Raw genomic sequence first — 225,375 nt, 5'->3', positions numbered from 1 at the left:
CGGACGCCGCCGGTGAACACCTGGCCGGAGGCATTGCCCCGGGTTTCGGCCGCATAGTTCGCGAAGGCCGAGAGACCGTTCGGGAGCGACAGGTTCAGGCCGGCGCCGCCAAGGAAGCCAGTGCGGCCGGTGGCTGCGCTGGCCGCCTTCATCGCGGCGCCCGGAGCGCCGACGAAGGAGGAGGTGGTGCTCACGCCGTCATCGCCGAGTTCCTGCCAAGCAAGGATCCGGACGCTCGGCGTGAGAACCACACCGCCGCCGAGCGACAGCGCCGTATCCGCCCGAAGTCCGGCCGTGGCGCGCACGCTCGTCATGTCCGAGCCCCTCACCGAGAGGGAGAGGACGCTGCCTCCGTTCTCGGTCAGGCTGTCGTGACGAACGCTGTCGTAGCGGATGCCGACCGACGGCGTGACGCGAACCGGTCCCACGTCGAGCCGCGTGCCGACCTCGAACCCGGCGGCCGCGCCGGTGCCCGACGCCTTGCCCTTGGCAGTGAGGCCGAAGACGCCGAGGTCACGGCGCGCCTGGGTCTCCGCGTGGTTCAGGCCGACCTGGCCATCGACGAAGACGCGGCCGACATCGTAACCGCCGTAGACCGCGATATTCGCCATGTCGATCGTGGCCGAGCTGCCCGTGGCAGAGGAGGTCACGCGGGCGGAGCTACCGCCGACCGCCACACCGAGGTGGCCCGCGGCGCCGATGCGGACGTCACCACCCGCCGCAAAGCCGCCATCGGACGTGTGGAAGCCCGTGTTACCGTCCTGACCCACCCGGAGCCTGCGGTCGAAACCGCCGGCCCAGAGATTGACGCGACCGTCCATCGCCGTCGCGGAGTTCACGCCGGTGCCCGGCGCGCCGCGGCGCACCGCCATCTGGTCGTTCACCACCGCTCCGAAGGCCTGGGTGGCCGCGAGGCTGCCCTGAAGGGCATCGCCGTAAATGGTGCCGCCGAGGCGGTCCGTCACGGCCGGCAGGCTCGCCGCGTCCCGGGTGAAGAGGATCCCGAGGGCGGAGGTGGTCGCCGCATCCGTACGCACGCCGGGCGCCGGACGGAGCGCGTCGAGGCCAAGGCCGACCTGCCGCTGATTCTGCGTCTGGGCGACGCCGAGAGTGGAGAGGTCAGCATAGCTCGCGGGCGTGACGTACAGATCCAGCGCATTGGCCGTGTAGAGGGCGTCGAAGCGGCTTCCCGTCAGGCGACCCTCGGGCTGAACCAGCCCCTGGGCGCTGCCGCGAACACCGGCCTCGGCCTCGACCACGCGGAAGCGGGTTCCGATCGTCGGGACGTAGCTGTTGCTCGCGTCACCGGTGATCCCCCGCAGGAGCGGACGGATCATGCCGCCGGCGGTGAAGCTGCCATCCGGTCCGCTCGCGATCACGCGCGAGTAGTTGCCTCTTCCGGTGCCGGTTCCGGTCCCGTCGATGTCGAGAGACAGGGTCGAGCCCTGCGCCATCTGCACCGGCGCGGTGAAGGTGATCGTGCCCGGCGAGTTGCCCGGCGCGAGGGTGCCGAGGACGTTCGTCGGAACGGTGATCGTGCCCACGCCGCGGAGGGTGCCGGTCGGATTGATCGAGAGGCCGGACCCGTCGATGGACATCGGACCGATCACGCGGGTGGTGCCGGAGAAGACCTGCACGAAGGAGTTCCCGCCGTTGCGCTCCGCCAGGATCGGACCGTTGAGGCTGACGTCGAAGCCCGTGGTCTCGAGGGTGCCGCCAGGCGTAATCGCGACCGGACGGTCCGTGCTGAAGGAGCCGGTCGCACGGAAGGTGCCGCTCTCGACCACGACGGCGCCGTTCGGCGCTCCCAGCGCTGCGTCGGAACCGACGGCCAGGGTCGTGCTCTCGATCACGCGAGTGCCACCCGAGTAGGTGTTCGCTCCCGTGAGGGCGAGGCTGCCGCCACCCGCGGCCACGAGCCCACCGGAGCCGCTGATCGTGCCCCCAAGCGTCACTGCCTGGTTGGAGGTGCCGATCGTGTTGGCGCCGGAGAGCGAGATCGGCCGCGTCGAGTTCAGGCCGCCAGGCGTCACCAAGGTGCCGTTCTGCAGCGTGACGGCGCCCGAAGAGGTGCCGAGGGCCGCGTCGCTGGCCACCGAGAGAGTCGCGTTGCTGACGCTCGTGCCGCCCGCATAGCTGTTGACCCCGGTCAGGGACTGCGAGCCACCGCTGACCGTAAGGCCGCCGGCACCCGCGATGGTGCCGGAGTAGGTCCCCGCGGCATCGGTGATCGTCAGCGAGCGGTCGCCGAGGCGAACCGCGCCCGTTCCGGTCAGCGTGCGGATCGAGGCCCCGGCATTCGTGCCGGCGATGTCGAACACGCCGTCATTCGCGAGCCCCGAGGAGGCCGCGATGGCGCCGCCGCCCGTGAGGGCGAGGGTTGCCCCCGCGAGCGTCCGCGTCGCACCGGCGTACGGGTTGTTGCCGGAGAGCGCCTGGGTGCCGCCGGAGACGGTGACGCCGCCTGTGCCGCCGATAGTGCCGCCGAAGTTGCCCGTTGCCGCCGTCAGGTCGATCGAGCGGTTGCCGAGCACGACGCTGCCGTTCCCCGACAGGCCGGCGAGGCGGGAGTTGCCCGACGCGCCGGAGACATCGAGGAGGCCGTTCGCCTGCACGTCGGAAGAGGCGCTGATGCTCCCGTTGCCGAGGAGGTAGAGCGCTGCCCCCTCATTCACGCGGGTCGCTCCCGTCTGGGTGTTCACGCCCGAGAGCGCCTGCTGGCCGCCGGCGATGGTGACACCGCCCGCCCCGGACATGCTGCCGGAGAAGACGTCGCTCGCCGCGGTGATCGTCAGCCGCTGGTCGCCGAGGGTGACGCCACCCGAACCCGAGAGGGTGCGGATGCTGGCACCGTTGGACGTGCTGGCGATATCCAGCGCGCCGAGCGCGGTGACGCCCTCGGAGCTGGCGATCGAGCCCGTGCCGGTGAGCGCCAGGGTGGCACCGGAGGCAATGCCGGTGCGCCCGAGATAGGTGTTCTCGCCGGAGAGCGCCTGGCGCCCGCCGAGCACCGTCAGCCCGTTCGTGCCGCCGATGCTGCCCGCGAACTCCGTGGAGCCGGCCGTGACCGTCAGGCGCTGGTTCCCGAGCTCCACGGCGCCGCCGCCGGACAGGGTGCGCACGGCGGCCCCTTCCGTCGTGTCCGCGATGCGCAGGGTGCCGGCGACCGCAACCTCGGAGGAGGGCGCGATGGAGCCGGTGCCGGCGAGGGCAAGCGTCGCGCCGTTCGAGATGCTCGTCGCACCCTGGTAGGCGTTCATCCCGGTCAGCGTCTGGGTGCCGCCCGTGACAGAGAGGCCGCCCGTGCCGCCGATGCTGCCCGCGAAGGTGGTCGAGCCCGCGGTGACGTCGAGGCGCTGCGCGCCGAGATCCACGCTGCCGTTGCCGGACAGCGTCTGGATCGAGGCCCCCGCCATGGTTCCGGCGATGGAGAAGAGGCCGTCATTCGCCACCTCGGCGGAGGTCGCGATGGAGCCGCTGCCGACCAGCGAGAGGGCGGCGTTCCCGGCGACCGAGGTCGTCCCGGTGTAGGTGTTGGTGCCGCTGAGGGCTTGGCCCCCCGCCACGACCGTCAGCCCGCCGGTCCCGCCGATCGTCCCCGCGTACTCCGTGGAGCCCGCGGTAACGGTCAGGCGCCTGTCGCCCAGGACCACCTCGCCGTTGCCGGCGAGCGTCCGGATGGAGGTCCCGGCCGCCGTGTCGGCGATGGCGAAGACACCGTCGTTGCGCACGGCCGCGGCCTCGGAGACAGACCCGACCCCGGCGAGGCGCAGCGTGGCGCCGGCGCCGACCGCGGCCTCGCCGGTGAAGGTGTTCACGCCGGTGAGGCTCTGCTGCCCCGCCGCAACCGTAACGCCCCCGGTGCCGACGATGGTGCCATCGAAACCGGTTGAGCCCGCGGTCACCGAGAGGCGCTGATCGCCTAGTTCAACGAGGCCTGCGCCGGTGAGCGTACGAACGGAAGCGCCCGCCGTCGTGCCGGCGATGGTGAGGATGCCATCGACCGAAGCCTCAGCCGAGGTCGCAACGGAGCCCTGCCCGGTGAGGCCGAGCACGGCACCAGAGTCGACGCGCGTTGTGCCCGTGTAGACGTTCGTGCCGGACAGGCCCTGGGCACCGCCCGCAACCGTCAGCCCACCCTCGCCGGAAATGCTGCCGCCGAAGGAGGTCGAGCCCTGGGTGATCGTCAGGCGCTCACCGCCGAGCTGGGTGGTGCCGGCGCCAGACAGCGTCTGGATCCGCGTACCGCCCGGACGAGCAGCGATGTTGAAGTTGCCGTCGGCCTGGACTTCGGCCGAGTTCTCGAGGGAACCCGGGCCCGACAGGACGAGCGTTCCGTTCGGCCCGACGACGGTCGTGCCGGTGTAGCTGTTCGCGCCGGAAAGGGCCTGCGTACCGCCGGAGACCGTCAGGCCGCCAGCACCCTGGACCCTGCCGGAGAACTCGGTCGAGCCATCGGTGACGGTCAGGCGCTGGTCACCCAGCTCTGTCCGGCCCGTGCCGGAGAGGGTGCGGACCGAGGCGCCCGCCGTCGTCCCCGAGATGTCGAACACGCCGTCTGCCTGAACGCCCGCCGAACCGGCGACCGAGCCCTGCCCGAGCAGGGAAAGGCGAGTACCACCGTCCACGCGCGTTGCGCCCGTGTAGGTGTTCTGCCCGGAGAGGGCCTGGACGCCACCCGTCAGCGCGACGCCGCCCGTGCCGGTGATGACGCCGGCGAAGGTCTCGCCGGGCCCCGCGGTGATACGGAGATCGCGCTCGCCGAGCTGAACCTGCCCGTTCCCCGTCAGGCTCCGCACCGAGGCGCCAGCGGTCGTGGCGGCGATGTCGAGCGTGCCGTCAGCAACGGTGTGCACCGAGCGGGCGATAGAGCCGTTCCCGGAGAGCGCGAGCGTGGCGCCGTTATTGATGCGGGTTTCGCCCGTGTAGGTGTTCACGCCCGAGAGCGTCTCTGTTCCCGCGACGACGGTCACACCGCCGGCGCCACCGATGGAACCCGCGAAGGTGTCGGCCGCCTGCGTCAGGCTCAGCGTACGGTTGCCGAGATTGACGGCGCCGGTGCCGGCCAGGGTCTGGATCGATGCACCCGCGTTGGTGGCGGCGATGTCGAGAGTGCCGTCCGTCGTGACGCGGGCGCTGGCCGCAATGCTGCCGGGACCCGCGAGGCGAAGCGTGGCAGGGGCGTCGATATGGGTCTCGCCGGTGTAGCTGTTCACACCGGTGAGGGTTTCGGTGCCCGCGGCCACACGGACGCCCCCGGTCCCGGAGACCACGCCCGCAAAGGTGTCGCCGGCGGCGGTCAGGGTAAGGGTCCGGTCGCCGAGGCTCGTGGTGCCCGTCCCTGCCAGGCTGCGGAGACGGGAGTCGTTGGTGGCGGAAAGGTCGAGCTTCCCGTCCACGACGACCCGCCCGGCGCTCGCCAGGCTGCCGGCGCCTTCGAGCGCGACGGTCGCCCCGGACGCGATGCCAGCCTGGCCGGAGAAGGTGTTCGCGCCCCGCAGCGTCAGGCGGGTATCGCCCACGACCTGCAGCCCACCATTCGAGAGTACGCCGTCAATATAGGCGCGGGTGGTCCCGTCCGCGTTCGCGACGACCTGGATCGTGCGGATCGCCCCGGCGAGATCGATGGCGTTGACGAATACGACATCTCCGATTGCCGTCGGCGCGCCGATGATGAGGGCGCTGCCGGCCGGCACGAACCCGTCCGCGCCCCAGGTCAGGCGCATGCCCGCGTTGAGCACGACCCGCAGGCCCGCGGCATCGGAGGAGGCGAAGCCGCCGGAACCTGCCCACTGCACCTCGTCGGGATCGCTGCCGGTGAAGCGGTTGAAGAGGCCGCTCGTCTGGAGCACGCCGCCGGCGAAGGTGATGTTGCTGTCCGCGTTGATGCCAACCCCATCCTGCGCCTGGAGGATGCCACCGGTCTCGATGCGCGTGACACCCGTATAGGTGTTCTGGCCGTTAAGGACGGTCAAGCCACGCCCGATGGTGATGCCGGCGCCTTCGCCGCTCTGGATGGACGAACTGCCGAGGCTGGCCGCGCTGTTATCGGCGATCGAGCCATCGATGGTGATCGTCTTGCCCGTGCCCGCCTCAAGGCGGACATCGGCGCCCCGCATGATGAAGATGTCCGAACCGGCCGCCTCGCCTGCGACGCCGCGGTTCAGGCTGCCGCCTCCCACAACGCGGTTCCGCCCGATGGTGGTGTCGCCCTCGATGATGAGCGTGCCGCCATCACGAACGAAGATCGCGCCGCCCAGGCCAGAGCCGCCGCCGCCACCGATGGAGGCAGAGGCGCCCAGGCCGGTGCCGTTGCTGCCGACGCCACCACCGAAGCCGCCCGCGCCGCCCGCGCCGGCTGCGCCAGTCAGCGCACCGCTGCCGCCGTTACCGCCGCGGCCACCGCCGGCACCGAAGCCGCCCTCGCCGCCGCCGCCGCCTTCACCACCCAGGCCCGCGCGGGCACCGCCGCCCCCGGCCCCGCCGGTGCCGCCGGTGCCGCCGGCCCCGCCGCCGAAGCCAGTCGAGCCAGTGCCACCATAGCCGCCCGCTCCGCCGTCACCGCCCAGGCCGAACTGACCGCGATTGTTCGCATCGTTCCAGCGGGTGAGTGCCGAGATCGCGTTGTCCAACGCGATTCCCGCGCTCGCCGCGTCGATCCCGGCCTGCACGAGCTGTGCGGCAAGGCCTACCACGATGGAGGCAGTAAAGGGATTCGCGCCGGCGCCGATGGCCTCGGCCCCGAGCGCCACGACCTGCGCTGCAAGGGAGGCGACTGCCAAAGCCGCTTCATCCTTGTCAGACTCCAGGGGCGGGTTGCTCGACCAGCCGGACTGCCCCCTGCCGCCGGTACCGCCGGTGCCGCCGATGCCGTTCGCGTTGTTCTGCCCGTCACCGGCATAGGTGCCCGGCAGCCCGTTCCCGCTGCCGTCGCCAACCAGCGAGTTGTTATCCGGCCAGGTGATGCCGTTGACGCCCGTGGCGCCAATGCTCGGCGCTACCAGGCCGTTCATCGAGCCGCCGGTCGAGCCGATGCCCCCACGTCCGCCGGTCGCGCTGTTGCCGGAGACCGTCATGTTGTTCAGGCGGGCGACGCCGCCCTGGTCCACGAAGATTGCGCCGCCCATGCCTGCGCCACCGCCCGAGCCGTCGTTACCGCGGGTCCGGAAGCCATAGAGCGTGCCATCGGAAAAGCTGAGGCTCGCACCGCCGCGCACGAGATAGCCGCCGTTGCCAGCACCGTTCACGTTGCCGGAGACGGTCTGGTTCCCACCCACAACGGTCTGCGCGTTGGCCCCGCCCGAAGCGAGGATGGCTAGTGCGGGCACCGTGGAGGCGAGGAGCACTCGCAAAGTGATCTTCGAGCGAGACGCTACGATTTTGCTCTTCAACACTTGAGAATCCTTGCTCCAGCTGGTGCCCATGCGCATCGGTCACGGGTGCGTATCCGCGGCTCTTCAACTTGCGCGTGCGGAATAACTCACAAAGTCGTGATCAAGGTCAATCGGGAGTGCGCACTTTTCCAAATGTTGTTTTGTTTTCATTACGAAAGCGCTCAGTGGCCATTGGAGGTTGGTTCGGCGCGGTGCGGGCGAGGAGCTTCCACGCCGAGGTACGATCCACGGAGATGCGCTGCCAAGTGACCAACGTTACCCGCAGTGCGAAGCGCTACCCGCCTGACTTGGCGCACGAGGAATAGACGAGGTCGAGCCATAGAGGCCCAGGTCCTCGAAGCAGGGCTGCAAGCTCACGTTAGACTCGCACGAGGTGCTGAACGCGATCCGCTACCTGGGACGCTCAGGCAGCAGCTGACGCATGCTGCCCATTCGCTTCGGTCCAAGGCAGACGGGCGATTAGTGGTTCTGGCGCTTCGTCCAACGGCTTTTGCTTAGAGCCCTCCAGGATCTTGCCCCAATGCTGGAAAGGCGCCGCAGTAGGTCAGCCGGCCAGGCGGTATACTCGACAGCCAAACGGTGACGGCACCGTTCACCAAGACGCACGGCTACGTCGGAGGCAAGTGCATTATTGACTGCAGGCGCGACGCGATCCTGGACACGGACAGGTGGATACTAACAGGCTGCTGAAGAAGTCGGGCGTATGGCTTTGAGGTGGCGGCGCACCGCCTGCTATCGCAAATACGACGTCCCAATCTCTGGCACTGCCATGCCTGGGAACTGGGTGCACCGGTAACCTTCTGCCATGGTTGGGGCCGCCCCCCCGTCGTAAACCGCACGTTGTGGGTAAGGGCAGAGCGGGCGGCTGAAGCGGACGGCCCCGTCCGGCCGGTTGCCCTCGCGATTGTGGGCCAAGATCTGATCGGGCGGCGTGCCCTCGTCCACCCAGCGCTCTAAAGCGGCCTGGAGTTCAGGTTGGTTAGGTCCGGGGCCACCCCGGCAATGCTCCATCCCGGGCACCAGGAACAGGCGATAGAAGGACCCAACCTGCTGTCTCGCCGCGGCTTCATCGCCGCCCTGAGCCGCCACGACGCGCTCATGGTAGGCGATGGACTCCGCGAAGGGCACCACCGGGTCGGCCATGCCATGGTAGGCAATCAGCTTGCCGCCGCGCTGCCGGAAGCCCGAGAGGTCGGGGTTCGTCGCGTTGATCACCGGCGCGAGGCGCTCGTCGACCGTGGCCATAGCGCGGTCAAAGTCGAAGCTCCACCAGTTCCAGCCCGCGCCGAAGCCTGCCCAGTGGCGCCAGTAGTTCACCCGGGCGGGTGCCGCGGGATTGCCCGGGTCCGCCCAGTAGAGGCTCCAGCCCGGCAGGTTCGGCGGGCCGCCGCTGTTCTCGCTTCCGCGCGGAAAGGGGAAGTGGATCAGCTCGCCGGTGCGCGGGTTGCGCGGGCCGTCATGCATGGCCCGCAGGGCGTCCACCTGGGGAGCCGTCAGGCAGTTCGCGCCATCCTCCCCCGTGCAGCGCAGGCTGGCCGGGTCGAAACCGCAGGAGAGGGGGTCGTTAAGCCAGGCATCGGCCGGATGTCCTCCGCCCCGGGCACCGTTGTCGGCTCTGCAGGTAGCGAGCACGGCGTCCCCGACCAGCCGCAGCTTTGCCGCAGGAATGATCTGTGCGGCATCCTCGCCCGTGCGGTGATTCCGCAGGTACTGCCAGAGGAAACCCGCGTTCAGGTGGGTGCGGTTGCCGCCCGAGGCTCCGGCAATGATGCCGTCAAAGTCCTCCGGGTAGCGCTGGGCCGAGCTCATGGCTTGGTGCCCGCCAGTCGAGCAGCCGGCGAAGAAGGTGTGGCGTGCGGGTCTGCCATAGAAGCTCGCCACGACCTGCTTTGCGCGGACGACAGACTCGTGCACCGCCCGGTGCCCCCAGTCCACGATCGCCTCCGGGCGGCCCTCGGCGAAGGAGGGATCGTCACCCTGGTGCCCCGTGTCCGTGCCCAGCGTTGCGTAGCCGCGCCGCACGAGTCCGGCCATCTCGCCATAGGAGATGGCAGAGCTGTATCCCCCATTCCCGAACATCTGGAGACGGCCGTTCCAGCCATCCTTCGGCATCCAGAGCTCGAAGCCGATGCGTGAGCCTGGCACGGGCGTGACAACACCCTGCACACGGCAGAAGGTGGGGAGACCCTCCTGGGCCGGGCCGCTGGGCGGCCTGTACGCTCCCGCCGTCACCTCCTCCGCTGCTTCCACCCGTGCTTGAGGCAGCGCCAGGGAGGCGAGCGCCGCGCAGTCGGCCGCGTAGGCCTGCCCCGCCACGCCCGTCAGGAGGGCGAGCGCGGGCAGTATCATCAGCACGGGATCCATCCGCCACCGCTTCATCCGGCTATCCTCCCTTCGGGGCTCGTCGGCCCTGCTGATTTCCATGGTGCGGCAGCGATCCGCCTGGGACCGTTGATCCGGTCAATCCGGGATCGTGACGCGGCCCGCGCTGACGGCGATCCGGTTTCCGGCCACGGGTTCTTCCTGCGGCGGCGGTACGGCTCCCGCTTGGAGGGGCGGCGCCGTTCCCGCACTGCCGCCCCGGGGGACGGTGCGCACCACCTGGCTGGGTGGCAGGGGCGCCTGCACGGTGAGGTGAGCCCAAAGCGCGTCCAGACCGCGCAGGAGATAAAGGTTCAGCGGCACGAAGCGCGTGTCGAAGCCGGGGCCGGAGAGGCCGAAATGCTCGGCATTCTCCACCTCCCAGTAGCGCAGGTTGCCACGGTCGCCCTCCGCGAGGCTGTTCAGCGCAAGATAAGGGCGCGAGGAGAAGGCCACCGGCACGCGATCATCCATTCGCCCATGGACGATGATGGCAGGGCGACCACGCAGATTGCCGTTGGCCAGGAACTCGGCGATGCCAGCCTGGACACGCCGCGCCTCCGGGCTGCTGCCGACTGCCATCTCCCTGAGGCAGAGCGCGCCGTCGAGATTGTAGTCCTGGCGACCCGTGGAGGGTGAGGCCGACAGCCCGTTGCGCCGCGGGCCCGTCGGGTCGCGGTCGTTCACGATGTCCACCGGCCCGAAGGGTGCGCCGCCGGGGGCAGTGGCGAAGCTCTGGGCCAGCACCTCGGGCGGAACCGGCATGGGCCGCCCCTCAGCGTTCACAGCGGCGAAGCTGAACCCGCACACCCGGTCCTCTACCCCGTAGCGACCATGGGCCGAGACGTATTTGGCGGCAGTGGCATCCGGCACGACGGAGTAGTTGTGCGCATGGAGGATCTCGAGCGCCCGGTCGTAGCCGTAGGCATAGACGCGCTCCAGCGCCTCGCGTGCCTGCGCCGCTGTGTCACTCGCCTCCAGCAGTCCCTTCTCGCGCAGGGAGGTGCATCGGTCAGCCGCACGGGTGACCCCGGAACGGGCGGGAGCGTCCTCCGGCAGGGCCAGCACGGCGCAGGGCAGGTACAGGTTGCCGAAGGTGAAATAGTCCAGCAGCATCCTGCCGGGATTCCGCCTCTCCCGCCCGCGATAGGTCACCACCGTGCGGTCGTCGGGCCGGACCTGCACCTGGGGCTCACCCGCGAGCACCGCGTCCACCAGCCTCTCGTCATCGGCCTCCACGGCGTAGAGGGCCGCGCCGCCACCGTTAGAGTTCCCGGCCACGATGACCAGCGTATTGGAGCGGGCGAACCGCTCCGACCCGGCGCGCTCGTTCAGCTGCCAGAAGGCGAACCGGATTGAGCGGAGCACGTCCTGCCCCCAGCCCGCTTCGGCGTTGCGCCGGGAATGGGCGTGCTTGAAGGCGATCCGGTGCGGCGCCTCCGCCAGCAGCCGCTGCTGTGCTTCCGGCGTCAGATCCGCCGCGAAATGTGCGTGCTCCCCCGCCTCGGCGGCTGGGGCGCGGGTGCCGTCGATGCGATGCACCGTGTCGCTCTCGAGGTCGTGGACGCCATTGCCCGCGCCCTTGTCGGTGTAGACCACGGCGCAGCCGCGGCGCAGGCCCCAGAAGCCGAAGTCGACGATGTCGCGGAACAGCGCCGAGGAGCCGTTCACCGGCACGGCGAGGATGCAGTTCCGCTCCCGCGAGAGCTCCTGCGGCACCTGCAGCAGCATCGCCACGTTGTGCGACCCGCCACCGCCGGGGTCGTTCGCGAAGGCCAGATATTCCTCACCGGCGATACGCCCGTCGCCCTCCAGCACCTGACCGGTGGAGGTGTCCACGTTCGGCCCGAAAAGGCGTCCGAAGCCGAACCCCGCATCGCCCCGGCGGAACATGGCTGCGCGCCGCAGTTCGTCCGCCATCGGCGCGCGCGGGTCGGCGTAGCCGGGCGCCGGGCCGGAGAGAAGGCGGGCGACGCCCAGCCCGGCTGTCACGAGGTCGTCCGATCGACCATCAACCGTGCGGTGCCTCTCGACACGGAGCCACTCGGGCCGAGGCGCTACCTCGGCCGAAGCCGGAAGCACTGGCGCCAGGACCATGCCGGTCAGGACGAGGAAGTTCAGGGTCTTGGCAATACTCATGATCGCTTCCTCACCGGTTCAGCACCCTTGTGGGCGTCTTGCCGCAGCAGCAGTCGCTTGAGGACGTAAGTCCCGCACGGAAACGGACATCAGACAATTAAAAGTTCCTGATCCCTTCCATAGGCTCGTTCTATGGGCGAGCTCTGATAGCCGTCACAGCGGCTAGGCACGGCGGCGTTACGAGGGCGCCTTCGCCAAGCAAGTCCTTCGTGTCCCGCCAGGCGCAAGCGGGCTCGGGGGACCGGTCGGCCTTAGTGTTCGCACAACCGCGCCCCTGGCGAGCCCTGCCGGGACTCTACGCCCTGCCTACTCCATGCGGGCGCCAGACAGTTCCACCATCTCCTTCCACATCGGACGCTCACGATCCATGCGCTCCCGCGCACCGGTCGGCGTGCTTGCCAGCGCCTGCCCACCTGCCATCAGGAAGCGCTGCCGGATCGCCGGATCGGCGGCCACGCTCTGAACGGCGGTGGAGAGCCGATCCTGTACCGGCACCGGTAGCCCTGCCGGGCCGATCAGCGCAGACCAGGCAGTGACCACAAAATCGGGTATACCGGCTTCGGCCATGGTGGGGACTTGGGGCATGGTCGGCCAGCGCTCGGCCGTGGTCATGCCCAGCGCACTCATCTGTCCCTGCTGGATCACTCCGGCATAAGAGGCCAGATTGTCGATGGCGAAGTCCACGTCGCCCGACAGCATCGCCGGGATCACCTGCGCCGCGCTGCGGAAGGGCACATGGGTGCATTCCACTCCCGCGCGCTTGAACAACAGCTCCGAGCAGAGATGCGCCGAGGTGCCGACGCCTGACGTGCCATAGACCACCCCGCCCGCCTTTGCCTTCGCCCAGGCCAGGAAGTCCCTCATGTTGCGCGCAGGGACAAACTTCTCCGACACCACCGCAACGTTCGGTACCTCGAAAGCCAGCGAGACCGCCGTAAGGTCGCGCACGGGATCATAGGGCATTGAGCGATAGAGGAAGGGGTTGATGATGAAGTTGCCGACGGGCGCGGTGCCCAGCACGTAGCCGTCCGGTGCGGATTTAGCGACGACGTCCACGCCGATATTGCCACCCGCGCCGGAACGGTTCTCCACCACCACCGGCTGGCCCAGCCGCTCGCGCAGCCCTTCCGCCAGGATCCGGGTCAGCACGTCCGTGGCGCCGCCCGCAGGATAAGGGCAGACCAGCCGTATCGGGCGGTCAGGGTAACTCGGCTGAGCCTCGACCGGGGTGGCGAGAGCGGCAGTGGCGGAGCCGAGAAGCGCGCGGCGTGAGAGCATTGAATTCCTGCAAAGCTGAAGACGTATGGGTTGGGGCAGCACACCCTACCACCAGCCAGTTTCGTGCCAGAGCCGTAAGCTACCAGCCGCGCTCAAATGCCACCGGAAAGCGGGCCACCTCCGTCCGCTCAACGGGATAGCCAGCTTTGCGCGGCTCCAGGCTTGGTCGGCCGTGGCTTACCGCTGTGCCTGAGGGGGCCAGCTTTGGCGCGGCACTGGGGGGAGCCGTTGCAGGTGGGCCATCCCTGCTGGCCGGCCAACCCCGTTAACGGTGGCCGAAAGCTAGCCTGTATGTGGCAGGATTGCCGCACGCCTCCACCTCGCGGACATTGGTGGGTGGACAGATGGTGACACCCTCTGGGGACATCCCCTAAGTGCGCGCCATGCCAGCCCAACACAGCCTCCATGTCGCCCTGACGGCGGAACTGTGCCGGTTCGTCGAGCGCCTCGTCGCCTCCGGCCGCTATCAGACATCCAGCGAAGTCGTCCGCGCCGGGCTGCGCCTGCTGGAGCGCGCAGAAGCCCTGCCGCCCGAACCGCCCGCCCATCGAGCCGCCGCCCTGAAGCCGAGCAATACCGATGAACAGCCGCAAGGTTGACATCGCCCGGCACAGGCTGCCGAGCTCCAGCCGCCTTGCCGAACTCGTCCTGGAGAGCTCGGCCGACTTCGCCGTCTTCACGATCTGCCTCGACGGCGTCATCACCAGCTGGAACAGCGCCGCCGAGCGGGTGATGGGTTGGTCCGAGGAGGAGGCAGTCGGCCGCGACGCCTGCATGATCTTCACGCCCGAGGACCAGGCGATAGACGCCTGCGCGTCCGAAATGACCACTGCCCGGCACTGCGGTCGGGCGGCGGACGAGCGCTGGCACCTGCGCAAGGACGGCACGCGCTTCTGGGGCTCGGGCTCCATGACCCGGCTCGAGGACGACCGAAACGGCGAGCACATCGGCTACGTGAAGATCGTCCGCGACCGCACGGAGCAGCACCTCGCCGGGGAGCGGCTCCGGACGAGCGAGGCCGTGTTGCGCGGCGTGTTCGCGAACAGCGCCGATAGCCTCAAGCTCCTCACGCCCGACGGTCGCCTGACCTCGATGAACGGCCCCGGCCTCCGCATGCTGGAGATCGACGGCGCCGAGCACGTCCGGGGCAGGGAATGGGTGGAGCTCTGGCCGGAGGAGGAGCGCGGGAAGGTGAAGGCCGCTTTGGCCGAGGCACTCGCCGGGCGGGTCGGCCGCTTCCACGGCTTCCGCCCCGCCGCCACGGGCACGCTCCGGTGGTGGGATGTTCAGGTCACGGCCGTGCCCGGCCCGGACGGGCGGCCGGAACTGCTGCTGGCCTCATCGCGCGACGTGACCGAGCGCGAGCGCTCCCGCGAGGCCCTGCGCCTCAGCGAGGAGCGGTTGCGGACCGCCCTCTCCATCCGGACGGTCGGGGTCATGTTCTGGGGCGAGGGCTTCGGCCTCACGGAGGTGAACGACGCCTTCCTGCAGATGACCGGCTTCAGCCGCGAGGAGGCGATCGGCAAAACCTGGCAGGATCTGACCCCGCCGGAGTTCTACCCGCCCTCGCTCAAGGCGGTTGAGGAGGTGACCACCCGCGGCGAAACCACCCCCTACGAGAAGCAGTACTACCGCAGGGACGGCTCGCGCTGGTGGGGCCTGTTCGCGGCCAGACGGCTCGGTGACGAGGTGGTCGAGTTCGTTCTCGACGTGACCGACCGCAAGGAGGCCGAGGCGGCGCTGCGGACCAGCGAGGAGCGCTTCCGCGCCCTGGTAGCCGCCTCCACCGCGACGGTCTGGACCACTGACGCCCAGGGTGTGGTTCGCGAGGATTCGCCAAGCTGGCGCGCCTTCACCGGCCAGGCGCTGGAGCAATGGCTGGGCGTCGGCTGGGCCGATGCGGTCCATCCGGATGACCGCGCCCACGCGGTTGGGGAATGGGCTGTGGCGGTCGCCGCGGGCAGGGTGTTCGACACCGAATACCGGCTGCGCAGCGCGGGCGGAGAGTGGCGTCTGGTCACCGCACGCGGCGTCCCCGTGCGCAATAGCGACGGGAGCATCCGCGAGTGGGTTGGAACGAACACCGACATCACTGCCCAGCGCCGGGCGGAGGAGGCGCGGCGCGCCATTGAGGAGCACTACCAGCTCGCCGTCCGGGCGACCAACGACGCGATCTGGGACTGGGACCTGCGGTGTGACAGTGTCGAGTGGAACGAGGCCCTCCAGGAAACCTACGGCCACCCGCCGGAGCGGGTGTGCCCCTCCGGCGACTGGTGGCTCGAGCAGGTCCATCCCGACGACCGGGAACGGGTTTCCAGGTCCATCCACGCGGTGATTGACGGTGGCGGCGACCGCTGGAGCGACGAGTACCGCTTCCGGCGCGCCGACGGCGGCTACGCCGACGTGCTGGACCGCGGCTTCATGGTGCGCGGGCCGGGTGGCGAGCCGCTCCGGATGATCGGCGCCATGCTGGACATCACCGCGCGCAGGCAGTCCGAGAGAGAGCTGCGGCGGCTTAACGAACATCTCGAGGTCGAGGTCTCCCGCCGCACCGAGCAGCTCCGCCTGCAGGAGGAGGCGCTGCGGCAAAGCCAGAAGCTTGAGGCCGTGGGCCAGCTCACCGGCGGGGTGGCGCACGACTTCAACAACCTGCTGACGGTCATCCGCTCGTCCGCGGGCCTGCTGCGGCGGTCGAACCTGCCGGAGGAGCGGCGCCGCCGCTACGTCGAGGCCATCTCCGAGACCGCCGAGCGCGCGGCCAAGCTGACGGGCCAGTTGCTGGCATTCGCGCGGCGCCAGCCGCTCAGGCCCGAGGTGTTCGTGGTGGGCGATCGGGTCCGGTCGGTCGTCGAACTCGTGCGCCCGCTGGTGGGCGCGCCCGTGACGATTGAAACCTTTATCGAATGCGAGGGCCGCGCGATCGAGGCCGACCCAAACCAGTTCGAGACGGCGCTGGTCAACCTGGCGGTGAACGCGCGCGACGCGATGGAGGGCGAGGGGCGCCTGAGGCTGAGGACCTGGCTCGCTTCAGGGGTGCCGCCGACCCGCGGGCATGCGGGCACTCGGGGCTCCTTTGTCGCGGTCTCCGTGTCCGATACGGGCGTTGGGATCCAGCCTGAGATGCTGGGGCGGATCTTCGAGCCGTTCTTCACGACCAAGGAGGCGGGAAAGGGTACCGGGCTCGGTCTTTCCCAGGTCTATGGCTTCGCCAAGCAGTCTGGTGGTGAACTCCATGTCGAGAGCGAGGTCGGCCAGGGCTCGACCTTCACGCTCTACCTCCCACAGGCGGAGGCGAAACCGGTGGTGGCGCCCACGCAGCCCACCGAGGAGGTCGACGCGCCAGCAGAGGGGCGCCGGAACGTGTTGCTGATCGAGGACAACACCCAGGTGGGAGAGTTCGCCCGGCAGATGCTCGAGGACCTCGGTTACGTGCCCACCTGGGCGTCCAACGCCAAGGCGGCACTCGAGCTGCTGGAGAGCGACGCGAGCCGCTTTGACATGGTGTTCTCCGATGTGGTCATGCCTGGCATGAACGGCCTGGAGCTCGGAAAGGAGATCCGGCGCCGGTGGCCGAGCCTTCCGGTCGTTCTGACCAGTGGCTACAGCCACGTGCTGGCGAACGACGGCGCGCAGGGGTTCGAGCTGCTGAACAAGCCCTACTCGGCCGAGGGACTTTCACGGGTGCTGCGGTCGAGCCGGTGAGGCTCGGATTCAGGCGCTTGGGTTTGGTGGTCCAGATCCAGCGTCGGCATCCGACAGCTACGGAGCCCTCCAGCTGCCCTGAACGGTTTGCTAAAGAATGGTATTTCTGCGGCGCCCGATGGCCCAGGACTAGATGAGGACGGCTCTCATTGTCGTCGCGCAGGGCCTCGGGAGAATTTCTCCTGCTTTCCAACTCGCCCTTTCGGATCTTCCTCGCATTCGCCTGCACACGTCGGCAGACGGGTGCCATGGCGGCCTTTGCGATGGCATCGGGCGTTATCCCGCGGAGGGCAGCGGTGCTCGCCTCAAGCGCCTTCGGCAAAGATCTCATAAGCGAAACTCCAGGGGGAGAGGAGGACGCGCGCCAAGGTCGGCGCGCGGCAGCCAGGAGCGTCGGCCTCAGCCCCGTCGCACATTCCAGAAGGCGGGTGCCGACGCGGTGACGATGCCGGTGAGGCTGGTGCGGTGCGCCATGTTAGGCAGCATTTGCCCGAGCGGTACCACCGGCACCGTCTCGAACGCGCTCCGCTGCACGGCGTCCAGCAACTTCTGCCGCTCGGCCGCGTCGGTACTCTGTAGCCAATCCGCGGACAGCTTCTCCAGCTCAGGGCTGTCATGCCAGCCGAACCAGCCGGTGGCGCCTTGCCCGCGGATGTAGAGGTTCTCCGCGGGATTGGCGACGGAGGACCCCGGCCAGGTCGTGTGAAAGATGCTCCAGCCGCCCTTCTCGACCGGCTCCCTGGAGGTCCGCCGCTGCACTACGGTGCCCCAATCCATTGTTTGCTGCTCGACGTTCATGTTGAGCTTGCGAAGCAGGTCCGCCGTGATGTCGCCGAGCGGGCCGACGATGGGGTGGTCGGAGGCGTGCAGGAGAACCACCTTCTCTCCCTTGTAGCCTGCCGCTGTCACGGCCGCTCGCGCCCTACCGAGGTCCGGTGGCTGCAGCATCGCTTCCGCGCCCAGCTCGTTCACACCGGGCAAGCCGCAAGGGAACATCGCGCGGCATAGGCGGAAGCTCTCTGCGTCGCCGCCCGTCACGGCCTGGAGGTAGTCGTCCTGATTGACGGCGGAGAGGATCGCGCGGCGGAGCGCCACGTTGTTGAAGGGCGCCGTCGCGTGGTTGAAGCGCATGCCGAGGATCAGGCCCAATGGATTCAACGGTCGGACGTTGATCTGGCGGCTCCGCTTCATCACGGGCACGAGGTCGCCCTGAACCGTCTCCAACCAATCCACCTCTCCCGCCTGCAATGCAGCACTGGCGGTTGCGGCGTCGGGCATGATGTGCCACTCGACGCGCTCAAAATGCGCCCGCTTGCCACCGGCGCTCCAGGAAGCGGCCTCGTCGCGCGGCTTGTAGGCGTCGAAGCGCGTGTAGACCACCCGGCTGCCTGCGACGTACTCATCCCGCTGAAAGCGGAAGGGGCCGGAGCCGATCATCTCAGTCACCGGAATCATCGCGTCCGTCTGCGCAATCCGCTCCGGCATGATGAAGGCGGGCGAGGAATGCGGCTTGCCGATGGCGCGGAGCAGTTGCGGAAACGGCCGCTTCAGCCGGATGCGCAGCGTGCGGTCGTCCGATGCCTCCCAGGTTTCGACCGCCGCGGCGAGTGCCTGGCCGAAGCTGTCCCGCTTGCTCCAGCGCTGCAGGCTGGCGGCGCAGTCGCGCGCCCGGACCGGCTCGCCGTCGTGGAAGCGCAGGCCCTCCCGTAGCCGGATTTCCCAACTCAGGCCGTCGTCGCCGCTGCGAGCGCCCTCGGCCATCTGGGGCTGTGGCTGGAGCTGCTCATCCACGCCGTAGAGCGTGTCGAACACCGCGTAGCCGTGCATGGTGGTGACGGCCGCGGTGGTGACGATGGGATCCAGGACGATCAACCCCGTCTCTGGCACGAAGCGGAGCACGCGCGCGGACGCGGGCTGGGCCAAGGCGGGGCGGGCGAGTATCGCCGCTCCCGCAGAGGCAAGAAGGCCACGACGATCAATCATCAGGTCACCTGCTTCGCTGGAGGGAGTGAGGTGGCGTAGTCGACCGGCTCGCCGAGCCATCCTTCGGCTCGGCGCGACCAGTAGGCTTCGTGCAGGCGCCGCGTGTAGGCGCCCGGCCCGTTCCGGATGGCGACGTCGTCCACTCGGGTCACCGGCAGCACGCCGCCCGCCGTGGTGGTCAGGAACACCTCCTGGGCGCCTCGCAGCGCGTCGAGCGAGACCTCGGTCTGCTCGACCGCGATGCCGAGATCGGCGCAGAGCTCCAGCACCGTGCGGCGCGTCATGCCGTCCAGCATGCCCTGCCGCGGGGTCAGCAGCCGGTCGCCCTGGCGAATGAAGATGTTGAAGCCAGGCCCCTCGGTGATGTTGCCGTCGGTGTCGCAGAGCACCACCGTCTCGGCACCGGCATCATAGGCTTCCATCAGGCCCATCTCGAAGTCGAGCCAGTGGTAATGCTTCACCATCGGATCGACGGAGGCGGGCGGCACGCGCAGACGGCGGCTGACATGCAGGTGCATTCCGCGCTCCTGCACCTCCGGCGGCGCAATCCAGACATAGGGGATGCAAAAAGCTTGGAAGCGGTTGATGCAGAGCCGGAGGTCGCGGCTGCCGATTGGGGGTCTGCCGCGCGTCATGATGATCTGCACGTAGGCGTCACGGAACCCAGCGGCCGCGATCAGCGCGTGGACAGCCTGACGGATCTCCTCACGCGCCAATGGCGAGGTCATGCGCAGGCGCCCCAGCGACCGTTCGAAGCGGGTCAGGTGGTCGTCCAGCCGAAAGAGGACACCGTCGCGGGCGGAAATCGTCTCCTGGCACGCGTCCGAGCGCAGGAACCCCCAATCGAGCAAGGGCAGGGTGGCCTCGGCGACGGGAACGACGGCGCCGTCGACCCAGGCCGTACCGCCGGCAAAGCGTGGATCAGCCGGGGCGTGCGACGCCATCTTCCGGGGCGCGGGCCAGGATAGGATCGGCTTGTTCACTGGCGGTGTTCTCCGAGGTACTTGGGCTCCGGAAGGTCGTCGCAGGGCCAGAAGGGTCGCTGCTTCACCCGCCAGTCGATGCTCTCAAGGCTCGGCGTGGTGGGACCGGCACCCGAAATCATCAGCCAGTCCGTCTCCTCATCGAGCAGCGTCCGGAAGTTCATCGGATTCTTCAGCACGACGATGCGGCATGAGGCGATGTCGATGCCGGCGGCGCGGTACTGCTCGTCGGCGTACTCGTAAGTGGCGAAGGTCGGCACGACGATCCGCAGCTCACCCACCCGCAGCACGGCGGTGTCGCCCATATTGCCAGGGGTGCCCGCGCTGATGCCGCCGCTGTACACGAAGCGACCGTCGTGCAGGCTCTCCACCAACGCCTCCACTTCGACGGGTGGATGGAAGCGGGGGTCCAGCTTGGAACCCAGCTTGATGCGGAGCGTCGCCCCAATCCCGGACGCCTTCGCGGCAGCAGCCGCAGGCGGGTCGACAACCAGCACGGCGGCCGGGACGTGCGCCGCATTTCGCAGCAGGGCAGCGAGCATGGCCGGGGCATCACCGGGCGCCCCGCCACCGACGCAGTCCGGCGCATCCGAGATCAACACGCGCCTCGCCGGGTGGCCCAGGGCGCGCTGCACCGCCGCGTCGGGCGTGAGCAGGGGGATTTCGAACTCCCGCCGCCGGTCCCACATATCGCGCACGATGGCATCGGCCACCTGCTCGGCGGCCGCGGCGTCTTTGTCGGCGATGGCCAGCCCCGCGATGCCCAGGTCCAGGATGTCGAGCCAGGGCTGGACAGGGAAGTAGCTGACCGAGAGAACCCGGCCTTCCTGCTCCGCCTTGCGGGCCGCGACCCGCAATCGGGCCATCGGCATATCGCCGTTGGTGGCGCCCGCGGCGACCGGGAGGAGGGCGTCGAGCCGCTTCAGCCGCATCACCGGCCGTACCTTCCCTAGGAGGGTGTTCACGAGGAGCTGCGCGGCGCGGACGCCGGTGCCGTGGGCATCGACGTGCGGGTAGGTTTCGTAGCCGACCAGGATGGTGGCGGCCTCCACCATGCGCGGCGTGACATGCGCGTGCAGGTCGAGGCTGGCAGCAATGGGCACATCAGGGCCGAGCGCCTCGCGCAGGCGCCAGAGGATCTCGCCTTCCGGATCGTCCTCGTCCTCGGAGATCATGGCGCCGTGCAGGGCCAGGAACACGCCGTCGAGTGGCGCCAGGGCGGCGATGCCCGTGACGATGCGGTCCCGGGTGTCCCGGTAGAAGGCGCCTTCCACCCTGCCACCGGAGCCACCATGCGCCACGAGAACGGGATGGAGCGTGAAGCCCGCCGCCTGGAGGGTCTCGATGCCACCGGTGACTGCCAGGTCACGGCCCTCAACAGCGGGCATCACCGCGGTGCCTTCAGCCAGCACCTTGCGGGCGAAGTCCTCACGCCGGTGGAGTTGGTCGGAGAGCGTGTTCCCCTCGAACTCGAAGCTGGCGATCGCAACCTTCATGGTGCCGTTCCCCCGTGACGGTGGTATGTTTCTCCTATTTTCGACGATCCGCAAGAATTTTCGAAATCGAAAACCGGGGGCATGTACGATGGCTAAGTCTGAGGAGCGCAAGCAAACCGCTCTGGCGCACCTTGCTCCGGAGGAGGTCCGGCGTCCTGGTGCGGCGGTTGTGTTGGGCCAGCCGGAAGTAGGGCGGAAACTGGGTGACGGCCGCAGGGCCAAGCAGTGGACCCTCGCGCACCTCTCCCGGGAAAGTGGGGTGGCGGTCGGCACCCTGTCGAAAGTCGAGAACGGGAAGAGTGGCGCCTCGTTCGACACTGTGTCCCGGGTGGCCCGCGCCCTAGGGCTGCGGATAGACGACCTGCTCAGCCCGGCCAGCCCGCGCTTCGCCATGGGGCGGCGTGTGATCTCGAAGCGCGGCGAAGGCGTACGCTTCGGCTTTAACAGCTACGACTACCTGGTGCCCTGCAACGAGCTGACCCGGAAGGCCATGGTTCCGCTGCTCATGACCATTCGCACGCGTGAGGTCCTGCCGCCGGAGAGCTGGGCCAGCCACGAGGGCGAGGAGTACATCTACGTCATCTCGGGCAGCATCGAGCTCCACACCGAGTACTACGAGCCAACGCGTCTCGATGAGGGCGACAGCGTCTACATCGACAGCACCATGCGCCACGCTTTCACGAGTGTCGGCGAAGAGGACGCGCGCATCCTCTCAGTGTGCCTGGCTGACTCGCTGCCTCGCTTGTTCGCGGATACGCCTATGGGCCTCTAAGCACCTAGGGTTGCCTAAGCGGTGTCTCCCCAGTTGTACCTCGATTATCCGGGTCGTAGCGTCCTCCGCGGGGCAGGGCAAAAGCCCCAAGGAGGAAACAGAATGAGAGAATTGCTTGCTCCGCGCCCAGGCGGAAGAAAAGCGGGATGGTTGACCAGCAGTCTTGGAGAGCGAATGGTTCTAGCCGCTCTCGGTCTTGCCGTGACTTTGGCCAGTTCCTTGGGAAGCGCACCGGCTGCCGCTCAGGCGTCTCCTGTCCAGACCTGCGATCTGGGTGAACTGAAGCTCGAGAGCGGCGCGTCCATTCCCAACCTACGCATGACCTACATCACGCACGGCACCCTCAACGCCGAGCGCAGCAACGCCATCCTTTCCATTCATGGACTGCGGGGCAATCGGGACGCGCAGAGCTTCCTTGCCGGGCCAGGACGAGCGTTCGACACCGATCGCTACTTCGTCATCCAGCCTGATACGCTGGGCGTGGCGTCGACGGATCCGAATGCCACAACGTCGCCAACGCGATCCGGCATGAACATGAATTTTCCACGCTTTGGCATTCGCGACATGGTGCAAGCCGAGCACCGGCTACTGACCGAGTGCCTGAACATCCGCCATCTGGTTGCGGTCACGGGCATTTCGATGGGCGGGATAGGCAGCCTGCAATGGGCGGTCAGCTACCCAGATTTCATGGATGCAGTCATTCCCATCGTTCCACAGGCAAATGCGACCCGGCAGACGAACTTCATCTGGGAGGCCGCGCGCCAAGCCATCATGCTCGACCCCAAGTGGCAGAACGGGAACTATCCGGCTAACGATCCGCCGCGCCGCGGCACGGGCATTGGGATCAACATCCAGAACGCCTTCGGCTTCTCGCCAGAGTCCTTTGCGGAGATGTTCCAAGACCGCGCTTCTGTCGAGCGCTTCTACGCCACGACGACCGATCAGCTCGGCAACGCCACCGATGCTCGTGACTGGGTTTACCGCACCTGGGCGATCGTGGACCACGATATCGCCAGGACGCCTCCTTTCAACGGCGACCTGCGCGCAGCCGCGCGCTCCATCAAGGCGCGGCTGCTACTTATGCCAAATTGCTTCGACCAGCTTCTCACTCCGGGAGAGAGCGGTGTGATGGAGGTGGCAGCGTATGCGCCGAACGCCAAGATTGTTGATCTGGACGACATAGCCGGTCACAGCGGCAACTCGACCCCGCGCAGCGTGACCATCATCGCAGCTGAGGTCCGCGATCTACTCCAGCGCGTTGCGGATGGCCGTCCTGGCTTCACTGGGCCACGCATCCCCCGGCATTGGAGCCGTGAAGACCGCTGCCCGAACTAGGCTCAGGACCCGTTGATAGGGCTAGCACCTGATCTCGATGGCGGCCGGAGGTGCTGCCATGGCTGACCTGTACTGGCTCACGAGGGCGCAGATCCGGCGGGTTGCGCCCTCCTCCCGCTCTCGCACAGGCTGCCTCGGATCGACGATCAGCGGGTGGTCAGCGGCATCATCCACGTGATCCGCAATGGGCCGCGCTGGCGCGACGCGTCTGCCGAGTACGGGCCACACGAGGCCCTGTACAACCGCCTCGTGCGATGGTGCCACTTGGTCGTGTTCAGCCGCGTCTTCGCTCGGCTCGTGCGCCAATTGGGCGAGCCGGAGTGCCTAATGTGTAGGTGGCGTTCTTGACCTCCGGCAAGATGAGGTGGGGCAGCTGCGGCAGGGCGCCCGCCGCGTCATCCGGCAGGCGGAGGACTACGGCGGTCCAGGAAATGTCAGGGCGTCCCTGGAGGTCGGGAGACGGCACAGCGCGAACCACCTGCATGCCGTGGCTACGAGCCAAGGTCTCGACCTCAGCGAAGCTGACAGGGTGTCCGCCGCGCCCATCGTCAGGTCCGTGGCGCAGGGTCATGACGAGCAGCCCGCCCGGCCTTAAAAGACCTACTAGCTTCCGGAAGGCACGTGGCCGGTCTGAGGGCGCGACGTGCTGCCAGACCGCGCTCAGGGATACCACGTCGGCCGCAACACCCGAGCGGGACGCCGTCGTCAGGGCGGGCAGGCTGTCCGCGAGCCAGCGAATCCTTGGTGAGGGGTGCCGTGCCTCGGCTTCCGCCCGCATCGCGGTCGAGGGCTCGATGGCGACGACCTCGTATCCAGCCCCGGCGTAGGCGCCCGCGTCACGGCCGGTGCCCGCACCGACATCGATAATGACCGCAGGAGGTGCGGGCAGCAGATCGGCCAGCCAGTCGCGGGTAACCGTCGGTGGGACCGCCTCATAGGCAGCCGCCAGCCGGGCAGCATTCGCGTCGTACCAGGAACTTTCAGGAGCCTGCACTCGAGCACCGTAGCAAGCAGATGGCGTGGTCAATCCAGAGGGGGCATGGTTCAACTGGCAAGGGAGCAACCGTCCTTCAACCAGGCGCAACACTTCAACTCGGCGATACGAAGTGCCAAGGACCTATTCTTGGAAGCACCCAGACCGCCTCCTCCAGGCCAAGCTTCCCGTCAAGTCTGGTCAGCTCCAGTTCGAGTTCCCCGGAGTTGTTGAGGTAGGTCTGCCAGAGATCATTGGCGAACAGGTAGAGCATGCCTGCGGGACGCTCGCTCCGGATAAGAACGCTGCTGCCTTCCATCGTCAGGCTCTGCCCGATCGGAGCCAGTTGGTTCAGCAAGAGCCTGGGATCGCGCTTGAGCAGGTAGGCGAAGGCCAAGCCGAGCGGCAACTCGCGCAGAGGCCATCGCCGCGGCCCGGCGATCGTGACGCAAAGGGTCATCCAGGGCGCCCCCCGGACACGCCTGCGCCAGCGCGCTCGCCACCGCGGGTCACCCGGCCGCTCCCCCGCCACGTTGCCCGCAGGTCCGCATGGGGGGCAACTGGCGTCACGCCAAAGGCCGCCTACCCACCGCAGCCGGTAGTAGATTGGCCGATCGGGATCGCCCTGAAGGATAAGCCCGGTTCGGTCCCACTGCCGGTGCGCCTCCGCGCGGAAGGCCACTGTCTCGCCGGGGCGAAGGTCATGGAGATCGTAGCGGCCCGTCTTCGCGTAAACCCTTTGCGCCCGCTCAAAGACACTGCTGTGGACCGAGATGCCCGCACCGGTGGTTGGTGGCCCACCAAAGACCTGCGCCCATCGCGGCCAGGTACCTAGCCAGCTCCAGGATGGGCGGCGCGACGTCTCGTCGTGGAGGCGCGCCATCGGGTCGGGCTTCAACGCCGCGAGAGTGCCGGGCCTGACAGCGAGGTCATGCCTCATGGCCCGCTCGAGCATCCATCCGAGGGTGATATCGGACAGGCCAGTCTCCGGGTATCCGCCCCCGATATCGGCGTGCACGCCCCGGAACCAGACCTGCTCCAGGGTCTCCGTCCACCCGGAGCGGGTGCCCCCAGCCTTCCAGAACAGGGTTGGGAAGAAGGTGGCCCGACGCTCGTCCATGGAGAGCGCGTGGTAGACATGGCGGCAGTTTGGCATCGGGCTGGTGTTGAGTGCCCGGCTCTCAAATCCCTGGGGCTTGAACCACCAACCCCAGAGCGGCGCGCCCAGCGAGGCGACCGTGTCGAACACGCCCAGCATCTCGATGGGAACCTCGCGCCAGACGAACTCGTCCTGGACCGGTACGCCGGTGCTGCGGCTTTCTCCTACCCGGCCGCGCTGGGCCGAGTAGAGCGACACCAAGGCGGGCGCGTAGCGAAGGTTGGACGCCTTCAGAAGCCCACAGGTGCGGATCACCCCGGCGATCGCGCGCGCCGTGTAGGCGCCGCGGGAGAAGCCGAAGATGTAGATGCGGTCGCCGGGACGGTACTGGCGGACAATCTCGGCGTAGCCATCCAAGATGTTTTCGGTGATGCCCGTACCGGTCAGGCCTTCCCACCCCTGCCGCAGTCGCCCGGCAATGCCGAGCGCCGTCGCCAGCGGAGAAAGCCATAGCCACCCCGCCCACCGCTCCAAGGCGGCACCTGCCCGGGCCGCGCGCGACGTGCCGGTGCCGACGCCTGGATCGTACCAGATCGTCTGGGTCTCATCCTCGACCAGCGCCTGCCCCAGCTTCCACACGTTTGTTGCGGCAGGGTCATCGGCGTCTGGTGGGCGGTTACCGGTCCCGTCGCACAGGATGACGATGCGGCGGCCGCCCGCTGGAGGAGCGGCGGCCGGTAGGGGGTCAAGGGCCACCTCCGTCACGCCATCGGCAATCAGGGTCTCGCCCAATTCCCGAACCTGCTGGAACAGCTTGGCCACCCTGAGTGTGGCCCACAACGACGCGGCTGCGGCTATAGCTGCTCCAAACCAGAAAGGCACGCCGAGGATCGTGCCGAGCCAACTGGCGAGCGCTGCGGCGAGAAGGGCCATTGCTACGGCGAACGCGTACGCCTCAAGGACGCGCCGGCTTCGCCGTGAAGCGGGGATATGCCAAATCGAGCCCCGGCGGCGCAGGACGACCTCGAGGGCTTGCGTCGCCAACCAGGCGGAGGCCAGGACCAACCCGGCGCCGATCGCAGCCCGGCTTGCGAGGTCCAGGGCAGCAAACATGACGTAACTCCGTCAAACCGAGGCTGACCGTAGTAATGCTGACAGCTACCCGCAAACGCTGTTTCGGGCGCCGCCGGGACTGGGTGACAGGTCTGTGCCGCCACTCGCCGTGGCTTACATTCAGCTCGACAATCCCTCGGCAGCCCTGGCCCGGCATAACGGGAGCGGCCGAACAGTCTGCATCATCTCCGCCGTATGGGGCTGACGCCCTCGTCTCACGGCATTGCCACAACACCCCGTCCATCGCGCTATCCGGGCAGCCGCAGCACCGGAGAACGCGCTGCACCTACGGGGCGGATACCACCTCCATCCCGGGCGCGAGCGACTTGGAACGGTATGATTGGGAAGAATCCACCGCGGAGGTCGCGGCTTGGAGTGCTGCCTGCAAGACCGGGCAGGCGAATGGCTGGCGATGAACTCACGGGGTGAGAGGCTACACAAGCCACCATAGGAATGGGCGGCGTTGCAGCCTTCGAGCACAGGCCTGTTCCATGGCCTTGCGTTCCGGCCCGGTGGGCAACGCCTCGACCGCCCTTCCTCTGATCTGGGCGACTTTGGCTTCTCCCCTGGGCCGTGAGCTCAGCCCACGAGTTGCGAGGGGGGGCTGCCGGACGGACCGAAAAAACAGCGGCTTGCGGGGCAGAAAACGGAGCCGCATCAACAGCTCGCCTCCGAAGCTCGGAGGTGGGCGGAGGCTCACGGACGCAGGCGGTATAAGCAAAATGGCGGAGAGGGTGGGATTCGAACCCACGGTAGGGTTGCCCCTACTCCGGTTTTCGAGACCGGCCCAATCGGCCACTCTGGCACCTCTCCGGCGTGGCGCCCCTATAATGCCCCCCGCCGCCCCTTGCAACGCACCATGAGCGAGACCGATGTTGACGGGCCGGGTTCCGGACCGCTATATGCCCGCCTCTCCGGTGAGCTCCCCCTTCCAGGGTGCGGGCCCCGCCGGTACAAGCACGACCTGGCCAGGATCAGCCCGGCCTCCATCAAACCGGCCGAGACGAGAGCGGACCCTCACCCCCATGACCTACGCAGTGATCCGCACCGGCGGCAAGCAGTACCGCGTGACCCCGAACGCCGTCCTCACCGTGGAGAAGCTCGAGGGTGAGGCCGGCGCCTCCATCACCTTCCACGACGTGCTGGCGGTGGGCGGCGAGTCCGGCCTGACCATCGGCGCGCCGACGGTGCCCGGCGCGACCGTCACCGCCACGGTGCTTGAGCAGAAGCGCGGCGAGAAGGTGATCATCTTCAAGAAGCGCCGCCGCCAGAACAGCCGCCGCAAGAATGGCCACCGCCAGAACCTGACGGTTCTGCGCATCGGCGACATCGCGGCCTAATCCCAGAAGCCCCCAGATAAGCCAAGGAGACAGACCATGGCGCACAAGAAGGCCGGCGGCTCCTCCCGCAACGGGCGCGACTCCGCCGGCAAGCGGCTCGGCGTGAAGCTCTATGGCGGCCAGGCCGTCCGCGCCGGCAACATCATCGTGACCCAGCGCGGCACGAAGATGATGGCTGGCCGCAACGTTCTCGTCGGCCGCACCCACTCCCTCCACGCGCTGGTCGACGGCGTCGTGAAGTTCGAGCGCAAGGCGGACCACCGCGTGGCCGTCTCGGTCGAGCCCCTGGCGGCTGCCGCCGAATAGGGCCAAGGCCCCCGACAGCGATGGATCACGGGGGCCCCTCGCGGCCCCCGTTTCTGTTTTTGGATCCCCGATTCCCATGAAGTTCCTCGACGAGGCCAAGGTCTATCTGAAGGCCGGTGACGGCGGAAACGGCGTCGTCGCCTTCCGTCGTGAGAAGTACATCGAGTTCGGTGGGCCGGACGGCGGCAATGGCGGCCGCGGCGGCAACGTCCTCGCCCAGGCGGTGGAGGGACTGAACACCCTCATCGACTACCGCTATTCCCAGCACTTCAAGGCCCGCAAAGGCGGCAACGGCGCCGGTTCGGACCGGACTGGCGCGGCTTCCGACGACGTGATCCTGAAGGTGCCGGTCGGCACCGTGATCCTGGCCGACGACAAGGAAACGGTCCTCGCCGACCTCATCGAGCCCGGCCAGACCGCCATCCTCTGCCGCGGCGGCGATGGCGGCCACGGCAACGCCCATTACAAGACGAGCACCAACCGCGCGCCCCGTCGCGCCGATCCCGGCTATCCCGGGGAGGAGCGCTGGGTCTGGCTGCGGCTGAAGCTGATCGCGGATGCGGGCCTCGTTGGCTTGCCCAATGCCGGCAAGTCCACCTTCCTGGCCGCCAGCTCCGCCGCCCGCCCGAAGATCGCAGACTATCCCTTCACCACGCTGCACCCGCAACTCGGTGTCGTGCGCCTGAACGCGACCGAGGAGTTCGTGCTGGCCGACATCCCCGGTCTGATCGAGGGCGCGCATGAGGGCGCAGGCCTCGGCGACCGCTTCCTCGGCCATATCGAGCGCTGCGCGGTGCTGCTGCACCTCATCGACGGCACCCAGGCCGACCCGGTCGAGACCTACCGCACCGTGCGGGCGGAACTTGAAGGCTACGGCGGCGGGCTTGTGGACAAGCCCGAGATCGTGGCGCTGAACAAGATGGACGCCATGACGCCGCAGGCGAAGACCTCGCGCATCAAGGCCCTGGCACGCGCCATTGGGAAGGAGCCGCTGCTCATCAGCGGCGCGACCGGGGAGGGCGTGCCTGAAGCGTTACGCGCTCTGGCCGATACCATCAAGGCCGCGCGCCAGAAGTAGGAAGGGCCGGGGAACGCCCCCGGCCCGGCCCGGTTACACCTCGCCCCAGACCTCGCGGGCGACATCGACGCAGAGCCGCAGCTTGGCCCATTGCTGCTCGACGGTCAGCAGGTTGCCCTCCTCGGTCGAGGCGAAGCCGCATTGCGGGGAAAGCGCGAGCTGCTCGATCGGGCAGTGCTTCGCCGCCTCCTCGATCCGGCGCTTCAGCTCGTCCTTCGTCTCCAGCTCGCCGCGCTTGCTGGTGACGAGGCCCAGCACCACCGTTTTGCCCTTCGGCAGGAAGCGCAGCGGCGCGAAGCTGCCCGAGCGCTCGTCGTCGTATTCCATGAAGTAGGCATCGACGTTGATGCCGTTGAACAGCACCTCCGCCACCGGGTCGTAGCCGCCGGCGGCGATGTGCATCGACTGGAAGTTGCCGCGGCAGAGGTGCATCGAGACAAACATGTCCGAGGGCCGGCCCTCGATCGTGCCGTTGATGATGTCCGCGTAGCGGTTCAGCAGGTTGTCGGTGTCGTCACCGCGGGCCTTGAGCATCGCGACCTGATTCGGATCGCAGAGATAGGCGATGTTCACCTCGTCAAGCTGCAGGTAGCGGCAGCCGGCGGCGGCGAAGGCCTTCATCGCGCCGTTGTAGGCGCCGGCCAGGTCCGCGAAGAAGGCGTCCATCTCCGGATAGACGGCCGCGTCCACCGCCCGCCGCCCGCCGCGGAAATGCAGCACGGAGGGGGAGGGAATGGTCTGCTTCGCCACCGCGCCATCAGCATGGGCGGCGACATAGGCAAAGTCCTGCACGAAGGGATGGGCCTCGTAGCGGAGCTTCGAGGTGACCTTGAGGCCGTAGGATTTCGTCTGCCCGCCCTGGAACTGAATGCCCTGATCGGCCTCGTACATCTCGACGCCGCCGAGCTTCGCCAGGAAGTCGAAATGCCAGAAGGCGCGGCGGTACTCGCCGTCCGTCACGGCCTTGAGGCCGACGTTCTTCTGCTCGCGGATGGCGTCGGCGATGCAGCGGTCCTCGACCTCGCGCACGGCATCGTCGTCCTTCTGCCCGGCCGCGCGGGCGGCACGGGCCTCCCGCAGCACGGGGGGGCGCAGCAGGCTGCCCACATGGTCGGCGCGGAAGGGTGGCTTGCCATTCGGCATGGCGTTCTCCTTGGTGACTTCTAATGCGCGTTCAGGCCGAGATGCCGGTCGAGAATTTCCGGCGCGGCCAGCATCTCCGCCGCGGACCCCTCCGCCGCCACCCGCCCGCGATCAAGGATCACGGCACGGTCGGCGATGGGGAGGATCTGGTGGGCGTGCTGCTCCACGATGATCGCCGTCATCCCCTCGTCCCGCACGAGGCGGCGGATGGCGGCGAGCAAGGCCTGGACGATCACGGGGGCCAGGCCCTCCAGCGGCTCGTCTAGCAGCAGCAGGCGCGGGTTCAGCATCAGCGCGCGGCCGAGGGCAAGCATCTGCTGCTCCCCGCCCGACAGCTCATTGCCGAGATTGGCGCGGCGCTCCTCCAACCGCGGCATCAGGCCGTAGACAGCCCGGAGGTCCCAACGCCCGGGGCGGGCCACGGCGGTCAGGTTCTCCTCCACCGTGAGGGAGCGGAAGATGTTGCGCTCCTGCGGCACCCAGCCGAGGCCGAGGACGGCGCGCCTCTCCGTCGCCAGCCGCTCCAGCGGAACCCCGCCGAGGCGGATCGCCCCAGCGCGGCGCCGGGCCACGCCCATCAGTGAGCAGATGAGCGTTGTCTTGCCGGCACCGTTGCGGCCGAGCAGCGCCATCGCCTCGCCCTCCCGCAGCGAGAGGGAGAGGTTCTCCAGCACCACGCCCTCGCCCCACCCGCCGGTGAGGCCGTCCACGACGAGGAGCGGCTCAGCCATGGCCGACCTCCCCAACCCCTACTTCCATGGTGCCGAGATAGGCCTCCTTCACGCGGGGATCGCGCGCGATGGCGTTCGGCTCCCCATCCGCCAGCACGGCGCCCTGGGCGAGCACGGTGATGCGCTCGGCGAAGCGAAACACAAGGTCCATGTCGTGCTCGATGAGCAGCACCGCCACGTCGCGCGGCAGGGCGGAGACGGCCTCCAGCACCTCGCGGCTTTCGGCAGGCGGCACGCCGGCGGCGGGCTCGTCCAGCAGCAGCACGCGGGGTTTCATGGCGAGCGCTAGCGCGATCTCCAGCAGCCGCTGCCGCCCATAGGCGAGCGCGCCCGTGCGCCCGTCCCGCCCGGCGATGGGGAAGCGCACGAGGTCGAGCAGCGCATCCGCCTCCCCTCGCAGTGCCGGCATGGAGGAAACCGGACGCCACCAGGTGCCGCCCGCCCCCGCGCGCTCCGATACCGCCAGCACCACCGCCTCGCGCGGGGAAAGCTCGGCGAAGAGCTGGTTCACCTGAAAGGTGCGCGCCAGGCCGCGCCGCACCCGCGCGTGCTGCGGCGCCGCCGTTACGTCCTCCCCCAGTAGTGCCACGCTGCCGGCGCTGGCGGGGATAGCGCCGGAGAGCAGGTTCACGAAGGTCGTCTTGCCCGCGCCGTTCGGCCCGATCAGCGCGTGCCGCGCCCCCTCGGCTACCGAGAGCGAGACCTTGTCGACCGCCGTGAAGGTCCCGAAACGGCGTGTCAGCCCCTGAGTCTGAAGGGCGCCGCCGCTCAAGAGCCAGCCCCCCGCGGCAGGAGCTTCCGTAACAGCCCCATCAGCCCGCCGCGCCCGAACAGCGCCAGCGCGATGAGCGCGATGCCGAGCCAGAACTGCCAGAAAATCGGGCTCGCCTCGCTCAGCGCGTGGTGCGCGAGGGTAAAGGCCGCCGCCCCGATCAGCGCGCCGTAGAGGCTGCCCAAGCCCCCCAGAACCAGCATCAGCAGCCCGTCAGCCGAGCGCTGGAAGGAGAGGGCATCGAGCGAGACGAAGGCGGTGGTCTGGGCAAGCAGGGCGCCGGCCACCCCGGCATAGGCGGCCGCCAGCGCATAGGCCGCCGTCAGCCGCGCCTTCACCGGCACGCCCAGCGCCGGCGCGCGGCGGGGATTGCCGTTGATCCCCCGCAGTGAGAGGCCGTAGGGCGAGGCCACGATCAGCTTTGCCAACCAGAAGAGAATAAAGAGGACCGCGAGGCTGTAGAGATAGGCCGTCTGCCCGTAGAGATCGAAGCGGAAGACGCCGAGCACCGGCCAGACCTCCACTCCCTGCAACCCGTCCGCCCCGCCGGTAATAGGCGCGGCCTTGTTCGCCGCTTCGTAGAGCATCAGCCCGAGGCCGAGCGTCACCATCAACCCCGCCAGCGCCCCCGAGCGCAGCACGAGCGGCGCGGTAATCAGCCCGAGAACCGTAGCCACCGCCGCCGCCGCCAGCAGCCCGGAAAGAGGCTCGCCCCAGCCGTTCTGCGCCAGCAGCCCCGCCGTATAGGCCCCGGCCCCGAAGAAGGCGGCCTGCCCGAGCGTCACCACCCCCGCATAGCCGACGATCAGGTCTAGCGAGACGGTGAACAGCGCCGCGATGGCGATGGAGGAGAGCAGGGGCAATTGCTCCGGCATCAGGAAGTAGGCCGCGATCGCCGCCAGCCAGGGCAGGGCGTGCAACAGCACCCGCATCAGGATCGCGCCTTCGCCAGCAGCCCATCAGGGCGGGCGAGCAGCAGCACAACCATGGCCGTGTAGATCACGAAGGCCCCCACCTGCGGCACCCAGTACTTCCCGGCAACGTCGAGCACGCCGAGCAGGATGGCCGCGACGAAGGGGCCAATGACAGAGTTCGCGCCCCCCACCGCCACCACCACGAGGAAGTAGACGAGGTATTTCAGCGGGAAGTTCGGATCGAGGCCCAGCACCTCCACCCCTAGCGCCCCGCCCAGCCCCGCGAGCCCCGAGCCGAGCGCGAAGGTGAGGGAGAATATCCGCCCGACCGGCAGCCCCATGCCGCGCGCCACCACGCCGTCATCCACCGCCGCCCGCAGCCGCGCTCCGAAGCGCGTCCGCACAAGCCCGAAATGCAGGCCCGCCGCCACCACCCCGCAGAGCAGGATAAGGAAGATGCGATAGCGTCCGAGACCGATGCCTCCGATCTCCACCCGCCCGGAGAGCCATTCCGGCAGTTGGATAAGCTGCTGCCGCGCCCCCATCAGCCAGTCCGCGACCGCGCCCATCACGAAGACCAGTCCGATGGAGAAGAGCACCTGGTCCAGATGGTCCCGCCCGTAGAGGCGAACATAGAGCAGCCGCTCCAGCACCCAGCCCAGCGCCGCCGCGGCCAGCGTCGCGGCCGCGAGGCTGGGCACGAAGGGCACGCCCGCCCGGCTCAGCAGCACCACGCAGACATAACCGCCCACCATGCCGAAGGCCCCGTGGGCGAGATTCACCACGTTCATCAGCCCGAGCGTGACGGACAGCCCGACCGACAGCACGAAGAGCAGCATCCCGCTCGCGACGCCGTCGAGCAGGACAGTGATGGCCGCGGCCATGCCTGGGCGTTCCCCTGCCGCCTCAGGCCGCGTCCTTCACGCCCTGGATCTTGTCGAACTCGATGTTCCAGAGCTGCCCGTCGCGCCGCTCCGTGCGTCGGATGTAGATGTCCTGCACCATCTCGCGCGTCGCCGGGTCGATCGAGACAGGGCCGCGCGGAGAGGTCCAGGACTGACCCTTCATTGCCTCCACCAGCTTCGTGCCGTCCACATCACCGTTCGTGCGGCGCAGCGCCTCGGCCAGCAGGTGCATGCCGTCCCAGCCACCCACCGCCATGAAGTTCGGGCGCATATCCGGTGCGACCGCCTTGAAGGCCTCGCGGAAGGCGGCGTTCTCCGGGCTCTCATGCGCGGTGGAGTAGTGGTGGGAAGTGACGGCGCCGAGCACCGCATCGCCCATGTCGTTCAGGATGTCGTCGTCCAGCACGTCGCCCGTGCCGATCAGGCGGATGCCCGCCTCCTTCAGCCCGCGCTCGCTGAACTGCTTGATCAGCGCCGACCCCTCGCCGGAGGGGACGAAGATGAACAGCGCGTCCGGCTTCACGTCCCGCACGCGCTGCAGGAAGGGCGCGTAGTCGGGGTTGCGCAGCGGCGTGCGGATCTCGGCCACCACGTTGCCGCCGGCGGCCGCGAAGGCCTCCTTGAAGGCCTTCTCGGAGTCGAGGCCGGGCGCGAAGTCCGTCACCATCGTGACGACGGACTTGATGCCGTTCTTCGCCGCCCACTCCGCCATCGGCCGCACCGCCTGCGGCAGGGTGAAGCTCGTCCGCACGATATAGGGGGAGCGCTGCGGGATGATGCTCGTCGCGGCCGCCATCACGATCATCGGCACCTTCGCCTCGGTCGCGATCGGCGCGGCGGAAAGGGCGAGCGGCGTCAGCCCGAAGCCGGCCAGGGCCCGTACGCGCTCGCGCACCACCAGCTCCTGCGCCAGCCGGCGGGTGACGTCGGGGGCCACGCCGGTGTCGTCGCGCAGCAGGATCTCGAAGCGTTTGCCGGCCACGGGGGCGGGGTTGGCGCGCAGCCAGGCCTTGATCGCCGCATCGATCTGCCGCCCCGTGCTGGCGAAGGGGCCGGTCATCGGCAGGACCAGCCCGATCTTGAACGGATCGCCCGACTGGGCCAGGGCAGGGTGGGCCAGCGCCGCCGGCAGGGCGGCGGCGGACAGAATGGCGGCGCGGCGGGTCAGCTTCGTCATCGGCGTCTCTCTCCGGGGCCGGCACGGCCGTTCCCGTGCCCGTGGCGCCATTTCTCGCGCGGCTCGCGCCGCCGCGCTAGATGGGTCCCCAACGGATCGGGCGGGCAGGGACAGGAACCGGCCGATCCTGTAGGGGAGGGGCCGATCGCCCGCCCCGCCGGCCCTCTCCGGAGCATCCGATGTCGCAGACCAACACGCCCCTCGATTCCCGGCAGGCCGCCGCCGCCCTGGTGCGGGAGGGCGCGGCACGCCAAGCGGTGGGCGACGACCAGGGCGCCATCGCCCTCTACCGCCGCGCCTTCGAGCTGGAGCCGAACGAGCCGAACGCGATGAACCTGCTCGGCATCATCGCCCGCCAGCACGGCGACCTCGAGGGGGCGCTCGTCCTCTCCTCCCGCGCCGTTGCCGCCATGCCGGACAGCCCGGTGTTCCTGGCTGCCCGCGGCGCAACGCTGGCCGCGGCCGGACAACTGGAGGAGGCCGTCACCGTCCTCACCCGCGTCGTCGCCATGCGCCCGGGCGACGCCGTTTCCCGCCGCAACCTCGGCCAGGCCCTCTGCGCGCTCGGCCGGGTGGCGGAGGCCCTGCCGCACCTGCGGGAGGCGGCGGCGCTGGCCCCTGCCGATCCGGAGGCGCAGCTCGCCCTCGCCCACGGCCTGCGCGAGGCCAGCCTGCCCGGTGCGGCCGAGGCCGCCCGCCGCGCCCTCTCGGCCGGCGGAACGGTGGGTGCCCAGGCGCGCTTCTTCCTCGCCTCCCTCGGCGAGGGCAAGGCGCCGGCTCGCCCGCCCGAGTCCTATGTCCGCAACCTCTTCGACACCTACGCGCCCCGCTTCGAATCCGAGCTTACGGACACCCTGGGCTACCGCACGCCCGAAGCCCTGGCCGAACTCCTCCGCGGCGCCACCGCGCCGGCCGGCGAGCTGGATGTGCTCGACCTCGGCTGCGGCACCGGCCTTTCCGGCCAAGCCCTCAGACCCTGGGCACGGCGGATGACGGGCGTGGACCTCTCCCCGCGCATGCTGGACATCGCGCGCCAGCGCGGCATCTACGAGGCGCTGGAGGAGGCGGAGCTGGTCACCTTCCTCGCCGCCCATCGGAGGGAGTACGACCTGATCGCCGCCTCCGACGTGCTGAACTACCTCGGCGACCTCGCGCCCGCCCTTAACGCCACCGCCGCCGCGCTGCGCCCCGGCGGCCACGCCGCCTTCAGCATCGAGACCGGCGAGGGCGCGCCCTACGCCCTGGGGGAGGGGATGCGCTACCGCCACGACCCCGCCCATGTGCTGAAGCTTGCCGAGGCCACCCGCCTGCACCCCGTCGCGCAGGGCGAGGTGACGCTGCGCGAGGAACGCGGCGCCCCCGTGCCCGGCACCCTGCTGGTGCTGCGGCGCGCCTGACGCGTCCTCAGGCCGCGGCCCGCACCCCGAGCAGCCCGCCCGCCAGCGCCTCCAGGTCCCGCGCGGCGTTGCAGGTTGGGTGGCGGGTCAGCAGCGGCGCCTGGTGCCGGATGGCGTCGCGTACCTTCGCATCCCGCCGAACCACACCGGCTAGCGCGACCCCCCGGCCGAGAAAGCCGCGGCAGGCCCGGTCCAGCGCGCCGTGGGTGCGCGCCCCCTGGGCCGCATCGGCCGCGAGGTTCACGACCACCCGCGCATCCGCCCCCGGCGCGTCGCGCGCCAGCAGCTTCAGCACCGCATAGGCGTCGGTGAGGCTCGTCGGCTCGTCGGTCGCCACCACCACCAGGGTGTCGCATCCCGCGGAGAGCCGGCGCGGCACCGGATCCAGCCCCGCGCCGATATCAAGCACCACATGGTCGTAGGGGGCGCCGCGCAGCAGCGCCAGAAAGCGGTCGATCCAGCCGGGATCGAGCGCGGCCAACCCGCCGGAGCCCGAGCGGCCGGGCAGCACGTCGAATCCCTCTTCCCGCGCGACCACGGCTTCGCGCAGCGGCACCTGTTCCGCCAGAACCGCCATGAGATCCTGCCGGACGGACAGTCCGAGCTGCACGTCCACGTTCGCGAGGCCAAGATCCCCGTCCGCCAACAGCACACGCCGCCCCGCACGGGCGAGGGCCTGGGCGAGGCCGATGGCCAGCACCGTCTTGCCCACGCCGCCCTTGCCGGAGGCGATCCCGATCAGCCGGGCCCCGTTCGTCGGGACGATGTTCATGCGGCCTCCTGCGGGCGGCGTGCGGGGCCGGCGAGGCGCGCCGACAGCCAAGCGGGGGTGAGGGGAGTCAGGCCATCGGCCGCGCCGGCGCCCGTGCCGGCCTCGGTCAGCGCCAGCGGCCCAGCGAGGGCGGCCGCCAGCACGGCCCCGAGGCGCCGGGCGCCGTCGAGGCGAGTCGGCAGCATGTGGCGGGCACCGAGCGCCGCAAAGGCGCGCGCCGTCTCCGCCGCTTCCTCGGCATCCAGACCCGCGGGCATCACCAGCAGCGGTGCGGCATCGGTCACGCGCAGCAGGGCGAGGAGTTGTTCCGCCTGGGCGGGATCGAAGGGGTCGCAGCCGGCGGTATCCAGCAACATCGGCTGGCCCCGCGTTCGCCTGGCCAGAGCCTGGGCGAGCTGTGCGCCTGTGCCCGCCACCGCCAGCGGCGCGCCGAGCACGCGGGTGAAGGCGGCGATCTGCTCCGTCGCGCCCGCCCGCTGCGAATCGGCCGTCACGACCAGCGGGATATTCCCCTGCAGCACGAGGCGCGTCGCCAGCTTGGCGCAGGTAAGGGTCTTGCCCGCGCCCGGCGGGCCGACCAGCGCCAGCGGCCGCGCCGAAGGATCAGGCACTTCCGCGAAGCGGAGCGCCGCGGCCAACGCGGCCGGGCTGCCCGCGCCGATCCTCGCGCGCAGGGCAGCGGGCATGTTGTGGCGGGCCAGCGCGTCAGGCGGGCCCGCTACCGGTGCGGCGACAGCGGGCGGTGGCGGGGGAGGGGCCTCCTCCGCCGGCTCCAGCGCGGCCGTCACCTCGACGCCCGAGGCGGTGCGCCGGGTGGAGAGGATGAGCGCGTCCGGGCCCAGTGCCTGGCGACACTCCGCCATGGCATCTGCCATCCTGGCAGCGCGGAAGACTCGAAGCCGCATGGGAAGAGCCTGGGGCCCCCGTGGTTACCCGATGATGAAGGCTAGACAGCGCCCACCGTGCGAATGCGCGCGCGGGGATGGATCTCCGTCTGCGCCAGCACGGCGGTGGAGGGGCGGAAGCGCTCCACGATCGCGCGCACATGGGCGCGCACCGCGGGGCTGCAGACGAGCACGGGCTGGTCACCCATGGCCGTCGCCTTGTCGAAGGCGTCCCGCGCGCGCTGCATGAACTCGTGCAGGCGGGAGGGCGCCATTGCAAGCTGCCGCTCGTCGCCCGGGCCGATCAGCGCCTCGGCGAAGGCCTGCTCCCACTCTGCGGAGAGCGAGATCAGGGGCACGTAGCCCTCCGGCCCGCGCGCCGCGTCCGAGAGCTGGCGCGCCAGCCGCGTCCGCACCACCGCGACGATGGCGGGGACGCCCCGCGCGCCCGTCGCCAGCGCCTCCTGGATGCCCTCCAGGATCGTCGGCAGGTCACGGATGGAGACGCGCTCGGCCAGCAGCGCCTGCAGCACGCGCTGCACGCCGCCCGTCGTGATCTGCGCGGGAATGAGGTCGGCCAGCAGCTTCGCGTTCTCGGCCGGCAGGTCGTCCAGCAGCTTCTGCGCCTCGGCATGGCTCAGCAGCTCCGGCATGTTCTCGCGCACCACCTCGGTCAGGTGGGTCGCCAGCACGCCGGCGCCGTCCACGACGGTGCAGCCGCGGGCCAGCGCCTCCTCGCGCCGGTGCTCCTCGATCCAGAGCGCAGGCAGGCCGAAGGTGGGTTCCTCGCAGGGCTCGCCCGGCATGTCCGGGCGGTTGCCCGAGGGGTCGATCGCCAGCTGCATCGGAATCCGCAATTCGCCCCGCCCGGCCTCGATCTCCTTCACGCGCACCACGTACTCGTGCGGACGCAGATGCAGGTTGTCCTGCAGGCGCACGCTCGGCAGCACGAAGCCCATCTCCTGCGCGACGGTCTTGCGGAGGTTGCGGATCTGGTCCGTCAGCCGCGGCCCCTCGCCGGCCGCGAGCGACAGCAGCCCGTAGCCGAGCTCGATGCGGAGAAGATCGATCCGCAGGGTATCAGCGATCGGCGGCTCGGGCGCGACCGCCGGCGGCGCCGCGGCCACGGCTTCCGCCGCATCGTCGGACTTGTTGCGGTTCCAGGCGCCCGCGCCGAAGCCTGCGGCAAGCATCACGAAGGGGATCAGCGGCATGCCCGGCAGCAGCCCCATCATCACGGCGGCGCCGGAGGCGATCCAGAGCGGCTTGGCCAGGCCCAGCTGCTGGACCATCGCCTTGTCCGCCGTGCCCTCCGTGTTGCCCTTGGTGACCACAACGCCGGCAGCGACCGAGGTCAGCAGCGCCGGGATCTGCGAGACAAGCCCATCGCCGACCGTGAGCGAGGCGAAGGTGGAGATGGCATTGAGAAAGGGCAGCCCGTGCCGCCCAGCGCCGATCGCAATGCCGCCGAGCAGGTTGATGAAGGTGACGATCAGCCCCGCGATCGCGTCGCCGCGTACGAATTTCGCGGCACCATCCATGGCGCCGTAGAAGCCGCTCTCCGCCTCCAGCTCCGCCCGGCGGATGCGCGCCACCTTCTCGTCGATGAGGCCGGAGGAGAGGTCGGCGTCGATCGCCATCTGCTTGCCGGGCATGGCGTCCAGGCTGAAGCGCGCCGCGACCTCGGCGATGCGGCCGGAGCCCTTCGTCACCACCATGAAGTTCACGACGAGGAGGATGGCGAAAACGATCAGCCCCACCACCACGTCGCCGCCCATCAGGAAGCCGCCGAAGGCCGAAACCACGTGGCCCGCCGCCGAAGGGCCCTCATGCCCGTGGGTGAGGATGGTGCGCGTGGTCGCGACGTTCAGCGCGAGGCGCAGCAGCGTGGTCAGCAGCAGGATCGTCGGGAAGGAGGTGAAGTCGAGCGGCCGCTGGAGGAACAGCGCGGTCATCAGCACGAGCACCGACAGCGTAACCGAAAGTGCCAGCCCCGCGTCCAGCATCGGCACAGGAAGCGGGACCACCAGCACGACGATGAGCATGCCGACGCCGAGCGCCAGCGCCACGTCCGTGGAGGCGCCGATCGTCCGGACCCAGGCGGGCAGCGCGACCATGGCTCAGCCCATCGCGTAGGGGAGAGGGGCCACGGGCATCTGCCCGGGGGCGACCGGGACCGGCGCCCCTGCCGCGCGGTACTCGTGCAGCTTGTTCCGCAGCGTACGGATGGAGATGCCGAGGATCTCTGCCGCGCGCGTCCGGTTGCCCAGGCAATGCGTCAGCGTCTCGATGATGAGGTCGCGCTCCACCTCCTCCATTTTTCGCCCGACGAGGGCCGCGACGCCAATGGCCCGTACGGGCGCCGCAGGCTCGTTCGCGGCACCGGCACCGGCACCGGCACCGGCACCGGCACCGGCACCGGCACCGGCAGCGGCAGCCGCGCGCGGCAGCGGGGTGTGCAGCTCCACAGCCTCCGGGCCGATCTCGTCACCTTCGGCCAGCAGCACGGCGCGATGCACGGTGTTCTCCAGTTCACGCACATTGCCGGACCAGGGGTGCGTGAGCAGCGCGGCGCGCGCGGCAGGGGCGAAGCGACGGTGCGGCAGCCCGTTCGCCTCGGCGTAGCGCTGCGCGAAGTGCTCGGCGATCGGCAGGATGTCGTCGGGTCGGTCGCGCAGCGCGGGGATCCGCAAGGCCACCACGTTCAGCCGGAAGAACAGGTCCTCCCGGAAGCGCCCCGCCGCCACCTCGGCCGCGAGGTCCCGGTTGGTGGCCGCGAGAATGCGGACATCCACCTTCACCGGGCCCGCGCCGCCGAGCCGGTCGATCTCCCGCTCCTGCAAGGCGCGCAGGATCTTCGCCTGCAGCCGCGGATCCATCTCGCCGATCTCGTCCAGCAGCAGCGTGCCGCCGTCCGCCTGCTCGAACTTGCCGCGCCGCGCCGCCACAGCACCGGAGAATGCGCCCTTCTCGTGGCCGAACAGCTCGCTCTCCAGCAGCGCCTCCGGCAGAGCCGCGCAGTTGAGCGCGACGAAGGCGCCCTGTGCGCGGCGGGAGTGCTGGTGGATGTAGCGAGCCAGCACCTCCTTGCCCGTGCCGCTCTCACCGGTGATCAGCACGCTCGCCTCGGCGCGCGCGACGCCCTTGGCACGGCGCAGCACGGCCGCCATGGCGGGGTCGCGGTGCACGGGTGCGTCGGGCTCGCCGGTCGCGGCCTGCAGCATCGCCGCGATCAGGTCGGCGTCCGGTGGCAGGGGCAGGAACTCCTTCGCCCCCGCCTGGATCGCCCGCACGGCCGAGGCTGCGTCCGCGTTGCGCCCGCAGGCGACCACCGGGCAGGAGATCCGCTCCGCCTCGAGGGATGAGACCATCCAGCCGACGTCGTGCAGCACGTCGCAGAGGATAAGGTCGAAACCCTCTGTCCGCGCCATGGCCAGGCCGGAGGTGACGCCGTCCGCCTGCCGCAGACGCGCCCCGCGCGACATCGCGATCCGCGCCGCATGCCCGAGCTCCGCCTCGAGGCTGCCGATGATAAGGAGGCGCGTCATCCTGCCCGGTCCGCCTTCACGATTTCCGTCATCGTCACACCCAGGCGGTTGTCCTCGACCATGACCACCTCACCGCGGGCGACGAGGCGATTGTTGACGTAAATGTCCACCGCCTCGCCCAGCTTGCGGTCCAGCTCCACCACCGCGCCGCGTCCCAGCTTCAGAAGTTGGCTCACCTGAAGCGTCGCGCGTCCCAGCACCGCGCTGACCTGCACGGGGATGTCATAGACGGCGTCTAACCCCTGGCTCGCCCCGGGCGGGCGGGGCTCGGCGGCCTCATTCGCGGAAACTGGCTCGAATCCATTCGTCACAGGCTGTCTCCTGTTCTATCCGGGGGCGTCAGCCGCAGCGCCTCCAGGCATTCCTTGATGGCCGCGCGGCGGCGGGAAAGGTCGAGCTCGAGGCCGCCATGCTTCCAGGCGATGCGTGCATCCCCCTCCGGCAGCGCCGGATCGGGCTCGATTGGCAGGCCGAGCGCAACGAAGCGGGTGCGCGCGTGGTCGAGCAGCGCAGGGGGCACCCGCAGCGTCGCGCCGGCTGGCGCGTCCTCCACCGGGCCGAGCGCCTTCACCAGCGGCTCCAGCAGCGCCGCCGCCTCGCGCGCGGCGGCGCCGGGCAGGGCGGCGTCCACCATGCCGACCAGCAGCGAGGCCAGGGCATGCGCGCCCGCATCGCTCGCCTCCCGCGCGGCGGCGCGGGCGCCCTCGAGCTCCAGCAGCGCGACGCGGATGGCCTCGTCCCGCAGGGCGTCTCGGGACACCTGCTCGGCCGCCCGCCCGCGGGCCTCGCCCTCCCGCAGACCGGCGGCGTGCCCCTCGCGGCGGGCCTCCTCCACCCGCTCCTCGATTGCGGTCGGCGGCGGCTCGGCGGGAATCGTGACGGCCGGTGCGTCGAGGTCGGGCAGCGCTAGGCCGCGCAGTCCGGTCATCAGAGGGGAGGAACTCAGCATGGCGGCATTCCCGCGAAGCGCGTCACGCGATCATGGCCTCCTGCCCATCCTCAAGCTGGATCTGGCCGGAGGCGGCCAAGTCCTTCGCGGTGGCGACCATCGCGGCCTGCGCCTCGTCCACGTCGCGCAGCCTGACGGCGCCGAGCGCCGCCACGTCGTCCTTCAGCATCTTCGCCGCGCGCTCTGACAGATTGCGGTAGAACAGGTCCTTCAACGGCTCGCTCGCGCCCTTCAGCGCCAGCGCCAGCTTGTCCTTCTCCACGCTGCGCAGCAGGAGCTGCACGCCCTGTCCGTCGAGGCGGGCGAGGTCGTCGAAGGTGAACATCAGCGCCCGGATGCGCTCCGCGCTCTCGCGGTTGCGCTCCTCCAACGCGGCCATGATCCGTCCCTCGGCGGCGCGATCGAGGTTGTTGAAGATCTCGGCCATGACCTCGTGGCTGTCCTGGCGGCTGGCGCGCGCCAGGTTGCTCATGAACTCCATCTTCAGCGTGCGCTCGACGCCCTCCAGTGCTTCCTTCTGCACCGTCTCCATTCGCAGCATCCGCATCACCACCTCCATGGCGAAGCCCTCGGGCAGCAGCGCCAGCACGCGCGCCGCGTGATCGGGCTTCACCTTGGAGAGCACGACGGCGACCGTCTGCGGGTATTCGTTCTTGAGGTAGTTCGCGAGAACGGCCTCGGACACGTTGCCGAGCTTGTCCCACATGGTCCGCCCGGCGGGGCCGCGGATCTCCTCCATGATTTGCTGGACGCGGTCCCTCGGGAGCGTCTTGAGCAGCATCCGCTCGGTCGTTTCGTAGGAGCCGACGAGCTTGCCGGTCGCGCCCAGCGCGTCGGAGAACTCCTTGCAGAGATCCTCCACCACCGTCGCGTCCACGACGCCAAGGGTCGCCATGGCCGCCGAGACGTCCTTGATCTCGTCCTCGTGCAGTCTAGCGAAAAGCTTTTCGGAGTGCTCCTCGGCAAGGGTCAGGAGAATGACTGCGGCCTTCTGCGGTCCGTTCAGGGGCGATGCCATCGTCAGGTTCCTTCAGGGGCCAGCCAGCCACGGATCACCGTCAGCCCCTCGTCAGGGTTGCTTTCGATCAGGGCGTTCACCCTCGCGATCGAAGAGGCGCGGAGCTGGCCCTGCACGCGGTTCATGGTGACCATCGATTCATCCTCGGGCCCGCCATCATCCGGACCAGCCAGGACACCGCCCGGTCCGGCCAGGGCACCGATCGCGGCCGGCCCTGCCAGGGCCGCGCCCGCGGCACCCGCCACGCCCGGCAGCGCGGCTCCCTCTGGTGCCGCGGCCAGTGCCGGCGGGATGAGCGTCGCGGTCAGCCGCCGTGTCATGGGGCGCACGACGAGGAGAATGGCCAACAGGGCGACGACCGCGTAGAGCGCCGATTCCACCAGCCGGGCGACCGTCGCCGGCCCGATCCCCAAGCCCAGCACGCCCGCATCCATCGGACTATCGCCGCCCTCGGGCGCCGCGAAGCGCATGGAGACGACCTCCACCCGGTCGCCGCGCCGCTCATCGAAGCCGACGGCGCTGCGCACGAGCGTGCCGATGCGCGCCAGCTCCTCGGCACCTCGCTCGCGGAAGGCGGGCGGCGTCCCCTCCCACACGCCGTCCACCAGCACGGCGACTGAAAGGCGACGCACCACCGGGTGCTCGCGGACCGTGTTGCGGACGGTCTTGCCGATTTCGAAGTTCGTCGTCTCCTCGGACTTGCTCTCCGAGGAACCACCGCCCCCACCGGCGCCATCCGCACCCGGGAGCTGGTTGGCGACGGAGACATTGCCGCCCTCCGCGCCGCGCGACTGCTCCTGGCTGTTCTGGACGCTGCGGGGCACCTGGTTCTCGGGGTCGAAGCGCTCCTCGGTCGTCTGGACGCGGTCGAAATCCATCTCCACCGTCGCCTCGGCCCTGACGCGGCCGGCGCCAAGGCTGCGCTCCAGCATCTCCTCCAACGAGCGGGCGATGCGCATGCCCTCGGCACGGCGCATCTCCTCCTGCGTGGCGGCGGCGGCGGGGCCGCTCACGGCCTGCCCGCCGCGGGCCAGCAGTTCCCCGCGGCTGTCCACGATGGAGACGTTGCGAGCCTGCAGCCCGGGCACGGCGGTCGCCACCAGGTGCAGCACCGCCTGCACGCCCTCCCGGTCCAGCCGCTGCACGCCCTGCATGGTCAGCACCACGCTGGCTTGCGCCTCGGACTGCTGGCGGGAGAAGGCCTCGCGCCGCGGGAGCACGAGGTGCACCCGCGCGGCCCGCACGCCGGCCAGGCCGCGGATCGTCCGGGCCAGCTCGCCCTCCATGGCGCGCAGCCGGTTAACGTCCTGCTGGAAGGGGGTGGTGGTCAGGCTCTCACCGCGGTCGAAGATCTCCCAGCCGACATTGCCGCCAGCGGGCAGCCCCTCACGCGCGAGGGCGAGGCGAAGGCGCGGCACCATTTCCTCGGGCACAAGGATGGTCGTGCCGCCCGCGCCGAGCCGGTAGGGCACCTTCTGGCGGTCGAGCGTCGCGACCACCGCCCCCGCGTCACGTGCATCCAGGTCGGAGTAGAGGAGGGTCATGCCCGGCTGCCCGGCTCGCATCCCGAACCAGGCGAGGAGCCCGAGGACGGCGAGCGCCGTTCCTCCCATCGCCGCGAGGCGCACCGGCCCGAGGGCACGCAGTTGCTCGAGGAAGCCCGGCATTCAGCGGCTCCCCGCGTCGAACGGTCCGGAAGAACGAACCCCTACCTCTCGCATCCCGCGGCCCTCTCGAGCCGGCATTCTGCCGGCCCGGCAATCTTTGCCGGGCCGGGGTTAAGAGGAGGTTACCGAGCGCTCCTTTGCGTCAGGCCCCGGCCCCGATCGAGCGCACCTTGTCGAAGGTATAGGTCGCGCCGCCGATGCGGAGCCTCAGCACCCCATCGGCGCGCTCCGCCGCCGTCGCTGTGCCGATAACGGTGAAGCTCGTCGCGGCAGCGCCGCCCGAGGCATCCGCGCCCGTCACAGCCACCCTGTAGGCACCGTCCGCGAGCTTGTTCCCGGTCGCGTCGCGCCCGTCCCACTGCCAGTCCTGCGCGGACTGGCCAAGCTTCACCTGAGTCTTGCGAAGCGTCCGCCCGGCGCTGTCCGTCACGGTCACTTCGGCCATACGCGCATTACCCCCGGCCGGCAGGCGGATGGTGGCGGTGCCGTTCTGCAGGGGAAGCGAGTCGCCCTCCACCTCCACCCGCTGTCCCATCAACGGCGCCGCTGCCGTGAGTTGTGCCGCCTGCTGAAGCGAGACCATCTGCTCGAGGTTCTTGTTCATCGAGATCTGCTGCTCGACCGAGGCGAACTGCACGAGCTGGTTCGTCATCTGGTTCGTGTCGAGCGGGTCGGTCGGGGATTGGTTCTTCAGCTGCGTTGTCAGCAGAGCGAGAAAGTTGTTGAAGTTACCGGCAAGCTGCGTACCAGATTTCGAGGCCATAGAACCGGCTGTCGTGCTGCTTGCCGCGGTTGTCGCGGCGGCCGCGGTGGTGGCCATGTTTACCCTCCTAGATCGCGATATCGAGCAGGCCGAGCAGGACTCGGTGCTGCGTGTTCAAGACCTCGGGCGGCTCGCCCGCGGCGCCGCGCCAGGAGCCGCCCTGCCTCCCGCCGCCCTGGCCGCCGCCTTGGCCGCCGCGTCCGCTCTCCGACCAGCCGGTGCGGCCCTGGCCATTCCCGAAGGCATTTCCCTGTCCGCCCGCATCGCCGCCGAGAAGCGAGAAGCTGATGCTCCGCCCGCCGTCGCCGCCGATCCCGGCACCGCCGAGCGCCCTTTCCAGCGAGGCGCCGTCCCGCGCCAAGAGGGCGAGAGTCTCCGGCCGTTCCGCCGCAACCTGGACACGCGCGCCTTCCCCCACCCGCTCCACCGTTACCTCCACCCGGCCGAGTTCCACCGGATCGAGGCTGAGGCTGATCCGCCCATTCGTGCCGCCGCCCAGGGCGAGGGCGATCGCGACAGGCGCCACCTGCTCGGCTGGGGCAACGCGCGGCATCAGGCGCGGGGCCGGGCCTGCCTCCGGCGGCGGCGCCAAGACCGGCATTGCCGCGGGCGGCGGGCTATGCGCCGGCATGATCCCAACGGGCAGGGCAGACGAGGCTGTGGCGGGCACAACCGATGCCGCCGTGGCCTCACCCCCGGCGCGCGCCTGACCGGCTTCCGACGCCTTCCCGCCCTCGCCGAGCAGGGCTTCGAAGCTCGAGGGTGCCGATCCCGGAAGCCGCTCCGCGACCGGTGACCCCGGCAGGCTGGGTCCATCGGCCCGTTGCCCCGGATGCTCCGCCCACACCTGTTTCTCCGAGGGGGCGGAGGCCTTCCTGGCTCCCTCTGCCCCCTTGGCTACGGTCCCGCCCGTTTCTACCTCGCCGGCCGCGGCCGATCCGGCCGCGCCGGGCGTAGGCGAAGAGGCACCGCTGGCCGCCCTGTTGGCAGCCCCGTTGATCGCCCGGCCCGTTCCGATTGCCCTGGCCGTTCCCGTGGGGACGGCCGCCGGATTCACCGTGGACGATGCGGGCGGCGGGACCTGCCCGGCGATCGGAGCCCCGGCAGGAAAGGGATTTGCCACCGCAAGGGGCTCCTGCGGCGAGACGCCCGCCTCTCCAGCCATGTTCGGCGGCATGAGGCCGAGGGCACCCGTCTCCACCCCGGCATCGGCGGGCATGGCCGGCCAGGGGAGCGCGGGCGCATTCTCCGCCTGCGCGAGCTCGCCCATTTCGGCGCTCGTGGTCGCCTCGGCGTCCTCCTTTGCGTCGACCGACGCGGGAACGCCCTGACCAGGGGGCGCCCCCTTGCCGTGCTGGGCGGCCCCGCCGATCGGCGGGGCCCCGGCAGAAGGGGACGACGGCATCTTGCCGGCCGCCGACTTCGCCGAGTTGCCCGCCACGACTTGCCCTGCATTTTGCGGGACGGTGGAAACTGGGGACGCGGAGGGGATCGCCGCTTCTCCGGACCGGCCTTCCTGGCCTGCGGCTTCCATGGGCGGGGTCTGTCCGCGCTCGTTCCCACATGGAGGTAGCGCCTGAATCGGAAAAGCCTGGCCTGCGCTGCCCTGAGCCACGACGGCCTGCACCCCCGCGGCTTGTCCCTGGGCGACCTGCCCCGGAACCCCCTGGGCGGGAACCGCCGGCGCCGCGCCGCCCGCAGCGGGTGTCATCCGGGCCGCGGCGTACCTGGGCCCGGCACCGAGCGGCGTCACGGCGGCGGATCCACCCTCCTCCCGCACATCCCGGAGGGTTCGGTGGAAGCCCTTCCCAGCAGGGATGGCCCCGGCGGGCGCGGCGGGCGCCCCCGTGGCGGAGCCGGTTGTCGGTAGGCTGTCCAGCGCTTCCATCCTCGGCTCTGCTCCCCGGGGGCGTCAGCGCGGCCCCGCAACCCCCTTCCGCAAGCCGCTTGCCAGCCCGTGGCCACGCCGCGGCGGCACGCTTGTCCCCAAGGGCGGCAGGCTCTGCCGGGTGAGCGGCAAGGGGCGCCGCGGAACCCTGCCGGATGGCTGGCACATGGGTTGCGCCAGCGCCCCCACCCGGGCGGCCGGGCAGGGTGGTGCAGGTGGGGTTTCGAACCCCCGCCGGCGCCAGGCGCACCGCCCGCCCCGCCACAGCCCCACAGGACAGGGAGCCAACATGTCGCTCTACGCCTCGATGACCACGGCTATCAGCGGGCTCACCGCACAGTCGCGCGCGCTGGGCAACGTGGCCGACAACGTCGCCAACAGCCAGACAACCGGCTTCAAGCGCACCGATTCCAACTTCGTGTCCTACGTCACCCGTTCCAACCAGCAGGTGAACCAGCCGGGCTCGGTCATCGCGCGGCCCGACTACACCGTAACGGTGCAGGGCACGGTGCAGCCCTCAGACAACCCGCTCGCGATGGCGGTCGCGGGGCAGGGGATGTTCGCCGTCGCCCTGCCGCGGAGTACGGAGAACGGCAAGCCGGTCTTCGACGCGCGCGACTTCTACACGCGCGCGGGCGACTTCAACATGGACCGCGACGGCTACCTCGTGAACGGCCAGGGCTACTACCTGCAGGGCTGGAGCACTGATTCGCAGGGCAACCCCGACCGCTCCACCGTCAATCCGATGCGCGTGGACCAGTCGGTCTACAACCCCGTGCCGACGGAGAACGTGAACCTCTCCGCCAACCTGCCCGCGGACTCCACGACGAAGCCGGTGAGCGCGCAGATCAAGATCTATGACAGCCTCGGCCGTCTCCACGACGTGGACATGACCTGGACGAACACGGGCACGAACCAGTGGAGCCTGGGCATGTCCATCCCGGACGACACGATGGGCGGAACCCGCAGCGTGGACGTGAGCTTCGGCACGACGGCGACGCCCGCGGTTAATGCCGGAACGATCGGCTCCTTCTCCGGCGCGTCCGGCCTGACTGTCGTGAACGACCCGCCGGTCGTGGGTGACCCTGCGACGATCCAGTTCACCGCGGATTTCGGGCAGGGGCCGCAGACGGTAAACCTGAAGCTCGGTGATTATGGCCAGGCCTCGGGCCTCACCCAGTATTCCGGGCAGGAATACACGCTGCGCGACATCTCCCAGGACGGCGTGCCGCTTGGCAGCTTCTCCACCGTCTCCCTCTCCGACACCGGCGACCTGACGGTGAACTACGACAACGGCCAGTCGCGCACGATCGGCCGCGTGCCCATCGTCACCTTCGCCGACCCCGACAAGCTGCAGAAGGTGGACGGCCAGGCCTATCTCCGCACGAACGACAGTGGCGAGGCGCGGGTGAACGACGCCTCCTCGAACGGCAGCGGCAAGATCGTCACCTCCTCGCTGGAGGGCTCGAACGTGGACCTCGCCTCCGAATTCTCGAAGCTCATCCTCGCCCAGCGCGCCTATTCGGCGAACACGAAAATCGTGACCGTCTCGGATGAACTGCTGCAGGACACGCTCAACATGCGGCGCTGATGCCGGGCCTCGCCAGAACGGCGATCCCTGGTCGCGGCACCCAACCCGCAGGAGCCAAGCAGCGCCGATGAGCCTCGACCTCGCCCTCTCGATCGCGCGCAGCGGCCTGTCCCACATCAACCGGCAGCTCGCGCAATCCGCCGCCAACGTCGCGAACGCGGCCACCCCAGGCTACACCCGCAAGGAGGTTCAGGCCGAGGCCAACGTCGCCGGCGGCCTGTCCTCCGGCGTGCGCAGCCAGGAGGCGACGCGCGCGGTGGACACCGCACTGGTGACGCAGATGAACGCCGCCCGCGCCGCCACGGGCGCGGCCGAGGTGCGCACGCGCCTGCTCGAGGGAGTGGAGGTCGCCCACGGCGCCGCCGGGCAATCCATCGGCGACCTGACGGCCGCGCTCGGCGACGCCTTCGTCGCGCTCCGTGCCAGCCCCTCGGACGCGCTCCTCCAGACCCGCGCCGTCGATGCCGCGGACGGGCTGGCCGCGCGCTACAACACCGTCTCGGCCGCCATCCAGTCCGCCCGCCAGGACGCGCAGGACGGCATGGCGGCCGATGTGGACCGGCTGAACGGCGCCCTCCGCCAGGTGTCCGCGCTAACCGACCAGATCCTGCCCATGCGCGCGCAGGGCCGGAGCACCACCGAACTTGAGGATCAGCGGGACGCGGCCATCGCGACGATCTCCTCCATCATGGAGGTGCGCGCGGTCGCGCAGCCGGACGGCGGCGTGACGCTCATCTCGGCCGGCGGGCTGAACCTGCCGCTGCGCTCCGCCACCGGCCCCTTTTTCATCGACCATGCGACAACGGGGCCGGAGGCCTTCCACGGCCCCGGCGGCAGCCTGCCGGGCGTGATGCTCGGCAGCACGAACGTCACTGCGCAGCTCGGCCGCGGAACGCTCGCGGCCTATGCGGACCTGCGCGACCGGGAGCTGCCCCTCGCTCAGGCCGAGCTGGACATCTCCGCCGCCAACCTCGCCTCCCGCTTCGACGCGCAGGGGCTCACCCTCTTCTCCAGCGCCGCCGGCACCGTGCCCGATCCCTCCACGCCCTACGCGACGGGCGGCTGGATCGGCTTCGCCGGCTCCATCGGTGTGAACGCCTTGGTGAGGGCGGAGCCGGGTCAGCTACGGGACGGTTCCCACGCCGTGGCGGACGGCGCCGGCGGTGCGAGCGGCTTCACGCCGAACCCGCCCGACGGCCCGGCCAACTTCACCACCCTCCTCGACCGCGTGCTGAACCGCACCTTCGGCCCGGAGGTCGCGCCCGGCACCGCCCAGCCCGGCTTCGCGATCAGCGGACTCGGGCCTGACGGAACCCTCTCCTCCCGCCTGCGGGCGGCAAGGACCCTGGGCGACCAGGCCGCGCAGGTCGTCTCCACACAGACCTCCCTCCGCGCCGCCGCCGAGGCGGAGGGCAAGTCGAGCGGGGACCTGCTGAACTCCCTCGAGACCCGCTTCGCCGCCCGCTCGGGCGTGGACATGGACAAGGAGCTGGCGGCGATGGTCACGCTGCAGACGGCCTACTCGGCCAATGCCCGGATCCTCTCGGTGGTGCAGTCGATGTACGACAACCTTCTCCAGGCGGTGCGGTGATGGCGATAGCAGGAGTGGGGAACGGCAGCCTTGCCTGGCTGATCGCGCAGTCCTCGACACTGAAGACGCAGCTCGGAACCCTTTCCGCCCAGTCGGTGGACGGGCGGCGCGGCACCTATTACGGCGACATCGCCGGGCAGGCGGGACGCGCCATCAACCTGCGCGGCGGGGTGGCCCGGGGCGAGGCCCACGCGCAGGCGATCGACCGCGCCCTGAGCCGCACCACCATCGCCCAGAGCACGATGACGCAGCTCTCCTCAATCGCCGAGAACTTCCTCACCCAGGCGGGCAAGATCAGCCGCGCCGACACCAGCCGCATCAGCGCCCTGGCCGACAGCGCGCGCCAGGCGATCGGGCAGGTGGCCTCCCTGCTGAACGCGAAATCCGGCAGCGACTACCTCTTCAGCGGGGCGGACACGGCGAACCCGCCCATTCCCGACCCTGACGGCATCATGGCGACGCCCATGGCCCAGGGCATCGCGGCCGCGGTCGCCTCGCTCGCGCCTGGCAATGGGGACGCCGTGAACGCCGCGACGCTGGTGGCAGCCAGCAGCACCGCGCCGGGAGGCACCCCGTTCTCCGACTACCTCCTCGATTCCGCGCGGGGCCGGCAGGACGCCCGCCCGAGCGTCCTCGCCGAGGACGGCCAGGCGGTTGCCGTCGGCCTTTTTGCCAACCGCAACGCCACCGAGCCGGCCGACCCTGGCAGCCCCGGCGAGGGGGGCTGGTCGCGTGATCTCCTGCGCGGGCTCATGGCGCTCGCCAGCCTCACGCCCGACAAGACCGCCTCGGGGGAGGATTTCGATAAGGTGCTCGGCGGCATCACCGGGGCGCTGAAATCCGCCATGACCGGGCTGGGCGTGGAGTCTGGCGCCCTCGGCCTGTCCGAGGAGAAGCTTGAGGCTGCCAAGACCCGCCACGAGGAACTCGGCGTCACCCTCAAGACTCAGCTCGCGGACGTGGAGGAGGTGGACCTCGCCTCGACCCTGGCGGCCATGCAGGACACGCAGAACCGGCTGCAGGCGTCCTGGAAAGCTCTTTCAATGCTCTCGGGCTTGTCACTGACACAGTTCCTGCGCTGATGCCCCGATTCAACCCCCGTTAACCGCGCTCGGCCCAGGATGGGCTCTCACCGCAAAAGGCGGAACGCAACGGGTGAGGCCTGAAGAGGCCTCCTTCGGACAGGAAAGGGGCAAGACGTGGCCCTGAACTCAGTCAACACGAATGTCGGCGCGCAGGTGGCGCTGCAGTCGCTCAATCGCACGAACGACGCGCTGGCGGTGACACAGAAGCGTATCTCCACGGGTTATCGCGTGGCGGACGCGAAGGACGACGGCGCGGCTTTCGCCGTGGCGCAGGCCGTGCGCGCGGACATTGCGGGCCTGACCTCCGCGAACGAGCAGATGGGCGGCGTGAAGGGGGTGCTCGACACCACCCTCGCGGGGCTCACCAAGGTCTCGGACACGATGAGCAACATCCGCGGCGTGCTGGTGAAACTCGCCGACGGCACGCTCTCCGACGACCAGCGTTCGCAGTACGAGTCGCAGTATGACGGGCTGAAGCAGCAGGTCGAGAACTTCCTCTCGGATGCTACCTATAACGGCCGCACACTGCTGAGCACGAGCGCTGACGCAGGCGGCGGCGACATCGCGACGGTGCGTAATGAGACGGGCACGACCTATACGCTCTCGGCCGTCGACAGCACGACGCTGACAATCGCGGAGAAGCCCACCACCGCGGAGGCGGCCGCCTCCGCGCTCGCCTCGGGCGGTGACTTCACGACGAAGATGGGCGCCATCAACACGGCGCTGAACACCTTCGGCGGCAACAACAACTACCTGGATGCCCAGGTGTCCTTCAACAAGGAGAAGATGGTGTCGTTGGACACGGGCCTTGGCGCCCTGGTCGATGCCGACCTCGCTAAGGAGAGCGCGAAGCTCCAGTCGCTCCAGATCAAGCAGCAGCTCGGCACTCAGGCCCTCAGCATCGCCAACCAGGCGCCGCAGAGCCTGCTGAGCCTCTTCCGCTGAGCGGTGCGGCGCCGCGAAAGAGCCGCGGTGCCGCGCTCCGTTTCCCCTCCATCGCGCCGGGCGGCGAGATGCCCCCGGCTGCGGCGCGGCGATGGCCCCTCCCGCTTGTCGTCCACCGCTTACCACGAAGGAACGCGAAGATCGTGTCCACGTTGGTTCTAGAGCTGCGCCAGGGCGACCTCATGGTCGTGAATGGCGCACCCATACGCTTCCGCAACCGCACGCGCATCGAGCTGACGGCGAAGGCCCGCTTCCTCTTCGGCAAGCAGATCCTTCCGCCAGAGGCTGCGGATACCCCAGCACGCCGGATCTACTTCGCCCTGCAGACCGCCTATATCGGCACGGAGGACGAGCGCGAGCAGGGGCTGGAAGCCGCCCGCGTCCTGATCGCGGAGTTCCAGGCCGCGACCACTTCGGCCCTGGCCTCGGCCATGCTCGACCGCGCACTGACCGCTGCCGAGGAGGATGACTGCTACACCGCCCTCAAGCTCGCCCGCCGCGTCATGCGGCACGAGGAAGCGGTGCTCGGCATTGCCCCACCACCCAGCTCCCGTCCCGTGCCGGAGGAGATGACCGCATGATGCAGCACAGCAACCCGCTTTCCGCCTATCGGGCGGCGAGGTCGGCCATGCCGGTGAGAGCGCAGGAGGCCGACGTGTTCCGCCGTGTGACCGGCTCGCTCCGCGCTGCGCTGGATGGCGGGGCAGAGAGCACGCTGCGCCGCGCGCGTGCCCTTTCCGACAACCGCCGCCTCTGGCTCGCGGTGGAAGGCGTGCTGGTCGATCCCACCAACGGCTTGCCGCCGCCGCTCCGCGCCTCCATCATCTCCGTCGGCCGCACCGTGCTGAAGGAGATGGAGTCCGAGAAGCCTGATCTCGCCTTCCTTATCGAGGTGAACGAGAACATCGCGGCTGGCCTGGCCGGAACGGGCTGACGGGCGGGGTGGGGGCATGTCCGGCTCGATCGCCCTTGCCCTGCTCGGTGGTGGCGGCACCTCCGCCACCGCGGATGCCGCCAGCGCCGTGGCCGCGCTCCGCCGAGCCTCTGCCGCCGGCGCAGAGACGAAGGGCGTCGCTGCCACCGCCAAAGAGGCCGCGGTCAAGCTCGCGATCACCCGCTTCAAGGAGGGGATTTCGCGCGCGAAGGATGTCGAGACAGCGCTGCGCGACCCGCGGGTTTCGGCTGTGTTGCTGCCGGCCCTCGGGCTTCCGGACGCGACGGGCGTGCCGGGCCTCGCGGTGCGCGCCCTGACCTCGGACCCCAAGGATCCAAAATCCGTCGCGGCCAAACTGCCCGACGCGCGCTGGAAGTCGGCTGCCACCACGCTCAACCTGGCCAAGCGCGGCATGGACGCGCTGCGCGATCCCGCCGTGCAGCAGAAGCTGATCGATGGCTACACCTCCTACGAGTGGCGCCTTTCGAAGGATGGTGAAGCCTCGGGCATCTCGGACGCGCTCTATTTCGAGAAGCGCATGGCCACCGGCAAAGCACCCTCGGTCTACGAGGTGCTCGGCGATGCCGTGCTGCGGCGCGTAGTCACCGGCGCGCTCGGACTGCCGGCTTCCCTCGCCATCCAGGAGGTAACCACCCAGGCGCGGGCCGTCACCTCCCGCATCGACCTGTCGAAGCTGACCGATCCGAAACAGGCGGCGAAGCTGGCCGAGCGCTACGTGATGTCGGCCAACAGCGCCGGCAGCGCGAGCTCCCCACTGCTCAATCTCTTCGGTTGACTCGTGGGGACCGTCGCGCCCCACGCGCTTCGCCCATCCCCGCACGCTCCTCGTGTTGGCAATCGGGCTTGCTGACGGCGGCCGTGCCGCTCTGCAACCTGCCGGTCGGCCCTATCCGGCGGCTCATCAGGCGCTGTCAGCCCGCGCGCCAGCCGAGCCGGCGGTCGAGCCAGTTGCGGTAGTCGAGCACGGCGTCCGGCGGCGGGGTCAGCAGTGCGAAGGCCTCGGCGGCGGAGGTTCCGACCAGCGGCTGATCGTCTCTGGAGGTCGCCCGCTCCTCCTCCTGCCAGCGTGGAGCGGCCATCCGCCACGCGGCCAAGCTGTCCGCCGCGCTCAGCACGGGCGCGAAGAGCGCCGCCTGGATTTGCATGGCCGCCACAGCGGCTACGACCGCGCGCGCCAGGGGTGCCGAGAGGGGAAAGGGGGCGATCTCCACCCGCTCGGTCTCGGACGGACCTGGGAAGCCGTACCAGGGCGTGGCGCCCATCGCCTGCGCGCGCGTCAGCGGGTCGGGCCCAAGGACGATCAGCGCGTCCGTCTCGCCCGCCGCAAAGGCAGCCTCTGGCATGCCCACCAGCGGCAGCGCGGTCAGGCCGAGCAGATCCAGCGCGGCGAGGGCCGCCGCCTCCGGCGCTTCGGCGGAAGGCATGGCGACCCTCAGTGGCGCGCTGCCGCGGCCGGGCAGGGGCCCCCGCCCCGCCAGCACCGCCCCGCGCCAGGAGAGCAGCAGGGGCACCCAGGCGCGCGGCTCGAAGCGCGCGCGGGGCGATCCGGTCAGGCGGGCGTGGCAGGTCCAGCCGGGCAGGGCGAGAAGACTGGGGCCCCCGGTGCCATCGAGGGTGGCGAAACGGTTCGCAGCCGTCACCCCGTCGGGCCCGCCGAGCAGGGCGAGGCGAATGGTGCCGGGCCGCTGCATCCCGCGCGCCAGGGCCTGGCCCGCCCGCGCGGCCCAGCGCGCGCAGCCACCGTCCTCCGGCCCTGGGGCGAGGATCGTCGCGCCCTCGCTCGCCCGGACGGGGATGGAGCCCAGCGTGCCGATGGCTATTGCTCCCAGACCCAGCGCCCGGCGGGTCAGGGGAGCGTCGCCTCGCGGGGCCGGCGGCGGAAGCGCGGTCATGCTGGCAGACGCTGCCGCCACGATGGGGCAGGAATGTGGCGACCGCCGCTAGTCATCATAGGCGACGAGGGACTCGAAGGCGGTACCGCCGAGCCGCTCGCGCCCCTTGAGAAAGGTCAGTTCGATCAGCGCGGCCGTGGCGGGCACCTCCGCGCCGGCCTGGCGGAGGAGCGCGATGCAGGCCGCCAGGGTGCCGCCCGTGGCCAACAGGTCGTCCAGCACCACCACGCGATCTCCGGGGCGCACGGCATCGGCCTGCATCTCGATCCGGTCCGTGCCGTATTCGAGAGCATAGTTCAGCCCGATAATCGCGCCGGGCAGCTTGCCGCGCTTGCGGAGCATGACGAAGCCGAGGCCCAACTCAAGTGCCAGCGGCGCCGCGACGAGGAAGCCGCGGCTCTCGATCCCCGCCAGCAGCGTCGGCCGGTGCGGGCGCACGATGTCGGCCAGGCGGCGCATCGCCTCCTTCCAGGCCGGCCCGTGCCGCAGCAGGGTCGAGATGTCGTAGAAGAGGATGCCCGGCTTCGGGAAATCCGGGATCCCGCGGATGTGCTGCTTCAAGTCGAGAACCTGGCTCTCGGGCGGGCTGGCGGCGGGGCTGTCGTTCATCGCGGGGCTCCGTTCGGGCGTCCGCCTCATAAGGGCCGGCCCCAGCCTGCGCAAATCACTGCCCGCGCGAAGCACCGCCTTTCGGACCAGGAGCCTCGCCAAACGAGAGGGGCACGCCGAAAGGGCTGGCCACTGCGCCCGGAATCCGGCAGGAGCGCGGGCATGTCGCGCGTTCCCGTGGCGGTCATCGCCGGAATCCTGGGCTTCCTGCTCTACATCGCAGCGGTCGTGGCGCTGGCCGATGCCGTTTTGCCGGGCCACTGGACGCTGCACGTCCTGTATTTCACCGTCGCCGGCATTGCGTGGGTCTGGCCGGCCAGCCGGCTGATGTACTGGGCAGCGCGGAAGGAGCCTCCGCGCCGCCGTTCTGTTTCCCGCCGTTAGAAGGTGCGGCTGAGATAGACCATGCCGCGCGCGGCGCAGATCTTCTGCCCGGCGAAGCACTCGCCCCGGTTGAGGTCCGTGTCGAAGTAGCCGGCGGTGAGCACGAAGTCGTATAGCTTCGTGGAGACGGTCACGTTCCAGTTCGTAAAGTCCGGCGAGCCCCAGCGGGTGTTGTTCTGGATCCACTGGTGGCCGACGCGGCCGCCAAGGGTCAGGTTGAAGGGGAGGGCCACTTCCACGCCGCCCTCGACATAGACGCCCGTGCCGGACTCGAGCTGGTAGTTAGGCGAGTAGTTGATTGCTGCCAGCACCTTCACCGGCTCGAACTCGTAGGAAGCCTTGGCCGAGACCTCGAAGTACTGCAGGTCGTAAAGGCCCGAGCCAGTCGGGTTGCGGTAGCCGGGGTAGGTATAGGCGATGCCGCCGAGATCCAGGCTCACCCCCGCGACGGTTGTCCGCCAGCCGGCCAGCGCGTCCACTTCCTGTCGGGCGTTCGTGCCCAGGAAGCTGACGTTCGAGATGAAGGCGCCGACGTAGAAGCCGGTGGTGTGCTGAATATCGATTGTGCCCTGCGCCGCCGGGCGGTTCTGCGTCTGGCTGACGCCGCGGAAGAGGTAATCGGACGAAATGGTGGGCGTGAGGCCGATGGTCAGCCCGGCGTCCTCGAGCTCGAAGGCCCCGGCCGAACCCGCGGCGAGCGAGAGGCCGAGGGCGAGTGTGACGGCAGCGACAGCATTTGTTTTCATGGTTTGATCCCCATTCACGCTCCGGCGTGGCAGGGCGCCAGCTTGCGACCGGCATGCCAACGGAACGGCTCGCACGGGGTGCTGCGTGCGGACGGTGCCGCACTGTTGCAGATCAGCCACGCGGACTGCCGCCGCGTCAGCCGCCAACGAAAAACCCCGCCAAGGTGGCTTGGCGGGGTTTACGCGGTGCTGTCGATGGTCGGAGCGAGAGGATTCGAACCTCCGGCCCCTGCGTCCCGAACACAGTGCTCTACCAGGCTGAGCTACGCTCCGTCACGACAGCGTCCGGGCGGCGGCGTATAGCGCCGTGCCGGGATGTCGGCAAGGGCAGGCGTGACGATGGCGCGCGACGGCCGTCGCAACGGGGTGAAAAGCCGGGATCGGCGACCGAATCGGGGTGCGTGCGGCGCCGGGGCGGTTACGCTCCCTTCATCTAACCCGGAAGGTTCTCATGCCGCATCGTATGCCCCGTCTCGCCGCTCTGCTTGCCGTTCTGTCGCTTCTCGGCGCCGGCGCGGCCCTCGCGCAGTCAGACTCCGTCGCCACCCGCAAAGAGGGACTGAAGCGCATGCAGGGGCATCTGGAGGCGATCACGCCCGTGGCCTCCGCCGGCGGCAACGTGCGCGAGACGGTGCCGCGCACCGAAGACCTGATCGCCTTCTTCACGGGCTTCCCCGCGCTCTTCCCGCCGGGCTCCGACAACAACGGCTCGAAGGCACTGCCGAGCGTCTGGGCGGACCGCGCAGGTTTCGAGGCGGCGGCGGCGAATGCCGTGAACGCCGCGGGCGCGTTGCGCAACGCCGCCGCCAGCGGCGACGCGGCGGCGACCGCCCAGGCCGTCCGCGCCATGGGTGGTGCCTGCGGCGCCTGCCACCGCAACTTCCGCGGTCGCTGAATCGGGCGGGGGAGGGGCTCCCGCCTCCCCTAACCCTGGCGCGCGATCATCGTCACGACGCCTGCGGCGACAGCCAGCAGCGCCAGGGCAAGCCAGGGATTGCCCAGGCGCGGCGCCCGCGCGGCCAGAGCCGCTGGCACGCGCTTGAAGCCCGTGACCATCGGCCGCACGAGGTCGTGCCGCTTCAGCCCCGCATAGGCGAGCACCACCAGCACGTGCAGCGCGACAAGCACGAGAATGAGGTCGAAGTTGATCAGGTGGATGCTCCGCGCCGTGTCCGCCGTGGCGCCGGAGACACTGCGCGCGAGCGGCCCCTTCGTCAGGATGCCGTCATCGGTGAAGAGGCCGGACACCGCCTGGGTCAGCAGCACGAGCAGCATGACCAGCACCATCCACCCCCCGGCGGCGTTGTGCCCGATCTCCGTGTCCGGCTCGCGCCGTGTGAGATGGCGTAGGTGGCGAAACCCCTCCATCGGGGAGCGGAGGAAGCGCGTGAAGCGCGCCGTATCGGAGCCGGCGATACCCCAGCCGAGGCGGAACAGCAGCAGCGTCAGGATCACCTCGCCCGAGAGCATGTGCCACTCGTAGCGCTCGGTCTCGGCGGCCCACCAGGAGAAGCCGATCAGCAGAACCAGGGCCCAGTGCACCGCCCGGATCCAGCCATCCCAGACCTTCACCTTCACCAGCGGACCCTGCGCCCGCTCCGTCGGCTCCGCCATCGGCCTCTCCGTTCGCCACCATCGAGGGAAGGATAGGGAGGGTAAGGGGCCTTCGCCCAGGCCCCCTGGCCGCGACGGGCGGGGGCGGCCTCGGATGCGCCCTTGTGGGGGCCGGGGCGCGCGGCTTAGTTGCGTGCCCATGACAAGAGCAGCGCGCCTGCGAGTCGCCGGCGCGGCGGTTCTCGCCGCCCTGGCGGCAGGGGCCTATCACGCATCGGGTGAACAGCCGGGGGCTGCGCCCTGGCGCTGGCCGGGCGCAGACTCGCGCATGTCCGCGGGCGCGCCTCCCGCACCGGCCACCCGGCCCTTGCCCGCCGATGCCATGGCCGAGCCGGTGCCCCGTCCTGCCGCCGAGCTGCCCCGCTTCGACGTGGTTCGCCTAGGCACCCGCGGGATGGCCGTGACGGCGGGCCGCTCCTCCCCGGGGGCGGAGGTGGTGCTCCTCGATGGCGGTGAGGAGATCGGCCGCGCCCGCGCGGACGGGCGCGGGGAATGGGTCATCCTTCCGCCGGAGCCCCTCGCCGGCGGCCCGCGCGAGTTGTCGCTCCGCTCGCGCCTCCCCGGCGGTGAGGAGCTGCGAGGCCCGGACACCGTGCTCGTGGTGGGCCCGGCCCGGCTGGAACCGCCATTAGCCAGCTTGCCGGCCACCGCGCCGTCCGACCCTGGATCGGCGGCGCCGCCCTCCCTCGTGCTCCTCCTCCCCCCGATCGGCGCCGCGGCCCCGCGCCGCCTTTCCCCCTCGGCCGGGCCCGTGGCGCTCGGGCTCGACGTGCTGGACTATGACGAGGCAGGCGGCATGGTTTTAGCCGGCACCGCCCCGCCCGGCGCGCGGCTTCGCGTCTATGCTGATGACCGACACCTCGGGGACACCGCGGCCAACGAGACCGGCCGCTGGTCCCTGGGCCTCGAGGAGCCGCCGGTGGCGGGCCAGCACATCCTCCGGGTGGAGGAATTGGCGCGCACTGGCCGCGCGGCCCCGGCGGGGCGGATCCAGGTGGCCTTCGAGCGCGAGTTCCTTCCCCCCGGCGTCCTCCGCGAGGGCCGCCTGGTGGTCCAGCCAGGGCACAACCTCTGGCGTATCGCCCGCGACAGCTACGGCCGCGGGGCGCGCTATACCGTGATCCTCAGCGCCAACCGGGAGGGGATCCGCCATCCCGACCGGATCTTCCCCGGCCAAGTCCTCACCCTGCCGCTCACGGACTGAGGCGGGGCGGCCGCGCTTCAGGGTTGTCCGGGCGGGCGGGAGAAACCATAACGCGCACTCGTCCGCTCCCTGTCCCCCATCTCCTGGATCATCATGTCACTCGGGCACAGCCTGCGCCTCGTCATCGCGCCGCCGCATCCGGCGGGGCGCCCCTTCCTCATCGGCGGTGCCGGCGTTGCCGTGATCGGGGGCGCCATCCTTGGAAGCTGGCTCTTCTGGCTCGGTGCGGCCTTCACCGGCTTCTGCCTCTATTTTTTCCGGGACCCCGAGCGCGTGACGCCGACCCGCCCAGGCCTCTTCATCGCACCCGCCGACGGGCACGTGGTTTCGGTCGAGCCCGCGGTGCCGCCGGAGGAATTGGGCCTCGGCCCGGCCGCCCGCTGGCGGGTGGCGATCTTCCTCTCGGTGCTCGACGTGCACGTGAACCGGGTTCCGATCGACGGCACCGTCACCCGCATCGCCTATCGCCACGGCGCCTTCGTCAATGCCTCCCTGGACAAGGCGAGCGTGGACAACGAGCGCAACGCCTTGGCCATCCGCATGACGGATGGGCGCGACATCGCGGTGGTGCAGATCGCGGGCCTCATCGCCCGCCGCATCCTCTGCGACGTGCGCGAGGGCAGCCGCGTCCGCACGGGCGAGCGCTTCGGCATCATCCGCTTCGGCAGCCGCACGGACCTCTACCTGCCCGAGGGCGTGCGCCCGCTGGTGGAGGTGGGCCAGACGATGATCGGTGGCGAGACGATCATCGCCGACCTCGCCGCCCCCGTCGCCACCCCCATCCGGGCCTGACGGCGCATGGGCACGCCGCCGCGCCGGTTCCGCTTCGCCCCTCAGCGGTTCCGGCCAAAGGGCTCCGGCCGGCTGCCCGGCCTGTCCTTCAACCGGCTACTGCCGAACATCCTCACGATGGTCGGCCTCTGCGCGGGCATGACGGCGATCCGCTTCGCCCTCGATAGCCGATGGGAGCTGGCGGTCACCCTGATCGTGGTCGCGGCCATCATCGACGGGATCGACGGTCGGCTGGCGCGGCTGCTGAAGGCCACCTCCCGCTTCGGGGCGGAGTTCGACAGCCTCTCGGACTTCCTCTGCTTCGGCGTGGCGCCCGCCTTCATCCTCTTCCTCTGGACGCTGCACGACGCCAGGGGCTTCGGCTTCATCCCCTGCCTTCTCTTCGCCGCCTGCATGGCGCTGCGCCTCGCGCGCTTCAACGCGGCGATCGACGCACCGCTCCAACCCGGGGCTACGCCGCGCCCGCCGGGCTTCTTCACGGGCGTGCCAGCTCCGGCCGGGGCTGGCCTGGCGCTTTTCCCGGTTTTTGCCGCCCTGACCTTCGAGGGCTGGGGCTGGACCGGCCTCGCGGGCGCCATCCGTCACCCCGTCTTCTCGGCCCTCGTGCTGGTGGTCGTCGCGGGGCTGCTGGTCAGCACCCTGCCAACCTGGTCGTTCAAGAACTACAAGGTACCCCGCAAGGCGGTACTGCCTCTGCTGCTCGGGGCCGCCGGCTACGTCGCGCTGCTGGTCGCGGAGCCCTGGGCGGCCATCGCCGCGGCCGGTCTGGCCTATGCGGCGATGATCCCGCTCTCCTTCCGCTCCTACCAGCGGGCGAGGGCGCGGATGGAGCAGCCGGGCGAGGAGCTCAGCCCGGCCGTGCCCCTGACCGGGCCCTAACCCCGCGGCGTCGCGACGAGGATGCCCTTCTCGCGCAGCTCGGCGACCTCCTCCGCCGTGTAGCCGGCGGCCAGCAGCACCTCCTCGCCGTGCTCGTTGAAGGCGGGCGGCACGGCGCGGGCGCCGCCGGGCGTGCGCGAGAGCTTGATAGGCGTGTTCAGCGCGCGGAACTCGCCGATCTCGGCCACCATGTTCCGCGCGGCCGTGTGGGGCGCGGCCACGGCTTCGTCCACGAACAGCACTGGCCCGGCGGGCAGCCCGGCCTTGAGCATCCGGTCACAGAGCGCGTGCCCATCCTCCGTATGGAGTCGGGCGGCCAGGACAGTGTCGAGGTCTGCGCGGTTCACCACGCGGTCCCCGTTGGTGGCGAAGCGCGGATCGTCCACCAGATGCTCCAGCCCCAGAAAGCCGCAGAACTTCCGCCAGGCGGGCTCGTTCCCGCAGGCGACGAAGATCTCGCAGGTCGCCGTGCGGAACTTCGAGTAGGGGGAGATGTTCGGGTGCGGGTTGCCCGTGGCCGCCGGGCGCTTGCCGTTGAGGAAGTGATTCGCCGCCTGCGGATGCAGCAGCGCCATGCCGCAATCGTGCAGCGTCATGTCGACATACTGCCCGCGCCCGGAGCGCTCCCGCTCCTGCAGCGCCATGAGGATGCCGATGGTGGAGTAGAGGCCGGTCGCGAGGTCCACCACGGGCGTTCCCATCCGCAGCGGCCCGCTGCCGGGCTCCCCGTTGATGGACATCAGCCCGACCATCGCCTGCACGATGGCGTCATACCCGGGCAGCCCGCCGAGCGGCCCCGTGGCGCCGAAGCCGGAGACGCGGCAGTGCACCAAGCGGGGGAAGCGCTCGCTCAGCTTGTCGTAGCCGATGCCCCACTTCTCCATGCTGCCGGGCTTGTAGTTCTCCACCAGCACGTCCGCGCCCTCCAGCAGGCGCAGCAGGACTTCCCGCCCCTCGGGCTTGGAGAGATCGAGCGCGATGCTCCGCTTGTTGCGGTTCACGCCGAGGAAGTAGCTGGCGGTGCCATCCAGGAAGGGCGGACCCCAGGCGCGGACCTCGTCGCCCTGGGGCGGCTCGATCTTGATCACCTCCGCCCCGTGATCCGAGAGGATCATGGTGCAGTAGGGTCCGCCGAGAACCCGCGTGAGGTCGATCACCCTTATCCCGGCCAGGGCGCCAGGGCTCACGGCGCGGGAATCCGCTCCGGTTTCGGCGGTCGGCAGCGCGTCGGTCATGGTTCTTCCTCCGTGCCCTGTTTCTGCCCCCGCCCGGCGCGGCGCTCAAGGCCGCCCCGGAGAATCGCACATCCTTTACAGTTCCCGTGCAGGAGCCTTCTCTTCCCCACAGGGAGAGGGAGCGAGACGATGTCTTTCTGGCGTAGAACCGAGAGGACAACCCTGCGGGCGGAGGCGGTCGAGCCCGGGCGGCGGCGCTTCCTGGCGCTGGGCTGCGCGTGCTGCGCCGCGCTGGCGCTTCCCGCCCTGCCGGCCGGCGCCGCCGTCCCGCCGGCGGTGCAGCGCCACCTGGACCTCGCCAAGGAGGCGGCCGGCAATGATCTCGGCGCCTATCTCCGGCTGGGCAACACCGCGCTCACGCCTCCGGCCGCCCCGCAGGTCAATCTCGGCCCGCTCATCAACCAGCCCGTGCCGCCGCCGGGCCAGGCCTTCGATAACCTGTTCTACGTGGGGGCCCGCTGGGTCAGCGCCTGGATCATCCGCACCTCCGACGGGCTGATCCTGATCGACGCCCTGAACAACGACGACGAGGCGGAGCGCGTCATCGGCGGGGGCATGCGCCGCCTCGGCCTGGACCCCGCGCAGATCCGGTATCTGGTCATCACCCACGGCCACGGTGATCACTACGGCGGCGCCGGCTGGGTGAAGCGCGTCGCCTCGCCGAAGATCGTCGCGTCCGAGACCGACTGGACGATGATGGCGACGAAGCTGGAATTTGACGCGCCGGAATGGGGCCGCCCGCCCCAGCGGGACGTCGCGGTGAATGACGGAGACCGGATCACCCTGGGCGACACCGCCGTCGAGGTGCTGGTGACGCCGGGCCATACCAGGGGCACGATCTCCCTTCTCTTCACCGTCCGGCAGGGCGGGCAGGAGCACCGGGCGCTGCTCTGGGGCGGCACCGCCTTCAACTTCGGGGCGCAGCCCGACCGGATGGAGCGCCTGCAGGGCTACATCGACGCCACCGCCCGCCTCCGAGACATCGCCCGCCAACGGAACGTGGACGTCTTCATCTCCAACCACGCCGGCTATGACGAGGCGATCACGAAGCTGGCGGCCATGCCGTCCGCGGGGCGCAACCCTTTCGTGATCGGCGCGGACACCACGGCACGGGCCCTTACCGTCATGCACGAATGCGCCCGGGCGACGATGGAGGCCTGGAAGACCTGACGCCTCGCCGCCGGGCGCATCCCTCTCAGGCCGCGAGGTCCCGCATCACCTTGATCAGGTCCGACTTGCCCTCGAAGCCGATGCCGGGCAGGTCGGGCATGGTGATGTAGCCGCCCTCCACCCGCACGCCGTCGGGGAAGCCGCCATAGGGCTGGAAAAGGTCCGGGTAGCTCTCGTTGCCGCCCAGCCCCAGCCCGGCCGCGATGTTCAGCGACATCTGGTGCCCGCCATGCGGGATGCAGCGGGAGGGCGACCAGCCTGCGATCGAAAGCTCCTTCAGCGTGCGCTGGTACTCGCAGAGGCCGTAGGAGAGGGCGCAGTCGAATTGCAGCCAGTCCCTGTCCGGGCGCATCCCGCCGTAGCGCAGCAGGTTGCGGGCGTCCTGGTGGCTGAACAGGTTCTCGCCGGTCGCCATCGGCCCGGGGTAGAACTCCGCCAGCGCGGCCTGGAGCGCGTAGTCCAGCGGGTCGCCCGCCTCCTCGTACCAGAAGAGCGGGTAGTCGCGGAGCATCTTGGCGTAGGCGATGGCGTCCTCGAGCCCGAGGCGGCCGTTCGCGTCCACCGCCAACTGCGCCTTGCCGTCCAGCTCCTTCAGCACGCCCTCGATCCGCGGGCGGTCCTCGGCGATGCCGTTGCCGATCTTCATCTTCACGACGGAGTAGCCGCGGTCGAGATAGCTGCGCATCTCCGCCCGCAGCTGCTCGATCCCCTTGCCCGGATAGTAGTAGCCGCCGGCCGCGTAGACGAAGACGCGCGGATCGGCCTCCCGCCCGTGCCGTTCCGCCAGCAGCCGGAAGAGCGGCTTGCCGGCGATCTTCGCCACGGCATCCCACACCGCCATGTCGATCGTGCCGACCGCCACGGACCGCTCCCCGTGCCCGCCCGGCTTCTCGTTCTTCATCAGGGTGGCCCAGATCCGTTCCGGATCCAGGTTGTCGCCGGCGTCGTTCAGGAGGGATTCCGGCGGCGCCTCCAGCAGGCGGGGCGCGAAGCGTTCCCGGATCAGCCCGCCCTGGCCGTAGCGGCCATTGGAGTTGAAGCCGTAGCCCACCACCCGCCGGCCGTCCCTCACCACGTCCGTCACCACCGCGACGAGCGAGAGGGTCATCTTGCTGAAGTCGATATAGGCGTTGGCGATGGAGGAGGCGATCGGCGCCGTCACCTCCTTCAGGTCCACGATGCGCATGGGCGGTCCTCCGGTAAGCGGTGCGCACCATGGGCCGGGCGCCGCGCCGCGCCAAGGTCAGGCCGCGGCAGCGCGGCCCCAGACGCGGGCGCAGAAATCGGGATAGGTCTCCGCCATCTCGTCGCAGACCGGGCCGCGCAGCAGGGCCAACTCCGCCTCGGTGGGATCGGGCGTCACCGGCACCTCGGCCGGCGCATCGAAGTCGAAGCCCGTCTCAGTGCGGATCGAGGCGAGGCTCTCCCCGGGATGGACGCTCTCCAGCACGAAGCGCGCCCGCTGGGCGTCGAAGCGGAACACGCAGCGCCCCGTCACCAGCGCCTGCGCCGTGCCGCGCCGGAACACCTCGGGCGGAGAGGTGCCGGGGGCCGAGACATGGTCCACATGCGGCACCAGCACGCGCGGCGAGTGCTCCTCGCGGAAGAGGATCGTGCGCGGTGTCATGAGGTACATGAAGGCGGAGCCGAAGCTGCCGGGAAACCGCACCGCGTCGCCCGGCCATTCCCCGGTGCCGATGAGGTTGAGGCTCGCCCCCCCGTCGATCTGCCCGCCGCCGAGAAAGAAGAGGTCGATCCGCCCCTGCCCGGTGAGGTCGAACAGCTCCCGCGACCCTTCGGTGAAGGGATTGCCCGAGCGCTTGTGCAGAAGGGAAAGCCGCACGGGGTGACCGGACTTCGCGACCAGCCAGCAGGCCGCCGCCGGGATGGGGGAGGCCGCACCGACCGCGATGTGGCGTGCGGGTGGCGCCGAGGGGTCGAGAATGAGCCGCGCCAGCGCCGCCGCCAGCCGCTCCTCGGGCTGCACCGCACTCATTCGGCGGCGATCCGGGCGGCCTGGGCGAATACATGCTCGTCCACCCACGCCCGGAAGCCTTCCTCCGTCCGCGCGGCGCGGGCATAGGCGGCGACATAGGCGGCATCGAAGCCGTACTCGTCGAGCAGCGCGACCGGATGTGCCCCGCGCTCCGCCACGGCAAAGGCCTCGACATAGGTGGCCGAGATGGTGCCGGCGGCCAGGCGCTCGTCCTCCAGCAGGTTACCGGGCACCACGCGCTCGACCGTCGCCAGCAGCCTGCGGGAGGCATGGGCAAGAGTCGCAAGCTCCCGCCGCCGCCCCACCCAGAGATTGCCCGCCTCGTCCGCCATCACGGCGTGGATGGCGGCCACTTCCGGCTGCAGGGCCGGCACCAGCAGGATCAGGTCCGGCGCCTCGGACATCGGGTTCTGCACGACCCGCCAGTCCGGCCGGTGCGCCAGGATATCGCTGCCGATCACCCCGCGCAGCGGCATGAACGGCACGCCCTTCTCGGCGGCCTGGAGCATGGTGTGGATGGCCGGGCAGGTCGCGTCCCGCACGACGATGCTTCCCGCCCGCACGGCGGCCGAGAAGCGCGGAGCGAAGCCAGCCTCGCCGAGGGAGACGGCGCTCGTCTCCACCTCCGCCACGCAGCCCGCGCCGATCAGCAGGTCCGTCGCGAAGCCGGAGACGGGCACGCCCAGCAACCGCAGCCCGCGCGCGCCCCGCCGGACCAGCGCCCTGGCCAGCGCGACGGAGGGAAGGGAGTTGTCGGGCGGCAGAGCCAGCAGCGCGCCGTCCGGCACGGATGCGGCGAGGGCTTCGGGGCTCGACGGCGTCATGGCGGTTCCTCCGGAACGGCAAGCTAGGCGCCCGCGCGGCTAGCCGAAAGGGCTCGCATTCAGCGCGGCCAGCGCGGCCCAGGCATTGGCGGCCAGGTGCCCGCGCGCGGGGTAGAGGAAGTCCGCCGCCCCGGGCTGAAGCCCCGTGCCGAGGCCGGTGGTCAGCCAGGGGAGGCTGGCGGCGGCGATCCAGCCATCCCTGCGCCGGTGCCGCGCGATGGTCGCCGCGAAGCGGGCGGCCAGCGCGTCCCGGCGTAGGCGGCGCAGCAGCAAGGCCGCCTGCGCCGTGCCCTCCAGCCAGATGCCGTCGCGGTCGTCGTTGAAGTCGAGGCCGTCCAGCTCCGCCGCCGGAGCCCCTGCGGGCAGGCCGTGCCGGGCCAGCACCCAATCGAGTGCCTCCGCATATCCCCTTTCGGGAAAGGCGAGCGGCGGCCAAAGATTGGCATCGAGCGCGCTGCCCGCGTTCACCGCGCCTTCCGGCGTCAGGCCCATCGCGAAGCGCCGCTCAGCCGGCAGCCACATGGACCGGAGGAAGCCCGCCGCGTGTCCGGCCGCAGCCTCACGGCCCAGGCGCGCGAAGGCGATCGCTAGGTCAAGGTTCTGCTCGGTGCTGATCCAGGCCAGGGAATCCGGCGAGGGCTCGTGCCCGATCGTGCCCCCGCGATAGCCCTGCGGGGCCCGCAGCCCCTCCAGCCAGTCCGCCGCGCGTCCGGCTGCCCGCGTGAAAGGGGCGTCGCCCAGCGCGGTCCAGAGAAGGATGGCGAAGGCGATGGGCCCGGCGGCGCTGCCGGCCTGGTATCCGTCCTCCAGCCATCGCCCCGCCGCCGCATCCCACCAGCCCGGCGGGCGGACACTGCGGGGTGCATCCGGGAAGATCCGACCGGCGGCATAGGCGTTTCGCAGGCGGCCATCGGTCCAGAACCGGTCCTCCTCCTGCGCAAGCCGCAGCGCTTCCGCAATCCGCTCGGCCTCGGCACGGCCTCCCGCAGCCAGCAGGGCGAGCCCGGCGAGGGCGTTGTCGTAGGTGAAGGCGACCTCCGCATGGACCCGGTCGAAGGCTTCGCGCCCGTCCGTCGTAAAGGACTTCAGCAGCACCGGCCCCTCCGACGCGGCGAGCGCCGCGCGGATCGGCGCCAGGGCCTCGCGTGCGAGAGCTGGCCAGTCGGGCGCCGTCGCCGCCCGCGCCGGTCCGGGCGGCAGCATCGCGGTTGCCAGAGGAGCGGAGACGAGGGTCCGGCGCGCCACTCGCGGCGGCCCCTCTCGTGGCGGGGTCATGCTCCGCATCTGGGGCCTCCTTCCGCCGCGCGGCTAGGGGGGCCCTATGAAAGAGCCGCGCCGCGCGCGATACCGGGGGCGACCGTGCCGAAGAGGAAGCTGCGATGGAGCCGAGCCGCCAGGAGTTCCGCGACGCCATGGCCCGGCTCGGCGCGGCCGTGACCATCGTGACCACGGACGGCCCGGCGGGGCGCGTCGGCATCACCGCCAGCGCCGTCTGCAGCGTGACCGACACGCCACCGACCATCATCGTCTGCATGAACCGCACGAGCAGCCTCAATCCCGTGGCCAAGGCGAACGGCGTGCTCTGCGTGAACGTCCTTCCGGCCGATGCGCAGGAGATGGCGAACATCTTCGCCGGCTTCACCGGCGCCGACCAGGTCACCCGTTTCGACGAGGGGCACTGGACAGAGCTTGCGACCGGTGCGCCCGCGCTGGAATCAGCCGTCGTCGCCATCGATTGCGCGGTGGAGGAGGTGGTGGAGAAGGGCACGCACAGCGTGATCTTCGCCCAGGTCCGCGCCATCCGCCTCGGCCCCGCGCGCCCCGCGCTGATTTGGTTCTCCCGCAACTACCACCCGGTGGGCGTGCCAGAATAAGAAAAGGGGCCCGGCGAACCGGACCCCCTCTCCAAGATCTCGCCTGGCTCAGACCACGTTGCGACGGGAGGCGAGATAGACCATGTCGCGCGTGCCCGTGCGCGCCCCGATGACGGCGGCGATCGCCCCCAGCGCCAGCGCGGCGAAGAGCGAGAAGGCCGTGATCGAGGCCGCCTTGGCGGAGGCGTCGGCCGCCTCGCGGGCACGGCGCTCGGCTTCCTGCGCGGTGCGCTGCGCCTCGGCCTCGTAGGCCTGCACGCGGGTCGCGGCGTCCTGCTCGGAGATGCCGGCCTCGGCGGCCACGAGGCGGTTCAGCCGCGTGCGGTCGTCGCCCGAGAGGTCACCGCCCGCGATCCGCTTGCCGATGAGCTGCGTGATCTCGGCGCCGCGCTGCTCCGTTGTCATCCGCGCGGGGTCGGCAGGGCCGGAGAGCGCGGCACGGGCCCGCTCGGCGAGCTGGCCCGGATCGACCTGCGGCGCGGCGGAGCGCACGACCTGGCCGGCGCCGGAGGTGACGGTACCCATCACGCCCGAAAGCGCCGAGCCCGCCGTATTGGCCGCACCGGAGACGAGGCTGCCGATCAGCACCGCCGAGACGAGATAAGCGGTCGCCCAGACCGCCGCGCCGTGCAACGTCGCATCGCTGCGGTCCGAGGTGCCGGAGAGCCGCGCCGCCACATAGCCGCCGATCGCCAGGCCGAGGAGGTTCGCGAAAAGCAGCCAGACGGCACTCGCGATGCCCATGGTGCTGGCGGCCGGCGAATCATGCGCCTGGGCGTCCACCGTGGTCAGCCCGATGCCGGCGCCGAGAATATTCAGCGCCGTACCGATGACGATGGCCACCAGCGCACCCGCGAGGATGGCGCCCCAGGAGATGCGGTGCCGCAGCACCGGCGCGCCCTCTGGCACCACCGGTTGGGAGGTTTGGTACTGTGATTGGTTGGTTGCCGACATGCGCCTGAATCCCTTTGCTGTGGCCTTGTGGCCCGGCCGTGCAACGGGACCCTCTGCAAGGGGTTGCCCATGGCGGGGAACAGCACATGACGATGTGGTAAGGCAGCCACGTCATGGGTTAGGGCCGCCACCCCGGAAACGCAGAAGGCCCCGGCGGTGACCGCCGAGGCCTTCACATCGCGTGGCCGGTTCGCGGCCGCGCTGTCCTGGTGACCCGTACAGTTCGCTAGGTCACGCGGTGCGATTCAGATTCCTAAGAGAACCCGAACCGATCGCGTTCAGCCCTGCACGGTGATCCGGACTGCGGTCACGGAACCCTGGTTAATGCGATGAGACACCGGATCACCTCCTTTCAGTTGTTGACGAAGAGGAAGATGGGAGATGCCCGGTGCCGCTTCAAGTACTGATCAGGCGCCCACCTCGGCGTAGCTGCCGTTCTTCCAGACGTAGAAGACGTAATCCGGAATGGTCACGTCGCCCTTGCGGTCGAAGCTCATCGGACCGAGCACCGTCTGCCAGGGGCCGGAGGACTTGATCGTCTCGGCCACGCGCCGCGGATCCACCGTGCCCGCCTTCTTCGCCGCCTCGGCCCAGACCTGGGTGGAGGCGTAGGTGTAGAGCACGAAGCCCTCGGGATCGACGTTGCGGGCGCGGAAGCGGGCTACCACCTCGGCCGCCGTCGGGCGCTTCCGCGGGTCGGAGGGGAAGGTCATCATCGTGCCCTCTCCGGCAGCGCCGCTGATCTGCCAGAACTCGTTCGTCATCAGCGCGTCGCCGCCGATGAGCGTGACGGCCATGCCCTGCTCCTTGGCCTGGCGCACGATCAGCCCGGCTTCGGTATGATAACCGCCGACATAAATGACCTCGATGTTCGCGGCCTTCAGGCGGGAGACGAGGGCGTTGTAGTCGCGCTCGCCGGGCGTGTAGGCGGAGTAGATCGTCTCCGTCGTGCCGGCGGCGTTCAGCGCCTTCTTCGTCTCGTCCGCCAGGCCCTTACCGTAGGCGGAGTTGTCGTGAAGGATCGCGACGCGCTTGCCCTGGAAATTCGCCGCGATGTACTTGCCGGCCACCGCGCCCTGCTGGTCGTCGCGCCCGCAGGTGCGGAAGGTGTTCCAGCTTCCCTCGTCCGTGTAGCGCGGGTTTGTGGAAGCCGGGCTGATCTGCACCACGCCCTCCTCCGCATAGACCTTGCTTGCGGGGATGGAGGAGCCGGAGCAGTAGTGGCCGATCACCGCCCGGACCTGCCGCCCGGCGAGCTGGTTCGCGACCGAGACGGCTTGGCGCGGGTCGCAGGCGTCGTCTCCTGTTTCAAGCACGAGCTGCTGGCCGAGGATGCCGCCCGCCGCGTTGATGTCGGTCACCGCCTGGGTCGCGCCCTCCTTCATCTGCGCGCCGAAGGTGGCGTTGGCGCCGGTGAGGGGACCTGCGACAGCGATGCGGATGGGCCCGCGGGCCTGGGCCATGGCGCCGCCGGCGGAGAGCAGGGCCGGGGTCGCGATGGAGGCACCCAGAAGGGTGCGGCGCTGGATGGTCATCGGTCTTGCCTCTGGTTAGTGCGGTTGGCGAAAGCCTAAGACGCGGCCCGCCCCGGCTTCAATGGGTTCCGAGATAGGCGTCGCGGATCTCCGGGCGCGCCAGAAGCTCCGCCCCCGTGCCCTCGAGCGTGATGCGGCCGGTGACGAGCACATAGGCGCGGTGCGCGAGCCGCAGCGCCTGGTTGGCGTTCTGCTCCACCAGCAGCACGGTCAGCCCCGTCTGCTCGTTCAGCGCGCGGATGGCCGAGAAGATCCCGCGCACCACCAGCGGTGCGAGACCGAGGGAGGGCTCGTCCAGCAACAGCAGCCGCGGCCGCGACATCAGCGCCCGCCCGATCGCGAGCATCTGCTGCTCCCCGCCCGATAGCGTGCCGCCGCGCTGCGTCTCGCGCTCCTTCAGGCGGGGGAAGAGCGTGAAGGCCTGCTCCAGCCCCGGGCCTGGATCGACGCCGAAGGCCTGGGCGCCCATCAGCAGGTTCTCGCGCACGCTCATGCGCGGGAAGATGCGCCGGCCCTCCGGTGCCTGGGCGATGCCGGCGCGGGCGATCTCGTGCAGGGGCATCGCCGTGATGTCGCGCCCCTCGAACAGGACCCGCCCGGCGCGGGCGCGAGGGGAGCCGAAGATCGTCATCAGCAGCGTGGACTTGCCGGCGCCGTTCGCGCCGATCAGCGTGACGATCTCGCCCTTGTTCACGTGCACGGAGACGCCGCGCAGGGCCTCCACCGCGCCGTAGGCGGCGGTGACGCCGTCGAGTTGCAGCAACGCGCTCATGCCGCGCCCTCCGCGGGTACGGAAGGCGCGTCGTCCTCGTCGCCCTCGCCGAGATAGGCGGAGATCACCCGCTGATCCGCGCGTACCTCGGCCGGGGTGCCATCGGCGATCTTCTGGCCGTGGTCCAGCACCACCACCCGGTCGGAGATGCGCATCACCACGCCCATGTCGTGCTCGATCAGCAGGATGGAGCAGCCGCCATCGCGGATGAGCCGGATCAGCTCGGCCAGTTCCTCGGACTCGCGGGGGTTGAGTCCCGCCGCCGGCTCGTCCAGGCAGAGCAGCACGGGATTGGTGCACATGGCCCGCGCGATCTCGAGCCGCCGCTGCGCGCCGTAGGGCAGGGCGCCCGCAGGGTCGTCCGCGCGATCGAGCAGCCGGGTCGCTTCCAGCCAGCGCCGGGCCAACGCCACCGCCTCGCGCTCCGCCTGCCGGTAGCGGCCGAGGCCGAAGGCGGCGCCGATGCCGAAGAAGGTCGCGGCCTGCAGGGTGTTGTGCTGCGCGACGAGAAGGTTCTCCAGCACCGTCATGCCGGGGAAAAGCCGGATGTTCTGGAAGGTGCGCGCCACGCCGCTGCGGGCGATCCGGTGGCCGACCGTCGCGTGCAGCGGCTTCTGGCCGGCGGGCCCGTGCAGGATGATCTCGCCCGCGCTCGGCTTGTAGAAGCCGGTGATGAGGTTGAAGACCGTCGTCTTACCCGCGCCGTTGGGCCCGATCACCGCGGTGATGTCGCCGGCCATGGCGTCGAAAGAGACGCGGTTCACGGCGGTCAGCCCGCCGAAGCGCATGACCAGCTCCCGCACCTGGAGGATCGGCGCGCTCATCCGTGACCCCCTCCGACGAGGTCGCCCGAGATCGCCTTGCGTTCCCCAAGCGCGACGGAGGGCTTGCGGGAGGAGACCAGCCCGCGCGGCCGCCACACCATGATCACCACCATGGCCGCGCCGAAGACGAGCATCCGGTACTCCTCGAAGTCGCGGAAGGCCTCGAAGCCGCCGATGAGCACCAGCGCCGCGATGGCGACGCCGAGCTGGCTGCCGAGCCCCCCCAGGACGACGATGGCGAGGATGATGGCGCTCTCGATGAAGGTGAAGCTCTCGGGCGAGACAAAGGCCTGGCGCGTCGCGAAGAAGGCGCCGGCGAAGCCGCCGAACATGGCGCCGATGGCGAAGGCCGTCAGCTTCGTGTTCGTCACGTTGATGCCGAGCGCGCGGCAGGCGATCTCGTCCTCCCGCAGCGCCTCCCAGGCGCGGCCGAGCGGCTGGCGACGCAGGCGGAGCGTCACCCAGTTCGTCAGCAGCGCGAGCACGAGGATGAGGTAGTAGAGGAACACCGCCCTGTGCGTGGGGGAGGGTTCCAGCCCGAAGAAATCCGCGAAGCTGCCGGGCCCGCCGCCCGCGCTGAAGCTCAGCCCGAAGAAGGAGGGGCGCGGGATGCCAGAGATGCCGTTCGGCCCACCCGTCAGCGAGACCCAGTTGAGCAGCACCACACGGATGATCTCGCCGAAAGCCAGCGTCACGATCGCCAGGTAATCGCCGCGCAGCCGCAGCACCGGAAAGCCGAGCAGCATGCCCGCGAAGGCCGCGAAGATCCCCGCCAGTGGCAGGCAGACCCAGAACGACAGCCCGTAGGTGGTCGAGAGCAGCGCGTAGGTATAGGCGCCGACCGCGTAGAAGGCGACGTAGCCGAGGTCCAGCAGCCCCGCGAGCCCGACCACGATGTTCAGCCCCCAGCCGAGCATCACATAGGTCAGCACGAGCACGCCAAGGTCGAGACCGTAGCGCGTCGTCCAGGGCAGCAGCGGCATCAGCACGGCAAAGGCGAGGAAGAGCGGCGCCACGAAGGTGCCGATGCGCGCGAGCTGCGCCGTGCGCCGCGCCGTCCGCGGCCTGCCCGCCGGCCGCAGGGAGGACCACAGGTTCATTGCCAGCCGCCCGGCGAAGACGATGCCGACGAGGATCGCGACATCCGCCCAGCGCGTGCGCAGGATCAGCCCGCCGCCGCTCGGCCCGACATCCGTCCGCAGCCCCACCAGCGGCACGAAGAGGCCGAGGGCGACTAAAGCCGCGAGCCCCGCGTCGCGCAGCGCGTGCACGAGCGGCGGCCGCGGCGCGGGCGCCTCCGGTCCACGCGGGATGCCGCCCATCTCGCCCGGCGCGGGCACGCCGTCGTCGTTGTGGGGCACGCCGCCCAGATGCGGCCCTTCCGGCAGGCGGGCACCGCTCATACCTTCTCGACCTCGGCGCGGCCGAGCAGGCCACTGGGGAGGAAGATCAGCGTCGCGATGAGGATCGCGAAAGCCGCCACGTCCTTGTAGGCCGGGTTCAGCTCCCGCAGCAGGAACATGTCCTGCCCGGCATAGGCGCTCCACAGCGTCTCGATCAGCCCGATCAGCAACCCGCCCAGCAGGGCCCCTGGCAGCGAGCCCACGCCCCCCAGCACCGCCGCGGTGAAGGCCTTCACGCCCACGATGAAGCCCATAAAGAAGTCGGCCAGGCCGTAGCGCAGGAGGTAGAGCGTGCCGGCCACGGCCGCGAGGGCCGCGCCGATGACGAAGGTGATGCTGATCGTGCGGTCCGTATCAATGCCCAGCAGGCCCGCCATCTTCCTGTCCTGCTCGCAGGCGCGCATCGCCCTGCCGAGCTTCGTGCTCGTTACAAGCCAGGTGAAGATCGCGAGCACCGCGAGCGTCACCACCACGATGACAATTTGCATCGTGGAGAGCGAAACCGAGAAGCCGTTGCCGTGCCACAGCTCCACGCTGCCCTGGATGATCGGTTCGATCGGCTTCGCGCGCGCGCCCTGGCTCACCTGCACGAAGTTCTGGAGCACGATGGACATTCCGATCGCGCTGATCAGCGGCGCCAGCCGGAACGATCCGCGCAGCGGGCGATAGGCGATCCGCTCGACAGACCAGCCATAAAGCGCGGTGATCGCCATGGAGACGAGCAGCACCAGCAGCACCGCCCCCGGCCCCGCCGCCCAGCCGCCGGCCGAGAGCAGCACGAAGGAGATGAGCGAGACGAAGGCGCCCACCATGAAGATGTCGCCATGGGCGAAGTTGATCATGCCGATGATGCCGTAGACCATCGTGTAGCCCACGGCGATCAGGCCATAGATCATGCCCAGCGCGACACCGTTGATCAGCTGCTGCAGGGCATAGGCCAAGCGCGGTCTCCGTCATCCAGTGGCCGGGTTGGTTCCCGGTTTTGCCGATCGGCCGTGAAGCGTCCCGCGGGGAGGCTACGACGCCGGGGCGCGCCCCGCCAAGGGGCGCGCCGCCACCCCTATTTGCGCAGCTGCAGCGCCCAGGCCCGGAGCGCCACCACTTGGTCCGCGATCAGCTTGCGGGAGGTCTCGTCGGTCAGTCGCCCCTCGCCGTCGAACTTCGAGCCGGCCTGGGAGATCATCACCTCCGGCTTGTTCAGGGCATAGGCGTTCAGGAACACGCACATCTTCCGCAGGTCGTACTGAGCCCGCGCCGTGCCGAGTATCCCCTGCGTCGCCCCAATGATCGACACCGCCTTCCCGTCAAAGGAGGGCTCGGGCGGGCGGGAGGCCCAGTCGATCGCGTTCTTCAGCACGCCGGAAATCGAGTAGTTGTACTCGGGCGTCGCGAAGATCACGGCATCCGCGGCCCGCACGGCCGAGCGGAAGGCTTCGACCGGCGCCGGGTAGCCGGCGCCTGTCCGGATGTCGTCGTCATAGGGCGGGATGTTCCCCAGTCCCTCGTAGATCGTGACCGTCACCCCCTCGGGCGCCAGCTCGGCCGCGGCACGCAGCGCGGCGGTGTTAAAGGAGGCTTTCCGCAGGCTGCCCGAGATGCCGAGGATCTTGAATTCACTCATCAACGATGACTCCAGGAATGGGGAGGGATCATTCCTCCCAGGAAAGCGCCTCACCGCGCAGCCAGGCGGCGCCGGCGGCGTAGAGGGCTGCAACCTTCTCGCCCTTCAGCCCGGGCATGTCGGTCTTCACGTCGTAGCCGATGCGGGTCTGGAGATAGGCGAGGTGCCGGTAGCCCTCGGGGAAACGCGCGAGTAGGGCGCCATCGAGTTCCAGGCGCGCCGCAGGGTCCACAGGGTCCATCCGGTCCTTCTCGTAGATCGGCTGGCGAAGGACGATCTTCCAACCGTCCGCCTTCTCCTCGATGAAGTCGTAGAAGCGACCGGTGCAGACCACGTCCACCACCACGCCGTCCACCGGGGCGCGCTGGGAGATGGTCATCTTCGTCTGGGCGATCGCGCGCCGCCCCTCGATATCGACGGAGCAGCCGCCGAGGAAGTGGAGGATCGAGACCCCCTTCGCCCAGCCCTCCTGGCTCGCCTTGATGAAGCCGTTGGCCGGCGCCTGACACCAAGTGGCCATCATCCGGCCCTCGGGCGCCCAGACCGTGCGGAAGCGTTCCCAGTCCCCGGCATCGCGCCAGACGGCCCAGTTCTGCACCAGCTCCATCACCTGCATACGGCGCAGCATGGCGGCGTCCGACATCCCGTTCCCCCTCGAATCCTGGCGGCGCGGACCATAGGCCGGGCCGGCGCCCCTGGCGATACGACCGGCTTGACGCCCGATGCCGCCGCCCGGCCAGATGCCGCAAAATCCGCCAGCCCGGGCAAACCGGGGATTCGCGGACCAGGGAGGCCTTCCATGACCCATGCTCCGCGCCTGGGGCGCCGCGCCGCGCTTGGCCTGCTTGCGCTGCCGGCCATGCACCGCGCCGCGACCGCTCAGCCGGCCTGGCCGGACCGTCCCATCCGCTTCCTCCAGGGCTTCGGCGCCGGTGGCACCACGGACATCGTGGCCCGCCTGATCGCCCCCTCCCTGGCAGCCGCGCTCGGCCAACCCGTCGTGGTGGAGAACCGCCCGGGTGCCGGCGGCACCATGGCGGCCGAAAACCTCGCCCGCGCGCGGGACGGGCACACGCTCATGCTCATCAACAACGGCTACGCGGTCTCCGCCGCCCTTTACCGCCGCCTGCCCTACGATCCGTTCACGGACGTGGAGCCCGTCGCAATGGTCGCTTCGGTGGGCCTCGTCCTCCTCGCCGGCACCGGACCGGAGGCGCCCCGAGACATGGCCGAGCTCTCCCGCCGCGCGAAGGAGACACCGGACCGGCTGCATGTCGCGACCGTCGGCGTCGGCAGCACTCAGCACTTCGTGGCGGAAGCCATCCAGGCCGCCGCCGGCATCCGCCTGACCCATGTGCCGTATCGCGGCACCCCCGCTGCCCTTGTCGCGCTGCGCAACGGGGAGGTGGAACTGGTGGTGGAACCCGCCTCCTCCGTCCTCGGCCAGATCCGGGGCGGGGAGGCACGGGCGCTCGCCATCACCTCCCGCGAGCGCTCCTCCCTGCTGCCGGAGGTGCCGACGGTCGCCGAACTCCTCGGCGATCCCGGCTTCGACATCCAGACCTGGTACGCCATCGCCGTCCCCGCCGGCACGCCGCCCGCCGTCGTCGCGCGGCTGTCCGAGACCACGGCCGCCGTGCTCGCGGATCCCACCCTGCGCGCCCGCCTCGGCGAACTCGGCCTCGCCCCACGCCCGGCCACGCTGCCGGCCGCGGTGAAGGAAGCCGTCCACGCCGAGATCGCCCGCTGGTCCGGGGTGATCGAGCGGGCGGGGATCGAGCGCCAGTAGAGGGGTTCAGCCCGCCGCGATCGGCTCCAGCCCCGCCGCCTCCAGCACCGGCGCGGCCTCGGCCGAGGCAAGGAAGCGGATCAGCCGCCCCGCCGCTTCCGGTTGCGCGGAGGCGCGGGGAATGGCGGCGGAAAAGACCGCCACCGTGCCCACCTCCGCCGGCAGGCGCCCGACGAGCTCGATCCCAGGCACGGCAAGCAACTCGCTCACCTGCTGCACGGCGAGCGAGGCCTCGCCGCGCACCGCCAGCTCCGCCGTGAAGCCCGCCGGGATGACCTTCGCGCGGGCATTCACCGCTTCCGCGATGCCTAGCCGCTCGATCAATGCCGCGAAGGCGATGCCGCTGGCGCCGCTGCGCGAATAGGCGACGCAGGGCGCTTCAAGGAGTGCCGCCCGCAGCGCCTCCGCCGTGCCGATCTCCGGATGTGGCGCACCCGCCCGCACGGCTATTCCGATATGCGAGCGCACGAGATCAACCGCGCTGGCGGGATCGACCAGCCCTTCCGCCGCCAGCTCCGCGATCCCTTCGGCCGTGAGGATCACGAGATCGGCCGCCTCGCCGCCCCGAAGGCGCGGCATCAGCCCCTGGGTGGGTGCGAACTCCGCCGCCACCGGCACGCCGGCCGCCGCCTCCATCCGCGGCACCATGCCCCGCATCGCCCCCGCCACCGCGAGGGTGGAGAGAACCCGCAGCGCGCTCATCCCTCCAGCCCCGAAAGCTCCGCCACCAGCAGCCCGAGGGCCGCCGAATCCATCCCCCCGCGCCCGCTGTTCACCAGCGCCTCCATCATTTGCGCGGCGAGGGCCGTGGAGGGTGCGAAGACCCCGTGGTCGCGCATGGCCGCGAGCGAGAGCCGCGTGTCCTTCCGCATTAGCTCCGCCCGGAAGCCGGGCTGGAGCGTGCCCTCGATGATGCGCTTCGCGTGGTTCTCCATCACGAAAGACTTCGCGGAGCCGCCGAGCAGCGCCTGGCGCATCGCCATCGGGTCCAATCCAGCCTTGCGGCCTAGCGCCAGCGCTTCTGACACTGCCAGCATGGTCGCCGCCACCATGAGCTGGTTCGCGGACTTGCAGACCTGTCCGGCGCCGGGCGGGCCGAGATGGGTGAAGGTTTTGCCCACCGCCTCGAAGAAGGGCCGTGCGCGCGCAAAGGCATCCGCATCGCCACCGATCATGCAGGTCAGTGTGCCCGCCTGTGCGCCAGCCGGGCCGCCGCTCACGGGGCTGTCCAGCAGATGCGCGCCGCGCTCCTCCAGCAGCCGCTTCGCGAAAGCGGCGGCGGGAGCGGCGGCGATGGTGCTGAAGTCGATCACCACCGTGCCAGGCGCGACACCTTCCGCCACGCCGTCGGGCCCGAAAAGCACCGCCTCCACGTCCGGCGTATCGGGAAGGCAGAGGCCCACCACCGCCGCCCCGCGCGCGGCCTCGGCCGGCGTCGCGGCCCAGGTCGCGCCGGCGGCCTCCAGCGCCTCCGCCTTGCCCCGGCTTCGGTTGTGCACGACGAGGGCGAAGCCCGCCTTCGCGATGTTGGCGGCCATCGCGGCCCCCATCACGCCCAGCCCAAGAAAGGCGACGCGCGCCGGCGGCGATACGGTGTCCAAGATCGTCAGGTCCTCTTCATCGCGGCGCGGATGTTGTCGAGCAGCCGGTCCATCGCGGCCTGGAAGGTCGGCCCGTCCGCGTAGCCGTCCGCCTCGCCGACGCGCTCCATGAAGCGCGCCCAGGTCGGTGTCTGCATGCCCTGGCGGAAACGGTCGTGCAGCGACTTCACCATTTCATCGGTCAGCCCAGCGGGCCCGACCCAGCCCTTCATGTTGTCGGCCACGATGTCGTAGCCGAGCTCGCGCATCGTCGGCACGTCCTTGTAGGCCGGCGCGCGCTGTTCCGCAGCCAGCGCCAGCAGCTTGATGTCGCCCGAGGTCACGAAGCCGCCCAGCTCGTCCGAGGCGTTGATGTTCAGCGCCGTCTGCCCGGCGATCAGCGCCTGCAGCGCCGGCCCACCACCAGTATAAGGCACGTGCAGGAACTGCACCCCCGCCGCGCGTTCAAGCAGGATGAAGATCGCTTGCGAGAGCGTCCCGTTCCCCGCCGAGCCGTGTGCGATCCCGCCTGGGTCAGCCTTCGCCGCCGCAATCGCCGCCTGAAGGTCGGGGAAGCGCGGCGAAGGCCCGCCCTTGCAGACGAGGAAGTGGCCGTTCCGCGTCATGCGAATTACCGCGCGGAAGGAGTGCTTGGGGTCGTAGGGCAGGTCGCGGAAGGCGGGGAGGGAGGTGCTCTCGCTCCCGCCATGGACGATCAGCGTGTGTCCATCCGGCGCCGCGCGGGCCACCTGCTCGGCCGCCAGCGCGCCGCCCGCGCCAGGGCGGTTCACCACCACCAGCGGCACGGGGAAGAAGGGGGCCGAAGCCTCCGCGATGGTGCGCGCGATGATGTCGCTGCCGCCCCCCGGCGCGTAGCCGACGATGAGTTGCACGGGCCGCGTCGGCGCCCAGGGGCCGATCCCCTGGGCAAAGGCCGGGCAGGCCAGGGGCGTGCCTGCGGCCCCGAGGATCGTCCTGCGCTTCATCCTTGTTTCCTCCCGGTTCGTTTCAGTCGTCGCTCAATTCGTACTTTGCTCCCGAACGCCCGCAGATGGCGCGAATATGCGCCTCCAGCGCGGGTGGCACCGGAATGCCCTCCGCCAGACGCCGCTCGCGCTCCATCGCCTCGGGGTCGCCGCCTACCAGCACGGGTCGTGCGGGATCGGCCGGCGGCGTCGCGCGGAGCGTGTCGATCATCGCGTCCATCTCCGCCTCGAACCCGCCCTCTGGCCGGAAGGCACGCGGATTGATCGCGAGGAAGAAATGCCCGACATCGTCCGGGTCGCCCGGCACCCGCGTGGGATTGCGGATCGGCCCGAAGGCGGCGCCCGTCAGCGTGGCGGAGAGCACCTGCACCATCACGCCGAGCCCATAGCCCTTGTGCCCGCCCGTCACCTCCGCGCCACCCAGCGGCGTGACGCCGCCGCCCGGCTCCTTAAAGATGATCCGCATGGCCTCGGCTGAATCCGTCACCGGCCGCCCGGCCTCGTCCACCACCCATCCCTCGGGGATCGGCTTCCCGTTGAGGTCGTAGACCTTCACCTTGTTGGCCGCGACCGTCGTGGTGGAGATGTCGAGCACGAAGGGGCGGTTCCGCAACGCAGGCGCAGCGAAGGCGATGGGGTTCGCGCCCAGCAGCGGCAGCGTGCCGCGCGTCGGCACCATCAGCACCGTGCGCGCGGAGCTGGTGATCATCCCGATCATTCCCGCGGACGACGCGACGCGCGCGTAATGCCCGGCCGCACCGAAATGATGGGAGTTTCGCGCCCCCACCGCCGCGATTCCGGCCGCCTGCGCCTTCTCCACCGCGAGGCGGATGCAGAAATCCGCGACGGGGTGGCCCAGATTGGCGCCGCCATCCACCAGCGCCGTCGCCGGCATGTCCAGCACCACGCGCGGCCGCGCGGAAAGGTCGAGCTGCCCGGCTTCCCGGAAGCTCTCGTACATCATCAGCATCGAGAGCCCGTGGCTGTCGATACCCATCAGGTCGGTCTCGACCATCGCCTCGGCGGTGGTCGCCGCCAGGTCCTCGGCCATGCCCCAGGCGTGCAGCACGCCCAGGATCTGCCGCCGGACGCGCTCGGCCGGAACGTGCCTCATCGCGTAACAGCGACGCCCTTGGCCGCGAGCGTCTCCTCCACCCAGCCGCGCACCCAGCCGCCGGCCTTGATGGCGGCGGTGGTCTCCTGCTCCTTCGTCGAGTGCTTCTCGGCATCGGCGATCACCTGCGCCGCTTCGGCCAAGGGGATCACCACCACGCCGTCCTCGTCCGCCGCGATCAGGTCGCCGGGCATCACCACCTGCCCGCCGCAGGCAATGGGATAGCCGATCTCGCCGGGTCCGTCCTTGTAGGGGCCGGCCGGGGTCGCGCCGCGTGCCCAGACGCCGATATCCATCCGCTCGATGCCGTCGAGGTCGCGCACGGCGCCGTCGATCACCAGCGCACCGACGCCGCGGCTCTCGGCATGGCCGATCATCAGGTCGCCGGCGAGCGCGATCTCAAGGTCTCCGCCACCATCGCAGACGATCACCTCGCCCGGACGCGCGAGGTCGATGGCGCGGTGCAGGAAGAGGTTGTCGCCCGGCCGCGCCTTCACCGTCAGCGCGGGGCCGACAAAGGTGCGGCGCCCGCCATAGGCCATGAAGCCGCCGCGCATCGCCTGAAGGCGGCTCATCACGTCGCCGATATTGGCCACCGGCAGCTTCGCGGCACGGGCGATCAGGGCGGCGTCGGGCTCGGGGCGCCGCTCGGCAATGCGAAGGCCAACGGTCATAGGGGGAACTCTCCTGGCGATCCGCCGTCGCGGCGGAATGATCGTCGGAGAGGCGGCGGAGAGGGGCGCCCGATGGCACCCGGCATCCGGACATTCCCCTCCGCGCCGTCTTGGCGGCGTGGCCCAGGATCGGCACGATCCCTGCGATTGGCAAGCCGCCCGCCCCGAGGGGAACGGGCGGCGAGGGGAGGAAAGCATGAAGCGTCGCCACTTCGCGGCCCTTGCCGCGTCATCCGCGGCCGCCCTCGCGGCAGGCCCCGCCCGCGCCGCCTGGCCCGAGCGCCCGGTCACGATGATCGTCGCCTTCCCGCCCGGCGGCGGCACCGATGTCGCCGCCCGCACCCTCGCGCGCTTCCTGGAGCGGGAACTGGGGCAATCCGTCGTCGTGCTGAACCGCGCCGGCGCTGGCGGCGAGATCGGCTGGGCCGAGATGGCGCGCGCCCAGCCCGACGGCTACACGATCGGCTTCATCAACACGCCCAACATCGTCAGCATCCCGATCGAGCGGCAGGCGCGCTACCGGCTTGAGGACTTCGCGCCCGTCGCAAACGTGGTGGACGACCCCGGCGCGTTTCTCGTGCCGCCCGACAGCCGCTTCCGCACCCTGCCGGACCTCGTCGCCTTCGCAAAAGCCAACCCGGATACCGTCACCTACGGCACGACCGGCATCGGCTCCGACGACCACCTTGCGGCGCTCGCCTTCGAGCGGCTGGCGGGCGTTCGGATGACGCATGTGCCCTTCGCGGGCGCGGCCCCGGTCCGCAACGCCATCCTCGGCCGGCAGATCATGGTCGCGAGCATGAATGTGGGGGAGGGGATCAACGACATGCGCCAGGACCAGCTCCGTGCCCTCGGCCAGATGGCAACCGAACGCTGGGCCGAGGCGCCGGACACGCCCACCTTCCGCGAGCAGGGCTTCGACGTGGTGCAGGGCTCCATGCGCGGCCTGGCCGCCCCGGCCGGCGTGCCCGCCCCCGTGCTGGAACGCCTCGCCGCCGCCACGCGGGCGGTGATGGAAGACGCGGAGTTCCGCCGCCTCGCCTCGCAGCAGGCGCTGCCCCTGCGCTACCTCGCGCCGCCCGAGTACCGGGCCACGCTTTCAGCGCTGCGCGAGGAACTTCAATCCCTCTGGCGCGCCCATCCTTGGAAGGAATAGGCGCGTCTCGCCCTGCACTCAGTGCGTGTGCTGGGCGGCCGGCGCGCTGGCGCCCGCCCCCTGCACCGCCACCTGCACCTGGACCGCGCCCGCGCGCTCGAAGTTCAGCGTCAGCGGCACGGTCGAGCCCGCGCGCAGCGCCTGGCTCAGCCCGGTCATCATGACATGCGACCCGCCCGGCCGCAGCGTCACGCTGCCGCCCGCGGGAATCTCGATGCCGGTGACGGGGCGCATCCGCATCACGTCGCCCTCCCGCACCGTCTCGTGGATCTCCGTCGTGCGGGCGAGGGGAGAGGAGGCGGAGACGAGCCGGTCCGCTGCCGTGCCGGTGTTGCGCAGCGTGAGGAAGGCCCCGCCATTGCCACCCAGCAAGGCAGCGCGTGCCCAGGGCTGCTCCACGGCAATGCCGGGCGCCTGCGCGGCGAGCGGCGCGGCGACGGAGAGCGCGGCCAGCATGGAAAGGCTCGAAAGGGCGCGGCGGCGAGAGGTCATGAACAGTTCATCCCAGATCCTGAAAGGCGCGGCGCTCAGTCCACCCACTCGCCGCCACGCATCACCGGCGTGGCGTGGCCAGCCTCGTCCAGCCCGTCCACCTCGACTTCCGGCGAGCCGATCATCCAGTCCACATGGATGAGGCTGCGGTTAGCCCCGCGCCGCACCAGCTCCTCCTCGGAGAACTCGGCCACGAAGCACTTGCTGTAGGCCTGGCCGAGCGCGATGTGGCTCGCCGCGTTCTCGTCGAACAGCGTGTTCAGGAACAGGATGCCGCTGCGCGCGATGGGGTTGGAGCTGGGCACCAGCGCCACCTCACCGAGCTGGCGCGCGCCGGCGTCGGTCGAGATCATCTGCTCCAGCACCGCCTGCCCGCGCGTCGCGTGGGCCTCGACGATGGCGCCCTCCTCGAAGCGGACGCGGATGCCGTCGATCAGCGTGCCCTGGTGCGAGAGCGGCTTGGTGGCGGAGACCACGCCCTGGGTGCGCGCCCGGTGCGGGGTGGTGAAGACCTCCTCCGTCGGGATGTTCGGGTTGCCGTAGACGCCGTTCTTCGCGCGGCTCGCCCCGCCCATCCAGGCATGTCCCTCGGCCAGCCCCACGATGAGGTCCGTGCCCGGCCCGCGGAAGCGGAGGGAGTGGAAGCGCTGCTCGTTCAGCCGGTCCTGCCGCGCCTTGAGGTTCGCGTTATGCGCCGCCCAGGCAGCGATGGGGTCGGGCGTGTCCACGCGCGTGATCGAGTAGATGGCGTCCCAGAGCCGACGGACCGCCTCCTCCGGCGCCGCCTCGGGGAACACGGCCCGCGCCCAGGCCGGATGGGCGAAGGGCACGAGGGTCCAGTTGATGTAGCTGTCCGCGATCAGGTCCAGCGCCGGGCGATAGGCCTTCGACTGCGCCCGGTTCGCCCGCGCCACCTTGCCCGGGTCCTGCTCCGACAGCAGCGAGGGGTCGGAGCCCACGATCGCCAGCCGCGCCGCACCGCTCCGGAAGGCCGCCGCCATTCCCTCGAAGAGCCAGGCGGAGGAGGTGTCGAAGCCCTCGTCCGGGCCGAAGCGGTAGCGCAGCAGCGTGGACTGCTCGTCCGAGAAGAGCGTGGTCACGAGGCTCGCCCCTGCCTTGTAGGCGTGCTCCGTGATCAGCCGGGCCAGCGGCAGCGCCTCCACCGGGGAGGTCATCACCAGCTCCTGCCCAGGCACCAGCCCCAGCCCGACCTTCACGGCCAGCTCCGCCAGCCGGTTCAGCCGCGCAGCGTCGTCCAGCGAGGGGAGGAGGTTCGAGGGGTTCGTGTCCATGCGTGCAGTCCCTTGGGCTGGCCGGAAGATCGGGCCGGGCGGGCGCCGGGGCAAGGGCGCGGGTGACCGCTCAGGCCTCCCGCCGCACGTTCAGCGGCAGCGTCATCCCGCGCCGCTCCACCTTCAGCCCCCGGCGATAGGCGCTGTCGAGGAAGTACTGGCCGAGGGCGTAGAAGGGCACCTCCTCGAAGAAGCGGGCCTGCACGGCGCGGCCGATCCGCCGCTGCGCCTCCATGTCCGGCGCCTCCAGCCACTCGTCGCGCAGCGCCTCCAGCGCGGGGCTGGTCGGCCAGCCGAACCAGGCATCGGCGCCGTTGCCGCGCAACAGGGGATGGCCGCCGGGATTGACCAGGTCCTCGCCCCCGAAGGCGACGTAGACGGCGTTCCAGCCGCCCCGTTCGGGACGGTCCCGCCGGGCGCGACGGGCCAGCATCGTGCCCCAGTCGGAGGTCGCGACCTCCACCTCAAAGCCGACGCGCTTCATCACGTCCGCGCAGACGAGGGTGGCGTTGCTGTTGTTGACCTGGTCCGCGGGGTTCAGCACCACGACCCGCGCGCCGGCCTTGCGGGTGGCCGCCAGCGCCGCCCGCGCGGCGGCCATGTCCCGCGGCCCCGCGACGGCCGCGAGCCCCTCGTCGGAGGCGAGCGGCGAGCCCGGCGGGAAGCAGCCCATCCCGTCCCGGAAGCGGCTGCGGTCGTCGCCCATGATCGCCGCCATGATGTCGGCCTGACTCAGCGCCGGCAGCAGGGCGCGGCGCACGACGGGGTCATCGAAGGGCGGGTGGAGGTGGTTGGGGCGCAGCATCGCGACGGTGCCCTGGGTCTCCACCCGGTCCACCACCACGTCCCGCCGGCGGGCGAGGAGCGGGCGAAGGTCCGGCGCCGCCCGCTCCCACCAGTCGATCTCGCCGGCCTGGAGCGCGGCGCCGATGGTCGAGGGGTCGGGCAGGATATGCCACTCCAGCCGCTCGAAATGGGCGAGCTTCGGGCCCGCCGTCACCGCCACCGACCCGCCCGGTGTGGGGACGTAGCCCTCGAAGCGCCGATAGACCGCGAGCGACCCGGAGCGCCGCTCCTCCGCCGCGAAGCGGTAGGGGCCGGAACCCACCACCTCCGTTAGCGGCGTCGCGGCGGGGAGGTTCGCGAAGCGCTCCGGCATGATGAAGCAGGGGTAGGAGGAGGACTTGCCCAGCGCCTCCAGCATCACGCCGAAGGGGCGCCGCAGGCGGATGACGAAGCGCCGGTCGTCGATCACCTCGATCGCGTCCAGCCGCGCGGCCAGGGTTTGCCCGTGTGTGTCGCGCGCCATCCACCGGCGGATCGAGGCGACGGCATCGGCCGCGCGCACCTTCTCCCCGTCGTGGAAAGTCGGTCCATCGCGCAGCGTGATCACCCAGCGCCGCCCGTCATCCTCCACCACGTAGCCCTCAGCGAGCTGAGGTTGCGGGCGGAAATCGGCGTCCAGGCCCCAGAGCGTGTCCCAGAGGAGATGCCCGTGGTTCCGCACCGCGTAGGAGGTGGTGGCGAGCGGATCGAGCGTTGTCACGTCCGCCTGCGGCACGAAGCGCAGCACCCGCGCGGCCTCCCCCTGCGCGAGAGCCGGGGCGGCGAGAAGGGCGGTGGCGCCGCCCAGCAGGGCGCGGCGGGTGGTCATCGGCACTCTCCGCAAAGGGGCGGCGCCGGACGTGCCGGCGCCGCAGGTCTCAGGCCTCGAGGGCCGCGTCGAGCGTGATCTCGGCCTTGAACAGCTTGGAGACCGGGCAGCCCGCCTTCGCCTTGCCCGCCAGGTCCTGGAAGGTAGCGTCGTCGGTGCCGGGGATCTTCGCCCGCAGCGTGAGGTGGATCTTGGTGATCTCGAAGCCGTCCCCCACCTTGTCGAGCGTGACGTCGGCCTTCGTGTCCATCTGGTCCGCCTTCAACCCGGCATTCCCGAGGATGAGGGAGAGCGCCATGGTGAAGCAGCCCGCGTGGGCGGCGCCGATCAGCTCCTCGGGGTTGGTGCCCTTCACGCCCTCGAAGCGCGTGGCGAAGCCGTAGGGCTGCGCGTTCAGCGCGCCGCTCTCGGTCGAGATCGTGCCGCGGCCATCCTTCAGGCCGCCGGTCCAGCTGGCGGAAGCGTGTTTCTGCATCAATCTCTCCTCGTGGCGGGCTTCGGGCCCGCGATCCATGCCGGGCAGGAGGCCCGCGTCACGTAACGGGCGCGGCGGCCCGCGTTTCATGCCGGGCGGAAGCGCCCGGGCGGCCTAGAGCTTGGGGCCCGTCGCGGAAACACCAAGGGCCGGGGAGAAGGGGCGGGATGGCTGCCGGAACACGTTATGGCGTCGATCTTCGATCCGCGCTGCCCGCCGATGCCCCGGATCTCGCCGCCCTGCTCGGCGGCCAGGCGCGCACCGTGGTCTCCCGGCTGGAGGCGATGGCGCGCGACCCGGCCTCCGCCGTGCTCGTCGCAACCGGCTGGAATGGGGCGGTGATCGGCGTCATTGCCCTCTCCTGGCACCCGAGCCTCACGGCCGACCGCCCGCTGGCCCGCATCACCTCCCTGGTGGTCGCGGAGGAGGAGCGGCGGAACGGCATCGGCCGGCTGCTGATCAAGGCCGGTGCCCAGGCCGCCCGCTCCGCTGGCTGCGACCTCCTCGAGGCGGCGCCGGACGGGGAGGGGGCTGCCTTCCTCGCCGCCCTCGGCTTCACCTCCGCCGGATCCAACCTGGCCAGGCCGCTCCGCAAGCGGGCGGAGGCGCCTTAATCCCGCCGCGCAACAGGCCGATTACCCCGGCGTTCCCCTCGGGACACCAGTGGGAGACCACGCCGATGCGCTCCGCCCTTCTTCCCGCCGCGGCCCTCCTCCTGGGCCTGCACGGCGCTGCCAACGCTGCCCCGGGGTTCGCCGCCGCCCCCGTGGAGTTGCGTGCCGGGCCGGGCATGGAATACCCGCCCGTAACCTTCCTGCCCGGGAACGCCCCGGTGGAGATCTTCGGCTGCCTTCAGGGCTATGTCTGGTGCGACGTCGCCTATGGCCCGGCGCGCGGCTGGCTGCCCGCGGGCTATCTTGGTTACCTCTACGAGAACCGCCCCTTGCCACTGCCGGAGTACGGCCCGCGCTTCGGCGTGCCGATCGTCGGCTTCCGCTTCGGCGACTATTGGGACCGCAACTACCGTGGCCAGCCCTGGTACGCCGAGCGCGACCGCTGGCGCGGCCCGCCGCCAGGGGAATTTCATGGCCCGCCGCCACCGCGCGCCGATTTCCGTGGCCCGCCCCCGCCCGATTGGCGGCGGGACGGCCCGCCTGGCCGTGGGCCGGAATGGCGCCACGAGGGACCGCCCGGCCGCGGCCCCGAGTGGCGGCACGACGGCCGTGCCGACTTCCGCGTCCCACCCGGCCCGCCGCTGGGGGAGATGCATCGCGGCCCCGAAGGCGGGCGGGGCGAGGGACGTGGGCGCGGCCCGGATCGCGGCCCCAGTCATGGCCCCGAACGCGGCCACGACGAGCGCGGCCCGCGCTAACCCCTCAGCGAAGCAGAGACCCCACCACCAGGACGAGCGCGAAGGCCCCTACCGCCGCAGCGCCCAGCTTCGGCACCAACCCTGCGCGCCCCGCCGCCCCAGCGGCGCGCCCGAGCAGGCTGCCGAGGCCAATCCAGCAGAGCGCCACGCCCGAGAGCAGCCCCAGGAAGCCGAGCATCCAGGGCCACCAGGGCGTTGCCCCGAAGGGAATGACGCCGAGGGCAAAAACGATCGCCTTCGGGTTCAGCAGCGTCGTCACGAAAACTTGGCGTGGGGTCACCGGCATGACGGATAGGTCCACCGGCCCCTGTCGCCAGAGCTTGACCGCAAGCAGGGCGAGATAGGTCCCGACCGCGAGGCGCAGCCCCATCGCCACTGCCGGCACCCCCGCGACAAAGGGCCCAAGCGCCAGCCCGATAGCGAGGATCGCAATGAGATAGCCCGCCGCCTCGGCCGGGAGCAGCGGCAGGGCCCGGCGGAAGCCGACCGTCGCCCCGGCCGTCGCCAGCAGCGTGTTGGTCGGCCCGGGCGTGCCAAGAATGAGGAGGACGGTAAGGGAGAAGAGAACCGGGTCCTGCATGCCTGCTCCGGAAAGGGCGGGCCTGCGGCATGGCAGGCCGGAAGGATGGCGCGTTCTATCCCGCTGCGGGCCGCCGTGCCAGATCGGCAGGGCTTTCGGAGCGGCGGCCCGCTCCCCATCTTCCCGATGTGTCCCGCCGCCACGAGAAGCGCGCCGCGCGAGGCGAGCGCCAGGTCCAGGCACCACAGGCCGAGGCGACCTGTCCGCTCTGCCTCCGCCCCATCCCGCCCGGTGCCCGCGCCAGCCGCCATCACCTCACGCCCCGGCTGAAGGGGGGTACCCATCGCGGAACGGTGCTGCTGCACCATATCTGCCACCAGGCGATCCACGCCCGCTTCACCGAGGCGGAACTGGCCCGCCGCTTCACCGAGCCTGAAACCCTCCGCGCCGAGCCGCGCCTGGCCGATTTCCTCGGCTGGGTGGCGACCAAGCCGCCGGAGTTCCACGCGCCCACCCGCACCGCGCGGGACCGCACGCCGAAATGGCGCTGAAAGGCGCCTGACCCCGAGCGGCGCCAGCCCCGCCCCCCCAGCCTTGGCGCTCAGGGGGTTACGCGGGTAGAAGGCGCCGCAGCACGCACGCCGCCCGGAGCCCCGACCATGGCCGCTTACCAGTACGTCTATGTGATGAAGGATCTCACCAAGTCCTACCCGGGCGGGCGCGAGGTCTTCAAGGGCATCACCCTTTCCTTCCTGCCCACCGCCAAGATCGGCGTGCTCGGCCCCAACGGTGCCGGCAAGTCCACGCTGATGCGGATCATGGCCGGGCAGGACAAGGAGTTCGGCGGCGAGGCCTGGGCGGCCGAGGGGGTAAAGGTCGGCTACCTCTCCCAGGAGCCCTGGCTCGATCCGAACAAGACGGTGGGCGAGAACGTGCGCGATGCCTTCGGCAGCCTCACCGCCGACCTCGAGCGCTTCAACGAGATCAGCATGAAGTTCGGCGAGGAGATGAGCGAGGACGAGATGAACACGCTCCTCGCCGAGCAGGCCGAGCTGCAGGAGCGGATCGACGCTGCGAATGGCTGGGACCTCGACCGCACCGTGGACATCGCGCTCGACGCGCTGCGCTGCCCGCCGGCCGAGAGCGCCGTGACCCACCTCTCGGGCGGCGAGCGCCGGCGCGTGGCGCTCTGCAAGCTGCTGCTCGAGAAGCCGGACATGCTGCTGCTCGACGAGCCGACAAACCACCTCGATGCCGAGAGCGTGTCCTGGCTCGAGAAGACGCTGCGCGAGTACGAGGGCGCGGTGCTGATCGTCACCCACGACCGCTACTTCCTCGACAACGTGACCAACTGGATCCTCGAGGTCGATCGCGGCCGCGGCATCCCCTACGAGGGCAATTACTCCTCCTACCTCGCGGCCAAGCGCAAGCGCCTGCAGCAGGAGGAGAAGGAGGAGAGCACGCGCCAGCGCCAGCTGGCCGAGGAGCAGGAGTGGATCGGCCGCAGCCCGGCTGCCCGCCAGTCCAAGAGCAAGGCGCGCATCCAGGCCTATGAGGAGCTGCTGCAGAAGAGCCTCGAGAAGGCGCCCGACCCGACCGAGATCCAGATCCCGCCCGCGCCGCGCCTCGGCAACACGGTCATCGTGGCCGATGCCATCCGCAAGGGCTTCGGCAACCGCCTGCTGATCGACGACCTCTCCTTCAAGCTGCCGCCCGGCGGCATCGTGGGCGTGATCGGCCCGAACGGTGCCGGCAAGACGACGCTGTTCAAGATGATCACCGGCCGCGACAAGCCCGATGCCGGCACCATGACCGTCGGTGACAGCGTGGAACTCGGCTATGTCGACCAGAGCCGCGACACGCTGAACGACAAGAACACGGTCTGGCAGGAGATCTCGGAGGGCCAGGACCTCATCACCATGGGTAAGCGCGCGGTGCCGAGCCGCGCCTACTGCGCTGCCTTCAACTTCAAGGGCGGCGACCAGCAGAAGCCCGTGGGCGTTCTCTCGGGCGGCGAGCGCAACCGCGTGCACCTCGCGAAGATGCTCAAGAACCCGCATAACGTTCTCCTGCTGGACGAGCCCACGAACGACCTCGACGTGGACACGCTCCGCGCGCTGGAGGAGGCGCTGACGGATTTCGCGGGCTGCGCCGTCATCATCTCGCACGACCGCTGGTTCCTCGACCGGCTGGCGACCCACATCCTCGCCTTCGAGGGCGACAGCCATGTCGAGTGGTTCGAGGGCAACTACCAGGCTTACGAGGCCGACAAGCGACGCCGCATGGGCGCCGCGGCAGACCAGCCGCACCGGATCAAGTACCGGCCGCTGACCCGGTGAGGGTCACGATGATCGCTTTGAGGTAGCGCGGTGCATCACGCGGCCCGCCTCGTCACCTCGCGCGTCGTCCGCACGCCGCGCCTGACGCTGCTCCCGGTCGGGAAGGAGAACCTTCCCGACCTCGTGCGCCTGAAATCCGATGCGGCGGTCTTCGAGGCCATGCTCCACGGCGTGCGCACGCCCGAGCGCACGGCCGAGGAGCTGGAGGACGACATTGATTTCTGGGAGGTGCGCGGCTACGGCACCTGGGCCGTCCATCGCACGGAGGACGGCGAGTTCCTCGGCCTGACCGGGCTGATGGAGCGTCCGGACGGCCGTGGCGTCGCGCTGCGCTATGCCCTCTGGCCGGAATGCCGCGGCCACGGCTACGCGCGGGAGGCGGCGCGCGCGGCCCTCGATTTCGGCCACGCCGCCGGCCTGCCCCGCATCATCGGCATCGCGCGGGAGAGCAACGCCTCCTCCCGCGCGGTGATGACCGATATCGGGATGACGGAATGCGGGGAGTTCAACAACCTCGGCCACCGCATGCTCGTCTTCGAGAGCCGGCGGTAGCGGCCCTTAGGCCGCCATCGTCCTCCCGGCCGGCGCCGTTCCCGCGGGCCGCGCGGCCGCCCGACGAGGCCCGCCGAGCAGCGCGAGATGCTCCTCGATAACCGACACCGCCTCGCGGTTCCCTTCCAGCAGCGGGCGCCAGTCGAGGTCGTCGGCAATGCCCAGCGGATTGCGGAGCAGCAGGTCGGTCTTCACGAAGGGGAAGCCCATCTCCTCCACCAACTCGCGCCAGAAGAGGTGCGTGCTGTTCAGCGGCCGCCGGCGCAGCGCCGCGCGCATCGCGGCGGCGTCGTCCGGCGCGATGCCCGCGAAGAGGTGCGGGTAGAGGGTGCGCACCCGTCGACGCGCCGCCGGCTGCCGCAGAGCCGCCGCCTCCACCGCCTCATAGCCGCACCAGGCGGCCACGGGGTGCCCGCGCCCGCGCATCCAGCCGCTCAGACGCACCTCGCCCTCGCGGATCGTGCGCCGCTTGTTGGCGGTTACGCGATGCGCGGCGAAGAAGGTCGCGAGATCCTCGATGGTGGCGCGCCCGGTCGCCAGCAGGAAATAGGATTGGAGGTGCGGGGCAGGGGCGAGGTTCTCCGTCAGCCCGTAGAGCCCCTCCGGCGCCGTGCGCATGGCGGTGAAGGCGGGCTCGAGCGAGCGAAAGGGCCCGCAGAGGCTGTCATTCACCAGCAGCAGCTCGTTGGCCTCTGGCGCCTGGGTGAGGACGGCCGGCAGCAGATCGTGCCACGCGCCGAAGTCGAGGCCGTAGTTCCGCCGCTCGACGATCGCGGCACAGCGCCCCTCAAGTTCTGTAACGGCGGCGGAGGGGATGGACGGCGCCATTGACACGAAGACCACGGCGAAGCCCCGGTCCCGGTACCCCTGCACCTGCTCCATCACCATCCGGCTCACCGCCGCGACGGGCGCGTAGTGGATGAAGATCGCGACGCTCCGTGCCCGGTCCAGCGGCACGTTGCCCACGCGGCAGGAGCGGATGCGCGGCCCTTTGGCGAAGCGCTGCGAGAGGTCGATCCGCGCGGCCTGAACCCGCTGCCGCGCAAGGCTGAACCCGGCACGGACCAAGGATTGACGGAAGCTGGGGCGGGCCACGAAGGCCCGTAGCCGCGCCCGGAGGCCAAGGCGCCGGTCCGGCCGATCGACCACCGCTGAAAGGCCGGAGGACTGGCGGACCGCCTGGTCAGCGCCAAGCTGGTCGGCCTCGAGCCTCACGCCACCACCCCTTCAGCCTGCGCGCTGCGGCCGAGGCGGTGCCGCCGATCGCCTGTCGCGCCCTCGAAAAAAGCGGCGCGCAGTTGTTCCTGGCATCGGGCGCGGGGCGACATTAGGCCATGTCCCTGAAACTGATCAGATACTAGTAGGAAAATTTCCTACACCCAGCCTAACAGCCACCGACCCTGGCCGAGGCAACGATTTGTCACCCTCTGCTGCTCGTTGGTCACAAGGCTCCGACAGATTGCAGGCCGGTTGGGCCGACTGCAAGAGCCGACCGCTCAGCGCCCTTCGCGCGCCGCTAGCTGGGCAACCTGGTTGCGCATCGCGTCCAGCAGGGCGGAAACACGCCCGCCGCTGCGGCTGATCACGGCGGAGTACTCACTGCGCGTCGTCAGGCGGAGCGAGGTGCCCTCGGCAATGACGTCCACCACCCGCGGCTGCCCGCCCACCTCGCTGACCCGCCAGTCGAGCGAGAAGGGGGCGAGGTTCGGCCGCTCGACGATGGTGTTCACCAGTGCGTCATCCTCCGTCCGCTGCTGGCTGCGGCCGAGGGAGAAGCGCACCCCCTGGTACTCGCCGAACCGGGCGGAGAGGTTGCGGATCAGCGTTTCCTCGAAGAGCCGCATGTACTGCGCCTGCTCCTCGGGGGTCGCGAGCCGCCAGTAGCGGCCCAGAATGAACCGACCCACCCCCTCCACGTCCACCGCCCGGCGGAGGATATTCGCCACCTGGTCCCGCCGCTGCGTCACCGAGTTGCCGCTGTTGATGGCGTTAACGAGTTCCCGCCCAGTGGCCTGGATGAAGGAGGCGGCGCGGGCGGTATCCACCGGCTGCGCAGCTGCGGGCAGCGTGCGCCCGAGGAGGAGGGTGGCGCCGGCGGCGAGGAGGATGCGTCTTTCGATCATCGGGTCACAAGTCTCGTTCTGTCTGTTCGCCAGGCGCCGGCAGGGCATCGAACCGCCGCAGCCCCAGTTAGGGCGCCATCCTTGCCCGCTCAACGCCTGGGCCTCGGTTGCGTTCCGCCGCCTGCCAAGGAACGCTGCCAACCAACGAAACGGTGTACCCCGAAAAAGGCTCTCTCAGGGCTGCCCGGCGTCCGGCGCGCTGTTCCCAAGTCCGGTCCCGAGGCCCTGGGGTGCCACGGCCGTCGCGCCGGAGCCCGTGTTGGCGATCTCCCGCGCGCGCTGCTGCCGGTAGGCGCTGCGCAGCGTCGCATAGGGGTCGAGGCTGGTGCGCTGCACGTCGTCGAGCGTGTCGAGCAAGGATTCCCGCGTGCTGACGACGGTCGCCCCGGCGCGGGCATAGTTCAGGGCGTCCAGCAGGTCGCGATTGCCGAAGGTCAGCCAGGTGAAGGGATCGGCCGCGATGCCCGCGGCGAAGCCCAGCAGGTCCCGCGGGTTGCTCGGGCCGAGGATGGGAATGAAGAGGTAGGGCCCTTCCTCCACCCCGGCGACCGCGAAGGTCTGCCCGAAATCCTCGGTATGCGGCACGAGGCCGAAGCGACTGGCCACATCGAAGACGCCGCCCACCCCGAGCGTGGAGTTGATCATGAAGCGGCCGAGCGTGATCCCGAAGCGCTCCGTCTCGCCCTGCAGGGCATCGTTCATGAGGATCACAGGGCTGCGCAGGTTGCTCAGCACGTTCGACACCCCTGTCCGCACCGGGGGTGGCACCACGGCGCGATAGGCCACAGCCACCGGGCGCAGCACCGCGGTGTCGATCGCCTGGTGCACGTCGTACATCGCACGGTTGAAGGGCTCGGCCGGGTCGTTGGTGGCGCGGAACTCCTCCAGCGCCTCCTTGTCGTCGGCTGGCGGCATGGTGGCGCAGCCGGCGAGAAGGATTCCCGCTGCGGCAAAGGCGACGGGCAGAAGGCGGTAGGAGGGGAGGGGGAGGCGCATAGCGGTGTTTGAATCCGGTGTCGCAAGGGTGTTAGCACTCGCAGCGAGGGCCGCAAACCGCCCTCACCAGGGCGTTACAAGTCGCCATTAACCCCGCCTGATCGCACCGCCGGCCTGTCCCCTCCGCTCGCCGCGCTGGACGCGCCGCCACTCCGCCCCCAATTGCCGCTTCGATCCGGCCGCGGGATGCTCTAGGACCAGCGCATGAACGAGATGTCGCCCCCCAAGACGCTGCGGAACTGGCTTGCCGGGCCGCGCGTGGACGCCCTGCCCTCGCTGACGGCCATGCCTGCCCCGCTGCTCTCCTTCGAGTTCTTCCCGCCTCGGACCGAGGCGCTGGAGGCCCAGCTCTGGTCTTGCGTGAAGCGGCTGGAGCCGCTGGCGCCGCGCTTCGTCTCCGTAACCTACGGCGCCGGCGGCACAACGCAGGCGCGCACCCACGCGACTGTCACCCGCATCCTTCGTGAGTCGAGCCTCACACCCGCCGCGCACCTCACCTGCGTCGGTGCCACGCGCGAGGAGGTGGACGCCGTGGCTCGTGACTACTGGGAGGCTGGCGTGCGCCACATCGTCGCGCTTCGCGGCGACGCCCCGGCCGGGGTGAACGGCTACGAACCCCATCCCGGCGGCTACGCCTATGCCGCCGACCTTGTCGCCGGCCTGAAGCGCATCGCCGACTTCGAAATTTCGGTGGCAGCCTACCCGGAGGTCCACCCAACCGCGACCTCGGCGGACGACGACCTGGACAATCTCAAGCGCAAGATCGATGCCGGGGCCACGCGCGCCATCACCCAGTACTTCTTCGACGCGCCCACTTTCCTCCGCTTCATCGACCGTGCCCACGCGGCCGGGATCAACGTGCCGATCGTGCCAGGCATCCTGCCGGTGACGAACTTCGCCCAGGTGGCCAAGTTCTCCGCCATGTGCGGCGCCCGCGTGCCGGATTGGATGGGAACCCTCTTCGAGGGCCTGGACGAGGATGCGGAAACCCGCCGCATGGTCGCCGCCGTGGTCGCGGCCGAACAGGTGCGCCTCCTCCAGGCCAACGGCGTGGACGAGTTCCATTTTTACACGCTGAACCGGCCGGACCTGACCTACGCCATCGCCCATATCCTGGGGGCTCGGCCCCAAGCTGCCCCGCCGAAGCCGTGATGGCGCAGCGCCGGTGACGCCGGGGAGAGGAAGAGGGATGTCTTCCTCTCCCCGGACCCCGCACCAGCATCTTGTGTGCCTCGGGTCATGGACCCGCGGCGATTGATCGATCAGGAAGGTCCGGCGACAGCCCGATCAATCCTCCAGCCGCAGCCGCTGATAGATTGGCCTCAGCAGAAAAGGCGAGAGGAACAGCGGGAACTGGCAGAGGGAGAAGAAGAGCAGGATGCGTGCGTCCGTAGTGGCGGGCAGCACCGCGAAGTAAAGCGCCATGTTCCGGTTGCCCGAGAGCAGCCCGGCCGAGAGGGTCACGCGCTTCCCGGCCGGAAGGAAGGCGAGAGCCGTCACCGCGTTAAGGGCGAAGGCACCGCCGAAGGCCAGCGCCAGCCCGCCCAGCACGAAGCCGGGGGAGGCGAGCAGCCGCGCCAGCACCCCGTCCATGATCCCGAAGCCGTAGAGCACCACCAGCAGCACCACTGTCCCGTCCACGGCCGGGCCCCAGCGGTTCAGCGTGGCGCGCGGGACGATCCGGCGGATGGCGACGGAGATAGCCAGTGGCACCCCCACCACCAGCACCAGCCGCCCCATCAGTCCCCCAATGGAAAGGGCGAGGTCCACGCCGAGCAGCCCAAGGGCCAGCGGCGGTGCGGTGAAAGGCACGAGGAGGGTCGAGATCAGCGAGACCACTAGGGACAACTCGCCATCCAGCCCCACCAGCCGTGCGAAGGCGGGAGAGGAGGTGGCGGAGCAGCCCGTCGCCATGATCACCAGCCCTGCCCCGAGCGGCCCTTCGAGCCCGGCCAGTCGGACGAAGGCGAAGGCGAGCAGGGGCGTCGCGAGCAGGACCCAGGCGAGCATCCCTGCCACCAGCAACGGCCGCCGGAGATAGGACAGTACCTGTCCCGGATCGACCCGGAGGAGCACCAGGGTCATCAGCACGGCGATCGTCGGCGTCACCACGTCGCGCAGCGCCGCGGAAAGGGGCGGGATCAGCAGCCCTGCGAAGATCCCCGCTGCCAGCAGCGCCCCTCCGTGCCGGGCAGACCATTCGAGGGCGAGACGAAGCGGCAATCGGCACATCCCTGCCGCGCCGGGAGGTCATCGTGGTTGGCGCGGGTTCGCATCCCGTTCTATAGCCGCCCCCGTGTTCCCGCCAGCCCAGCCCCCCTCCCTGAACCCGCAAGGCCTGGCCGTCCCCGGGGACGACTACCTTGCCAAGCTCAATGCCGAGCAGCGCGAGGCCGTGGAGACTGTGGACGGCCCGCTGCTGGTGTTGGCCGGCGCCGGCACGGGGAAGACGCGGGTGCTGACCACCCGCTTCGCCCATATCCTGATGACGCGCCGCGCCTTCCCCAATCAGGTGTTGGCCGTCACCTTCACCAACAAGGCCGCGCGCGAGATGCGCGAGCGCGTGAGCGCCATCCTCGGCCGCCCCGCGGAGGGGCTCTGGCTCGGCACCTTCCACGCCCTTTGCGCACGGATGCTCCGCCGGCACGCGGAATATGTCGGGCTCACTTCCTCCTTCACTATCCTCGACACCGACGACCAGATGCGCCTGCTGAAGCAGGTGATGGACGCCGCGGCGGTGGACATGAAGCGCTGGCCGCCACAAGGGCTGATGGCGGTGATCCAGCGCTGGAAGGACCGCGGCCTACCCCCCGCCCGCGTCTCCCCGGCCGAGGACAGCGACTACGCTAACAACCGCGCGCGATCGCTCTACGAGGCCTATCAGTCCCGCCTGCGCGACCTCAACGCCGCCGATTTCGGCGACCTGATGCTGCACATGGTGGAGATCCTGCGCACCCAGCCGAACGTGCTTGAGCAGTACCACCGCGCCTTCCGCTACATCCTGGTGGACGAGTACCAGGACACGAACAGCGTGCAGTACCTCTGGCTGCGGTTGCTCGCGCAGTCCCACCGCAACATCTGCTGCGTGGGCGACGACGACCAGTCCATCTACTCCTGGCGCGGCGCGGAGGTGGAGAACATCCTCCGCTTCGAGAAGGACTTCCCGGGCGCGAAGATCGTGCGCCTTGAATCCAACTATCGCTCCACCCGCCCCATTCTCGCCGCCGCCTCGCACCTCATCGCGAGGAACGAAGGGCGACTGGGCAAGACCCTCCGCTCCGGCCGCAACGACGCCGAGGGGGAGAAGGTCCGCGTCGTCTCCCTCTGGGACTCCGAGGAGGAGGCCCGCATGGTTGGGGAACGGATCGAGCAGGCGCAGCGGAAAGGCGTCTCCCTCGGCGAGGTCGCCATCCTCGTCCGCGCCGGCTTCCAGACCCGCGCCTTCGAAGAGCGGCTGATCACTCTCGGCATTCCCTACCGCGTCGTCGGTGGCCTCAAGTTCTACGAGCGCGCCGAGGTGCGCGATGCCATGGCCTACATGCGCGTCATGCACCAGCCGAGCGATGACCTCGCCTTCGAGCGCATCGTGAACACCCCGAAGCGCGGCATCGGTGACGGCGCGCTGCAATCCATGCATGTCGCGGCGCGCGAGCAGGCAATCCCGCTCGCCATCGCCGCCGAGCGCCTGGCGCGCACGGAGGCAATGCGCGCCAAGCCCCGCGCCGCCATGCGCGAGCTGTTCGACGGGTTCGCCCGCTGGCGCGCGCTGATGCAGCGCGAGGGCCATGTTGTGGCCGTCGCCACCATGCTCGACGAATCCGGCTACACGGAGATGTGGAAGCAGGACAAGTCGGCCGAGGCGCCCGGCCGGCTGGAGAACCTGAAGGAACTCGTGCGCGCCATCGGCGAGTTCACGACGCTGGAAGGTTTCCTTGAGCATGTCGCGCTTGTCATGGAAAACGACGAGAACGCCGAGGGTGCCCGCGTCTCGCTGATGACGCTGCACGCCGCCAAGGGCCTCGAATTCGATCTTGTCTTCCTGCCGGGCTGGGAGGAGGGGCTGTTCCCGCACCAGCGCGCGCTGGATGAGGGTGGCACGAAGTCGCTCGAGGAGGAGCGGCGCCTCGCCTATGTCGGCATCACCCGCGCGCGGAAGATGGCCGTGATCTCCCACGCCGCGAACCGGCGCATCTACGGCAACTGGTCCGCCGCCATCCCGTCGCGCTTCCTCGAGGAACTGCCGCCCGACCAGATCGAGCGCGAGGGTAGCGGCGCTGTCCAGCGCGCGCGCATGGTGGACGCGCCCTCCGTCTTCAGTGGCAACTCGCCCTTCTCCTCGCAGCGCCCGCGCGTGATCGAGGCCGGCGCTTGGGAGGTGAAGGAACGCCCCGCCCGCGCCGATGCGATGAAGGTCGGCCAGCGCGTCTTCCACCAGAAGTTCGGCTACGGCCGCGTGACGGCGGTGGACGACAACCGGCTGGAGGTGGATTTCGAGAAGGCGGGCCAGAAGCGCGTCCTCGACAGCTTCGTGGAGAAGGCATGATGTCCAGGCGCCACGCGCAGAACCTCGAAGCGGTTTCCATCGACGGCCTGCCCGAGGAGGCGGTGCCGGTGGTGGAGGCCGCCTTCCAGCGCGCCTGCCGAACCGTTTCCCTTTTCCTCGACGAGCCCTCTGACACCTGGCGCGTGGAGGGCGTGCGCGAGGAGGGCGCGAAGGAGGACGAGCTGGCCGCCGCCCTCGCGCTCGCCTCCCTGATGACGGGCCTCGACCTCGTCCCGCAGCGCGCCCCGGTGGAGGCCGAGGGCTGGCTTGCCCGCACCGCCGAGGCCTTCCCCGAGCAGTCCATCGGCGGCCGAGTCCTCATCCGCCCCACCCACCTGCCTGACCGCAAGGTGCACGGAAGGACGGTGCTGAAGCTCGATGCCGGCCTCGCCTTCGGCTCCGGCGAGCACGCCTCCACCCGCGGCTGCCTCATCGCCTTCGAGACGGTCGCGCGCCGCATGCGCCCGCTGCCGAAGGACCGTCTCCGCCTGCTCGACCTCGGCGCCGGTTCCGGCATCCTCGCCATGGCCGCTGCCAGCGCGCTGCACCGCCGGGTGCTGGCGACGGATATCGAGCCCTGGTCCGTGCGGGTCGCCAACCAAAATGCCGGGATGAATGGGCTGAAGACTCTGGTGCATGCCATCCGCGCGGATGGCTGGACCTCGCCCGCCGTCTCTGGGCGCGGCTACGACCTCGTCTTCGCGAATATCCTTGCCCGTCCGCTCTGCGCCATGGCGCGGGACCTGGCGCGTCATCTGCGGCCGGGCGGCACCGCCATCCTGGCAGGTCTTCTCGGCATCCAGGCGCGGCAGGTTATGGCTGCCCATCGCCGCGGCGGGCTGCACCTCGAACGGCGGCTCGATTTCGGCCCCTGGACGACCCTGGTCCTCCGCAAGCGCGGCTGACAGCGCCCGGAAACAGCACCGGCCCGCGTTGGCGCCCGGGGGAAGGGCGTCGCGCGGGCCGGGCATCAGGACGGCGAAGGAGGAGGGGACTTCGCCGCCCCGGTACTCAGGAGAGGATGTCGCTCAGGCCGCCTGGTTGGACCGGCGCTGGTCGTTCGCAGCCGCCGGAACCGGCTTCCGCACGGCAGCGCGAGTGGCGCGCACTTCGCGCTCCGGCTGCATGCGGCCGCTGAGGACTGAGGGGATGTCGCTCCGCGTGATGCCGATATCGGCCAGCTCACGGTCGGTCAGGGAGAGCAGCTCAGCCTCGGCGCGGCGGCGCTGCATCCAGGCGGCGAAGCCGGAGACCATGCGCTGCAGGGCGGAGGTGATCACCGCATTCCGGGCCTCGTTGGCCTGGCGCAGGAGCTCGATATTGCTGATCGGCGGGAGGTTCGCCGGCTGGGGCATCATCGGCGCGGGGTTGTGCGCCTGGGAGATGCGGGGGTTCATTGCTTCTGTCCGTGTCGAGGGCGGCGTCCCGCGGAAGCCCATGCCGCCGCTGCCCGCCCGTCTGGTGCGGAACTATATGGACCCGCTCGCGTCACGAATGTCGCGCTGTTCATGTGATCAAGCCATGCGCCGGCAGCATGGGTAATTGGGGAACTATGTCTTGTTTAACCAACTGGTGACAAATCCTTCCGCGACTCGTCTCGCGGCACTCCGCCAGGAACTCCTCCGCCAGGGGGTTGAAGGCTTCATCGTCCCCCGCGCCGACGAGTTCCTCGGCGAGTATGTTCCCCCATCCGGCGAGCGCCTGGCCTGGTTGACAGGCTTCACCGGTTCCGCCGGCCTCGCCATCGTCCTGCCCTGGCGCGCCGCCGTCTTCTCGGACGGCCGCTACACCACCCAGCTCGCCCAGGAGACGGACCCCGAACTCTGGGAACGGCGCCACCTCACCGAGCAGCCGCCCGTGGACTGGCTGAAGGAGCACGCGGCCGGCCGGCGGATCGGCTACGACCCCTGGCTGCACCCCCAGGCCGCACTCGACCGGCTCGCCGCCTCCGGTGCCATTCTCGTCCCGCTGGCAGACAACCCCCTGGACGCCGTCTGGACCGACCGGCCGGCCGCGCCCTCCGCCCTGGCCGAGCCCTGGCCGGAGGCCCTTGCCGGCCAGTCATCCACCGAGAAACGGGAGGCGATCGCGGCGGAGCTGCGCGGGGCAGGGCAGGGGGCCGTCGTGCTCTCCGATGCCCATTCGGTCGCCTGGCTGCTCAACATGCGCGGCGGGGACCTTGCCCATACGCCGCTCGCCCTTGCCTTCGCCCTCCTGCGTGACGACGCCAGCGTCACCCTTTTCATGGACCCCACCAAGGCCGGGCCGGCCCTGCGCGAGGCGCTCGGCAACGCCGTCTCCATCGAGCCGCGGTCCGGGTTGGCCGGGGCGCTCGCGGCGCTTCGCGGCCGCACCGTCCGCCTGGACCCCGAGGCCACGCCCGTCTGGTTCGCAAACACCCTCCGCGCCGCCGGCGCCGAGCTGGCGGCCGGTCCGGACCCCGTGCGCCTGCCCCGCGCGACCAAGAACCCCGCCGAGCAGGAGGGTAGCCGCGCCGCCCACCGCCGCGATGCCCGCGCCATGGTGCGCTTCCTCGCCTGGTTCGCCGACCAAGCGCCGCGCGGTGGCCTGACCGAAATGGCCGCCGCCGAACGCCTCCTTGCCTTCCGCCGGGAGGAGGAGCGGTTCCGCGCCGAATCTTTCCCCGCCATCGCCGGCGCGGGGGAGCACGCCGCCATCATCCACTACCGCGCGACGCCGGCGACGAACCGCGCCGTAAACCCGGACGAGTGCTTCCTGCTCGATAGCGGCGGCCAGTACCTGGACGGCACCACGGACATCACCCGCACCCTCTGGACCGGCCCCGGCGCGCCGCCCGCGGAGCTCCGCACCCGCTACACCCTCGTGCTGCGCGGCATGATCGGGCTGGCCGCCACGCGCTTCCCCGCGGGCGTCGCCGGTCCGCATCTCGACGCCATCGCCCGCCGCCCGCTCTGGGAGGCGGGGCTCGACTACGACCACGGCACCGGCCACGGCGTCGGCGCCTTCCTCTCGGTGCACGAGGGCCCGGCTGCCTTCTCCCGCGCCGCGGCCAACGTGCCGCTGCGGGAGGGTATGATCCTCTCGGACGAGCCGGGCTTTTACTTGCCGGGCGCCTACGGCATCCGGATCGAGAACCTGCTTCTCGTCCAGGCGGACAAGGAGGTGCCGGGCCCGCGCCCCTGGCTGCGCTTCGAGACCCTCACCCTTGCGCCCTTCGAGCGCGCGTTGATCGACCCCGCCGCGCTCGTGCCTGCCGAGCGGGAATGGATCGATGCCTATCACGCCCGCGTCCTGGCGGAGGTCTCTCCCCGGCTGGACGAGGCCACCGCCGCCTGGCTCCGGGAGGCCTGCGCACCGCTCTAGCCCTCCGCTTCGCCACGCCCCTAGAATGAAGGGCGCGGCGCCGCGCCGCCGGAAGAGGAAACGAACCATGCAGAGGCGCACCCTTCTGGGCGCCGCCGCGCCGGCCGTGCTGGCCGCGGCCGGCGCCCGCGCGCAGACGGCCCGCAGCTACGCGACCCGTCCCGTCCGCATCATCGTCGGCGTCGCGCCGGGTGTCGGCACCATCGACCTCACTGCCCGCGCGGTGGCGGAGGTGATGGCGGAATCCCTCGGACAGCCCGTGGTGGTGGACAACCGGCCCGGCGCCGCCAGCATCATCGCGGTCGAGGCCGCGGCCCGCTCCCCAGCCGACGGGCACGTGCTGTTCATGGGCGGGGTGGACGCGATCGTCCACTCCTTCCTCCTCGCCGGGCGCCAGCCCATGGATCCTTTCACGGACTTCACGCCCATCTCCCGCGCCACGCGGGACCACTGGATGGTCGTGGCCAATCCCGAACTCGGCGTGAACACGCTGGCCGACCTCGCCCGCGTCGGGAAGCAGCGCTCGGGCGAGCTGAACTACGCCTCCTTCGGCGTCGGCACGCTGTTCCACCTCGTCCCCGCGCGCCTCGCCCAGCGCCTGGGCTTCGAGGCGGTGCACGTGCCTTATCGCGGCGACTTCACCTCCGACCTGCTCGCCGGGCGCGTCTCCTACGTGGTGCAGCCCACCGCACTGTTGCTGCCGCACGTCCTTGCCGGCCGGCTGAAGGCACTGGCGGTCCTCTCGCCCGAGCGCATCCCGCAACTGCCGGACGTGCCGACCATCGCGGAGGCCGGGTATCCCGACCTTGGCTTCAACATGGGCATCATCCTCTTCGCCCCCGGCGGCACGCCGCCCGCCATCGTTTTCCAGATCAACGCCGCCTATGACCGCGCGGCGAAGGCGCCGGCAGTCCGCAGCCGGCTGGCGGACCTCTCGCTGGAAACCGTGGGCGGCTCGGTCCAGGAGGCGACGGATTACACGCGCTGGATGCTCAACTTCATCGACGACATGCGGGAGAAGGTGCTCGGCGCCGCCCGCTAGCGCCGCATCTCAGGGGCGCTGGACGAGGAGCCGCGCCCCGAGCCCGAGGAAGATCACCCCCGCCGCACCGTGCAGCCACCGCGCCGCGCGGGCGGAACGCGCGAGCCGCGCCGAGGCCCAGCCCGCCCCCGCGATCAGCGCGGCGAAGAAGGGCACCGAGAGCAGCGGCAGCAGCGGCCCGAGCAAGAGCATCTGCACCCAGGGCGCCGCCCGGCCGGGCGCCACGAACTGCGGCAGGAAGGCGAGGAAGAAGAGCGCGACCTTTGGGTTGGTCAGGTTCGTCAGTGCCCCCTGCAGCACCACCCGCCGCGCCGCCGCGGCTGACGGCACAAGGGCCGGCGCCCCCTGCCAGGCCGCCCGCACCGCCCCGATCCCCAGCCAGACAAGGTAGGCAGCGCCCGCCAGCCGCAGCGCCGTGAACAGCGCGGGCGAGGCCGCCAGCAGGGCCGCGACCCCGAGCGCGGCGGCCAGCACATGCACCGTCGCCCCGCACCAGATCCCGATCGCCGCCGCCCAGCCCCGCCGCGCGCCGCCCGCAAGGGTCTGGCCGAGCACGAACATCATGTCCGGCCCCGGCGTGAGCACCACGATGATGCTGGCCAGCACGCAGGCGAGGAGGAGGGCAGGATCGACGGGCATGGCCAAAGGCTGCCGCCGCGGGTCGCCAAGGTCGAACGACTTTGCCTGATCCCGAGCATCAGCCGCCCTGATGGTCTGTTCGGACCTGCCCTTCCGGCATGGCTCGCCTGCCCGATCCGTGATGGTCGGCGGAACGGCACGACACGATATTGCGCCGCACCATGCCCGTGAGAAAGCTTCCGTCGGGCGACGACCGGAACCCGACCTGATGCCCAATCCGATAAACGACCCAGCCGTCCCGCCGCTCAGCCAGCAGGACATTCGTACCCTCTTCCTCGCCTCCCTCGGTGGCGCGCTCGAATTCTACGACTTCATCATCTTCGTCTTCTTCGCCGTGACAATCGCGAAGCTCTTCTTCCCGCCGGACATGCCGGAGTGGATGCAGCAGATGCAGGCCTTCGGCATCTTCGCCGCCGGCTACCTGGCGCGCCCGCTTGGCGGCGTCGTGATGGCCCATTTCGGCGACCTGTTCGGGCGCAAGCGCGTCTTCACCTTCTCGGTCTTTCTCATGGCCGTGCCGACCCTCGTCATGGGCCTGCTGCCGACCCATGCCGCCATCGGCGTGGCCGCTCCGATCCTCCTGCTGCTGATGCGCGTGCTCCAAGGCGCGGCCATCGGCGGAGAGGCGCCGGGCGCCTGGGTCTTCGTCGCCGAGCACGTGCCCGCCCGCCGCGTGGGCCTTGCCTGCGGCATGCTCACGGGCGGGCTGACGGGCGGCATCCTGCTCGGCTCCCTCATGGCGACGGGCATCAACCTCACCTACACGCCCGCCGAGGTTACTGACTTCGCCTGGCGCATCCCCTTCATCACCGGCGGCCTCTTTGGCCTGCTGGCGGTGTATCTCCGCCGCTGGCTGCACGAGACGCCCGTCTTTGAGGCCATGCGCCGCCGCGCCGGACCCGCGCGGGAGATGCCGATCAAGACGGTGCTGCGCGGCCAGGGCGCCTCGGTCGCGATCTCGATGCTGCTGACCTGGATGCTGACCGCCGCCATCGTCGTGGTCATTCTGATGACGCCCGCGCTGTTCCAGAAGCTGCACGGCCTCTCGCCGGCCACCACCCTCTCGGCCAACGTGGCCGCGACGGCGACGCTGACGGCCATGGCGGTTGCCTACGGCGCGCTGATGGACCGCTTCGGCGCGCTTCGCGTCGGCATCGTTGGCAGCCTCCTGCTGATCGCCGCCACCTACGCACTGTATTACGGCACGGAGGCAAACCCGGCGAACCTGCTGCCGCTCTACGCCCTGGCCGGCGCCTCGGTGGGGATCATCACCGTGGTGCCTTTCGTGATGGTCGGCGCTTTTCCGGTGGCGACGCGCTTCACCGGCGTGTCCTTCTCCTACAACGTCGCCTACGCGGTCTTCGGCGGCGTCACCCCGCTGCTCGTCTCCCTGCTGATGGCCTCCGACCGCCACGCCGCCGCGCATTACGTCGGCGCGGTGGCCCTGATCGGCATGGGCGCGCTCGCCTGGAACGCGGCCCGTGCCGCCCGCCCGGCCATGGCCGCTCTGCCGGAAGGGCGGCCCGCCATCCGCTAGGCGGCGCGCCCGGATTGCGCCCCGGCGCCTCCGGGTGGAGAAGCACCCGATGCGCCGGGCCGCGGGATAGACGATGAGCGATGAAGGCACCCGCCAGGACGTCGTGCCGCCCGACTACGCGGCCGGCGCCGGTCTGCCCTGGTGGGCCAAGGTGGCGTCCAAGCTCGCCATCGCCGCGCTGCGGGTGCCACCCGCCCTCCTGCGCCGGGCAGGGGTGAACCGGCACAGCTTCATCGCGGAATCCGAGAGCCGCGTGCTGCACGAGCCCTGCACCCGCGCCGGTGAGTTCGCCAATCGCCAGGGCCGCCCGCCGCGCGGCGTGCTGGAACTCGGCCCCGGACGCCTGGTGGTGCGCGCCCCCGCCTACGCCGCCCTCGGCTGCGCCCCCGTCTGGTTCGCCGATGTGGAGGACGACGCGCCGGAGGACCCGGCCGCCTATGCCCGGGTGGCGGAACTCGCGCGCGGGATCGGCCTGCCCGCCCCGGTGCTGGAGGGCCTGCCCAACAAGGCCGCGGTGCTGGCCGCCTGTGGCGCCCGCCAGCTGATCGGCGGCACGGAGGTCCTGGCCGCCATCCCCGACAGCTCGGTGGAGCTGATCGTCTCCGACGTGGTGCTGGAACATGTCCGCCGAGACGCCCTGCCGGGCCTGCTGGCCGAGCTGCGCCGTGTCGCCGCCCCGAACTGCCTCGGCGTGCACGCGGTGGACTTCCACGACCATGTCGGCGGCGCGCTCAACACACTGCGCTTCCCGCCCGGTTTCTGGGAGGGGCCGCTCGTCGCGCGTAGCGGCCTCTACGTGAACCGAATGGGCCTGTCCGAGATCCGGGCCGCTTTCGCGCAGGCCGGCTTCGCCACGCGGCTGCGCGACATCCGCCGCTGGCCCGCCAGCCCTCCCGGTGCAGGCGCCGCGCACCCCTCGCTCAGCCGCCGGGCGGAGGACGACCTCATCGCCTTCGCCCGGATCGAGGCGCTACCGGTCTGAACCCTCAGCCCGGCGCTTCCACGGGCGGGAAGCCCGCCAACTCGCGCCACTCGGCCTCGGTCAGCGTCTTCAATTCCAGTTCCGCCGCCTTCTTCGCCTTGGAGCCGGCATCGGCGCCGACCACGACGAGATCCGTGCGCTTCGAGACGGACTTCACCACCTTCGCGCCCAGCAGCTCCGCCCGCGCCTCCGCCTCCTGCCGCGTCATCGTCTCCAAGCTTCCGGTGAAGACGATGGACTTGCCGGAGAGCGCGCCCTCCGCCACCGCCTCGGCCTCTTCGGGCGTCACCTCGCGCAGCAGGTCGTCCAGCGCCTCCACGTTCCGCGTTTCGGAGAAGAAGGTGACGAGTTCCTGCGCGATGGAGGGGCCGATGCCCTGGATGCCGCCCAGATCCTCCCGCGCTTCGCTGCCGATGATGCGCGCGTCCAACATGGCCTGCCGCCACGCGCCCGCGGAGTGGTAGTGCCGCGCCAGCAGTCGCGCGTTCTGCTCGCCGATGCGGCGGATGCCGAGGGCGAAGATGAACCGCTCCAGGCTTGGCTGCCGCCGCGCTTCGATGGCGGCGAGAAGGTTCGCCACCTTCTTCGACTCTCCCTTGGCGCTGCCGCCCCAGCCCTTCCAGCCCCGCAGCGTCGCCGTGTGCTCCGAGAGACGGAAGATGTCGGCCGGCGTCTTCACCAGCCCCGCCTCGTGCAGCAGCACGACGTTCTCGATGCCTAGGCCCTCGATATCCATCGCGTTGCGGGAGGCGAAGTGGATCAGCCGCTCCACCTGCTGCGCGGGGCAGATGAGGCCGCCGGTGCAGCGGCGCACCACCTCGCCCTCCGGGCGGATGGCGGGGCTGCCGCATTCGGGGCAGTGCGTCGGCGGCAGCCAGGGTTCGCCACGGCCGGGGCGGTCGGGATCGACCACGCGGATAATCTGCGGGATCACGTCACCGGCGCGCTGCAATTCCACGGTGTCGCCCACGCGCGCGTCGCGGCGGGCCACCTCGTCCTCGTTGTGCAGTGTCGCGTGCTGCACCATCACGCCACCCACATTCACCGGCTGCATCACCGCGCGCGGCGTCAGGGCGCCCGTTCGGCCGACCTGAATCTGGATTTCCAGCAGCTTCGTCGTCGCGCGCTCGGCCGGGAACTTCCAGGCGATGGCCCAGCGCGGCGCGCGGCCGACAAAGCCGAGGCGGCCCTGCCAGTCCAGCCGGTCCAGCTTGTAGACGACGCCGTCGATATCGTAGTCGAGCCCAGCACGGCGCTGCCCCATGGCCGCCTGGAAATCCGCCGCCGCGTGCTCGTCGCGCAGGACCTCCGAGAGCGGGTTCACCTGGAAACCCCAGCCGCGCAGCACATCAAGATAGCCCGAATGCGTCTCCGCCACCGGCGCGGAGGAGGCGCCCTGCGCGTAGGCAAACAGCTTCAACGGCCGCCGCGCCGTCACCCGCGCATCGAGCTGCCGCAGCGAGCCCGCCGCCGCGTTGCGCGGGTTGACGGGGATGCGCACGGCCTCGCCCACCTTCTCACCGGCCTCGCGGCGGCGCTCGCGCTCCTCGAAAAGCCGCGTCTGCTCGGCGTGGAAGGCGAGGAAGTCCGGCTTTGTCATGAAGACCTCGCCGCGGATCTCAATGCGCTCGGGGAAGGGTGCGGTCAACGCGCGGGGCAGCTCGTCGAGAGTCTTCAGGTTCTCGGTGATGTCCTCGCCCACCGTTCCATCGCCGCGCGTCGCGCCGCGCACGAATTGCCCGCCCTCATAGGTGAGATTGACCGAAAGCCCGTCGATCTTCGGCTCCGCCACGAAGCGCAGCACCTCCTCCGCCGAGAGGCCGAGGAAGCGGCGGATGCGCGCCGCGAACTCCGCGAAATCCTCGGGCGCGAAGGCGTTGTCGAGCGACAGCATGGGCGTGCCGTGCCGCGACTTGGCGAAGCCCGCCGCCGGCTCCTCACCCACCTTCCTCGAAGGGCTGTCGGGCCGTACGAGATCGGGGAAGCGCGCCTCGATCGCCTGGTTCCGCCGGAACAGCGCATCGTATTCCGCGTCCGACATGATCGGCTCGTCGCGGACATGGTAGGCGGCATTCGCCTCGGCGATGCGGGCGGCGAGGGCTTCCAGCTCCCGCGCGGCCTCGGCCTCCGTCAGTTCCTCGATGGGCAGCGCGGGGGAGGGGGCGTTCTTGGGCATCGACCCGTGGATAGCCGCGCCCGCCCCATGGCGCCAAGGCCACCCGCGGCCCACCGCGGCGTTGTCCCCCCATGAACGACGTGCCGCCCGACTGGATCCGCCCGCCCGACCTCGACGCCGCGCGCCTCGCCCAGCACGAGATCGCCGAGCGCGCCGAGGCCGCCGACCGGCTGGACCAGCCGCGCCTCGTCGCCGGCGTGGACTGCGCCGGCGCGGCGCGCGGCGCCCCCGACCGCATTCGCGCCATGGCCGTGCTGTTGGAAAGCAGCGCGAAGTCGCGCCCCCTGGCCACCGGCCTCGTCGAGGGCGTGCCCGCCTTCCGCTACGTCTCGGGCTTCCTCGGCTTCCGCGAGATCCCCTTCATCCTCGACGCGCTGGCGAAGCTGCCACGGCGGCCGGACCTAATTTTCGTGGACGGCCACGGCCTCAGCCACCCGCGCGGCTGCGGCACCGCCACCCATCTCGGCGTCGTCGCGGACCTGCCGACGGTCGGCGTCGCGAAATCCATCCTTGTCGGCCGGCCGGAGGGAGAGCTGGGGCAGGAGGCGGGAAGCAGAGTACCGCTGGTCTGGAAGGGGCGGGAGATCGCGACGGTGCTGCGCAGCAAGCGCGGCGTGAACCCGCTCCTTATCTCCGCCGGCCACCGCGTCTCGCAGGAGACGGCGGTGCGGCTCGTGATGGAATGGCTGGCCGGGTACCGCCTGCCCGAGCCGACGCGGCTGGCCGACAAGCTCGCCGGCGAGGCGCGCCGCACGTCCGAGGCCGCGCCGCTGCTCTGAGCCTCAGGCCGCCCCGGCCAGCAACTCGTCCGCCGCCGCCCGCGCCGCCTCGGTCACGCGCTCGCCCGCCAGCATGCGCGCAATCTCCTCGCGCCGAGCCGGCACGTCGAGCGGCACGACGCGCGTCTCCGCCCGGTCGCCGCGCACGCCCTTGGCCACTTGGAAGTGCCGAGCCCCGCGCGCCGCCACCTGGGGCGAGTGCGTCACCACCAGCACCTGCAGCCGCTCCGCCACCCGCGCCAGCCGCTCGCCCACCGCCGCCGCCGTCGCGCCGCCGATGCCGCTGTCCACCTCGTCAAACACGAGCGTCGGCACGGGCGAGCCGCGCGCCAGGACGACCTTCAGCGCCAGCATCAGGCGGGACAACTCGCCGCCCGAGGCGATCTTCGCGAGCTGCCCCGGCTTCTGCCCAGGATTGGTGGTCACGAGGAAGGTGACGCGGTCTTGCCCGTCCGGACCCCAGGCACTCTCCTCGCGCGGCGCGATCTCGATGTGCAGCCGAGCGCGGTCCAGCTTCAGCGGCGCCAGCTCCTTAGCCACCGCCTTCTCCAGCTTCTCCGCGTGCTCCCGCCGCGCGGCCGTCAGGGCTTCGGCGGTAGCGACGTAACCCGCCCGGGCCTCACGCGCTGCCGCGTCAAGCGCCGCCACGCGCCCCGTGCCGGCATCGAGGTTCGCCAAGCGGTCCCGCAGCGAGAGGAGATGGGCGGGCAGGTCCACCACGGCCACCGTGTATTTCCGCGCCGCCGCCCGCAGGGCGAAGAGCCGCTCCTCGACAGTCTCCAGCCGGCGGGGATCGGGCTGGGCGTCGCTCGCCAGCCGCTCGAGCACGTTCTCGGCCTCGGCCAGCGCGTCCTGCGCGGCGGCGAGGGCGGTCAGGGCGGCATTCGCCTCCTCGCTCGGAGGCGTCAGCCGCTCCAGCGCGCGGGCGGCATTGCGGAGGGCGGCCGCGGGCGCGCCGCCGCCGCGACGGTCGCGCGGCTGGATCTCGGACAGGGCGGAGGCGATCGCCTCCGCCCGCCGCTCGCTGCCCTGTAGTCCCTGACGCTCCGAAGCCAGTGCGTCCTCCTCCCCCTCCTGCGGGGCGAGGTCGGAAAGCTCCTGGACGGAATGCCGCAGCCATTCCTCGTCGCGCTGGGCGGCGGCGATGGCCTCGCGTGCCTCCTTCAGGGCCCGCTCCGCCCCGCGCCAGGCTCGATAGGCGTCGGCCACCGCGTTCCGCCGCGGCTCCAGCCCACCGAAGGCATCGAGCAGGCCGGCATGGGTGGCGGGATCGGCGAGCCCCACCTGATCGTGCTGGCCCTGCACCTCGACCAGCAGCGCGCCGAGGCGGCGCAGCAGCGCTACCCCCACCGGCTCATCGTTCACGAAGGCCCGCGAGCGCCCATCGAGGGTCACGATGCGGCGGAGCACGATCTGGTCGTCCGCCTCGATGCCCTGCTCGGCCAGCAGCGCGTGTGCCGGATGCCCGGCGGGCGGGTTGAAGACCGCAACGACGCCTGCCTGGGCTTGGCCCGCGCGCACCATGCCCGCTTCGGCTCGCTGCCCGAGGGCAAGGCCGAGGCTGTCCAACAGGATCGACTTTCCCGCGCCGGTCTCGCCGGTCAGCACCGAGAGGCCAGGACCGAAAGTGAGGTCCAGGCGCTCAATCAGCACCACGTCGCGGATGGAGAGGGAGGCGAGCACGCCCGTCCTTCGGCCCGGGGCCTAGAAAACCGCTTCGACGACGCGCCGCAGCAACCCCGGCGGAGAGGTGTTCCGGTCGGCCGGCTCCGCGCCGTCCACCAGGAGCGCGTAGCTGTCCTGGTACCAGGCATTGCCGGGATAGTTGTGCCCGAGCACCGAGGCGGTCTTCCGCGCCTCCTCCGGCAGACCCATGGCGAGATAGATCTCGGTCAGCCGATGCAGCGCCTCGGGCACGTGGTTCGTCGTCTGGTAGTTCTCCACCACGTTGCGGAAGCGAAGGATCGCCCCTGCATAGAGCCGCCGCTGCTGGTAGAAGCGTCCGATGTTCATCTCCTTGCCCGCCAGATGGTCCCGGGCAAGGTCGATCTTCAAGCGGGCATCGCGTGCATAGGTAGAGTTCGGAAAGCGGTTCACCACGTCTTGCAGGGCCGCGAGCGCGGTCTCGGTGCCCGCTTGGTCGCGCTGAGCATCCGCGATCTGCTCGTAATAGCAGAGGCCACGAAGATAATAGGCATAGGCGATGTCGCGATGCGCGGGGTGGAGCTGGATGAAGCGGTCCAGCTGCCCCAGCGCCTCCGTGTAGCGGTTGCGGGAATACTCCGCGTAGCCGCTCATCAGCCGGGCATTGGTTGCCCAGGTGGAATAGGGGTGATCGCGCTCCACCGTGTCGAAGATCTCGATCGCCTGAGCGTAGCGCTCGGCCCGAAGTGACTCGAGCCCGGCGGCATAGAGGGCCTCTGGCGACATGTCGGCATAGGTCGTCCCCCTGCCGCGCAGGGCGTCCGACTTGCCGTTCCAGAAATCAAGGCTCTCGCATCCCCCGAGGGCCAGGGGCGCGAGGAGGACGGGCAGGATCGCGAGGCGACGGAGCTTCATGGCGGCGGCTCTATAGCACGCGCCGGGCGGGGCGCGACAGGGCGGCACGGGGGGAGCGTGCCGGGGCGGCCAACCGTGCCTCCGATCCCGGGCGAGGGGATCGCCCGGGAGGGCGGATCAGGCCGCGACCGCCGCGATCGGCAGGCGGGCGGTTGCGCCCGCCATCGCCGCCACCGGCATCTCCTGCTCCTCGACCCAGCGCCAGGCGCTCGGATCGGCGAAGAGGGCGCGCAGCACGCGATTGTTCAGCCCGTGGCCGGAGCGGTGGCCGCGGAACCGCGCGCGGAGCGGCGCGCCGGCAAGGGCGAGGTCGCCCACCGCGTCCAGCAGCTTATGCCGCACGAACTCGTCGGCGTGGCGGAGGCCGCCCGGATTGACCACCAGCGGCCCGTCCACCACCACCGCGTTGGCCAGCGAGCCGCCGCGGGCAAGGCCCACGGAGCGCAGGCGGGCGATGTCCTCGGCCAGGGTAAAGGTGCGGGCATCGGCGAGCACAGCCCGGAAGCCCTCCTCCGTCACCGGCATGGACAGCGCCTGTCGGCCGATGGCCGTCGCGCCGAAATCGATGCTCAGCTCCGCCTCGAGGCCGGGGCCGCTGCCGGGCGAGAGCTCGGCCCAGGCCGCGTTCGGCCCCTCGCCATCGGTTACGCGGATGGTGCGCAGCACCTCGATCTTGGCAACGGGGGCAGCGAGCTCCACCAGCCCCGCGCAGTCGAGCAGGAAGACGAAAGGCGCGGCGGAACCATCGAGGATAGGAACCTCGGGGCCGTCCACCTCTACCACCGCATCAGTCACGCCAAGCGCGGCAAGCGCCGCCATCACGTGCTCGATCGTGCCAATCCGCGCGTCGGCATCACCTAGAGCGGTGCAGAGGCGGGTGTCCGTCACCGCGTCGAAGCGGGCAGGAATATCGATGCCTAGGTCGGTGCGGCGGAACACGATGCCGTCCCCAGCCCGCGCCGGGCGCAGGGTCAGCGAGGCGCGAAGGCCGGAATGAAGACCCACGCCGACGCAGCCGATCGCGGACTTCAGGGTCCGTGCGCGTGCCGTGTCGATCGGGAAGAAGCCGTCCATCGGGAAACCCCTGGAAAGTCATCGGCACAAATGAAACGTACCGGCGAGGGGAAACATCGCACCGCACCATGGCCACGGCCAGTCAAGCGTTGTTTCTCTGTATTTCGACGTAAGCCTTTGATTCCAAAAAGAATTTTGGATGTGAAAAAGGCCCCGCCGGACATCCCGGCGGGGCCTCCTCCAATTCGTTCCGCCCCCGTCCGGGGCGGGTGTGCCGTAGATCAGTTGCCCTGCCGACGGAGAAAGGTCGGGATGTCGAGGCCCATGCCGTCCTCCTGGGCCTGCGGCCGGGCCGGGGGTGCGGGCGGCGCCTCCGGCTGGTCCGGCAGGGTGCGGCGCATGCCGCCGATGCCGGTCGCGCGGCGGAAGATACCACCCAGGCCGCCCGTCGGGGCGCCCGGGGCGGGCACCGGCGCGACGCGCGCGGCGGGGGAGGGCTGCGCGTTCGGCGGGGGGGCGGCGGGCGCGGGCTGCACCGGCAGCTCGGCCACCGGCTCCGGCGCGGCGTGCTCCACGTTCGCGGGACGGCGGGCGCCCATCGGCAGGCGCGGGCTCGCATGCGGCACCGGCGGCGGCATGCTGGAGGACGGTACCATCGAGACGGGGCGCGGCGCGCCGAGCACGGAGGCCGGGCGGCCGATGCCCGGCTGCACCGAGGCCTGGCGCATTGCCGGAGCCTGGCCGGGCACGAAACCAGGGGCGGCGGCCGGCACGAAAGCGCCAGGCGCCGGCACCGTGCCGCCGCCGATGGCGACAACGCGCTGCGGCTCGGCGGCCTGCTGGGCCTGGGCCTGCGGGTCCACGGCGTCGATGCCGGTGGCCACGACGGAAACGCGCAGCCGCCCGTTCAGCGTCTCGTCCACCGAGGAGCCGAAGATGATGTTCGCATCCTCGTCCACCTCACGGCGAATGCGGTTCGCGGCCTCGTCGACCTCGAACAGCGTCATGTCGTAGCCGCCGGTGATGTTGATCAGCACGCCGCGGGCGCCGCGCATGGAGGTGTCCTCCAGCAGCGGGTTGCTGATCGCGGCCTCGGAGGCCTTGACCGCGCGGTCCTCGCCCTCGGCCTCGCCCGTGCCCATCATCGCCTTGCCCATCTCCGCCATCACGGTGCGGATATCGGCGAAGTCGAGGTTCACGAGGCCGGGGTTGACCATCAGGTCGGTCACGCCGCGCACGCCCATGTAGAGGACGTCGTCGGCCATCTTGAAGGCCTCGGCGAAGGTCGTGCGCTCGTTGGCCTTGCGGAAGAGGTTCTGGTTCGGGATGACGATCAGCGTATCGACATACTGCTGAAGCTCGTCGAGGCCCTGGTCCGCCGCGCGGCGGCGCTTGGGGCCCTCGAAGTCGAAGGGCTTGGTCACCACGCCGACGGTCAGCACGCCCCGCTCGCGCGCCATGCGGGCGATCACCGGCGCCGCCCCCGTGCCAGTGCCGCCGCCCATGCCGGCCGTGATGAAGATCATGTGCACGCCCTCGAGGTGGCGCGCGAGGTCCTCGGTCGCCTCCTCGGCCGCCGCGCGGCCGATCTCGGGCTTCGCGCCCGCGCCCAGGCCCTGCGTCAGGTGCGGGCCGAGCTGCACGCGCCGCTCGGCGCGGCTGTTGACCAGCTGCTGCGCATCGGTATTGGCGACAAGGAATTCCACCCCGTCCAGCCCCATGCCGATCATGTTGTTGACCGCGTTGCACCCGGCGCCACCCACGCCGATAACGGTGATCCGCGGCGTAAAGTCAGTATGCTGCTGACGTGGAATGGTCAGGTTCAGCGTCATCGTTCTAGCCCCCTTCGAAGACGCGATGAATACGAATCGCCCCCGGGTCCTTATGCATCACACACGGTCCCGGAGCCAATTGACTAAACGCGCGAAAACACCCCGCGATCCCTGCGTGCTGGGATCGAAGTCGAGCACCGGCCGCCCCTCGCCAGCGCCCCAGGCGATGAGGCCGAGGGTTGTTGCGAAACCGGGTGCATGGAAGGCGTCGGGCAGGCCGCGGATCCCCTGCGGACGGCCTAGCCGCACCCCCCGCGCGAGGATGCGGGTTGCCGCTTCCCGCATGCCGACGAGCTGGCTCGCGCCGCCCGTCAGCACCACCTGCTGGCCGGATTGCGGGCCGAGATTGGCGTCCGCCAGGCGGTCGCGGATCAGCTCCAGCGTCTCCTCCACCCGCGGGCGGATGATGGACATCATCTGAGCGCGCGGTACGCGGGCGAGAATCTCCCCATCCTCCCCGATGCGGGAGAGCGAGAGCATCTCGCGCTCGTCGTCGATCGAGCCGAACATGCTGCCGTGCATGGTCTTCAGGCGCTCCGCCTGGTCGATCGGCGTGCTCAGCCCGCGGGCGAGGTCGTTCGTCACCTGCCACCCGCCGACCGGAACCTGCGCGGTGTGCAGCAGCGCGCCCTCGTGCATGACGGCGAGCGAGGTCGTGCCGCCGCCCATGTCGATCACCGTCGCCCCCAACTCGCGCTCCTCCTCCGAAAGCGCGGAGAGGGCGGCGGCGAGGGGAGCGGAGACCGGCTCCTCCACCTCCAGGTCGCAGCGCGCGAGGCAGGTGCCGAGGTTGCGGAGCGAGGCCGAGGAGGCGTCCACGATGTGCAGCCGGGCGCCCAGGCTCTCGCAGATCATGCCGCGCGGGTCGGTCACGCCCGGCGTGGCGTCGAGGGTGAAGCTGAGCGGCAGGGCGTGCACGGCCTCGCGCCCTTCCTCCGCCATCCGGCGCTTTCCCTCGGCGATCACGGCGCGAAGGTCCGGCTCGGTCACGGCGCGGCCGCCGATCGTCCACTGGATGTTGTGCTGGCGGCTCTCGGGCTGCCCGCAGGAGAGATTGGCGATAACGCCGGACAGCTTGACGTCCGCCATCTCCTCCGCATTCGCCACCGCGGCCCGCACGGCGCGCTCGGCCTGGGCGAGATCGACGATATTGCCGCCCTTCACCCCGTGGGAGCGCTGCCAGCCATAGCCGAGCGCGCGCAGCCCGCCCTCGGGCTCCATGCGGACGATGATGCAGACGATCTTCGTGCTGCCGATGTCGAGCACGCCGAAGACGCCCGTCCGCGCCTTCGGGTGACGCGCGCGCTGCGGCGGCAGCTGCGGGCCGGAACCGGCGCCGTCGACCGGCCGGGAGAGGGCGTTCACCCGCTCCTCCCAGTGCGCGCGCGGGCGGCGGCGGGCGGCTGCTCCGGCGCGGAAGCTCCCCGCAACACGAGGCGGTCCGGCAGGCGGAGGTCCACCACCTGAAGCGGCCGGTCGAGGATCTGGTTCTGCCGCTGCAGCTCCGCCAGACGCTGCAGCGCGGCGTCCTCGTGGCCCTCCGGAAGCATCACGTCGGTGCCGCTATGCAGGCGAAGGTTCCAGCGCCGCTCCCCGATGCGCACCAGCGCCTGGGTGCGGGCCAGCAAGTCCGGCGCCCGCTTCAGCAGGTCGTAGAGCGGGGCGGCGGTTTTCTCCGCGCCGGCGCCCACGACGAGGGGCAGCGGGCCGAAGGCGTCCAGCCGATCGGTCGCGACGGTCCGCCCTTCGCGGTCGATGATCGCAAAGCGGCCGTTATTCTGCCAGATCGCGAAGGGCGCGCGCTCGCGCAGCCGCACCAGCACGAGGCCGGAGAGGTGACGCTGCACCTCCGCGCTCTCGATCCAGGCAATGGACTCCAGCCGTTCCTTGGCGGTCTGGGGAGCGAAGGCGAGGACGGGGTCGCCGGCGCGCACGCCGATCGCTTCGCGCAGCATGGCAGGCGCGGTGTTGCGCGCGCCCTCGATCCGCACCTCCGTCACCAGCAGCGCGCCCGCCCGCGCCGCAGCGCCGGAGGAGGCGCTGTCGAAGATCGCGGAGAGCTTGCTGGCGGGATCGAGGCTGGCGACACCCATGGCCGCTACGCCGAAGAGCCCGAGCAGCGCCGCCGCCTTGGCCGCCGGGCGCAGCATGGGCTTGCGCCGCCGAAGCCAGAGCCGCAGTGCGCTTGGCCGCTGCGGCTCCTTCGGTGCCGGCCTCGCCCGCACGCCTGCGGTCAGCTTACGCGGCATTGCGCAGCTCCTTCCCGCGGTCGCGCGCCGCGCCATCATGCCGCGCCTGCTGCACCATCCACGAACAGAGATCGGGGAATGAGATGCCGCAATACGCCGCCTGCTCCGGCACGAGGGAGGTGGGCGTCATGCCAGGCTGCGTGTTCACCTCCAGCAGCACAAGCCCCTCGGCGCCCGGGCGGCTGTCGTCCCAGCGGAAGTCGGAGCGTGAGACCCCGCGGCAGCCGAGTGCAGCATGAGCGGCGGCGGCAACCGCCATCGCCCGGTCCCGCACGGCGTCCGGCACCTGCGCGGGAATGACGTGGCGCGAGCCACCATCGGCGTACTTGGCGTCGTAATCGTAGAAGGCGTGCCCGGTCGCGATCTCCGTCACCGCCAGCGCCCGGTCCTCCATGACGGCGACCGTCAGCTCGCGGCCAGGGATATAGGGCTCCGCGATGATCTCGCCCCAGCTCCAGCCGGCCGCGATCTCCGAGCGACGGTTGTCGCCCTCCCGCAGGATGAAGACGCCGACCGAGGATCCCTCCCGCACGGGCTTGACCACGTAGGGCAGCGGCAACGGATCGGCCGCAGCCAGTTCCTCGGCCGCCAGCAGCCGGTGCATCGCGACCGGCAGGCCCGCCGCGGCAAAGGCCGCCTTGGCCGCCGCCTTGTCCATCGCGACCGCCGAGGCGCGAAGCCCGGAATGCGTGTAGGGGATGCCCATCCAGTCGAGCACGCCCTGGATCGAGCCGTCCTCACCGAAGCGGCCGTGGAGCGCGTTGAACACGGCGTCGGGCCGCGACGACGCGATCCCCGCGACGACGGCGCCGAGGTCCGGCCCCGGGTCGAGGGTCGTCACCTCGTAACCCGCCTCCCGCAACGCCGCCGCGATTTCCCGCCCGGAGGAGAGCGACACCTCGCGCTCGCTCGACAAGCCGCCCAGAAGAACCGTGACGCGCGTCATGCCCGCTCTCCGATGCGCCTGATCTCCCATTCCAGCCGCACGCCGGAATGGGCCAGCACGGCGGCCCGAACCGCCTCGCCGAGATCCTCGAGATCGGCGGCCGTGGCGTCGCCGGTGTTGAGGAGGAAGTTGCAGTGCTTCTCACTGACCTGCGCACCACCCAGCACGCGCCCGCGGTAGCCCGCCGCATCGATCAGCGCCCAGGCCTTGTGCCCGGGCGGGTTGGCGAAGGTGGAGCCGCCGGTCCGTGCCCGCACGGGCTGCGTCGCCTCGCGACTCTCGCGGATCTCGGCCATGCGCGCGGCGATCGCGCCCACATCGCCGGGCGCCGCATGGAAGCGCGCCCGCACCACCACGCCGCCGGGTGGAAGCTGCGAGCGGCGGTAGGAAAGGCGAAGATCGGCCGCACGCACCCGCAGCAGCCCATCGACCGTCGCGATCTCCGCCCAGTCCAGCACGCCCGCCACATCGGCCCCGTAGGCGCCGGCATTCATCGCCACCGCGCCTCCGATACTGCCCGGAATGCCCGAGAGAAACTCAAGCCCAGACAGCGAGGCCGCTGCCGCGTGCTCGGCCACGACGGCGTCCAGCGCCGCCGCGCCGGCCACGACACCGTCCGCCTCGACTTCGACATCCCCGAAGCCGCGCGCGAGGCGCAGCACGATGCCGCGCACGCCGCCATCGCGCACGATGAGGTTCGAGGCCGCCCCGATCACCGTGATCGGCAGTGTGGCACGTCGCAGCAGCCGCAGCAGGTCGTCCACGTCCGCCGGCCGCACGAGCCAGTCCGCCGCCCCGCCTACGCGGAACCACGTCGCCGGCCCCAAAGCAGCCCCTGCCTGCACACGGCCGCGCAGCGCGGGGAGGGGGGCTTCCGTCATGGCGACGGAGGCGCTCATGCCGCGCCCTTGATCCGACGCGGTCCGCCGCTCTTCGCCTGAAGTTCCGTCAGCTGAGCCGGCAGCGCGTGGGCCCAGGTGGTGATGTTCCCGGCACCGAGGCAGACCACGTAGTCGCCCGGCCGCGCGATGGCGTGCACCATTTCCGCCAAGTGGTCCGGCCCCGGCAGCGGCACGACGCTGCGATGGCCGTGGGCGCGCAGACCCTCGACCAGCGCGTCCTGGTCGCGCTCGGGGATCGGCTGCTCGCCCGCGGCATACACATCGGCCACGATGACGGTGCCCGCGTCGTTCATGCAGGTGCAGAACTCGTCGAAGAGCGCATCGAGGCGGGAGTAGCGGTGCGGCTGCACCACCGCGATGACGTCCCGCGCGCCCGCCTGTCGCGCCGCCTTCAGCACCGCCGCGATCTCGACGGGGTGATGGCCATAATCGTCGATGACGGTGATGCCGCCAGCCTCGCCCGCGCGGGTGAAGCGGCGCTTGACGCCCTTGAAGGTGGCCAGCGCCATGCGGATCGTCTCCTCCGGCACCTCCATCTCCACGCCGATGGCGATCGCCGCCAGCGCGTTCAGCACATTGTGCTGGCCGAGCATGGGCAGGCGGAAGGGCTTCAGCGCCCGGGAGCGCCGGTTCAGCCGGTCCTGCACCACCACCTCGAAGGTGGCGCCCATGCGGTCGGTGATGACGCGCTCGGCCCGGACATCCGCCTGGGGGGAGAAGCCGTAGGTGATCAGACGGCGATCGGACAGGCGCGGGATCATCGCCTGCACCTGCGGGTGGTCCGCGCAGAGCACCGCGAAGCCGTAGAAGGGGATGTTGCCGACGAACTGGGCGTAGCCCTCGTTCATGGAATCGGCCGTGCCCCAGTGATCGAGGTGCTCAGGGTCTATGTTGGTCACCACGGCAACCACGGCGGGCAGCTTGAGGAAGGAGCCGTCGCTCTCGTCGGCCTCCACCACCATCCACTCGCCGGCACCCAGCCGCGTGTTGGTGCCATAGGCGTTGACGATGCCGCCGTTGATCACGGTCGGGTCGATCTTCGCCGCCTCCAGCACGCAGGCGACGAGGCTGGTGGTGGTGGTCTTGCCATGGGTCCCGCCCACCGCGATCGACCACTTCAGCCGCATCAACTCGGCCAGCATCTCCGCGCGGCGGACCACCGGCAGGAAGCGCGCGCGGGCCGCCTGCACCTCCGGGTTGTCCTTCTTCACCGCCGAGGAGGTGACGACCACCTGGGCTGCGCCCAGGTTCTCCTCGGCGTGGCCGATCAGGACCGGGATTCCCGCTTCCCGCAGGCGGGTGACGTTGTAGCCCTCCGCGATATCGCTGCCCTGCACCTGGTAGCCGAGGTTGTGCAGCACCTCGGCAATGCCTGACATGCCGATGCCGCCGATACCCACGAAGTGGATAGGGCCGATATTGAGTGGAAGGGCGCGCATGTCAGGCTGCTTTCCCGAGGGGCGATCCGGACCCACCGCGAAGCGGCGATGCGACGTCGGCCAGTGAGAGGACCCGATCTGCCAATTTCTCGGCGGCATCGGCCCTGCCGAGAAGTGCCGCAGCACGGGCGGTGTCGTCCAGGGTTTCCGGCAGCAGAAGACAATTTTTCAGCGACACGGCAAGGGATTCGCCCGTGAAGCTGTCCTGGCGCATCAGTTCGGCCGCACCGTGCTCCGAAAGGGAACGGGCGTTCTCGGTCTGGTGGTCGTCGATCGCGTGCGGAAGCGGAACAAGAATGCTCGGCCGCCCCGCGCAGGCGAGCTCCGCGACGGTGGAGGCGCCGGCCCGCGCGATTACCAGATGCGCGACCGAGAGGCGCCGCGCCACGTCCTCGAAGAAGGGCGCCAGCTCCGCCTTCACGCCCGCCGCGGCATAGGCGGCCCGCACGCGCTCCAGGTCCTCCGCCCGGCACTGCTGCACCACCTCCACCCGCGCCCGCATCTCGTCCGGCAGGGAAGCGACAGCAGCGGGCACCACGTCGGAGAAGACCCGCGCCCCGAGCGAGCCGCCGAGCACCAGAAGCCGCATGGTCCCGACCGGCCCCGGATAGCCCTGCCCGTGCAGCGCCGCGATGGCCGGGCGCACCGGATTGCCCAGCACCTCCGCCCGCACGCCCGGGGGCACGCGCCGCGTTCCCTCAAAGCACAGCGCCAGCAGGTCCGCTCCGCGCGCCAGGCTCCGGTTCGCCCGGCCCAGCACCGCGTTCTGCTCGTGCAGTACCACTGCCGGCCGGCGCGAGGCCGGTAGGAAGCGGGCCGCGACCACCGGCGGCACGGAGGGATAGCCGCCAAAGCCGACGACAACGGAGGGGTTGAGGTCCAGGAGCAGCCGCCGTGCCTCCATCGCCCCACGCGCCAGCGCCAGCGCCCCGCGCGCCGCCCCCAGCACGCCGCGCCCCGCAAGGCCCGCGCCCGGCAGGGTGAAGCGCTCCGCATTGGTGAAAACCGCGCTGTTCAATGCGGAGGAGCGGGCGTCGGTCATCAACGCGACGCGCTCGCCCCGCGCGATCAGCGCGGCGGCGAGCGCCTCGGCTGGAAAGAAGTGCCCGCCGGTGCCGCCGGCGGCGATGACGACCGGCCGCGCCCCCGGGCCGCGCATCAGGTGGCGCCTTCCTCGGACCGGCTCATCCGCTTCCGGCTGAGCGCCAGCAGGAAGCCCATGCCGAGCGCGATGGCGATCACCGAGGACCCGCCGTAAGAGACGAAGGGCAGCGTCATCCCCTTCGTCGGGATCAGGTGGAGGGAGGAGGCCATGTTGATGAAGGCCTGCAGCCCGAACTGCGTCAGCAGCCCGGACGCCGCGAGGATCACGTAGAGGTCCGTCTCCGCCAGCAGCCGCATCAGCCCGCGCACCACCACGAAGGCAAAGAGCGCGAGGATGAGGAGGCAGATGATCAGCCCGAACTCCTCCCCCACCACGGCGAAGACGAAGTCCGCATGGGCGTCGGGCAGCACGGTCTTCATCCGGCCCTCGCCAGGGCCCACGCCCATCATCCCGCCGGCGCCAAAAGCCTCCAGCGCCACGTCCACCTGGTAGTTGTTGCCGTGCTCCGGGTAGAGGAAGCGGTTCATGCGGTCGTGAAAGTGCGGGAACAGGAAGTAGGCGCCGAATAGGGCCGCCACGCCGAACCCGCCGAGCACCGTGACCACCGCCATGTTGATCCCCGCCACGAAGACCTGCGCGAGGAAGACCGCGGTGATGACGAGCAGCATCCCGATGTCCGGCTGCCGCTGTAGCAGCAACGCGACGAAGCCGAAGAGTGCGACCACCAGCGCCCATGGCACCCAGGCCTTGCGCCCGGCCATCTTCGCCTCGGCAATCAGCCAGGCCGCAACCACCGCGAAGCAGGGCTTGAGGAACTCGGAGGGCTGAAGCGAACCGAACATCGGCACGTTCAGCCAGCGGCGGGCCCCCTTCACCTCGGCGCCGATCAGCAGCGTCGCAACGGTCAGCACCAGTGCGCCCGCGAAGCCGAGCAGCGCAAGCCGCTTCACCCCTTTCGGGCTCAGCAGCGAGACGGCGGCCATCACCGTCGTCGCCATCGCCAGGAACATCACCTGCTTGGCGAAGAACAGGTTGCGGGAGGAGGCACCGATGCGCTCCGCCACCGCCGGCGCGGCGGCCAGCACCATGAGGTAGCCGAAGCCGACCAGCGTCAGCAGCGCGGCGAGGGTCCAGCGATCAACGCTCCACCACCAGCGGCCCAGAGTGGAGGTATCGGCGCGCGACAGGGCCATCAGGCGGCCTCCGCTTCACGGTTGGAAAGGGCGGCGACGAGGGCGCGGAAGGCATCGCCCCGCGCCTCGAAGCTGCGGAACTGGTCGAAGGAGGCGCAGGCCGGCGAGAGCAGCACGGCGGGCGAGCCGGTGCGGCGCGCGGCCTCGAGCGCGGCCGGCACCGCGGCCTCCAGCGTGCCGAGGATGCGGTGCGGCACGCCGTGCGCGGAAAGCGTCGCGGCGAACTCCTCCGCCGCCTGCCCGATCAGCAGCGCCTCCGCGATGCGGGGGAAATATGGGGCGAGCGGCTCGATCCCACCCGCTTTCGGCACCCCGCCTGCGATCCAGACCAGCCGCTCGTGGCAGGCCAGCGCATAAGCCGCGCTGTCCGCGTTTGTCGCCTTGCTGTCGTTGAGGAAGGCGACGCCGCCGACCGAGCCGACCCTCTCCTGCCGGTGCGGCAGGCCGGGATAGGTCAGCAGCGCATTCGCGACCGTCGCGCGATCAATGCCGAGGGCGAAGGCGAGCGCCGCCGCCGCCGCCGCATTCTGCGCGTTGTGGATGCCGGGCAGGGAAGGGGCCTCGGAGAGGTCGGCGATCACCCCGGCATCGTCCCGCAGCAGCGTGCTCTGCGCCCAGACGCCGCCCTTCTGCGGCGCGCTACCGGAGATCGGCACCACCCGCGCGCCGTGTGGCACGGCCGGCGTCAGCGGATCGTCCATCCCGAGCACCGAGACGGCGTTGCCTGCCAGCACCCGCGCTTTCGCCGCCGCATAGCCCGCCATGTCCCCATGCCGGTCGAGATGGTCCGGCGAGAGGTTCAGCAGCGCGCCGAGATCGAACCGCGTCTCGTCCAGCCGCTCCGCCGAATAGGAGGACATCTCGAGGATATAGACGCCCTCGTCCCCCAGCACCGGCATGTCGAGCGCCGGCGGGCCGAGATTGCCGCCCGTCGCCACCACCATCCCCGCCGCACGGGCAATGTGGTCCAGCAGCGCCGTTGTCGTGGACTTCCCGTTCGTGCCGGTGATTCCCACGAAGCGCGCCCGGCTGCCCGCCGCCCGCACGGCGCGAAACAGGAACTCCACGTCACAGAGCACCGCCGCGCCAACGGCCTCGGCCCGCTGCGCCAGCGGATGCGCCCTGGGCCTGCGATGCGGGATCCCCGGCGAGATGAGCAGGATATCGAAGCCGTCGGGCTGGCCGATCGCGATCCCCGCTGTCGCCGCCGCAGCCCGCGCCGCCTCGCCGTCGTCCCAGGCCGTGACCTCGGCACCCCAATCGCGCAGCCGGCGCGCCGCCGGCATCCCCGCCCGGCCCAGGCCGAGGACCGCGATCCGGAGGCCGGCGAAGGGCTGCATCCCGCTCACCGGATCTTCAGGGTGGAAAGGCCGATCAGCGCCAGGATCATCGAGATGATCCAGAAGCGGATCACGATGGTCGGCTCCGACCAGCCCTTCTTCTCGTAGTGATGGTGCAGCGGCGCCATCAGGAAGACCCGCCGCCCCGTGCGCTTGAACCAGAAGACCTGGATGACGACCGAGAGCGTCTCCACCACGAAGAGACCACCGACGATGGCCAGCACCACCTCGTGCTTCGTGGCCACGGCCACGGCGCCCAGCGCGCCGCCGAGCGCGAGGCTGCCCGTATCCCCCATGAACACCGCCGCCGGCGGCGCGTTGAACCAGAGGAAGCCCAGCCCCGCACCGATCAGCGCCGAGCAGAATACCGCCAGCTCGCCCGTGCCCGGCACGAAATGGAGCTGCAGGTACTCGGAAAAGACGCGGTTGCCGACGAGATAAGCAATCAGCGCGAAGACGCCCGCCGCGATCATCACCGGGACAATGGCCAGCCCGTCCAGCCCATCCGTCAGGTTCACGGCGTTGGAGGCGCCGACCATCACCAGCATGCCCACCAGCGGGAAGAAGATGCTGAAGGGGATCAGCAGCTCTTTGAAAACCGGGACCGTGAGGCTCTGGTTCAGCTCCGGCGGCACGAGATAGAGGATGACCAGCGCCACGATCAGCGCCAGGCCGAACTGCACTACCAGCTTGCCCCGTGCGGAGACGCCTTTCGTGTTCCGCTTCGTCACCTTCAGCCAGTCGTCGGCGAAGCCCAGCAGCCCGAAGCCGAGCGTCAGCACCAGCACGGCCCAGACCATGCCGTTGCGCAGATCCGCCCAGAGGAGGGTGGAGACGGTCAGCGCCATGAGGATCAGCACGCCACCCATGGTGGGCGTGCCCTTCTTCTCGATGAGGTGCCGCTCCGGCCCATCGGCGCGGATCGGCTGGCCGCCACGCTGGAAGCCACGCAGCCCGCGAATGACCATCGGCCCGAACACCAGCGAGACGACCAGCGCCGTCAGGCAGGCCGCGCCCGCCCGGAAGGTGAGATAGCGGAAGAGGTTGAAGATGATGAAGTCGCCGGGCGTGGCGAGAAGCGCGGGAATCATGCCGCCTCTCCCCGTCCCTCGACGCCCTGCGCCTTGATCGCCCGCACCACCGCCGCCATCCGGCTGCCGAGCGATCCCTTCACCAGCACCGCATCGCCGGCCCGCAGTGCCTCGGCCACGATCGGCGCCAGCGCCGCGCTGTCCGCCGCGTGCGCCCCGCGCTGCCCGGCAGGCAGCGCCGCGTGCAGCGCCGCCATCTGCGGCCCGCAGGTGAAGACGAGGTCGGCGCTCGCCGCCGCCTCTCCTGCCAGCGCCGCGTGCATCGCGACGCCCTCATCCCCCAGTTCCAGCATGTCGCCCATCACGGCAATCCGCCGCTTCCCTTCCTGAGCCGCCAGGACGGCAAGGGCCGCACGCATGGAGGTCGTATTGGCATTGTAGGATTCGTCGAGCAGCAGGGCCGCCCCGCCGGAAAGGGGGATGGAAACCCTTGCCCCCCGCCCGGCCAGAGCGGCGAAGCCCGTCAGCCCTTCCGCGAAGCGCCGGGATTCGACCCCCAGCGCCCGCGCCGCGGCCATGGCCGCGACCGCGTTGAGCGCCATGTGCCGGCCCGGCACGGCCAGCGCAACCTCGATTTCGTCACCTCCGAGCGCGACGCGGAAGCGTTGCCGGTCCGCCTCACCAGCCCAGCCGACAAGTCGTGCCTCGGCTCGCTCGCCCTCGCCGAAAAGCACGGCCCGCACCCCCGCCGCGGCCGCGCGCCGCTGCAGAAGCTCGGCCTGCGTGCCCTCCGCGGGCAGCACGGCCACACCGCCGGGCTCCAGCCCCTCCAGGATATCCGCCTTCTCCTCGGCGATCGCCTCGAGCGAGCCGAGGCGGCCAAGATGGGCCGGGGCGATCACCGTGACCACAGCGACGTGCGGCTTAGCGAGCCGGGCCAGTGGCGCGATCTCGCCCCGCGTGTTCATCCCGATCTCGACCACGCCGAAATCGACCCTCACCGGCATCCGCGCCAGCGTCAGCGGCACGCCCCAGTGGTTGTTGTAGCTCGCCGCCGCCGCGTGCACGCGCCCCGCCGCCGAAAGCCCCGCGGCCAGCATTTCCTTCGTGCTCGTCTTGCCGACGCTCCCCGTCACGGCCACGATCCCGGCGGAGGAGCGCGCGCGCCCCGCCGCACCCAGCGCGGTCAGCCCCGCCAGCGTATCCGCCACGCGCAGCAGCGGCGCGCCCTCGACCTCATGGTCCACCATCGCGCAGCCCGCGCCGCGACGGAGCGCATCTGCAACGAATTCGTGCCCGTCACGCGCGTCGCGGAGCGCGATGAACAGCTCCCCCGCGCCCACAGCCCGGCTGTCGATCGAGACGCCGGAGACGGTGACGCCCTCCGGCACCTCGCCCCCCGTCGCCGCCTGCAGGGAGGCGGAATCCCAAAGGGGCGTGCTCACGCGGGCAGCCCCGCCAGGCGCCGCACCACCGCCACGTCATCGAAGGGATGCGTCACGCCGCCGATCGTCTGCCCGCTCTCATGCCCCTTGCCGGCGACGGCCAGCACGTCGCCCGGCCCCAGCGCGGCCATCGCCTCGGCGATCGCCGCCTCTCGCCCACCGATCTCGACGCCGCCCGGGCAGGCCGCGAGCACGGCGGCGCGGATGGCGGCCGGGTCCTCGCTGCGGGGATTGTCGTCCGTCACCACAACCCGGTCCGCGAGCGCCGCGCAGGCCGCGCCCATCAGGGGCCGCTTGCCGGGATCGCGATCTCCACCGGCACCGAACACCACGTGCAGCCGCGCCGCGTGCGGCCGCAGCGCCGCCAGCAGCCGCTCCAGCGCGTCCGGCGTATGCGCGTAATCGACATAGACAGCCGCCCCGTTCGGCAGCCGCGCCGCCAACTCCATCCGCCCGCGCACGCCGGAAAGCCGGGGCAGGGCGGCGAGCACCCGGTCCGCGGGCGTGCCGGTGGCCACCGCCAGCGCCGCCGCGACGAGTACATTGTCCGCCTGGTAGCGCCCGACGAGCGGCAGCCGCACTACCTCCCGCCGGCCGAAGAGGGAGAGTTCGATCTCCTGCCCCTCCGGAAGCGGCGCGTGGCGCAGCAGCCGAGCATCCTCCCCCGCCGCGCCCACCGTCAGCAGCCGCAGCCGGCGCGCGGCGGCGATGGACTGAAGGGCGGTCAGCGTTGCCGCGTCCATGTCCGCGTTCACCACCGCGGGGCGCCCGGCCTCCAGCAGCGTGTCGAACAGGCGGAGCTTGGCGGCGCGATAACCTTCGATGGTCCCGTGGTAGTCGAGGTGGTCCCGCGTGAGATTGGAGAAGCCGGCACCCGCCAGCACCACCCCGTCCAACCGCCGCTGCTCCAGCCCGTGGGATGAGGCCTCCATCGCCGCGTGCGTCACCCCGGCCCGCGCGATGGCCGCCAGCGTGGCGTGGAGCGAGACCGGGTCGGGCGTGGTCAGCGAGGGCCCTTGCGGGAACCCCTCCGCCACCAGCCCGAGCGTGCCCATCGATGCCGCGCGCGCGCCGCCATCCGACCAGATCTGGCGCAGGAAATCCGCCGTGCTCGTCTTCCCGTTCGTGCCGGTCACGGCCACCACGGTGCCGGGCTGCGCGCCGTGGAAGCGCGCGGCCATCTGCGCCAACGCCCGGCGCGGGTCCGGTGCCGTCATCAGCGCCCGCGGCGGCACGCCCGGCGGCCACTCCGTCCCCTCGGGCGCGAGGACCGCGATGGCCCCGCGCCGCACCGCGTCCGCGATGTGCTCCCGCCCGTCCGTCCGCGCGCCCGGCAGCGCCGCGAAAAGCGAGCCCGGCATTACCTGCCGGCTATCGGCCGTCAGCCCCGTGATCTCCGGCCGTCCCTCATACCGTGCGGCGATGGGATCGAGCGGAGACATCAGTTCATCGAGCCTCATCGTCCGCCGGCCCGGTGGCCCCGCTGGCTGCCGCATCCAGCGTCGCCGCCTGCGCCGCCATGGTGAAGCGGATGCGGCTCACCGTCTGTTCCTGCAGCAGCTCCGTCACGCGCATCGGCACGGGCGGCGCCAGCGCCGGCGTGGTCGGGGTTGGCTGCGGCGTCGCGGGGCGCGGCGAAACGGCCGGGGTCGGCGCCGGGCGGGCCGTCGCGGCTGGGGCGCCGGGGCGCGCGGCGGGGGCGGCGGTCGCACTCGGCGGGCGGGCCGGCGCGCGGCCCGGCTGCAGGCCGATGCTGATTGCCTGCACGATAGAGGGCTCGGTCGGGTTCTCCGGCACCAGCCCGAGAACCGGCGCGATCCGCGAGATCACGGCGCCCGCGGCCGGCGCCGCCACCCAGCCCGCCGTCGCGTAGCCATGGCTGCGCGCGTTCGGGTTCGGTTCGTCCACCATCACGTAGATGGCGTAGCGCGGCGCGTTCATCGGGAAGGCACCGACGAAGGCGGCGATGCGCTTGTTCGGCAGATAGCCGCCGCGCGGCCCGGTCTTCTGCGCCGTGCCCGTCTTGCCGCCGACAAAATAGCCGGCGACGTCGGCGCCCTTGCCCGAGCCGTCGGTCACGACCAGCCGCATCAGCCGGCGCATCGTCTCCGAGGTGCGCTCGCTGATCACGCGCGTGCCCTCGCGCACGGTGCCGGGCGGCTGCGCGAGCAGCGTCGGCTGGCGAAGGATGCCGCCGTTGGCCACTGCCGAGATGCCAGTCGCGACGTGCAGCGGCGTGACGGAGATGCCGTGACCGAAGGAGATCGTCATCATGTTGATCTCGCGCCAGCCACTCGCCGGCGGCACCAGCGGCAGCGCGGTCTCCGTGATCTCGATCCCCTGGCGGGACAGCATGCCCATGCGCTGCATGAACTCGCGCTGCCGGGTGGGGCCGAAGCCCTGCGCCATGTGCGCGGCGCCAAGGTTGGAGGAGTAGGCCAGCACCTCGGGGAAGCTAAGCCAGCGCCCCTTGCCCTTGTAGTCGCTGATGGTGAACCGGCCATAGCGGATCGGGGAGGAGGCGTTGAAGCTGCTCGTGTTGACGTTGGCCGTGCCGTATTCCAGCGCGGCGGCGGCCGTCAGCAGCTTGAAGGTCGAGCCCGGCTCGTAGGTGCCGACCGTCACGCGGTTGAAGCGCTGCTCCGGCGTCGCCGCCCCGATATCCCCCGCGTCGTAGTCGGGCAGGGACACCATGGCGATCACCTCGCCGGTGTTGATGTCGAGCACCACGCCCGCGCCGCCGATGCCCGTATAGTCGTCGATCGCCTTCGCCACGGCATCTCGCAGCGCGAGCTGCACGCGAATGTCGATCGAGGTCCGCAGCGGGTCGTGCGGGCGGTGGCGCAGCCGTTCGTCGTGGTAGCGCTCCATGCCCGAGAGGCCCGAGCCGTCCACGTCCACGTTGCCGAGCACGTGCACGGCGGCGCGGCCCTGCGGGTAGTAGCGCCGCTCGCCCTCTTCGAAGTGCAGCCCGGCGATGCCGAGGTCGTTGACCGCCTGCTTTTCCCGCGGCGTCAGCGCGCGCGCGAGGTAGGAGAACTGCCGCTGCCCCGAGAGCCGCTCCACCAGCCGGCCGCGGTCGAGCTGCGGCAGCACGCGGGAGAGCCGCGCCGCCACCTCCGCCGGATTGTCGATTTGCCGCGGATTCGCGTAGAGCGCCGTCACCGGCAGCGAGACCGCGAGGATCTCCCCGTTGCGGTCGGTGATCGAGGCGCGGCCGGTCACGGGATCGGGCAGGGGCACGCTCGCCATCTCGCGCGCCGCCATCCGCCGCGGCTCGCGCGGGTCGATCACGGTCGCGATTGAGAGCTTCAGCGCGACGGCGCCGAAAAGCAGCCCGAATCCGGCTGCCGCCAGCACCAGCCGCCCGCGGCTCCGCTCCAGCACGGCGCGCCGGGCGAGGTCGGGCTGGCCGGTGCGCGCGGCCAGCCGGGGATCGCCCACGCGCGTCGCCCGCACGGGCTCGCGCAGGCTGTAGCCGAGGGCGGCATTGGGATCGGGCGCGGGGGTGCTCACCGCCGGCGATCCAGCGTCGCGGCGCTCGCGCTCGCCACCGGCACGGGCGGCGAGAGGCGCGCGGCACCATAGGCGGCGCCGAGCGCGGAGGCCGCCTCGGGCGAGCGCGCCGAATCGCTCCCAGCCTGGCCGGGCGGGCGCATGTGCAGGGCGGTGCGCAGCAGCGCGGCCGGCTGCGGCGGCGCGGAAAGGTTCATCCCCCGGTCCACTTCGCGCTCGGTGAGGCGGATGTCGGGCTGGCGCGCGGGCGTCGCGAGCGCGCGGGGCGCCTTCGCCTCGGCGGGGCGGGCCTCAGGTGCCCGCGGCTCGGAGGCGCGCAGATCCGGCGCGCGGACCGGCTCAGGCAGACGTGGCGCCGCAACCGACGGCTGGCGCGGCGGAAGCGGGGCAGGCAGCCCCACGCGCTCCACCGCCGTGCCCCGCTCGGGGGAGGGTGCCGGGCGCACCACGGCGATGGCGGCGCGCTCGACCGTGGCCGTGCGCTCCGGCGACCTCTCCTGCGCCGCGCGGGCGGTAGCGACCTGCACGCTCCGCGACCCAACAGGGGCTGCCTGCGCGGCCGGCGTCACGGCGGCCTGCGCCACGCGGGCCGCGGCGTTCGCCGCCGCCGCCAGCGCCGCCGCGACCGGCGCCACATTGACCGCGGCCGGCGCAGAGGCGACCGCCGAGGCCGCCTCGGGCGTCTCGTCCGCCCGCGCCACGGCCGGTCCGTTCGCGAAGAGGCTGGGCGCGCCCGCGAAGGCGATGGCAGGCGGCAGGCGCCGCTCCAGGTCGGCGGGCCGCACGAACTGCGCTGTCTCCATCACGCCCAGCGGCAGGTTACGGACGGCGGCAGCCCGCAGCCGCTCCGGCTCGTTCAGCAGCGCCCATTCGGCGCGCAGCACGGCCGTGCGCTCCCGCGCCAACTCGGTCTGCTTTACCGTCTCGCGCAGCGTGCGCTCAAGCTGGGAGACCTCGTGCTTCACCCCGTAGAGGTGCAGCCCCGCCCCCGCGGCAGCCATGAGCGAGAGGAAGGTGAGCGGGCGGATCATGCGGCGGCACGCCTCTCGATAGCGCGCAGCCGGGCCGACCGCGCGCGTGGATTCGTCTGTGACTCTGCCACGGAAGGCCGCAGAGCAGTGCCCGTCAGAAGGCGAAATTCCGCCCTCTTTCCGGAGGTTACGAGGGTTGACGGATCGAATCGCGAGGCGCCCGGGCTCCGTCCCGCCGCGTCTCGCATGAAGCGCTTCACGATGCGATCCTCCAGCGAGTGGAAAGACACCACCACGAGCCTTCCGCCGGGCGCGAGCAGCCGCGTGGCGGCTTCCAGCCCGCGCTCCACTTCGCCCAGCTCATCGTTCACGCGCAGCCGCAGCGCCTGGAAGGAGCGCGTGGCGCTGTCCATGCCGGAAGGATCGCGCGGCATCACCTGATGGATAGCGCTGGCAAGCTGCATCGTCGTCTCGAAGGGCGCGTCGCCCCGGGCCGCCACGATCTTGCGCGCGATGCGCCGGGAGTAGCGCTCCTCGCCGAGTTCCCAGAGCAGATCGGCCAACTCACGCTCGGGCAGGGTGTTCACCAGCTCCGCCGCCGTCGGACCCTTGCCCTCCATCCGCATGTCGAGCGGCCCGTCCGCGCGCAGCGAGAAGCCGCGCTCCGGCTCGTCGATCTGGTAGGAGGACACGCCGAGATCGAGCACCACGCCATTCAGCGTCTCGACGCCCCGCGCGGCCATGAGGGAGAGCATGTCGCCGAATCGGCCCTCCACCAGGTGCAGCCGGCCCGGGAAGCGCGCCGCCAGCACGGCGCCGCGCGCGATCGCGGCGGGGTCGCGGTCCACGGCGTAGAGGGTGCAGTCAGCCGTGGAGAGAATCGCGTTCGCGTAGCCGCCACCGCCGAAGGTGCCGTCGAGAAGGGTGGCGCCGTCGCAAGGGGCGAGCGTCTCCAGCACCTCGGCCAGCATCACCGGCACGTGGCCGCCGCCCGTGGGGTCGGGCGCAACCAGAGGGGAGGGGGCGCCGCTCACGCACGCCCCGCGGGGTTCGGGACTGCGGGAACGGTCAGGCCGCGTTCGCGGGCGCGCTGGCGGGCCTCGGCCACGCGCTTGGCGGCGGCGCCGGGCTCCCAGATTTGGAAGGAGGGGCCACGGCCGACGAAGGAAATAGCCTCCTTGAGGCCGGCATGGGCGACCACCTCGTCGGCCAGCATCACGCGCCCGTCGCCGTCCGGGCGCATCGGATAGGCGTCGGCGAAAAGGCTGAGCGCGAGGTCGTCATGCTCTTCCGAGAAGACCTCCAGCCGGTCCAACCCGCCGGCCATGGTCTCGAAGGTCGTCAGCGGCCAGGCCTCGATGCAGGGATCGGTGTGGGAGAGGCGAAGAACCAGGTCCGGGGAACCCATGCGCTCCAACGCGGCGCGGAAGGAGGCCGGGACGGAAACCCGCCCCTTGCGATCCAGCTTGCCCGTGAAGGTGCCCATGAAGTGGGTCATCCGCTGGACGTCCGCCCCCTCGCGGTCGCACCGGGCGATCTAGTGGTTCCCCTCCATCAAGTGGCCGGCGAGGCCCCCCGACCCCACCGGCTCACCCGACCACCCGCTAGCCCCTCGCCCCCCTCAGGTCCGGGCCCTTGCGGGATGAGTTGGGATAACATGGGCGGACGTGGGCCAACAAGCGCGATTACGCTGGCGTGACCGAGTGTTGCCATGAAGCAACGCTTGGCAAGGCCGACCAATTCAATAGGTTATACGGTGTTCTTGTGTGGCTGAGCCAGGAGAATGCCAGACGGCCTGTAAGCCGGGTTCTGTCGGTCCTTGCGGACCGGGCGACCATTCCTCTGGAGTCCCTGTCGCCAGGGACTTCTCGCGGCCAACCCGGATGGCGGGGCGGAAAAGCCCCTGGCGACGCGCACGAGGCACTCGCCGGCCATCCCTATTCGGCCTTGCTCCCGGTGGGGTTTACCGTGCCGCCCCTGTCGCCAGGGGCGCGGTGGGCTCTTACCCCACCGTTTCACCCTTACCTGCGGGCCTTTCGGCAACGCAGGCGGTCTCTTCTCTGTGGCACTATCCCTGGGGTCGCCCCCGCCGGCCGTTAGCCGGCACCGTCTTTCCGTGGAGCCCGGACTTTCCTCCACCGCTCCCGAAGGTCACCCCCCGAGAACTGGCAGCGGTCGCCCGGCCGTCTGGCGTGCCGGGTATGCGACTCGAGGGGGAGAGGGTCAATAGATCGCCCGCACGCGCCGGCCACGAGGCTGTCGCGCCCTATGCGGAACTGGATACATCCGGGCAGACCTTCGGGTTCCTCTTCCCGGTCAGGCCCTGCTCGGTCGCGAGGACCGCCTTTCAGACGCCCTCGGCCAGGGCGGCCACGGCCTCCAGCCGCGCGAGGGTCCCGGCATCAGGGCGCCCGCCGCACTCCTCCTGCCGCCAGTGCCGCTGGAAGGCCACCAGCGCCGGCTCTGGCCGCGCGGGATCGACGGGATAGCCGATCCGCCGCAGCAGCCCGACCGCCCGCTCCATGCCGCCGGGCACCTCCGAGATGTCGCCGCCCTCCACCCCCTCCGGCCAGAGCCCAATGCCGAGCGAGGCCAGGCCCTGCCAGTCGAACAGCTCGCCCGGGTCGCGCTTGCGGTCTGGCGCCACGTCGCTGTGCGCGACCACGTTGCGCGCGGGGATCGGGTGCCGCGCGAGGATCTCGAGGCAGAGATCGGCCACCGCCGCCATCTGCAGCGCGGGGAAGTGGCGATAGCCGCAGGAATGGCCAGGGTTCACCACCTCGATCCCGATGCTCCGCCCGTTCAGCAGCTCGTGCCCCCGCCAGTGCGAAACCCCCGCGTGGAAGGCCCGCCGCTCCTCGGGCACGAGGCGGAAGACCTGCCCGTCCTCCTCCACCACGTAGTGCGAGGAGACCTTCGCCGCAGGGTCGCGCAGCCGGGCAATCGCCGCGGCGCCACTCTCCATGTCCGTGTAGTGAAGGATGAGCGTGTCGATCGGCACGCCGGGCGGGCGATCGTCCTGGTTGGGGCTGGGGAGGTCACGGATCGCGGGCTGGCCCTCGCTCGGCACCAGCGGCAGCACGGCGCCGCCACGGGCCCGCGCGCCGGGCGCGCCGGGAAGGGGCCCGCGCCGGGCGGTCACGCCACGCCCCTTCGGCCGTGCGCTCCCACCGCGAGCGCAGGGCGGCGGTTCAAAGCTTGCGCTCCCGCTTGATGCGGTCCCAGGCCGCGTTGATCTCGGCCACCTTCCCGGCGGCCCGCCGCACGACCTCCGCCGGCAGGCCGCGCGCGGTCATGCTGTCCGGATGGTTCTCCCGCATCAGCGCCTTCCATGTGTCGCGAAGCTGCTGGTCCGTCGCATTCCGGGGCAAGCCGAGCACGGCATAGGGGTCGGGCCCCTCCGTCTCCAGTCGTGCACCGGGACTCGGGCGGCCGAGCCGCGCGCGGTCCCAGGCGGCGGCGTCCAGCCCCATGCGCGCGTGCAGCATGCCGAGGAAGGCAAGCTCCGCCCGGTTCGCCGGCCCGTCGGCCTCCGCGATCCGGAACAGGGCGGCCAGCACGTCCTCCAGCACGCCCCGTTCCTCGGCGAAGGCGGCGCCCAGCCGCTCGGCATAGGGTTCAGCCCCCTCGGCCTGGTCGCGCGCCCGGTCGAAGAGCTGTGCCACCTCCCGCATGTTCTCGGGCGGAATGTGGAAGGCGCGCTTGAAGGCGTCGATCTCAGAGCGCTTCACCGGCCCGTCGCATTTCGCGAGCTTCGCCGAGAGCACGACGACGGAGATGGCGAAAAGGCTCTCGCGCGAGCCCAGCATGGCCGCGATCCGCGCGCCGTCCAGGCCGGGAATGCCGCGGCCGACCGTGCCTTCGTCCGCCGCGTGGCCAAGCGCGCTGCCCAGGATCGCGCCCGCCGGTCCGCCCATCGCGAAGCCCACCGCGCCGCCGATGATCTTGCCCCAGAAGCCCATCGAAATCCCATGCCCGGCCCAGGCGGAGTTCGTCCACCGGGACATTCCAGCCTATGCCCGTAAATCCGTCATTCCGGAAGCGCGGCAGGGGCGCGCGGGTTCCTTGCCGCCCGGCGCCGTGTCGAGCATGTTCCAGGGCTGGGAATCGCGGGGTTCCACGCCATGCGGAGGGTCATTGCCACCAAACGGGACCAGCGGGCGAGGGCTGCGCGCCGCCGCCTTCCCAACCGGCCCGCGCGGACGGCGCCGGGGCTGACATGCGCCCGCGGCTTCTTCTCGCCCTCGGCATCCTCCTCCCGGCTGCCCTCCTCGGCGCCCTCTGGGCGGCACCGCTCTTCACGGATTGGACCGCGCGGCGGGACCAGCTGGCGGAGCTTGCTTCCGCCCGGCTCGGCCGGCCCGTCACCTTGCACGGCCCGGTGCGGCTCCGCCTTCTGCCCCGCCCGGTGGTCGAGGCGGAGGGCGTCAGCCTAGGCCCTTCCGAGGATCCCGCGGGCGACACCCTCGCCTTCTCCGCCAGCGCGCTCCGCCTGCGCCTGGATGGTGCCGCGCTCCTGCTCGGCCGCATCGCGCCGCGGGAGGTCGCCCTCGTCGGCGCGGAGCTGCGTCTCCCTTGGCCGCCCGCGGACGCCGCCGGACTGCCGACCGGCCTCTCCGCCCTTTCGGCCGAGCTGGTGGACAGCCGCCTCGTCCTCGGCAACCTCCGCCTGGATGCCATCCAGGCCCGCCTAACCGCCGGCGACGCCGCGCGCGGGCTGCGCGCGGAGGGGCGCTTCGCCTGGGGCGGCCTGGAATGGCGCTTCGAAGCCGGGCTCGGCCGCCCGGGCTTCGACGGCATCACCCCCATCGACCTGACCCTCTCCATGGGCGACGCCTCGCTCTCCGCCCGCGGCGTGCTCACCCCCGACGGCACGGTGGAGGGAAGCGTCGAGACCGCGGGGTCGGACCTCTCCCTGCTTGTCCCAGGCCCGCCCGGCCCCTTCCGCGCCCGCGGGCGCCTGACCGTCTCGCCCGAACTCGTCGCCGCCGATGACCTCACCATGGACATCGGCGGCAGCCCGGCGCGCGGCGCGATCGCGCTCCGCCTTCTGCCCGAGGCGCGGCTGGACGCGGCGCTGCAGGCCAGCCGGCTCGACCTCGATGCCTGGCTCGGCGCGCTCCGCCAGCGGCCGAGCACGCTGCCGCTGGGGCTCGACCTCTCGGCCGAGGCAGCCACTTTCCGGGGCGTGCCCCTCCGCCGCCTGCGCGCCGCCGCCTTCCGCGAGGCGGCGGCGGGGGAGGGCGCCCCGGGCCGCATCACCCTCAGCGACGTTTCCGCCCTCCTGCCCGGCGGCACCATGGCCGAGCTGAACGGCGCCACGGCCGGGGAGCGGCTGGAGGCGGCGCTGCGCTTCTCCGGCACCGACCTGCGTGCGACCATAGACGCCCTCGGCGCCGCGCTTGGCCTCGGCACGGACTGGATCGCCCCAGCCCGCCTCCGCAGCGGGGAGGGCCGCGCCCGGCTTGTGGTGGAGCCCGGCTCCGTCGCGGTGCCCGAGCTGACCGCGACGATCGACGGCGCCCGCGTCTCCGGCGCCGGCGTGCTGCGCCACGGTCCACGGCCCGCCCTCGGTCTCGGCCTGAACCTCGACACGCTGGACCTGGAGGGTTGGCTCCGCCCCGGCCTCGACTGGCCCACCGCCAGCCGGTTGCTCGGTGGCATCGACGCCAACCTGCGCCTGGCCGCCGAGCGCGCCCGCGCGGGGAACGTGACGCTGGAGCGCGCCTCACTCGATGCCGCGCTGGAGAACGGCCGCCTGACGCTCCGCCGCCTCGCGGGGCGTCTCGCGGGCGGGGATCTCGCCGTTTCCGGCAATGCGCTCCTGGGCACCGCCCCCCGCCTCTCCGACGCGACGGTCGAGCTGGCTGCCCCCAATACCCGCGCCCTCGCCTCCCTGCTGCCGCCGCGCTGGGCCCTCGGCGCGGCGCTGACCGACCAGCCGCTGACGCTGCGGGGAACCCTCAACGGCACACCCGAGGCGCTCGCGCTGCAACTCGGCGCGGATCTCGGCGAGGCGAGGCTGGAGGCTGCCGGCACCCTCGATCTTCCGGGCAGGAAGGGCGGCGGCAGCCTTACCCTGCGCCATCCCGGCGCCCCGCGCTTCCTCGCCGACGCCCTCGGCATCCATCTCGGCGAGTGGATCGGCCAGGGCTCGCTCTCCCTCGTCGCAAGCCTCGGCGTGGGGCCGCAGGGGGCCGCGGCGGAGCGCTTCGACCTCGTCGCCGGTGCCCTGCGCGCCAGCGGCGCCCTCTCCCTCGCGCTCGACGGCCCGCTGCCGAGGCTAACCGGGCGGGTCGCGGCCGAAACCATCCTTCTCCCGGCCGTCGCCTGGTCCAGCCGGGCGCCACTGCCTTTCCTAGCCCTGCGCGGGGCAGAGGGCGAACTGGGGATTTCGATCGCGCAACTCGATCCGGCGGGGCTCCCGGCGCTCGCCGACCTGCGCGGGCGCCTCCGCCTGGCCGGCGGCGTCCTCTCCCTGGAGGAGGCGGAAGCCGCGCTGGGAACCGGCACGCTGCGCGGTAGCGCCAGCCTCGACGCCTCCCGGGAGGTGCCGCGCGCGACGCTTTCCGCCACCCTCCGCGGAGCAAGCATCAACGGGCCAGTGCTGGGCCTGCCGATCGACGTCCTGACCGGCGACGCAGATGCGGAGGCCCGTCTGGAGGCGACCGGCAGCAGCCTTGCCGCCCTGGTCGCCACCCTCTCCGGCAATGCCTCGCTCGCCGTCCGCCGCGGAGTACTAACCGGGCTCGACGCCGCCGCCGCCGGCCGCGCGGCCGCGACCGGCGACGAACCCGCGCTCCGCACCGCCCTCTCCTCAGGGGCGACGGGCTTCGACAGGCTCACTCTCCGCACCACCCTCTCCGCCGGCCGCGCGAGCCTCGCGGAGGGTACCGCCACGGGCGAGGGCGTGGCCCTGACCCTCCGCGGCGACCTCGACCTGCCCCGCGCCGCCATCGACCTCCTGGCCACCGAGGCGCCCGAGGGCCCCGTGCCGCCCGTCGGCATCCGCCTGACCGGCCCCATCGCCGACCCGCGCCGCCTTCCCGACCTCACGCCCTGGCAGATCTGGCGGGCGCAGCGCTAGAATCGGTTACCGACCTGGCGGGAGGGCAGGAGGCAAGCCGCTTCTCTCAAGCCCCGATGCAGGCCGCCAGCTCCTCCGGGGTTCCCTTCGGGAATGCCTCCTTCAGATGGTCGAGGAAGGCGGAGACGCGCGCGCTCAGCAGCCGCTTGGACGGGTAGAGCGTCCATAGGGAGATCTCGGGCACGTCCGCCTCGCCCCAATGGACCAGTCTCCCGGCGGCGAGATCGTGGGTCACGAGAGAAACCGGAAGGCGCCCGGCACCGACACCCGCCCTGACCGCATCCCGCACCATGACGAGCGACGACAGGCCCAGGACGGCACGGATCGCGATGCTGGATGGGCCCTCTGGCGTCGTCACGCCCCAGGCCGCGATCTCGTCGCCCGCCCCGCGCACCACGGCCGGGACAGTCGAACCGTCCTGCGGCCGGGCTAGCGCCGGGCTCGCCACGACGACCAGCCGGTCACGCAGGAAAACCCGCCCGACGAGGCTTTCGTCCGGATCCGGGTTCACGCGGATAACGAGGTCGTACCCCTCCTCCACCATATCGACGGTCCGGTCCTCGGTCGTGACCTCAAGGCGCACCTCCGGATGCTTAAGGGCGAAACCCGCCGCCAGCTTTCCCATCGCGGTCTGTGAGAAGAGCAGCGGCGCGCTGACCCGCAAGCGGCCCCGCGGCCTGTCCACGCCGGAAGCGATGGCCGCGGCCGCCTCGTCGAGTTCGGTGAGCAAGGCCCCCGTGCGCTCGTAGAGCGCCCGCCCCTCCTGCGTCAGCTTCAGGTTGCGCCCGCCGCGCTCGAAAAGCCGCAGGTCGAGGCTGCCTTCCAACTCCGCGACCCGGCGGGACAGCGTTGCTTTCGGGCGCCCGGCAGCCCGTGCCGCGCGTCCGAAGCCCTCGTGTCGGGCGACGAGGTTGAAGTCGGCAAGGGCGAGCAGGTCCATGTGTTCCACCAGAGAGACGCGGTGTTCAGATTTAGCGGCTATCGGTTCGCGGGTGGATCACTGATTTTGGGGAAGCCACATGGCATCCCCTTCAGGAGTGATCCTCATGACCATCCTCGTTACCGGCGCGACCGGCACCGTCGGCCGCCAAGTCGTCGAACAACTCGTCGGCCGCGGCGCCGACGTGCGAGCGCTCGTCCGCGACCCCGGGAAGGCGAACCTCCCGGCCGGTGTTGCCCTCGCGCAGGGCGACCTGCTCGACGTCGATTCCCTGCGCGGCGCCCTCACGGGCGTTTCGACCCTCTTCCTCCTCAACGCCGTCGTGCCGGACGAACTCTCGCAGGCGCTGATCGCGCTCAATCTCGCCCGTGAGGCGGGCATCGAGCGGATCGTCTATCTCTCCGTCATCCACAGCGACCTCTACGTGAACGTGCCGCATTTCGCGGGCAAGTTCGCCGTGGAGCGGATGATCGAGCGGATGGGCTTCAGCGCCACCATCCTGCGGCCCGCCTACTTCATGGGCAACGACCTCATGATCAAGGACGTCGTGCTCGGGCACGGCGTCTACCCCATGCCGATCGGCAGCAAGGGGCTTGCGATGATCGACGCCCGCGACATCGGCGAGATCGCCGCGCTCGAACTGATCCGCCGTGAGCGCTCCGCCACGCCGCTCCCGATCAACCGGATCAATCTCATCGGCCCGGAGACGCTGACCGGCACGCGCATCGCCGCCATCTGGTCGGAGGTGCTGGCGCGGCCGGTCGCCTATGGCGGCGATGACACCGCTGCCTTCGAGCGGAACCTCCGGAACGTCATGCCGGGCTGGATGGCCTTCGACATGCGCCTGATGGCGGAGCGCTTCCTCACCGATGGAATGCTGCCGGAGACCGGCGATATCGAGCGCCTGACCGCGCTCCTCGGCCGTCCCTTGCGCTCCTACCGCGACTTCGCCGCCGCCGTCGCGGCCTCCGCCTAGCGGCCGCGCGGCAACCCGCACCCGAGGAGGGAAACATCACCATGATTTATTCGACTGCCACCGTTCCGGTGAACCCGGACGGCAAGACTGCGCTGACCCGTGCGCAGGCATGGGAAGGGCTGGTCCTCAAGGCCCGCGACGCCCGCCTGTTCCTTCCGCCCGGCCTCTGCACCCGATGCGAAGTCGTGGAGAGGAGCGCGACGCACATCGTGCGCGAGGCCACGATCGCGGGCGAGAACCTGCGCGAGATCATCGCCTTCGAGCCGGGCAGCAAGGTCACGTTCTTCCAGGCAACGGGCCCGCGCGAGGGTGCCATCGTCAACGAGTTGTTCGAGGACGAGGCCGGCGCGCTCCAGCTCCGCTTCTACTGCCTCCTCGGCCTGCGTGGCAGGGAGCCGAACGGCCCGGAGGAGGGAGCCGAGCAGGCGCAGTTCGATAGCGATCGGGGCTACCGGGCCGCCCTGCTGTCCACGTTGAAGCGCACCCGCGAGCTGGTGGCCGAGGGCCGGATCTGACCGCGGCGGGAAACCCGGACGACGGGATCCTTCCCCCGGGGGAAGCTCCCGCGTTCCAAGGAGGCATCGATGAACGATACAGCACGACATGAATTCCAGTCCGCCCCGTCGAGGATCCTGGTCCTCGGGGCAACCGGCGGTACTGGCCGCCTGATCGTCCGCCAGGCCATCGAGCGAGGAGCCGACGTCGTCGCCCTCGTGCGCTCACCCGAGAGGGCGCGCGGCCTGGAGGGGGCCAGGCTGGTCGTCGGGGATGCCCGCGACGAGGCGGTGCTGCGCGGAGCCCTCGCGGGGCGCGACGCCGTCGTCAGTGCCTTGGGCACGCCGGCCAGCCCCTTCCGGGAGGTGACGCTCCTCTCGACGGCGACGCGCGCCCTCGTGGGCGCGATGAAGGCTGAGGGGGTGGCCCGGCTTGTCCTCATCACCGGGATAGGTGCCGGGGACAGCGCCGGGCATGGCGGTTTCCTCTTCGACCGCCTCCTCTTCCCGCTCCTGCTGCGCCATGTGTACGCCGACAAAAACCGCCAGGAGGCCATCCTGCGGGAGAGCGGGCTCGACTGGGTCATCGTCCGGCCGGCCATCCTGACCGACAAGCCCGGCCGCGGGGCGGTTCGCGCCTTCGCGGATCTCTCCAGCTTTCGTGGGGGATCGGTGTCGCGGGAGGACGTCGCGCGATTTGCTCTCGACCAGCTGCGCGCCGACACCTGGCTGCACCGGGCTCCGCTCATCGCGTGGTGAGCTCGGCCTCTCGGATCAATCCGCGGTTCTCCAGGTGGGAGCCCGCGCTCCGCCCTGCAGCGGCTGCTTCGAACAGCCGCCGTGGGCAGGGAGCAGAGCGCGACAGATGCAGGCCCCTCAGCCCCCTTAACGGCAGGCCAGCGCCAGCACCCGCAGCGCCGAGGCCAGCGGCAGCGAGGGATCGTCCCGAGCCGCGTCCGCGGCCATCACCACCCGCAGCAGCGGCTCGCCTCGCCGCACCGCCTCGGCTTCCAGCACCGCCCAGAACTCCGGTTCCAGCGCGACGGAGGTGCGATGGCCCGCGAGGGTGAAGGAGCGTTTGACGAGATGCCCCGCCATCAATCTCTAGCCACGGGCCCTAGCCACCGGCCAGGCTCGCCCCCGGCCGCGTCATCTCCTCCGGCCGCACCCAGCGGTCGAAATCCTCGGGCTTCACGTGCCCGAGCTTCTTGGCAGCGTCGCGCAGCGTCAGGTTCTCGGCCAGCGCCTTCTTCCCGATCTGCACGGCCTTGTCGTAGCCGATCTTCGGGTTCAGTGCCGTCACCAGCATGAGGGACTTCGCCAGGTTCTCGGCGATGCGGTCATGCGCGGGTTCCAGCTTCTCCACCATGTTGTGGGCGAAGCTCTCCGCCACGTCGCCGAGCAGTACGGCCGATTGCAGCACGGCCTGAATGATGACGGGCTTGAAGACGTTCAGCTCCAGATGGCCCTGCGTGCCGGCGATGGTCACGGTGGTGGTGTTCCCCATCACCTGGGCGGCCACCATCGTCATCGCCTCGGACTGCGTCGGGTTCGTCTTGCCCGGCATGATGGAGGAGGAGAGCCCATCCGCCGGGATCACCAGCTCCGCGAACCCCGCGCGCGGGCCGGAACCGAGCAGTCGCACGTCGTTCGCGATCTTGTTGAGCGAGGCCGCCACACTGTTCATCGCCCCCTGGAGCGCGACGAAGGCGTCATGCGCCCCCATCCCGACGAAGGGGTTCGGGTGGGCACTAAAGGACAGGCCAGTCAGCGCCGCCATCCGCTCCGCGAAGGTCTTCGCGAAATCCGGGTGGGTGTTCAGCCCCGTGCCCGCCGCCGTGCCGCCCTGGGGCAGGGCCAGGAGGTCCGGCAGCGCCGCCTTCACCCGCGCGATGCCCGCCTCCACCATCATCGCCCAAGCCCGGAACTCCTGGCCGAGCGTCACCGGAACCGCGTCCATCAGATGGGTGCGGCCGAGCTTCACGATCCCGTCCCACTCCTCCGCGCGCTTCGCCAGCGCCGCCTGGAGCACCTCCAGCCCGGGGATCAGCCGCTTCGTCACCGCCTCGGCGGCCGCGACATGCATGACGGTCGGAAAGCTGTCGTTGGAGGACTGGCCGCGGTTCACGTGGTCGTTCGGATGCACCGGCTTCCGGCTGCCGAGCGGCTGGCCCAGCATCTGGTTGGCGCGGTTCGAGATGACCTCGTTCGCGTTCATGTTCGTCTGGGTGCCGGAGCCCGTCTGCCAGACCGGCAGGGGGAAGTCGGCGTCCCGCTGGTTCGCGGCCACCTCCTTCGCGGCGGCGATCACCGGGTCCGCGATCTCGGCCGGCAGCTCGCCCAGAGCCTTGTTGGCCTCGGCCGCCGCCTGCTTCTGCAGGCCCACCGCGCGGATGAGGGTGGGCGGGAAGTGCTCCGACCCGATGCGGAAAAGGCGCCGGGCCCTTTCCGTCTGCGGTCCCCATAGGCGGCCGGCCTCAATCTCGATCGTGCCGAGGGAGTCGGTTTCGGTGCGGGTGGCTTGGGCGTCTGACATGCCCCGCAAATAGGGGCGGGCGCCCCCGGCCTCCAACCCGCCCGCAGGACTTCCCGCGCCCACGTGATCAGGCTGCGATCAGTGCCAGCCGTCCACCCGCGCCCAGCGCTCCAACGGCTGCCCAGCCGCGTCCACCACGTCATAGGCGCCGTAGCCGCCGGCGGCGGTGATGCAGGCGTGGTTGGGATAGACCCGTACCCGGCTCCCTACCGGCAGCCGCTCGAACCAGGAGGGATCCGGCACCGGCACTGTCCCGTGCTCCTGGTGGACGATTGTGACATGCAGCGGCAGGGCCGCGCCGGTCCCGGCCTCCGCCACCCGCCCATAGGCTGTTTCCGGCGCGAAGGCGTTGGCGGTGATATCCTTCGACAGCGCGAGCGCCCCGGCATCGAGGATCAGTGCCCCCGCCGCCCGGTTGTGCCCGATCACGGTCGAGAGGACGGAGAGCGCCAGGTCGTCCCAGTTGCACATGCCCCGCGACATCTGCGCGAGGTCCCAGAAGAGCGACACGCCCGCCCGCACCTCCGTCACACCCTGGAGGTGCCGCGCGTGCAGCAGGGTAGGCGTGGAGCCGACCGAGACGACCGGCGCAGGCATCTCCGCTGCTCGGATGGCCTCCGCCGCGGCCACGGCGGCCGCACGCTCCTCCTCCGCGATCTCGGCGACCCGCGCGGGATCGGCCGAGCCGTAGGAATGGCCGCCATGGGTCATTACCCCCGCCAGCCGCAGGTGGCGCGACCCGTGGATGGCCCGCGCGACCGCGACGGCCTTCTCGGGCGGCACCCCGGCCCGGTGCTCCCCACAATCCACCTCGACCAGCACCTCATGCGCGGCCCCGGCGGCGGCGTCCAGCAGCGCCGCCATCTCCGGACTGTCCACCACCAGCAGCAGGCGCGTGCCGTGGGCGCGGGTCAGCGCCTCCGCCCGCGGCAGCCGCGCCGGGATGGCCGTCGCGGCCAGGAGGATGTCCGAGGAGGCCCCGGCTTCCGCCAGCGCCTCTGCCTCCTTCATCGTGGAGACCGTCGCCGGGCCCGCCGCCCCGCCATGGGAGATGAGCGCCACCTCCACCGACTTCGCGGTCTTGAAGTGCGGACGGAAGGCCACGCCCAGCGCCTCGGCCCGCGCCCGCAGCCGCGCCGCATTCGCCTCCAGCCGCGCCCGGTCGAGCAGCAGCCGCGGGGTGTCCGCCGCGTCCATCAGAGCGAGACGTCGCCGTAGGAGGAGATCTCGATCAGGTTCCCGTCGGGGTCGCGGCAATAGACGGAGTTGATGGTGCCGAGCGCCCCTGCCTTCTCCACCGGACCCAGCTCGATGGTGATCCCGCACTCCGTGAGATGCGAGACCACGTCCTCGGCCGGCATGGTCACGATGAAGCACAGGTCGTTGCCGCCGGGCGCGGAGCCCTTGCCGGTGAACCAGTCCTCCTGCGTCGCCTCGCGCGGCCGCAGGTTGATCTTCTGTCCGCCGAAGCGCAGCGCCGTGCGGTTCTGCGGCCCGAAGCTCTCCATCTCCATGCCCAGGACGCGCTGGTACCAGTTCGCGCTGGTCTCCACGTCGTTGCAGGTGATCACGAGGTGGTCCAGGCGGTCCACGGCGAAGCGCATCGGTTTTGTCCTCAGGCTGTTTTCAGGGGGTCGCGGGGCGAAGTCGCGCGGTCGCCTCGATTTCGATCCGCATGGCATCGGTCTGCAACCCCGCATGGATCAGCGTGGAGGCGGGGCGGCTCTCGCCGAAGTGGCGGCGCAGCACGGGCCAGCAGGGCTCCCAGTCCGCGCGGTCGGGCACGATGAACAGCAGGCGCACCACGTCGTCGAGCGTCGCGCCGGCCTCGGCCAGGGCCTGGGCGATGTTCCGCAGCGCCTGCTCGCACTGGGCCGCCACGTCGTCCTCGATGGTCATCGTGGCGTAGTCGTAGCCGGTGGTACCGGAGACGAAGACGGTATCCCCGTCCACCACGGCCCGGGAGTAGCCAATCTCGCGCTCGAAACGGGATCCGGAGGAGATCAGGCGGCGCATGGTCGGAACCTGGGCCAGGGGTTGGCGCCGCCCGGCACGGCCGGCGCGGTGCCGCTAGTGGCAGGGAGGGGGCAGGCCGGTCAATGGTGCCCCCACGGCAAAGGGTGATCCCACACCATGCCGGCGAGCGGAATGTTGCGGTTTTGTGCCGCGCTGGGGATGTGATAGCGGGGGCGCCCACCCGGGAAAGAAAGATGCCCTCGCCTGACCACGGCCACTCCAGCCTCGAGCGGGAGAGGCAGCGGCTTGCCGCCCTGTTACGCTACGACATCCTGGATACGCCGCGGGAGGAGGATTTCGACGATATCGTCGCCATCGCCTCCGAGGTCTGCGGCGCCCCGATCGCGCTCGTGAGCCTAGTCGATGCCGACCGCCAGTGGTTCAAGGCCGAGCACGGCCTCGGCTTGGACGCGACGCCGCTGGAGGGCGCCTTCTGCCACCACAGCTTTCCGGAGAAGGACCTGCTGGTGGTGCCCGACGCCACGCGCGACCCGCGCTTCCGGGACAGCCCGCTGGTGACGGGGCCGGTGGGCATCCGCTTCTACGCCGGCGCGCCGCTGGTCACGCCGGACGGCTTCGCGCTCGGCACCGTCTGCGTGATCGACACGAAGCCGCGCGAGCTGACCGATGCCCAGGCCCGCACACTTCGTGCTCTGGCCCGGCAGGTAATGACGCTGCTGGAGTTGCGCCGGGCTCTCCGCCGCGGCTACGCGCACGAGGCGGAACTCGCCGAGGCTCAGGCGTTGCAGCAGGTGCTGATCAACGAGCTGGCGCACCGCACGAAGAACAACCTGGCGATGGTCCAGGCCATTGTCGGCCAGACCTTGCGCGGCGCCGGCTCCGTCGCCGAGGTGCGCACCGCCATCGCGGCTCGCCTGCGGGCGCTCGGCGGCGCCATGGACGCCCTGGTGCAGACGAGCTGGGCGGGCGCGGACCTCGGCGAGCTGGCCCGCGGCATCCTGCCGCTCTGCGACCCCAACCTGCTCGGCCGCGTCAGGCTGGAAGGGCCGGCGCTGAAGCTCGGGGCGCGGGCGACCCTCGCCCTGACGCTCGCCTTCCACGAGCTGGCGACGAACGCGATGAAGTACGGCGCCCTCTCCGTGCCGGAAGGCCGCGTCGGCCTCTCCTGGGAATGCTTGGCGGAGCCCGGCCCAAGCCGCCTGCGGTTGCGCTGGGCCGAGACGGGGGGCCCGCCTGTCGCGCGCCCGGGCCGCACCGGCTTCGGCACCCGGCTGATCCGGGACAACCTCGCCGCCGCGACCGAGGGCGCCGTGACCCTCGACTACCGCCCCGAGGGTTTCACCTTCACCCTCGAGGCGCCGCTAGAGGCGCTGGAACGCGGGGAGAAGCTGGCGGTCTGAGGCCGCTACTCCAGCCCGTCGTAGAAGTCGTTCCCCTTGTCATCGACCACGATGAAGGCAGGGAAGTCCTCGACCTCGATCCGCCAAACCGCCTCCATACCGAGTTCAGGGTATTCCAGAACCTCGACCTTGCGGATGCAGTCCTGCGCCAGCCGTGCCGCGGGGCCACCGACCGAGCCGAGGTAGAAGCCGCCGTTCCGCTTGCAGCTCTCCGTCACGGCCTTGGAGCGGTTGCCCTTGGCCAGCATCACCAGCGAGCCGCCGGCCGCCTGGAACTCGCCGACATAGCTGTCCATGCGCCCGGCAGTCGTCGGGCCGAAGGAGCCGGTGGCCATCCCGTCCGGCGTCTTGGCCGGACCCGCGTAATAAACGGGGTGGTCCTTGATGTAGTCCGGCAGCCCCGCGCCTGAGTCGAGCCGCTCCTTGAGCTTCGCGTGGGCGATATCGCGCGCGACCACGATGGTGCCGTTCAGCGAAACGCGGGTGGAGACCGGGTGCTTCGACAGCTCCGCCCGGATCTCCGCCATCGGCCGGTTGAGGTCGATGCGCACGACCTCGCCGGCCTCGGGCACGCCCTCGGTCTGGTCAGGCAGGAAGCGCGCGGGGTCGTGCTCCAGCTCCTCGAGGAAGACGCCCTCGGGCGTGATCTTTGCCTTGATCTGACGGTCCGCCGAGCAGGAGACGCCGATGCCGATGGGCAGGCTGGCGCCGTGCCGCGGCAGGCGGATCACCCGCACGTCGTGGCAGAAATACTTGCCGCCGAACTGCGCGCCGATCCCGAGGTTCTGCGTCAGCTTGTGCACCTCCGCCTCAAGCTCGCGGTCGCGGAAGGCGTGGCCCGCCTTGCTGCCCTTCTCAGGCAGCGTGTCGTAGTAGCGGGTGGAGGCCATCTTCACCGTCTTGAGGTTCGCCTCGGCCGAGGTACCGCCGATAACGATCGCCAGGTGATAGGGCGGGCAGGCGCTGGTCCCCAACGTCCGGATCTTTTCCTCCAGGAAGGCGAGCAGCTTCGGCTTGTTCAGCACCGCGCGCGTCTGCTGGTACAGGAAGGTCTTGTTGGCGGAACCGCCGCCCTTGAGGATGAACTGCAGGAAGAACTCGTCGGCATGGTAGTCGCCGGGCGAGGCGTAGATGTCGAACTGAACCGGCAGGTTGTTGCCGGTGTTCACCTCGTCATACATCGTCAGCGGCGCCATCTGGGAATAGCGCAGATTCGTCTCGGTATAGGTGCGGTGCACGCCGTAGGAGAGCGCCTCCTCCTCGTCGCCCTCCACCCAGACGCGCTGGCCCTTTTTGCCGAAGACGATGGCCGTGCCCGTGTCCTGGCACATCGGCAGCTTCCCGCCGGCCGCGATGTTGGCGTTCTTCAGCAGGTCGAGCGCCACGAAGCGGTCGTTCACGCTCGCCTCCGGGTCCTTCAGGATATTCGCGAGCTGCTGCAGGTGCCCCGGGCGCAGAAGGTGCGACACGTCGCGGCAGGCCTGGAAGGCAAGATGCTCGAGCGCCTCCGGCTTCACCTTCAGGATCTTCTTGCCTTCCACCTCGATGGTGGAGACGCCCGCGATGTCGAGCTTGCGATAGGGCGTCGTGTCCTCCGCCAGCGGGAACATGGGGCTGAAGAGAAAGCCCTCGCTCCGCTGGGAGACGGGAGTGCCCGCATCGGCCTCCGCACCGTCATGTGTGGCGACGGGGGTGGCCTGCGCGCTCGGCCCCTCGGGGATCGGGGGTTGCTGAACGGCGTCTACGGTGTTGGAGCTCACGGGAAGGCTCTCCGGCTTCTGGCCCGGCGCCGCCGGGCTGCACCCGACCACACGGGTCGGGACATGCTGGGGGAAGTGGTCACGTGTTAGCGCGCCCCCGGTCCCCGCGCCAGAACCGCCGGGGAGGGGGCACTGCCGCTATTCCCGGGTGGGGCGGCGGCGGAAGGCGTCCAGGCTGACGACCTGAGCAGGGGTATCGGGCTTGGCCGCGGGCGGCTCGGCCGGGGCGGGGGCCTCATCCTCCTCCTCGGACATGTCCGGCAGGGCCTCGGCCTCGCCGTCGGCCGCGCCAGTCTCGCCGAAGCGCAGCCCCACCCGCACATGCGGGTCCCAGAAGGCAACGAGGGCCGCGAAGGGGATGACCAGCGTGGAGGCGACCCCCCCGAAGGAGAGGCCAACGGAAACCTTTGCCTCCGCCCGGTCCACCTTCAGGTCCCAGAACTGGTGCTGCAGGACGATTGTCATCTCCTGCGGATAGCGGGCCTTGAGGTGCCCCGGCACCCTCGTCTCCGGGTGGTCGGTGCGGAAGGTGAGATAGAAGTGGTGCTCCCCCGGCAGGCCGTTCCTCGCCGCGAACTCGAGGGCACGCAGCGCGACGTTCCGCATGGCCTCCTCGGTCCATCGGTCGTAGGGCAGCAGGCTCTCGGGGGGCGGCGCTTGCTCGCTCATGCGCAGGTCATGTCCAAGTCAGGTCGGAGGCATTCGCCCCTACATAGGACATCGCCCCACCCGGGCATAGGAGAGGGGCGAACTGAGGCGGACGGGCTTGAAGGTGGGGGGATTCTGTTGCCCCGTTCCCCCCGGACGGCGCTTACCTATCTCTAGGCAGCGAGCGCCACAGCCTCGCGGCTGTTATCGTTGGCACTTGTGATTTAGCCCGATAACGGCGGTACAATGCCGGGCAAAAGACACGTCTTTACCGCGCGCGTCGAGCCTGTTTCGCCCCCATGCTCCCCCCAAGGATCCAACGGATCCCCGGAACCCGCTGATAAGGCGGGGAAGAGATGGTGGAGGCGCCGGGTACTGCCCCCGGGTCCGCAACGCTTATTCCACGAGCCGTTTATCGCCATAGCCGCCCGAAGGAGGCCCGACCTATATAGCGCATCCCTCCGCTGATTGCGAGGGGTCACCAGCCGCGCGCGGGCGCTACCCAGAGGGCACCCGCAAGGCTAAACCCCCGTCCCGAGGCAGGGGGTACCGATGGAACTGACAGAGACCCAGCGGCAGGAGCTGGCCGAGGCCGAGGCGCAGCGCCACGAGACGCGCCGCCCCGTCTCCCCCGGCCTGGAGGCGATGCTCTTCCGCCCGCTCGCCGTCCTCGACCACGGCTTCGTCCGCGTGGTGGACTACATGGGCGACGATTCCGCCGTCGTTCAGGCCGCCCGCGTCTCCTACGGCCGCGGCACCAAGGCAGCGAACGAAGACCGCGGCCTCATCCGCTACCTCATGCGCCACCGCCACTCCACGCCCTTCGAGATGTGCGAGATCAAGTACCACGTGAAGCTGCCGATCTTCGTGGCAAGGCAGTGGATCCGCCACCGCATGGCGAACATCAACGAGTACTCCGCCCGCTACTCCATCCTCGACCGCGAGTTCTACCTGCCCGCCCCGGAACAGCTCGCCGCGCAATCCGCCGTGAACCGTCAGGGCCGCGGCGCCGTGCTGGAGGGCGACGAGGCCGCCCGCGTGCTCGACCTCCTGCGCGAGGACGCGACGCGGAACTACGACCACTACCTCGAGATGCTGAACGAGGACGCCGAGGGCCGCGTGATCGAGGAGGGCCGCACCGGCCTCGCGCGCGAGCTGGCACGGATGAACCTCACGCTCAACGCCTATACCCAGTGGTACTGGAAGGCGGACCTGCACAACCTGCTGAACTTCCTCGCGCTCCGCGCCGACGCCCACGCGCAGTACGAGATCCGCGTCTATGCCGACGCCATGCTGGACACCGTGAAGGCCTGGGTGCCGCTGGTGCACGAAGCCTTCTGCGACTACCGCCAAGGTGCCGTCACCCTCTCCTCCCAGATGCTCGGCGTGGTGCGCGCCATGGTCGCTGGCGGGAACCCCGCGCAGGAGGGCAGCGGCCTCTCCAAGCGCGAGTGGCGGGAGCTGATGGCCATCCTCGGCCGCGAGGACTGACGCCGCCGCGATGGCCAAGGCCCCGAACAGGCCCGACCCGGCGGCAGGCGGTCCCTCGCCCCGGCGCGCCAAGCCCGCGGCGCCGCGCAAGGCGGCCCCCCGCGGCGCCGGCAAGGCCGCCTTCAAGGCGGGGATGGCGGGGCGTGCCTGGGGCGGCGGCCCCTCCTGGCTGGCGGTGATCGTCATCGTCCTCGCCGCCCTCGTCATCCTGCCGATCGCCGCGGCGGTGCTGGGCGATGTCTGGGCCGTGGTGCTCGGGGCGCTGATCGGCGGCTTCGCCCTCGGCCGCGCCACCGCCCGCTAAGCACCCGCCGCAGCCCTGGCCTTCCGCCGGCCCGCGCCACCGACGCCCTCCCGGTGCGTTCTGTGGGGTGGAACACAGAGGAGGCCGGCATGGCAGGGTTCGAGGGCAAGGTCGTGATCGTCACCGGGGCGGGCTCCGGTATTGGGGAAGCCACCGCCCGGCGCTTCTCCACCGGCGGCTACGCCGTGGTGCTGGCTGGCCGTACGGAAGAGAAGCTCGTCCGCGTCGCCGCCGGCCTGCCGGAGGAGCGCACCCTGACGGTCACCACCGACGTGTCGGACGAGGACCAGGCCATCTTCCTCATCAACCGCACGCTGGAGCGCTTCAGCCGGCTGGACGTGCTCGTGAACAACGCCGGCACCATCGTCACCGGCCCGCTGGCCGAGGCGAAGACCTCCGACTGGCGCAAGGTCATGGGCACGGACCTCGACGGCGTCTTCTTTCTCTCCCGCGCCGCCATCCCGCACCTGGTCTCCACCGGGGGCTGCATCGTCAACACCTCCTCCGTTTCTGGCCTCGGCGGGGACTGGGACATGGCGATCTACAACGCGGCCAAGGGCGCAGTGACGAACCTTACCCGCGCGCTCGCCCTCGAACTCGGCCGCCACGGCGTGCGCGTGAACGCCGTGGCCCCGAGCCTGACCGCCAGCGATATGACGAAGGACATGCTGGGCGACGAGAAGCTGATGTCCAAGTTCGCCGAGCGCATCCCCCTGGGCCGCGCCGCCGACCCCCAGGAGATCGCCGACGTCATCGCCTTCCTCGCAAGCCCCGATGCCCGCTTCGTCACCGGCGTGAACCTGCCCGTGGACGGTGGCCTCTCCGCCTCCAACGGCCAGCCCCCGCAGGCCTAAGCGGGGCCGCGCTTGCCAGGCGGGGCACGCCCCGCCTGAATGGCCCCATGCCCGTCACCGTCTTCGGCTCCGTCAACGCCGACCTCACCTTCCCGGTGCCCATCCTGCCGGCACCGGGCCACACGGTGCTCGGCGGCGCATGGCGGGCCTCGCCGGGTGGGAAGGGCGCCAATCAGGCCGTCGCCGCCGCGCGGGACGGGGCGGCCGTGCGCTTCGCGGGCGCCACCGGCCGCGACGCGATGGCGGCGACCGCCACGGCCGCCCTGCGCGGGGCGAGGGTGGACCTTTCCGCCCTGGTCGAGACCGAGGCCCCCACCGGTGCCGCCTGCATCCTCGTGGACGAGGCGGGGCGCAACCAGATCGCGGTCTCACCCGGCGCGAACCTTCTCGCCCGCGCCGCCCAGGTGCCGGACCTCGCCGCCGGGGAAATCGTGCTGATGCAGATGGAGGTCCCTGCGGAGGAGGTCGCGACCCTCGTGCACCGCGCCCGCGCGGCCGGGGCGCGGCCGATCCTGAACCTCGCCCCCGCCGCGCCGATCGACCCCGCCGCCCTGCGCGCGCTGGACCTGCTGGTCGTGAACGAGCACGAGGCCGCCTGGCTCGCGGCCCGGCTGGGCACCGCCGGCACCGCGCCGGAGTTGCACGCCGCGCTGGGCATCCCCGTCGCCGTCACGCTCGGCGAGCGCGGTGCCGAGGCCGCCAGCCCGATCGGCGACTGGCGCATCGCCGCCCTGGCCGCCGCCCGCGTGCTGGACACGACCGGCGCGGGCGACTGCTGGTGCGGCGTGCTCGCCGCCGCCCTCTCGCGGGGCACCCCGCTGGAGGCAGCCATGCACCGCGCGGCGGCCGCGGCCTCCATCGCCGTCTCCCGGCCCGGTGCCGCCGAAGCCATGCCGACAGCCGCCGAAACTGGCGCGCGCCTCGCCGCCTGAGTGCCGCTTCTCCTTTCGGCCGCGCACCAGCCCCGGCTGAGCCTTGCCACCTCCGCGCCCACCGGTCCTAAGATGACCTGCCTCAGCCGGGAGCCGCCCGTCCATGTTCCTCCGCCCCGCCCTTCAGCTTCCAGGCCGACCGCGCCTCGTCGCCGACGCCCCGGCCACCTCCCGCCGCGGCTTTCTCGCGGCCTGTGCCTGCGCCTGCGCGCTCCCGGCCGTGCTCTCCTCGGGCGCCAAGGCCCAGATGCCGCCGCCCAGCAGCATCGCTCCGGCGCCCGCCCGGCCGCTCCACGCGGCGCTCGATGAATCCGCCCGCGCCATCGAGGGGCGGATGATCGCCTGGCGCCGCGACATCCATCAGAACCCGGAACTCGGCAACCAGGAGGTCCGCACCTCCGCGATGGTGGCCGCGCATCTCCGCACCCTCGGCTACACCGTGCGGGACAAGGTCGCCGTCACCGGCCTCGTCGCGACCCTGAAGGGGGAGGGCGGCCCCGGCCCCACCCTCGCGCTGCGCGCCGACATGGACGCCCTGCCAGTGCCGGAGGAGGTGGACCTCCCCTTCGCCTCCCGCGCCAAGACCATGTGGGGCGGCCAGGAGGTGGGCGTCATGCACGCCTGCGGCCACGACTGCCACACGGCCATCCTGATGGCGACCGCCGAGGTGCTCGCCCGTCACCGCGCTGACCTCCGCGGCACCGTCGTCCTCGTCTTCCAGCCCGCCGAGGAGAACCTGCCGGACGGCGAGATCGGCGGCGCCCGCCGCATGCTGGACGAGGGCGCCTTCAACGATCCCAAGCCCGACGCCGTCTTCGGCCTGCACGTCGTCAGCGGCCTGACCGCCGGGACGCTCGGCTACCGCCCCGGCCCCGCGGCCGCCAGCGCGGACGAGTTCACCATCACCGTCCACGGCCGCCAGACGCACGGCGCGCGCCCCTGGGGCGGCGTGGACCCGATCGTCATCGGCGCACAGATCATCTCGGCGCTGCAGACCATCCAGAGCCGCCAGGTGGACAGCGGCGCCTCGCCCTCCGTCCTCACCGTCGGCCAGTTCCACGGCGGCAACCGCAGCAACATCATCCCTGACCGCGCGACGATGAACGGCACGCTCCGCACCTACGACGAGGAGCGCCGCCAGTTCATCATGCGCCGCGTGAAGGAGGTGTCGGAAAGCATCGCCCAGGGCATGGACGGCCGCGCGGAGGTCTCCTGGCTGCCCAACGGCTATCCCTCCATGGCGAACGACCCCGCGCTCACCCAGCGCATGGCGCCGAGCCTCGCCCGGGTAGCGGGAGAGGGCGCGCTGCGGATGATGCCGCCCGGCCTCGCCGCCGAGGACTTCGCCTATTTCTCCCGCACGGTGCCGGGCGTCTTCTTCAACGTCGGCGTCACCGCACCGGGCCTCGACCCCCGGCAGGTGCCCACCAACCACTCGCCGCGCTTCCGCGTTGACGAGTCCGGCCTGCTGCCGGGGTTGCGCGCCATGCTGCACATGGTCGCGGACTACACTGGCAGCGGAGTCGCCTAGCCTCCTTCGGCAAGGCCCACATCGACGGGCCTTGCCGACACGGCTTCAACCTATTGAACGGACCTCGGGCCACGATGCCCGAGGCGTGGTTTGTCCGGCGCGGGCCGAGACTGACCTCCCGCCCCGAGGACGCATGGACGCTTACTCTATCTGGCCCTTCTTCGCCTGCATGGGCCTGTTGTTCGCCTTTGCGGCATCGCCGGCCCTCGCCATGGCCGATACGCCGCCCGGACAGGGTTCCAACCGCTTGGCGGCACTGGACGGCCTGCGGGCCTTCGCCGCGTTCGCCGTCGTGTTCCATCACGCAATCTACTATCGCACCTTCCTGTCAGATAGGGAGTGGGGCGGGCCCGCTGTGCCGGGCTTCTACACGTTGCTCGGCCATGCAGGCGTCGCGATCTTCTTCATGGTCACCGGCTACCTGTTCTGGTCACGCCTGCTCAGGGAATCGGGAAAGCCGGCTTGGCTGCCGCTCTACCTCGGCCGCATCTTCCGGATCGTTCCACTCTATCTGCTCGCCGTGGGCGTGATGCTGGGCGTCGTCTTCCTTGAGACGGGCGACGGGCTCAACGTGCCGCTCGCGGTCCTCGTGACGCAGGTCGCGCGCTGGTTCGCCTTCGATTTCCTTGGGTCGCCGGATGTGAACGGCTATCCCAACACCTCGCTCCTGCTCGCCGGCGTGGTCTGGACCTTGCGCTACGAGTGGATCTTCTACCTTCTCCTCCCGTTGGCTGCCCTGGCTGCGCGGGACCGGCGCATGCACCTGCCCGCCATCTCCCTCGCCCTCGCGGTCTGCCTGGCATGGCTGGTGCTGAACCCTACGCACTGGCGAAAGATCGAGGTGGTCTGCCCCACCCTGTTCCTCGTGGGCATGGCCTGCGCGTCGCTCCACAGGCTTGACCTGAGGCCGCGGCTTCCGGACGGGCTGGCCTCCTGCGCGGTGCTGCTTCTTCTTGCCATGACCTTCGCCGGCTTCTCCTCCGCCTACGACGTGGGCCCGATCATCCTGCTCGGCTTCGCCTTCTACCTGATCGCCTCCGGATGCACGGTCTTCGGCCTTCTCACCTCGAGGCCGGCCCGCCGCCTCGGCGACGTCAGCTACAGCATCTACCTTCTCCAGGGCCTCGTCCTGGCAGCGGTGCTCCGGCCCGCGCCCATGCGGGACATCGCGCTCGGCTCCCCACTCGGTTACTGGGCGCTGCTGCTGCTCTGCACGCTCCTGCTGGTCGCCGTCTCGACCGTGACCTACGCGCTGGTCGAGCGGCCCGGCATTGCCCTCGGCCGCCGCGTTGTCGCATCGCTGCCGAAGCGCCCGGCCGAGGAAGGCCGCGCGGCGCCCGCCGCGCGGTCCTGAACGGGCGGCGCCACGAGGCCGCCCTGGCCTCCTAGTCCACCACGATCCTCGGTCCTACCAGGCCTGCGGGCGCCGAGGCCTTCTCCCAGACGCGGTCGGCGATCGCGCGATAGGCCGCGGCCTCGTGCGTATCGGGTGCGGCCAGCACCACTGGCTTTCCGGCATCGGAAAGCTCCCGCACCGCGAGCGTCAGCGGCAGCTCCCCCAGGAACTCGACCCCGAGACGCGCCGCCTCCGCGCGCGCACCGCCATGGCCGAAGATTTCGCTCCGGTGATTGCAGTTGGGGCAGCAGAAGTAGCTCATGTTCTCGACGAGCCCGAGCACGGGCACGTTCACCTTCTCGAACATGCGGATGCCCCGCCGCGCGTCGAGCAGCGCGACGTCCTGCGGCGTGGAGACGATCACCGCGCCCCGCAGCGCCACCCGCTGCGACATGGTGAGCTGCGTGTCCCCCGTGCCCGGCGGCATGTCCACCACCATCACGTCCAGCGCGCCCCACTCGACCTGGGACATCATCTGCTCCAGCGCGCCCATCACCATCGGCCCGCGCCAGACCATCGGCGTCTCCTGGTCCACCAGGAAGCCGATCGACATCGCCTTCAGCCCCCAGCGCTCGATCGGGACGATCCGCCCCTCCGCCGTCCGCGGCTTTTCCGTCGTGCCGAGCATCTGCGGCAGGGAGGGGCCGTAGATGTCGGCGTCCAGCAGCCCCACGCGCAGCCCCTTCTGAGCGAGCGCGACCGCTAGGTTCACTGCCGTCGTGGACTTGCCCACGCCGCCCTTGCCGGAGGCGACGGCGATCACCGCCCCCACCTCTCCCAGCAGCATCGCCGCCCCCGGCCGCCCGCCATGCGCCTGTGGGGGTGCCTGGGCCGGCGCAGGGGAGGGGGGCGCCTCCCTATGTGCCGTCAGCACCGCGCTGGCCGAGAGAACGCCGGGCACCGCCCGCAGCGCAGCCTCCACCGCGGCGCGCAGCGGCTCCATCGCCCGCGCCCGCTCGCGCGGTACGGCGATCTCCACTTGCACCATGCCGTCCCGCACCGCGACGCCGCCGACCATGCCGGCCGAGACCACGTCGCGCCCCGTCCCCGGATCCCGCACCCGCCCCAGCGCCGCCCGAACCGCCGCTTCCAGACCGCTCACCATCGCTTGAAAACCCCCCATACCCGGCCAACATGGCGATGTGCCTGGAACAGCACCGAAAAAGGGGTGCCGGGCCGAGAATGCCATATGGGCGGCCCCGACCCCGCGCAAGCGGGCGGGGCCGCGCCTTTGACGAGAGGGAGTGCGACCGGCCCATGCCGTGGAACAACAGCGGCGGACCGAACCCGTGGGGATCTCCCGGCGGCGGTAACCGTCCGCAAGGCCCCTGGGGCGTCCCGCCTCCCGGTGGAGGCGGCGGCAGCGGCCGAGGTCCGGACCTCGACGACGCCATCCGACAGGCGCAGGACGCGGTGCGCCGCTGGCTTCCCCGCGGGGGCGGCACCGGTTTCGGGCGCGGCGGCGGCAGGGGTCTGGCGGTTCTCGCCGTCCTGGCTATCGGCGCCTGGGCGGCCTCTGGCTTCTACCGCGTGCAGCCGGACGAGCAGGGCGTGGTCATGCGCTTCGGCGCCTTCAACCGCACGACGCCGCCGGGCCTGAACTACCGCATCCCCTGGCCGGTCGAGAGCGTGACGACGCCGCGCGTCACCCGCATCAACCGCGTCGATGTCGGCTTCCGCAGCGCCGTCGACTCCGGCGCCATTGCCCAGCGCCCCACGCCCTCCCGCGACGTGATCGAGGAGAGCATGATGCTGACCGGCGACGAGAACATCATCGACATCGACTTCGCCGTCTTCTGGCGGATCCGCGATGCCGGCGAGTACCTCTTCAACACGCGCAACCCCGACGTCACCGTGAAGTCCGCCGCTGAGAGCATGATGCGCGAGGTGATCGGCCGCACGCCCATCCAGCCCGCGCTGACGGAAGCGCGCGCGCAGATCGAGCAGCAGGTCCGCCTCGGCACCCAGGCGATCCTCGACCAGTATCGCGCGGGCGTGGAGATCACGCAGGTGCAGCTCCAGAAGGTCGATCCGCCCGGCGCCGTCATCGAGGCCTTCCGCGACGTCCAGCGCGCGAATGCCGACCGCGAGCGCGCCCGCAACGAGGCGGAATCCTACCGCAACGACATCATCCCCCGCGCCCGAGGCGAAGCCGCGCGGATGGTGCAGGAGGCGCAGGGCCAGAAGGACAGCCAGATCGCCCGCGCCCGCGGCGAGGCGGCGCGCTTCGTCTCGGTCCTCTCCTCCTACCAGGTCGCGCGCGAGGTCACGATGCGCCGCATCTACCTCGAGACGATGGAGGATATCCTCCGCCGCAACCCGAAGATCATCGTGGACAACCGCCTGCAAGGACTCGTCCCGCTGCTCAACCTCGACAATGGCCGCCCGGCGCAGCCTGCCGTCCGGCCGGCACCGCCTGCCGTCGCTGGCAGCGTGCCCAGCATGCCCCCGCCGCCGCGCGTGCCGCAGCCGGGAGTTGGCCGATGAACCGCCTGACCATCGCCGCCATCGCGGCGGCCGTCATCCTCGTCACCGCCGCCTCCTCGCTGTTCACGGTGCAGCAGACGCAGCAGGTACTGATCACGCAGTTCGGCCAGCCCGTGCGCGTGATCCAGACGCCCGGCCTGCACGCGAAGGTGCCCTTCATCCAGAGCGTGATCGCCCTCGACCGCCGCCTCCTCGACTTCGAGGGACCGGGTGAGGAGCTGATCCTCGGCGACCAGCGCCGCCTGATCGTCGACAGCTTCACCCGCTACCGCATCGTCGACCCGCTGCTCTTCTTCCAGACCGCGGGCGTGGCCGAGAGCGGCATCCGCGGGCGCCTTGCCTCCATCGTCTCCTCGGCGCTGCGCCGCGTGCTCGGCAACGAGTCGCTCCTCTCCGTCCTCTCGGCCGAGCGGCTGCGCGTGATGAACGAGATCCGCGATCAGGTGAACGTGGAGGCCAAGCGCTTCGGGATCGAGGTGGCCGATGTCCGCATCCGCCGCGCCGACCTGCCGGAGGAGAATACCCAGGCCGTGCTCTCGCGCATGCAGTCCGAGCGCGAGCGTGTGGCGCGCGAGGCCCGCGCAGAGGGCGCCGAGCAGGCCACCCGCATCCGCGCGACCGCCGACCGCGACCGCACGGTGCTGCTGGCCGAGGGCGGCGCTAGCGCCGACATCCTCCGCGGTCAGGGCGAGCAGGAGGCGATCCGCATCTCCGCCGATGCCTTCCAGCGCGACCCGGAGTTCTTCGCCTTCTGGCGCGCCATGCAGGCCTATCGCGAGGCCTTCTCGGAGGGTGGCGAGTCCCGCATCCTTATGGCACCCGAGGGCGAGTTCTTCCGCTTCTTCCGCGACCTGCCCGAGCCGGGTGCCGCCCCCGCGGCGGTGCCTGCCGCGCCGGCCGCTGCCGCGCCCTGAACCCAGACAGGCCCGCGCCCCAGGGCGCGGGTCATTTCCAGCCTAAAAAGAGTTACTCCCACCGAGGCGTGATCGCACCCATCCCCCTTTGGGCGGGCAAGGCCCTTCCCGGGCCGGGCGTTCGGGCCAAATCTCGCGGGAGTGACGAACCAACCCCCCGAAGGGAACGTGCCCGTGCGCTTCCGCCTGCCGATTTCGACCACGCTCGCGCTGATTGCGGCCCTTGCCGCGGCCCCCATGGGGCCCGCGCTCGCGCAGACCCCGATGCGGGACGCCCCCACCTCCTTCCGCCCGCTCGCGCAGCAGCTCCTGCCTGCGGTGGTCAGCGTGCAGGTGACCACCGCGCCCACCGCGCGCAACGCCGCGCGCCCCGACGCGCCGGACGCGCCCCAGGCCCCACCCGGCAGCCCCTTCGAAGAGTTCTTCCGCGACTTCCTTGAGCGCAACCGCCCGCCCGGCCAGCGCGGCCCGAACCAGCCCTCCCCGCAGCAGCGCCGCGGCACCTCGCTCGGCTCCGGCTTCATCATCGACGCCGCCGAGAAGCTCGTGGTCACCAACAACCACGTCGTCGAGGGCGGTACCGAGATCAACGTGGTGCTGAGCGACAACACGACGCTCCCCGCCGAGCTCGTCGGCACCGATCCGCGCACTGACATCGCGGTGCTGCGCATCAAGACCGACCGCCAGCTCACCTCCGTCGATTTCGGCAATTCCGACGATGCGCAGGTCGGCGACTGGGTGCTCGCCATCGGCAATCCCTTCGGCCTCGCCTCCTCGGTGTCGGCCGGCATCATCTCGGCCCGCTCGCGCGATATCCGCCAGGGGCTCTACGACGACTTCATCCAGACCGACGCGGCGATCAACCGCGGCAACTCGGGCGGCCCGCTCTTCGACATGGCCGGCAAGGTCGTGGGCATCAACACCGCCATCTACTCGCCCTCCGGCGGCTCGATCGGCATCGGCTTCGCGATTCCCTCGAACCTCGCCCGCGGGATCGTGGCTCAGCTGCGCGACGGCGGCCGCGTGCGCCGCGGCTGGCTCGGCGTGAACATCCAGCAGGTGACGGACGAGATCGCCGACAGCCTCGGTCTCAAGGGCGGCAGCCGCGGCGCCCTCGTCGCCCGCGCGCAGGAGGACGGACCGGCCGCCAAGGGCGGCATCCGCAATGGCGACGTCATCTTGCGCTTCAACAACCAAGACGTGCGCGAGATGCGCACCCTGCCGCGCATCGTGGCCGAGACCCGCGTCGGCACCGAAGCGCCAGTCGTCGTCTGGCGCGATGGCAAGGAGGAGACGGTCAACGTCACCATCGCCGAGCTGCCCGCCGATCAGGCCGAGGCTCAGGCCCGCGGCGCCACCCCGGCCCAGCCCCGTAGCCAGGTGGTGGAGCTGTCTGGTCTCGGCCTGAAGGTCGGCCCGATCACGCCCGAGGCGCGCGAACGCTTCAGCCTGCGCCCCGAGCAGCGCGGCGTGCTGATCACCGACGTGGACCAGGGCGGCAGTGCCGCCGAGCGCGACCTGCGCCCCGGCGACGTGATCGTGGAGGTGCAGCAGGAGCGCGTGAACACCCCGCAGGAGGTGCAGACCCGCATCGAGGCGCTCCGCCGCCAGAACCGCGCCACGGCCCTGCTGCTGATCGAGGGCGCGCAGGGCCAGCGTTTCGTGCCGCTCCGCCTGCGCGAGGACGGGAACCAGCGGCGCAACTAGGTCGCCGCGGAAAAGGGCTGGGGGAGAGATCCCCCGGCCCCTTTCTGATTCCTGTCCCGATGACCGCCCTTCCACAGGCCGTTGCGGAGCCTTCCACAAATCCGTCGCCTTCCTGTAAGATCACTGAAACAAAGGGCCGCTAGCTCACGGCGGCACCCAAGGTCCAAGGAGGTCTCGTGCCCATGCGGCGACGCTCACTCGCGGCCAGCGCCCTCGCGCTGTCCGCCCTCGCCTCCAGCTGGATGCCCGCCCGCGCGCAGGCGCCGGCCGGCCAGCCCATCGAAATCCAGTTCTGGCACGGCCTTACCCCGCCCGCCGGTCCGCAGCTGGAGCAGATCGCGGCGGACTTCAACGCCAGCCAGAGCCGCTACAAGGTCGTTCCCTCCTTCCGCGGCAGCTATGCCGAGACGGTGGTGGCCGCCATCGCCGCCTTCCGCGCGAACACCGCGCCGCACATCGTGCAGATGTTCGAGGTCGGCACGGGCACGATGATGACTGCTGGCCGCGCCGTGAAGCCGCTGCACGAGATGCTGGCTGAGACCGGCGTCGCGATCGACACGCGCGACTTCATCGGTCCCGTCGCCGGCTACTACAGCACCGCCGACGGCCGGCTGATGGCCATGCCGTTCAACAGCAGCACCGCCATCGCCTTCTACAACAAGGATATGTTCCAGCGCGCCGGGCTGGACGTGAATACCTTCCCCCAGACCTGGGAAGGCGTGGAGCAGGCGGCGGTGAAGCTGAAGGCCGCCGGCATCGCCTGTCCCATGACGAGCTCCTGGCCGAGCTGGGTGATGGTCGAGGAACTGCTCGCCATTCACGACGTGCCGCTCGCCAGCCGCGCCAACGGCTTCGAGGGCCTCAACACCGAGCTGAACCTGACCAACCCGCTGATGGTCAAGCATCTCGAGAACCTCGTCCGCTGGCAGAAGGACGGCCTGTTCCGCTACGGCGGCCGCGACTCAACGGCCGACCCGATCTTCCCCGCCGGCGAGTGCGCGATCACCTTCGGCTCCTCCGGCCTGCGCGGGCGCATCGAGCGCGAGGCGCGTTTCCAGTGGGGTGCGGCCATGCTGCCCTTCTACGAGGGCACCTCGCCGCACAACTCCATCATCGGCGGCGCCGCCCTCTGGTCGATGAACCGCGGGCCGAACAACACGCGCAGCACCGAGGAGTGGCGCGGCGTGGCGGAGTTCTTCCGCTATGCCACCAGCCCAGCCGTGATGGCGAAGTGGCACCAGGACACCGGCTACGTCCCCGTGACCCGCGCCGCTTATGAGCTGAGCCGCAGCCAGAACTACTACGCCCGCAACCCTGGCGCCGACGTGCCGATCGAGCAGATGCTGCGCGGCGGCGAGCCCACGCCGAACAGCCGCGGCATCCGTCTCGGCGGCTTCATCGAGATCCGCAACATCATCCAGGAGGAGATGGAGCGGGCCTTCCAGGGCGGCCAGAACGCGCAGCAGTCCCTGGCCAACATGAACACCCGCGGCAACCAGGTGCTCCGCAATTTCGAGCGCACCAACCGCAACAACTGACGAAGCGGGGGCGGGGAGCGATCCCCGCCCGCATCAGCCGGCGCCGAGCGCACGGTCCAGCGTTGCCGAGGCCCCGACATCGTAGAGCGAGGCCAGCCATCTCCTCAGCGCCTCCACGAAGCGCGCCTGCCCCGCGAGTTCGCCGAAGAACGACCCGATGGAGAGCAGCGGCATCGGATCCGCCCCGCCCTCCGCCGCCTTCTCCCTCAGCAGCGCCGCCAACGGGTGCCGGATCTCGATCGCGTCGCCCTTGTCGTCCTGCCCGCGCAGGCGCCGCATCCAGGCGGCCAGCGCCAGGGCCAGCAACTCCACCTCGCCCCCGATCGCCAGGCTCGCCTGGATAGGCATCACCAGAAGGTTGATTGGCGCGTCCGTGTTGATGCGCTCCACCGTGTCCTCGATCGCGGGATTGGCGAAGCGCGCGATCAGGGTGCGCTTGTAGGCCGGAAGATCCACGCCCTGCACGGGCGCCAGCGTCGGTCCTGTCTCGCGGTCCATCAGCGCGGCCATGTAGGCGCGCATCCGCGCATCGGCCATCACCTGGTGCACGAAGCGGTGCCCCATCAGCCGCCCCAGCGCCGCGATCGCCAAGTGGCTCCCGTTCAGCAGCCGCAGCTTCATCACCTCGTAGGGCGCGACATCCGGCACGAATTGCGCGCCCACCGCCTCCCATTCCGGCCGCCCGGCGGCGAAGCGGTCCTCGATCACCCATTGCGTGAAGCTCTCCGCGAAGACCGGCCAGCGGTCGCGCAGCCCGTAGGCGCTCTCGAGATGCGCGACATGGTCCGGGCGCGTCGCCGGCGTGATCCGGTCGACCATCGTGTCGGGAAAGGCGCCCTGCGCCTCGATCCAATCCGCCAGCCGCGCGTCCCGCAGCCGCGCGAGCGAGAGCACGGCACCGCGCAGCACGTCGCCGTTGTTCTGTATGTTGTCGCAGGTCATGGCCGTGAAGGCGCCGCGCCCCGCCGCCATGCGCCGCCTGTAGGCCTCCACAATCACGCCGATCGCGCTCATCGGCCGCAGCGGCGCCGCCAGGTCCGCGCGGATCATCGGATGCTCCGGATCGAGCGCCCGCGTCGCCGGGTTCAGGAGGTAGCCGTTCTCGCTAACCGTCAGGCTGACGATGCGGATCGCCGGATCGTCGATCCGCGCCAGCAGCCCCTCCGTGCCTTCCCCCGCGAAGACCACGTCGGCGAGCGAGCCGATGACGGAGACGCTTTCCTCCACCCCGTCGCGCTCCACCAGCGTGTAGAGCCCGTCCTGGGGCGCCAGGCTCTCCCGCACGCGCCGATCGCCCGCCATCAGCCCCGCGCCGACGATCCCCCAACCCATCGCGCCGGGATCGCGCTCCATCAGCGCGTGGGTGTAGCGGGCCATGTGCGCGCGGTGGAAGGCGCCGAGCCCGAGATGAACGATCCCCGCCCGCACCCCCGCCGGGTCGTAGCCAGGACGCCGCACGGGCGCGGCGATCCGCGGGAGGTTCGCGCGATTCAGTTCAATGCCCGTCATGTCGTCCAGTCTCGCGTCCCCGTGAAGGAGGTCGCGCGGAATAGAGGCCGGTCGCGCCCGGCGAACAAGACCGCCGGGCGAACGGATCGTCGACCGTGCTCAGCCAGCCATCATTCCTCGTCCTCGCCCGTCAGGAAGTCGAAGTCGCAGCCCTGGTCGGCCTGCAGCACCGTGTCGTGGAACAGCTTCGCGTAGCCGCGCTTCGGGGCGGGCCGAGGCGGCACCACCGCCTTCGCGCGCTGCGCCAACTCCGCCTCGTCCACCAGCAGGTTCAGCGTGCGCGCCTCCACGTCGAGCGCGATGCGGTCGCCCGTCCGCACCAGCGCCAGCGGCCCGCCGACCGCCGATTCCGGCGTCACGTGCAGCACGATGGTGCCGAAGGCCGTGCCGGACATGCGAGCGTCCGAGATCCGCACCATGTCCTTCACCCCTGCCTGCGCCAGCTTGCGCGGGATCGGCAGGTATCCGGCCTCCGGCATTCCCGGCGCTCCCTTCGGCCCCGCGTTCCGCAGCACCAGCACGTCCTCGGCCGTCACGTCGAGGGCGGGATCGTCCACGCGGTTCGTCATGTCCTCCACACTGTCGAAGACCACCGCGCGGCCGGTATGCTGCAGCAGCGAGGCCGTCGCCGCCGAGTGCTTGATCACCGCACCGCCGGGGCAGAGATTGCCCCGCAGCACCGCCATCCCACCCGTCGGCTTCAGCGGCGCGCTGCGCGGGCGGATCACCGTCTGCCCTGGCACCTCCTCCGCCAGCTTCAGGTAATCGGCCAGCGTCCCGCCCAGCACTGTCGGCGCGTCGAGGTCGAGATGCGGCTCCAGCTCCCGCAGCAGCCGCGGCACGCCGCCCGCGTGGTGCAGGTGCTCCATGTAGTGGTCGCCGGAGGGCTTGAGGTCGATCAGCACCGGCACGCGCCGCCCGATCTCGTCGAACTCCTCGAGGTCCACGCGCAACCCCACGCGCCCCGCGATCGCAGCCAGGTGCACCAGCCCGTTCGTGGAGCCGCCGATCGCCTGCAGCACCGTCATCGCGTTGCGGAGCGAACCCGCCGTCAGCAGTGCCTTCGGCGCCGGCCCGCCGCGCTTCGCCATCTCCACCGCCACGCGCCCGCTCGCCTCGCCGCAGCGCAGGCGCTCCGCGTGGGGCGCCGGAATGGCGGCGCTGTAGGGCAGGGAAAGGCCCATCGCCTCGATCATGCAGGCCATGGTGCTCGCCGTGCCCATCACCATGCAGGTGCCGACGGAGGGCGCCAGCCGCCCGCTGATCACCTCGATCTCCGCCTCGTCAATATTGCCCGCCCGGTGCTGCCCCCAGAGGCGCCGGCAATCCGTGCAGGCCCCCAGCACCTCGCCCCGGTGGTGCCCCACCACCATCGGCCCCACCGGCACCACGACCGCGGGGATGCCGGCGCTCGCCGCCCCCATGATCTGCGCCGGCAGCGTCTTGTCGCAGCCGCCGATGAGGACCACCGCGTCCATCGGCTGGGCGCGGACCATCTCCTCCGTGTCCATCGCCATCAGGTTGCGAAGGTACATCGAGGTCGGGTGCGCGAAGCTCTCGTGGATCGAGATCGTCGGGAAAGCCATCGGCAGCCCGCCCGAGAGCATCACCCCGCGCCGCACCGCCTCGATCAGCTGCGGCGCGTTGCCGTGGCAAGGATTGAAGTCGCTCGCCGTGTCCGTGATGCCGATGATCGGCCGGTCGAGCGCATCATCGGAATAGCCGGCCGCCTTGATGAAGGCCTTGCGCAGGAACAGCGAGAACCCCGCATCCCCGTAGCTCGTCAGACCCTTCCGCAAGCCTTTGGACATCGGCACCCTCCCTCGCAGCCCCCTTGCCGGGAGCCCGCGGCGAGAGTGCGCGGGGCGGCGCCCTTGTCAATTGCCCGCGGAAAGGAGGGCGGTCTTTCAGCCCCGCTCGTAGAGCAGCCGCGCCCGCACCGTGCCCGGCAGCGCCCGCAGCTCCTCCAGCACGACGTTCGCGTCCGCCAGCCCCTCGGCGTCCACCACGACGTAGCCGATCTCGGAATCCGTCTGCAGGTACTGGCCCGCGATGTTCGCGCCGCGCCGGGTGAAGACCTCGTTGATCGCGGCCAGCGTGCCCGGGTGGTTGCCGTGCACGTGCAGGAAGCGCGCCCCCCGCTGCCGTGCCGGCAGCACCGCCTCGGGGAAGTTCACCGCGCCCAGCGTCGCGCCCATGTCGGAGTAGTCAACGAGCTTGCGGCCCGTCTCCTCCCCGATGCGGGACTGCGCCTCCACCGTGCTGCCGCCGATATGCGGCGTCAGGATCACGTTGCGCAGGCCCTGGAGCGGCGAGTGGAAGGGGTCGGTGTTCTTCGCGGGCTCCTCTGGGAAGACGTCCACGGCCGCGCCGCCCAGGTGCCCGCTCTCCATCGCCGCCTTCAGCGCATCGAGGTCCAGCACCCGCCCGCGCGCGTTGTTCAGCAGGATCGCGCCCGGCTTCATAAGCGCGATCTCGTCCGCGCCGATCATGTTCTGCGTCGCCACCGTCTCCGGCACGTGCAGCGTCACCACGTCCGCCCCCTCCAGCAGCGCCCGCAGCGAGGGCACCGAGAGCGCGTTGCCGTGCGGCAGCTTGGGAATCACGTCGTAATAGGTCACGCGCATCCCGAAGGCCTCGGCCAGCACCGAGACCTGGGCGCCGATATTGCCGTAGCCGACGATGCCCAGCGTCTTGCCGCGCACCTCCCGGCTATCGGCTGCCGACTTGTCCCAGACGCCGACATGCGCGCTGTTGGACCGGCCAGGGATGCCGCGCAGCAGCATGACGATCTCCCCCATCACCAGCTCCGCGACCGAGCGCGTGTTGGAGAAGGGCGCGTTGAAGACGGGGATGCCACGCTTGCGCGCGGCCGCCAGGTCCACTTGGTCCGTGCCGATGCAGAAACAGCCGACCGCGATCAGGCGGTCCGCCTCCTCCAGCACCGCCTCCGTCACCCGCGTGCGCGAGCGGATGCCCAGGAGGTGAACGCCCTTGATCGCCTCCCTCAGCGAGGCCTCGTCCAGCGCCTTCTTCTCGCGCCGGATGTTCGCGTAGCCGGCCGCGTTCAGCGTCGCGACCGCGCTGTCGGAGATACCCTCCAGCAGCAGGATCCGGATCTTGTCCTTGGCCAGCGAGATCGGGCCAAGGGACGCATTGGGGGAGGGGAGGGCGTCGGGCATGGCTGGGATGGATGCCGCATCCGCCACCGCCCGCGCAACCGCGCCGCGCGCGCGTCTGGCCTGCCCCGCCGTCGCGGCCGGCCCTCGCGCCTCTTTGTGCCAGCCGCTGGCGGCGCCCGCCTAGCCCCGGCCGGGTGCCGCCGGCCGCGCCTCGCCTACCCTGGCCATCCCAAGATTGGCCCGCACCGCCGTCACCACCTCCTCCGGGGTGGACCCTGGGCGGAACAGCGCCCTCAGCGACCCGTCCCGCCCCATGAGGTAGGTGAAGGCGGAATGGTCCATCAGGTACTCCGTCGCCCCCGGCGGCGTGACCTTGCTGTAGTAGACCCGCCAGGCCCGGGCGGCGGCGGCCACCTGCTGCGGCGTGCCCGTCAGGCCGATGATGGAGGGATGGAACTGCTCCACGTACTCCTTCATCTTCGCCGGCGTGTCCCGCTCCGGGTCCACCGTGATGAAGACCGGCCGCACCTCGGCCGCCTGCGGCCCCAGCATGTCCATCGCCTGGGCGATCACCTGCAGCTCGGTGGGGCAGACATCCGGGCAGAAGGTGAAGCCGAAAAGGATCAGGGAGAGCTTTCCACGCAGGTCCTCCTGCGTCACCGTCCGCCCGTTGCCGTCCACCAGCGCGAAGTTTCCGCCGATGCTCACCCCGCCCGGCAGCGCCACGCCGGTGGCCGGAGGAGGGGCGGTGCCCACGCCGACAATCCGTGCGAAGGCCGTTCCCACCCCTTCCCCGGGCGCGCGCGAGAGGAAGGCCGCGCCCCAAAGCCCCCCGAGCACGGCGAGGAGAAGGAGGGCGGCGATGCGGATTGCGCGGGTCATGGGCCCCCATATAGCGCAGCCGGTGCAACGGGGGATGGGGTAGGCACGTTTCCAGCCCTGTCGCCCGCCCCCAAGGAACGAGTCGCGGTCGAGGCGCAGGCCCGAAAGGACAAGCGAGACGATGCCCGCCCACCAGATCCCCGCCGCCGAGGCCCGCGCCCAGACTCGCGCGCTCGAGAGCCTGGCCGAGATCGCGAACGACAACCTGCCCGAGCCCCTGCGGCACGAGGTGGCCGCCCGTGTCCTCCTCGCGGCGCGGCAGGTGAGCGGCCTCTTTGCCGGCGCCGTCCTGCCCCGCGGGACCGACAGCCGTGCCGAGCAGGTGGTGGAATCGATCGCCGCCGGCTGGGATCCCCGTGCCGTGACCGCCCTCGAATTTGTCGAGACCCTGCCGGTCCGCACCCTCGACGGCCTGCTGGGGCATGCCCCGCGCTGGGCCCGCGCCATGCGCGCCCTCATCGCCCCGCAGCCCGGCTCCGCCGCGGCCTGAAGGCGCCCTGACGACGCGAGGCGGCGCGTAAACGCCCGCGGTGGAACGCTACTCGTCCGCGGCGGAACGGTGCCCATCCTTGGGCAGCCCGCTTAACCGCAGTTTCACCCGTCCCCCGCATCCTCCCCTGCCTCGAAAGGCGCGGGCGGACAGGCGATGGCGATCACGGCCGCGGGCATCGTGCCCGCGAGCATCCTTGAGAACAACGCGCGGGGTGACTGGGTCGCGACGCTCTTCCTGAGCGGCGGCACCGGCATTACCGACGTTGCGCTCACGGGCCAGGACGCCTCCCTCTTCCTGGCCGCCCTCGGCACGGGCGGGCGGGTCACGATCACGCCCGCCCTGACCTTCGACCGGGAGGCCTACGCCCCCGGCGCCGATCCTGTCTTCTCCTTCAGCCTCTCCATCCGCGACGCCGGCACCTGGACCGCGCTGCCCGACATCCTCTCCGTCACCCTTCAAGGGGTGGACGACGCCGCGCCCTCCGGACTCCGCTTCTCCAGCGGTGGCTCGGTGCTAGAGACCGACATAGCCGGCACCATCGGCACCCTGACCGCCGACGACCCGGACAGCCCCTCCGGCAACATCACCTACAGCGTGCTCTGGCCCGACGCCGCCTTCTTCGAGATCGTGGGCAACACCCTCAAGCTGCGCGCGGGCGTGGACCTGCTGCGCCAGGGCGGCACGGTAAGGGAGGTGATGATCGAGGCCAGCGATGGCCTGCACGAGGCCGCCTTCACCCTGCCCGTCACCGTCGTGAACGTGACGAACCAGGACGGGCCCACTCCCTCGCCGCCGGCCTCGCCCCCCTATTCTCCGCCGGTAGCGCCGCCCCCGTCGCCGCCGGTCACCGTACCCGTCTCGCCGCCGGCCGCAGTGGATGTCGGGCAGGACGTCACGCCGGTCTCGCCACCCGCTTCCCCGCCCATATCGCCGCCCGTCTCCCCGCCGCCCTCGTCCCCAGCCGCTAGCATCGTGGTCACCCATACCGGCGGCTCGACCGACGTGGCGGAGGGTGGGGCGACCGACACCTTCACGGTGCAGCTCTCCCGCATGCCCACCGCCGCCGTCACCCTTCAGATCGGCGCCGATAGCGACCTCACCATCGCCGCCGGCACGGTCACGCCCGCGGCGAAAAGTATCTCCTTCACCATCCAGCCGAGCGACTGGGCCACCCCGCGCGTGGTCACCGTCGGGGCCTTGGACGACAACATCGTGGAGGGGCCGGAGACCGCGCACCTCACCTTCAGCATCACGAGCACCGACCTCAGCTTCAAGGCGCTGACCGGCACCACGATGAACGTGGGCATCGCCGACAACGACGCGAATTACGGCCTCAACCTGCGCGAAACCGGCATCAACACAGCGGTGGTGGAGGGCGCGGCAGGGGATCTCTTCACCATCGCGCTCTCGATCCGCCCGACCGCGCCCGTCATGCTCGAAATCCTCGGTGGGGCCGACCTCGCCGTCCTGCCCAGCGGGGGTAAGGCCGCCCCCTCCTACAGCATCACCTTCACCCCCACGGATTGGGCCAACCCGCGCGCGGTCATGGTCCAGGCCATCGAGGATGGCATCATCGAGGGCACGGAGGTCACCGGCGTCACCTTCCGTCTCACCAGCGAGGACCTGCATTACAACAACCTCAAGGTTGCCGCCCTGCCCGTGCTGGTCGCGGATGCGGCCGTCGCGCGGGGCCACGGTGCCGCCGCCGCCGCCTGGGCCGCCGACCTGCTGCGCCCCGCGCCGACCTACGACCCCGCCGTCGTGAAGCCCGCCGCCGGTGCGGCCGACGTCTGGTGATGACCCGTCACACCACCGCCGATATCTCCCGCTTGAGGCAGCGCAGGGTAAAGGCGCTGCGCGTGTGCCGCACCCCCGGCAGCCGGTAGACCTTCTCCCGCAGCAGGCTCTCGTAGCCCGCCGTGCCGTTCACCGCGGCCTTGATAATGTAGTCGTATTCCCCGGTGACGAGGTGGCATTCCAGGATTTCGGGAATGGCGTTCACCGCGTCCTCGAAGCGCCGCAGCGCCGCCTCGTCGTGCTTCTCCATCATCACCTCCAGGAACACTGTGTCCGGCATTCCCAGCGCTGCCTGGTCCAGCAGGGCGGCGTAGCCCCTGATTACGCCCGCCGCCTCTAGCCGCCGCACCCTCGTCCAGCAGGGGGAGGGGGAGAGCCCCACCTCCTCCGCCAGCTCCGCATTCGACAGCCGGCCCCGCCGGGCCAGTGCCCGCAGGATGCGCCGATCCGTCGCGTCCAGTGCCCGCCGATCCCCTGTGTCCATGAATCCCCCCATTCGCAGAAGCTTCTTCCGTTCCTTCGGCGGTGCACAACACAAAACAGGGCAAACCCGCCGCGAATTCCAGCGCATCCTCTCCCATATCAGGGGCGAGAACGAGCGCCGGAAAGGAGCCGTCCGTGGGAAGCATCCAACGTGCGACCGTGAGGCTGGAGGACCGCTGGGAATCGGGCACCGAGCCCGTGCTGATGACGGGCATCCAGGCCCTGGTCCGCCTGCCACTTGCCCAGCGCGCCCTGGACCGCGCCGCCGGCCACGATACCGCGGGCTTCGTCACCGGCTATCGCGGCAGCCCCCTTGGCACTTACGACAAGGAGCTCCACCGCCAGGCGAAGCGGCTGCTGGAAGCCGGCATCGTCTTCCAGCCCGGCCTGAACGAGGACCTGGCCGCGACGGCCGCCTGGGGCAGCCAGCAGGCCAACCTGTTCAACGACGGCACCAAGGACGGCGTCTTCTCCATCTGGTACGGCAAGGGCCCGGGCGTGGACCGCAGCGGCGACGCCCTCCGCCACGCCAACATGGCCGGCACCGCGCCGCTCGGCGGCGTCCTCGCCCTGGCGGGGGACGATCCCTCCGCCAAGTCCTCCACCGTCGCCAACGCCTCCGACCACGCCTTCATGGACCTGGAGATCCCCTTCCTCGACCCATCGGGCGTGGGGGAGATCCTTGAGTTCGGTCTCAAGGGCCTCGCCCTCTCGCGCTTCGCCGGCACCTGGGCCGCGATGAAATGCGTTGCGGACACGATGGACGCCAGCGCCACCTTCCGCATCGATCCCGCCTGGGCGCCGGTGATCCCCGAAGGAAATTTCGACGGCGAGGACGGCCGCCACATCCGCCTGCGCGACATCGTCCTCGCCCAGGAACGCCGCCTCCGCCTCACGCGCCTTCCTGCCGCCGTCGCCTTCGCCCGCGCCAACGGGCTCGACCGCGTGGTGCTGGACGCGCCCCGCCCCCGCTTCGGCGTCGCCGCCCGCGGCAAGGCCTACGCCACGCTCCGCCAGGCGATGCTCGACCTCGGCATCGACGACACCGCGGCCCGGCTGCTCGGCCTGCGCATCTGGAAGGTCGGCCTCGCCTGGCCGCTGGACCGCGAGGCCGCCCGCGCCTTCGCCTCGGGCCTCGAAGAGATCCTCGTCGTCGAGGACCGGCGCTCCTTCCTCGAAGCCCAGCTCCGCGACGCCCTCTACGGCACCGCCGGCGCCCCGCGCATCACCGGCAAGCGGGACGCCGACGGCACGCCGCTCCTCTCGGAACTCACCGAGCTCGACGCCGCCGCCGTCGCCCGCGCCCTCGACGCTCGCCTGCCGCGAGAGGCTCGCCCGGATTCCATGGCCGCCCGCCTCGCGGCCCTCGACGCCCTGGCGCGCGCCGCCACCGCCCCCATCGCCCTCCGCCAGCCCTGGTTCTGCCCGGGCTGCCCGCACAACACCTCGACCAAGGTGCCCGAGGGCTCGCGCGCCATGGCCGGCATTGGCTGCCACTACATGGCCACATGGATGGACCGGAACACCGAGGTTTTCACCCAGATGGGCGGGGAGGGGACTCCCTGGCTCGGCCAGATGGCCTTCGTGAACACGCGGCACGTCTTCGCCAATCTCGGCGACGGCACCTACTCGCATTCCGGCAGCCTCGCGATCCGCGCGGCCATCGCGGCCAAGGCGAACATCACCTTCAAGATCCTGGTCAACGGCGCCGTCGCCATGACCGGCGGTCAGACGCCCGAGGCCGAGATGTCGGTCCCCCGCATCGCCGCCCAGATGGCCGCAGAAGGCGCCGCCCGCGTCGTCGTCGTCTCCGACGATCCATCCCGCCACCAGGGCGATCCCCTGATCCCCCGCGGCACCGCCTTCCACCATCGCGATCACCTCGACGCCGTGCAGAAGGAGCTGCGCGAGGCGGAGGGCGTCACGATCCTCATCTACGACCAGGAATGCGCGACCGAGCGCCGCCGCCACCGCAAGCGCGGCACCGCCCCCGCGGCGACGAAGCGCGTCGTCATCAACCCTCGCGTCTGCGAGGACTGCGGCGACTGCGGCGTGCAGTCCAACTGCCTCGCCGTGCAGCCCGTGCAGACCGAATTTGGCCAGAAGCGCGCCATCGACCAGAGTGCCTGCAACCAGGACTTCTCCTGCCTGAAGGGCTTCTGCCCCTCCTTCGTCACGCTGGAGGGAGCGGAGGTCGCGGCGCACCCGGAAACCGAAGCGGCCCCGGCAAACCTGCCCGAGCCCACCCCGCCCGTGCTGCGCGGCGAGGCCTGGAACATCGTCCTCGCGGGCATCGGCGGCCAGGGCGTCACCGCCCTTTCGGCCATCCTCGCCATGGCCGCGCATATCGACGGCCGCCCCGTCCGCACGATGGACCAGCTCGGCCTTGCCCAGAAGGGCGGCGGCGTGCAGGCGCAGCTCCGCATCGGGGCCGAGGGCGCCGCCGAAACCCTCGCCGGCCCCCGCATTGGTGCCGGGCAAGCCGATCTCCTGATCGCCGCTGACGCCATCGGTGCCCACGGCGCCGCCGTCCGCCCGCTTCTCTCGGCGGAGCGCACGGCCAGCGTGGTGAATGCCGAACTCGCCGCGACGGCCGGCTTCCTGCTGGGCACGCCGCGCGCCGACGCGGGCGCCGTTCTCGAAAATCTCCGCGCCGCCTCGCGCGACCTGATCGCACTCCCTGCCGCCCACCGTGTCGAGGAAGCGCTCGGCGACGCCATCTTCCTCAACGTCTTCCTCCTCGGCGCCGCCTTCCAGCGCGGCCTCGTGCCCCTGACCCTCGCGGCCATCGACCGCGCCCTGGAACTCAACGGCGCCGCCGTGGACCGCAACAAGCAGGCCTTCGCCCTCGGCCGCGCCGCCGCTCTCGAGGCCCCGCCCGCCCCGCGCGCGCCGGAAACGCTCGACGCCCTCATCGCCCGCCGGGGTGCGGACCTCACGGCCTACGCGAACGCCGCCTACGCCCGCGCCTACACGGATTTCGTCGCCCGCGTCCGCGCCACCCCCGGGGCCGACGAGGCCCTGACGCGCGCCGTCGCCGTCCAGCTCCACCACCTCATGGCCTACAAGGACGAGTACGAGGTCGCCCGCCTCCACGCCGATCCCGCCTGGCAGGCCGACCTCCGCGCGCATTTCACCGGCACGAAGCGCACCGTTCTGCACCTCGCGCCGCCCTTCCTCTCGAAGGTCGAGCCCGACACCGGCCGCCCCGTGAAGCGCGAGTTCGGCCCCTGGATGCTCCGCGCCATGGGCCTGCTGCGCCACGGCAAGTTCCTCCGCGGCACCGCCCTCGATCCCTTCGGCCGCACGGAGGAGCGCCGTACCGAGCGCGCCCTAATCAGGGAGTTCCGCAGTGGGCTGGAAGCCATGCTCCCCCGCCTTGACGCCACCACCCTGCCGGTCGTCTTGGAATGGGTGGAGGCATGGGGCGCCATCCGCGGCTTCGGCCCCGTGAAGGCGCGCAACATCGAGCGTACCCGCCCGCGCCTCGCCGCCATCGCCGCGCGCCTCGACGTGCCGGCTCTCGCGGTCGCCGCGGAATGACGCTTAGCGTCGCGGCGCCAGCGTCCCGAAGGTGAAGATACCCTGTGTCCCGGCGGCCGGATCGGCATTCCCCGTGAAGGCAAGCGCGAAGTCGGAGGCCGCCCGCTCGCCGGGCGACACGCGGAAGGTGATCTGCCGCGCCGGTCCCGCATTCGGCACCGGCACCGTGCCGTCGAAGGCGCGCGTGACCGTCAGCCCGGGCCGCGCCACGCGCTCCGCCAGCCGCACGAACAGGGGCTCCGCCGTCTCCACATCCATCCGCTGCAACCGCATGGAACACCCCGCCGGCCGGTCCGAGAGGATGAGCACGATCCCCCCCACCGCCGGCCCCTGCGCCACCAGCACGCGCCCCGCGCCCCCGCGCAGCATCGCCCGCGCGCGCTCCGCCGGCACTTCGGCGAAGCCCGCCTCCAGCGCGGCGGCCAAGCTGTCGCCCCCGGTCAGCACCCGCGCGCAGACCTGCATGAAGCTGCCCATCGCCGCCACCGTCTCCTCCGTCAGCGGCGCGGCGGCGCGGGCGGGCAGGGCGCCCAGCAGCGCTGCCGCCAGCAACAGGGCTGGACGGCGCCGAAGCGGGGAGCGCCAATGATGCAAACGGAGGAACACGGTCATGCCCCTGGATAGCGCCTTCGACCTTCCTGAGGACACCCGCGCGCTCCGCGACGTCGCCCAGGACTTCGCCCGGGACGTGCTGGCGCCGAAGGCTCTCGAATGGGACGCCGCCCGCCACTTCCCGGTGGAGGAGATGCGCCAGGCGGCCAGCCTCGGCATGGCCGCCCTCTACGTCCGTGAGGAATCGGGCGGTGCCGGCCTCACCCGCCTCGACGCCGCCGTCGTCTTTGAGGCCCTGGCGACAGGCTGCCCCACTACCTCTGCCTTCCTCTCCATCCATAACATGGTCGCCTGGATGATCGACCGCTGGGGCACCGAGGCCCAGCGCGCGGAGCACCTGCCATCCCTCGTTACGATGGAGCGTCTCGCCTCCTACTGCCTGACCGAACCTGGCTCGGGCAGCGACGCCGCAGCCCTCCGCACCCGCGCCACCCGCGATAATGAGGGCTATGTCCTCAACGGCTCCAAGCAGTTCATCTCCGGCGCTGGCACCTCCGACCTCTATCTCACCATGGCCCGCACAGGCGGGGAGGGACCCGACGGCATCTCCGCCCTGCTGATCCCCAGGGAAACCCCCGGCCTCTCCTTCGGCGCCAACGAGCGGAAGATGGGCTGGAACGCCCAGCCGACCCGCACCATGGATTTCCAGGATGCCCGCGTCGCCGCCGACCGCCTGCTGGGCGAGGAAGGCCAGGGGTTCCGCATGGCCATGGCCGGTCTCGACGGCGGGCGCCTGAACATCGCCGCCTGCTCCCTCGGCGGCGCCCAGCGTGCCCTCGACATCGCGCTCGATTACGTGCGGGAGCGCCGCGCCTTCGGCAAACCGGTCGCCGACTTCCAGGCCACCCAGTTCCGCCTCGCCGACATGGCGACGGAGCTGGAAGCCGCCCGCTCCCTCCTTTGGCGCGCCTGCGCCAAGCTGGACGGCAAGGCCCCCGACGCCGGCCCGTTCTGCGCCATGGCCAAGCGCTTCGCGACCGACACCGGCCACCGCGTGGCCGACGAAGCCCTCCAGCTCCTCGGCGGCTACGGCTACCTGCACGACTACGGCGTGGAGAAGCTCGTGCGCGACCTGCGCGTCCACCGCATCCTCGAGGGCACGAACGAGATCATGCGCGTCATCATCGCCCGCCACATGCTCGGTCGCCGGTAGCACCCCCCCCCCGATCGCATTGACAGTGCAACGGTCAAAAAGGCACATTCTCGCAACGAAGGGTTGCGGGACGGGACCTCCGTGCCACCGCCTCGCCCACCAAACCATCGTGCCCCAGGGGCACGAGGAGCCGGCATGACGCTGAGACCCTTCCTTGCCGCGACGCTCACCGCTGTGGCCCTCGTCTCCGCCGCCCAGCCCGCCCTCGCCCAGCTCCGCAGCGTCGTCGTCCCGGCGGAGGGCGCCGTCGTCATCCCCCCGCGCAGCGCGCCCCGCCTGGCCGCCCGCCCCGCAGGCAGCGGCGTTCCGATCCCGCCCTCTCGCCCCGGCCGCCCGGCCCCCATGATGCTGCCCGACACCGGCATGGGCATCGCTGGTCCCGCCATGGGCATCCTGCTGCCAGCCCTCGCCGGCGCGCTGCTGGGCGGTAGCCTCAGCGGCTCCCGCACCGCCGGCAGCGGCGGCGGCGGTGGCACCTCCGGTCCCGTCCGCACCCGCTGAGCCTGCCTCGCCTGCCGGCTCCATCCGCCCTAAGAGGGCCGGAGACCGAGCCCTAAGCAGGGCCGGAGACCGAGGAGAGGAGGGCCTTATGCCCAGCCGCGACGCCGCCATTGCCCGCGCCACAGGTGATTTCGACAGCGGCGCCTTCCGCGACCGCTTCGCCGCCCTCGTCGCCATTCCCTCCACCTCGCAGGATCCGGCCGCCGCGCCGCAACTCCTTCGCTACCTGGAGGAGGGGATCACCCCCTGGCTCGCCCGCCTCGGCTTCACCTCCGCCATCCACCCGAACCCCGAGCCCGGCTGCGGCCCCATCCTCACTGCGACGCGGATCGAGGACCCCGCTCTTCCCACCGCGCTCCTCTACGGCCACGGCGACACCGTCCTCGGCCTCGAACCCGCCTGGTCCCCCGGCCTCGACCCCTGGACGCTGACCGAGCGGGACGGCCTCTGGTACGGGCGCGGCACCGCCGACAATAAGGGCCAGCACATCATCAACCTGTCGGCGCTCGAGGCCGTGCTGGCCGAGCGCGGCGGCCGCCTCGGCGCCAACGTGAAGCTCGTGCTCGAAATGTCGGAGGAGCTCGGCTCCAAGGGGCTGCGCGCCTTCGTCGAGAACCACCGGGAACTGCTGGCCGCCGACGCCCTCATCGCCTCCGATGGTCCGCGCGTGGAGCCGGGCCTGCCGACCATCGCCGCGGGCTCGCGCGGCAGCTTCATGTTCGACCTCGTCGTGCGGCTGCGGCAGGGCGGCGTGCATTCCGGCCACTGGGGCGGGCTGACGACGGACCCCGCCATCCTCCTCGGCCACGCCATCTCCTCCATCGCCGACCGGCACGGCCGCATCCTGGTCCGCGACTGGCTGCCCGGCGAGACCGTGCCCCCCGCCATCCGAGAGGCCCTGCGCGGCTGCCCCGTCGGTGGCGGGGAGGGCGCGGCCACCATCGACGAGGGCTGGGGCGAGCCCGGCCTGACGCCCGCCGAGAAGATCTACGGCTGGGCCTCCTTCATCGTCCTCGCGATGAGCTGCGGCAACGTGGCCTCCCCCGTGAACGCCGTGGCCCCTGAGGCGCGTGCCGTCTGCCAGATCCGCTACACCGGCGACAGCGACCCTGCACGATTCGAGCCCGCGCTGCGCGCCCATCTCGACTCGAACGGCCTGGAGAAGGTCGCCATCGAGCGCACGGGCATCCGCATGCCCGCCAGCCGCACCCCGCCGGACAATCCCTGGGTGCTCTGGACGAAGGCAAGCATGGAGCGCTCCCTCGGCACTCGCGTGCAGGTGACGCCGAACGCCTCCGGCGGCCTGCCTGGCGATGTCTTCGTGGATCTGCTCGGCACCCCGCTCGTCTGGGTTCCACACTCCTACAACGGCTGCAAGCAGCACGGCCCGGACGAGCACGTCATCCCCGCCATGCTGCGCGAGGGCTTGGCCGCCTTCGCCGGCATCTGGTGGGACCTGGGGGAAGGGGGCACGCCGCGGCGGGGCTGAGCCCCGCCGGCCCTCGCGGCGGACCTTCGCCAGGAAGCCTCCACGACCGCCTGGGCCCGTCCGCCTACCAAGGTGATTGAGGACCGGCTTTCCGGCAGTTCCTCTCCGAGACCGGGATCGCGGGGGATCGCCACGGCTTAACCCGGCACACGACGGGCAGAGACGCTTCGGCCAGGCGCTCCGCCCCTCAAGAAAGGGGCGGCCCCGCCGGCCGGCCGTCAGTGCTCGAACTCGAAGACCAGCTCCGCCACTTCGCCTCGGCGCCCCGCCCGCACACGGTCCGCCAGCCGCGCGATCAACGCCGCCGAGACGCGCCGCATTGCCTCGTTCAGCGCGTCCTCCCCCTCCGCCGCCATCAGCGCGGCCGCGTCCGGTGCGTCCTCGGCCGCCAGCGGCAGCGGCGTGCCCGCGTGCTCCAGCCGGCAGCGAAGGTTGAACTCGTCGAAGCTGGCTGAAAGGGTGACACGCCCCTCCGTACCGGCTTGCCGCAACGCCTCCAGCGCCTCGCCGAGCGCGACACCCGCGCGGACGACCACCTCCGCCCGTGCGCCCCAGGCCCGGCCCTGGCGTTCCAGGAACTCGGCGGCCTGCCGCGCCTCCGAGGCAGGGTCCAGCACCAGCACGGCCGTCTGCCGCACGCCGATCCGCAGCAGGGCGTTCAGCAGCACCGCGGCGACCGAGCCGACCGTCAGCCCCGAGGTCACGATCACCCGGCTCCAGCCCGGCGAGGCATGGGCGAGGGCCGGCAGCAGCATCACCCCCGTGCCGCAGACGAGCGCGAGGCCTACGGTGAAGCCCCGCTGCGTGTTCATCATGCGCGAGGTGGCAAGCCCCATGCCGGAGACGATCAGGAAGGCCGCGGTATAGACGAGGATCCCGCCGATCACCGGCGCCGGCGTCAGCGCGATCAGCCCCGCCACCATCGGACAGAAGGCCGTCGCCATCAGCACCAGCCCGGCCGCGGCGCCCACACGCCAGGCTGTCACGCCCGTCGCGTGCGCGAGGCCGAGATTGGCGGAGGAGGTCCCGCTCGCGAGCAGCCCCGTGGCGCCCTGCGCGACATGCACCAGCCCCATCCCCGTCACGGCGCGCGCCACGACCGACATGTCTACGCGCCGCCACTGCGCGTCGTTCATCTTGTCCATCGATAGCACGCCGCCGAAGAGGTCCATCACCCCGATCAGCTGCGCGACGAGGAAGACCGCGATCGGCGCCAGCGCGAAGCTCGGCGCCGGCAGGTCGAGCCCCAGCAGCGGCACCGCGAGCGGCGGCAGCGCGGAGAGGCTCGCCAAGCCGCCCGGCTCCGCCGCCCCCGTCAGCACCGCCACCAGCGTGCCGGCCAGCGCCCCCACCACCATGGCCAGCCGCCGCAGCACGGGCGGCGCCCAGAGCGAGACCGCGATGATGCAGGCGATGGTCGCGAGGGCGGAGACGATGGCCGCCTGTGAGACCTCCCCCGCCGCCGTCAGCCCCACCCCGCGCGAGAGCCCCGTTCCCACCAGCGAGAGCCCGAGCATCAGCACCACCACCCCGATCACCTCGGGTGGGAACACGGCGCGCAGGCGCGGGATGAGCCGCGCGAAGCCGATCGCCGCGATGCCCGAGACGATGGTCGCGCCCATCGCCGCGCCCAGTCCGTAATTTCCCGCCACCGAGATAAATATCGACAGCCGCGCGGCGGATGGGATGGCCACGAGGATCATGCCCGCCCCCAGCCGGCTCGGCACCGCCTGCAGCAGCGTGGCCACCCCCAGCAGGAAGATGCTGCCGCTGACGAAGGCGCTGACCCCCGCCGGCTCCAGTCCGATCGCCTGTCCGGCCACCACGGCGTAGAGCGAGAACATGAGCGAGAGGAAGGCGTGCTGCATCCCCATGTTGAGGGTGAGGCCGACCGGCGGCGCCTCGTTCAACGCGTAGAGCAGCTCCTCCGGCCGCGCCCGCTTCCAGGCGCGCGGCGGGGGGAGGAGACGATCGAGAAGGGATGGCATCAGCCGGGGCGGCGCTGGCCGCGGGATCCTCCCGCTGCCTGTGCCGATGCCCGGATGGGGCAGGCGGCAATTGCCCCGGCAGCCACGTTACGACCTGTCTCGAACCCCTTCGTCACCCGGTCCCGCTCCGAAGTAGAACACCGGGAAGGTCGCATCCCTTTTCCGGACACGCAATTTCGGCCGACCCAAATTTGCGGCGCCTGGTTTCAGTTTCGGAACGCGAGCGCGTGTCACCCTTCCTCACGCGCCGCTCCTCGCAGCGTTACATGCCCGGCCTCATCTTCGGTGTCCCAGAAGGAGGCACCAGATGAACCGCAAAATCACCCTCTCCGCCCTCGCGGCTACGGCGGCGCTCGGCGCCCTCGCGCTTCCGGCGCTCGCCCAGGGCCGCGGCCCCGCCGACCCGGTGCCGCGCGGCCCCGGCGCCATGTTCCGCGCCGCCGACGCGAACGGCGACGGCCGCGTCACCAGCGAGGAGGCCTGGTCCGCCCTCTCCACTCGCTTCGCCGACATGGACGCCAACAAGGACGGCGGTGTGACCTGGGAGGAGGCGCGCGCCTATTTCCAGGCCCACGGCCCCGCCCGCATGCAGCGCGCCGAGGCGCGCATGGAGGGCCGCGGCCAGGGTGTCTTCCGCGCCCTCGACGCCGACCGGGACGGCAAGGTCACGCTCGTTGAGCTGCGTCCGGCCGCCGAGGCGATGTTCCGTGCCCGCGACGCGAACGGCGACGGCGCGCTGACGCCGGACGAGGTGGGCCCACGGCATCGCCGCTGAAACACCATGCGGCATCGCCGCGCATACGGCACACGGCCGGGGAAGGGACCCCTCGGCCGCTCGTCGATAATCTGGAGGAGGTGAGGGGGCGGTGGTGGGCGCGACAGGGATTGAACCTGTGACCCTTCGCGTGTGAAGCGAATGCTCTCCCGCTGAGCTACGCGCCCTGATGGGGGCGGGATATCCCCGGGCACCCGGCCCTGTCAACCCATCGGCAACCCGTTGGCAGCTCGCTGGCAGCCCGCCTCCCCTGGTCAAACGCGGGCGGCGCCACGATCTAGAGGCGAGCAACGAAGAGGCCCCGCATGAGCCCGGCCCGCCCGCCGCGATCCCTGCTTGCCGCTGCCCTGGCGTTCCCTCTCGCCGCCCTGCTCCCCGCGCAGCCCGCGCGGGCGCAGCCGATTGCCGCTACCTACACCGTCTCCGCGGCGGGCGTGACGATCATGGAACTGAACGCGGTGCTCGACATTACCGACACTGCCTACAGCGTTGAGTTCCGCAGCCGCCTGCGCGGCGTTGCCTCCGCCTTCGGCAGCGGGGAGCTGGTCACGCGGGTTGATGGCGTCTGGCAGGGCGACCGCGCCCGCCCGCGCCGCTACATCTCTGAGGGATCGCTCCGCGGCGAGAGCCGCCGCACCGTCCTCGAGTGGCAGAACAACCAGCCCATCATCCGCGTGATGGTGCCCCCCAATGACACGGAGCGCCTGCCCGTGCCCGAGGCCGAGCAGCGCGACACGATCGACAATCTCTCCGCCGTCGCCCAGCTCGTCCGCCAGGTGCGCCGCGTCGGGCGCTGCGACGGCGCGGTGCGCGTCTATGACGGCCGCCGCCTTTCCTCCATGGCCGCCGGCACCCAGGGGCGCGATGCCTTCGCTCCCGCCCGCGACGAATGGTCCGGTACGGCCGTGAAATGCACCTTCGAGGGGCGCTTCCTCGCCGGCTACCGCCGCGACGAGGACGTCGAGACCGCCCGCCGCCCGCAATACGGCACCGCCTGGCTCGGCGAGAGTGCGCCGGGCGGCCCCGTCATCCCCGTGCGGATCGAGGCCGCCAGCCGCTGGTTCGGCACGATGAGCGCACGCCTCTCCAGCGTCGGCCCGCCCGGCCGGGTGCGGCCGGTCGCGAACTAGGGCGCTATCCTAAGGGGCCGCCGGGCCCGGCGGCTCCATGCCCCGCTCCCGCAGGATCGTTTGACCGGCCTCGCCCGAGAGCCGCGCGAGAAAGCTCCGCGCCGCTTCCCGCGCGTTGGGCGGGAGTCCGCCGGAATAGGTGGTGTAGAGTTGCACCTCCGCCGGCAGCGGCCCCACCAGCACCGCGCCCTTCACCGGCAGGATCTCGCTGATCTGGTGGATCGCCAGCTGCGCCGAGCCGTCCACTAACCGTTCCGCCACCAGCCCGCCCGGCACCAGCACGCTCCGCCCTCGCATCTCCTCGGCAATGCCGAGGCGCCCGAGCAGCCAGGCCACATGCGTCCCGCTCGATCCGCCCGAGGCCGGATCGATATAGGCGATCCGTGGCGCCGCCAGGATCGCGGCCTTCAGCGCCTCCACTGTGCCGATCTCCGGCCGCGGCGCGCCCTCGGCCACCGCGACGCCGATGCCGACCCGCGCCAGCGGCACCGCCCCCGCCGCTACCTGGCCCGCGCGGGTGAGGGCGTTCATCTGCGCCGGCGGCACCACCAGCAGGTCGAAGCTCTCGCCCCCTGTCACCCGCCGGGCCAGCGCCCCGGCCGTGTCGTTGTCCACCACCAGCCGGTGCCCGGTCTCGGCCTCCCAGGCGGGGGCGGCCGCCACCACCACGCCCTTGAAGGCGCCGGCCGTCAGCACCCGCACCTCGTCGGCCCTGGCGCCGCCGAGCACCAGCGCCGCCACCACGAATCCCAGTCCCGCCGAACGCCACCCCATGTCGCCGCCTCCCCGTTTCCAACCCGGGGGCGATCATGCGGCCCGAGTCACCCCCTCGCCAGCCCCGCGAGCAGTGCCGGCAGCTCGGCCGGTCCTGCCACCACCGGCGCCCCCTCTGCCATCTCCGGCGCGCCATAGCCCCAGGCCGCGAAAACGGGAGCGATCCCTGCCGCCTTGGCCGCCCGCGTGTCGTTGTGGTGGTCCCCCACAAGAACGGCGCGCGAGGCCTCGCCCCCCATCCAGGCGAGCAGCCCCAGCGGATGCCCCGGATGCGGCTTTCTCACGGGGAAGCTGTCCCCCCCGCCCACCGCGTCCAGAAGCGGCGAGAGGCCGAGGTCGTCGAGTACGATCCGCGCCGCCCGCTCGGGCTTGTTCGTGCAGACCGCCAGCCGCCACCCCGTCGCGCGCAGCGCCGCCAGCACCTCGGGGATCCCCTCGAAGGGCCGCGTCTCCTCTGCCGCATGGGCCTCGTAGTCGGTGAGGAACTCCGCGATCACCTCCGGGGAGGCCTCCAGTCCCCGTGCCCCGCAGGCTCGCTGCACCAGCACCGAAACCCCGTCCCCGATCATTGCCCAGACCTCCGGGCGGGAGAATCCAGGGCGCCCCAGCCGTGCCATCATCCGGTCAAGCGCGGAATGAATATCCGGTGCGCTGTCGATCAGCGTGCCGTCGAGGTCGAAGAGGGCGATGCGTTCCATTTATGCCCCATGCCATCCCCGATTCCGCACCGCAACGGGAGTTGACCGGCCACGGCCTTGCGGAACGGGTCGTCCAGGGGCTTAACGCCCCCATGACACGGGCTGCCATCCTCCTCGCCGCCGGGCTCGGCACCCGCATGCGCTCCACCCTGCCGAAGGCCATGCACCCCATCGCGGGCCGGCCGATGCTCCGCCACCTCATCGCCGCCTGCGAGGAAGTGTTCGACCGGATTGTGGTCGTCACCGGCCCCGACATGCCCGCGCTGGAGAAGGCCGCCGCCCCCCACGCGACGGTGATCCAGCACGACCGCCTCGGCACCGGCCACGCCGCCCTCCAGGCCGCGCCCCTGCTGGAGGGGCTGAACGGCGACGTCGCCGTCCTCTACGCCGACAATCCCCTCATCACCGCGGCGACCCTCCGCCGCCTTCTTGAAGCGCGGGAGGCGGCCGACCTCGCCCTGCTGGCCATGCGACCCGCCGACCCCGCCCGCTACGGCCGCGTCCTCCCGCACGAGGACGGCGGCATCTCCCGCATCGTGGAGTGGAAGGACGCGACGGAGGACGAGCGCGCCGTCGGCCTCTGCAATGTCGGCGTCATCTGCGCCCCCGGCGCCCAGCTCTTCCCCTGGCTGCGCGCCCTGACGAACGATAACGCCTCCGGTGAGTACTACCTCACCGACACCGTTGCCGCCGCCCGCGCCGCCGGCTTCCGCGCCGTGGCCGTCGAGGCCGACGAAGCGGAGTGCCGCGGCATCAACTCCCGCATCGAGCTTGCCGCCGCAGAGGCCGTCGTCCAGTCCCGCCTGCGCGAGGCCGCCATGGCCAATGGCGCCACCCTCATCCGCCCCGAGAGCGTGACGCTGAGCTTCGACACGCGCCTCGGCCAAGACGTGACCATCGGCCCCGACGTCGTCTTCGCCCCCGGCGTCACCGTGGAGGACGAGGTCGAGATCCGCGCCTTCTCTCACCTCGAGGGCTGCACGGTCCGCCGCGGCGCCACCATCGGCCCCTTCGCCCGCCTGCGCCCGGGCACCGAGGTCGGCCCCCGCGCCCATGTCGGCAACTTCGTGGAGTTGAAGGCGACCCACCTGGGGGAGGGCGCGAAGGCGAACCACCTCAGCTACATCGGCGACGCCACGATCGGGGCGGCCACCAACATCGGCGCCGGCACCATCACCTGCAACTACGACGGCTTCGCCAAGCATCGCACCACCGTGGGGAAGGGGGTCTTCATCGGCTCCAACGCCACCCTCGTCGCGCCCCTCACCCTGGGCGACGGCGCCTTCGTGGCCGCTGGCTCCACCATCACCACGCACGTCCTGCCCGACGCCATGGCCTTCGGCCGCGCCCGGCAGGAACAAAAAGAAGGTCGCGCCGCGACTTTCCGCCTCGAGAGACGTTCCCTCACCGTAAAGAAGGAGCAGCGCTGAATGTGCGGCATCGTCGGCGTCGTCGGTCAGGTCGAGGCAGCTCCCCGCCTTCTGGAAGCCCTCCGCCGGCTGGAATACCGCGGCTATGACAGCGCGGGCATCGCAACTCTCGTGAACGGGCATGTCGAGCGTCGCCGCGCCGAAGGCAAGCTTGGCAACCTGGCCAACGTGCTGGAGCAGGACCCGCTGCCCGGCACCACCGGCATCGGCCACACGCGCTGGGCCACCCACGGCGCCCCCACCACGCGCAACGCCCATCCCCACGGCACCGCCCGCGTCTCGATCGTCCATAACGGCATTATCGAGAACCATGCCGAACTCCGCTCCGAACTGGAGGGGGAGGGCGCCGAGTTCGAGACCGAGACCGACACCGAGACCTTCGCCCGTCTGGTGGACCACCACCTCGCCCGCGGCGACAGCCCGGAAGCCGCCTTCTCCGGCGCCCTCAAGCGCGTCCACGGCGCCTTCGCCCTCGCCGCCGTCTTTGCCGGCCACCCCCGCAAGCTCCTCGTCGCCCGCCAGGGCGCCCCGCTCGCCATCGGCTACGGGGAGGGCGAGATGTTCGTCGGCTCTGACGCCCTCGCGCTCGCTCCGCTCACCCGCCGAATCGCCTATCTCGATGAGGGCGACTGGGCCGTGGTCGGCGAGGCCGACGCCCAGGTCTTCGACGCCGCCGACCAGCCCGTTGAGCGCGCGGTGAAGATCACCGCCTTCTCCGGCGCCGCCATTGGCAAGGGCAACTACCGCCACTTTATGGAGAAGGAGCTGCACGAGCACCCGGCCGTCATCGGCGACACGCTCCGCCAGTACGTAGACCCCGCCTCGCGCGCCGTGGCCCGTCCGTCGCTCCCCTTCGACCCCGCGACGCTGCCCCGCCTCTGGCTCTCCGGCTGCGGCTCGGCCTTCCTCGTCGGCCAGACCGCCCGCTACTGGTTCGAGGGCCTCGCCCGCATGCCGACCGATTGCGACGTGGCGAGCGAACTCCGCTACCGCGATCCGCCGCTGACCGAGGGCGCGGCCGCCATGTTCGTCTCCCAGTCCGGAGAGACCGCCGACAATCTCGCGGCCATGAAGCTGCTGCGCGCGGGTGGTCAGTCTCTCGTCTCGATCGTGAACGTGCCCGAGAGCAGCATGGCCCGCGAGAGCGACGCCACGCTGATGACGGTCGCCGGCCCCGAGATCAGCGTCGCCTCCACCAAGGCGTTTACCGCCCAGCTTTCGGTCATGGCCTGCCTCGCGATCAACTTCGCCCGCGCCCGCGGCGCCATCGACGCGGCCGAGGAAGCACGCCTCACCCACGCGCTGCTGGAAGTGCCTGAGCACGCTGCGCGGATCCTCGACGCGACCTCCGAGATCGAGGCGGTCGCCGCCGATATCCTTGAGGCCCGCGATGTCCTTTACCTCGCCCGCGGCAGCCTCTTCCCCATCGCGATGGAGGGCGCCCTCAAGCTGAAGGAGATTTCCTACATCCACGCTGAGGGCTATGCCGCCGGCGAGATGAAGCACGGCCCGATCGCGCTGATCGATTCGAAGGTGCCGGTGATCGCCCTCTGCCCGAGCGGTCCGCTTTTCGAGAAAACCGCCTCCAACCTGCAGGAAGCCGCGGCCCGCGGCGGCCGCATCATTGCCTTCACGGACGAGGAGGGCGCCGTCGCGCTCCGCCGCTTCGCCTCCCGCGTCGTGGTGCTGCCGAAGGTCGATCCCTTCGTTGCGCCCATCCTTCACACCATCCCCGTGCAGATGCTCGCCTATTACGTCGCGGTGCTGAAGGGCACGGATGTGGACCAGCCGCGCAATCTCGCGAAGGCCGTGACAGTCGAGTAATCCGCGCCGGTTGCGCGTTGTGCCCGCCACCGCGCGGGCGTAGTGGGACAGGGAACGGCCTGGCCGTGCGGAATGCGATCCCGCGGCCTTGCCTCCCGTCTGGCCAAGGAGTCCGGCCATCCCATGAGCCAGACCGCGCTCGCCCCCGAAGCCACGACCGCGCCGGCCGCCACGGCCTCAGGCAAGCTCGCGGGCAACACAGGGGGCAGCGCGGGCGGAACCGCCTTCACCGTGCTGCTCTCGCTCAGCTTCTGCCACCTGCTGAACGACATGATCCAGTCGCTCGTGCCGGCGCTCTACCCCATCCTGAAGGCCAACTACGCACTCGACTTCGGCCAGATTGGCCTCATCACGCTTGCCTTCCAGTTCACGGCCTCGCTGCTCCAGCCGCTCGTCGGCCTCGTCACGGACCGGCGGCCGATGCCCTACTCGCTGCCGGTCGGCATGGCTTCCACCCTCGTCGGGCTGCTCGTCCTCTCCCAGGCCTCCAGCTATCCGGTCATCCTCATGGCCGCCGCCCTCATCGGCATCGGCTCCTCGGTCTTCCACCCGGAGTCCTCGCGCGTCGCGCGGCTCGCCTCCGGCGGGCGGTTTGGCCTCGCGCAGTCCCTCTTCCAGATGGGCGGAAATTTCGGCCAGGCGATCGGGCCGTTGCTGGCGGCCTTTGTCGTCGCCCCGCGCGGGCAGGGCAGCGTCGCCTGGTTCTCCGCCGCCGCGCTGCTCGGGATGGTCGTGCTGTTCCGCGTCGGCGGCTGGTACGCGCGCAACCGGCAGGTCGCAATGCCGGGCGGGCGAAGGGCGGGAAGCGGCGCGGTGGTCGAGCTGCCCCGCAAGCGCGTCACCTTCGCCATTGCCGTGCTGGTGATGCTGCTCTTCTCGAAGAACGTCTACACGGCCAGCCTCAGCTCCTACTACACCTTCTACCTCATCAACCGCTTCGGCCTCTCGGTGCAGTCGGCGCAGGTGTTGCTCTTCGTCTATCTCGGCGCGGTGGTCCTCGGCGGGCTCGCGGGCGGCGCGGTGGGCGACAGGATCGGCCGCCTGCCGGTGATCTGGTTCTCCATCCTCGGCGCGCTGCCATTCACCCTCGCGCTGCCCTATGTCGGGCTGGTGCCGACGGTGGTGCTGACGGTCGTGATCGGCCTGATCATGTCCTCCTCCTTCTCCGCCATCCTTGTCTACGCGCAGGAATTGCTGCCAGGGAAAGTGGGGCTGGTGGCCGGGCTGTTCTTCGGCCTCTCCTTCGGGCTCGGCGGCCTCGGCGCTGCCGCGCTCGGGGAACTGGCGGACAGCATCGGCATCGACGCCGTCTACCGCCTCTGCTCCTTCCTGCCCCTTCTCGGCCTGCTCACCGCGCTGCTGCCGAACGTGGAGGGGCGCGCGGCCCCGGCTTGGGTGACGCGCCTCCGCCAGCGCGGGTAGAGGGTCTGGCAGACCTGAGATCCGTTCGTCCTGAAGCTGGAAGGCTCCCCGGGCAAGCCGCTACGACCGGCTCCGCGTCCTGAGCACTTGCCGCCGGCTGAGCGGATGAACTCACGGGACGGCCGGGATGAGCGCGAGGCCGTGGCGCCGGCAGCTTCACCCGCCACCCTTTGAGCCTCGCGAGCCCGATGATTACATGGCGCCGCGCTCCGGCATCTCCGGGATCAGAAGCGATGCCCGGGTGCCGACAGCGTGGGGAAGGAACTGCCATGGCCGCCAGGAACACGGTCTGCCTCTGGTACGACAAGGACGCCGAAGCGGCCGCCCGCTTCTACGTCGAGACCTTTCCCGAGAGCACGATGGGAGCCGTCCACCGCGCGCCGGCCGATTACCCCTCTGGGAAGGCGGGCGACGTTCTGACGGTGGAGTTCACCGTGGCGGGCATTCCCTGCATCGGCCTGAACGGCGGGCCCATCTTCCGGCACAGCGAGGCTTTCTCCTTCCAGATCGCGACGGACGATCAGGCGGAAACCGATCGCCTCTGGAACGCCATCGTCGGCAACGGCGGGCAGGAAAGCGCCTGTGGCTGGTGCAAGGACCGCTGGGGCCTCTCGTGGCAGATCACGCCGCGCGCGCTCACCGCGGCGATCGCGGCCGGCGGCGAGGAGGCGAAGCGCGCCTTCGCGGCCATGATGACCATGCGCAAGATCGATATCGCTGCGATCGAGGCGGCCCGGCGCGGCTGACGACGCGCCGGGCACGGATCGCTACTCCGCCTGCACGCCCAGTTCGCGCAGGATGCGCCCGTAGCTCGCGAATTCCTCGCGCAGCATCGTGTTCAACTGCGCCCGCGGCACGAAGGAGGCTGGCGCGCGGGTGGTGGCCAGCACCTGCTTGACCACCGGCGTCTCAAGGCTCGCGCGGCAGGCGTCCTCCAGCCGGTCGAGCACCGGCGCCGGCGTGCCGCGCGGCGCGTAGATCCCGACCTGGCTGAGCTGCAGCGCGTCGATCCCCTGCTCCCGCGCGGTCGGCACGTCCGGGAAGTCCGGATGCCGGCGGTTTGAGAAGACCGCGATCAGCCGCATCCGCCCGGCCTGCACCATCTCCGCCGCCGAGGACACGACCGCCGCCGAGAAATCCAGCCGCCCGGCCAGCGTGTCGTTCAGATGCGCCGCCTCACCGCGATAGGGGATGTGGTTGAAATCCACTCCCGTCGCCTTCTGCACGCGCCAGACGCCGAGCTGCGGCAGCGAGTTCGGCCCCGGGCTGCCGAAGCTCATCGGCCGCCGCCGCCCCTCCGCCACGAGGTCGGGCAGGGTGCGGATCGGGCTCTCCGCGCGCACGACCACGCCGAGGATGTTCTCGTTCGTGCCGCAGACCGCCTCGAAGTTCTCGGGGTTGGTGCCGGCGTTCCGCACCATGTGCGGCTGCACGACGATCGCCGTCATCGGCGTCTGGCCGAGGGTGTAGCCATCCGGCGCGCTCGTCGCGACGGTTCGCATCCCCACCACGCCCGATCCGCCGTCGCGCGTGATGAGCACCAGCGGCTGGCCGAGCACCCGCTGGAAGTGCTCGCCCATCGCGCGGATCAGCACGTCCGCCGTGCCCGGCGAGTAGGGCATGATCATCGTGATCGGCTTGTCCGGGTATTCCGCCCGGGCGGGAAGGGCCGCCGCCAGCGCCAGCATGGCGCCCATCAACATCCGCCGCATGGCGCTAATCCTCCAGGATGGCCACGGCGCGGGTCCAGCCCGCCGAAGCCCGGTGGATCTTCACGGGGAAGCACGCCACGGTGAACCCGTCTGCCGGCAGGCTCTCGAGGTTGGAGAGCTTCTCCATGTGGCAGTAGCCGATCTCCCGCCCCGCCCGGTGCCCCTCCCAGATAAGGGAGGCATCGCCGGTCTCCGCCACGCGCCGCCGCGTGTGGGAAAAGGGCGCGTCCCAGGACCAGGCATCCGTGCCCACCACGCGCACGCCGCGCTCCAGCAGCCACATCGTCGCCGCCTTGCCCATGCCGCAGCCGGTGTCGATGTAGTCGTCCTCGCCGTAGCGGCTGGCCGCGCGTGTGTTCACCACCACGATCTCGAAGGGCTGGATCTCGTGCCTGATACGCTTGAGTTCCGCCTCAACCTCGTCCGGCTGCACCACGTGCCCGTCCGGCAGGTGCCGGAAGTCGAGCTTCACGCCGGGGTTGAAGCACCACTCCAGCGGCACCTCGTCGATCCGCATCGAGGGCCGCCCGCCCGGCACCAGCGCCTCGTCCATGCGCGAGAAGTAGTGGTAGGGCGCATCGAGATGCGTGCCGTTGTGGGTGGAGATGTTCACCTGCTCCACCGCCGCGTACTCGCCCTCCGGCAGCGCCTCCACGCCCACGCCCATGTACTCGGCCAGGCGCGGCGCGGTCATACGGTGGTCGTGGTACTCGATCTTCGGCAGCATCTGCGGCGGGTCGCTCGCGATGCCCGCCTTCAGCGTGGACGAGATGTCGATGATCCTGCGTGGCATGCCTTGCTCGCTTCCTCCGTGCGGTTCCAGCTTCGCCGGCTTTCCCCGCCTCGTCTAACCGTCGCCCTCGTGGTGGGTCCTACTCCGCCAGCCAGGCCGGCGCGGGCAGCACCGCGGCCCGGCACTCGCCGAAGCCGATCGACACCGCGCCCGGTGCGTGCGCCCGCCCGCGGAAGATCACCTCGTCCCCGTCTTCCAGGAAGCGCCGCGTCTCGCCGCCCGGCAGCTGAATCGGGCCGGAAAGGATGATCTCCGCCATGCAGGCCCGGCTCTCGTCCGTGGGGCCCGAGCAGGTGCCGCTGCCCAGCAGGTCGCCCGGCAGCAGGTTGCAGCCGTTGCTCGCGTGGTGCGTCACCATCTGCGCGGGCGTCCAGGCCATCCAGGCAAACTCCGTCGCCGTCAGCCGCGCCGGCGCCGCGCCGGCCGCGCGCATCTTAGGCGTCAGCAGCAGCACCTCCAGCGCGATCGACAGCCCGCCGCGCTCCCGGTTTCCCGGCGAATCGAGGTGGGGCGGGGGGGCCGGAACTCCCTCCACCCGCGCTGCCGCCGGCACCATGAAGGGGATCATCGCCTCCGCCGTCACGATCCAGGGGGAGACGGTGGTGCCGAGGCTCTTCGCCAGGAAGGGCCCGAGCGGCGGCATCTCCCAGCGCTGCATGTCGCGCGCCGACCAGTCGTTCAGCAGCCCATAGCCGAACAGCCGCTCCGGCGCGCGTGACATCGGCACGGGCGTGCCCAGCGCGTTCTCCCCCGCCAGCCAGATCGCCAGCTCCAGCTCGTAGTCCAGCGCCTCGGTCGGGCCGAAATGCATTCCCTCCTTGCGCCGCCACTGCCCGTTCGGACGCACCACGCCCTCGCCGCTCGGCCGCAAGGAACTAGCACGGGAGTGGTAGGCGATCGGCAGGCTGTCAAAGGCCGGCGGCAGCGGCGCCTCTGGGTCCTTCAGCGCCCCGAGCCGCGCCGAATGGTCTCGCGAGACCATGAAGTCCGTGAAGTTCGCAATCACGCTCGGCAGGTGCATCCGCGCCTCGGCCATCGGCACGAGGATCTCCGCCCCGCGCGAGGCCGCGCCGCTTCCCTCCGCCAGCAGGGCCGAGACTGCCGCCCGCAACTCGCGGGACGCAGCCCGCCCCATCGCCATCAGCCGGTTGAGCGTTGGCCCGGCCGCCGCCTCCGCCGCCTCGCCCGAGATCAGCCCGGCGTCCAGCGCCGCCCGCAGGTCCAGCACCTGGTCCCCGATCGCCACCCCGCCGCGCGGCGCATCGCCCCCACGGGAAAACACCCCCAGCGGCAGGTTCTGGATCGGGAACTCCGCCCCCGGCTCATTGGCGGAGATAACCCAGGAGCGGCGCTGCGGGTCGTGTGTCTTGTCGAGGACGTCCATGCCCCGACCATGCCGCGCTTGCCCGACGCTGACCAGAGAGAATATAAATTTCCTGCCGTGATCGAAATTCCGTCGCCTCCCGGTGCCACCCTCGCCGAAGCTGCCACCCGGCGGCTGCGCCAGGACATCCTCGGCGGAGGCCTTCCGCCCGCAAGCCGCCTTCGCCTGCGCGACCTCACCGCTCGCTACGGGCTCGGCGCCACCCCCCTGCGGGAGGCCCTGGCCCGCCTCGCTGCCGAAGGCTTCGTGCACCTGGAGGGCCAGAAGGGCTTCTCCGTCCCGCCCGTCACGCGCGCGCACCTGCTGGATGTCACCCGCTCCCGCCAGATCGTGGAGCCTCAGGCGCTGCGCCTCGCCATGGAAGCCGGCGGCCCCGCCTGGGAGGACGAGATCGTCGCCAGCCTCTCCCTCCTCCGCCACGAGATCGGCCGCCGCGATGCCGCGAGCGATGCCTGGGTGGATGCCTACGAAACCCGCCACCACCGCTTCCACCGCGCCCTCATCGCCGCCTGCCCGCTGCCCTCGCTGCTGCGTTTCTGCGACGACCTCTACCTCCAGAAGACCCGCTACCGCCGTCTGCTGGAGACGGCCCACCAGGACTGGGGGCGCGTGCTGGCAGTGCACGAGGCGCTGGCCGAGCGGATCCTCGCCCGCGACCCGGAGGCGCCCGCCCTTCTCGCCGCCCATATCGGCACCACCGCCGAGATCGTCCTCGCCCTCCTCGGCGAAGCACCACCTGACCGCTGAGGGCGGGGTGACACCGCGCTTCCGGCGTCCCATCTTCCGCCCCGACCTTCAGCCTGCCGAGAGGAGCCCCCGATGCTCGACACCGCCGCCAAGCTGGTCCTGAAGGACCCGGACCTCTTCCGCCAGACGAACCGCGTCGGCGACGCCTGGGTTAACGCCGCTTCCGGCAAGACGCTCACGGTCAAGAACCCCGCCACCGGCGAGGCCATCGGCACCGTCCCCTCCCTCTCGCGCGAGGAGGTCCGCGCCGCCATCGCCGCCGCCAAGGCCGCCCAGCCCGCCTGGCGCGCGATGCTCGCGAAGGAGCGCGCGGCCATCCTCCGCCGCCTCTTCAACCTCATGATGGAGAACGTGGACGACCTCGCGGCGATCATGACGGCCGAGCAGGGCAAGCCGCTGACCGAGAGCAAGGGCGAGATCGCCTACGCCGCCTCCTTCATCGAGTGGTTTGCCGAGGAAGGAAAGCGGATCTACGGCGACACCATTCCAACCTTCAAGCAGGGCAGCCGCATCCTCGTGATGAAGGAGCCGATCGGCGTCTTCGCGGCGATCACGCCCTGGAACTTCCCGGCCGCCATGATAACGCGCAAGGCCGGCCCTGGCTGGGCCGCGGGCTGCACCGGCGTCATCCGCCCGGCCTCGCAGACACCTTTCTCCGCCCTCGCCATCGCCGTCCTCGCGGAGCGCGCGGGCATGCCCGCCGGCGTCTGCAATGTCGTCACGGGTTCCGCGCGCGAGCAGGGCGAGGAACTCTCCACCAACCCCGATGTTGCCAAGCTCTCCTTCACCGGCAGCACCGAGGTCGGCCGCACGCTGCTCGCTCAATGCGCGGGCACCATCAAGAAGACCTCCATGGAGCTCGGCGGCAACGCCGCCTTCCTTGTCTTCGATGACGCAGACCTCGACGCCGCCGTCGCCGGCGCCATGGCTTCGAAGTTCCGCAACACCGGCCAGACCTGCGTCTGCGCCAACCGCATCTTCGTGCAGGAGGGTGTCTACGACGCCTTCGCCGAGAAGCTGAAGGCGGCCGTCGAGGGGCTCAAGGTCGGCAACGGCATGGAGGCGGGCGTCACGCAGGGCCCGCTGATCAACGCCGATGCCGTCACGAAGGTGGAGGAGCATATCCAGGACGCCACCTCCCAGGGCGCCAAGGTTCTCACCGGCGGCCACCGCCACAGCCTCGGCGGCAACTTCTTCGAGCCGACGATCCTCACCGATGTGCCGATCAGCGCGAAGGTCCTCAAGGAGGAAACCTTCGGCCCCATGGCCCCCCTCATCCGCTTCAAGGAGGAGGCGGAGGGCATCCGCATGGCCAACGATACCGAGTTCGGCCTCGCCGCCTATTTCTACGCCCGCGACGTCGGCCGCATCTTCCGCGTGGCCGAGGGGCTGGAGAGCGGCATCATCGGCATCAACGAGGGCATCATCTCCACCGAGGTCGCCCCCTTCGGCGGCGTGAAGGAGAGCGGCCTCGGCCGCGAGGGCAGCAAGTACGGCATCGAGGACTACCTCGAGATCAAGTACCTCCTGCTGGGCGGCCTCGGGGCCTGAGCGGCGGCGGGGGAGGGGAGGGCGCCTCCCTTCCTCCACTTCAAGGCCCGCGCTGCCCGTCCATCATGACGGGCACGCGGGACCGCCCCTCTCCGCGGCAACCCTTGCGCGATCCGGCGGAAGCCCCGACCTTTCCGGTCATGAGCGCCTCCCTGAGCCCCACCGCGGCCCCCTCCCACGGCCACGACTTCGACCTTTTCGTCATCGGCGGCGGCAGCGCGGGCGTCCGCACCGCGCGCATTGCCGCCGGCCACGGTGCGAAGGTCGGCATCGCCGAGGCCCGCTTCTGGGGCGGCACCTGCGTGAATGTCGGCTGCGTGCCGAAGAAGCTGATGGTGCAGGCCGCCGAATACGGCGCCTGGGCGCAGGACGGTGCTGCCTTCGGCTGGTCCTTCGGCGAGGCGAAGCACGACTGGCCCACGCTCGTCCGCGCCCGGGACATGGAGGTGGCGCGCCTCTCGGGCATCTACCGCCGCCTGCTGGAGGGTGTCGGCGCCGAGGTCTTCGAGTGCCACGCGCGCCTGACCGGCCCGCACGAGATCGAGGTCGGCGCCCGCAAGGTCACGGCGGAGCGCATCGTCATCGCGACCGGCGGTCACCCCGTGCGCGCGGACTTCCCGGGCGCCGAACACGCCTTCATCTCCGACGACCTCTTCACCCTGCAGGAGCGCCCGAAGCGCGTCCTCATGGTCGGCGGCGGCTATATCGGGCTTGAGTTCGCCTCCCTCCTCCACGGCCTTGGCTCGGAGGTGACGCTCGCCTATCGCCAGGCTCTCCCGCTTCGCGGCTTCGACGAGGAGATCCGCCAGGCCGCCGCCGAGGCCCTCACCGCCGACGGCATCACCATCCTCGCCGGCGAGAGTCCTGCCGAGATCACCCTCAACGGCGAAACCCGCGTCGTCCGCATGGCCAGCGGCCGCGTGGTGGAGGCCGATGCGGTCTTCCTCGCGCTCGGCCGCGTGCCCAACACGGGCGGCCTCGGGCTGGAGGCGGCCGGCGTCACCAGCCTCGACGGCCCGGTCATCCGCACCGACGAGAACCACGCGACCAACGTGCCCCATATCTACGCCATCGGCGACGTGGACGACCGCGTGAACCTCACGCCCATGGCGACCGCCGTCGGACACGCCCTCGCCGACACCCTGTTCGGCCCCAGGCCCCGCCGCGCCTCCTACGAGAACGTGCCCAAGGCCGTCTTCATCGCCCCCCCGATCGGCAGCGTTGGCCTGACGGAGGAGGAGGCCGCCCGCCGCGGCCCCGTCGAGATCTACACCTCCCGCTTCACCCCCATGCGCCACAGCATCACCCGCCGCGAGGGCCGGCGCGCGCTGATGAAGCTTGTGGTTGATGCCGAGAGCGGCGTCCTCCTCGGCGCCCACATGATCGGCGAGGACAGCCCGGAAATCATGCAGGGCATTGCGGTCGCCGTGGTGAACGGCCTGACCAAGGCGCAGCTCGACGCCACCATCGGCATCCACCCGACGGCGGCCGAGGAATTCGTCACCATGCGGGTTGCCACCCGCCACGTCGGCAAGGCCGCGAAGGCCGCCTGAAGTGCCGGCGCAGGGATGAAACCCGCGCCAAGCCTCACGGCCACCCCCCTCCCAGCACAAGCCCGCCGAGCGCCAGCACCAGCGCCGGCGGCATCACCACCAGCCCGAGCCGCAGGAAGGCCCAGGTCCCGAAATCCAGCCCCTCCCGCCGGATCGCGACCAGCCAGAGGATCGTCGCCAGCGATCCTGTGACGGACAGGTTCGGCCCGAGATCCACGCCGATCAGGATCGCGCCCGCCAGCACCGGGGCGGCCCCCGCCGCCTCCACCACCGCGCCCGAGAGCAGCCCCGCCGGCAGGTTGTTCAACAGGTTCGTCGCCACGCCCACCACGGCCCCGGCAGCCGCCGCGGTCTCCCCCGGCGTTCCCAGCCCCGCGCGCAGCAGCCCGGCCAACGCCTCCACCGCCCCTGTCGTGCCCAGCGCCTCCACCAGCACGAAGAGCCCGGCCACCAGCGGCAGCACCCCCCAGGACACCCCCGCCAGCACCCCCCAGGGCGACTGCCGCGTGATCCCCAGCACCAGCGCCGCCGTCGCCACGCCGCAGAGCAGCGTCGGCGGCCCCAGGTCGTACCCTCCGGCGGAGGACGCGAGCAGCACCACGGCCGTCACCAGGATGCCCAGCCCCGCCACCAGCCCGCCCCGCCGCAGCGGCACCGCCTCGACCCTCGCCGCGATCGGCGCCGCCAGCACGCGCCGCTGCGTCACCCAGAGCGCCGCAAGGGTCGCGCCCACCGCGAGAAGGGAGGGCAGCGCGAAACGCCGCAGCCACTCCCCCAGGGGCGGCAGGCCCTGCCCGAAGACCACGAGGTTCGCGGGGTTGGAAATCGGCAGGATGAAGGAGGCCGCATTGGCCACGAAGGCGCAGGCCAGCAGGTGCGGCATCGGCCGCGCGCCCGCCGCCCGCGCCGCGGCATAGACGGCGGGCGTCAGCACCACCGCCGTCGCGTCGTTGCTGAGGAAGGCGGTGACCACAACCCCCACGCCATACACCAGCGCCAGCAGCCGCGTTGCGGAGCCGCGCGCCGCCCGGACGGCGAAGCCCGCGAGCCAGTCAAACAGTCCCTCGCGCCGCGCGACATCCGCCAGCAGCATCATGCCGATGAGAAAGAGGTAGACATCCGTCCCGCGCAGCACGCCCCGCAGCACGGAGGGCCAGGGCAGCAGCCCCAGTACCCCCAGCAGCGCCGCGCCCAGCACCGCCCAGACCGCCTCCGGCCAGCGGAAGGGTCGCAGGATCACCCCCGCCGTCGCCAGCCCCGAGATCGCCCAGACCGCCGCCGTCGAACTCATCCTCCGGCCGCCGCCTGCATCGGTGCGGCGCAGCCGCCGGGCGGCAGGCCGGCGTGGGCGGCAGAGTCGCGGGTTTCGGGCATGAGGAAGAGGTAGCCTAGGAACCCCGCCGCCGCGATCCCGCCCAGCACGAGGAAAGCGGCCGAATACCCGGCCCCAACGATCACCGCCCCCGCCAAGCTGGCGCTCAGCGCCGCGCCCAGCCCCTGCGCCGTGGCGATCGCGCCCTGGCTGACGTTGAAGCGCCCCGTCCCCCGCGTCAGGTCCGCCACCACCACCGGGAACAGCGCGCCGAACACCCCCGCGCCCACGCCGTCCAGCAACTGCACGCCCATCAGCCACCAGGGATTGCTCGAGAGCGTGTAGAGCACCCCCCGCAGCGCCAGCACCCCGAACCCTGCGAGGAACAGCGGCTTGCGCCCCCAGGCATCCGCCTTCGCGCCCACCAGCATCGCCACCGGCACCATCACGCACTGCGCCGCGACGATGCAGCCAGCCACGAGCGAGGTCGCGTCCTCCTTCCCCACCACCTTCGTCAGCAACTGCCCGACCGAGGGCAGCATCGCCGCATTCGCCAGGTGGAAGGCCGCCATCAGCCCCGCGAAGACGACCAGCGGCCGGTTCCCCGCCAGTGCCCGCCAGCCCGAGGGCGCCTCCTCCGCCTCTCCCTCGCCGTGCTCCATCCCGCGCGCCAGCTCGTCATCGATCGCCCCCGCCGGCACCATCATCACGGCGATGATGCTCAGCACGGCCAGCGCCCCCATGATCCAGAACACCACCACCGGCCCGAATAAGAGCGCCGTTCCCGCCGCCAGCCCGGCCGAGACGGCGTTGCCCGCGTGGTTGAAGGCCTCGTTCCGACCGATCCGGCGGGAGAAGGCGCGGGGCCCGACCACGCCGAGCGTGATTGCCGCCAGCGCCGGCGGAAACACCGCCCCCGCGATCCCCGCGAGCGACTGCGTGGCCGCGACAGCATAGAAGCCGGAGATGAAGGGCAGCAGCAGACAGCTCGCCGTCACCGCCAGCGCCGCCGCGACCACGACGGCCCGCTTGTGCCGCGTGCGGTCGATCAGCGCCCCAGCCGGCGTTTGCGCGAGCAGCCCGGCGATGCCCGCGATGGTCATCACCAGCCCGATCGTCGCCTCGTTCCACCCCCCGTCGGGCCCTCGCACCGCCAGCAGGTAGATCGCGAGATAGGGCCCGAGCCCGTCCCGCACATCGGCCAGGGTGAAGTTCAGCCCATCGAGCGCGCACAGCGCGCGCGTGGGAACCGCGGCATCGTCAGGACGTGACATCGGGATGATCCGAAAGGGGCCAGCCGCGAACGCCAGGGAAGCAGGGACGGCTGCACCGTAACATTCCCTGTCCGGGTCTTCCCACCCCAGGCAGCGAGCTGCCGTACCCCCCAGCGAGGATCAACTCACCGCAACCCATGATGCGCTCGCGAATTCTCGCAGGGCCGAACATGACGGCACAGTAATCTGAAGAACTCCCGTCCCGACGGAACCGGGATCGCCCCAACCGCCGAAGGAGCCTCCATGGCCGAAACAAAGGCAGCCGAGCGCCGCATCCTCACCGAGGCGGAGTACGAGACGGTCGCCCAGACACGCCATCCCGCCCTGGCCACGACGCCGAGGGCGGAACTGCTCGTCCTTGCCCGTCGCCTGCGCGAACACCGAGACAAGGCCCGCGACATCACCCATCACCGCCGGCGCGAGAGCCGCGGCAAGGCGGAGCCGCGCGGTGCCGGTCTGGCTCCAAGCGAAACCGGCACCGCCCGGAAGAAGGGGGTCTTCTCCGCCGCGCTCCGCCGCCTGAACAGCCAGATCGCCCGCCTGGACGACGCCGAGCGTGCGCCCAGCCAGGGCGCGATCGCCCGCAAGGCCCTGGCGATGAAGCGCGCCAGCCAGCGGCGCCACCACCCCGCCCCCGGCCGCACCAGCGGCGAGGGCATGCGCGCCCTTCCGCACGAAGGTGTCCGCACGGAGGTCGATCCTCGCCAGGTCGGCAGCGTTTCGCAGATGGTGAAGGTCAATCAGGTCCGCCGCGACGCCTGACCTCCCAGCCGCGGCCGCCCGGCGCCACGGCGCGCTGGGCGGCCGCGCCACACACGTTAGTCTTGCCGAAAGGTCCCCCTGGGGGCCAGCACAGGAGCCCCAGGGATGACCGCCCCCTCGACCCCGCTCAGCCGCCGCATTCCCTCGGTGCTGCGCAACTTCCTCGACAACTCCGCCTCGGGTGGCCTCGTGCTGATGGCCTCGGCGGTGCTCGCGCTCATCATCGCGAACTCCCCCCTCTCCGGCGCCTACTTCGCCGCCCTCAAGTCCTATATCGGGCCGCTGAACCTTCTCCACTGGATCAACGACGGCCTCATGGCCGTTTTCTTTCTGCTCGTTGGCCTTGAGATCAAGCGCGAGGTCCTGGACGGCCAGCTCTCCACCTGGCCCCGCCGTATGCTCCCCGGCATCGCCGCCGCCGGGGGTATGGCCGTGCCCGCCCTCATCTTCGTCGCCTTCAACTGGAACGATCCGAACACGCTCCGGGGCTGGGCCATCCCGGCGGCCACCGACATCGCCTTCGCCCTGGGTGTGCTCGCGCTGCTCGGCTCGCGGGTGCCGACCTCGCTGAAGGTCTTCCTCACCGCGCTCGCCATCATCGATGACCTCGGCGCGGTTCTCATCATCGCGGTCTTCTACACCGGCGACATCTCCATGATGGACCTCGGCCTCGCGGGCGCGACCACTCTGGCGCTGGTCGCCCTTAACCGCATGGGGGTCCTCCGCCTCCTGCCCTACATGCTGCTCGGCGCCGCCCTCTGGTTCTTCGTGCTCCGCTCGGGGGTGCACGCGACCATCGCCGGCGTCGTCCTCGCCTTCACAATCCCGCTGCGCGCCGCCCCCGCCGCGCCGGACGACCGCAAGGCCTCGCCCCTGCACCGGCTGGAACACCGCCTGCACGGCTGGGTCGCGTTCCTCATCATTCCGATCTTCGGCTTCGCCAATGCCGGCGTCTCCTTCGCCGGCATCACCTCGGAGGCCCTCTTCGACCACCTCACCCTCGGCGTGGCCCTCGGGCTGCTCCTGGGTAAGCTCGTCGGTGTCTTCGGCAGCGCGGCCCTGACCATCCGCCTGCGCCTGGCCGACGTGCCCATGGGCGCGACCATGACCCAGCTCCTCGGCGTCTCCCTCCTCTGCGGCATCGGCTTCACCATGAGCCTCTTCATCGGAATGCTCGCCTTCGCCAACGACCCGGTGCTGCAGGACGAGGTGAAGATCGGCATCCTTGCCGGCTCGGTGCTGGCGGGCCTCACGGGCTGGGCCCTGCTCCGGGTGGCCCCGCGCGAGATCCCGGCGCCGGGTGAGGGGAGGCGGGCAAGGGTCAGCCCCTGACCAGGGGCGAAGCCGCAGGGGTGGGAGCGCGTTCCGGTGAACAACCCTTGCCCCGGCACCCTCCCTCGCTATGGTGCCCGACCGCCCCCCACTCCGGGCGCCGCCACACACGGAAACGTAGCGATATGCCCTCTTCCTCCTGGCACCCTGCCTCCTGGCGCGACATGCCCATCCGCCAGGTCCCGGACTATCCGGACGCCGCGCGCCTGCGCGCCATGGAGGAGAAGCTCGCCCGATTTCCCCCCCTCGTCTTCGCCGGAGAGGCCGAGCGCCTGAAGGCCCAGCTCGCCGAGGCGGGGGAGGGCCGCGCCTTCGTCCTCCAGGGTGGCGACTGCGCGGAATCCTTCGGCGACTTCCACGCCAACATCATCCGCGACACCTTCCGCGTGCTGCTCCAGATGGCCGTCGTCCTCACCTTCGGCGGCGGCCTGCCCGTGGTGAAGCTCGGCCGCATGGCCGGCCAGTTCGCCAAGCCCCGGTCGAGCGACAGCGAGACCCAGGGCGAGGCGACGCTCCCCTCCTACCGCGGCGACATCATCAACGGCGCCGAATTCACGGCCGAGGCCCGCACCCCCGACCCGGAGCGGATGCAGTTCGCCTACCTCCAGTCCGCCGCGACCCTGAACCTGTTGCGCGCCTTCGCAACGGGCGGCTTCGCCGACCTGCACGAGGTCCATCGCTGGAATCTCGGCTTCGTCGCCCGCTCCCCGCTGGCCGAACGCTACGCCGACATTGCCCAGCGCATCGACGAGACGCTGCGCTTCATGGCCGCCTGCGGCATGAACAGCCTCACCGCGCCGCAGATCCGCGAGACCGAGTTCTACACCTCGCACGAGGCGCTGCTGCTTCCCTTCGAGGAAGCGATGACGCGCGAGCCCTCCACCCATCCCGGCCGCCACTATGCCTGCTCCGCCCACTTCCTCTGGATCGGCGACCGCACCCGCCAGCCGGACGGCGCGCATGTGGAATTCCTCTCCGGCGTCGCGAACCCCATCGGCCTGAAGGTCGGTCCGACGACGGAGATCGACGACCTCCTCCGCCTCTGCGCCCGCCTGAACCCGGACAACACGCCCGGCCGCCTCACCCTCATCGCCCGGATGGGCGCGGCCAAGATCGAGGCGAAGCTCCCGCCGCTCATCCGCGCGATTCAGCGCGAAGGCGCGAAGGTCACCTGGCTGACCGACCCGATGCACGGCAACACCCATTCCGCCGGCAGCTACAAGACCCGCTCCTTCGACGCGATCCTGGGGGAGGTCCGCGGCTTCTTCGACATCCACCACGCCGAGCGCACCAACCCCGGCGGCGTGCATGTCGAGATGACCGGCCGCGACGTCACCGAATGCCTCGGCGGCGCGCACCGGCTGACGGAGGCCGACCTCTCCGCCAACTACGCCACCTTCTGCGACCCGCGCCTGAACGCCGAGCAGTCCCTCGAACTCGCCTTCCTCGTCGCGGAGGAGCTGAAGTCCCGCCGCGGCACCGACCTCCGCCTCCAGGCCGCGCAGTAGGGGCCCCGCACGATGGACAACCTTCCTCCTGCACCCGCGCTGGAAGCCGACATCGCCGCGCGCACGGATGTCTACTTCAAGCGCACGAAGGCCATCGTGCAGCGCTTCGGCGACGCGCGCGTCACCTACGCCATCTTTCTCCGCCGCCCCGTCGTCTCCGCGCCGCGCCTCATGCTCGACTGGCTGAACACGGTCGCGGCCGAGCGCGGCTCGGCGATCGAGGTGGAACTGATGCACAAGGAGGGCACCTGGGTCGGCGCGGGCGATCCCATCCTCTACGTCACCGGCTCCTTCGCGCACCTCACCGACCTCGAAACGCTTCTCCTGCAGAAGCTCGGCTCCGCCTGCGTGGCCGCGCACAACGCCTACCAGATGTGCCTTGAACTCCCGCACATCGCCTTCCTGGCGATGGAGGCCCGCCACTGCGCGGGCGCCGAGATGCAGGAGCTGATGGCCTATGCCGCCAGCGTCGGCGGCAACGCCGCGAAGGAGGAAGGCGCGCAGGGCTTCATCGGCAACGCCAACGACGCCACTGCCCACTACTACGGCGCGAACAAGGGCGGCGGCACCATGCCCCATGCCCTCATCGGATATGCCGGCAGCACGCTGCGCGCCGCCGAGATGTTCCACGAAACCTTTCCGGACGAGAACCTCACCGTTCTCACCGACTACTTCGGCCAGGAGGTGACCGACGGCTTGGCGGTCTGCCGCCGCTTCCCGGAGCTCGCCGCCGCCGGCCGCATGGCCGTGCGCCTCGATACCCATGGCGGCCGCTTCCTCGAAGGCCTCGACCCCGCCTCCTCCTACGCTGTCATCGAGCGTCACACCCCCGGGGCCATCCGCCGCTATCGCAGCGAGAGCGAGCTGCGCCACCTTGTCGGCACCGGCGTCTCCGCCGCCGCCATCTGGCGCATGCGGGACGCGCTGGATGAGGCCGGTTTCGACAAGGTCCGCATCGTCGCCTCCTCCGGCTTCGGCGTCTCCAAGTGCCGCGTCATGGCCGAGGCGCGTGCCCCGATCGACGTCATCGGCACCGGCAGCTTCATCCCGGATTCATGGGGCGAGACCTACGCCACCGCCGATATCGTTGCCTATGACGGCGTACCGCGCGTGAAGGTCGGCCGCGAGTTCCTGCTGCGCGGGAAGAGCTGACGGGGGAAGGGGCGCGGCGCCCCTAGCTCAGCGCGATCCGCTTCACCGGCCCCGCCCGCATCTCGCGCGCCGCCGCTTCCGCCAGAGGCTGCAGCCCGTAGACGAGGATGCCCTGCTGCATCCCCTCGGCCTTCACGTTGAACACGCCGTCCAGCGCGAAGCCCGCCCCCTCCGGCACGAAGCCGCCGTGCAGCACGATCTCGATCGCCTCCGGGCGTGTCAGCTGCACCATCAGCATGTCCCGATCCTGCTTCACGAAGAATTCCGGTCCCTCGGCTCTGGCCGCCATCACCCGCATCGACACCATCCGCCCGGCGTGCTGCGACACGAAGCGCCCGAAATCCCCCGCATTTCCCGGGGCGAGCGTCCCTTGCAGCTCCTCCAGCACCGCCGCCGGGCCCTGGGCCCGCGCGCCCTGCGCCAGGAGCAGCAGCCCTCCGAGCCCCAGCGCGCCCCGCCGCCCCGTCGAACCGTCCATGCCTCGGGTCTCCTCCGATGATCGTCCGTTCACCGGAACCAAACTCCCGAGGTCGGGGAAAGGCGGCAATCCCGCCCGGCGCGGTGCGCCGGGCGAGGGCGCCGCGGCGCTAGCGCTGCTGCGCCAGAGCCGGCGTCCCGCCCACGCGGTGCTCGCGCAGGCTGGCAGCGGCCAGCAACAGCGCCAGCACCGGCATCACGGCCGCGGCCAGGGGTACCGCCCAGAGGCCGGGCCCGTGGTCGATCACCCACCCGCCGACCGAGGCGCCGAGCGCGTTGCCGAGGTTGAACGCCGCGATGTTCAGGCTGGACGCCAGGCTCTGCCCCGCGCCCTCAGCCCGCTGCAGCACCCACATCTGCAGCGGCGCGACGGTGCCGAAGCCCGTGACGCCCAGCAGGAAGACGAAGGCCACCGCCGTCCAGCCATTGTGCTGCGCGACCGTCATCAGCCCGAGCACGAGCGCCAGCGCCAGCAGTGAGCCGAGCACGGCCCGCCCGAGGTTGCGGTCCGCGAGCCGGCCGCCCGCCAGGTTGCCCACGACCATCCCTGCACCGAAGACGAGCAGGATCGGCGACACCGCGGCCTCCGAGAACCCGGCCATCCGCGTCAGCGTCGGCGCGATGTAGGTGAAGACCGCGAAGACGCCGCCGAAGCCGAGCGTCGTCATCGCGAGCCCCAGCAGCACGGGCTTGCGCAGCATGGCGCGCATATCCGCCCGCCAGTCCGAGGCCTCCGGCGGCGCCGTGTCGCGGGGAACGAGGAAGGCAATCACCGCCAGCGCCACCACGCCGATCGCGGCCACCGCCCAGAAGGTCGCCCGCCACCCCTCGTGCTGGCCGAGCCAGGTGCCCAGCGGCACGCCGAGGATATTCGCGACCGTCAGCCCCGTGAACATCATGGCAATGGCCGAGGCACGGCGGTCCGGCGCCACCAGCGAGGTCGCGACTACCGAGCCGACGCCGAAAAAAGTGCCATGAGCAAAGGCCGTCACCACGCGCCCGGCCATCAGCAGCCCGTAGCTGGGCGCGAGGGCGCAGGCGAGATTGCCGACGGTGAAGATGACCATCAGCCCGAGCAGCGTGCCCTTCCGCGGCATCCGCGCCGTCGCGGCCGTGAGGATGGGCGCGCCGAGCACGACACCCAGCGCATAGCCGGAAATAAGCAATCCCGCCGAGGCGATGGAGACGCCGAGATCGGCGCTCACCTCCAGCAGCAGGCCCATGATGACGAATTCCGTGACGCCGATGCCGAAGGCACCGGCCGCCAGGGCATAGAGGGCGAGGGGCATGGGGAAAGGGCCTCCAAAGGGGCAGGGTTTCTGTCCCAGCCAAGATGGACAAGGCGCGGACCGTGACCTAGGGCCCTTCCCGGCACATCATCTGTGAACGTGGTTCAACATGGCCGAGACCTTCCGCCCCGGCTTGAACAGATCGGGCGAGATGGAAGTCCTCGTCCGCGTCGTGGAGCTCGGCGGCTTCTCCGCCGCCGCCCGCGCGGCGCGCATGACACCCTCCGCCGTCAGCAAGCTCATCGGGCGGCTGGAGGCGCGGCTGGGCGCCAGGCTCATCAACCGATCCACCCGCCGCCTGCAGCTCACCCCGGAGGGCGCCGCCTTCTACGAGCGCGCCGTGCGGATCCTGGCAGACCTGGAGGAGGCGGAACGCGCCGCGGCGGGTGGGGAACGGCCGGTCGGCCGCATCCGCCTCAGCATCAGCGTCTCCTTCGGCGTCCACCTGTTGGCCCCGCTCCTGCCAGAGTTCCTGGATCGCCATCCTGGCCTGACCCTCGACATCGTCCAGACCGACGCCGTGGTGGACCTGCTGGCGGAGCGGATCGACGTGGCCGTCCGCGCCGGGCCGCTTCGCAGCTCGAGCCTCGTCGCCCGCAAGCTCGGCGAGACCCGGCTGCACATCGTCGGCAGCCCCGCCTACCTCGCCCGGCACGGCGAGCCGCGCAGCCTGGCCGAGCTGGAGGGCCATAACCGCCTCCATTTCAGCTACGCACGCGCGGTCGAGGGCTGGCCGCTGCTCAGCGACGGCCAGCGCGTGCTGGTGCCGCCCGTCGGCGTGGTGCAGGCCAGCGACGGCGAGGCGCTGCGGCACCTGGCCCTCGCCGGCGTCGGCCTCGCGCGCTTGGCTGTCTTCACCACCCGCGCCGACGTCGAGGCCGGCCGGCTGCGCCCCGTGCTCGAACACCTGAACCCCGGCGAGATGGAGGAGGTCCACGCCGTTTGGGCCGGCGGCGGCGGGCCACTGCCGGCGCGCGTGCGGGCGCTGCTGGACTTCCTCTCGGAACGCGCGCGCGTCGGATGAGGGCCGGCGGCCCTACCGCATCGACACGCCCTTCTGCCCCGCCTCCATCCGCTGCCGGATCATCGCCTGCTCCTGCTTCGAGCCCTCGGCATCCGTGAAGAAGGTGAAGATCGCGAAGCGCTGCCCGCGCGTCACCGGCAGCGCCTCGTGCAGCATGTCGCAGCCGAAGATTGCGGCGCCCCCGGTCGGCGGCTCGTGCAGATCCGGCCCGAACTCCGGGAAGCGCAACTCCCCGCCCGCGTAATCCCCCGTGTTCAGGTTGAGGCTCATCGCGAAGCGCCGGTGCGCGGTAAACGGCGTGCGGTTGTCCCGGTGCGCCTCGAAGGCCCCCGCATCCGCCGCGTCGTAGCACCCGATCCGCGGCACCTCGTAGGAGGCCGGCACGAAGCGGAAGGCTCGCGCCATCTCCGGCAGCACGCGCCGCATCAGCCGCGACTGGAAGGTCTCGTAAAGCGCGCGGTCGTCCAGGAACACGTCGGCCCGCCGCTTGATCCGATGCGCCCCCGCGGCATCCGCGCCGCCCGCCACCCGGTCCCGCTGCTTCTCGCCCCGCTCCCAATGCGCCAGCAGCGCGGCCACCATCGCGGGCTCCAGCACATCGGGCACCAGCAGCACAGGCGCCCCCGTCCGCCGCACCGGCGGCGCGGGCGGGGAGGGGGGGAGGGCAGCCAGCGCCGCCCGCACCCCGGCCTCCACCGTCTCCGCCCGCCCGGCGAAGGCCAGCCGCCCGCGCGGAGAGACCAGCGCAACCCCGCCGCCCGCCAGCCCCAGCGCGCGGAACACGCCGCCCGCGGCATCGAACAGCCGTCCGGGAGGCACCGCCCCGTCCGGTGCCCGCGCTTCCACCAAGAAGAGGAGCGCCCCAGCCTCCCGCGCCAGCGCCTCCGCCCCCTCCAGTCCCTCCGCCGCAACGCCCAGCACCAGCAGGCGGGGCAGCCCGGCAATCGCTTGGCCCATGAGGTCGAAGGGCTGGCCCGCGGCATCGGGCAGCACGATCGGCGGCAGGTGGTCGCCGACCAGGAACACGGAACGGTCGCTCATCCCCGCTTTCTGCCGCCGCCCAGCCCGCCGCGCCAGCGCCTTTCCGCCCGCGCACATCCCTCCTAGCTTCCGCGGCCCATGACCACCCCCCTCCGCATCGCGCTCGCCCAGGTCAACCCGCGCCTGGGCGCGATCCAGGCCAACGCCGACCGGCTCCGCGCCCTGCGCGCCCGCGCCGCCGCCCTTGGCGCAGACCTGCTGGTGACGCCCGAGCTATCGCTTTCCGGCGCCGTGCCTGTCGCCCTCGCGGTCCATCCCGACGTCACCGCCATCCTCTCCGCCACCCTGGCCGACCTCGCCGCCGAGACCGCCGACGGCGGCCCCGCCCTCCTCATCGGCGCCCCCTGGCAGAACGGGGAGGCGCTGCACGAGGCGGTCTACCTTCTCGACGCCGGCACCCTCCGCAGCCGCGCCGCCCACGAGCCCCGACCCGGCTACGACCCAGGCCCCGTGCCCGGCCCCATCGCTTTCCGCAGCGCTCGCCTCGGCCTCATGCCCGCCCGCGACGGTCGCGGCCCCGCCGTCGCCGAAACCCTGGCCGAGACGGGGGCCGACCTGCTCATCGCACTCGACTCCCCTCCCCACGCCCCAGGAGGCGCGGAGCGCCGCCTCCAATCCGTCCTCGCCCGCGTGGTGGAGAACGACCTGCCCCTCATCCGCCTCGATCGCCTCGGCGCCGAGGATGAGGCGGCGCATGACGGCGGCGCCCTCGTCCTCAACGCCGACCGCTCGCCCGCTCTGACCCTCCCGCCCTTCGTGCAGGGCACGATCACGCTCACCGAATGGCATCACGACGGCGCTGTGTGGCGCTGCGCCCCGCATCCCGCGCCGGTCCCCATGCCAGAGCACGAGGCCAGCTGGCGCGCCCTCCTCCTCGCGCTCCGCGACCACGCAGAGCACTGGGGCGCCACCTCCTTCCTCCTGCCCCTCTCGGACGATCCGGACAGCGCCCTCGCGGCCACCCTCGCCCGCGACGCCTTCGGCCCCGCCTCTATCCGCGCCCTCCTGTCGGACGGGGAGGGGGAGGCCATGGCCCACGCCCTCGGCCTTGCCGCCGAGCGGATCGATCTCGCCGCCGCGCGCGCGGCCCTCGCCGCCATCCTTCCCGCCACGCCCGGCCTCGCCGCCCGGCTCCGATCAACCGCCCTCGACACCCTGGCTGAAGCGGGCGGCATGCCGATCCTCACCGGCACCCTCGACGCCAACACCGCAGAGGCCTTTGCCCCCCTGCGCCACCTCGCGCCCGAAACCCGTGCCGCCCTCGCCGCCTGGCGCGCCGCCCTCCGCCCCGGCGACCTGACCGGCGCCCCCTTTGAGGCCGAAATTCCCCCGTCCCCAGAGCCCGACACCGCCGAGCCCTCCCGCCGCCTCTGGCAAAGCCTCGCCCGCGAGGACTACAAGCGCCGCCGGGCCCCGCCCGGCGTGGCGCTCGCCCCGCCCGCCCGCCCCGAACCGCCCAACCTCCAGGGAGCCGCGACGCCATGAACACGTCCCCCCAGCCGGCCGCCCTCGGCCCCTTCGTCCGCATCAAGGACCTCTCCGGCGGCAACGGCGACGACCCCGTGGAGGAGATCCGCGGCTTCGCGACGGTCGCCGACGCCGCCACCTTCGCCCGCCGCTACGTCCGCGACAGCATCGAGCGCTGCCGCGCCCCCGGCATGGACGCCGAGGCCGTGCTCGCCGCCTGGTTCGCCTTCGGCGAGGACGCCGAGGCGCTCGACCCCAGCGGCGACCACTGGACCTCCGCGGCCGATATCCGCGGCTTCGCCGAGAAGCCCCCCCGCAAGAAGAGCGAGCGCGACTGGCGCGCCCTCGACCCCCGCCGCGACCGCGACGAAGAGGATGACGACGACATGCCTGGCGAGGAAAGCGCGTGAGGGTCCGCTTCGCCCCCAGCCCCACGGGCTGGCTTCATGTCGGCAACGCCCGCATCGCCCTCGCCAACTGGCTGGAAGCGAGGAAGCGCGGCGGCACCTTCATCCTCCGCCTCGACGACACCGATACGCAGCGCAGCAAGCCCGAGTTCGCCCAGGGCATCGAGGAGGACCTGCGCTGGCTCGGCCTCGACTGGGACGAGTTCTTCCGCCAGTCCGACCGCATCGAGCGCTACGTCGCCGCCGCCGAGGTGCTGAAGAAGAAGGGCCTCCTCTATCCCTGCCTGGAGACCGAGGAGGAGCTGAACTACAAGCGCGAGCAGCGCCGGAAGCAGGGCCGCGCGCCCATCTACGACCGCGGCGCCCTCAAGATGACCGCCGAGCAGCTCGCCCGCGCCATCGAGAACGGCAAGTCCCCCTACTGGCGCTTCAAGCTCAACACCCGCACCGTCACCTGGCAGGACGGCGTGCTCGGCGCGCGCAACGTGAAGCTGCCCAGCCTGTCGGACCCGGTGCTGATCCGTGCCGACGGAAGCTTCCTCTACACCTTCACCAGCGTGGTGGACGACCTGGAGACGGGCATCACCCACATCATCCGCGGCGAGGACCACGTCACCAACACGGGCATCCAGATCGACATCCTCGAAGGCCTGTCGGGCCGCCCCAACCGCCTCCACTTCGCGCACATGCCGCTGCTGACGGACGCCGAGGGCGGGCAGCTCTCCAAGCGCCTCGGCAGCGTCTCGCTGCGCCAGTTCCGGCGCGACGGCATCGAGCCCGCGGCGCTCACCGGCTACCTCGCCGCGCTGGGCACCTCGAACGACCCCGTGGCCGGCAGCCCGCGCAACCTTGTGGAGAGCTGGGACATCACGCGTGTTTCCCACTCTGCCGCGCGCTTCGATACGAAGCAGCTCCTCGCGCTCAACCGAAAGCACCTGCACGCGCTGCCGTTCGAGGCCGTGCGCGCGCACCTTCCCGAAGGCGCCGATGAGCCCTTCTGGCTTGCCATCCGTGGCAACCTCGACCTGCTGCCCGAGGCGCGCGACTGGCACGAGATCGCCCGCGGCGAGATCACCGTCCGCCCGCAGCCGGAGGAGCGCGCGTTGCTCGAAGCCGCCATCCAATCCCTGCCGCCCGAGCCCTGGGACGAGACGAGCTGGCCCACCTGGACCGCCGCCATCGGACAGGCCACGCAGAAGAAGGGCAAGGCGCTCTTCCTTCCGCTCCGCCGCGCCCTGACGGGCGAGGACCACGGCCCCGACCTCAAGACCTTCCTGCCGCTGATCGGCCGCGCCCGCGCGGCGTCGCGGCTGCAACGCGCGATCGGCTGACCATGCACCTCCAGTTCCACGATAGCGCCCGGCGCGAGAAGGTCGAGTTCCGCCCGATCGACCCGAACCACGTCCGCCTCTACGTCTGCGGCCCCACGGTTTACGACCTCGCCCATCTCGGGAACGCGCGCCCCGTCGTCGTCTTCGACGTGCTCGCCCGCCTCCTGCGCCGCGAGTTCCCGCGCCTCACCTATGTCCGCAACATCACGGACGTGGATGACAAGATCAACGCGCGCGCCCGCGAGTCCGGCGAGCCCATCGCCGCCATTACCGCCCGCACCGCCGCCGACTTCCATGCCGACATGCAGGCGCTGAACTGCGCGCCGCCCGACATCGAGCCGCGCGCCACTGGCAGCATCCCCGAGATGATCGCGCTCATCGAGCGCCTGATCGCCAACGGCAACGCCTACGCCGCCGAGGGCCACGTCCTCTTCTCCGTCGCCTCCTACCCCGACTACGGCCGCCTCTCCGGCCGCAGCCCGGACGAGATGCTCGCCGGCGCCCGCGTCGATGTCGCCCCCTACAAGCGCGACCCCGGCGACTTCGTCCTCTGGAAGCCGAGCGACGACGAGACGCCGGGCTGGGACAGCCCCTGGGGCCGCGGCCGTCCCGGCTGGCACATCGAGTGCTCCGCCATGGCCTGGAAGAACCTCGGCGAGGAATTCGACATCCACGGCGGCGGCGCCGACCTCCTCTTTCCGCACCACGAGAACGAGGTCGCGCAATCCTGCTGCGCCTTCCCCGGCACCCGCTTCGCGCATCTCTGGATGCATAACGGCATGCTGCTCGTGAACGGCGAGAAGATGTCGAAGTCCCTCGGCAACTTCCTCACCGTGCGCGACATCCTCCAGCGCGGTCCCTGGGCCGGCGAGGCCTTCCGCCTGCTGCTGCTGAAGACGCATTACCGCGCCGCCCTCGACTACACCGCCGAACGCCTCGACGAGGCGCGCGCCGAGCTCGACGACCACTACGCCCTCCTCGTCCGCGACCTTCCCGCGCCCGACGCCGACGACGCCACGGTCGCTGATATGGTCGCCTGGGCCCTCGAACCGCTGGCCGACGACCTCAACACCCCGCTCGCCGTCGCGCGCCTGCGCGACCTCCGCGCGCTGGAGAACGTCATGCAGGTCGGCGGCTCCATGACCGCCGTGCTCTCCCGCGCCGGCCGCGACTGGAAGCCTAAGCCCGGCCAGGCCGGCGCCGCGCTCCGCGAGGCCGCCTCCGCCCTCGGCCTCCTCCCCTCCGACCCCCAGGCCTGGAGAAAGGGCGGGGCAGGGGAGGGCGACGACACCGAGATCGAAGCGGCAATCAACGCCCGCCTCGCCGCCCGCGCCAACAAGGACTGGGCCGAGGCCGACCGCATCCGCGCCGACCTCGCCGCGCGCGGCATCGTGCTCGAGGACGGCAAGGGCACCACCACGTGGCGCCGCGCCTAGCAACTCCCGCCGACATCCCCTTCGTCATGGCCGTGGAGCGCATCCCCGGCCATGACGCCTACATCAACCTCTGGACGGAAGAGCAGCACGCCGCCGCCCTCGCCGGCCCGGACCACGCCTACCTCATCGCCACCGGCCCGGATGGCGAGCCCGCCGGCTTCGCCATCCTCTCCGACCTTCGCGACCCCCACGGCAACATCTGCCTCAAGCGCATCGCCATGGCCGCCCCCGGCCGCGGACTCGGCGCCGCCTTCCTCCGCGCCGTCACCGCCTGGACCTTCGGCAACACCGCCGCCCATCGGTTCTGGCTCTATGTCGTCGCCAGCAACGACCGCGCCCGCCACGTCTACCGCGCCCAGAACTTCGCGGAGGAAGGCATCCTGCGCGAAGCCCGGCTGGAGGCGGACGGCACGCGCACCGCGCTCATCCTTATGTCCCTCCTGCGCCGTGAATGGAGCCCCGAGACGAGTCGTTGACACGGCCGGGCCTGCCGTTGTCGGCTCGCCACAAGCGGCCGCCCCGGCCCGCGCAGGAGGCCGCAATGTCCGACCCCCGCACCATCCCCGCCCCCACCCGCCGGGGCCTCGCCACCCTGGCCACGGCGTTGGCCGCCAGCCTCGCTCGCCCCGCCCTCGCGGCCTTCCCCGACCGCCCCCTCCGCCTCCTCGTCGGCTTCGCCCCCGGCGGCACGGTGGACACCATGTCCCGAATCCTCGCCCAGGGCATGAGCGGCGTCCTCGGCCAGCAGGTGGTGGTCGAGAACCGCCCCGGTGCTGCCGCCAACATCGCCGCCGAAGCGGTCGCGAAAAGCGCCCCGGACGGCACCAACCTCCTCTACGGCGTCTTCTCCCACGCCGTCGCGCCCGCCCTGCTGCGCCTCACCTACGACCCGCTGACGGACCTCACCGGCGTCTCCCAGGTCGTGAAGGTGCCCGTCTTCCTCTTCGCCGCTCCCAACGCGCCCTTCAACACTGTCCAGGAACTCGTCGCCGCCGCGAGGGCCGCGCCCGGCACCATCACCTTCGCCTCCGGCGGCGTCGGTTCCTCCGCCCATCTCGCGCCCGAGCTGCTGGAGCGCCGCGCCGGCATCTCCCTCGTCCACGTTCCCTTCCGCGGCGGCGGCCCTGCGCTGCAAGCCCTTCTCGCCGGCGACGTGCAACTTCTCTGCGACACCCCGCAGACCTCCACCCGTGGCTTCCTGGAGGAGCGCAAGTTCAAGGCCCTCGCCGTCATGGCCGAGGCCCGGCTGCCGAGTTACCCCGAGATCCCCGCGGTCGGCGAGGCCGGGCTCGGCGCCGGCCTCGAGGTTCAGGCCTGGCAGGGTGTCCTCGTCCGCTCGGGAACGCCGCCTGACATCGTGGAGACCCTCCATCAGGCCATCCTCCGCGTCTTGGCCATGCCCGAGACGCAGGCGCGGATCGAAGCCCTGGCCGTGGAAGCCGCCCCCAGCGACCCCGCCGCCTTCACCGCCTTCTTCCGCGCCGAGGTCCGCCGCTGGACCGCTGTCGCGCGCGAGGCCGGCATTACCGCTCAGTAGCCCGGGCCAAGCCATGAAGGCTGCATCCGGTCGACAGGCCCCCGCCGCTGGAGCCGGTCTCCGGATGGGCTGGGGCGTCTTCCTCGCCTGCTGGCTCGCCGCAGCCGCCGTCGCGCTAGCCCTCGGCCGGGATACGAGCTGGGATCTGCGGAACTACCACTTCTACAACGCCTACGCCCTGCTGGAGGGCCGGTGGAGCATCGATCTAACCCCGGCGCGGGCGCACACCTTCCTCCACCCCGGCCTTGACCTGCCCTTCTACCTGCTGACGCAGAGCCCCCTGAACGCCTGGCCGCGCACGGTATCGGCCCTGCAGGCCGGCTATGCGGGCCTGCTCGCCTTCCTGGCTATCGCCCTGGCCAATCTCGCCCTCCACGGCGACGCCCGCCGGGTGACGCCCGCGAGCGCGCTGGCCGCCCTCTTCGGCCTGACCGGCGCGGCGACCCTGCCGGAGGTCGCCTCGACTTATAACGACATCCAGACCGGCTGCCTCGTCCTTGGCGCGCTGCTCGCCCTGCTCCTCGCCCCGGTTGCCGAGGGCACCCCTCGCGCGGCAGGGCTGCGCTTGCTGGCCGGATTCCTTGGCGGCTGCGCCATGGGCCTGAAGCTCACGGCCTTCATCTTCCCGCCCGCCCTCGCGCTCGCGGCGGTCGTCGCGGCACGCGGCGGCGCGGCTCGGCTGCGTGCCCTCGGCCCTCTGTCGCTCGGCGGAGCGCTAGGCTTGGCGATCACCTACGGGCCGTGGGGATGGTTTCTCTGGCACCGATACGAGAACCCCTTCGGTTCCTTCGCCAACAACATCTTCCGCTCGCCGCTCTTCCCGCTCGAAGGGCAGCGCGACGAGAGCTTCCTGCCCGACAGCATCGGTACGGCAATCATCTACCCCTTCATCTGGGCCCGCCGCTCGGTCGCGGTCGTGCTGGAGCCGCCGCTCGCCGACCCGCGCTTCGCCATCAGCCTCACCGCGCTCCTGCTCGCCATTATTCTGGCGGCATGGCGCCTCCGCCGTGGCACCGGCAGCCTGCCGAACGGCAGGGAGGAGGTGGCCGCCCGCTCGACGGCGGCCATCCTCACCTTCATCCTCGCGGGCTATGTCGCCTGGCTCGTGACCTTCTCCATCCTGCGCTACACGGTCCCGATAGAAGCCTTGCTCGGCATCCCCGTCTGGGCCGCCACGCGCGAAGTCCTGCTGGCCTCCCGCCCCACCGGCGCCCGGATCCCTCCGGCCGGATGGTGGCGCGCCGGCGCGACACTCCCCCTCGCCACCGCCTTCTTCATCTGCGCCATTGTCACGGAATACCCCGTGCACCCGCGCGAGCCCTTCTTCTGGGAGCGCGAGCCCCGGGGCGCCGCCGTGCTCTCCGTTCCCCGCTCGCCCTTGCCGGAGGGCTCGCTCGTCGTCCTGCTCGGCCCGGCCGTGTCCTTCGTCGCGCCGTCCCTCGCGGCGCCCGGTGTCCGCTTCGTCGGCGGTCCCAACCCCAACTGGGCCGGCACGGCGTCCGATCCGGCCAGCTACGCGGCACTGGTGCTCCGGGAGGTCCGATCGCATCCCGGGCCGGCCTTCCTGCTGCTGGAGGACCCCTCCGACTACGACACGGAAGCCGCGGGGGTGCTGGGCATCACCTTCGACCCGGCTTCATGCCGCCCGGTGCCGAACAACGTCACCCGGGTGGTCCGGCTCTGCCGCTGGCGGTGATTCGACCCGCCGCCGTCCCTGGGTAGGGCAGGAACCCCTTGCCGAACCCCGCGCCGCACGGCATGGCCCCGCGCATGAGGCCCCATCCATGACCGGCAGAGAGGGCGGCGCCCTCCTGGAACCCCCGCCGGGCGAGAGCCCCGTCGTGGTCCTCGTCCGCCCGCAACTCGCGCAGAACATCGGCACCGTCGCCCGCGCCATGGCGAATGGCGGGCTGTTCCACCTCCGTCTTGTCGCCCCGCGCGACGGCTGGCCCCAGTCCACCGCCTGGCGTGCCTCCTCCGGCGCCGACCGCATCCTCGACGCCGCCACGGTCTTCGAGACGGTGGAGGACGCCGTCGCCGACTGCCACCGCGTCCTCGCCACCTGCCCGCGCCCGCGCCACGTCATCATCCCCGTCCTCACCGCCCGCGCCGCCGCCGCCGAGCTCCGCTCGATCAACTCCGGCAGCCTCCGCGCCGCCATCCTCTTCGGCCCCGAGCGCGCAGGGCTCGACACCGAGGACCTTGCCCGAGCCGACACCCTCGTCCGCTACCCCCTCAACCCCCAGCACATGAGCCTGAACCTCGCGCAGGCCGTGATGATCCTCGCCTACGAGTGGTGGATCGCTGAGGAACCCACGCCTCCCCGCGCCTTCATGACCAACGAGACCCGCGTCGCCACCAAGGGCGAGCTGGAGGGCTTCCTCGGCCGCCTCGTGCGCGAGCTCGACGCCTGCGGCTTCCTCTCGAACCTTCCCAAGCGCCCAGGGATGGTCCGCAACCTCCGCCACCTCTTCGAGCGCGGCGAGGTGACGGAGCAGGAGCTCCGCACCCTCCACGGCGTCGTCACCGAACTCTCCCGCGGCCGCGTTGCCCGAGGCGGCCCGGCCGCGCCCGAACCGGGGACCACCGATCCCGGAACGGTGGACCCCCAGATCGACGGTTAGCCATCCGCCCGCCCGCCGTGCCAGTCTGCCGGCATGGAAACGACTAGGACTCCGGGCGACGTGCAGGGGGGTGACCGCCGCCCCATCGCCGCGCGCAACACCGGCCCCGCCAACGCCCTCGCCGCCTGGCTGATCGCGCGCCGCGCCTCGCCCAACGGCATCTCCGCCGCCGGCATGGTGGCGGGCCTCCTCGCTGGCCTCGCACTCGCCGGCACCGCCTGGTGGCCCGGCGTCGCCCGCTCCCTCTGGATTGCGGGCGCCCTCCTCATCCAGCTCCGTCTGCTCGCCAACCTCATGGACGGCATGGTCGCCATCGGCCGCGGCGTCGCCTCCCCGGTGGGCGAGCTCTGGAACGAGGTTCCGGACCGCGTCTCCGACACAGCCGTCCTCCTCGGCCTCGGCATCGCCGCGGGCAGCCCCGCCTGGGGCCTCGCTGCCTCCCTCGCCGCCATGGCCACCGCCTATATCCGCACGACGGGCCGCGCGGCCGGCGCGCCGAGCGATTTCCGCGGCCCCATGGCGAAGCAGCAGCGCATGGCCCTCGTCACCGCCCTGGCGGTCTGGTGCGCCCTCACGCCCCTCTCCTGGCAGGGCGCGCTCCCGTTCTGGGCGCTGATCGCGATTACCTCCCTTGCCGCGGTCACCGCCCTCCGCCGACTCCAGGGCACCGCCCGCGCGCTGAGGGCGCACGCATGATCCCCTACCCCGAGGGCGGCGTCTTCGCCCACCCCGTCACAACCGGCATCATCCTCGCGACCCTCGCGGTTCTCGCCGTATCGGGCCTCGCCATCCTCTGGCTCTCGCGCTCCGGCCGCGCGAAGCCGGAATTCCGGCGGGAACTCTGGCTCCGCTGGGCCTCCTGGTGCGTGTTGCTCCCGCTGATGCTCGGTCCCGTCCTCGTCGGACGCGTGCCGACCATCCTCGCCGTCACGATCCTCTCGCTTGCCTGCTACCGCGAGTACGCCCGCGCCACCGGCCTCTTCCGCGAGCGCGTGTTGAGCCTCGTCATCGTCCTCGGCATCCTCGCCGTGAACTTCGCGGCGCTCGACCACTGGTACGGCTTCTTCGTCGCCCTCTGGCCGCTTACCGCCTGCGCGCTCGCCGTCTGCACCATCCCGCTCGACCGTCCCGCCGGCTACATCCAGCGCACGGCACTCGCCATCCTCGCCTTCATGCTCTTCGGCGCGGGCCTCGCTCATCTCGGCTACATGGCGAACGACCCCGGCTACCGCCCGCTCGTCCTCCTGCTGCTCACGGCCGTCGCGCTGAACGACGTCGCGGCCTTCACCTGCGGCAAGCTCATCGGCGGCGCGAAGCTGCTGCCCGCCACCAGCCCGAACAAGACTGTCTCCGGCGCGATGGGCGCGGTCGTCGTCACGACCACCCTCGTCGCCCTGGTCGGCGCCGCTATCTTCCGCGGCACGCCGCTCGCCAACCCCGTCTGGCTGATCGCCATGGGCGCGCTCGTCAGCGTGGCCGGGCAGGCGGGCGACCTCCTCCTCTCCTCCATCAAGCGCGACCTCGGCATCAAAGACATGGGTACGGTCCTGCCCGGCCACGGCGGCGTGCTGGACCGCTTCAACTCGCTCCTCCTCGTCGCGCCCGCCGTCTTCCATCTCGTGCAGTACTTCGTCGGCTTCGGCCTGACGTCCCCTGTCCGCTCCATCACCGGCTGAGCGCCACCGCCATGGACTGGAACCTCCGCCCCGCCCGCGATCTCGGCCTCACCCCCGCCGACCGCCTCCGCAGCCTCGGGCGGGAGCCGGGCCTGGTCGGCCTCGCCGTCAACACGGCCTGGCGCCGCGCCGTGCGTGCCTACCTCCGCACCGCCCACAGCTTCCGGATCGAGGGCCAAGACAACCTCCCGCGCAGCGGCCCCTTCGTCATGGTCGCCAACCATGCGAGCCACCTCGACGCCCTCGCCCTCTCCGCCGCCCTCCGCGGCCCCGCCGCCCGCCGCGCCCATGCCCTGGCGGCCGGGGACCTCTTCTTCGCCAACAGCGCCCGCGCCGCCCTCTCCGCCTACGCGATCAATGCGCTGCCCGTATGGCGCGGCCGCAGCCGCCGCGGCGATCTCGACACCATGCGCGCCCGCCTCGCCGAGGACTCCCTGGCCTACATCCTCTTCCCCGAGGGAACCCGCAGCCGCACCGGCGAGATGGCCCCCTTCCAGCCCGGCCTCGGCATGCTCGTGGCCGGCACCGACATCCCCGTCGTCCCCTGCTGGCTGGAGGGCGCCCGCGAGGCCTGGCCCGCCCAGTCTCGCCTGCCCAGGCCCGGCAGCCCGCTCACCCTCACGATCGGCTCGCCGCTCCACTTCCCGGAGACGCGCAACGACCGCACCGGTTGGGAGGCGGTTTCCTCACAGGCCGAAGCGGCCGTCCGGGGGCTCGCTCCCTTTCGGCAAGGCGGCGCCCAGACTGCTCCGGGCGGGCAAAAGCCACCCGAACCAGCCTAGCGCCCGCGGATCGACTCCCCCGCCATCAGCCGCTTCAGCGTCCGCTTTCCCATCGCATACCCGATCCACCCCGCGATCGGCCCGGCCGGGATCACCAGCACCCAGCCCGCATGGGCGTTCTGGGTCACCATCCCCAGGCCGACCGCCAGCATCAGTCCCCCCACCAGCGCCCCGAGGACCCCGGCCGAGAGCCCAAGGAGGAGGATTTCTTCGCGCATGCCCATGCCGCCCGGTATGGCACCGCCCCGCGCTTTGGCAAGGTTGGTTTGACAAGCGCGCCGCCATCGCCTATCGGCCGCGCTCTTCCCGGGAACGTGGACGTGCCAAGGGGCCTTTGCCCCGGAACGGCGCGCGCCCGCCTTCGGCAGTTCCGCCGAAGGACTACCAGGACAACACCACGGGCATCGGCCACACCGCGAATGCGGGGGCGTAGACCCGGACCTCACTGAAAGGACCCGGCGCATGACCAAGCGCGCGGAAAGCAAGTACAAGATCAACCGCCGCCTCGGCGTGAACCTCTGGGGCCGCGCCAAGTCCCCGATCGCCAAGCGCGAGTACGGCCCCGGCCAGCACGGCCAGCGCCGCAAGAACAAGCCGACCGACTTCGGCATCCAGCTGATGGCCAAGCAGAAGCTCAAGGGCTACTACGGCAACATCGGCGAGAAGCAGTTCCGCAAGTACTATGATGAGGCCGTGCGCCGCCGTGGCGATACCTCCGAGAACCTGATCGAGCTGCTCGAGCGCCGCCTGGACGCGGTGATCTACCGCATGAAGTTCGCGGTCACCCCCTTCGCGTCCCGCCAGTTCGTCAACCACGGCCATATCACCGTGAACGGCAAGCGCGTGAACATTCCCTCCTACCTCGTGAAGGATGGCGACATCATCGAGGTGAAGGAGAAGTCGAAGGGCCTGACCGCCGTGCTCGACGCCGCCCAGTCCGCCGAGCGCGACGTGCCCGAGTACATCCAGGTGGACCACCGCCAGATGAAGGGCAGCTTCGTGCGCGCCCCCAAGCTGTCGGACGTGCCCTACCCCGTGCAGATGGAACCGAACCTCGTCGTCGAGTTCTACTCGCGCTGATGGGTTCGCGTTGAACCCTGCGCCTATCGCAGCGTTGCCCGGACGGCCGGAGGGGATACCCTCCGGCCGTCCTCGTTTTCAGGGAATCGCCCGCGTGCAGCAGGACCACCTCCGCCGCCTCCTCTGCCTGCTCCTCCCCTGGGCGCAGATCATCGTCGCCTTCCTGCCGGCGCTCGGCATGGGCACTTCCATGGCCGCCGTCGCGGCCGCCTCGCGAACCCCGGTCGTCCCGGCCGGCTACGCCTTCTCCATCTGGACCCTTATTTTCGCCCTTGCCGTCGCCTACGGCGTGTGGCAATTTCTTCCTATCAACCGCGGCAGCTCCCTCGCGCAGCGCACCGGCTGGCCGCTCGCGGGCGCCTTCGCCGCCAACACCCTCTGGGAATTCATCTCCCAGCTCTCCGCCAGCGTCGGCTTCGGTCTCTTCCTGATCATCGTCATCGGCACGGCCTGCGCGCTCACGGCCCTCTTCGTCGCGCGCAACACGCCGGAGGCAGGCCTCGGCGCCCGCTGGATCGTCACCCCGCTCACCGGCCTGCTGGCGGGCTGGCTCACGGCGGCCAGCTTCGTGAACCTCTCCACGGCCGCCCGCACGGCCGGGATGATGCCGGAGCACGGCATCGGCGCGACCCTCTTCGCGGTCGTCATCCTGCTTGCGGCCGGCGGCGCCGCAGCCGCCATCGCCTGGCTCCTCCGCCGGGATGCCGCCTGGTTCGCTGGCGCGGTCGGCTGGGCCTTCCTGGCCGTGATCGCGGCCAATCTAGGCATTAACCAGGTGAACATCCCGGCCGCCCTGGCCGCCGCCGTCATGCTCGCCCTCGTCGCCGCCGTCACCTGGCAGCGCCGCCGCGCGACGACGCTCGCCGCCTAGCCGCCCCGCCGTAGCCGCGGCAGTACCAGCAGCGCCACCACCAGCAACTGCCCCGCCGCGAGAAGCTGCGGCAGCAGCCAACTGCCCGTCAGCGTCACCAGCGCCGCGAAGATCGCTGGTGGGATGAGGTAGCCGAGGAAGCAGAGCGTGCTCGACCCCGCCGTCGCCTCCGCGATCCGCCCGGGCGGCGAGAGCCGCGCGACCTCCGCCTGGTAGATCCCGTTCCAGCTCGCCACCAGCGAGCCCGCGAGCCCGCCGATCGCGAGCGTCGGCAGGAAGCCGAGGGGAGGGAGCAGCACGAAGACCGCCACGACAGCCGCCCCGCCTAACCCCTGGCCGATGAGGTTCATCGCCGCGTTGCCCGTCCGGTCCGCCGCCCAGCCGAGCACCACCCGCGCGAGCACCCCACCCGCCTGCATGGCCGCGAAGACCATGCCGGCCTCCACCAGCGTCATGCCGTGCGTCTCGGTCAGCCAGGTGACGGCGAAGGCGAAGAAGCAGCCCTGCACGGTCGCGAGCGAGCAGGCGAGCGCCGTCAGCGGGGTCAGCAAAGGGTGCAGGCGCAGCGCCGCGAAGGGCCCGACGATGTTGCGCCGGCTGAACAGTGCGCGCATCCCCACCGGCCGGTCCGGTTCCCGCTCCACATCGAGGGAGGCGCGGCTCGGCTGGATAACCAGGGCCGACACCACCGCGACCCCGACCGCGAGCGCCAGCGCCCCGGGCCAGCCCCAGGCGACCGCCACGGGCGCGAGGACGAGCCCTGCGACCATACCGCCGAGCGGCGCGCCCGCCTGCTTCACGGAAAAGATGAGGGAGCGGTGCCGGGGCGGCGCCGTCGCCGCCAGGATGCGGCTGCCCGCAGGCGGCGTGGGCCCGTAGCCGAGGCCGATCATGACGGAGGCCGCGGCCAGCGCGAGCGTGCCGCCGAGCGAGGCCAGGGCCATGCCCGCCGCCCCGATCAGGGCGCCCGCCTGCAACGTCCTCACCGGCCCGAGCCGGGCGAGGATAGGGCCGCCGAGGATGAGGAAGACGAGCACGCCGAGAGTGCCGAGGGCCGAGAGGTGGCCCGCCGCCTCGGGCGGCAGGCCGGCGCTGCCGGTAAGGAGCGGGGCGAGCACCGGCACGCCCTGGTTCAGGAAGGCCGCCACGGTCTGCATCAGCAGGGTGACGGAAAGGGCGACCTTCCAGGAGGCGCCGGCGAGGCTGCCCGATTTGTCGGGCGGCACGCCGCCGGCCAGGGGGTCAGGCCGCCTGGGAGTGGGGGACGCCGTTCTCGGAGAGCAGCGTCGCCAGCTCACCGGACTGGAACATCTCGGTGACGATGTCGCAGCCGCCGACGAACTCGCCCTTGACGTAAAGCTGGGGGATGGTCGGCCAGTTGGAGAAGGCCTTGATGCCCTCACGGATCTCGCCGTTCTCCAGCACGTTCACGCCCCGGAAGGGAACGCCCATGTGGGAGAGGATCTGCACGACGCGGGCGGAGAAGCCGCACTGCGGGAAGACCGGCGTGCCTTTCATGAAGAGGGTGACGGGGCTCGCGTCGATCTCGGACTTGATCTGCTGGAAGACCGGGTTGTCGGACATAGAGGTGGCTCCTTCTACTCGGGGGCGGAGGTCTGGAGGGCGAGGGCGTGCAGCGCGCCGCCCATGCGGCCCTGGAGGGCCGCGTAGACGATCTGGTGCTGCCGCACGCGAGGGATGCCGCGGAAGCTCTCGGAGATGACCGTGGCGGCGTAGTGGTCGCCGTCGCCGGCCAGGTCCTCGATCGTGATGCGGGCGTCGGGCAGGGCGGCGCGGATGAGCGCCTCGATCTCGGCGGCGGGCATCGCCATGGCGGGGTTCCTCTCAGGCGTCGCGCATGAGGGCGGGAAGGGTGCCCTCATGCGCGGCGCGCAGCTCGTCCAGTGATATGGCGGGATGGCCGGGCAGCGCCAAGGCCCCCGTGGTGCCTGCCGCGCGGGCGATGGTGCGGGCGGGGATGCCGACGGCCTTCGCGGCGGCCAGCAGGGCCGGGGCGTCGGGGGTGGCGCAGAGGTAGCGGGCCTGGTCCTCGCCGAACCAGAAGGCGTGGGGGGGGATGCCCTCCGGCCCGCGCTCGATGTTCAGCCCGAGGTTGGCGGCCAGCGCCATCTCGGCCAGGGCGACCAGGAGGCCGCCGTCGGCGAGGTCGTGGCAGGCGGTGATGGCCCCCGCGAGGATGCGCTCGCGGACGAAGTCGCCGTGGCGGCGCTCGGCGGCGAGGTCCACGGGCGGAGGGGCGCCTTCCTCGCGGCCAGCGATCTCGCGGAGCCAGAGGGACTGGCCTAGATGGCCGCGCGTCTCGCCGAGGAGGACGATTTCCTGGCCAGCGGAGGGGGCGAGGCCGGTGGCCTTGCGGGCGTCCTCGATCACACCGACGCCGCCGATGGCGGGGGTGGGGAGGATGGCCTGCGGCTGCTCGACGCCGCGGGTCTCGTTGTAGAGGGAGACGTTGCCGGAGACGACGGGGTAGTCCAGCGCCAGGCAGGCGGCCTTCATGCCGCGGATGCAGGCGGCGAACTGGCCCATGATCTCGGGGCGCTCTGGGTTGCCGAAGTTCATGTTGTCGGTGATGGCCAGCGGCTTGGCGCCGGTGGCGGTGATGTTCCGCCAGGTTTCCACCACGGCCTGGGCGCCGCCGGTCTCGGGGTCCGCGGCGCAGTAGCGGGGGGTGGTGTCCGTGGTCATCGCCAGGGCGCGGGGGCTGTCCTCGAGCTTGACGATGGCGGCATCGGCGGCGCCGGGGCGGCGGACGGTCCCGCCGCCGACCGTGCTGTCGTACTGGTCCCAGATCCAGCGGCGGGAGCAGAGGTCGGGAGAGGCGATGAGGGTGCGGAGCGCGGCCGGGATGCCCGCCGGGTCCTCGATGGTGGTGGAGTCCAGCAGGGGCTGCTTCGGGGTTTCGGCGGTGGGGCGGCGGTAGAGGGGGGCTTCGGATTCGAGGGGGGCGAGGGGGATGTCGGCTTCCAGCTTGCCGTGGTGGCGCAAGGTGATGCGGCCGGTGTCGGTGATGTGGCCGATGACGGCGAAGTCCAGCTCCCACTTCCGGAAGATGGCCTCGGCTACGTGCTCCTCGCCAGGCTTGAGGACCATGAGCATGCGCTCCTGGCTCTCGCTCAGCATCATCTCGTAGGCGGTCATCCCCTCCTCGCGCTGGGGGACGTTGTCCATCACCAGCTCGATGCCGACGCCGCCCTTGCCGGCCATCTCCACGCTGCTGCTGGTGAGGCCGGCGGCGCCCATGTCCTGGATGGCGACGATGGCGTCGGTCTCCATCAACTCGAGGCAGGCCTCGATGAGGAGCTTCTCGGCAAAGGGGTCGCCGATCTGGACGGTGGGGCGCTTCTCCTCGGCGTCCTCGGAGAACTCCGCGCTGGCCATGGTCGCGCCGTGGATACCGTCGCGGCCGGTCTTGGAGCCGACATAGACGACAGGGTTGCCGATGCCGGCGGCGGCGGAGAGGAAGATGCGGTCCTTCCTGGCGATGCCGACGGTCATGGCGTTGACCAGGGGGTTGCCGTTGTAGGCGGGGTGGAAGTTGACCTCGCCGCCGACGGTCGGGACGCCGACGCAGTTGCCGTAGCCGCCGATGCCGCGGACGACGCCGTCGAGGATTTGCTTCGTGCGGGGGTGGTCCACGGCGCCGAAGCGCAGCGCGTTGAGGTTGGCGATTGGGCGGGCGCCCATGGTGAAGACGTCGCGGAGGATGCCCCCCACCCCGGTGGCGGCGCCTTGGTAGGGCTCAATGAAGCTCGGGTGGTTGTGGGATTCCATCTTGAAGATGGCGGCGAGGCCGTCGCCGATGTCGATGACGCCGGCGTTCTCGCCGGGGCCGTGAATGACCCAGGGGGCCTTCGTCGGCAGTTCCTTCAGCCAGACGCGACTGGATTTGTAGGAGCAGTGCTCGCTCCACATCACGGAGAAGATGCCGAGTTCCGTGAGGGAGGGGTTGCGGCCGAGGATGGTGAGGACGCGGTCGAACTCATCGCCCTTGAGGCCGAAATCCTTGGCTAGGGCGCGGGCTTTCGCCTCGTCCAGCAGGTTCGCGGGGTTCTCGAAGGGCGGGTTCGGCATGGGCGGGTTTTGGGCAGGGGTTTGCTGCTTGTCGAGGGGGCTTTCGGGGGTAGGGGTGGGTGTTGGGCGCATGGCGGTGCTTACGGCCAGGCCAGACGGACCGAGCGGGGGATGCGGGCGCGGCCCCTGGAGGCCTTGAAGAGGTGTTTCAGGGCGCGAAGGCGGGTTTTCAGGGCGGCGATGTCGCGGCGGGTGGTCGGCAGGGTGCCCGGGAGGCTGCGGGCGCAGAAAGCGGACAAATCGGGATCGGGGAGGAGCCAGGGCGGGGCCGGGAGGGCGGAGCGGAGGCCGATTCGGCGGGTGAGGAGGAGGAAGGGAAGGCCGAGGAGGCGGTGGGCGCGGCGGCAGGCGCGGACGATCAGGTGCTCGATGCTGCGGAGGGGGTGGGTTGGCGAGGCTTTCAGCCAGGGCGATAAGAAGGCGTTGCGAGCTATGTCTTCGACAAAGCGCTGCAGCCTGCGGAGGGCCTCGGCGTCGCCGGCGCCGTGCT

The 225,375-nt window shown here is 71.1% G+C and carries 198 protein-coding genes, 3 tRNA genes and 2 other RNA genes (2 of these 203 cut by a window edge); 87 read left to right on the top strand and 116 right to left on the bottom strand.

Annotation, left to right across the window (positions count from 1 at the left end):
• The 4 genes from D9599_RS02120 to D9599_RS02105 form a co-directional block, all read right to left on the bottom strand.
• Window positions 1-7,391: the 5' portion of an autotransporter-associated beta strand repeat-containing protein gene (locus tag D9599_RS02120; RefSeq protein WP_198379525.1), read on the bottom strand. Its footprint begins 13 nt before the window's first position; only the first 7,391 of its 7,404 coding nucleotides appear in the window; its start codon is at window positions 7,389-7,391; its stop codon lies off the left edge, out of view.
• Window positions 7,392-8,126: 735 nt separating this feature from the next.
• Window positions 8,127-9,773, bottom strand: coding sequence for a DUF6351 family protein (locus D9599_RS02115; protein ID WP_198379523.1), 1,647 nt, complete (start codon window positions 9,771-9,773; stop codon window positions 8,127-8,129).
• 81 nt (window positions 9,774-9,854) lie between these two features.
• A complete protein-coding gene (locus D9599_RS02110; protein ID WP_198379522.1) occupies window positions 9,855-11,894 on the bottom strand; it encodes a 3-hydroxybutyrate oligomer hydrolase family protein in 2,040 nt (679 codons plus the stop codon).
• A 306-nt stretch (window positions 11,895-12,200) separates the two neighbouring features.
• Window positions 12,201-13,172, bottom strand: a complete 972-nt coding sequence (locus D9599_RS02105) for a tripartite tricarboxylate transporter substrate binding protein (RefSeq protein ID WP_198379521.1) — start codon at window positions 13,170-13,172, stop codon at window positions 12,201-12,203.
• A 383-nt stretch (window positions 13,173-13,555) separates the two neighbouring features.
• Here D9599_RS02105 and D9599_RS02100 point away from each other — a divergent pair, with 383 nt between their 5' ends.
• On the top strand, window positions 13,556-13,771 hold the full coding sequence (locus tag D9599_RS02100) for a type II toxin-antitoxin system ParD family antitoxin (protein ID WP_198379598.1): 216 nt from the start codon (window positions 13,556-13,558) through the stop codon (window positions 13,769-13,771).
• Window positions 13,752-16,874 carry a PAS domain S-box protein gene (locus D9599_RS02095; RefSeq protein ID WP_198379520.1) on the top strand — a complete coding sequence of 1,041 codons (3,123 nt, stop codon included), beginning with the start codon at window positions 13,752-13,754 and terminating at the stop codon, window positions 16,872-16,874. Before D9599_RS02100 ends, D9599_RS02095 begins: the two co-directional genes overlap by 20 nt.
• Before the next feature lie 399 nt (window positions 16,875-17,273).
• Here D9599_RS02095 and D9599_RS02090 read toward each other — a convergent pair whose 3' ends face one another.
• The 3 genes from D9599_RS02090 to D9599_RS02080 are packed head-to-tail and all read right to left on the bottom strand — an operon-like array spanning window position 17,274 to window position 21,336.
• On the bottom strand, window positions 17,274-18,857 hold the full coding sequence (locus tag D9599_RS02090) for an ABC transporter substrate-binding protein (RefSeq protein WP_198379519.1): 1,584 nt from the start codon (window positions 18,855-18,857) through the stop codon (window positions 17,274-17,276).
• Window positions 18,857-19,840: an aminotransferase class IV gene (locus tag D9599_RS02085; protein ID WP_198379518.1), complete on the bottom strand. Its 984-nt coding sequence runs from the start codon at window positions 19,838-19,840 to the stop codon at window positions 18,857-18,859. Before D9599_RS02085 ends, D9599_RS02090 begins: the two co-directional genes overlap by 1 nt.
• The gene (locus D9599_RS02080) at window positions 19,837-21,336 is read right to left on the bottom strand and encodes a M81 family metallopeptidase (protein ID WP_198379517.1); all 1,500 of its coding nucleotides are present in this window, start codon (window positions 21,334-21,336) and stop codon (window positions 19,837-19,839) included. The genes D9599_RS02085 and D9599_RS02080 overlap by 4 nt, the downstream gene beginning before the upstream one ends.
• Here D9599_RS02080 and D9599_RS02075 point away from each other — a divergent pair.
• From D9599_RS02075 to D9599_RS32385, 3 genes are all read left to right on the top strand, one after another.
• Window positions 21,335-22,108, top strand: a complete 774-nt coding sequence (locus D9599_RS02075) for an XRE family transcriptional regulator (RefSeq protein WP_309228512.1) — start codon at window positions 21,335-21,337, stop codon at window positions 22,106-22,108. The two genes, D9599_RS02080 and D9599_RS02075, sit on opposite strands and share 2 nt — an antisense overlap.
• Window positions 22,109-22,282: 174 nt before the next feature.
• On the top strand, window positions 22,283-23,443 hold the full coding sequence (locus D9599_RS02070; protein ID WP_198379515.1) for an alpha/beta fold hydrolase: 1,161 nt from the start codon (window positions 22,283-22,285) through the stop codon (window positions 23,441-23,443).
• Window positions 23,444-23,596: 153 nt separating this feature from the next.
• Window positions 23,597-23,791 carry a transposase gene (locus D9599_RS32385; RefSeq protein WP_375373024.1) on the top strand — a complete coding sequence of 65 codons (195 nt, stop codon included), beginning with the start codon at window positions 23,597-23,599 and terminating at the stop codon, window positions 23,789-23,791.
• Here D9599_RS32385 and D9599_RS02060 read toward each other — a convergent pair.
• From D9599_RS02060 to D9599_RS02050, 3 genes are all read right to left on the bottom strand, one after another.
• The gene (locus D9599_RS02060) at window positions 23,718-24,437 is read right to left on the bottom strand and encodes a bifunctional 2-polyprenyl-6-hydroxyphenol methylase/3-demethylubiquinol 3-O-methyltransferase UbiG (RefSeq protein ID WP_198379514.1); all 720 of its coding nucleotides are present in this window, start codon (window positions 24,435-24,437) and stop codon (window positions 23,718-23,720) included. The genes D9599_RS32385 and D9599_RS02060 overlap by 74 nt on opposite strands.
• A gap of 94 nt (window positions 24,438-24,531) precedes the next feature.
• A complete protein-coding gene (locus tag D9599_RS02055; protein WP_198379513.1) occupies window positions 24,532-26,307 on the bottom strand; it encodes a DUF2235 domain-containing protein in 1,776 nt (591 codons plus the stop codon).
• A 1,044-nt stretch (window positions 26,308-27,351) separates the two neighbouring features.
• A tRNA-Ser gene (locus D9599_RS02050) sits at window positions 27,352-27,441 on the bottom strand.
• 212 nt (window positions 27,442-27,653) lie between these two features.
• On the opposite strand from D9599_RS02050, the gene rplU reads away from it, so the two are divergent.
• From rplU to obgE, 3 genes are all read left to right on the top strand, one after another.
• Window positions 27,654-27,968, top strand: a complete 315-nt coding sequence (gene rplU, locus D9599_RS02045) for a 50S ribosomal protein L21 (RefSeq protein WP_198379512.1) — start codon at window positions 27,654-27,656, stop codon at window positions 27,966-27,968.
• A 36-nt stretch (window positions 27,969-28,004) separates the two neighbouring features.
• On the top strand, window positions 28,005-28,274 hold the full coding sequence (rpmA, locus tag D9599_RS02040; protein ID WP_043832062.1) for a 50S ribosomal protein L27: 270 nt from the start codon (window positions 28,005-28,007) through the stop codon (window positions 28,272-28,274).
• 76 nt (window positions 28,275-28,350) lie between these two features.
• Complete coding sequence (gene obgE / locus D9599_RS02035; protein ID WP_198379511.1) at window positions 28,351-29,352, top strand: GTPase ObgE; 1,002 nt, start codon at window positions 28,351-28,353, stop codon at window positions 29,350-29,352.
• 33 nt (window positions 29,353-29,385) lie between these two features.
• On the opposite strand, the gene D9599_RS02030 is transcribed toward obgE, so the two are convergent.
• The 6 genes from D9599_RS02030 to D9599_RS02005 are packed head-to-tail and all read right to left on the bottom strand — an operon-like array spanning window position 29,386 to window position 34,994.
• A complete protein-coding gene (locus D9599_RS02030; RefSeq protein ID WP_198379510.1) occupies window positions 29,386-30,495 on the bottom strand; it encodes a 5-methyltetrahydropteroyltriglutamate--homocysteine S-methyltransferase in 1,110 nt (369 codons plus the stop codon).
• Between the two features lie 20 nt (window positions 30,496-30,515).
• Complete coding sequence (locus D9599_RS02025; RefSeq protein ID WP_198379509.1) at window positions 30,516-31,226, bottom strand: ABC transporter ATP-binding protein; 711 nt, start codon at window positions 31,224-31,226, stop codon at window positions 30,516-30,518.
• Window positions 31,219-31,998, bottom strand: coding sequence for an ABC transporter ATP-binding protein (locus D9599_RS02020; RefSeq protein ID WP_198379508.1), 780 nt, complete (start codon window positions 31,996-31,998; stop codon window positions 31,219-31,221). The genes D9599_RS02025 and D9599_RS02020 overlap by 8 nt, the downstream gene beginning before the upstream one ends.
• Window positions 31,995-32,930 (bottom strand): branched-chain amino acid ABC transporter permease, encoded by a 936-nt coding sequence (locus D9599_RS02015; RefSeq protein ID WP_198379507.1) that lies wholly within the window; start codon window positions 32,928-32,930, stop codon window positions 31,995-31,997. The genes D9599_RS02020 and D9599_RS02015 overlap by 4 nt, the downstream gene beginning before the upstream one ends.
• Window positions 32,930-33,796: a branched-chain amino acid ABC transporter permease gene (locus D9599_RS02010; protein ID WP_198379506.1), complete on the bottom strand. Its 867-nt coding sequence runs from the start codon at window positions 33,794-33,796 to the stop codon at window positions 32,930-32,932. The genes D9599_RS02015 and D9599_RS02010 overlap by 1 nt, the downstream gene beginning before the upstream one ends.
• Before the next feature lie 22 nt (window positions 33,797-33,818).
• Entirely contained in the window at window positions 33,819-34,994 is a 1,176-nt protein-coding gene (locus D9599_RS02005) for an ABC transporter substrate-binding protein (protein ID WP_232480020.1), read from the bottom strand.
• Between the two features lie 179 nt (window positions 34,995-35,173).
• Here D9599_RS02005 and D9599_RS02000 point away from each other — a divergent pair, with 179 nt between their 5' ends.
• Window positions 35,174-36,391, top strand: a complete 1,218-nt coding sequence (locus D9599_RS02000; RefSeq protein WP_198379505.1) for a methyltransferase — start codon at window positions 35,174-35,176, stop codon at window positions 36,389-36,391.
• 7 nt (window positions 36,392-36,398) lie between these two features.
• Here D9599_RS02000 and D9599_RS01995 read toward each other — a convergent pair whose 3' ends face one another.
• The 10 genes from D9599_RS01995 to D9599_RS01950 all read right to left on the bottom strand — a co-directional run bounded on the left by D9599_RS01995 (window position 36,399) and on the right by D9599_RS01950 (window position 47,880).
• Window positions 36,399-37,163, bottom strand: coding sequence for an AAA family ATPase (locus D9599_RS01995; RefSeq protein WP_198379504.1), 765 nt, complete (start codon window positions 37,161-37,163; stop codon window positions 36,399-36,401).
• Window positions 37,160-38,068, bottom strand: coding sequence for a hypothetical protein (locus D9599_RS01990; RefSeq protein ID WP_198379503.1), 909 nt, complete (start codon window positions 38,066-38,068; stop codon window positions 37,160-37,162). Before D9599_RS01990 ends, D9599_RS01995 begins: the two co-directional genes overlap by 4 nt.
• 41 nt (window positions 38,069-38,109) lie before the next feature.
• On the bottom strand, window positions 38,110-40,164 hold the full coding sequence (gene flhA / locus D9599_RS01985; protein ID WP_198379502.1) for a flagellar biosynthesis protein FlhA: 2,055 nt from the start codon (window positions 40,162-40,164) through the stop codon (window positions 38,110-38,112).
• Between the two features lie 3 nt (window positions 40,165-40,167).
• Window positions 40,168-41,595: a sigma-54 dependent transcriptional regulator gene (locus tag D9599_RS01980; RefSeq protein ID WP_198379501.1), complete on the bottom strand. Its 1,428-nt coding sequence runs from the start codon at window positions 41,593-41,595 to the stop codon at window positions 40,168-40,170.
• Window positions 41,592-41,906 carry a flagellar motor switch protein FliN gene (gene fliN / locus D9599_RS01975; RefSeq protein WP_198379500.1) on the bottom strand — a complete coding sequence of 105 codons (315 nt, stop codon included), beginning with the start codon at window positions 41,904-41,906 and terminating at the stop codon, window positions 41,592-41,594. Before fliN ends, D9599_RS01980 begins: the two co-directional genes overlap by 4 nt.
• Window positions 41,903-42,544 (bottom strand): hypothetical protein, encoded by a 642-nt coding sequence (locus D9599_RS01970; RefSeq protein ID WP_198379499.1) that lies wholly within the window; start codon window positions 42,542-42,544, stop codon window positions 41,903-41,905. The genes fliN and D9599_RS01970 overlap by 4 nt, the downstream gene beginning before the upstream one ends.
• Before the next feature lie 22 nt (window positions 42,545-42,566).
• Window positions 42,567-43,562, bottom strand: a complete 996-nt coding sequence (gene fliG, locus D9599_RS01965; protein WP_198379498.1) for a flagellar motor switch protein FliG — start codon at window positions 43,560-43,562, stop codon at window positions 42,567-42,569.
• Between the two features lie 2 nt (window positions 43,563-43,564).
• A complete protein-coding gene (gene fliF / locus D9599_RS01960; protein WP_198379497.1) occupies window positions 43,565-45,229 on the bottom strand; it encodes a flagellar basal-body MS-ring/collar protein FliF in 1,665 nt (554 codons plus the stop codon).
• Between the two features lie 142 nt (window positions 45,230-45,371).
• The gene (locus D9599_RS01955) at window positions 45,372-46,049 is read right to left on the bottom strand and encodes a flagellar hook assembly protein FlgD (protein ID WP_198379496.1); all 678 of its coding nucleotides are present in this window, start codon (window positions 46,047-46,049) and stop codon (window positions 45,372-45,374) included.
• A 10-nt stretch (window positions 46,050-46,059) separates the two neighbouring features.
• Entirely contained in the window at window positions 46,060-47,880 is a 1,821-nt protein-coding gene (locus tag D9599_RS01950) for a flagellar hook-length control protein FliK (protein WP_198379495.1), read from the bottom strand.
• A 289-nt stretch (window positions 47,881-48,169) separates the two neighbouring features.
• On the opposite strand from D9599_RS01950, the gene flgE reads away from it, so the two are divergent.
• The 7 genes from flgE (at window position 48,170) to D9599_RS01915 (ending at window position 54,822) form a co-directional block, all read left to right on the top strand.
• Window positions 48,170-49,471: a flagellar hook protein FlgE gene (gene flgE, locus D9599_RS01945; RefSeq protein ID WP_198379494.1), complete on the top strand. Its 1,302-nt coding sequence runs from the start codon at window positions 48,170-48,172 to the stop codon at window positions 49,469-49,471.
• A gap of 67 nt (window positions 49,472-49,538) precedes the next feature.
• The gene (locus D9599_RS01940) at window positions 49,539-51,062 is read left to right on the top strand and encodes a flagellar hook-associated protein FlgK (protein WP_198379493.1); all 1,524 of its coding nucleotides are present in this window, start codon (window positions 49,539-49,541) and stop codon (window positions 51,060-51,062) included.
• On the top strand, window positions 51,062-52,144 hold the full coding sequence (locus tag D9599_RS01935) for a flagellin (RefSeq protein ID WP_198379492.1): 1,083 nt from the start codon (window positions 51,062-51,064) through the stop codon (window positions 52,142-52,144). Before D9599_RS01940 ends, D9599_RS01935 begins: the two co-directional genes overlap by 1 nt.
• A gap of 117 nt (window positions 52,145-52,261) precedes the next feature.
• Window positions 52,262-53,092, top strand: coding sequence for a flagellin (locus D9599_RS01930; protein WP_309228508.1), 831 nt, complete (start codon window positions 52,262-52,264; stop codon window positions 53,090-53,092).
• A gap of 143 nt (window positions 53,093-53,235) precedes the next feature.
• The gene (locus D9599_RS01925; protein ID WP_198379491.1) at window positions 53,236-53,673 is read left to right on the top strand and encodes a flagellar biosynthesis repressor FlbT; all 438 of its coding nucleotides are present in this window, start codon (window positions 53,236-53,238) and stop codon (window positions 53,671-53,673) included.
• On the top strand, window positions 53,670-54,026 hold the full coding sequence (locus D9599_RS01920; RefSeq protein ID WP_052401821.1) for a flagellar biosynthesis regulator FlaF: 357 nt from the start codon (window positions 53,670-53,672) through the stop codon (window positions 54,024-54,026). Before D9599_RS01925 ends, D9599_RS01920 begins: the two co-directional genes overlap by 4 nt.
• A 16-nt stretch (window positions 54,027-54,042) precedes the next feature.
• Entirely contained in the window at window positions 54,043-54,822 is a 780-nt protein-coding gene (locus tag D9599_RS01915) for a DUF1217 domain-containing protein (RefSeq protein ID WP_198379490.1), read from the top strand.
• Window positions 54,823-54,958: 136 nt separating this feature from the next.
• On the opposite strand, the gene D9599_RS01910 is transcribed toward D9599_RS01915, so the two are convergent.
• Together D9599_RS01910 and D9599_RS01905 are read right to left on the bottom strand one after the other, a co-directional pair.
• Window positions 54,959-55,939: a hypothetical protein gene (locus D9599_RS01910; protein ID WP_198379489.1), complete on the bottom strand. Its 981-nt coding sequence runs from the start codon at window positions 55,937-55,939 to the stop codon at window positions 54,959-54,961.
• A 48-nt stretch (window positions 55,940-55,987) separates the two neighbouring features.
• Window positions 55,988-56,548, bottom strand: a complete 561-nt coding sequence (locus D9599_RS01905) for an adenine phosphoribosyltransferase (protein ID WP_198379488.1) — start codon at window positions 56,546-56,548, stop codon at window positions 55,988-55,990.
• 162 nt (window positions 56,549-56,710) lie between these two features.
• Between D9599_RS01905 and D9599_RS01900 the strand changes: the two genes are divergently transcribed.
• The gene (locus D9599_RS01900) at window positions 56,711-56,932 is read left to right on the top strand and encodes a DUF2842 domain-containing protein (RefSeq protein ID WP_198379487.1); all 222 of its coding nucleotides are present in this window, start codon (window positions 56,711-56,713) and stop codon (window positions 56,930-56,932) included.
• Here the strand turns inward: D9599_RS01900 and D9599_RS01895 are convergent.
• Both D9599_RS01895 and D9599_RS01890 read right to left on the bottom strand, forming a co-directional pair.
• Complete coding sequence (locus D9599_RS01895; RefSeq protein WP_043832023.1) at window positions 56,929-57,678, bottom strand: TorF family putative porin; 750 nt, start codon at window positions 57,676-57,678, stop codon at window positions 56,929-56,931. The genes D9599_RS01900 and D9599_RS01895 overlap by 4 nt on opposite strands.
• 196 nt (window positions 57,679-57,874) lie before the next feature.
• Window positions 57,875-57,951, bottom strand: a tRNA-Pro gene (locus D9599_RS01890).
• Window positions 57,952-58,129: 178 nt separating this feature from the next.
• Between D9599_RS01890 and D9599_RS01885 the strand changes: the two genes are divergently transcribed.
• The gene (locus D9599_RS01885; RefSeq protein WP_198379486.1) at window positions 58,130-58,573 is read left to right on the top strand and encodes a cytochrome c; all 444 of its coding nucleotides are present in this window, start codon (window positions 58,130-58,132) and stop codon (window positions 58,571-58,573) included.
• A 29-nt stretch (window positions 58,574-58,602) separates the two neighbouring features.
• Here D9599_RS01885 and D9599_RS01880 read toward each other — a convergent pair whose 3' ends face one another.
• Window positions 58,603-59,292: a cytochrome b/b6 domain-containing protein gene (locus tag D9599_RS01880; RefSeq protein ID WP_198379485.1), complete on the bottom strand. Its 690-nt coding sequence runs from the start codon at window positions 59,290-59,292 to the stop codon at window positions 58,603-58,605.
• Between the two features lie 268 nt (window positions 59,293-59,560).
• Here D9599_RS01880 and D9599_RS01875 point away from each other — a divergent pair, with 268 nt between their 5' ends.
• The 3 genes from D9599_RS01875 (at window position 59,561) to D9599_RS01865 (ending at window position 62,167) form a co-directional block, all read left to right on the top strand.
• On the top strand, window positions 59,561-60,496 hold the full coding sequence (locus D9599_RS01875) for a LysM peptidoglycan-binding domain-containing protein (RefSeq protein ID WP_198379484.1): 936 nt from the start codon (window positions 59,561-59,563) through the stop codon (window positions 60,494-60,496).
• Between the two features lie 93 nt (window positions 60,497-60,589).
• The gene (locus D9599_RS01870) at window positions 60,590-61,288 is read left to right on the top strand and encodes a phosphatidylserine decarboxylase (protein ID WP_198379483.1); all 699 of its coding nucleotides are present in this window, start codon (window positions 60,590-60,592) and stop codon (window positions 61,286-61,288) included.
• A gap of 6 nt (window positions 61,289-61,294) precedes the next feature.
• Window positions 61,295-62,167 (top strand): phosphatidylcholine/phosphatidylserine synthase, encoded by an 873-nt coding sequence (locus D9599_RS01865; RefSeq protein ID WP_198379482.1) that lies wholly within the window; start codon window positions 61,295-61,297, stop codon window positions 62,165-62,167.
• Here D9599_RS01865 and D9599_RS01860 read toward each other — a convergent pair.
• Window positions 62,164-63,402, bottom strand: a complete 1,239-nt coding sequence (locus D9599_RS01860; RefSeq protein ID WP_198379481.1) for a CaiB/BaiF CoA-transferase family protein — start codon at window positions 63,400-63,402, stop codon at window positions 62,164-62,166. The two genes, D9599_RS01865 and D9599_RS01860, sit on opposite strands and share 4 nt — an antisense overlap.
• 129 nt (window positions 63,403-63,531) lie before the next feature.
• Here D9599_RS01860 and D9599_RS01855 point away from each other — a divergent pair, with 129 nt between their 5' ends.
• Entirely contained in the window at window positions 63,532-64,572 is a 1,041-nt protein-coding gene (locus D9599_RS01855) for an MBL fold metallo-hydrolase (RefSeq protein ID WP_198379480.1), read from the top strand.
• Between the two features lie 25 nt (window positions 64,573-64,597).
• Here D9599_RS01855 and D9599_RS01850 read toward each other — a convergent pair whose 3' ends face one another.
• The 4 genes from D9599_RS01850 to D9599_RS01835 are packed head-to-tail and all read right to left on the bottom strand — an operon-like array spanning window position 64,598 to window position 68,676.
• A complete protein-coding gene (locus D9599_RS01850) occupies window positions 64,598-65,758 on the bottom strand; it encodes a mandelate racemase/muconate lactonizing enzyme family protein (protein WP_198379479.1) in 1,161 nt (386 codons plus the stop codon).
• A 57-nt stretch (window positions 65,759-65,815) separates the two neighbouring features.
• Window positions 65,816-66,568: a CoA synthetase gene (locus D9599_RS01845; RefSeq protein ID WP_198379478.1), complete on the bottom strand. Its 753-nt coding sequence runs from the start codon at window positions 66,566-66,568 to the stop codon at window positions 65,816-65,818.
• Entirely contained in the window at window positions 66,565-67,392 is an 828-nt protein-coding gene (locus D9599_RS01840) for a CoA transferase subunit A (protein WP_198379477.1), read from the bottom strand. The genes D9599_RS01845 and D9599_RS01840 overlap by 4 nt, the downstream gene beginning before the upstream one ends.
• 39 nt (window positions 67,393-67,431) lie before the next feature.
• Complete coding sequence (locus D9599_RS01835) at window positions 67,432-68,676, bottom strand: hypothetical protein (protein WP_198379476.1); 1,245 nt, start codon at window positions 68,674-68,676, stop codon at window positions 67,432-67,434.
• 95 nt (window positions 68,677-68,771) lie between these two features.
• Between D9599_RS01835 and D9599_RS01830 the strand changes: the two genes are divergently transcribed.
• Window positions 68,772-69,266, top strand: coding sequence for a flavin reductase (locus D9599_RS01830; protein WP_198379475.1), 495 nt, complete (start codon window positions 68,772-68,774; stop codon window positions 69,264-69,266).
• 48 nt (window positions 69,267-69,314) lie between these two features.
• On the opposite strand, the gene D9599_RS01825 is transcribed toward D9599_RS01830, so the two are convergent.
• From D9599_RS01825 to D9599_RS01790, 8 genes are all read right to left on the bottom strand, one after another.
• Window positions 69,315-70,220 carry a hypothetical protein gene (locus D9599_RS01825; RefSeq protein ID WP_232480019.1) on the bottom strand — a complete coding sequence of 302 codons (906 nt, stop codon included), beginning with the start codon at window positions 70,218-70,220 and terminating at the stop codon, window positions 69,315-69,317.
• 407 nt (window positions 70,221-70,627) lie between these two features.
• A complete protein-coding gene (locus tag D9599_RS01820) occupies window positions 70,628-71,755 on the bottom strand; it encodes a branched-chain amino acid ABC transporter substrate-binding protein (RefSeq protein ID WP_198379474.1) in 1,128 nt (375 codons plus the stop codon).
• 58 nt (window positions 71,756-71,813) lie between these two features.
• Window positions 71,814-72,527, bottom strand: coding sequence for an ABC transporter ATP-binding protein (locus D9599_RS01815; RefSeq protein ID WP_198379473.1), 714 nt, complete (start codon window positions 72,525-72,527; stop codon window positions 71,814-71,816).
• Entirely contained in the window at window positions 72,524-73,351 is an 828-nt protein-coding gene (locus D9599_RS01810; RefSeq protein WP_198379472.1) for an ABC transporter ATP-binding protein, read from the bottom strand. The genes D9599_RS01815 and D9599_RS01810 overlap by 4 nt, the downstream gene beginning before the upstream one ends.
• Window positions 73,348-74,673: a high-affinity branched-chain amino acid ABC transporter permease LivM gene (livM, locus tag D9599_RS01805; protein WP_198379593.1), complete on the bottom strand. Its 1,326-nt coding sequence runs from the start codon at window positions 74,671-74,673 to the stop codon at window positions 73,348-73,350. Before livM ends, D9599_RS01810 begins: the two co-directional genes overlap by 4 nt.
• Before the next feature lie 77 nt (window positions 74,674-74,750).
• On the bottom strand, window positions 74,751-75,695 hold the full coding sequence (locus D9599_RS01800) for an ABC transporter permease subunit (RefSeq protein ID WP_198379471.1): 945 nt from the start codon (window positions 75,693-75,695) through the stop codon (window positions 74,751-74,753).
• Between the two features lie 119 nt (window positions 75,696-75,814).
• Window positions 75,815-76,375 carry an NADPH-dependent FMN reductase gene (locus D9599_RS01795; protein ID WP_198379470.1) on the bottom strand — a complete coding sequence of 187 codons (561 nt, stop codon included), beginning with the start codon at window positions 76,373-76,375 and terminating at the stop codon, window positions 75,815-75,817.
• 28 nt (window positions 76,376-76,403) lie between these two features.
• Window positions 76,404-77,018 carry a nuclear transport factor 2 family protein gene (locus tag D9599_RS01790; RefSeq protein ID WP_232480017.1) on the bottom strand — a complete coding sequence of 205 codons (615 nt, stop codon included), beginning with the start codon at window positions 77,016-77,018 and terminating at the stop codon, window positions 76,404-76,406.
• Between the two features lie 156 nt (window positions 77,019-77,174).
• Between D9599_RS01790 and D9599_RS01785 the strand changes: the two genes are divergently transcribed.
• Window positions 77,175-78,164 carry a tripartite tricarboxylate transporter substrate binding protein gene (locus tag D9599_RS01785; protein WP_198379469.1) on the top strand — a complete coding sequence of 330 codons (990 nt, stop codon included), beginning with the start codon at window positions 77,175-77,177 and terminating at the stop codon, window positions 78,162-78,164.
• A 6-nt stretch (window positions 78,165-78,170) separates the two neighbouring features.
• Here the strand turns inward: D9599_RS01785 and D9599_RS01780 are convergent, their stop codons facing one another.
• Genes D9599_RS01780 through D9599_RS01760 form a run of 5 tightly spaced genes read right to left on the bottom strand, consistent with a single transcriptional unit; the run spans window position 78,171 to window position 82,518 of the window.
• The gene (locus D9599_RS01780; RefSeq protein WP_198379468.1) at window positions 78,171-78,866 is read right to left on the bottom strand and encodes a substrate-binding domain-containing protein; all 696 of its coding nucleotides are present in this window, start codon (window positions 78,864-78,866) and stop codon (window positions 78,171-78,173) included.
• Window positions 78,863-79,765: an NAD(P)-dependent oxidoreductase gene (locus D9599_RS01775; RefSeq protein ID WP_198379467.1), complete on the bottom strand. Its 903-nt coding sequence runs from the start codon at window positions 79,763-79,765 to the stop codon at window positions 78,863-78,865. The genes D9599_RS01780 and D9599_RS01775 overlap by 4 nt, the downstream gene beginning before the upstream one ends.
• Before the next feature lie 5 nt (window positions 79,766-79,770).
• The gene (locus tag D9599_RS01770) at window positions 79,771-80,730 is read right to left on the bottom strand and encodes a tripartite tricarboxylate transporter substrate binding protein (protein WP_198379466.1); all 960 of its coding nucleotides are present in this window, start codon (window positions 80,728-80,730) and stop codon (window positions 79,771-79,773) included.
• A gap of 22 nt (window positions 80,731-80,752) precedes the next feature.
• On the bottom strand, window positions 80,753-81,844 hold the full coding sequence (locus D9599_RS01765) for an Ldh family oxidoreductase (RefSeq protein ID WP_198379465.1): 1,092 nt from the start codon (window positions 81,842-81,844) through the stop codon (window positions 80,753-80,755).
• On the bottom strand, window positions 81,841-82,518 hold the full coding sequence (locus tag D9599_RS01760; protein ID WP_198379464.1) for an RraA family protein: 678 nt from the start codon (window positions 82,516-82,518) through the stop codon (window positions 81,841-81,843). Before D9599_RS01760 ends, D9599_RS01765 begins: the two co-directional genes overlap by 4 nt.
• A gap of 196 nt (window positions 82,519-82,714) precedes the next feature.
• On the opposite strand from D9599_RS01760, the gene D9599_RS01755 reads away from it, so the two are divergent.
• Window positions 82,715-83,674 (top strand): tripartite tricarboxylate transporter substrate binding protein, encoded by a 960-nt coding sequence (locus tag D9599_RS01755; RefSeq protein ID WP_198379463.1) that lies wholly within the window; start codon window positions 82,715-82,717, stop codon window positions 83,672-83,674.
• A gap of 18 nt (window positions 83,675-83,692) precedes the next feature.
• On the opposite strand, the gene D9599_RS01750 is transcribed toward D9599_RS01755, so the two are convergent.
• From D9599_RS01750 to D9599_RS01735, 4 genes are all read right to left on the bottom strand, one after another.
• A complete protein-coding gene (locus tag D9599_RS01750; RefSeq protein ID WP_198379462.1) occupies window positions 83,693-84,166 on the bottom strand; it encodes a copper chaperone PCu(A)C in 474 nt (157 codons plus the stop codon).
• A gap of 35 nt (window positions 84,167-84,201) precedes the next feature.
• The gene (locus tag D9599_RS01745; RefSeq protein WP_198379461.1) at window positions 84,202-85,458 is read right to left on the bottom strand and encodes an aminopeptidase; all 1,257 of its coding nucleotides are present in this window, start codon (window positions 85,456-85,458) and stop codon (window positions 84,202-84,204) included.
• Window positions 85,459-85,528: 70 nt separating this feature from the next.
• A complete protein-coding gene (locus D9599_RS01740) occupies window positions 85,529-87,112 on the bottom strand; it encodes an ABC transporter substrate-binding protein (protein ID WP_198379460.1) in 1,584 nt (527 codons plus the stop codon).
• Window positions 87,113-87,161: 49 nt separating this feature from the next.
• Window positions 87,162-87,587 carry an OsmC family protein gene (locus tag D9599_RS01735; RefSeq protein ID WP_043828890.1) on the bottom strand — a complete coding sequence of 142 codons (426 nt, stop codon included), beginning with the start codon at window positions 87,585-87,587 and terminating at the stop codon, window positions 87,162-87,164.
• Window positions 87,588-87,754: 167 nt separating this feature from the next.
• On the opposite strand from D9599_RS01735, the gene D9599_RS01730 reads away from it, so the two are divergent.
• Window positions 87,755-88,201 carry a GNAT family N-acetyltransferase gene (locus tag D9599_RS01730; protein ID WP_198379459.1) on the top strand — a complete coding sequence of 149 codons (447 nt, stop codon included), beginning with the start codon at window positions 87,755-87,757 and terminating at the stop codon, window positions 88,199-88,201.
• A 65-nt stretch (window positions 88,202-88,266) separates the two neighbouring features.
• Window positions 88,267-88,959, top strand: coding sequence for an SH3 domain-containing protein (locus tag D9599_RS01725; RefSeq protein WP_198379458.1), 693 nt, complete (start codon window positions 88,267-88,269; stop codon window positions 88,957-88,959).
• Window positions 88,960-88,963: 4 nt separating this feature from the next.
• Here the strand turns inward: D9599_RS01725 and D9599_RS01720 are convergent, their stop codons facing one another.
• Complete coding sequence (locus D9599_RS01720) at window positions 88,964-89,539, bottom strand: LysE family translocator (RefSeq protein WP_198379457.1); 576 nt, start codon at window positions 89,537-89,539, stop codon at window positions 88,964-88,966.
• 128 nt (window positions 89,540-89,667) lie between these two features.
• Here D9599_RS01720 and D9599_RS01715 point away from each other — a divergent pair, with 128 nt between their 5' ends.
• The 3 genes from D9599_RS01715 to D9599_RS01705 all read left to right on the top strand — a co-directional run bounded on the left by D9599_RS01715 (window position 89,668) and on the right by D9599_RS01705 (window position 92,370).
• Window positions 89,668-90,030 (top strand): HNH endonuclease, encoded by a 363-nt coding sequence (locus D9599_RS01715; protein WP_232480016.1) that lies wholly within the window; start codon window positions 89,668-89,670, stop codon window positions 90,028-90,030.
• Window positions 90,031-90,138: 108 nt separating this feature from the next.
• A complete protein-coding gene (gene ettA / locus D9599_RS01710) occupies window positions 90,139-91,818 on the top strand; it encodes an energy-dependent translational throttle protein EttA (RefSeq protein ID WP_198379456.1) in 1,680 nt (559 codons plus the stop codon).
• A 30-nt stretch (window positions 91,819-91,848) separates the two neighbouring features.
• Entirely contained in the window at window positions 91,849-92,370 is a 522-nt protein-coding gene (locus D9599_RS01705; RefSeq protein ID WP_198379455.1) for a GNAT family N-acetyltransferase, read from the top strand.
• Window positions 92,371-92,376: 6 nt separating this feature from the next.
• Here D9599_RS01705 and D9599_RS01700 read toward each other — a convergent pair whose 3' ends face one another.
• The 3 genes from D9599_RS01700 to D9599_RS01690 all read right to left on the bottom strand — a co-directional run bounded on the left by D9599_RS01700 (window position 92,377) and on the right by D9599_RS01690 (window position 95,489).
• Entirely contained in the window at window positions 92,377-93,585 is a 1,209-nt protein-coding gene (locus D9599_RS01700) for a rhamnan synthesis F family protein (protein ID WP_198379454.1), read from the bottom strand.
• Between the two features lie 281 nt (window positions 93,586-93,866).
• Entirely contained in the window at window positions 93,867-94,493 is a 627-nt protein-coding gene (locus D9599_RS01695; protein WP_198379453.1) for a phospholipid-binding protein MlaC, read from the bottom strand.
• A 174-nt stretch (window positions 94,494-94,667) separates the two neighbouring features.
• Window positions 94,668-95,489, bottom strand: a complete 822-nt coding sequence (locus D9599_RS01690) for a VacJ family lipoprotein (RefSeq protein WP_198379452.1) — start codon at window positions 95,487-95,489, stop codon at window positions 94,668-94,670.
• Window positions 95,490-95,702: 213 nt separating this feature from the next.
• Here D9599_RS01690 and metF point away from each other — a divergent pair, with 213 nt between their 5' ends.
• On the top strand, window positions 95,703-96,641 hold the full coding sequence (gene metF / locus D9599_RS01685) for a methylenetetrahydrofolate reductase [NAD(P)H] (RefSeq protein WP_375373026.1): 939 nt from the start codon (window positions 95,703-95,705) through the stop codon (window positions 96,639-96,641).
• A 135-nt stretch (window positions 96,642-96,776) separates the two neighbouring features.
• Here the strand turns inward: metF and D9599_RS01680 are convergent, their stop codons facing one another.
• Window positions 96,777-97,712, bottom strand: coding sequence for a bile acid:sodium symporter family protein (locus tag D9599_RS01680; protein WP_232480015.1), 936 nt, complete (start codon window positions 97,710-97,712; stop codon window positions 96,777-96,779).
• A 73-nt stretch (window positions 97,713-97,785) separates the two neighbouring features.
• Between D9599_RS01680 and D9599_RS01675 the strand changes: the two genes are divergently transcribed.
• Window positions 97,786-100,032, top strand: a complete 2,247-nt coding sequence (locus D9599_RS01675) for a UvrD-helicase domain-containing protein (RefSeq protein WP_309228507.1) — start codon at window positions 97,786-97,788, stop codon at window positions 100,030-100,032.
• The gene (locus D9599_RS01670; protein ID WP_198379589.1) at window positions 100,032-100,937 is read left to right on the top strand and encodes a 50S ribosomal protein L11 methyltransferase; all 906 of its coding nucleotides are present in this window, start codon (window positions 100,032-100,034) and stop codon (window positions 100,935-100,937) included. The genes D9599_RS01675 and D9599_RS01670 overlap by 1 nt, the downstream gene beginning before the upstream one ends.
• Before the next feature lie 123 nt (window positions 100,938-101,060).
• On the opposite strand, the gene D9599_RS01665 is transcribed toward D9599_RS01670, so the two are convergent.
• Window positions 101,061-101,429 (bottom strand): DUF1127 domain-containing protein, encoded by a 369-nt coding sequence (locus D9599_RS01665; RefSeq protein WP_232480014.1) that lies wholly within the window; start codon window positions 101,427-101,429, stop codon window positions 101,061-101,063.
• Window positions 101,430-101,589: 160 nt separating this feature from the next.
• On the opposite strand from D9599_RS01665, the gene D9599_RS01660 reads away from it, so the two are divergent.
• Window positions 101,590-103,377, top strand: coding sequence for an aminopeptidase P family protein (locus D9599_RS01660; protein WP_232480013.1), 1,788 nt, complete (start codon window positions 101,590-101,592; stop codon window positions 103,375-103,377).
• Window positions 103,378-103,444: 67 nt separating this feature from the next.
• A complete protein-coding gene (locus tag D9599_RS01655) occupies window positions 103,445-104,419 on the top strand; it encodes a tripartite tricarboxylate transporter substrate binding protein (RefSeq protein WP_198379449.1) in 975 nt (324 codons plus the stop codon).
• A 9-nt stretch (window positions 104,420-104,428) separates the two neighbouring features.
• On the opposite strand, the gene D9599_RS01650 is transcribed toward D9599_RS01655, so the two are convergent.
• Complete coding sequence (locus tag D9599_RS01650; RefSeq protein ID WP_198379448.1) at window positions 104,429-105,058, bottom strand: LysE family translocator; 630 nt, start codon at window positions 105,056-105,058, stop codon at window positions 104,429-104,431.
• 208 nt (window positions 105,059-105,266) lie between these two features.
• Here D9599_RS01650 and D9599_RS01645 point away from each other — a divergent pair, with 208 nt between their 5' ends.
• Window positions 105,267-106,595, top strand: a complete 1,329-nt coding sequence (locus D9599_RS01645; RefSeq protein WP_198379447.1) for an MFS transporter — start codon at window positions 105,267-105,269, stop codon at window positions 106,593-106,595.
• 73 nt (window positions 106,596-106,668) lie between these two features.
• On the top strand, window positions 106,669-107,577 hold the full coding sequence (locus D9599_RS01640) for a hypothetical protein (protein ID WP_198379446.1): 909 nt from the start codon (window positions 106,669-106,671) through the stop codon (window positions 107,575-107,577).
• Between the two features lie 4 nt (window positions 107,578-107,581).
• Here the strand turns inward: D9599_RS01640 and ligA are convergent, their stop codons facing one another.
• Entirely contained in the window at window positions 107,582-109,753 is a 2,172-nt protein-coding gene (ligA, locus tag D9599_RS01635) for an NAD-dependent DNA ligase LigA (RefSeq protein ID WP_198379445.1), read from the bottom strand.
• A 71-nt stretch (window positions 109,754-109,824) separates the two neighbouring features.
• Here ligA and D9599_RS01630 point away from each other — a divergent pair, with 71 nt between their 5' ends.
• Window positions 109,825-110,532 carry an endonuclease V gene (locus D9599_RS01630; protein WP_198379444.1) on the top strand — a complete coding sequence of 236 codons (708 nt, stop codon included), beginning with the start codon at window positions 109,825-109,827 and terminating at the stop codon, window positions 110,530-110,532.
• A 3-nt stretch (window positions 110,533-110,535) separates the two neighbouring features.
• Here the strand turns inward: D9599_RS01630 and recN are convergent, their stop codons facing one another.
• The 22 genes from recN to D9599_RS01520 all read right to left on the bottom strand — a co-directional run bounded on the left by recN (window position 110,536) and on the right by D9599_RS01520 (window position 136,036).
• Window positions 110,536-112,215, bottom strand: a complete 1,680-nt coding sequence (recN, locus tag D9599_RS01625; protein WP_198379443.1) for a DNA repair protein RecN — start codon at window positions 112,213-112,215, stop codon at window positions 110,536-110,538.
• A 21-nt stretch (window positions 112,216-112,236) separates the two neighbouring features.
• Window positions 112,237-113,091, bottom strand: coding sequence for an outer membrane protein assembly factor BamD (locus D9599_RS01620; RefSeq protein WP_198379442.1), 855 nt, complete (start codon window positions 113,089-113,091; stop codon window positions 112,237-112,239).
• Window positions 113,092-113,208: 117 nt separating this feature from the next.
• On the bottom strand, window positions 113,209-114,165 hold the full coding sequence (gene lpxC / locus D9599_RS01615; protein WP_198379441.1) for a UDP-3-O-acyl-N-acetylglucosamine deacetylase: 957 nt from the start codon (window positions 114,163-114,165) through the stop codon (window positions 113,209-113,211).
• Between the two features lie 221 nt (window positions 114,166-114,386).
• Window positions 114,387-115,937 (bottom strand): cell division protein FtsZ, encoded by a 1,551-nt coding sequence (ftsZ, locus tag D9599_RS01610; protein WP_198379440.1) that lies wholly within the window; start codon window positions 115,935-115,937, stop codon window positions 114,387-114,389.
• A gap of 57 nt (window positions 115,938-115,994) precedes the next feature.
• Window positions 115,995-117,302 (bottom strand): cell division protein FtsA, encoded by a 1,308-nt coding sequence (ftsA, locus tag D9599_RS01605; RefSeq protein ID WP_198379439.1) that lies wholly within the window; start codon window positions 117,300-117,302, stop codon window positions 115,995-115,997.
• Window positions 117,299-118,186, bottom strand: coding sequence for a cell division protein FtsQ/DivIB (locus D9599_RS01600; RefSeq protein WP_198379438.1), 888 nt, complete (start codon window positions 118,184-118,186; stop codon window positions 117,299-117,301). The genes ftsA and D9599_RS01600 overlap by 4 nt, the downstream gene beginning before the upstream one ends.
• The gene (locus tag D9599_RS01595; RefSeq protein ID WP_198379437.1) at window positions 118,176-119,132 is read right to left on the bottom strand and encodes a D-alanine--D-alanine ligase; all 957 of its coding nucleotides are present in this window, start codon (window positions 119,130-119,132) and stop codon (window positions 118,176-118,178) included. Before D9599_RS01595 ends, D9599_RS01600 begins: the two co-directional genes overlap by 11 nt.
• A complete protein-coding gene (gene murB, locus D9599_RS01590; RefSeq protein WP_198379436.1) occupies window positions 119,129-120,031 on the bottom strand; it encodes a UDP-N-acetylmuramate dehydrogenase in 903 nt (300 codons plus the stop codon). The genes D9599_RS01595 and murB overlap by 4 nt, the downstream gene beginning before the upstream one ends.
• Window positions 120,028-121,473, bottom strand: a complete 1,446-nt coding sequence (gene murC / locus D9599_RS01585; protein WP_198379435.1) for a UDP-N-acetylmuramate--L-alanine ligase — start codon at window positions 121,471-121,473, stop codon at window positions 120,028-120,030. Before murC ends, murB begins: the two co-directional genes overlap by 4 nt.
• 1 nt (window position 121,474) lies before the next feature.
• Window positions 121,475-122,632 (bottom strand): undecaprenyldiphospho-muramoylpentapeptide beta-N-acetylglucosaminyltransferase, encoded by a 1,158-nt coding sequence (gene murG, locus D9599_RS01580; RefSeq protein ID WP_198379434.1) that lies wholly within the window; start codon window positions 122,630-122,632, stop codon window positions 121,475-121,477.
• The gene (locus D9599_RS01575) at window positions 122,632-123,774 is read right to left on the bottom strand and encodes an FtsW/RodA/SpoVE family cell cycle protein (protein WP_375373025.1); all 1,143 of its coding nucleotides are present in this window, start codon (window positions 123,772-123,774) and stop codon (window positions 122,632-122,634) included. The genes murG and D9599_RS01575 overlap by 1 nt, the downstream gene beginning before the upstream one ends.
• Complete coding sequence (gene murD, locus D9599_RS01570; protein ID WP_198379586.1) at window positions 123,771-125,111, bottom strand: UDP-N-acetylmuramoyl-L-alanine--D-glutamate ligase; 1,341 nt, start codon at window positions 125,109-125,111, stop codon at window positions 123,771-123,773. The genes D9599_RS01575 and murD overlap by 4 nt, the downstream gene beginning before the upstream one ends.
• Before the next feature lie 5 nt (window positions 125,112-125,116).
• Entirely contained in the window at window positions 125,117-126,202 is a 1,086-nt protein-coding gene (mraY, locus tag D9599_RS01565; protein WP_198379432.1) for a phospho-N-acetylmuramoyl-pentapeptide-transferase, read from the bottom strand.
• The gene (gene murF, locus D9599_RS01560; RefSeq protein WP_198379431.1) at window positions 126,199-127,587 is read right to left on the bottom strand and encodes a UDP-N-acetylmuramoyl-tripeptide--D-alanyl-D-alanine ligase; all 1,389 of its coding nucleotides are present in this window, start codon (window positions 127,585-127,587) and stop codon (window positions 126,199-126,201) included. Before murF ends, mraY begins: the two co-directional genes overlap by 4 nt.
• On the bottom strand, window positions 127,584-129,047 hold the full coding sequence (locus D9599_RS01555) for a UDP-N-acetylmuramoyl-L-alanyl-D-glutamate--2,6-diaminopimelate ligase (RefSeq protein WP_198379430.1): 1,464 nt from the start codon (window positions 129,045-129,047) through the stop codon (window positions 127,584-127,586). Before D9599_RS01555 ends, murF begins: the two co-directional genes overlap by 4 nt.
• On the bottom strand, window positions 129,034-131,103 hold the full coding sequence (locus D9599_RS01550) for a penicillin-binding protein 2 (protein WP_198379429.1): 2,070 nt from the start codon (window positions 131,101-131,103) through the stop codon (window positions 129,034-129,036). Before D9599_RS01550 ends, D9599_RS01555 begins: the two co-directional genes overlap by 14 nt.
• A complete protein-coding gene (locus D9599_RS01545) occupies window positions 131,100-132,134 on the bottom strand; it encodes a hypothetical protein (protein WP_198379428.1) in 1,035 nt (344 codons plus the stop codon). Before D9599_RS01545 ends, D9599_RS01550 begins: the two co-directional genes overlap by 4 nt.
• Window positions 132,131-133,045: a 16S rRNA (cytosine(1402)-N(4))-methyltransferase RsmH gene (rsmH, locus tag D9599_RS01540; protein WP_198379585.1), complete on the bottom strand. Its 915-nt coding sequence runs from the start codon at window positions 133,043-133,045 to the stop codon at window positions 132,131-132,133. The genes D9599_RS01545 and rsmH overlap by 4 nt, the downstream gene beginning before the upstream one ends.
• 59 nt (window positions 133,046-133,104) lie before the next feature.
• Window positions 133,105-133,572: a division/cell wall cluster transcriptional repressor MraZ gene (gene mraZ / locus D9599_RS01535; protein WP_198379427.1), complete on the bottom strand. Its 468-nt coding sequence runs from the start codon at window positions 133,570-133,572 to the stop codon at window positions 133,105-133,107.
• Between the two features lie 284 nt (window positions 133,573-133,856).
• Window positions 133,857-134,265: RNase P RNA component class A (rnpB, locus tag D9599_RS01530), an RNA gene on the bottom strand.
• Between the two features lie 156 nt (window positions 134,266-134,421).
• On the bottom strand, window positions 134,422-135,144 hold the full coding sequence (locus tag D9599_RS01525; RefSeq protein WP_309228511.1) for an N-acetylmuramoyl-L-alanine amidase: 723 nt from the start codon (window positions 135,142-135,144) through the stop codon (window positions 134,422-134,424).
• 121 nt (window positions 135,145-135,265) lie between these two features.
• Window positions 135,266-136,036: a TerB family tellurite resistance protein gene (locus tag D9599_RS01520; RefSeq protein WP_198379583.1), complete on the bottom strand. Its 771-nt coding sequence runs from the start codon at window positions 136,034-136,036 to the stop codon at window positions 135,266-135,268.
• 257 nt (window positions 136,037-136,293) lie between these two features.
• Between D9599_RS01520 and D9599_RS01515 the strand changes: the two genes are divergently transcribed.
• The gene (locus D9599_RS01515; protein WP_198379426.1) at window positions 136,294-139,161 is read left to right on the top strand and encodes an AsmA family protein; all 2,868 of its coding nucleotides are present in this window, start codon (window positions 136,294-136,296) and stop codon (window positions 139,159-139,161) included.
• Window positions 139,162-139,207: 46 nt separating this feature from the next.
• Here D9599_RS01515 and D9599_RS01510 read toward each other — a convergent pair whose 3' ends face one another.
• Complete coding sequence (locus D9599_RS01510) at window positions 139,208-140,101, bottom strand: LysR family transcriptional regulator (RefSeq protein ID WP_198379425.1); 894 nt, start codon at window positions 140,099-140,101, stop codon at window positions 139,208-139,210.
• A 106-nt stretch (window positions 140,102-140,207) separates the two neighbouring features.
• Between D9599_RS01510 and D9599_RS01505 the strand changes: the two genes are divergently transcribed.
• The 3 genes from D9599_RS01505 (at window position 140,208) to D9599_RS01495 (ending at window position 142,330) form a co-directional block, all read left to right on the top strand.
• A complete protein-coding gene (locus tag D9599_RS01505) occupies window positions 140,208-141,077 on the top strand; it encodes an SDR family oxidoreductase (protein ID WP_198379424.1) in 870 nt (289 codons plus the stop codon).
• A gap of 41 nt (window positions 141,078-141,118) precedes the next feature.
• Window positions 141,119-141,592 (top strand): AtaL-like protein, encoded by a 474-nt coding sequence (locus D9599_RS01500; protein ID WP_198379423.1) that lies wholly within the window; start codon window positions 141,119-141,121, stop codon window positions 141,590-141,592.
• 69 nt (window positions 141,593-141,661) lie between these two features.
• Window positions 141,662-142,330 (top strand): NAD(P)-dependent oxidoreductase, encoded by a 669-nt coding sequence (locus tag D9599_RS01495; protein WP_198379422.1) that lies wholly within the window; start codon window positions 141,662-141,664, stop codon window positions 142,328-142,330.
• A gap of 126 nt (window positions 142,331-142,456) precedes the next feature.
• Here the strand turns inward: D9599_RS01495 and D9599_RS01490 are convergent, their stop codons facing one another.
• From D9599_RS01490 to D9599_RS01470, 5 genes are all read right to left on the bottom strand, one after another.
• Window positions 142,457-142,669, bottom strand: coding sequence for a ribbon-helix-helix domain-containing protein (locus tag D9599_RS01490; RefSeq protein ID WP_198379421.1), 213 nt, complete (start codon window positions 142,667-142,669; stop codon window positions 142,457-142,459).
• A 19-nt stretch (window positions 142,670-142,688) separates the two neighbouring features.
• Complete coding sequence (locus D9599_RS01485; protein ID WP_198379420.1) at window positions 142,689-144,107, bottom strand: lyase family protein; 1,419 nt, start codon at window positions 144,105-144,107, stop codon at window positions 142,689-142,691.
• A gap of 78 nt (window positions 144,108-144,185) precedes the next feature.
• A complete protein-coding gene (locus tag D9599_RS01480; RefSeq protein WP_198379419.1) occupies window positions 144,186-145,304 on the bottom strand; it encodes an alanine racemase in 1,119 nt (372 codons plus the stop codon).
• Window positions 145,304-145,711, bottom strand: a complete 408-nt coding sequence (locus tag D9599_RS01475) for a VOC family protein (protein ID WP_198379418.1) — start codon at window positions 145,709-145,711, stop codon at window positions 145,304-145,306. Before D9599_RS01475 ends, D9599_RS01480 begins: the two co-directional genes overlap by 1 nt.
• Window positions 145,712-145,733: 22 nt before the next feature.
• Window positions 145,734-146,123, bottom strand: a complete 390-nt coding sequence (locus D9599_RS01470) for a RidA family protein (RefSeq protein ID WP_198379417.1) — start codon at window positions 146,121-146,123, stop codon at window positions 145,734-145,736.
• Between the two features lie 194 nt (window positions 146,124-146,317).
• Here D9599_RS01470 and D9599_RS01465 point away from each other — a divergent pair, with 194 nt between their 5' ends.
• Entirely contained in the window at window positions 146,318-147,484 is a 1,167-nt protein-coding gene (locus tag D9599_RS01465; RefSeq protein ID WP_198379416.1) for an HWE histidine kinase domain-containing protein, read from the top strand.
• A gap of 5 nt (window positions 147,485-147,489) precedes the next feature.
• Here the strand turns inward: D9599_RS01465 and D9599_RS01460 are convergent, their stop codons facing one another.
• From D9599_RS01460 to ssrA, 3 genes are all read right to left on the bottom strand, one after another.
• Window positions 147,490-149,094, bottom strand: a complete 1,605-nt coding sequence (locus D9599_RS01460; protein WP_198379582.1) for a fumarate hydratase — start codon at window positions 149,092-149,094, stop codon at window positions 147,490-147,492.
• A 288-nt stretch (window positions 149,095-149,382) separates the two neighbouring features.
• On the bottom strand, window positions 149,383-149,913 hold the full coding sequence (locus D9599_RS01455) for an SspB family protein (RefSeq protein WP_198379415.1): 531 nt from the start codon (window positions 149,911-149,913) through the stop codon (window positions 149,383-149,385).
• Between the two features lie 102 nt (window positions 149,914-150,015).
• Window positions 150,016-150,370: a transfer-messenger RNA gene (gene ssrA / locus D9599_RS01450) on the bottom strand.
• A 74-nt stretch (window positions 150,371-150,444) separates the two neighbouring features.
• Between ssrA and thyX the strand changes: the two genes are divergently transcribed.
• The 6 genes from thyX (at window position 150,445) to D9599_RS01420 (ending at window position 156,358) form a co-directional block, all read left to right on the top strand.
• The gene (gene thyX, locus D9599_RS01445; protein WP_198379414.1) at window positions 150,445-151,383 is read left to right on the top strand and encodes an FAD-dependent thymidylate synthase; all 939 of its coding nucleotides are present in this window, start codon (window positions 150,445-150,447) and stop codon (window positions 151,381-151,383) included.
• A 10-nt stretch (window positions 151,384-151,393) separates the two neighbouring features.
• Entirely contained in the window at window positions 151,394-151,687 is a 294-nt protein-coding gene (locus D9599_RS01440; protein WP_198379413.1) for a hypothetical protein, read from the top strand.
• Between the two features lie 89 nt (window positions 151,688-151,776).
• On the top strand, window positions 151,777-152,541 hold the full coding sequence (locus D9599_RS01435; RefSeq protein WP_198379412.1) for an SDR family NAD(P)-dependent oxidoreductase: 765 nt from the start codon (window positions 151,777-151,779) through the stop codon (window positions 152,539-152,541).
• Window positions 152,542-152,588: 47 nt separating this feature from the next.
• Window positions 152,589-153,473 (top strand): PfkB family carbohydrate kinase, encoded by an 885-nt coding sequence (locus D9599_RS01430; RefSeq protein ID WP_198379411.1) that lies wholly within the window; start codon window positions 152,589-152,591, stop codon window positions 153,471-153,473.
• A 103-nt stretch (window positions 153,474-153,576) separates the two neighbouring features.
• A complete protein-coding gene (locus D9599_RS01425; protein WP_198379410.1) occupies window positions 153,577-155,004 on the top strand; it encodes an amidohydrolase in 1,428 nt (475 codons plus the stop codon).
• Between the two features lie 133 nt (window positions 155,005-155,137).
• Complete coding sequence (locus D9599_RS01420; RefSeq protein ID WP_198379409.1) at window positions 155,138-156,358, top strand: acyltransferase; 1,221 nt, start codon at window positions 155,138-155,140, stop codon at window positions 156,356-156,358.
• Between the two features lie 31 nt (window positions 156,359-156,389).
• On the opposite strand, the gene D9599_RS01415 is transcribed toward D9599_RS01420, so the two are convergent.
• Window positions 156,390-157,505: an Mrp/NBP35 family ATP-binding protein gene (locus D9599_RS01415; RefSeq protein WP_198379408.1), complete on the bottom strand. Its 1,116-nt coding sequence runs from the start codon at window positions 157,503-157,505 to the stop codon at window positions 156,390-156,392.
• A 152-nt stretch (window positions 157,506-157,657) separates the two neighbouring features.
• Between D9599_RS01415 and hflK the strand changes: the two genes are divergently transcribed.
• The 4 genes from hflK (at window position 157,658) to ugpB (ending at window position 163,046) form a co-directional block, all read left to right on the top strand.
• Window positions 157,658-158,887 carry an FtsH protease activity modulator HflK gene (gene hflK / locus D9599_RS01410; RefSeq protein WP_198379407.1) on the top strand — a complete coding sequence of 410 codons (1,230 nt, stop codon included), beginning with the start codon at window positions 157,658-157,660 and terminating at the stop codon, window positions 158,885-158,887.
• Complete coding sequence (gene hflC / locus D9599_RS01405) at window positions 158,884-159,801, top strand: protease modulator HflC (protein WP_198379406.1); 918 nt, start codon at window positions 158,884-158,886, stop codon at window positions 159,799-159,801. Before hflK ends, hflC begins: the two co-directional genes overlap by 4 nt.
• A gap of 174 nt (window positions 159,802-159,975) precedes the next feature.
• Window positions 159,976-161,508 carry a DegQ family serine endoprotease gene (locus D9599_RS01400; RefSeq protein WP_309228506.1) on the top strand — a complete coding sequence of 511 codons (1,533 nt, stop codon included), beginning with the start codon at window positions 159,976-159,978 and terminating at the stop codon, window positions 161,506-161,508.
• Between the two features lie 182 nt (window positions 161,509-161,690).
• Window positions 161,691-163,046, top strand: a complete 1,356-nt coding sequence (ugpB, locus tag D9599_RS01395; protein ID WP_198379405.1) for a sn-glycerol-3-phosphate ABC transporter substrate-binding protein UgpB — start codon at window positions 161,691-161,693, stop codon at window positions 163,044-163,046.
• Between the two features lie 33 nt (window positions 163,047-163,079).
• Here ugpB and D9599_RS01390 read toward each other — a convergent pair whose 3' ends face one another.
• From D9599_RS01390 to D9599_RS01375, 4 genes are all read right to left on the bottom strand, one after another.
• Entirely contained in the window at window positions 163,080-164,555 is a 1,476-nt protein-coding gene (locus D9599_RS01390) for a mannitol dehydrogenase family protein (protein WP_198379404.1), read from the bottom strand.
• Window positions 164,556-164,665: 110 nt separating this feature from the next.
• Window positions 164,666-166,366: an IlvD/Edd family dehydratase gene (locus D9599_RS01385; RefSeq protein WP_198379403.1), complete on the bottom strand. Its 1,701-nt coding sequence runs from the start codon at window positions 166,364-166,366 to the stop codon at window positions 164,666-164,668.
• A gap of 96 nt (window positions 166,367-166,462) precedes the next feature.
• Complete coding sequence (gene serA, locus D9599_RS01380; protein ID WP_198379402.1) at window positions 166,463-167,737, bottom strand: phosphoglycerate dehydrogenase; 1,275 nt, start codon at window positions 167,735-167,737, stop codon at window positions 166,463-166,465.
• A gap of 120 nt (window positions 167,738-167,857) precedes the next feature.
• On the bottom strand, window positions 167,858-168,559 hold the full coding sequence (locus D9599_RS01375; RefSeq protein ID WP_198379401.1) for an SCO family protein: 702 nt from the start codon (window positions 168,557-168,559) through the stop codon (window positions 167,858-167,860).
• 121 nt (window positions 168,560-168,680) lie between these two features.
• On the opposite strand from D9599_RS01375, the gene D9599_RS01370 reads away from it, so the two are divergent.
• On the top strand, window positions 168,681-169,049 hold the full coding sequence (locus tag D9599_RS01370) for a hypothetical protein (protein WP_198379400.1): 369 nt from the start codon (window positions 168,681-168,683) through the stop codon (window positions 169,047-169,049).
• Between the two features lie 156 nt (window positions 169,050-169,205).
• Entirely contained in the window at window positions 169,206-170,849 is a 1,644-nt protein-coding gene (locus D9599_RS31885; protein ID WP_198379399.1) for a cadherin repeat domain-containing protein, read from the top strand.
• Window positions 170,850-170,856: 7 nt separating this feature from the next.
• On the opposite strand, the gene D9599_RS01360 is transcribed toward D9599_RS31885, so the two are convergent.
• The gene (locus tag D9599_RS01360) at window positions 170,857-171,333 is read right to left on the bottom strand and encodes an Lrp/AsnC family transcriptional regulator (RefSeq protein WP_232480012.1); all 477 of its coding nucleotides are present in this window, start codon (window positions 171,331-171,333) and stop codon (window positions 170,857-170,859) included.
• Between the two features lie 134 nt (window positions 171,334-171,467).
• Between D9599_RS01360 and D9599_RS01355 the strand changes: the two genes are divergently transcribed.
• Window positions 171,468-174,875 carry an indolepyruvate ferredoxin oxidoreductase family protein gene (locus tag D9599_RS01355; RefSeq protein WP_309228505.1) on the top strand — a complete coding sequence of 1,136 codons (3,408 nt, stop codon included), beginning with the start codon at window positions 171,468-171,470 and terminating at the stop codon, window positions 174,873-174,875.
• A 3-nt stretch (window positions 174,876-174,878) separates the two neighbouring features.
• On the opposite strand, the gene D9599_RS01350 is transcribed toward D9599_RS01355, so the two are convergent.
• On the bottom strand, window positions 174,879-175,487 hold the full coding sequence (locus tag D9599_RS01350) for an NMCC_0638 family (lipo)protein (RefSeq protein ID WP_198379398.1): 609 nt from the start codon (window positions 175,485-175,487) through the stop codon (window positions 174,879-174,881).
• Here D9599_RS01350 and D9599_RS01345 point away from each other — a divergent pair.
• The 3 genes from D9599_RS01345 (at window position 175,486) to D9599_RS01335 (ending at window position 178,630) form a co-directional block, all read left to right on the top strand.
• Complete coding sequence (locus D9599_RS01345; RefSeq protein WP_198379397.1) at window positions 175,486-176,640, top strand: acyl-CoA dehydrogenase family protein; 1,155 nt, start codon at window positions 175,486-175,488, stop codon at window positions 176,638-176,640. The genes D9599_RS01350 and D9599_RS01345 overlap by 2 nt on opposite strands.
• Before the next feature lie 135 nt (window positions 176,641-176,775).
• Complete coding sequence (locus D9599_RS01340; protein WP_198379396.1) at window positions 176,776-177,141, top strand: hypothetical protein; 366 nt, start codon at window positions 176,776-176,778, stop codon at window positions 177,139-177,141.
• 88 nt (window positions 177,142-177,229) lie between these two features.
• Window positions 177,230-178,630, top strand: a complete 1,401-nt coding sequence (locus D9599_RS01335; RefSeq protein WP_198379395.1) for a M20/M25/M40 family metallo-hydrolase — start codon at window positions 177,230-177,232, stop codon at window positions 178,628-178,630.
• A gap of 218 nt (window positions 178,631-178,848) precedes the next feature.
• Here D9599_RS01335 and D9599_RS01330 read toward each other — a convergent pair whose 3' ends face one another.
• The gene (locus D9599_RS01330; RefSeq protein WP_198379394.1) at window positions 178,849-180,618 is read right to left on the bottom strand and encodes a uracil-xanthine permease family protein; all 1,770 of its coding nucleotides are present in this window, start codon (window positions 180,616-180,618) and stop codon (window positions 178,849-178,851) included.
• A 307-nt stretch (window positions 180,619-180,925) separates the two neighbouring features.
• Here D9599_RS01330 and D9599_RS01325 point away from each other — a divergent pair, with 307 nt between their 5' ends.
• Window positions 180,926-181,393 carry an EF-hand domain-containing protein gene (locus D9599_RS01325; protein ID WP_198379393.1) on the top strand — a complete coding sequence of 156 codons (468 nt, stop codon included), beginning with the start codon at window positions 180,926-180,928 and terminating at the stop codon, window positions 181,391-181,393.
• A gap of 92 nt (window positions 181,394-181,485) precedes the next feature.
• On the opposite strand, the gene D9599_RS01320 is transcribed toward D9599_RS01325, so the two are convergent.
• A tRNA-Val gene (locus D9599_RS01320) sits at window positions 181,486-181,560 on the bottom strand.
• Between the two features lie 138 nt (window positions 181,561-181,698).
• On the opposite strand from D9599_RS01320, the gene D9599_RS01315 reads away from it, so the two are divergent.
• The gene (locus D9599_RS01315) at window positions 181,699-182,523 is read left to right on the top strand and encodes a DUF3108 domain-containing protein (protein ID WP_198379392.1); all 825 of its coding nucleotides are present in this window, start codon (window positions 181,699-181,701) and stop codon (window positions 182,521-182,523) included.
• Between the two features lie 9 nt (window positions 182,524-182,532).
• On the opposite strand, the gene D9599_RS01310 is transcribed toward D9599_RS01315, so the two are convergent.
• Together D9599_RS01310 and gph are read right to left on the bottom strand one after the other, a co-directional pair.
• Window positions 182,533-183,297: a substrate-binding domain-containing protein gene (locus D9599_RS01310; RefSeq protein ID WP_198379391.1), complete on the bottom strand. Its 765-nt coding sequence runs from the start codon at window positions 183,295-183,297 to the stop codon at window positions 182,533-182,535.
• 47 nt (window positions 183,298-183,344) lie between these two features.
• Window positions 183,345-183,995, bottom strand: a complete 651-nt coding sequence (gene gph / locus D9599_RS01305; protein ID WP_198379390.1) for a phosphoglycolate phosphatase — start codon at window positions 183,993-183,995, stop codon at window positions 183,345-183,347.
• A gap of 92 nt (window positions 183,996-184,087) precedes the next feature.
• Between gph and glmU the strand changes: the two genes are divergently transcribed.
• The 4 genes from glmU (at window position 184,088) to D9599_RS01285 (ending at window position 189,417) form a co-directional block, all read left to right on the top strand.
• A complete protein-coding gene (gene glmU, locus D9599_RS01300; protein WP_232480011.1) occupies window positions 184,088-185,425 on the top strand; it encodes a bifunctional UDP-N-acetylglucosamine diphosphorylase/glucosamine-1-phosphate N-acetyltransferase GlmU in 1,338 nt (445 codons plus the stop codon).
• A complete protein-coding gene (gene glmS / locus D9599_RS01295) occupies window positions 185,426-187,249 on the top strand; it encodes a glutamine--fructose-6-phosphate transaminase (isomerizing) (RefSeq protein WP_198379388.1) in 1,824 nt (607 codons plus the stop codon).
• A gap of 123 nt (window positions 187,250-187,372) precedes the next feature.
• A complete protein-coding gene (locus D9599_RS01290) occupies window positions 187,373-188,671 on the top strand; it encodes an MFS transporter (protein ID WP_198379387.1) in 1,299 nt (432 codons plus the stop codon).
• Between the two features lie 269 nt (window positions 188,672-188,940).
• The gene (locus tag D9599_RS01285) at window positions 188,941-189,417 is read left to right on the top strand and encodes a VOC family protein (RefSeq protein WP_198379386.1); all 477 of its coding nucleotides are present in this window, start codon (window positions 188,941-188,943) and stop codon (window positions 189,415-189,417) included.
• Between the two features lie 21 nt (window positions 189,418-189,438).
• Here D9599_RS01285 and D9599_RS01280 read toward each other — a convergent pair whose 3' ends face one another.
• From D9599_RS01280 to fahA, 3 genes are all read right to left on the bottom strand, one after another.
• Window positions 189,439-190,383 (bottom strand): tripartite tricarboxylate transporter substrate binding protein, encoded by a 945-nt coding sequence (locus D9599_RS01280; protein ID WP_198379385.1) that lies wholly within the window; start codon window positions 190,381-190,383, stop codon window positions 189,439-189,441.
• 4 nt (window positions 190,384-190,387) lie between these two features.
• Window positions 190,388-191,176, bottom strand: coding sequence for a cyclase family protein (locus D9599_RS01275; protein WP_198379384.1), 789 nt, complete (start codon window positions 191,174-191,176; stop codon window positions 190,388-190,390).
• A gap of 79 nt (window positions 191,177-191,255) precedes the next feature.
• Window positions 191,256-192,560: a fumarylacetoacetase gene (gene fahA, locus D9599_RS01270; RefSeq protein ID WP_198379383.1), complete on the bottom strand. Its 1,305-nt coding sequence runs from the start codon at window positions 192,558-192,560 to the stop codon at window positions 191,256-191,258.
• A 57-nt stretch (window positions 192,561-192,617) separates the two neighbouring features.
• Between fahA and D9599_RS01265 the strand changes: the two genes are divergently transcribed.
• From D9599_RS01265 to gorA, 3 genes are all read left to right on the top strand, one after another.
• The gene (locus D9599_RS01265; protein WP_198379382.1) at window positions 192,618-193,307 is read left to right on the top strand and encodes a GntR family transcriptional regulator; all 690 of its coding nucleotides are present in this window, start codon (window positions 192,618-192,620) and stop codon (window positions 193,305-193,307) included.
• A gap of 72 nt (window positions 193,308-193,379) precedes the next feature.
• Window positions 193,380-194,858 carry an NAD-dependent succinate-semialdehyde dehydrogenase gene (locus D9599_RS01260; RefSeq protein WP_255531463.1) on the top strand — a complete coding sequence of 493 codons (1,479 nt, stop codon included), beginning with the start codon at window positions 193,380-193,382 and terminating at the stop codon, window positions 194,856-194,858.
• Between the two features lie 140 nt (window positions 194,859-194,998).
• Window positions 194,999-196,411 (top strand): glutathione-disulfide reductase, encoded by a 1,413-nt coding sequence (gene gorA / locus D9599_RS01255; RefSeq protein WP_198379381.1) that lies wholly within the window; start codon window positions 194,999-195,001, stop codon window positions 196,409-196,411.
• Between the two features lie 34 nt (window positions 196,412-196,445).
• On the opposite strand, the gene D9599_RS01250 is transcribed toward gorA, so the two are convergent.
• Together D9599_RS01250 and D9599_RS01245 are read right to left on the bottom strand one after the other, a co-directional pair.
• Window positions 196,446-197,702 carry an SLC13 family permease gene (locus tag D9599_RS01250; RefSeq protein WP_198379380.1) on the bottom strand — a complete coding sequence of 419 codons (1,257 nt, stop codon included), beginning with the start codon at window positions 197,700-197,702 and terminating at the stop codon, window positions 196,446-196,448.
• Window positions 197,699-198,997 (bottom strand): MFS transporter, encoded by a 1,299-nt coding sequence (locus tag D9599_RS01245; RefSeq protein ID WP_198379379.1) that lies wholly within the window; start codon window positions 198,995-198,997, stop codon window positions 197,699-197,701. The genes D9599_RS01250 and D9599_RS01245 overlap by 4 nt, the downstream gene beginning before the upstream one ends.
• Before the next feature lie 243 nt (window positions 198,998-199,240).
• Between D9599_RS01245 and D9599_RS01240 the strand changes: the two genes are divergently transcribed.
• The 4 genes from D9599_RS01240 (at window position 199,241) to D9599_RS01225 (ending at window position 203,751) form a co-directional block, all read left to right on the top strand.
• Complete coding sequence (locus D9599_RS01240; protein WP_198379378.1) at window positions 199,241-199,759, top strand: hypothetical protein; 519 nt, start codon at window positions 199,241-199,243, stop codon at window positions 199,757-199,759.
• Window positions 199,760-199,864: 105 nt separating this feature from the next.
• The gene (nhaA, locus tag D9599_RS01235) at window positions 199,865-201,091 is read left to right on the top strand and encodes a Na+/H+ antiporter NhaA (protein WP_198379377.1); all 1,227 of its coding nucleotides are present in this window, start codon (window positions 199,865-199,867) and stop codon (window positions 201,089-201,091) included.
• A 125-nt stretch (window positions 201,092-201,216) separates the two neighbouring features.
• Entirely contained in the window at window positions 201,217-202,599 is a 1,383-nt protein-coding gene (locus tag D9599_RS01230) for a class II 3-deoxy-7-phosphoheptulonate synthase (RefSeq protein WP_198379376.1), read from the top strand.
• A gap of 12 nt (window positions 202,600-202,611) precedes the next feature.
• Entirely contained in the window at window positions 202,612-203,751 is a 1,140-nt protein-coding gene (locus tag D9599_RS01225) for a nicotinate phosphoribosyltransferase (protein WP_198379375.1), read from the top strand.
• Between the two features lie 22 nt (window positions 203,752-203,773).
• On the opposite strand, the gene D9599_RS01220 is transcribed toward D9599_RS01225, so the two are convergent.
• Window positions 203,774-204,229 (bottom strand): hypothetical protein, encoded by a 456-nt coding sequence (locus tag D9599_RS01220; protein ID WP_198379374.1) that lies wholly within the window; start codon window positions 204,227-204,229, stop codon window positions 203,774-203,776.
• Window positions 204,230-204,338: 109 nt separating this feature from the next.
• Complete coding sequence (locus D9599_RS01215; protein ID WP_198379373.1) at window positions 204,339-205,517, bottom strand: MFS transporter; 1,179 nt, start codon at window positions 205,515-205,517, stop codon at window positions 204,339-204,341.
• 109 nt (window positions 205,518-205,626) lie between these two features.
• Between D9599_RS01215 and D9599_RS01210 the strand changes: the two genes are divergently transcribed.
• Complete coding sequence (locus D9599_RS01210) at window positions 205,627-206,541, top strand: LysR family transcriptional regulator (RefSeq protein WP_198379372.1); 915 nt, start codon at window positions 205,627-205,629, stop codon at window positions 206,539-206,541.
• 12 nt (window positions 206,542-206,553) lie between these two features.
• On the opposite strand, the gene D9599_RS01205 is transcribed toward D9599_RS01210, so the two are convergent.
• Window positions 206,554-207,582 carry a 2OG-Fe(II) oxygenase family protein gene (locus D9599_RS01205; protein WP_198379371.1) on the bottom strand — a complete coding sequence of 343 codons (1,029 nt, stop codon included), beginning with the start codon at window positions 207,580-207,582 and terminating at the stop codon, window positions 206,554-206,556.
• 78 nt (window positions 207,583-207,660) lie between these two features.
• Here D9599_RS01205 and D9599_RS31880 point away from each other — a divergent pair, with 78 nt between their 5' ends.
• The 11 genes from D9599_RS31880 to D9599_RS01150 all read left to right on the top strand — a co-directional run bounded on the left by D9599_RS31880 (window position 207,661) and on the right by D9599_RS01150 (window position 218,842).
• A complete protein-coding gene (locus tag D9599_RS31880) occupies window positions 207,661-209,067 on the top strand; it encodes a nitrilase-related carbon-nitrogen hydrolase (RefSeq protein ID WP_198379370.1) in 1,407 nt (468 codons plus the stop codon).
• Entirely contained in the window at window positions 209,064-209,459 is a 396-nt protein-coding gene (locus D9599_RS01195; RefSeq protein ID WP_198379369.1) for a hypothetical protein, read from the top strand. The genes D9599_RS31880 and D9599_RS01195 overlap by 4 nt, the downstream gene beginning before the upstream one ends.
• Complete coding sequence (gene gltX / locus D9599_RS01190; protein ID WP_198379368.1) at window positions 209,456-210,787, top strand: glutamate--tRNA ligase; 1,332 nt, start codon at window positions 209,456-209,458, stop codon at window positions 210,785-210,787. Before D9599_RS01195 ends, gltX begins: the two co-directional genes overlap by 4 nt.
• 2 nt (window positions 210,788-210,789) lie before the next feature.
• Entirely contained in the window at window positions 210,790-212,223 is a 1,434-nt protein-coding gene (cysS, locus tag D9599_RS01185; protein WP_198379367.1) for a cysteine--tRNA ligase, read from the top strand.
• Window positions 212,208-212,699: a GNAT family N-acetyltransferase gene (locus tag D9599_RS01180; protein ID WP_198379366.1), complete on the top strand. Its 492-nt coding sequence runs from the start codon at window positions 212,208-212,210 to the stop codon at window positions 212,697-212,699. The genes cysS and D9599_RS01180 overlap by 16 nt, the downstream gene beginning before the upstream one ends.
• Window positions 212,700-212,764: 65 nt before the next feature.
• Entirely contained in the window at window positions 212,765-213,760 is a 996-nt protein-coding gene (locus tag D9599_RS01175) for a tripartite tricarboxylate transporter substrate-binding protein (RefSeq protein ID WP_198379365.1), read from the top strand.
• A gap of 64 nt (window positions 213,761-213,824) precedes the next feature.
• Window positions 213,825-215,456, top strand: coding sequence for a hypothetical protein (locus tag D9599_RS01170; RefSeq protein WP_198379364.1), 1,632 nt, complete (start codon window positions 213,825-213,827; stop codon window positions 215,454-215,456).
• A gap of 88 nt (window positions 215,457-215,544) precedes the next feature.
• Entirely contained in the window at window positions 215,545-216,384 is an 840-nt protein-coding gene (locus D9599_RS01165) for an RNA methyltransferase (RefSeq protein ID WP_198379363.1), read from the top strand.
• A 60-nt stretch (window positions 216,385-216,444) separates the two neighbouring features.
• A complete protein-coding gene (locus D9599_RS01160; protein WP_232480009.1) occupies window positions 216,445-217,080 on the top strand; it encodes a CDP-alcohol phosphatidyltransferase family protein in 636 nt (211 codons plus the stop codon).
• Window positions 217,077-218,060, top strand: coding sequence for a phosphatidate cytidylyltransferase (locus tag D9599_RS01155; RefSeq protein ID WP_198379361.1), 984 nt, complete (start codon window positions 217,077-217,079; stop codon window positions 218,058-218,060). The genes D9599_RS01160 and D9599_RS01155 overlap by 4 nt, the downstream gene beginning before the upstream one ends.
• An 11-nt stretch (window positions 218,061-218,071) precedes the next feature.
• Window positions 218,072-218,842 carry a lysophospholipid acyltransferase family protein gene (locus D9599_RS01150; protein ID WP_198379360.1) on the top strand — a complete coding sequence of 257 codons (771 nt, stop codon included), beginning with the start codon at window positions 218,072-218,074 and terminating at the stop codon, window positions 218,840-218,842.
• Here D9599_RS01150 and D9599_RS01145 read toward each other — a convergent pair.
• Window positions 218,839-219,060 (bottom strand): hypothetical protein, encoded by a 222-nt coding sequence (locus tag D9599_RS01145; RefSeq protein ID WP_232480008.1) that lies wholly within the window; start codon window positions 219,058-219,060, stop codon window positions 218,839-218,841. The two genes, D9599_RS01150 and D9599_RS01145, sit on opposite strands and share 4 nt — an antisense overlap.
• Window positions 219,061-219,304: 244 nt before the next feature.
• Here D9599_RS01145 and rpsD point away from each other — a divergent pair, with 244 nt between their 5' ends.
• Window positions 219,305-219,922: a 30S ribosomal protein S4 gene (gene rpsD, locus D9599_RS01140; RefSeq protein WP_198379359.1), complete on the top strand. Its 618-nt coding sequence runs from the start codon at window positions 219,305-219,307 to the stop codon at window positions 219,920-219,922.
• A gap of 94 nt (window positions 219,923-220,016) precedes the next feature.
• Window positions 220,017-220,793, top strand: a complete 777-nt coding sequence (locus tag D9599_RS01135) for a hypothetical protein (RefSeq protein WP_198379358.1) — start codon at window positions 220,017-220,019, stop codon at window positions 220,791-220,793.
• On the opposite strand, the gene D9599_RS01130 is transcribed toward D9599_RS01135, so the two are convergent.
• The 4 genes from D9599_RS01130 to purL are packed head-to-tail and all read right to left on the bottom strand — an operon-like array spanning window position 220,790 to window position 224,885.
• Window positions 220,790-222,019 (bottom strand): MFS transporter, encoded by a 1,230-nt coding sequence (locus D9599_RS01130; RefSeq protein WP_198379357.1) that lies wholly within the window; start codon window positions 222,017-222,019, stop codon window positions 220,790-220,792. The two genes, D9599_RS01135 and D9599_RS01130, sit on opposite strands and share 4 nt — an antisense overlap.
• 16 nt (window positions 222,020-222,035) lie before the next feature.
• The gene (grxD, locus tag D9599_RS01125; protein WP_198379356.1) at window positions 222,036-222,377 is read right to left on the bottom strand and encodes a Grx4 family monothiol glutaredoxin; all 342 of its coding nucleotides are present in this window, start codon (window positions 222,375-222,377) and stop codon (window positions 222,036-222,038) included.
• A gap of 14 nt (window positions 222,378-222,391) precedes the next feature.
• On the bottom strand, window positions 222,392-222,625 hold the full coding sequence (locus tag D9599_RS01120) for a BolA family protein (RefSeq protein ID WP_198379355.1): 234 nt from the start codon (window positions 222,623-222,625) through the stop codon (window positions 222,392-222,394).
• A 13-nt stretch (window positions 222,626-222,638) separates the two neighbouring features.
• On the bottom strand, window positions 222,639-224,885 hold the full coding sequence (gene purL, locus D9599_RS01115) for a phosphoribosylformylglycinamidine synthase subunit PurL (protein WP_198379574.1): 2,247 nt from the start codon (window positions 224,883-224,885) through the stop codon (window positions 222,639-222,641).
• Window positions 224,886-225,370: 485 nt separating this feature from the next.
• On the opposite strand from purL, the gene D9599_RS01110 reads away from it, so the two are divergent.
• On the top strand, window positions 225,371-225,375 hold the start of the coding sequence (locus tag D9599_RS01110) for a hypothetical protein (protein ID WP_198379354.1). The gene runs 346 nt beyond the window's last position; only the first 5 of its 351 coding nucleotides appear in the window; the start codon lies at window positions 225,371-225,373; the stop codon falls past the right edge of the window.

Origin of the sequence: Roseomonas sp. KE2513 (genome assembly GCF_016107305.1) — a bacterium.
In the GTDB taxonomy this organism is placed as follows: Bacteria; Pseudomonadota; Alphaproteobacteria; order Acetobacterales; family Acetobacteraceae; genus Roseomonas.
The sequence above is the reverse complement of the archived record's forward strand: the minus strand, read 5'-3'. Positions and strand labels throughout refer to the sequence as shown.

Bases quoted from the DNA above. Each gene is read 5' to 3' on its own strand.
- D9599_RS02110 (WP_198379522.1), bottom strand. From the start codon at position 11,894: ATGAGTATTGCCAAGACCCTGAACTTCCTCGTCCTGACCGGCATGGTC.
- murD (WP_198379586.1), bottom strand. From the start codon at position 125,111: ATGCAGCCCTTCGCCGGCCTCCGGATCGCGGTCCTCGGCCTGGGCCGG.
- D9599_RS01370 (WP_198379400.1), top strand. From the start codon at position 168,681: ATGCCCGCCCACCAGATCCCCGCCGCCGAGGCCCGCGCCCAGACTCGC.
- glmS (WP_198379388.1), top strand. From the start codon at position 185,426: ATGTGCGGCATCGTCGGCGTCGTCGGTCAGGTCGAGGCAGCTCCCCGC.
- D9599_RS01910 (WP_198379489.1), bottom strand. From the start codon at position 55,939: ATGACCGCGCTTCCGCCGCCGGCCCCGCGAGGCGACGCTCCCCTGACC.
- flgE (WP_198379494.1), top strand. From the start codon at position 48,170: ATGTCGCTCTACGCCTCGATGACCACGGCTATCAGCGGGCTCACCGCA.
- D9599_RS01435 (WP_198379412.1), top strand. From the start codon at position 151,777: ATGGCAGGGTTCGAGGGCAAGGTCGTGATCGTCACCGGGGCGGGCTCC.
- D9599_RS01245 (WP_198379379.1), bottom strand. From the start codon at position 198,997: ATGTCACGTCCTGACGATGCCGCGGTTCCCACGCGCGCGCTGTGCGCG.
- rsmH (WP_198379585.1), bottom strand. From the start codon at position 133,045: ATGCTGGCCGAGGTGCTGGAGACGCTCGCCCCTTGCGACGGCGCCACC.
- D9599_RS01905 (WP_198379488.1), bottom strand. From the start codon at position 56,548: ATGAACGACAGCCCCGCCGCCAGCCCGCCCGAGAGCCAGGTTCTCGAC.
- grxD (WP_198379356.1), bottom strand. From the start codon at position 222,377: ATGTCCGACAACCCGGTCTTCCAGCAGATCAAGTCCGAGATCGACGCG.
- D9599_RS02005 (WP_232480020.1), bottom strand. From the start codon at position 34,994: ATGACGAAGCTGACCCGCCGCGCCGCCATTCTGTCCGCCGCCGCCCTG.
- hflC (WP_198379406.1), top strand. From the start codon at position 158,884: ATGAACCGCCTGACCATCGCCGCCATCGCGGCGGCCGTCATCCTCGTC.
- D9599_RS01640 (WP_198379446.1), top strand. From the start codon at position 106,669: ATGAGCGATGAAGGCACCCGCCAGGACGTCGTGCCGCCCGACTACGCG.
- cysS (WP_198379367.1), top strand. From the start codon at position 210,790: ATGCACCTCCAGTTCCACGATAGCGCCCGGCGCGAGAAGGTCGAGTTC.
- thyX (WP_198379414.1), top strand. From the start codon at position 150,445: ATGGAACTGACAGAGACCCAGCGGCAGGAGCTGGCCGAGGCCGAGGCG.
- D9599_RS01740 (WP_198379460.1), bottom strand. From the start codon at position 87,112: ATGACCACCCGCCGCGCCCTGCTGGGCGGCGCCACCGCCCTTCTCGCC.
- D9599_RS01480 (WP_198379419.1), bottom strand. From the start codon at position 145,304: ATGGACGCGGCGGACACCCCGCGGCTGCTGCTCGACCGGGCGCGGCTG.
- ligA (WP_198379445.1), bottom strand. From the start codon at position 109,753: ATGCCCAAGAACGCCCCCTCCCCCGCGCTGCCCATCGAGGAACTGACG.
- D9599_RS01865 (WP_198379482.1), top strand. From the start codon at position 61,295: ATGGGCACGCCGCCGCGCCGGTTCCGCTTCGCCCCTCAGCGGTTCCGG.
- D9599_RS01350 (WP_198379398.1), bottom strand. From the start codon at position 175,487: ATGACCGTGTTCCTCCGTTTGCATCATTGGCGCTCCCCGCTTCGGCGC.
- D9599_RS01990 (WP_198379503.1), bottom strand. From the start codon at position 38,068: ATGCGGCTTCGAGTCTTCCGCGCTGCCAGGATGGCAGATGCCATGGCG.
- murG (WP_198379434.1), bottom strand. From the start codon at position 122,632: ATGCGCGGCCCGGGGGCGCGGCCGGTCGTCATCGCCGCCGGCGGCACC.
- D9599_RS01520 (WP_198379583.1), bottom strand. From the start codon at position 136,036: ATGGGCTTCTGGGGCAAGATCATCGGCGGCGCGGTGGGCTTCGCGATG.
- D9599_RS01650 (WP_198379448.1), bottom strand. From the start codon at position 105,058: ATGCCCGTCGATCCTGCCCTCCTCCTCGCCTGCGTGCTGGCCAGCATC.
- D9599_RS01870 (WP_198379483.1), top strand. From the start codon at position 60,590: ATGTCACTCGGGCACAGCCTGCGCCTCGTCATCGCGCCGCCGCATCCG.
- D9599_RS01385 (WP_198379403.1), bottom strand. From the start codon at position 166,366: ATGTCCAAAGGCTTGCGGAAGGGTCTGACGAGCTACGGGGATGCGGGG.
- D9599_RS01170 (WP_198379364.1), top strand. From the start codon at position 213,825: ATGGGCTGGGGCGTCTTCCTCGCCTGCTGGCTCGCCGCAGCCGCCGTC.
- D9599_RS01670 (WP_198379589.1), top strand. From the start codon at position 100,032: ATGTCCAGGCGCCACGCGCAGAACCTCGAAGCGGTTTCCATCGACGGC.
- D9599_RS01995 (WP_198379504.1), bottom strand. From the start codon at position 37,163: ATGAACATCGTCCCGACGAACGGGGCCCGGCTGATCGGGATCGCCTCC.
- D9599_RS01940 (WP_198379493.1), top strand. From the start codon at position 49,539: ATGAGCCTCGACCTCGCCCTCTCGATCGCGCGCAGCGGCCTGTCCCAC.
- D9599_RS01465 (WP_198379416.1), top strand. From the start codon at position 146,318: ATGCCCTCGCCTGACCACGGCCACTCCAGCCTCGAGCGGGAGAGGCAG.
- D9599_RS01840 (WP_198379477.1), bottom strand. From the start codon at position 67,392: ATGACGCCGTCGAGCCCCGAAGCCCTCGCCGCATCCGTGCCGGACGGC.
- D9599_RS01440 (WP_198379413.1), top strand. From the start codon at position 151,394: ATGGCCAAGGCCCCGAACAGGCCCGACCCGGCGGCAGGCGGTCCCTCG.
- D9599_RS31880 (WP_198379370.1), top strand. From the start codon at position 207,661: ATGACCACCCCCCTCCGCATCGCGCTCGCCCAGGTCAACCCGCGCCTG.
- fahA (WP_198379383.1), bottom strand. From the start codon at position 192,560: ATGGACGTCCTCGACAAGACACACGACCCGCAGCGCCGCTCCTGGGTT.
- D9599_RS01430 (WP_198379411.1), top strand. From the start codon at position 152,589: ATGCCCGTCACCGTCTTCGGCTCCGTCAACGCCGACCTCACCTTCCCG.
- ugpB (WP_198379405.1), top strand. From the start codon at position 161,691: ATGCGGCGACGCTCACTCGCGGCCAGCGCCCTCGCGCTGTCCGCCCTC.
- obgE (WP_198379511.1), top strand. From the start codon at position 28,351: ATGAAGTTCCTCGACGAGGCCAAGGTCTATCTGAAGGCCGGTGACGGC.
- D9599_RS01895 (WP_043832023.1), bottom strand. From the start codon at position 57,678: ATGAAAACAAATGCTGTCGCTGCCGTCACACTCGCCCTCGGCCTCTCG.
- D9599_RS01620 (WP_198379442.1), bottom strand. From the start codon at position 113,091: ATGAAGCTCCGTCGCCTCGCGATCCTGCCCGTCCTCCTCGCGCCCCTG.
- D9599_RS01330 (WP_198379394.1), bottom strand. From the start codon at position 180,618: ATGCCATCCCTTCTCGATCGTCTCCTCCCCCCGCCGCGCGCCTGGAAG.
- D9599_RS01970 (WP_198379499.1), bottom strand. From the start codon at position 42,544: ATGCTGAGTTCCTCCCCTCTGATGACCGGACTGCGCGGCCTAGCGCTG.
- D9599_RS01810 (WP_198379472.1), bottom strand. From the start codon at position 73,351: ATGAGCGCGCCGATCCTCCAGGTGCGGGAGCTGGTCATGCGCTTCGGC.
- serA (WP_198379402.1), bottom strand. From the start codon at position 167,737: ATGCCCGACGCCCTCCCCTCCCCCAATGCGTCCCTTGGCCCGATCTCG.
- D9599_RS01875 (WP_198379484.1), top strand. From the start codon at position 59,561: ATGTCCGCGGGCGCGCCTCCCGCACCGGCCACCCGGCCCTTGCCCGCC.
- D9599_RS01485 (WP_198379420.1), bottom strand. From the start codon at position 144,107: ATGTCAGACGCCCAAGCCACCCGCACCGAAACCGACTCCCTCGGCACG.
- D9599_RS01280 (WP_198379385.1), bottom strand. From the start codon at position 190,383: ATGCGGCGGATGTTGATGGGCGCCATGCTGGCGCTGGCGGCGGCCCTT.
- D9599_RS01545 (WP_198379428.1), bottom strand. From the start codon at position 132,134: ATGATCCGCCCGCTCACCTTCCTCTCGCTCATGGCTGCCGCGGGGGCG.
- D9599_RS01880 (WP_198379485.1), bottom strand. From the start codon at position 59,292: ATGGCGGAGCCGACGGAGCGGGCGCAGGGTCCGCTGGTGAAGGTGAAG.
- D9599_RS01595 (WP_198379437.1), bottom strand. From the start codon at position 119,132: ATGACGCGCGTCACGGTTCTTCTGGGCGGCTTGTCGAGCGAGCGCGAG.
- D9599_RS01955 (WP_198379496.1), bottom strand. From the start codon at position 46,049: ATGGCCACCACCGCGGCCGCCGCGACAACCGCGGCAAGCAGCACGACA.
- D9599_RS02070 (WP_198379515.1), top strand. From the start codon at position 22,283: ATGGTTCTAGCCGCTCTCGGTCTTGCCGTGACTTTGGCCAGTTCCTTG.
- murC (WP_198379435.1), bottom strand. From the start codon at position 121,473: ATGCGCGCCCTTCCACTCAATATCGGCCCTATCCACTTCGTGGGTATC.
- D9599_RS01885 (WP_198379486.1), top strand. From the start codon at position 58,130: ATGCCGCATCGTATGCCCCGTCTCGCCGCTCTGCTTGCCGTTCTGTCG.
- D9599_RS02000 (WP_198379505.1), top strand. From the start codon at position 35,174: ATGTCGCAGACCAACACGCCCCTCGATTCCCGGCAGGCCGCCGCCGCC.
- D9599_RS02105 (WP_198379521.1), bottom strand. From the start codon at position 13,172: ATGCTCTCACGCCGCGCGCTTCTCGGCTCCGCCACTGCCGCTCTCGCC.
- D9599_RS01150 (WP_198379360.1), top strand. From the start codon at position 218,072: ATGGACTGGAACCTCCGCCCCGCCCGCGATCTCGGCCTCACCCCCGCC.
- D9599_RS01230 (WP_198379376.1), top strand. From the start codon at position 201,217: ATGCCCTCTTCCTCCTGGCACCCTGCCTCCTGGCGCGACATGCCCATC.
- D9599_RS01695 (WP_198379453.1), bottom strand. From the start codon at position 94,493: ATGATCGAAAGACGCATCCTCCTCGCCGCCGGCGCCACCCTCCTCCTC.
- D9599_RS01325 (WP_198379393.1), top strand. From the start codon at position 180,926: ATGAACCGCAAAATCACCCTCTCCGCCCTCGCGGCTACGGCGGCGCTC.
- gph (WP_198379390.1), bottom strand. From the start codon at position 183,995: ATGGAACGCATCGCCCTCTTCGACCTCGACGGCACGCTGATCGACAGC.
- D9599_RS01220 (WP_198379374.1), bottom strand. From the start codon at position 204,229: ATGGACGGTTCGACGGGGCGGCGGGGCGCGCTGGGGCTCGGAGGGCTG.
- D9599_RS01790 (WP_232480017.1), bottom strand. From the start codon at position 77,018: ATGTCGGACGCCGCCATGCTGCGCCGTATGCAGGTGATGGAGCTGGTG.
- D9599_RS01730 (WP_198379459.1), top strand. From the start codon at position 87,755: ATGGCTGCCGGAACACGTTATGGCGTCGATCTTCGATCCGCGCTGCCC.
- D9599_RS01780 (WP_198379468.1), bottom strand. From the start codon at position 78,866: ATGAGCGCGCTGCGGGTTCTCTCCACCCTCGCGGTGGCGGGGGCGATG.
- rpmA (WP_043832062.1), top strand. From the start codon at position 28,005: ATGGCGCACAAGAAGGCCGGCGGCTCCTCCCGCAACGGGCGCGACTCC.
- D9599_RS01290 (WP_198379387.1), top strand. From the start codon at position 187,373: ATGAGCCAGACCGCGCTCGCCCCCGAAGCCACGACCGCGCCGGCCGCC.
- D9599_RS01825 (WP_232480019.1), bottom strand. From the start codon at position 70,220: ATGTCGGCAACCAACCAATCACAGTACCAAACCTCCCAACCGGTGGTG.
- D9599_RS01795 (WP_198379470.1), bottom strand. From the start codon at position 76,375: ATGAGTGAATTCAAGATCCTCGGCATCTCGGGCAGCCTGCGGAAAGCC.
- D9599_RS01175 (WP_198379365.1), top strand. From the start codon at position 212,765: ATGTCCGACCCCCGCACCATCCCCGCCCCCACCCGCCGGGGCCTCGCC.
- D9599_RS01835 (WP_198379476.1), bottom strand. From the start codon at position 68,676: ATGCGGAGCATGACCCCGCCACGAGAGGGGCCGCCGCGAGTGGCGCGC.
- D9599_RS01980 (WP_198379501.1), bottom strand. From the start codon at position 41,595: ATGACGCGCCTCCTTATCATCGGCAGCCTCGAGGCGGAGCTCGGGCAT.
- D9599_RS01555 (WP_198379430.1), bottom strand. From the start codon at position 129,047: ATGAGGCTCGATGAACTGATGTCTCCGCTCGATCCCATCGCCGCACGG.
- D9599_RS01425 (WP_198379410.1), top strand. From the start codon at position 153,577: ATGTTCCTCCGCCCCGCCCTTCAGCTTCCAGGCCGACCGCGCCTCGTC.
- D9599_RS01415 (WP_198379408.1), bottom strand. From the start codon at position 157,505: ATGGTGAGCGGTCTGGAAGCGGCGGTTCGGGCGGCGCTGGGGCGGGTG.
- D9599_RS01765 (WP_198379465.1), bottom strand. From the start codon at position 81,844: ATGAGGCACGTTCCGGCCGAGCGCGTCCGGCGGCAGATCCTGGGCGTG.
- D9599_RS01145 (WP_232480008.1), bottom strand. From the start codon at position 219,060: ATGCGCGAAGAAATCCTCCTCCTTGGGCTCTCGGCCGGGGTCCTCGGG.
- flhA (WP_198379502.1), bottom strand. From the start codon at position 40,164: ATGGTCGCGCTGCCCGCCTGGGTCCGGACGATCGGCGCCTCCACGGAC.
- D9599_RS01720 (WP_198379457.1), bottom strand. From the start codon at position 89,539: ATGCAGGACCCGGTTCTCTTCTCCCTTACCGTCCTCCTCATTCTTGGC.
- murB (WP_198379436.1), bottom strand. From the start codon at position 120,031: ATGAGCGCCTCCGTCGCCATGACGGAAGCCCCCCTCCCCGCGCTGCGC.
- D9599_RS01165 (WP_198379363.1), top strand. From the start codon at position 215,545: ATGACCGGCAGAGAGGGCGGCGCCCTCCTGGAACCCCCGCCGGGCGAG.
- D9599_RS01345 (WP_198379397.1), top strand. From the start codon at position 175,486: ATGCCCCTGGATAGCGCCTTCGACCTTCCTGAGGACACCCGCGCGCTC.
- D9599_RS01195 (WP_198379369.1), top strand. From the start codon at position 209,064: ATGAACACGTCCCCCCAGCCGGCCGCCCTCGGCCCCTTCGTCCGCATC.
- D9599_RS01315 (WP_198379392.1), top strand. From the start codon at position 181,699: ATGAGCCCGGCCCGCCCGCCGCGATCCCTGCTTGCCGCTGCCCTGGCG.
- D9599_RS01950 (WP_198379495.1), bottom strand. From the start codon at position 47,880: ATGGAAGCGCTGGACAGCCTACCGACAACCGGCTCCGCCACGGGGGCG.
- D9599_RS01850 (WP_198379479.1), bottom strand. From the start codon at position 65,758: ATGCGCATCGTGGACCTGAAGGAGGTGACGGCGCCGATCGCCTCCTCC.
- D9599_RS01120 (WP_198379355.1), bottom strand. From the start codon at position 222,625: ATGGCGATGCCCGCCGCCGAGATCGAGGCGCTCATCCGCGCCGCCCTG.
- D9599_RS01830 (WP_198379475.1), top strand. From the start codon at position 68,772: ATGGAGCCGAGCCGCCAGGAGTTCCGCGACGCCATGGCCCGGCTCGGC.
- D9599_RS01375 (WP_198379401.1), bottom strand. From the start codon at position 168,559: ATGACCCGCGCAATCCGCATCGCCGCCCTCCTTCTCCTCGCCGTGCTC.
- D9599_RS01225 (WP_198379375.1), top strand. From the start codon at position 202,612: ATGGACAACCTTCCTCCTGCACCCGCGCTGGAAGCCGACATCGCCGCG.
- D9599_RS31885 (WP_198379399.1), top strand. From the start codon at position 169,206: ATGGCGATCACGGCCGCGGGCATCGTGCCCGCGAGCATCCTTGAGAAC.
- D9599_RS01745 (WP_198379461.1), bottom strand. From the start codon at position 85,458: ATGGACACGAACCCCTCGAACCTCCTCCCCTCGCTGGACGACGCTGCG.
- D9599_RS01285 (WP_198379386.1), top strand. From the start codon at position 188,941: ATGGCCGCCAGGAACACGGTCTGCCTCTGGTACGACAAGGACGCCGAA.
- D9599_RS01645 (WP_198379447.1), top strand. From the start codon at position 105,267: ATGCCCAATCCGATAAACGACCCAGCCGTCCCGCCGCTCAGCCAGCAG.
- D9599_RS01260 (WP_255531463.1), top strand. From the start codon at position 193,380: ATGCTCGACACCGCCGCCAAGCTGGTCCTGAAGGACCCGGACCTCTTC.
- D9599_RS01750 (WP_198379462.1), bottom strand. From the start codon at position 84,166: ATGACCTCTCGCCGCCGCGCCCTTTCGAGCCTTTCCATGCTGGCCGCG.
- mraZ (WP_198379427.1), bottom strand. From the start codon at position 133,572: ATGACCCACTTCATGGGCACCTTCACGGGCAAGCTGGATCGCAAGGGG.
- gorA (WP_198379381.1), top strand. From the start codon at position 194,999: ATGAGCGCCTCCCTGAGCCCCACCGCGGCCCCCTCCCACGGCCACGAC.
- D9599_RS02075 (WP_309228512.1), top strand. From the start codon at position 21,335: ATGGTGCCGTTCCCCCGTGACGGTGGTATGTTTCTCCTATTTTCGACG.
- D9599_RS01250 (WP_198379380.1), bottom strand. From the start codon at position 197,702: ATGAGTTCGACGGCGGCGGTCTGGGCGATCTCGGGGCTGGCGACGGCG.
- D9599_RS01755 (WP_198379463.1), top strand. From the start codon at position 82,715: ATGAAGCGTCGCCACTTCGCGGCCCTTGCCGCGTCATCCGCGGCCGCC.
- metF (WP_375373026.1), top strand. From the start codon at position 95,703: ATGTCGCCCCCCAAGACGCTGCGGAACTGGCTTGCCGGGCCGCGCGTG.
- fliG (WP_198379498.1), bottom strand. From the start codon at position 43,562: ATGGCATCGCCCCTGAACGGACCGCAGAAGGCCGCAGTCATTCTCCTG.
- ettA (WP_198379456.1), top strand. From the start codon at position 90,139: ATGGCCGCTTACCAGTACGTCTATGTGATGAAGGATCTCACCAAGTCC.
- D9599_RS01470 (WP_198379417.1), bottom strand. From the start codon at position 146,123: ATGCGCCGCCTGATCTCCTCCGGATCCCGTTTCGAGCGCGAGATTGGC.
- D9599_RS02010 (WP_198379506.1), bottom strand. From the start codon at position 33,796: ATGGCCGCGGCCATCACTGTCCTGCTCGACGGCGTCGCGAGCGGGATG.
- D9599_RS01815 (WP_198379473.1), bottom strand. From the start codon at position 72,527: ATGAGCGCGTTGCTGCAACTCGACGGCGTCACCGCCGCCTACGGCGCG.
- mraY (WP_198379432.1), bottom strand. From the start codon at position 126,202: ATGATTCCCGCGCTTCTCGCCACGCCCGGCGACTTCATCATCTTCAAC.
- D9599_RS01785 (WP_198379469.1), top strand. From the start codon at position 77,175: ATGACCCATGCTCCGCGCCTGGGGCGCCGCGCCGCGCTTGGCCTGCTT.
- D9599_RS01155 (WP_198379361.1), top strand. From the start codon at position 217,077: ATGATCCCCTACCCCGAGGGCGGCGTCTTCGCCCACCCCGTCACAACC.
- D9599_RS01735 (WP_043828890.1), bottom strand. From the start codon at position 87,587: ATGCAGAAACACGCTTCCGCCAGCTGGACCGGCGGCCTGAAGGATGGC.
- rpsD (WP_198379359.1), top strand. From the start codon at position 219,305: ATGACCAAGCGCGCGGAAAGCAAGTACAAGATCAACCGCCGCCTCGGC.
- D9599_RS01460 (WP_198379582.1), bottom strand. From the start codon at position 149,094: ATGTTCCCGCTGGCGGAGGACACGACGCCCTATCGCAAGCTCGACATC.
- D9599_RS01390 (WP_198379404.1), bottom strand. From the start codon at position 164,555: ATGACGGGCATTGAACTGAATCGCGCGAACCTCCCGCGGATCGCCGCG.
- D9599_RS02115 (WP_198379523.1), bottom strand. From the start codon at position 9,773: ATGAAGCGGTGGCGGATGGATCCCGTGCTGATGATACTGCCCGCGCTC.
- D9599_RS01310 (WP_198379391.1), bottom strand. From the start codon at position 183,297: ATGGGGTGGCGTTCGGCGGGACTGGGATTCGTGGTGGCGGCGCTGGTG.
- purL (WP_198379574.1), bottom strand. From the start codon at position 224,885: ATGCCGAACCCGCCCTTCGAGAACCCCGCGAACCTGCTGGACGAGGCG.
- ftsZ (WP_198379440.1), bottom strand. From the start codon at position 115,937: ATGACGCTGAACCTGACCATTCCACGTCAGCAGCATACTGACTTTACG.
- D9599_RS02100 (WP_198379598.1), top strand. From the start codon at position 13,556: ATGCCAGCCCAACACAGCCTCCATGTCGCCCTGACGGCGGAACTGTGC.
- D9599_RS01420 (WP_198379409.1), top strand. From the start codon at position 155,138: ATGGACGCTTACTCTATCTGGCCCTTCTTCGCCTGCATGGGCCTGTTG.
- D9599_RS01515 (WP_198379426.1), top strand. From the start codon at position 136,294: ATGCGCCCGCGGCTTCTTCTCGCCCTCGGCATCCTCCTCCCGGCTGCC.
- D9599_RS01455 (WP_198379415.1), bottom strand. From the start codon at position 149,913: ATGAGCGAGCAAGCGCCGCCCCCCGAGAGCCTGCTGCCCTACGACCGA.
- D9599_RS01510 (WP_198379425.1), bottom strand. From the start codon at position 140,101: ATGGACCTGCTCGCCCTTGCCGACTTCAACCTCGTCGCCCGACACGAG.
- D9599_RS01860 (WP_198379481.1), bottom strand. From the start codon at position 63,402: ATGACCGACGCGCTGCCGACCGCCGAAACCGGAGCGGATTCCCGCGCC.
- D9599_RS01900 (WP_198379487.1), top strand. From the start codon at position 56,711: ATGTCGCGCGTTCCCGTGGCGGTCATCGCCGGAATCCTGGGCTTCCTG.
- D9599_RS01935 (WP_198379492.1), top strand. From the start codon at position 51,062: ATGGCGATAGCAGGAGTGGGGAACGGCAGCCTTGCCTGGCTGATCGCG.
- D9599_RS01820 (WP_198379474.1), bottom strand. From the start codon at position 71,755: ATGACCATCCAGCGCCGCACCCTTCTGGGTGCCTCCATCGCGACCCCG.
- D9599_RS01495 (WP_198379422.1), top strand. From the start codon at position 141,662: ATGAACGATACAGCACGACATGAATTCCAGTCCGCCCCGTCGAGGATC.
- D9599_RS02015 (WP_198379507.1), bottom strand. From the start codon at position 32,930: ATGCGGGTGCTGTTGCACGCCCTGCCCTGGCTGGCGGCGATCGCGGCC.
- D9599_RS01920 (WP_052401821.1), top strand. From the start codon at position 53,670: ATGATGCAGCACAGCAACCCGCTTTCCGCCTATCGGGCGGCGAGGTCG.
- D9599_RS01340 (WP_198379396.1), top strand. From the start codon at position 176,776: ATGACGCTGAGACCCTTCCTTGCCGCGACGCTCACCGCTGTGGCCCTC.
- D9599_RS02030 (WP_198379510.1), bottom strand. From the start codon at position 30,495: ATGCCGAATGGCAAGCCACCCTTCCGCGCCGACCATGTGGGCAGCCTG.
- D9599_RS01665 (WP_232480014.1), bottom strand. From the start codon at position 101,429: ATGAACCCCCGCATCTCCCAGGCGCACAACCCCGCGCCGATGATGCCC.
- D9599_RS01760 (WP_198379464.1), bottom strand. From the start codon at position 82,518: ATGACCGTTGGCCTTCGCATTGCCGAGCGGCGCCCCGAGCCCGACGCC.
- D9599_RS01215 (WP_198379373.1), bottom strand. From the start codon at position 205,517: ATGCCCCTCGCCCTCTATGCCCTGGCGGCCGGTGCCTTCGGCATCGGC.
- D9599_RS01770 (WP_198379466.1), bottom strand. From the start codon at position 80,730: ATGAAGCGCAGGACGATCCTCGGGGCCGCAGGCACGCCCCTGGCCTGC.
- D9599_RS02090 (WP_198379519.1), bottom strand. From the start codon at position 18,857: ATGATTGATCGTCGTGGCCTTCTTGCCTCTGCGGGAGCGGCGATACTC.
- glmU (WP_232480011.1), top strand. From the start codon at position 184,088: ATGACACGGGCTGCCATCCTCCTCGCCGCCGGGCTCGGCACCCGCATG.
- D9599_RS01725 (WP_198379458.1), top strand. From the start codon at position 88,267: ATGCGCTCCGCCCTTCTTCCCGCCGCGGCCCTCCTCCTGGGCCTGCAC.
- D9599_RS01845 (WP_198379478.1), bottom strand. From the start codon at position 66,568: ATGAGTGCGGTGCAGCCCGAGGAGCGGCTGGCGGCGGCGCTGGCGCGG.
- D9599_RS01490 (WP_198379421.1), bottom strand. From the start codon at position 142,669: ATGGCGGGGCATCTCGTCAAACGCTCCTTCACCCTCGCGGGCCATCGC.
- D9599_RS01630 (WP_198379444.1), top strand. From the start codon at position 109,825: ATGAACGACGTGCCGCCCGACTGGATCCGCCCGCCCGACCTCGACGCC.
- hflK (WP_198379407.1), top strand. From the start codon at position 157,658: ATGCCGTGGAACAACAGCGGCGGACCGAACCCGTGGGGATCTCCCGGC.
- fliF (WP_198379497.1), bottom strand. From the start codon at position 45,229: ATGCCGGGCTTCCTCGAGCAACTGCGTGCCCTCGGGCCGGTGCGCCTC.
- D9599_RS01505 (WP_198379424.1), top strand. From the start codon at position 140,208: ATGACCATCCTCGTTACCGGCGCGACCGGCACCGTCGGCCGCCAAGTC.
- rplU (WP_198379512.1), top strand. From the start codon at position 27,654: ATGACCTACGCAGTGATCCGCACCGGCGGCAAGCAGTACCGCGTGACC.
- D9599_RS01240 (WP_198379378.1), top strand. From the start codon at position 199,241: ATGGCCGAAACAAAGGCAGCCGAGCGCCGCATCCTCACCGAGGCGGAG.
- D9599_RS02025 (WP_198379509.1), bottom strand. From the start codon at position 31,226: ATGGCTGAGCCGCTCCTCGTCGTGGACGGCCTCACCGGCGGGTGGGGC.
- D9599_RS01360 (WP_232480012.1), bottom strand. From the start codon at position 171,333: ATGGACACAGGGGATCGGCGGGCACTGGACGCGACGGATCGGCGCATC.
- D9599_RS02080 (WP_198379517.1), bottom strand. From the start codon at position 21,336: ATGAAGGTTGCGATCGCCAGCTTCGAGTTCGAGGGGAACACGCTCTCC.
- D9599_RS01275 (WP_198379384.1), bottom strand. From the start codon at position 191,176: ATGCCACGCAGGATCATCGACATCTCGTCCACGCTGAAGGCGGGCATC.
- lpxC (WP_198379441.1), bottom strand. From the start codon at position 114,165: ATGGACGGCTTCTTCCCGATCGACACGGCACGCGCACGGACCCTGAAG.
- nhaA (WP_198379377.1), top strand. From the start codon at position 199,865: ATGACCGCCCCCTCGACCCCGCTCAGCCGCCGCATTCCCTCGGTGCTG.
- D9599_RS01655 (WP_198379449.1), top strand. From the start codon at position 103,445: ATGCAGAGGCGCACCCTTCTGGGCGCCGCCGCGCCGGCCGTGCTGGCC.
- D9599_RS01690 (WP_198379452.1), bottom strand. From the start codon at position 95,489: ATGCGCCTCCCCCTCCCCTCCTACCGCCTTCTGCCCGTCGCCTTTGCC.
- livM (WP_198379593.1), bottom strand. From the start codon at position 74,673: ATGGGCGGCATCCCGCGTGGACCGGAGGCGCCCGCGCCGCGGCCGCCG.
- D9599_RS02095 (WP_198379520.1), top strand. From the start codon at position 13,752: ATGAACAGCCGCAAGGTTGACATCGCCCGGCACAGGCTGCCGAGCTCC.
- D9599_RS01600 (WP_198379438.1), bottom strand. From the start codon at position 118,186: ATGCCGCGTAAGCTGACCGCAGGCGTGCGGGCGAGGCCGGCACCGAAG.
- D9599_RS01475 (WP_198379418.1), bottom strand. From the start codon at position 145,711: ATGCGCTTCGCCGTGGACCGCCTGGACCACCTCGTGATCACCTGCAAC.
- D9599_RS01210 (WP_198379372.1), top strand. From the start codon at position 205,627: ATGGCCGAGACCTTCCGCCCCGGCTTGAACAGATCGGGCGAGATGGAA.
- D9599_RS01335 (WP_198379395.1), top strand. From the start codon at position 177,230: ATGCCCAGCCGCGACGCCGCCATTGCCCGCGCCACAGGTGATTTCGAC.
- D9599_RS01855 (WP_198379480.1), top strand. From the start codon at position 63,532: ATGTCTTTCTGGCGTAGAACCGAGAGGACAACCCTGCGGGCGGAGGCG.
- D9599_RS01205 (WP_198379371.1), bottom strand. From the start codon at position 207,582: ATGAGCGACCGTTCCGTGTTCCTGGTCGGCGACCACCTGCCGCCGATC.
- D9599_RS01500 (WP_198379423.1), top strand. From the start codon at position 141,119: ATGATTTATTCGACTGCCACCGTTCCGGTGAACCCGGACGGCAAGACT.
- D9599_RS01915 (WP_198379490.1), top strand. From the start codon at position 54,043: ATGTCCGGCTCGATCGCCCTTGCCCTGCTCGGTGGTGGCGGCACCTCC.